Origin of the sequence: Actinomadura mexicana (assembly GCF_900188105.1) — a bacterium.
GTDB lineage: Bacteria > Actinomycetota > Actinomycetes > Streptosporangiales > Streptosporangiaceae > Spirillospora > Spirillospora mexicana.
The window spans coordinates 1-224,181 of record NZ_FZNP01000009.1 but is presented as its reverse complement, the minus strand read 5'-3'; the positions used below and the strand labels follow the sequence as shown (position 1 = coordinate 224,181).

The window sequence follows — 224,181 nt, the reverse complement described above, 5'->3', positions numbered from 1 at the left end:
GACGAGCTTGAGGCCGCGTTGCTGCGCATCGCCCATGAGGCCCTCGCCAACGCCGCCCGCCACGCGCACGCCGAACGCGTCGGCGTGACCCTCTCTTACATGGACGACGAGGTGACCCTGGACGTCCGCGACGATGGCCGCGGCTTCGCCGTCGCCGCCCACCGATCCGGCGGCTTCGGGCTGACCGCCATGCGCGAGCGCGCCGAACGCGTCGCCGGCACCCTGGAGGTCGAGTCCGAGCCCGGCCGGGGCACGGCCGTGTCCGCCCGCGTACCGTTGATCCGCCATGCCTGACGCCACCGCCGACATCACTCTGCTGATCGTCGACGACCACCCGGTCGTGCGGGACGGCCTGCGCGGCATGTTCGCCGGCGCCCTCGGGTTCGAGGTGGTGGCCGAGGCCGCCGACGGCCGCGAAGCCGTGGCGCTCGCCGCGGAACTCCGGCCCGACGTCGTCCTCATGGACCTGCGGATGCCCGGCGGAGGCGGCGTGGAGGCCATCGCCGATCTCACCCGGCGCGGGCTGCCCTGCAAGGTGCTCGTCCTCACCACCTACGACACCGACACCGACACGATCCCGGCGATCGAAGCGGGCGCGACCGGCTACCTGCTGAAGGACGCGCCGCGCGACGAGCTGTTCGACGCCGTCCGCGCCGCCGCCGAGGGCCGGACCGTGCTGTCCCCGGCCATCGCTGCCCGCCTCGTTTCGCGGATGCGCGACCCGCGCGGCGGCGGCTCGCTGAGCGCCCGCGAGCTGGAGGTGCTGCGGCTGGTGGCGCGCGGCACCGGCAACCGGGAGATCGCCGCCGAGCTGTTCATCAGCGAGGCCACGGTCAAGACCCACCTCACCCACATCTACGCGAAGCTGGACGTCAACGACCGGGCGGCGGCCGTGGCCACCGCCTACGAGCGGCACCTGCTGCCCTAGCCGGGCTCCTCCGGCGGGCCGTCGATGATGGCACCTGATCGGCGGTGCAGCGCATGCGGGCCGTGCCCTGGGGGGACAGCGACGCGCGGGCCAGGCCGACGCGCCCACTGTGGCCGCCGCCGGAGCCCTCGGCGATGTTGGCGCGGGCGGAGGCGAGGACCCGCTCTGCCGGGGTGGGCGCCGCGTCGACCGCCCGCCGGACGGCCTCGGTCCACCGCGGGAAGCCGCGGGCGACGCGGCCTGGGCCGAGGGGAATCTGCTGGAGAACGAGGGTGACCAGGCCCAGGGCGTGTCCGCGAACCGCCCTCGACGAGCCGACATTGGGACGAAGGGGGGCAAGCGGGCAGCAGACAAGCCGGGCGTTCTCGCGTTTGCCCTGGTCAGGGGTGGTGGGTCGCGTGGGACTCGAACCCACAACCTACGGATTAAAAGTCCGAAGCTCTCGTATCAGGGTGGCTCTCTCAGTGTCGGCCGGTGCTGATCTATCCGTATCGGTCCTGATCCTCGTGCTACACGATGCCGCCGCGTGTCGATCCGTTTCGGAACCGCCGAGCCGCCAACGAGCCGACGCCGACGAGCTGGTGCAGTGGGGGGTACTTCACGACCGGCGGGTCGAGGACGCGATGCGCACGGTGCCGCGGCATCTGTTCGTCCCTAGCGCCACCGTGCAGGCGGCCTACGCTCAGGACGGCGTCGTCACCCATCCCGGCGCCGACGGCCGGTCGTCGGTGGACGCCGACGCCCTTCGCACCGCGCTGGACCATCCACCGGTTCACCACTGGCTGGGTGTGAACGTTGCAGAGGACGACGTCGGCGACGTCGAGTTCTGGCTGGCCGACCTGGAGGGGTTCTGCCGCTTGCTGACCGGTGGCGGCACCGCCGCGGGCTGGCTGGTCGAGCCCATGTACCGGTGGGGAAGCATGGCAGTGGTCCAGCAGGACACGATCGGCTACTTGACCATGCGGCCCGCGCCTGCGGGTCCCGGTGGGCGACGCGTCTTTGAACTGGGTGTCTGCTCCCACGGCCGTTCGGCGACCAGGTCGCGGCCGGCCTCGCCAGCCGGACACTCCGATGGGAACAAGAGGGCCCCTCCGGCGGCGACATCTGAATCGAGGTTCACCCGGCCGGGACCACTCCACGAGGCGAAGGGCTTCTCATCGCCGACAAGCAGTACGCCCGCGTCATCGTCCGAACCACTCGAACGGGCCCTGACCGCCAAGTGCCCTGACAACGACTCGCAGGATCCACTTTGAGGCGGCGGGCAACGGCTTGATGTTCCGCGATCCGACTGAGGGCGCCGCCTCGCTCAGGGGTTGCGCGGGCAAAGCCGCAGGGCGGCCCCAGAAGACTCCGGAGCCCTGCTCGATCCATGACACAGCAGCCAGGCGCAAGCGCACCCGATTGGCCAGATCTGCGGAATCCTCCGCCTCCGCGGCCTGGACACGAAGCGTGGAACACCAGCTCACCGACCACTTCGGTGGACAGCCATTCGCGGAATCTGCGCATGGCCAGGCGCCGGAGGAGCCCAGGTCTGTGCCGGTCAGAAGCCCTCTGCGGTCACCATCGGATCGCCGCGCGGGTAGTTCAACAGCGCTGCCCGGGTCGTCGACACGAACTCCACCGGCATTTTGTCGACCGGGTGCCAGGCCACCTGGGAATGCTTGCGCGGCTCGGCGTTCACCGGGTCGCCTTCCCAGCGGTGGGCGACGAACACGACGGTGAGGAAGCCGTTGGGCGCCTCCACTCCCCACCCGCCATGGATGATGCCCGCAACCTTAAGCTCGGAGGGATTGACGACCAGGCCTGTCTCCTCTTTTAGTTCCCGGGCTGCGGTGGCGGTCGCGACTTCGCCCCGAACGGCCCGGTGCCAGCTGCTTCACCGATCAGAAATCCTTCGCCACGTCGTCAGTTCTGGTAGCCCCTCGCCACCCGCGGAAGGATCGACGACCATGACCGACGCCAGACTGCTGGACGCCGACAAGGCCGCGTTCATCGCGGCGGCCCGCTCACATGACACAGCACAGTTCGCGCTGATCACGGAGCGCTACCGGCGTGAGCTGCAGGTGCACTGCTACCGGATGCTCGCGAACTACGAGGACGCCCAGGACATGACGCAGGAGACGTTCCTGCGGGCGTGGAACAAGCGGAAGTCGTTCAAGGGTCACGCTGCGCTGCGGACCTGGCTGTACCGGATCGCGACGAACACCTGCCTCGACTTCCTGGAGAAGCGCAGCGACCGCACACCCGTGCCTGCCGAGCTGCCGGACGCGGGCTCGGAAGTGCTCTACCTGCAGCCCTACCCGGACCGGATGCTCCCCGAGGACCCGCAGGAAGCGGTGGTGGCGCGGGAGACGATCGAGCTGGCGTTCATCGTCGCCGTCCAGCACCTGCCGCCGCGGCAGCGGGCGGTGTTCATCCTGCGCGACGTCCTCGGCTGGCCGGCGGCGAAGGCCGCGGGCGCCCTCGAACTGACCGTCGCATCGGTGACCAGCGCACTGCAGCGGGCGCGCGTGACGATGCGCGAGCAGCTGCCCGACCGCCGCCTCGACTGGAGGAGCCCCGCGACGCACGAGCTGTCGAATGACGAGCGCGGCGTGGTGAAGTCGTACATCGACGCCCACGAGCGCAACGACCTCGACGGGCTGACGGCCCTGCTGCGCGACGACCTGCGCTTCGCGATGCTGCCCGAGCCGGACACCTTGACCGTCACGGCCAGGGACGCGGTGGACGGCTGGGTCTCCGGTGGGCTCTTCCAGCGCGGCCACGACGACTGGCGCTGCGTCGCCACGACGGTCAACCGCATGCCTGCCGCCGTGCTGTACCTCCGCGCCCCCGACGACACGGAATACCGCTTGCTGAACATCGCGGTCCTGCACATCGTCGACGGGAAAATCGCCGAGCTCACCGGATTCGACGCCACCGACAAACCATGGCTGAGCCTGCCCGCGACGCTGTGATCAGACGAGTCCCCACCGTCGACGAGTCCGGCGCATGGGCCGGCGTCACCGAAGTCACCGCGGAATGAGCACCCCGACCAGCTGAACACCAACGCGGCAACGCGAACACCACCGCCCCGCCGACGTTGCCGGCGGGGCATCTACACGCCCGAAGAACGCCGTCACGATCAAGGACGCCGCCGTCCTCACCTTCAGCGAGTCGGTCAGCAGCTCCCTCGGAACGCAAGGGGGTCCGGGGAAGGGGCCCTCATAGCCGAGGGTCACGGTGAGCACGCCAGGAAGGACTTCGACCTGGCCTTACGAGCGAGTTCTCGGCCCGTGCTCATCGCCTCGTCTCGTATCGGGTCAGTACCGCGTCGCCGGGAAATGTCCGGGTCTCGACCAGGGTCAGGTTCACCCAGTTGTCCAGCGTGGTGAAGAACGGCGTGCCGCCGCCGACCAGGACCGGGTGGGTGACGATCGCGTATTCGTCGATCAGTCCGGCCCGCATGGCCGCCGCGGCGAGCGCGGCGCCGCTGATGTCCATCGGGCCGCCGTCCTCGGCCTTGAGCCGGGTGATCTCGGTGACCGCGTCGCCGGTGACCAGGCGGGTGTTCCAGTCGACCTTGTCGATCGTGGAGGAGAACACCACCTTCGGCATGTCCCGCCAGCGGCGGGCGAACTCGATCTGCGCCGGTGTGGCACCCGGCTGCTGGTCGGCGGTCGGCCAGTGGGGGCTCATCGTCTCCCACAGTTTGCGCCCGTACAGCGCCAGGCCCGTCGCTCCCACCCGGTCGGACCACCACTGGAACAGCTCGTCGCTCGGCGCGCTCCAGCCGAGGTCGTCGCCGGGCGCGGCGATGAAGCCGTCCAGGCTCACGTTCATGGCGTAGGTCAGTTTCCGCATCGTGTCAGCCTCCTGTGAGTCGATCTCACACGTACAGACGGGCGCGGCGCGGAAACCTAATCGGTACGCGATCTGCGTGCGCAGGTAGTCCTCCCGTTCAGGACTCAGCACGGCGAACTCGGCGGGCTCGATCATCACCGACCGGATCTCGATATCACCCTCGCGAACGCCTGGTCACACAGCTACAGCGCCGGGCCGTTCAACGTGCGCTGTGACAAGGAGAGTTACATCGGCGCAGAAGGCTGCGTGTTCACATGGGCAACGCCGCCGCCGCGACCTTCTACATGGACTACAAGGTCGCGGACACGAAATACGGAGACTACCGAGAGGTGGTCAAGCACAACCTGTATGCCATCAGGGTGCGCGACAACTACAAGCACTACGGAGACATTCAGTACGGCAGCCCCCTGCACCGCTCCGATCCCGTCACCCACGACCAGAACCGCGCCACGATCTGCACCACCGCATACCAGCAGAAAGCGTCATCGCTCGGGCTGTCATGCGACGAGTACCCGTACGCCTCCAGCGAAGAGGGCGGAACCCAGAACCCACGGTTCTCGTGCGCGTTCCTCCCCCTGACCCAGAACACCGCGCACGGCAATGCCCTGAACAACAGGCTGTTCCGCGAGAACCGGATCCTGCCGGCACTCAACGAGGGAGGTCATCGAGACCGAGGTGCGGCTGGACGGGACGGGATCCATCGCCGGTACCGTCACCGACGCCCGCACCGGCAAGGCTGTCGAGGACGTGTGCGCCTGGGTGCTGCCTGCCGGCCCATCCGGCCCGGAAGCACGGGGCCAGGAACTGCACCGACTCCGGCGGGCGCTACACCATCGACGGCCTCCGCCCCTACGACTGGCGTGTCCAGTACCCGGACTTCCGGGGCCGCTATGCGTGGCAATGGTCCGGTGAGGCCCCCGACCGCTTCGCCGCCCGGCCGATCAGGGTCCAGGCCGGGGGCACGGTGACCGCCGATGCCCGGTTGCCGGAGAGCGGCAAGCTGAGCGGCAAGGTCATCGGCTCGGTGGTTCCCAACGAGTATGTGAGCGTCGTCGCCGTCAGCGCCCGAACCGGCGACATCGCCGCGCCATTCGCGAGGATCCCCGGGGGCGCCGACTACGCCCTGTACGGGCTGGCCACCCAGTGGATCAAACTCGGTTACAGCGGCGGTCCCGCCGAGACCCCTGCACGTCGTCGCCGGGAAGGCGATCAACGGTCCCGATCTGGTGATTCCGAAGGGATGACTGGAGCTCTCAGGCCGCGCCGCATGGCCGGAATCGCCACGCCGCGCGGCCTGGGTTTCTCTTCCATACATTGGCGAGGGTGTCAAGCTGAGGCGGTGCGGTGATGTGGCTCAGGTTGGTCACGCGCGCAGTGAGAACCGCGGTATCACCTTTCCCCCCGCTTCCAACTCCAGCCCGGCGACCTGCTCTTCTTGCCACCAACCCCCGCACCCCCTCCCGATCCACCAGCCCGTGTCGCGCTCTTGATCACGGCTGCTCTTCGCGACCACTTGGTGGGGATTGCTCAAGGGTGCCGCCTGCGCCGGGATGCGAGCCTGCGGACTCGCGCTCGTGGATGTGCGTGGCTGACTGCTCTGGCGGCCCTGGCCGCTGGTTCTGTGGGCGACATGACCGGCTTGGGCGGGGCGGAGAGTACCCAGTTTCGAGGCGCTACCCGGGTGGATGCAGGGCCCGGAGCGAGCCGCCGAGCAGCTATCGAGCAGCCACGGGGACGAACCGGGGCATGTCCGGCAGGGGACGAACCGGGCATCTTTTGTGTTTGCCCTGGTCAAGCTGGGTGGGTCGCGTGGGACTCGAACCCACAACCTACGGATTAAAAGTCCGGAGCTCTGCCAATTGAGCTAGCGACCCGTCTCGGCAAGAGTACCGAGATCGGCGGGGGGTTCGCGACGGGGTTAGGGGGTGGGGGTCAGGTGGACGGGGAGGTGCTTCAGGCCGTTCTGGAAGTTGGAGGCCAGGCGGACGGGGGTGCCGGTGAGGGTGACGTCGTGAGGGAGGAGTTCGCGGAAGACGGCGCGCATCTGGGTGCGGGCCAGGTGGGCGCCCAGGCAGAAGTGGGGGCCGAAGCCGAAGCTGACGTGGTCGTTGGGGGTGCGGGCGACGTCGAAGCGGTCGGGGGAGGGGAAGACGGTCTCGTCGCGGTTGGCGGAGGCGTGGTAGACGACGACCTTGTCGCCGGCCCTGACGTTCTGGCCGCCGAGGTCGAGCGGTGTCGTGGCGGTGCGGCGGAAGTCCATGACCGGGGGCCAGTAGCGGAGCATCTCCTCGACCGCGGACGGCAGGAGCGACGGGTCGGCGCGGAGGCGGGCGAGTTCGGCGGGGTGGTCGAGGAGGGTGAGCAGGCCGCCCGGGATGCCGTTGCGGAGGGTCTCGTTCCCGGCGACGGCGAAGAGGAAGAACATGTTCTCGAACTCGTCGGCGGTGAGCCCGCCCTGGAGCATGCGGGACATGATGTCGCCGGACGGGCGGGAGCGCTTCTCGGCGGCGAGGGCGTGGGCGTAGGAGAACATGTCGGCGAGGGCGGTGGAGGAGCGCGGGTTGATGGGGCGGCCGTCGGGGCGCACGGTCTCGGACGGGCGGTCCTTCATCGCCTCGCGGGCCATGGGGCTCATCGAGGCGGCGTCGGCGGTGGAGAGGCCGGCGTAGTCGGGGTCCTGGTAGCCGATGACGCGGGACGCCCAGTCGTAGAGGAGGCGGCGGTCGGATTCGGGGACGCCCATGATGTGGGCCAGCGTCCAGACGGGGAGGTCCGCGGCGAGCTCGACGAAGTCGGTGTCCTCGCCGAGGGCGGAGGCCACGAGGGTGCGCGCCCGCTCGTTGATCGTGTCCTCCAGGGCGCGGACGGCGCGGGGGGTGAACGCGGCGGCGACGATGCGGCGGAGGCGGGAGTGGTCCGGCGGGTCCTGGTTGAGCATCATCGCGCGGACGAAGGCGAGGTCCTCGGGCGTGTCGGGGTCGCGGATCTGGGTGGCGCCGAGGTTGGAGGAGAACAGGTCCGGGGAACGCAGGACGTGCTTGACGTCGGCGTGCCGGAAGACCGCCCAGAAGCCGGGGCCCGCGGGCCAGGGGCCGACGGCCGGTTCGCCGACCCAGGCGACCGGTGACGCGGTGCGGAGCCCGGCGAACGTCGCGTAGGGGACACCGGCGGCGTAGGTGGTGGGCAGGAAGATCTCCTCGTGCATGCCCTCAGCGTGCATCATGACGGGGTGACGTTGAAGCCCGAAGAGATCCTGCGTGACAACTTCGCCCCCTGGGTGCTCGACCTCGGCCTCGTGCCCGAGGAGGTCGGGGACGGGACGGCGGTGCTGCGGCTGCCCTGGTCCGACCGTCTCGCCAGGGAGGGCGGCGCGCTGTCGGGGCAGGCGCTGATGGCGGCGGCCGACACGGCGGTGGTGCTGGCGGTGTCGGGGGCCAGGGGCTCCTTCGTGCCGATGACGACGGTGCAGCTCAGCACGACGTTCCAGCGGCCGGTGGTGGGACGGGACGTGCTGGTGAACGCGGAGCTGTCGAAGCTGGGCCGGACACTGGCGTTCGCGGAGATCGACATGGCGGCGGAGGGGAAGACCGTCGCGCACGCCAGCGCCGTTTACGCCATCATCGGCTGACATGACGCGAACAGAGAAGGTCGTTGTTCCGGGCGGTGAGTTCGACCTGCGGGTGTGGGGGACGCGAGGTCCGGGGATCCTGCTCCTCCAGGAGATCTTCGGTGTCGGCGAGTACCTGGAGGCGGTCGCCGAGGACCTGGTCGCGCTGGGGTTCGTTGTCGCGGCGCCCGACTTGTTCTGGCGGATCGAGCCGAACTGGACGGCCGAGCACAACGAACAGGGCGTGCCCAAGGCGATGGCGATGGTCGCCCAGTTCGACGTGGAGAAGGGCGTAGAGGACGCTGTGGCGGCGCTGGAGGTCCTCAGGGGGCTGCCAGAGGTGGACGCGGTGGGCGTTGTGGGGTTCTGCCTCGGCGGGACGCTCGCGTACCTGGTGGCCGCCAGGGCCCAGGTCGATGCGCTCGTCTCGTACTACGGGTCCGATGTGCCGAACATGCTGGACCGGCTCGACGCCATCCAGGCGCCCACGCAGTTCCACTTCGGCGGCGACGACGCGTACATCCCTCGTGAGGACGTCGCCAAGGTGGAGCGCGCGGTCGGGGAGAAGGACCACATGGAAATCCACGTCCAGGAGGACGGCGGGCACGCGTTCCACAACCGCAAGGCGCCGATGTTCTACCAGCCGGAGCCTGCCGCGCGCGCTTGGCGGCTCACCGAGGATTTCCTGCGGCGGACCCTGCCGGCTTAGCGCCGGGAGCGGCGAAGGCCCCGCGCCGGGCGGGCGGCGCGGGGCCGGGCGTGCGTCCGGGGTCAGATACCGGGCCGGACGGCGCCGTGGAAGTTGCGCTTGTAGTAGCCGTTCAGCTTGATCTTCTTGACCCGCTTGCCGGAGCTCGGCGCGTGGATCATGTAGCCGTGGCCGGCGTAGACGCCCATGTGGCTCCTGCCGCCGTAGAAGAACAGCAGGTCGCCCTTGACGGCGCCCTTCCAGGAGACCTTCTTGTGCACCGCCTTGTAGATCTGCTGGGTGGTCCGGGGGAGCTTCACCCCGGCCTTGCGCCAGGATCCTCCGGCCAGCCCGGAGCAGTCCCACGAGCCGGGGCCCGTCGCGCCGTAGCGGTAGCGGTCGCCGATCTGCTTGGCCGCGTACTTCACGGCGTAGTCGGCGCGCTTCTTCTGCTTGGCGATCCGGGCCTGTTTGGCGGTCACGGTCCTGGTGACCGTCGCGGCCGGCGCCGCGGCGAGGGCCGCCCGCTGCGGCGCCGCGGCCTGCGCGGGTCCTGCCGCCAGGACGGACGCGCCGAGCGCGGCGGTCGTGGTGAGCACGAGCCCGCCCACGGTGAATCCGGCCTTCAGGGGGTTTCGAGGGGTATGCAGAATGTCTCCAGACCTCGCGATCGATGCCTACCGGGCAGCTGTCACCCGCCGGATTTCCTGGAGGGTTCGAGATACCGCAGCCGATTTCGCAGCGTCATTGAGGGGAGACGCAGAGAAATGGCGGCCGCTTCCGGTTCCGTGCCTCTCGTCTGCACGGATTCGGCGTCCGACGACGGCTTCCGGGCGGGGTCCCTGGAGGGGACGACCTGGGGGTCCGCGCCGGCCTCCGGTGGGAGACCGTCCGCGCCGCCGCCGTGCGCCGGGGTGCGTGTTCTGTTGTCCGGGCGCCTCGGGCGCCGCATGAACCGAGCAGGAAGCTAGCCAGCGCCGGGCGAGGCTGGCAAATCACCCGCCATTTCTCCACGGTGCCGGCGGTCCGTTTGAGACGCTGGTCCAGCGCTCTGCCAGCAGCGATCGGCAACCCCTTTCATGAATTGTGGAATGAGTCACAAGGGTCGAGGAAATGGTGGTTCATTTATTGATCTGTGATTCGCGGCACAGCCCGGGGCGGGTGGAGGTTGCCGGATCTGGCCGTGTCCGCCCATTGACGGCGGCCCGCGCGGCCCCCTGTAGTGCGAAGGAGATTCATGTCCCGCCTCCGGAGGGAGCCCCGTGTTCGGCAGGCCCCGCAGAGCACACCCCGTCCACCTCCTGTCGGCCCTCACCCTGGCGGTCGTCCTCACCCTGACCGCCGGGTCTCCGGCCGCCGCGGAGACCGTCGAGCCCGCCACCGCCAAGTTCCCGGCGGGATTCCTCTGGGGCGTCGCCACGTCCGGCTTCCAGAGCGAGGGATCCTTCCCGGACAGCAACTGGACGAGGTACGCCGACCGCAAGGCCACCGGCGTCACCGACCCGTACGGGAACTCGGCCGACTTCCGGCACCGGTATCCGAGCGACCTGAAACTTGCCCGCGGGCTCGGCGCGAACGTGTTCCGGACGTCCATCGAGTGGTCCCGCATCGAGCCGCGCCGCGGTTACCGCGATCCCAAGGCGCTCGCCTACTACGACGACCTCGTCCGCCGGATCAAGGCGGCCGGGATGCGTCCGATGCTGACGCTCGACCACTGGGTGTATCCGGGCTGGGTGGCCGACCAGGGCGCCTGGGACAACCCCCGCACGCAGGACGACTGGCTCGGCAACGCCCGCTTCGTCGTGGACAGGTACAAGCGCCAGGGCGCCGTCTGGATCACGTTCAACGAGGCCAGCGCCTACATCTACAAGGAGCTGACGGCCCGTCCGATGGACCTCGGGCAGATGCTGAAGATGCGCGACGCCCTGGTCAGGACGCACCGCGCCGCCTACGACATGATCCACGCCGTGGACCCGGGCGCCCCGGTGTCCAGCAACGTCGCCTACGGGTCACCCGTCAACGGCATCTTCGACGCGGCCCTGTTCAACGAGGTCACCGACAAGCTCGACTTCATCGGCATCGACTACTACTACGGCGCCAACCTGCAGAACGTGACCGCGGCCTACGCGCTCATGGGCGAGTTCTGGAAGATCGACCCCGAGCCCGAGGGCCTTTACTACGTCCTCAGGAACTACCAGCGCCGGCTGCCGAACCTGCCCATCTACATCGTCGAGAACGGCATGTCCACGGACAACGGCAAGCCGCGCGCGGACGGCTACACGCGCTCGGACCATCTGCGCGACCACATCTACTGGATCCAGCGCGCGATGGCCGACGGCGTGAAGATGATGGGCTACAACTACTGGAGCCTCACCGACAACTACGAGTGGGGCAGTTACCGGCCGCGGTTCGGCCTCTACACGGTGGACGCGCTGACCGATCCGTCCCTGGCGCGCCGTCCGACCGATGCCGTCCCGACCTACCGGTCGATCATCGCGAACCGGGGCGTCCCCACCGGGTACGTTCCGGTGCGCCAGCCCGGCTGGTGCTCGATCGAGGACCCCGTGGCCACCTGCCTCGGCACGACGCCCACCCCGCCGGCCGCCTACCGCCGCGCGGAGTGAGGAGCGGGGCGTGACGGGCGTCAGGGCGCCGCGCGGAGCAGGTCGAGGACGGCCTGCTCCGTCGGCCCCTGCGTCGCCAGCTCGCCCTCGGCGACGTCCACGCCGAGCCGTCCGAGGGCGGGCGCGATCGTCGTGCCCTCCTCGTACAGGTCGATGATGCGCGGGTCGATGTAGGACGCCCGCGCCACGGCCGGGGTGTTGCCGAGGTAGGACGCGACCTCCTTGACGACGCGGACGATGGCACGTTGGCGGGCGGGGTCGCTTTTCCCGGTGTCCCTCTTCCCGGTGTCCCTCTTCCCGGCGTCCCCTTCCCCGGCGCGCACCGACACCGCGAGCCCGACGGCCGCGAGGACGGTGGCGTGCCACGTCCGGAAGTCCTTGGCGGTGAAGTCGCCTTCGGTGACCTCGCGGATGAACTCGTTGATGTCGGACGTGGTGACGTCGTGCCAGCCGGCGGGCGTCCGGTAGGCGAGCAGTTCCGGCGAGTCGTCGCCGCGGCGTTTGAGCCCGCTCACCACCTTGCACACGTTCTCTTCGGCGACGGCCTGGTACCGGTCCTTCGAGCCCTTGGCGGGGTAGTCGAACGTCACCCGGTCCCGCCCGCAGCTGACGTGCTCGCGCAGGACGGTCGCGAGCCCGAAGGTGCCGTTCTCGGCCGCGTACGCCTCCCCGCCGATCCGGAAGAACCCGAGGTCGATGAGGCGGACGGCCGCCGCGAGCACCCGCTCGCGCGTGTAGCGCCGTCCGGCCAGATAACCGGTGAGCGTGCGCCGGACCTCGGGCAGCCGCTCGGCCAGCTCCAGGACGTGGTCGTGCTTCTCCCGGTCGCGCTGCTCCCGCCAGGCCTCGTGGTAGAGGTACTGGCGGCGCCCGGCGGCGTCCGTCCCGGTGGCCTGGATGTGGCCGTCGGAGTCGGGGCAGATCCAGACGTCCTTCCAGGCGGGCGGGATGACGAGCGCCTTGATCCGTGCCTTCTCGGCGGGGTCGGCCAGGGACCGGCCGTCGAGATCGAGGTACACGAACCCCTTGCCGCACTTCCGGCGTCCGTAGCCGGGCTCGTTCAGGTCGCTGCGCCGCAGCTCCATCGGAACTCCGTCAGCCCGGGTGGATCTCGCCGCCGGCGGGCACCAGGGTCTGTCCGGTGTAGTAGGACGACTGACGGTCGGAGGCGAAGAACACGTAGGACGGCGCGATCTCGTCCGGGTCCGCGGCGCGTCCCATCGGGGCCTGCTTCCCGAAGTCCTCGACCTTCTCCTCGTCGAACGTGGCGGGGATGAGCGGCGTCCAGACCGGGCCGGGGGCTACGCAGTTGACCCGGATCTCGCGGTCCATGAGGTTCTGGGCGAGGCACGTGGTCAGCGCCATCGCCGCGGCCTTACTGGCGGAGTAGTCGATGAGCGTCTTGTTGCCGCGCAGCCCGTTGATGGACCCGGTGATGATGACCGACGACCCGGGCCCCATGTGGTCAAGGGCCTCCTGGACGGCCCAGAACAGTGAGAACACGTTCACCTCGAACGTCCGCCGCAGCTGGGCGTCGTCGATCTCGCGCACGTCCTTCACCGGCGTCTGGGTGCCGTGGTGCAGGACGAGCAGGTCGAGTCCGCCGAGGTCGCGGACGGTGTGCCGGACGACCTCGCGGCAGTGCCGCTCCTCGGCGAGGTCGCCGCCGAACGTCACGCACCGCCGTCCGGCGGCCTCGACGAGGCCCGCGGTGTGCCGGGCGTCGTCGTCCTCCTCCAGGTAGGTGATCGCGACGTCCGCGCCCTCCTTGGCGAACGCGACGGCCGTCGCGCGGCCGATGCCGGAGTCGCCGCCGGTGATCAGCGCGCGGCGCCCGGCCAGCAGACCGCTGCCGGTGTAGCCGCGCATCTCGTCGCGCGGCTGGGGCGTCATGTCCTCGGTTCGCCCGGGGTAGGACTGGCTCTGTGCGGGACGCTCGCTCATGCGGTTCGGGTGCCCTTGCCAGGGGGGAGCAAACTTTCTCTATTGTGACTCCTGAATAACTTCGGCTCCCGGGCAGGACCGCGCCTCCGCAATCCGCAGGGGTGTGAGCAGAGCGCGCGGCGTCGTCTGGATAGCATCACCCCGAACCACATTCGGTCCCTCACGTAAGGTGTCGCTTATGGACCTGAACGGAGTTTCCGCCGTCGTATCCGGTGGCGCGAGCGGCCTCGGTGAGGCCACCGTCCGCGCGCTGGCCGCCGAAGGCGCCAAGGTGGTCATCGCCGACCTGAACGAGGACAGGGGCAAGGCCCTCGCCGACGAGCTCGGCGGCGTCTTCGTCAAGACGGACGTGTCGAGCGAGGAGCAGGTGCAGGCCGCGGTGCAGGCCGCCGTCGACTCCGGCGCCCCGCTGCGCGTCATCGTCAACAGCGCCGGGATCGGCTGGGCGTCGCGGACCGTGAACCGCGACGGCAGCCCGCACGACCTGGCCTCCTACGAGACCGTCATCCGGGTCAACCTGATCGGCACCTTCAACCTGATGCGCATCGGCGCCGCGGCCATCTCCAAGACCGAGCCCGCCGACGAGGACGGCCTGCGCGGCGTGGTGATCAACACCGCGTCCATCGCCGGCATCGAGGGTCAGACCGGGCAGATCGCCTACTCCGCGTCCAAGGGCGGCATCATCGGCATGACGCTCCCCGCCGCCCGCGACCTCGCCGCGATCGGCGTCCGGGTCAACACGATCTGCCCCGGCATCATCGACACCCCGATCTACGGCGAGGGCGAGGCCGCCGAGGCGTTCAAGGCCAAGCTCGCCGCCCCCGTCCCGTTCCCGAAGCGGATGGGCAAGGCGTCGGAGTTCGCCCACCTGGTCAAGTCCCTGATCGAGAACGACTACATCAACGGCGAGACCATCCGCTTCGACGGCGGTATCCGCTTCCAGCCGAAGTGAGGCACTGAATGACCGACGCTGTCCTTACCGAGGAAGACGGCGCCGTCCTGATCATCACCATCAACCGCCCGGAGGCCCGCAACGCGGTCAACGGCGAGGTGGCGAAGGGGATCGCGGCGGCCCTCGACGAGCTCGACTCCCGCAAGGACCTGTCCATCGGCATCCTCACCGGCGCGGGCGGGACGTTCTGCGCCGGCATGGACCTCAAGGGCTTCCTGACGGGCGACAACCCGACCGTCGAGGGACGCGGGTTCGCCGGCATCACCGAGCGCCCGGCGGCCAAGCCGCTGATCGCCGCCATCGAGGGCTACGCCCTGGCCGGCGGCTGCGAGGTGGCGCTGTCCTGCGACATGGTCGTCGCGGCGCGGGACGCCCGGTTCGGGCTGCCCGAGCCGAAGCGCGGGCTGGTCGCCGCGGGCGGCGGGCTGCTGCGGCTGCCGCAGCGCATCCCGTACCACATCGCCATGGAGATCGCCCTGACCGGCGACAAGTACCCGGCGGAGCGGATGGCCGAGCTCGGGTTCGTCAACCGGCTCGCCGAGCCGGGCGGCGCGCTCGCCGCGGCCAAGGAACTGGCCCTGAAGGTCGCCGAGAACGCCCCGCTGGCGCTCGCGGCCACCAAGAAGGTCATCGTCGAGTCCGCGGACTGGACGTCCGCCGAGGCGTGGAAGAAGCAGCAGGACATCACCCTGCCGGTCTTCATGTCCAAGGACGCCCAGGAGGGCCCGGCGGCCTTCGCCGAGAAGCGCCGGCCGAACTGGAAGGGCGAGTAGCCCTCCGGCATCGCGTCGGCACGCAGAGCGCCCGGAACTTCATAGTTCCGGGCGTTTTGTGGTTTACGTGGCGTCCTGATCTGGTCGCCCAGAAGGTTCCACTTACCCAGCAGTAAGTAATGCCGTACTCTTTTGCGCACGCTTGCTGTGATCTTGGGAGCTGTGGATCTTGCGACTGATGAGACGGAACGCGGTGCCGGCGACGATCGCCGCCCTCGCCTGCGCCGCCGGGACGGTGGCCGTGGCCGCCCCCGCGCACGCCGCCGGCTGGAAGAGCATCGGCAGTACGGCGCTCGCCTACAACGGCAGCCTGGACAAGGTCGACTTCGGCGCCAAGAACGCCGGATGGGCCGTCGGCGCGGCCGGCTCCTTCTTCGGCCCGGAGGCCAGGCTCGTCAAGTGGAACGGCTCGGCCTGGGTCGCCGACGCGAGCCCGGTCGGCTTCACCCCCACCGACGTCGCCGTCTCCAGCGCCAGCAAGGCGTGGGTCATCGGCTACAACCTGAGCGGCACCCTGGGCCTCTACTGGAACGGCACCAAGTGGAGCCAGGTCGCCTACCCGATGGTGGGCTTCCCGACCGCCGTGTCCGCCGCCGCCGACGGCACCGCCTACTCCGTCGCGGGCATCGACGCCGCGGCCGGCGGCCCGTGCGCCATCCTGCGCTGGACGGGCACCGCGTGGGTCGACCCGAAGGTCCCGCTGCCGCCCTCCTCGTCCATCACCGCCGTGGACGTCCGGGCCAAGAACGACGTGTGGCTCGCGGGCACGACGTCCGCCACCGGCACGTCCGTGACCGGCCTGGTGATGCACTTCGACGGCACGTCCTGGAAGAAGATCGACGTCCCCGGCTCCCTGGGCGTCCCCGGCTACCAGGGCACCCTGCACCGCATCGTCGCAGACTCGCCGACGAACGTGTACGTCCTGCGCGTCCGGCAGAACGCCCAGATCACCAACGCGATCCAGCGCTACGACGGCAAGACCTGGAAGACGGTCGACACCCCGCTGAACGCCGCGGGCATCGGCCTGTCCTCCGACGGCAACGGCGGCGTGGTCATGCTCCCGATCACCACCGGGACCAAGACCCAGTACATGCACTACAACGGCACCGCATGGACGACACTCAACGGCCCCGCCCGCACCGGCACCGTCCAGGCCTCCGACATCGACGCCCGCCCCGGCACCACCGGCATCGTCAGCACCGGCACGGCGTCCCAGCCCGACAAGAAGACCCCGTTCATCGAGTACTTCAGCTGACCGGTACTTCGACCGAGCGGGCATCCGGGCCGAGCAGCCCCGCCCACGCCCGTCCCGCCGCCGGTGGGACGGGCGTAGTGCCGTCCGGCCTCGCGGGCGGGTGAGGCGAACCCGGGCGGGGTAGGGATCGGGACGCGATCATCGGCACGCTCGTCCGGGGGAGAACAGGGAGCCGCGTCATGCGTTCGGGCGCCATGCGGGTCACGGTCCTCTCCTCTGTCGCGGTACTGGTTACGGCGAGTTCTCCTGCTTTGCAGGCATTTGCCCAGGAGAAGGCGGAGGCTCCCTGCCGGGCGCTCGGCCAGGGGAAGACGCGCTACGGGGCGGGTGCGGCGCGGCATGTGGTGTTCGCCGTGGCGGCCCGGTACGGGACGACCGAGGTGGTCGTCACCGAATGCGTCAGGACAGGACGTTCCTGGACAGCCGTGCTCACCGCACCCGGGCATGTCGGAAGGAACGGGTACGCCGAACCCGGTGCCAAGCGCGAGGGCGACGGCAGGTCGCCGACCGGCTCCTACAGCCTGACCGAGGCGTTCGGCGAAGGGAACCCCGGTTCCCGCCTCCCCTACCGGAGGCTTCGGGAGAGCGGCGACTGCTGGGGGTCGACGATCGGCGACCGGCGGTACAACCGCTACTACCGGGGCGCGTGCCTGCCCGCCGACGAGGATCTCTCGCAGATCATGGAGAACGGGCCCTACCGGCAGGCCGTGGTGATCAACTACAACCGGCCGCCGGACTCGCCGGTCGTCCAGGGGAACGGTTCGGCGATCTTCATGCACGTCGGCGCGGGCCGGACCGCGGGGTGCGTCTCGATGGCCCGGCCGGTGCTGGAGTCCGTGCTGCGGACGCTGCGCCCGCGCGATCGGATCATGATGGGGACGAGCCGGGCCCTGTTCCGCCGCTGAGCGGGCCGCGGGAGGGCGGCCCCGAAACGTCGGAGGCTAGTCCCAGCGGGCGTTGCGCTGGCGTTTCACGTTGCTGCGGCGCTTCTTGTTCTCCAGCCGCCGCTCGTTGATGCCGCGGGGGATCTTCTTCGGGACGCGCTTCTTCGGGGGAGGGGCCGTCGCCTCGGCCAGGAGGGTCGCCAGGCGGGTGCGGGCGGCGTCGCGGTTGCGCTGCTGGGAGCGGTACTCCTCGGCGCGGATCGTGAGGACGCCGCGGACCAGGCGGCCGGAGAGACGCTCCAGGGCGCGGGCGCGCAGCGGCTCGGGGAGGGACGGCGAGTTCGCGACGTCGAAGGAGAGTTCGGCGGCGGTGGCGCTGGTGTTGACGTGCTGCCCGCCCGGCCCCGAGGAGCGGGAGAAGCGCCAGCCGAGCTCGGACTCCGGGATGGAGATCGAGCCGCGGACATGGATCTGGGCGGGCATGCCCCCATTGTCGCAGGGAAGGATCGGCCCGTCGCTTCAATATCGTCCCCGTCCCCGTCCCCGTCCCCGTCCCCGTCGACCCCGTCGACCCGTCCCGTCGCACCGGCGACTCCCGGCCCGTACGCCCGACTGGCGACAACTGAAAGTACTTACTTACACTGGGCGCCATGACCATGCTCGCCAATGAACCCGATGACCTCGATGAACCCCGTGGCCAAGGACTTTTCCAGGACGGCGACCTGATCCGCGTCATCACGCGGGAGGGTGTGCTGATCGCCGCGGGCGGGGCCGCGTCCCTGCTGCAGACCGCGCACCCCAAGGTGGCGCAGGGCGTCTACGACCACAGCTACACGGCGGACGACCCGCTGCGCAGGCTGCGCAACACGATGGGGTGGCTCTACGCGGTGCAGTTCGGGACGCGGGAGGAGGCCGAGACCTTCAGCGCCCTGGTCACCAAGGGGCACGCGGCCGTCACCGGCCCCGACTACGAGGCGAACGACCCGGAGTTGCAGGTGTGGGTCGCGGCCACGCTGTTCGCGGTGGCGGTGCAGTTCTACCAGGTGGTCTTCCGGCGGACGCTCACCGGTGCGGAGCTGGAGGAGTTCTACCGGCAGACCAAGGTCTACGCGACGATCCTCGGCTGCCCGGAGGAACGGATGCCGGGGACCTATCCGCAGTTCCGCGAGTACTACGCGGGCATGCTGCGCAGCTTGGAGATCACCGACGCGTCGCGGGCCATCGCCGAGCAGGTGCTCAACCCGAGGCTGCCGGGCGGCCCGCTGCACGCGCCCGGCCTGGCGGCGATCCGGCTGCTCACCGCGGGGCTGATGCCCGCGCCGATCCGCGAGCAGTACGGGTGGGAGTGGAACGCGCGGCGGGAGCGCCGGTTCCGCCTCCTGGTCGGCGTGATCGCGCTCGTGTACCCGCGGCTCCCGCTGCGGCTCCGCACGCTGCCGCGCGAGTACTACCTGCTCACGACGCGGCGCATGCTGGCCAAGCTGAAGCGCCGCCCGGCCGTCGAGGTCCGGGGCGCGGCCCCGGAAAAGAGCTGACCACCGGTGCGGGCCGGGCAGGGCGCCGGGTCCGCGGGAGACGAATGTGAGCGGCCGCGTGACTCACTGGCAGGTCACGCGGCCGCTCTCCCATGCTCGGTCCTCCCGCCCGGCCCGGCCGGAAGGACCTACCGGCCCGGGTCGCCGTCCGCCGTCCGCTCCCCCCAGAGCACTGGCCGGACGACGTCCCGGGTCAGACCGATGCGCCGGCGATGATCGCGTCGGCGGCCTTCTTGGCGGAGTCGATGGGGATGGCGAAGCCGACTCCGATGTTCCCCTCGCTGCTCCCGGACGTGGCGATGGCGGTGTTGACGCCGATGACCTGGCCCGCGACGTTGACCAGCGCGCCGCCGGAGTTGCCGGGGTTGATGGCGGCGTCGGTCTGGATCGCGTTCTTGATCACGGTCTGCTGCTGCTGCGACAGCCGGCCCTGGAGCCCCGGCGGGAGCTGCTGCTCGTCGCCGCCCTCCTGGATCTCGCGTCCGAGGGCGCTGACGATGCCGGACGTCACCGAGCCGTCCAGCCCGAGCGGGCTGCCCACGGCCAGGACCTCGTCGCCGACCGAGACGCGGCCACCGGCGCCGAGCGTCGCGGGCCTGAGGCCGGACACCCCCCGCGCCCTGACCACGGCGATGTCCTCCGCCTTGTCGGTGCCGAGGACCTGCGCCGACGCGGTCCTGCCGTCGCTGAACTTCACCGCGACCTGCTCGGCCCCGGACACCACGTGCGCGTTGGTGAGGATCACCCCGTCGGAGCGCAGGACCACGCCCGAGCCGCCCTCCACGCCGGATGCGGTCTGCGCCTGGATCGACACCACGCTCGGCTGGACGGCGGCGGCGACCTGCGCGGTCGTGCTCTTGGACCCGGCCCCCGAGACGGCCGTCGGGCTCGCGTAGACGGTGCTCTCGTGCGTCAGCGCCAGCACCACGCCCGCTCCGGCGCCGCCCGCCCCCAGGGCCAGTGCCATGGCGGCGCCCACCGCGGCGAGCCTGTGCCGCGTCGTGCCCAGCACGCCCGTGCCGAACATGCCGGGACGGGGCGGCGCCGGCTGCTGCGGTGGTGGCGGCGGCGGGACGGCGCCCGTCCACTGCGGGTAAGGGACGAAGCCCTGCGCGCTGGGCTCCCCGTGTCTGCTGGGTTCCCCGTGTCTGCTGGGCTCCCAGGGCGGCTGCTGTGGCCGGTCGGCGTTCATCGGATCCCCCTGTCGCTCTCTCACCATGAAGAGTGCGTCCCGGGTCTGCAGGCCGCCTGGAGTCAACCTGAAAGTGTGCTGAACGCCTAGATGTCATGAAAAAGCGGCCGAAGGATCGTCCCTTCGGCCGCCGCGCCGGTCCTTCCTAGGCTGGCCAGGGCGCGGCCTCCCGCTCCCCGTCGAGACCGGGGCGCGCCCTGTGGACCCATTGGAACCCACGATCCTGAACGTTTCCTGAAAGCCGTCTCTAGTCTTCGGCCAGAGGCAGGACGACCGAGAACGTCGCGCCCTCGCCGGGCGTGGAGTCGGCCCGGACGACGCCCTCGTGGGCGGCGACGAGCGCGGCGACGATGGCGAGGCCGAGACCGGCGCCGCCGTCGTCGCGGGAGCGGCCCTCGTCGGAGCGGTAGAAGCGCTCGAAGACCCGGTCCACCTGCTCGGGAGCCAGGCCGGGCCCCTGGTCGGCGACCGCGACGACCGCCGCCGGCTCGTCGCGCAGCGTGCCCGGCGACAACCGCACCTCGACCGGCGTGCCCGCCGGGGTGTGCGTGATCGCGTTGGTGAGCAGGTTGCCGAGGACCTGCCGCAGCCGCGGTTCGTCCCCCCGCACCTGGTACGCCAGCCCTCCCTCGACGGTGAGGTCGATCGTGCGATCGGGTGCCAGGACTCTCGCCTCCTGGACAGAGTCGGCGGCGACGGCGAGCAGGTCCACCGGGCGCCGCTCGATCGGGCGCTGGCGGTCCAGCCGGGCGAGCAGCAGCAGGTCCTCCACGAGCAGGCCCATCCGGGACGCGGTCTCCTCGATCCGGCCGATCAGCCGGTCCAGTTCCCCGGGGGAGCGGGCGGCGCCCTGCCGGTAGAACTCGGCGAATCCGCGGATCGCGGTCAGCGGGGTGCGCAGCTCGTGGCTGGCGTCCGCGACGAACCGACGCATGCGCTCCTCCGAGCGCAGGGCCGTCTCCTCCGAGCGCCGTGCCGTCTCTTCCGAGCGCCGTGCCGCCGCCTCCGACTCCGCACGCGCCCCGAACGCCGCCTCGATCTGCCCCAGCATCGTGTTCAGCGACCGCCCGAGCCGGCCCATCTCCGTCCCCGGGTCCGCCTCCGGGACGCGCCGGGACAGGTCGCCCGCCGCGATCGCGCCCGCCGTCTCCTCCACCGCCGACAGCGGCCGCAGACTGGCCCGGACGACGCCCACGCCGACCACCGCCAGCACGGCCAGCACGGCCAGCCCGACGATCGCGTCGATCACCACCAGCCGCTGCACGGTCCGGTCGATCTCCTCCAGGCTGAACGCGAGCACGATCACCGCGCCGCCGGGGATCGGCTCGGCCAGGATCCGCCAGGTCGACCCCCCGGTCCCGGTCACCGTGAACGGCCGGTCGACGTGCTCGTTCAGGTCGGCCGGCAACCGCGGATGGCCGGACTCGCTCCACGCCTCGTTCTGCCCGAGCGAGCGGCCGTCGGTGGTGCGGATCTGCCCGTACATCTCGCTCGGGATCCGCACGGTGATCCGCGTCTGCCCGCTCTGCAGCTGCGGGACGACCTGGTCGATCGCCCGCCCGACCGAACCGCGCAGCTGGTCGTCGGCGCGTCCGACGAGGTACTGCCGCAGCACCGACGCGCCCGCCGCGCTCATCACCGTCATGCCGAGCGTGACCAGGACGAGCATCCCGGCGATCAGCTTGACGCGCAGCGACGTGCGGGCCCACAGCCGCGCGAGCCCTCCGGCGGGCGCCGCGCCGCCGGCGCCCCGCGCCGCGGGAGGGGCGGCGGACGCCGGGGCCCGCGTGGCCATCAGCCCGTTCTCGACGGCTCGCGCAGCACGTAGCCGACGCCGCGCAGCGTGTGGATCAGCCGGGGCTCGGTGTTGTCGACCTTGCGGCGCAGCGCGGACACGTACGACTCGACGATGCCCGCGTCGCCGCGGAAGTCGTAGTTCCACACGTGGTCGAGGATCTGCGCCTTGGACACGACCCGGCCCGCGTTCGCCATGAAGTAGCGCAGCAGCTTGAACTCGGTCGGCGACAGCTGGACGGACCTGCCGCCGCGCCACACCTCGTGGCTGTCCTCGTCCAGCTCGATGTCGGCGAAGACCATCCGCGGCGACGGCTCGGTCATGCCGCCGCGGAACCGCCGCAGCACCGCCCGGATGCGGGCGATGACCTCCTCCAGGCTGAACGGCTTGGTGACGTAGTCGTCGCCGCCGATCGTCAGCCCCTTGATCCGGTCCTGGACGGCGTCCCGCGCGGTCAGGAACAGCACGGGGGTGTGGTCGCCGCCGGACCGCAGCCGCCGCGCGACGTCGAACCCGTCGATGTCGGGCAGCATCACGTCCAGCACGATCAGGTCGGGACGGTGCCGCCGCGCCGACTGCACCGCGTCCGCGCCGTTGGTGGCGGTGATCACTTCGAAGCCGGTGAAGCGCAGGCTGCCGGCGAGGAGCTCCAGGATGTTGGGCTCGTCCTCGACGACGAGCAGCGTCGCCTCCGCCACCCTGCCGCCGTTCGCCTTACGTTCGACCACTGGCACAGTCCCCCTCCACATCATTCCAGAGGTTTCCATCCCAACCTGAACGTCCCCTGAATGCGGGCAGAGGACAGGTCGAGAGCCCGCCCCGACAGGAGGGCCGCACGGGACGGCGCAGTGCCCGCCTTCCTCCCGCGCCTACTCGCGGAGGGCGCGGATGGCGCGCATCGCCTCGCGGCGGGCGTCCCCGGACAGAACGTCGATGTAGACCTCGCCCGCCAGGTGCCCGCATTCGTGCTGGAGGCAGCGGGCGAAGTACCCGGTGCCCTCGACGCGGACGGGCCTGCCCTTCACGTCCACGCCCTCGACGGCGGCGTGCTGGTAGCGGAGCGTGTCGAAGCGCAGGCCGGGGATCGACAGGCAGCCCTCCGACTCGACGACCTGCTCGCCGTCGGCGGCCACCAGCGTCGGGTTGACGACGTGGCCGACGTGGCGGCGCCCCCGGTCGTCCTCGCAGTCGTAGACGAACACCCGCAGGCCGACGCCGATCTGGTTGCCGGCGAGACCGGCGCCGTCCTCCTCGTACATGGTGACGAACATGTCGTCGACGAGGCGCTCCAGGGACGCGTCGAACGTCCGGACCGGGTCGCACTCGGTCCGCAGGACCGGGTCCCCGAGAAGCCTGACCGGGCGGGCGGTTCCGCGCGGATGGGTCCGTTTGCTCACGATCAAGATCCTATATAACGGCAGATCCTGGAAAACGCGCCGGGCGGTGCGCCCGGCCTGCTCAGGGCCCGGCGCACCGCCCGGCGGCGGCGTGCTCGCTCTACAACTCGATCGGGCCGCGCTGCTGCGGCGGGATGGGGGTGGTCGCGGGGCCGCCGGAGTCCTCGTCCGGGCGGGCGGGCTTGGCCTGCGACGGAGCCTGCGGCGGAGCCTGCGGCGGGGCCTGCGGCGCGGGGGCGTCGGCGGCCGGGGAGGGCTCGGGCTTCTTGACCGGCGGCGCGGTCTGCGGCGGGCTCGCCTGCGGCGGGGCCGACTGTGCCGGGCTCGGCTGCGCGGGGATCGGCTGTGCGGGGCTCGCCTGGGCGGGGCCTGCCTTCGCCGGAGCCGCGGGGGCGGCGGGCTTGGCCGGGGCGGGCTTGGCGGCGGCCTGCACCGGCTTGGGTCCCGTCGCGGGCGCGGGCTGCGCGGGGCTCGCCTGCGCGGGCTGCGCCTGCGGTGCCTGCTTGCCCTGGGGACGCGGCCCCGGGCTCTGCCGGACGGCGTCCTCGACCATCTTCTCCAGCGGACCGGCCTCGTTCTCGGCGGTCAGCAGCCGGTGCAGCGTGTCGCTGATCTCGGTGAGGCGCTGGAGGGCCTGGGTGTGGTTCTTCGTGAGCGCGGTGAGCCGCTGGGTCGCACCCTCGTTGATCACACTGGCCCGGCGCTCGGACGCGGTGAGGGTGCGCTCGGCCTCCAGCCGGGCGCTGGTCACCGTCTGCTCGGCCTCCTGCTTGGCGGACGACAGGACGCTCTCGGACTCCTTCTTGGCGGAGGCGAGCACGTGCTCGGCCTTCTCCTGCGCCTGGGCGAGGTTCCGGTCGGCGTGGGCGCGGGCCTCGTCGATGACCCGCTTGGACTCGTGCTCGGCGTCCTTGCGGATCTCGCCGCCCTTGGCCTCGGCCTCGGCCAGCTTCTCCTGGGCCTCGTCCTCGGCGAGGTTGATGATCTGCCGGAGCCGGTCGCTCAGGTCGTCGCCGGTCGGCTTGCGGGCCTCCCGGACCTCGGCCATCTCGCGGCGGATCCGCTCGACCTCGTCCTGCGCGCGGGCGAGCCGCGCCTCGAGTTCACGGTGCTTCTGCTGGGCGCGGGCGATGTAGTCGTCGACCTGGCGGCGGTTGTAGCCGCGCATGACGATCTCGAAGGACTCTTCTTGGAGGAGGTTCGGCAGGATTTCGGCTTCGTTGCTCATGATGCCTTGGGGGTCGTTGGCGGGGGTCGGCGCCCCGTCAGGGTCGGTTGAGATGCGATCCTCACCCGCCGGTGAGCGGCCCACGGTGGGAAACGTCAGGACGACTCTTGTCCGGTCCACCCCATTCGCGCAACCGGAACGCACTTCTCGCTGCCGTTTCGTCACACGGACATGCGCGACAAACTATCCAATCTACGGAGAAATTGCTTCACCGGGGGGCGGCTACCATCGGCGCCATGAGCTACCTGGGAGCGTTGGGCGAGGACCGGCCGGAGATCGATCCCACGGCGTGGGTCGCGCCCGGCGCGGTCGTGGTCGGACGGGTGAGGCTGGGCCGCGCGTCCAGCGTCTGGTACGGCTCGGTGCTGCGCGGCGACGACGAGGAGATCGTCGTCGGCGAGGAGTGCAACATCCAGGACCTGAGCTGCATGCACTCCGACCCGGGCATGCCGGCCGTCCTGGAGGACCGGGTCAGCCTCGGCCACAAGGCGATGGTGCACGGCGCCCACGTCGAGACCGGCTCGCTCATCGGCATCGGCGCCATCGTGCTGAACGGCGCCCGCATCGGCTCCGGGACGCTCATCGCGGCCGGCGCGCTCGTCCCGCCCGGCAAGAAGATCCCGTCCGGGGTGCTCGTCGCGGGCACGCCCGGCAAGATCGTCCGGGAGCTGACCGACGACGACCGTGCCGTCCTGCGGTACACGCCCGAGGTCTACGTCCAGAAGGCCGAACGGCACCGCACCGCCCAGTGGGACTGAACCGCCGGTCGGGCTGAACCGCGGGTGGGACTGAACCGCCGGTGGGGCTGAGCCGCGCGGGTTCGGGAAACGGTGCGGCGCGGACCGAAACGCGTGGCGGGGACGGCGCCAAAGTGCTCCGTCCCTTGCCCGACCCGGGTGTTTCCCTGTCTCTGATAGTCATCTGACCTGCGGTTACGCGGGGAAGTGGTCGCGGAGGGGAGCCCCGGCCGGATTCTGCTGACTACGATGACCATCGTGGTGTGGGGACCGGGCTATGGCAGCGCTCCGCCGCCCAGCCCCCCGGCGGGGCACGATCCGTTCACGGAGGCAGAGCGCGACACGAGGGCGATGGTGGCCGCCGCGTGGTGGCCGTCGGCGCCTCCGCAGCAGCGCCATCACGCCATCGCCGGCCGCATGCTCGTCCTGCCGGACGGGACGTGGTGGCTGTTCGGCGCGTGGGCCCGCTGGTACCGGCTGCACCCGTCCGACGGGCAGTGGTACCTGTGCCCGCCGCCGCGCATCCCCTCCGTCCGGATGGCCGCGAGGCCCGCGCAGCAGGGGGCCGGGCAGGTCCCGGCACTGCCGCCGCACGTCATCCCGGCCGGGCCCGACTTCTCCTACGACCCGCCGTCCGGGCTGCCCTTCGTCGCGCACGGGTTCGCGACGGAACTGACCTCGCAGGTCCGCTCGACCGTGGAGTCCGCCGCCACGCTGCCCGCGCCCGACTACCCGCACTGGTGGCGGGAGTTCACGAGCGAGACGCCGTCCACCGTCGCCGTCGCCTGGGGCGTGATGCTGTGGTGCTCCGCCGCGCCCGCGTTCGACTCGCGGCTGGACGCCCAGATGCTCGACCTGTGGAAGCCCTACCGCGCCAGGCCCCTCCCCGACGTGGACGGCCCGCGCTGGCTCACCCCGCCCGCCCTGGAGTCGCTGGTCGCGCTCTACGCCGAGCGACTGCGCGCCAGCCGGGTGGACGCCGCGGTCGTCGTCCTGCGGACGATGTGGGCCGTCGCCAGCGCGCTCCGCGACGACGTCCGGTTCCAGGTGAGGGCGGACGCGCTGCTCGCCATCCTCGGCGCCACCCTGTCCAACCCGACCGTCGACTACGGGGCGCTGCCTTACGGGGACCAGGCGATCGTCCAGCAGTGGCTGACGCGGTGCCCGCCCAACCTGGTGCCCGCGCTGAGGAACGAGAGCTCGCCGGGGGACAACTTCCGGCACGCCTTCTACACGCTCAGCGAGCTGGTGGCCGACCTGTCGGGCGACCCCGCCGAGCCGGCCTACATCGAGCCCCGGCTCGTGGCCGCCGCCCTGCTCGCCTCCGATCTGGACGTCGTCCGCAAGGACATGGTCGGCACGATCGTGCCCTGGCTGGACCCGGAGATCCGCTACACCGTGCAGGCGGTGTCGCAGCAGAAGGGGCACCCGCTGCGCCGGTTGTGGCCGCAGGACATGCGGCTCCCGGAGCCGCTGCGGTCGGCCGCCGGATCGGGTCCGGGCGCCGAGTCGCTGCTCGCCGCCATGTACGAGGTCGACCTGGCGTGGTGCCGGCTCGGCGGCATGCCCGCCCGTCCGCGCGGCTTCCCCGTCCCGACCGCGGTCGTCGCCGGGATCATCGGACGCAACCGGGCCCGCGCCACGGCCGCCGCGCCGACGACCACGCCGCCGCCCAACCCGGCGCCGCCGCAGCCGTCCCCGTTCAACATGCCGAGCCAGCCCGGCATCGCTCCTGGCGCGTCGCCGCAGGAGGCGTCCGGGGCCAACTTCGTACCGTCCGAACCCGGCCGCCCGTTCGTCCAGCCGCCCGCGCAGCCAGGCTGGGAGAACGCGCCCGGCCCGGCCGCCGGGCATGCCCAGGGCCCCCTGCCCGGCCAGGGCCAGCAGGCCGCGTTCGCCTCCCCGCAGCCTTCGGGGTCCCCGGGGTTCGCGTCCCCGGACCCGATGCTGGGCGGCCACTCGCCGGCCGAGGAGGACAAGGACGAGGGCGGCGTCGCGCCGCCGTACACCGAGCTGGGATTCCAGCGCCCCGGTGCGGCGCCGCCGTCGCCTATGCAGAGTCCGGCGCCTCCGGTACCCATGCAGAGTCCGGCGCCGCCCGCTCCCATGCAGAGTCCGGCGCCGCCCGCGCCGGTGCCGGGCCCGCAGTCGGCCCCGCCCTCGCCCCCGGCCCAGCCTGCGGCGCCCGAGCCGGTACAGGCGGGCCATACGCCCGCGCCCCCTCAGGAGCTCGGAGGCTTCTCCCCTCCGGAGGAGGAGCAGGACGACAACTTCGTGCCGCCGTACACGGTGCTGGGGTACCAGCCGGCGGGCTCCGCTCCGCCGCCGCAGCCGGGCGCGCAGCCGAACGTCCAGCCGGGCCTGGCGAACCTCGCGCCTCCCGTGCCTGAGCCGCAGCCTCAGGCGTTCGACCCGTCCGCGACGCGCGTGGAAGACCAGGGCCCCCCGCAGCAGGGCCACCAGAATCAGCCGGGCCGGCCGCCGGGGACGCGCATCCTCGGCCCGGGCGACCTCGAAGACGCCCCGCCCAACCCCGTGCCCCCCAAACCCGTGCCCCCCAACCCCGTGCCTCCCGTCCCGGGAGGCGGCCCCGGGACGAAGGTCATGTCCGGCACGATGGTCGGCGGCTTCGACTTCCTCGACGACACCCCGTCGCCGGACCAGCCCGTCCACGAGATCCCGCCGCCGAGCGACCGCAGCACCCGCCGCGTCCTGGAGCGGTTCGGGTTCGGCTTCGTGTACGGCGAGCACGACGCGGCCGTGCTCCTCGGCGACCTGAAGGCGCAGGCCGAGGAGTGGAACGCCCCGGCGGGCGAGGACATCGAGCGCACCCGCGTGGACGGCGCGCCCAGTTCGATCAGGTCCGGCGTCCCCGGCGTGCTGCTGGTCGGCGCCCCGCACTCGGGGCAGCGGCGGCTCGCCCGGATGATCGCGCTGACGCTGGCCAACGCGGGGTTCGGCGACGGGTCGATCCGCGCGCACGACGCCGAGGACGTCCGCAACGCGCCGCCGGAGCGGCTCGGGCGGCTGCTCGGGCAGCCGGGCCCGGTGATCCTCTTCGAGCGGCTGGACGTGGCCGTCGCCGGCGCGTCCGACCCCGCCGCGCTCGTCGGCGCGGTGCGCCGCGCCCGCCGCGACCCGGCGAGCACCACGCCGGTGATCGCGACCTGCGAGCCGCGCGCCTACAAGCGGCTGCTGCAGGACCACCCGAAGCTCGTGCAGGCGTTCCGCGTCCACCGGCTGCCCGACTTCGGCGACCTCGACAACCGGATGACGCTGCTGCACCTGCTGGCGGAGGAGCGGCGCGTCACGATCGGCGCGGCGGCCCTGGAGGTGGTCCGCGCCGACCTGGAGCGGCTGCGCGGGCCGGGCGACCTGGTGAACGCGCGGCTGGTCGAGGCGTACCTGGACCAGGCGGCCCAGCGGAACATGGAGCGCGCCGGGGCGTCCCACGACCGGCTCGTGCTGACCCCGGACGATCTCGCGGGCGTAGCCGAGGGGATCGAGCCGGCGCTGCGCGCGCCCGGCGACATCGACGGCTACCTGCACCGGCTCGACCAGCTCACCGGCCTGGAGGACGTCAAGGCCGCCGTGGCGGAGCTGGCCGAGGAGGCGGGGCTCGCGGCCGACCGGGCCCGGTACGGGATGTCCGGCGGCGATGCGCGGCACCTGGTCTTCGCGGGGCCGCCCGGCACCGGCAAGACGACCGTCGCCGGCCTCGTCGGCGGCATCTACGCGGCGCTCGGGCTGCTGAACTCCGGGCACGTGGTCGCCTGCCGCCCCGTCCACCTGGCGGGACGCGACCGGGTCGACACCGAGAACCGGGTCGCGAGCATGGTCGAGCAGGCGCTCGGCGGTGTGCTCCTCATCCAGGAGGCGCACCTGCTGGACCGGTCTCCCGCCGTGGTGGGGGAGCTGCTGCGCCACATGAAGCGGGGCGCGGAGGGCCACGGCAGGGCCCGGTTCATGGTGGTCTGCTCCAGCCCGGCGGCGGAGATGGAGGGCTTCCTCGCTGGAAACCCCGCCTTCCGCGGCGAGTTCGGGCGGACCCTGGAGTTCACCGGGATGGGCGACCGCGACATGGTCCAGCTCTTCCAGCGCTATGCCGAACGCGACCTCTACATGCTGGACGAGGAGCTGCGCGTCGAGCTGCTCAACCGGTTCTCGCGGCTGCGGGACGACCCCCAGTTCGCCTACGCCCGGACGGTCCGCACGCTGTTCGACCAGACGGTGGCGCGGCAGGCGGCCCGGCTCGCGGGGGCCGACGTCAACGCCGCGACCGTGGCCCGGCTGACGGTCCGCGACCTGCCCGAATCGCCGCTGGAGCAGATGCTCGGAGGCTTCCACCAGGGGACGCAGCAGGGTTTCCAGTAGGAGCGGTGACCGGCCGGTTCGTCCCGTGGAGATGGGTCACGCGCATCAGACGGGCATCACCTGGGAAGACTAGCCAGTCCGGGGCGCGGCTCATGAAAGCGGTGTGTGCGGCCGTCCGGCGGCGCACGCGGGCCTCCCCCGGACGGACAGGGTCGAGGTGGCCCTCGAATGGCCCTCTTGGGTCATGTGCCCGCCGCGGCGAGACGCGTAGCCTCGACGACGGGTGTGGGGAACGAACGGAGGTGGACGCGGTGCGCCAGAACCTCGATCTGCGCGTCCACGACCGCGTTGCGCTGGACGAGATCGAACTCTATGCCGAGATGCTCGGCGCGGTGGCGGCGGCGGAGCGGCCGCTGACCGTCGCCGAGATCGACATGGTACTCGGAGTACGGTCCGGCGACGCCGGTCGACGTGAGCTGACGCCACGAGATTGAGCACCGTAACCGGGGACGCCGTTTCGGGGCGTCCCCGGTTCGTCTTTTCCACCCCGCCGTAGCTCGCCGCCCATGTCGCGGCACTGTAACGAATCTCACTCATGATCACCGCTTTCGGGGTGCTCAGCCCTCCGGAACGGCCCGAAACGGCGAACGTTCCTCCAGATAGGGGGCTTCTCGCGGGGTATGTACCTCCTGATCTAGGGCAACCTTGTAGGTGAGAGGATGGCGGACAGCAGCCGAAGCCGGGGCAAAGGTTCTTTTTACGGCTGGTTGCGCCTACGATCCTCAGCGGACTGTTCCGGCACATCAGGAGAACGACGTGCGCTTGCGTCTCACGCCGCGTGAGGACAGCTTCTACGACATGTTCGCCGACTCGGCGAACAACCTGGTCACCGGCGCCAGGTTGCTCGTGGAACTCATCAGCGACGGCGCCGACCGGGCGGCGATCGCGGAGAAGATGCGCGCCTGCGAACATGCGGGCGACGAATGCACCCATGCGATCATGCGACGGTTGAACGAAACGTTCATCACGCCCTTCGACCGCGAGGACATCTACCGGCTGGCCTCCACGATCGACGACGTCATGGACGAGATGGAGGAGGCCGCGGACCTCGTCGTGCTCTACAAGATCGACGAGTTCCCGAAGGGCATCGTCCACATGGTCGAGGTCCTGGAGCGCGCCGCCGAACTGACCGCCGAGGCCATGCCCCGGTTGCGGTCGATGAAGGAGCTCAACGAGTACTGGATCGAGATCAACCGCCTGGAGAACCAGGGCGACCAGGTCTACCGCAAGCTGCTGGCCCAGCTGTTCAGCGGCGAGTACGACACCCTGACCGTGCTGAAGATGAAGCAGGTCATCGACCGGCTGGAGGACGCCGCCGACGCCTTCGAGCACGTGGCGAACACGGTCGAGACCATCGCGGTCAAGGAATCATGAGCGCTGCCGAGGACCCCGGCGCCACCCTCACCCGAGAGTCCCCGGCCACCGCCGAGACGCTGGGGGAGCAGGCGACCCGCCGGGTCTCCGGACGCGCCTGGCTGCTCCTGCTGGCCGGCGTGCTGGTCGTCATGATCGCGGGCGCGCTCGGGCTGCGCTCGGGCGCGCAGACGGCGGTGCTGATCCTCGTCGTCGTGGTGGCCCTGGTGTTCGACTACACCAACGGGTTCCACGACGCGGCCAACGCGATCGCCACGGCGGTCTCGACCCGTGCGCTCACCCCGCGGGTGGCGCTCGGCATGGCAGCCGTGATGAACATGATCGGGGCCCTGCTCGGCGTCGGCGTCGCAAAGACGATCAGCGAGGTGATCACGCCGCCGAGCGGCCTGCACGGCCTCACCGTCGTCGCGGCCGGCGTGCTGGGAGCGATCACCTGGAACCTGATCACCTGGTACTTCGGGCTGCCGTCCTCGTCCTCGCACGCGCTGATCGGCGGAGTCGTCGGGGCCGGGCTGGCCTCGCTGTCGGAGGTCAACTGGACCAGTGTCGTCGACAAGGTCGCGGTGCCGATGGTGGTGTCGCCGGTGGTCGGGTTCTGCCTGGCCTACCTGGTGATGGTCGCGATCCTGTGGATCTTCCGGCGGTCCAACCCGAGCCGCGTCGGCCGCCGCTTCCGCATCGCGCAGACCATGTCCGCCGCGTCCCTCGCGCTCGGCCACGGGCTGCAGGACGCCCAGAAGACGATGGGCATCATCGTCCTCGCGCTGGTCACGACCGGGCACTCGGACGGCAGCTCCGTTCCCTGGTGGGTCATCATCGCGTGCGCGGGGGCGCTGTCGGCCGGGACCTACGCGGGCGGCTGGCGCATCATGCGCACGCTGGGCCGCAAGGTGATCGAGGTCGATCCGCCGAAGGGCTTCGCCGCCGAAGCGACCGCGTCCGTCGTCCTGTACGCGACCGCCTTCATCTGGCACGCTCCAATCTCCACCACCCACACGATCACCTCGGCGATCATGGGGTCGGGCGCCACCAAGCGGCTCTCCGCGGTCCGCTGGGGCGTCGCCGGCAACATCCTCGTCGCGTGGGTGCTCACGATGCCCGCCGCCGCGGCGGTCGCGGCGGTCGTCTACTACGTCGTCCACTTCTTCGGCGCGTGACCTCGGGGGCCCGCCCCTGATCGAAGCGCCGGGCCGGCATGCGCGTGGCCCGTGCGCCAGGACGCCCCGAGGCGTCCCGGCACACGGGCCACGCCCGCGCTCACCGATCCGAGACCGTGCTCACTGATCCGAGATCGTGCTCACTGACCCGAGATGCGGTTCAGCGGGGGCGGGGTGACCGTCCCCTGGGCGGTGAAGTAGGCGACGAACGCGTCCAGGTCGATGGGGCCGAGGACCTGGTCCTCGCCCTCGGTGAAGACGGAGAAGCCGTCACCGCCGCCGAGGAGGAAGTTGTTCGCCGCGACCTTGTAGGTGGTGGCCGGGCCGGCCGGGGCCCCGTCGATGGTGATCGCCGAGACGCGGTCGCCGACGGGCCTGCCGCGGTCGATGGTGAAGCGCAGGTTCGCCGACGGCTGGAGGATCTTCTCGCCCGCGGCCGTCCACTGCTGCTCCAGGAGGGCGTCGATCTGCGCGCCCGTGAGCGAAGTCACGCCCATCACGTTGCTGAACGGCTGCACGGCGAACGCCTCGCCGTAGGTGACGACCCCGTCGCCCTCCGAGCCGCTCGCCCTGTAGACGAGGTCGGTGCGGACGCCGCCCGGGTTCATGAGCGCGACCTGGGCGCCGAGGTCCCTGGTCCCGGCGAGCTGGCCGTCGGCGATCACGTCGCCGAGCGCGGTCTCGCCCGCGGCGGAGGGGGCGCGGGTCAGATCCGCGGTGATCCTGCCGATGGGCTTGTCTGCGATCGCGGAGACCCGGTCCTTCCAGGTCTGCACGAACGTCTGCGTCGCCGGGTCCGGCGGGACGTCCCGCGTCACGACGTGGTTGTCGGCGTTGACCGAGGACCGGACGACGTCGCCGGTCCGCCGGTCCACCCTGAGGTTCACCTCGGTGATGACGCGGCCGAAGGACGAGCCCGAGGAGAACAGCCGCGCGTTGCCCGCCGGGTCCTTGACCGAGCAGAGGTACTGCTGGTGGGTGTGCCCCGACAGCACCATGTCGATCTCGGGGTCGGCCTGCTGGGCGATGCGCGTCCCGGCGCCGGGCACGACGCCGCACTCGTCCGGCCGCTCGCCCGCCTTGACCTGGTCGCCCTCGTGCACGAGCACGACCATCGCTCGGACGTGCCGGCGCTTCAGCTCGCGCGCGGCCTGGTTCGCGGCGTCCACCTCGTCCTGGAACTTCAGGTCCTTGATGCCCTCGGCCGTGACGATGCTCGGCGTGGTCCTGGTGACGAGGCCGATGAAGCCGATCCGGACGCCGTTGACGCGGCGGATCGTCCACGGCCTGATGGCGGGCCGGTCGTTCTTCTTCAGCAGGACGTTCGCACCGAGGTAGTCGAACTTCGCGCCGCGCCACCTGCCCGCCGGGGAGCAGCCGTCGACGGGGTGGCAGCCGCCGTTCTGGATGCGCCGCAGCTCCTGGTAGCCCTCGTCGAACTCGTGGTTGCCGACCGCCGACGCCGTGACGCCCGCGTCGCCGAGGAACTGCACGGACGGCTCGTCGTGGTAGGCGGCCGAGATCAGCGGCGAGGCGCCGATCAGGTCGCCCTGCGCGACGGTGAGGGTGTGGCGGTCGCGCAGCTGCTTGAGGTGGGCTGCGATGTAGGCGGCGCCGCCGGCGGGGACGGCGTCGCCGTTCTCGTCGATGGCCGTCCCCGAGCTTCCGGACGGGGGTTCGAGGTTGCCGTGGAAGTCGTTGAGTGCGATGAGCCGCACGGACGCGGTCGGCGCGGGGCGCGCGGCGGCGGGTTGCGCGGCCACGCCCACGACCGTCAGCCCCGCCGCGGCGCAGGCCAGGAAGGTGCGTCGTCGAATCATTCTGTGGACGCTAGATTCGCCCGGCATACGGTACCCGGCGGCCCGGTGACGTTTCCATGACGAATTGATCAGGGAGGATGCGGATCGGGGCGTTCGCCTGGCAGAGGCCGGCCCCGGCATAGGGTGTGGACCGTGAGTGAGCTGCGGGCGCGCGGGACGCTGGGGGACGCCGAGGTGGCCGAGGCGCTGGAGGTGGCCGCGGCCGCGGCCGCGGCCGACGGGGTGGGACCGCTGTCGGAGCACGCCCTGCTGGCCCTGCGGGGCGGCCGGTCCGGTCTCGCGGTGTCCGACGGCGGGACCGTCGTGGCCTACGCCCACTTCGATCCGGCGTCCGGGGAGGAGCCCGCGGCGGGCGAGCTGGTCGTCCATCCGGAGCAGCGGCGCCGCGGGCACGGGCGGGCGCTGCTGCGCGCCCTGCGGGACGAGGCCGGCGGACCGCTGCGGGTGTGGGCGCACGGTGATCTCCCGGCCGCCGCCGCGCTCGCGTCCGCCGAGGGGATGGAGCGGGCCCGCGCGCTGCTCCAGCTGCGGCGCCCGGCCGCCGATCCGCTGCCGGAGGCGCGCGTCGCCGAGGGCGTGTCGATCCGCGCCTTCGAGCCGGGCCGGGACGAGGGCGCCTGGCTGGAGGTGAACGCCCGCGCGTTCGCCGACCACCCGGAGCAGGGCGCCTGGACGCTGGACGACGTCCGCGAGCGCGAGGCCGAGACCTGGTTCGACCCGGCCGGCTTCTTCCTCGCCGAGCGGGACGGGCGGCTCGCCGGCTTCCACTGGACGAAGGTGCACCCGGGCGGCATCGGGGAGGTCTACGTCGTGGGCGTCGACCCGTCCGCGCAGGGCCTCGGCCTCGGTCGGACGCTCACCCTGCGGGGCCTGCACCACCTGCGCGCCATCGGCATGGACCAGATCATGCTGTACGTGGACGAGTCGAACACCGCCGCCGTCCGCCTCTACGAGTCCCTGGGCTTCGCCCGCCACGCCGTGGACGTCATGTACGCCACGACCCCGTAACACCCCCCCCGCTGCCCATGCTCGCGGCCTTGTAAGGCGCCCGTCAGCTGGGCGAACCCCCGTTACCCAGATGCCGGTCGGCCAACCCCGCCTGGGGCTGTCCCGACCGGGATTTTGGGGTGGTGAGCTGCGATGTTAACCCCGCGGTCACGACGAATCGGGGCATTCTTCGCAACTGTGCTCGTCTGCGTTCATTCGCCGTTCACCTGGATCGGGGCGGCTGGTCACCTCGCCTGCCTAGCGTCGCATTCGACGGTGAACCCGTCGTCCGGTCGACATGGGCCGGGGCGGCTCGGGGGACCCGCCCGACGAAACTCAAGGAGACCCTCCGGTGAAGAACGGTTCCCGACTCGCCGCCCTGGGCGGTGTGGTCGTAGCGGGGGCGCTGGCCCTCTCCGCCTGCGGGAGCGACAACAACACGACGGCGAGTTCGAGCGCTGCGCCGTCCGGCGACATCGACTGCGCGAAGGCCAGCGTCAACGCCGCCGGGTCGAGCGCGCAGAAGAACGCGATGGAAGAGTGGACGAAGCTCTACTCGTCCAAGTGCGCGGGCGCCAACCTGAACTACAACCCGAGCGGCTCGGGTGCGGGCATCCAGGCGTTCACGAGCGGGCAGGTGGCGTTCGCCGGCTCCGACTCGTCCCTCAAGCCCGAAGAGGCCGCCGCCGCGCAGAAGCGCTGCCAGGGGAGCAACGCGCTGAACCTGCCGATGGTCGTCGGCCCGATCGCGGTCGTGTACAACGTGCAGGGCGCGGACGGCCTGAAGGTCTCGCCCGAGACGCTCGCGGGCATCTTCTCCGGCAGGATCAAGACCTGGAACGATCCGGCGATCGCCAAGGAGAACGACGGCGCCAAGCTGCCGTCCGACCCGATCAAGCCGATCTACCGCTCGGACGAGTCCGGCACCACGGAGAACTTCACGAACTACCTGCACACCACCGCGCCGAAGGCCTGGACGTGGGAGAAGGCCAAGAAGTGGCCGAACTCCACCGGCCAGGGCGCGCCGAAGTCCGACGGCGTCACCAGCCAGGTGAAGAGCACCAAGGGCGCGATCTCCTACGTGGAGATGTCGTACGCGGAGAACAACAAGCTGCAGACCGCGCACGTCAGGAACGGCGCGGGCGAGTTCGCCGAGCTGTCGCCCGACAGCGCGTCCAAGGCCGTCGCCGGGGCGCAGGTCGTCGGCACCGGCAACGACGTCGCGCTGAAGATCGACTACGCGACCAAGGAGCCGGGCGCCTACCCGATCGTCCTGGTCACCTACGAGATCGCGTGCGAGAAGGGGCTGCCCTCCGAGCAGGGCGGGTTCGTCAAGTCCTTCCTCACCTACACCTCCAGCGCGGACGGCCAGAAGATCCTGACCGCCAAGGGCTACGCGCCGCTCCCGCAGAGCGTGCTGACCAAGGTCCAGGCGTCCGTCAAGGCCCTGTCCTGACAGCACAAGACGGGAACCGCAGCCCCGCCGCCGAGATCATCGGCGGCGGGGCCGACGCGGGTTCCGGCGACATGATCGAAGGAGGACGTCCCGTGACGAGCGAGACCGGTGTCGGCGCGGCCGCCGGCGTCGACCGCCGTGCCGCCGCGAGGCGGATGAGCACCGGACGGGCCGGAGACAGGATCTTCGTCTCGGCGGCCCGCGGCTCCGGCATCACCGTGCTGCTGATCATGGCCGCGATCGCGGTCTTCCTCGTGTGGAAGGCCGTCCCGGCGCTGCAGGACAACAAGGCGAACTTCCTGACCGCCGAGGAATGGAACCCGAACGCGACGCCGCCGAGGTTCGGCATCGCGCAGCTCGCGTTCGGGACGGTGGTGTCGTCGCTGCTGGCGATGCTCATCGCGACGCCGGTGGCGGTCGGCATCGCGCTGTTCATCTCCTTCTACTCGCCGCGGCGGCTCGCCTCCGGCCTCGGGTACGTCGTGGACCTGCTCGCGGCGGTGCCGAGCATCGTCTACGGGCTCTGGGGCCTGGTCTTCCTGTCCCAGCACATGGAGGGGATCAGCAGGCTCCTGAACTCGGTCCTCGGCTGGATCCCGCTCTTCGGGGGCGACTCCCCCGGCAAGAACTCGATCTTCACCGCCTCCGTGGTGCTCGCGATCATGATCCTGCCGATCATCTCGTCGATCTCGCGCGAGGTGTTCCTGCAGGTGCCGCGGGCCAACGTGGAGGCCGCGCTCGCGCTCGGCGCCACCCGCTGGGAGACGATCCGGCTGGCGGTGCTGCCCTACGGCCGCTCCGGCATGATCGGCGGCGCCATGCTCGGGCTCGGCCGCGCCATGGGCGAGACGATCGCGGTCGCGATGGTCCTCACCTTCGTCCCCGGCATCAACCTCCACCTGCTGGAGAACGGCGGCGCCACGTTCGCCTCCAACATCGCCAACAGCTTCGCCGAGGCGTCCACCACCGGGCGCGGCGCCCTCATCGCCTCCGGCCTGGTGCTGTTCGTGATCACCCTGCTCGTGAACATGGCGGCCCGCGCGGTCGTCGCGCGCCGGAAGGAGTTCGTGTGACCGCCGTCTCCACCCGCAAGCCCGACCCCGGCGCCCGGCTGGCGCCGGTGTCGGCCGGGCGCAAGATCAAGGACCGGGCCGTCCAGGCCCTGGTCTACCTCGCGTTCGCGCTGGCGCTCATCCCGCTGCTGTCGGTGCTGTGGACCGTGGTCGTGAACGGCGCCGAGCGCCTCGACCCGACGTTCTTCCAGTTCTCGATGAACGCCGTCAGCGGCAGCGACGCCGGCGGCGGCGCCTACCACGCGATCATCGGCACGCTGGAGCAGGTGCTGATCACCAGCCTGATCGCCGTGCCGATCGCCGTGCTCACCGCCGTCTACCTGGTGGAGTACGCCGGCAACGGGCGGCTCGGCAAGGTGATCAGCTTCACCGTGGACGTGATGACCGGCATCCCGTCGATCGTCGCGGGGCTGTTCGTGCTGGCGCTGTGGCTGCTGACGTTCGGCTTCGACTTCTCCGGGCTCGCCGGGTCCCTCGCCCTGACGATCCTGATGATCCCGACGGTCGTGCGGGCCACCGAGGAGATGCTCAAGCTCGTCCCGAACGACCTGCGCGAGGCGTCCTACGCGCTCGGGGTGCCGCGCTGGCGGACGATCTGCTTCGTCATCCTCCCGACCGCGATGACCGGCATCGTCACCGGCGTCATGCTCGCCGTCGCCCGCGTGATGGGCGAGACGGCGCCGCTGCTGCTCACGATCTTCTTCACCAAGGCGATCAACAACGACCCGTTCGACGGCGCGCAGGCGTCGCTGCCCACCTTCATCTGGGAGCAGGCCGCCGACCCCAGCCAGAACTCGATCGACCGGGCCTGGACGGGGGCGCTCGTGCTGATCGGGATCATCATGCTGCTCAACCTGGTCGCCCGGCTCGTCGCGCGGCGCAAGGCGCCCGCGGGGCGCTGACCCCCCTGGTCCGACAGCCGCGCATTAGCAGAGCCCCTGATCCAGAGAAAGGAACCCTGACCCCATGGCCAAGCGGATCGAGGTATCCGGGCTGCACGCCTACTACGGCGGCGTCCACGCCATCGAGGACATCTCGATGACGGTCGAACCGCGCTCGGTGACGGCGTTCATCGGGCCGTCGGGCTGCGGCAAGTCCACGTTCCTGCGCACCCTCAACCGGATGCACGAGGTCATCCCGGGCGCCCGCGTCGAGGGCAAGGTCATGCTGGACGAGGAGGACCTGTACGACTCGGCCGTCGACCCGGTCGCGGTGCGGCGCGTCGTCGGGATGGTGTTCCAGCGGCCCAACCCGTTCCCCACCATGTCGATCTACGACAACGTGGCGGCCGGGCTGAAGCTGAACGGCGTCCGCCGCAAGGGCCGGCTGGACGAGGTCGTCGAGGAGTCGCTGCGCGGGGCCAACCTGTGGAACGAGGTCAAGGACCGGCTCGCCAAGCCCGGCGCCGGCCTGTCGGGCGGGCAGCAGCAGCGGCTCTGCATCGCGCGGGCGATCGCCGTCCAGCCCCAGGTGCTGCTGATGGACGAGCCGTGCTCGGCGCTCGACCCGATCTCCACCCTCGCGATCGAGGACCTGATCGAGAAGCTGAAGACGCAGTACACGATCGTGATCGTCACGCACAACATGCAGCAGGCGGCCCGGGTCAGCGACCGCACCGCGTTCTTCAACATCGCGGGGACGGGCAAGCCCGGCAGGCTCATCGAGATCGACGACACCAGCAAGATCTTCGCCAACCCGGACCAGAAGGCCACCGAGGACTACATCACCGGCCGCTTCGGCTGATCGTCGGCTCGGTCCGTCCCCGGAGTCGGTCGTCGACCGAGGCGTGGACCGCCCTAGCGCGGCCGGGCGTGGTCGGGGCAGAGCGTCTTGATCCACCCCCGGCCGGTCTCGCTGCCGGGCTCGCCGCAGACCTCGCACGTGCGGCGTGACTCGTCGCGGGCGGCCCGCAGGATGGCGCTGATCCGGGTGCCGAGTTCGCGGGTGATGCCGAACTCGCCGGTGACGGGGTCGACGTACGCGCCCAAGTGGACGTCCAGCATGCCGTACTTCTCCTTGACCTGAGCCACCTGGTAGTTCGGCAGCACGGCGATGAGCTCGGCGTGGGTCCGCAGCAGGATGCCGCGCCACCCGGGTCCGACGAAGTCGAGGTACTCGGGTATCTGCCTGTCCGCCACGTTCGTCATGGAAAGCGATCCTGCCCGAAGTGCGCTGCCGAGGCGCTGCCGAACTCAGCCCGTTCAGGTCAGGCGCGGCGGCCTGGCGGTCTGCCCCGGCCCGGCCGCCCCCCCGGCGGCGCCAGACGTTAGGACGCCGCTCGGGAACCGGTGAGCCGCCGGGGTGTACCGCTGGGACGTCCTGGGCCGCAAGGGGACGTCTCAGCGCGTCCCCATGCTGTCCCCCGGACGTCCCCCGGCGAAGCCCGGCGAAGCCCGGCGAGCATTCCCCCTGGGCCGACCTGCGGTGGTGCTCCGGTGGAATCGGCTGGTCGGCGGATGGCGGGCTGGGTCAGGGTGTGATGTCGTCCAGGATCACCACCGGAATGTCGCGTTCGGCGGTGGCCTGGTAGCTGTCGTAGAGGGGGAAGACCGAGGTCATCCGGGCCCAGAGCGGTGGCTTCTCCTGCGGGGCGGCGGTGCGGGCCCGTGCGGTGAAGGTGTCGGCTCCGAGTTGCACGCTCACGTGCGGGTGCGCGGTGAGGTTGAGGTACCAGGCGGGGGGCTGGACGGCTCCGGCGTTGGAGGCCACCAGCAGGTACCGGCCCTCGTCCCGGCCGTAGATCAGCGCGGTGCGGCGCAGCCTGCCGGACCGGCGGCCTCGCGTCGTGAGCAGCAGCGTCGGCCAGCCCTGGTAGAGGTGGCCCTGGACGCCGTCGGTTTCGAGGTAGGCGCGGATGTGGTCGGCGACCCACGGGGTGGGGCTGTCGAGGATCTCGTCCTCGGGCTCCGTCATCGCCTGCTCCCCGTGTCGGCGCGGCGCAGCGTGGCCGTCCGCCAGAAGACGGGGATGAGAACGGCTCCGACGGCCACATGGGTGAGGGCGAGCACCGCCTTGCTACCGCCGGAGGCCTGCACGCTGATGACGGGCAGGAACGACACCGCGAGCAGGGTCAGGGCGGCGGCCGTCCAGATCCGGGCCGCCAGCGGCGTCACCCGCTCCAGCGCGGCCAGCAGTGCCCAGCCGAGCAGCGACGGGGCGAGCGCGAAGCCGCCGATGGCGGCCGCCCCCAGGTCCCGCGGCTCCTGTCCCTTCTGCTGGACGACCAGGTCGTGGCCAAGCAGCGGTTCCCCGACCGCCCAGATCGCCAGCGCGGCCGCGACCGCACCCGCCACGGCGAGTGCCCGCGCACGACGTGGACTCCTGAGGCCGGCGCGCCCGCCCGTGCTGGTGTGCGTCATCGCCCTATCTCCTTCAGCTGCTCGATAGTTCAGGTCCTGAAGTTTTGCTCCGGCCGGAGCGTAGCATTTACTTCAGGAGCTGAACAGTTCAGTGGCTCAAGTGACGGCTATGCTGGGCGCATGAGTCCTCAGGCCGACACCGACACCGACACCGGAACCGGTGCCGGTACCGACGCGGATGCGGATGAGGTCGTGGCCGAGCTGAGCGGCCTGGTCTTCGAGGTCACCGGGCGGCTGCGCGCCCAGTTCAACGCCGCCGCGGCGGAACTCGGCCTTCCGCCGGCCCAGGCGCTCGTCCTGACCAACCTGTCCGGCCCCGCCCCCATGCGCCGGCTGGCCGACTGGCTGTCATGCGAGCCCTCGAACGTCACCGGCATCGTCGACGGCCTGGAACGCCGCGGCCTGGTGATCCGCCGGCCCACCCCGGGCGACCGCCGCGTCAAGCACGTGGTACTTACCGAAGCCGGCGAGCACAAGCGACGGGAGTTGCGCTTCAGCGTCCACGCGCTGGCCCGGACGATCTTCGAACTGCCCGGCCCCGACCAGAAGCACCTCCGTGACCTGCTGGCACGCGTCCTGTCCGGCCCACCGGCAGGCACAGACCCACAGTCCGGCTGACCTGCCGAGGCGTCGCCTCCTGCTGATCGCCGTCGGCCTCGAACCCTGGAAGGCCGATCGTCCAGGCCCGCCGGGCTGCCGAGCACTCCGGCCTCAGAGCCGTGCGGGGCTTCCTCTCCCGCCTCGGTGATCTACCAGCGTTTCGCCGTCTCGGGTCGGCCGGTCGCGCTCCAGGTGGACCGGGCGAGCGTGTTCGGGAACCAGTCCGGTTCCCCAAGCGTCGGACGGCCGGAAAACGTCCGACGAGAAGGAGCGCCGTGTTCGACCAAGTCTCCACCGACGTACCGCCCCCCGACGAACTCTGGGCCCAGGGCGTGGTCAAAGCCATGATGGCCCCCTACCTCGACGACTGCTCCGGACAGGTCCATGTGGACGCCGGCAGCCTGCGCACCGAGGACATCGGGAACGGCTACTGGGCCCTGCGGTGGGTGGAGGGCGGCCGGGCGCTGCTGTACGGCTACGACAACGAGGTCTCCGACACGCACATCCAGGACCTTCCCGTCGACCTGCTCGCCGGGGGCCCGGCGTGGCTGCCCTGGGGGTGGCTCCAGGACCTGCTGGTGAACGAGGACTACTCCGTGGCCTTCCTGCGCTGGTGGGACGGCTCCTGGGGCGGCCCCCCGCTCCCCGAACACGTGGACGACGGGCTGTCCGTCATCCTGGCCGACGGGGCCGAGCGCATGGACGAGTTCATCGAGGGGGACGGCTCCCCGTCAGCGCTGGCCTACGAAGACCTGCTGCACGCGGTGACCGCCGGGAACGTCGAGCGCGCCGCCGTCGAAGCGCTGCTCGCGGCACTGGACGTGGAGGACGCCGACCCGCGCGAAGCGCTCGATGTGGCCGCCCGGGCGGGTGTCACCGGAGAAGAGGGGCTGGTGGAACTGCCTGCCGGCCACGGCGAACCGTCCGACCGCTGGGTCCCGGTGTTCTACCACGACCACCTGCCCGCGGTGACGGCCATGGCGGAGCGCGAGGGCATCGAGATCGACGAGCTTCCCGGCTCCGAGCCGCCCACCCTGAAGGCGCCGCCCCGCTTCTGCTTCAACGGCACGCACGAGCCGTCCGGGTCCTGATCGCCCGTCGTCGGGGGCGGTTCCTCGGCGGCCTCGCCGGTGGGGGCCGGCCGGGTCAGGCGCGGGCGGGGGTCTTCTCCTCGGCGTCGCCCGGGCGGTGGTCGGGGACGAAGCGGTAGCCGACGTTGCGGACGGTGCCGATCAGGGACTCGTACTCGGCGCCGAGCTTGGCGCGGAGGCGGCGGACGTGGACGTCGACCGTGCGGGTGCCGCCGAAGTAGTCGTAGCCCCAGACCTCCTGGAGGAGCTGGGCCCGGGTGAAGACGCGGCCCGGGTGCTGGGCCAGGTACTTCAGCAGTTCGAACTCCTTGAACGTCAGGTCGAGGACGCGGCCGCGGAGGCGGGCGGTGTAGGTGGCCTCGTCGATCGTGAGGTCGCCGCTGCGGATCTCGCCAGGGACGTCGTCGGCCTCCGCGCCCGCCGCGGCCCGTCCGACGGCCAGGCGGAGGCGCGCCTCGACCTCGGCGGGGCCGGCGGTCTGGAGCAGCACGTCGTCCAGGCCCCACTCGGAGCTCAGGGCGGCGAGCCCGCCCTCGGTGACGATCGCGAGCAGCGGGCAGTCGAGTCCGGTGGTGCGCAGCAGGCGGCACAGGCCCTTGGCCTGGACCAGTTCGCGGCGGGCGTCCACCAGGACGACGTCGGCCGGTGGCGCGTCGATGAGCGCGGACCCCTCGGCGGGCGCGACGCGCACGGAGTGCAGCAGAAGTCCCAGCGCCGGAAGGACCTCGTCAGAGGGCTCCAACGCGTTGGTCAGCAAGAGCAAGCTGCTCAAGTGCCGCCTCCCGTCCCTGAAAAGACGTAGGACCCAGGCGGCCCATCCTCAAGACCGGCGCACGGCCGGCGGCTCGAAGACGAGGCGGCCATGCAGGGCCTTGCGGATGAACTCCATGGCCTCGTCGCCCGGATCCCTCACCCCTGAGCATAACCGAGGTGCGTCCATCGGCCAGGGCGCGACCTGGCCGGACCGTGTCAGCGGGAGATGAGAGCCTGTACCCATGGCCAAGGGAACGATGCGGTACTGGGCGGCCGCCAAGGCCGCGGCGGGGACGCATGAGGAGCCGTACGACGCGGCGACGCTGGCGGACGCGGTCGCCGCAGCCGGGGACGGGCGCGGCGACGAGTTCGCCCGGGTCGTCGGGCGGAGTTCCTTCCTGGTCGACGGGGATCCGGTCGGGACGCGGCCGCACGCGTCGGTGGCGCTGCCGGAGGGCGGGGTCGTGGAGGTGCTGCCGCCCTTCGCAGGTGGTTGATCTCACAGTTGATCTCACAGCGGGGTGACCTCCCGGGCTCCGAGGTCATTCTCCGGAGCGACCCGTTCTGGGCGGTTTGTTCACTATTGTGTGGCGAACGCTTGCCGCAGGCCTAAGGAGACACATGCGGAAAGTACTGCTGGTCCTGCTGATCCTCGTGGCCGCGGGGCTGGTCGCCGCGGACCGGCTTGGGGTCAGGGTCGCCGAGGACAAGATCGGCGAGCAGGTGGCCGCGCAGTACAACCTGCAGGAGCGGCCGGACGTCACGATCCACGGCATCCCGTTCCTGACGCAGGCGGTCGGCGGCGAGTACAAGCACATCGAGGTGGCCATCGGTGACTGGACGCAGCAGGGCGTGACCGTCACCGGCGTCAAGGTCGACATGCGGGGCGTCGACGCGCCGCTGTCGGAGGTCACCAAGGGCGGCGCCGCCGACGTGACCGCGCGCACCGCGACCGCCTCGGCCGTCGTCCCCTACGACGTGATCCAGAAGCAGGCGCCCAAGGAGGTCAGGCGGATCGGGCCGAAGGGCGACGACCTGTCGGTCGACCTGACCGGGAACGTCCTCGGTTTCCCGGTGAACGGCACCGCGGTCGTGGAGGTCGAGCCGACCGCCAAGGGCATCGCGATCACGCCCGTGTCGGTGGGGTCGAACGGCGCCGCGCAGATCCCGCTGGCGCTGGTGAAGCGGCAGCTCACGTGGGTGGTGCCCGTCTCCGACCTGCCAGTCGGGTCGCGGATCAGCAAGATCCAGCCCACGCCCGAGGGGCTGCGCGTGGCGGCGACCGCCCAGAACGTCAGGCTGAACGATCTCCAGGCGCCCGCGCAGAAGTAATCGCGGAACCCCTGAACCGGTCCGGGGGAGCGTACGTGACAGTGGTGTGGGACCGACCGCCGACGAGGGGCTGCTTCGCGCCCTGTACAGCGAGCACGGGGGCGCCCTCCTCGGCTACGTCCTGCGGCTGACCGGAGGAGACCGAACCCAGGCAGAGGACGTCGTGCAGGAGACGCTGCTGCGCGCATGGAAGCACCCGGAGGCGCTGGCGGGGCGCCCCGTCCGGCCGTGGCTGTTCACGGTCGCGCGGAACCTCGTCGTGGACGCGCACCGCGCCAGGCGGGCCCGGCCGCCGGAGACGGGCATCGACGAGCACGTCCTGATGACCGCCGACGGCTCCGACGACATCGACCGGGCGCTGGAGTCCTGGACGGTCGCCGAGGCGCTGGCCGGGCTCAGCCCGCCGCACCGGGCCGTCCTGGTCGAGACCTTCTACCGGGGCCGGTCGGTGGCGGAGGCGTCGAAGACGCTGGGCATCCCGCCCGGCACGGTGAAGTCCCGCACGTACTACGCGCTGCGGGCACTGAAACTCGCGCTGGAGGAGCGGGGGCTGGCGCCATGACCGACTGCACGGAGGCGCGCACCGCGCTCGGGTCCTACGTGCTCGGCGCGCTCGATCCCGGCGAGCGGAGCCGGCTGGAGGCCCATCTGGAGGACTGCCCGGCCTGCCGCGACGAGCTCGCCGGGATGGCCGGCCTCCCCGCGCTGCTCGGACGGGTCGACGAGGCGCAGCTCGAACGGGTCGCCGAGCCGCCGCCCGAACTGCTGGACGGGCTGCTGGCCAGGGCGGCCGGACGGCGGAGGGGACGGCCCGGACCGCTGGGGCGCCTGGCCGGCGGGCGGGCCGCGGGGTGGGCCCCGTCGGCCGCCGCCGCGTGCCTGCTGCTGATCGTCGGGGGCCTGTTCGGGAGCCTGCTGTTCCCCTCGCGGACCGGCGGGACGGGCGGCCCGGTCGCCGGGCCGCCGCCGTCCGCGTCGTCGCCCGCGCCGGTGGTGACGGGGGAGCGGATCACCGCGACGGACCCCGAGTCCGCCGTCAAGGGCTACGTGGTGCTCCACCGGAAGGAGTGGGGGACCGAGGTGGAGCTGCACCTGGCCGGGGTCCCGAAGGGGTCGCACTGCCGGCTGCTGGTGATCGCGCGGGACGGACGCAGGGACGCGCTCGGCAGCTGGTACGTCCCGTACGACGAGGGCTACGGTGAGTACCGCGGGTCCACGATGTTCCCGCGCGGCCAGCTGTTCTCGTTCGAGATCGTCGGCCTGGACGGGCGGCCCCTCCTCACGATCCCCACCTGACCGGGGCGAGCGGCGGGCGAAGGCCGGGCGGAGGACACGACGGGCCGCGGGAAGAATGCGCAGGCCCGGGAGGTTGTAGCCGACGATGATCGGAGCATTGACCGCAGCGGGCGTCCTCCTCGCGGCCACGGTGTTCGGCCTGGTGAGGCGGCGCCGTGACGGCGTGCTGCGCGCCCGGCGCAAGGAGGGCGAGCAGGTGGGCGAGACCGTCGGCCCGGACGACATGGGCGCCGAGCTCGGCGAGAAGGCCACGCTGCTGCAGTTCTCCAGCGCCTTCTGCGCGCCGTGCCGGGCCACCCGCCGCGTCCTCGGCGAGGTGAGCCGGATGGTGGAGGGCGTCGTCCATGTCGAACTCGACGCGGAGGCGCATCTCGATCTCGTCCGGCGGCTGAACGTCGTGCGGACGCCGACCGTCCTCGTCCTGGACGCCGCCGGCCGCGTCGTCCGGCGCGCCGCCGGCGCGCCCCGCAAACCCGATGTCATCGCCGCTCTCGGGGAGGCCATCAGATGAGCCGCAGCCTCTTGACCTGCGCTAAGACGAATGTCACTGTCTCGCAAGGCGAGACGGATGTGACAGCCCGTGGATTGTCGGCTTAACATCGTGTCCGTGCGTTACTGGACAGAGCAGATGCTCACGAAGCGCCGCGCGGTGGACTTCTGCCGCGTGGCCGCCTCGCTCTGTCGCATGGCCTGAGGCATCGAGCCCGTCCGCCCCCGAGCATTTCTCCTTCTAGCTCGTACGCACGCTTCCACTCCGCCAGGAGCACCCCGATGCAGGTCGATCCGCGTGGGCCGCGCTTCGGCGCCTATGTCACCACGGCCGTCCTCGTCGTGGTTCTGGTCACCGGAAGCTGGGCACTGCTCGCCGCTCAGGCCGTCGTGTTCGCCACCGCGACCTTCCTCGGCCTCCGGTACGCCCCGTACGGACTGGTGTTCAAAGTGCTCGTCCGTCCCCGTCTCGCTCCGCCCAGGGAACTGGAGGACGAGGCCCCGCCCCGCTTCGCGCAGGGGGTCGGGTTCGCCTTCGCCCTCCTGGGCACGGTCGGGTACACGACGGGGACCACCTGGCTCGGCATCGGTGCCACCGCCCTCGCGCTGGCGGCGGCGTTCCTGAACGCGGCGTTCGGGTTCTGCCTCGGCTGCGAGCTGTATCCGCTCTTCCGCCGCATCACCGCGAAAGTCCGCTCCGAAGGGAAGGTTCCCGCATGAGCCGCTCAGACGTCCTGGTGGACACCGACTGGGTCGAGGCCCACCTTGACGACCCCGGGCTCGTGCTCGTCGAGGTCGACGAGGACGTGTCCGCCTACGACAAGGGCCACATCCGTGGCGCCGTGAAGATCGACTGGAAGACCGAGCTGCAGGACCCGGTCCGCCGCGACTTCGTCGACAGGACCGGCTTCGAGCAGCTGCTGTCGAGCAAGGGCATCGCGAACGACGACCTCGTCATCCTGTACGGCGGGAACAACAACTGGTTCGCCGCGTACGCGTACTGGTACTTCAAGCTGTACGGCCACGACAAGGTGAAGCTCCTCGACGGCGGCCGCAAGAAGTGGGAGCTGGACTCCCGCGAGCTGGTCAAGGACGTCCCGAGCCGTCCCGCGACCGAGTACACGGCCAAGGAGCAGGACCTGTCGATCCGCGCCTTCCGCGACGAGGTCGTCGACGCGATCGGCAAGCAGAACCTGATCGACGTCCGCTCGCCCGACGAGTTCAGCGGCAAGCTGCTCGCCCCGGCGCACCTGCCGCAGGAGCAGTCGCAGCGCGCCGGCCACGTGCCGACCGCGGCCAGCATCCCGTGGTCGAAGGCGGCCAACGACGACGGCACGTTCAAGTCCGACGAGGAGCTCCGCGCCCTCTACACCGAGGCCGGGGTCGACCTGAACAAGGACACCATCGCCTACTGCCGCATCGGCGAGCGCTCCTCGCACACGTGGTTCGCGCTGCGCGAGCTGCTGGGCCTGGAGAACGTGAAGAACTACGACGGTTCGTGGACCGAGTACGGCTCGCTCGTCGGCGTGCCGATCGAGCTCGGCGCAGGCAAGTAAGTCCCGCAGCACCACACTTGGAGGAACCATGACCCAGGGCTGCGCAGCGCCCGAGCAGACGGCGCACCTTCCGGCGACCGTCGACCTGACCAACGAGGCCGTCATCCAGGGGACCGTCACGCGTGACGGCGTCCCGGTGTCGAGCGCCTACGCCCGCCTGCTCGACTCGTCCGGCGAGTTCACCGCCGAGGTGGTGACGGGCGAGGAGGGCGTGTTCCGCTTCTTCGCCGCCGACGGCGCCTGGACCGTCCGCGTCCTGGCGGCCGGCGGTGTGAGCGTCGACACCGGCGTCACCGCGAAGACCGGCGAGGTCGCCGGCCTCGAAGTCACGATCTGACCCGCACCGGGTCTCTGAACCCCGCCGTCCCCGACCCGGGACGGCGGGGTTCGTCCGTTGACGGGCTCTTCGTGATCGAAGGTGTGACCGGGGGCCGTGGCGCCCGGCGACCCCGCCGGGGCGGCCGGCGGGGTCGCCGGCCGCCCCGCCCGGGATCAGTTGCTCCAGAGCAGCGTGTTGGTGACCTCGACGCCGAGTTCCCCGGCGGTGGCGAAGACGCTGCCCGTGCGGTCGCCCGTCGGGCCGCCGCTGGACCAGTACGACTGGGCGTAGATGACCGTGGACCCCTGCGCCCAGGTCCGCGTCCAGTACGCGGGGTCGGCCTTCGGCTGCGGAAGACCGCTGGCGTCCGACGGGGTCAGCAGCTTCGGCCAGCCCTCCTGGTTCGTGTAGGCCTTGACGAGGGACGCGTCCGTCGAGGTGGCGAACTTCAGGATCGAGACCGAGGTGATGATCTGCTTGGACGGGCTGGCGTAGACGGCCGAGTGCATGCTCCCGACGCACGGGTGCCGGCGCAGCGCGGGCAGCAGCACGGAGTTCGCGCGGGTGGTGCACGACTCGGTGCGGGTCCCCGCCTGCGTGAACACGTTGCCCTTCGCCGTGGTGATCGTCCGCTTCAGGACGCCGGCCGGGTCGCCCGTCCCGCCGATGGAGCTGGTGGGGGAGGGCCCGGTCGTCGGCTCCGTCGTGGAGCCGTAGGACGGGATGCGCGTCGTGGACGGCAGCGACACCGGCCGGACCGGGTCGTCGTCATCGCCACCGAAGACGAGGACGGCGCACGTGCCCACGACGGCCACCACCAGGACCGCGCCGACGACGAGCAGCCACACGAGCGTGCCGCCGCCGCCGCGCCGCGGGGGCGGGTAGGGGGGCGGGAAGCCGGGGCCGCCGGGCATCGGGGGCGGGCCGGGGTGTGCGGCAGGCGGCGGGAAGCCCGGCCGACCGGGCTGCTGGCCGGGCCAAGGTGGGGGGTTCATGGTCGCTCCGGGCGGTTCACGTGCGGGATGCCGACTGAGATCGGGCCAGACTACGGGAGGTGAATGGTGATTTCATGGCAGATTTCCCATATACAGATGACCGCGCCGACACAACCGTTCCGCGGCAAGGCTTCCGAGGGTGTGAGATATAGATCACGCACCCGGCCCCGTTGCGGCGGGCGAGGAGTCCCGGACTAGGCCCAGTCGCGGGTGAGGTCCAGGTCCCAGGGGACGAGGTTCCACGGGCTGCGGGGCTCGGCGGCGAGCTCCTCGATGAGCTGCTCGTACTCGGCCTGCGCCTTGCCGCCGCCGCCCGACCAGAGCAGGCGCCCCTGCAGGTAGCAGGTCGCCATGTCCCGCCAGGACGTGTACCGCCGCTGGATGTCGAGCGCGAGCGGGAGCATCCGGTCCCAGCAGTACTCCTCGGTCAGCCAGCCGACGATGTGGCCCCACCGGTAGAGCATGAGCGCGCGCCCGTAGTCCCAGATCAGGAACCGTCCGACGTTGGCGCGCAGCGCCGGGTCGGCGAGGGCCTCCAACCGGTGCAGCTCCTCCGTCGCGTGGTTGCGGTCGTTGAATAGCTGGTGGAGGAACAGCGCCAGCTCGGCGCCCTCCTCGCTCGCGTCCGCCCCCGGCTCGTCGCGCAGCAGCGGCGGGACGAGCCGCGCGTACGAGCCGCCCTCGTCCCCGTACCGGACGCGGACCAGTTCGATCAGCCGCTCGACGAACGGGGGCTCCAGCCGGTCGCCGGCGATGAGGGCGTCGACCTCGCGCAGCAGCGACTCGTACTCACGCCGCGCGGCGGGGGGCCGGCCGGCGAGGTGCGCGTCCTGCGTGAAGTCGGCGCGGTGCCCGTCCTGGACGAGCCAGTTGACGGCGCCGAGGAGCTGCTCCAGGTCGTAGGCGCCCCAGGGGTCCTGGAGCAGGTCCTGGGCGGCGCGGCGGTCGGCGGCCGCGGCGGACGCGCCGGCCGCGGCGCCGAGCCGGTCCACCCGGAACCCGTTGACGGCGCCGTAGGGGGCGCCGGCCGCGATGATCCAGCGCTGCACCGGGGTGAGGTCGCTGCCGTGGGTGAGGACGCCGTGCAGGTCGGGCGTGGAGATCAGCTCCCAGAGCCGCCGCTGGAACTCCTCGGCCTGCCGCTCCTCGCTGCCGAAGAACCCGGCGAGCTGCTTGCGCAGCGACGGGTGCCGGACGTAGAGGCGCCGGAAGAACCGGCCGTTCTTCCACACCAGGTGCTCGGGGCGCAGGTCGCCGAAGGGGATCCGCGTCCGCCGGTGGACCATCGCCTGCTCGGCGAACCGCAGTTCCAGGTCCGACCAGAGACCGGCCAGCGGGGTGAAGCGCAGCAGCAGGACGAACCCGGCCACCAGGGCCAGCAGGACGGCGCCGGGGGCCAGCGCCCACCGCGCCTGGTCCTGGAACCCGGTCAGGGACAGGACGGCACCGGTCAGCAGCAGCGACACGCCGCCCGCGCCGAAGCCGAGGAACCAGCCGGTCGTGAGGATGAGGGACCCCTCGATGCGCAGGACCGCCTCCTCGTCGTCGAACTCGAACGACCCCTCGGCGAGCGTCCCCTCGACGGCCCGCTCAAGCGCGTTGAGCTGACCGGCCTCTTCCATGGGCAGGACCGTACAGCATCCCTTACGGGTAGATCATCTACCTCGTGCCCCGTATGCGGCGGCCAGGGCGCGGAAAGCCGCTTTGGGCTGCGGCGTTCCGTCCCGAGGCATCCTGGCGGCGCGGTGGGGAGCCCGTGTCAGGCGATGATCCCGAGCCCGCGGGCCGGGCGGCCGCCGGCGTCCCTCTTTCTCGCGACGCCCCCTGGCACATGTCCAATCTGTGCTGAAATGTTCCGGATGCAGCCAGCCGTCGCGCCACCGCCCGTGTACTACGCGGACAGCGCCCCGCCGCCACCGGAGCCGCCGGTGCGGGGGCGCCTGTGGCGCATGCTCGGCTGGGTGTCGATCGGGCTGTCGGTCGTGCTGGTGGCGGGCAGCCTCACCGCCTACGGTTTCTGGCGGCGGCTCGACGGCCAGATCGACCGCGAGAACGTCGACGGCAGGCTCGGCGAGCACCGGCCGCCCAAGCTGAACAACTCGCTGAACATCCTGATGATGGGCTCCGACAGCCGCGCCGGTGAGAACGCCCGGTACGGCACCGAGGCCGGGCAGCGCTCCGACACCACGATCCTGCTGCACATCTCGCCCGGCGGGGAGAGCGCCATCGGCGTCAGCTTCCCGCGCGACTCGATGGTGCAGATGCCGCCCTGCAAGCGCCGGAACGGCACGACCGTCCCGGCCCAGTTCGGGATGATCAACGCGGCGTTCTCCAACGGCGGCCCGGCCTGCACCTGGCGGACGATCGAGTCGCTCACCAAGATCCATATCGACCACTACGTCGAGGTCGACTTCGCCGGGTTCAAGCGGGTCGTGGACGCGCTCGGCGGCGTGGAGATCTGCGTCCCCAGGCGGATCGACGACCCCAAGGCCGAGCTGCACCTCAGGGCCGGCCGGCAGACCGTCCGCGGCGACCAGGCCCTCGGCTACGTCCGCACCCGCTACGTCCTCGGCGACGGCTCCGACCTCGACCGGATCAAGCGGCAGCAGGCGTTCATGGCCTCGGTCGTCAAGAAGGCGACCGGCAAGGGCATGCTCACCGACCCCGGCCGCACCTACGACTTCCTGTCCGCCGCCACCAGGTCCATCAGGGCGGACGACGGGCTCACGCTGTCGGTGATGCAGAAGCTCGCCGGATCCCTGGGCGGGATGAGCGCCGGGAAGGTCCGCTTCGTCACCGTTCCCGTGGAGGCGTTCCCGCAGGACAGGAACCGCGTCCAGTTCGCGCAGGCCGCCGCCGAGCCGCTGTTCCGGGCCATCCGGGAGGACAACAAGCTTCCGCAGCCGGAGCCCGTGGCCGCGCAGAACAAGGTCCAGCCCGTCCCGCCCGCGCAGGTCAGGCTCGGCGTCTACAACGCCTCCGGCACCGGCGGCCTCGCGCAGCGGACCGCCGACCAGCTCGCCGAGCGCGGCTTCCAGGTCGTCAAGGTCGGCACCGCCAAGAAGGTCTTCCCCCACACCCAGATCCTCTACGGGACGGGCGCCGAGCGGCAGGCCGCCCGCGTGGCGATCGCGGTGCCCGGCCACCGGTCGCGCCCGTGGGCGTCCGCCCGACCCGGCTACGTCTACCTGGTCGTCGGCCGGGACGGTGCCACCCTGCGGGGGCTGGGCCCGATGGTCCCGAAGATGGCGGGGGAGATCCGCGCCGACCGTGATATCTGCGCACAGACCTGATTCTGCGCTCAAACCTGATGTAGGCGTCTCTCACCGGTATCTTGGCCCGCGCAAACCATCAACCGCTTCAAAGCGTCCCATCTAGGACGGCGACCCCTCATCCCCCGACCAGGCCCGCCGACCCGCCCCCGCACGGGCGCCTCACGGCCGCCACGCTTTCCCGGAACGGACGCATGCAGCCCGAACCCTTCACCCTGCTGATGACCGTCTACGGCGGTGATCGGGAAGAGCATGTCCGGGACGCCTTCCGCAGCGCCGTCCACCTGCAGACCCTCCGCCCCGACCAGGTCGTCCTCGTCCAGGACGGGCCCGTCCCGCCCGCTCTCGCGTCCGTCCTGCGCGAGCTCGTGAGGATCAGCCCGGTCGAGGTCACGTTCGTCCACCTGGAGCACAACCGCGGCCTCGGCCCCGCCCTCGACGCCGGCCTGCACGCCGCCCGGTACGACATCGTCGCCCGCATGGACGCCGACGACTACTCGATGCCGCACCGCTTCCAGACGCAGGTCCCGCTGGTCCGCGCGGGCGCCGACCTCGTGGGCGCGGGCCTGCTGGAGTTCGGCTCCGACATCACCGACATCGTCGGCCGCCGCACCCCGCCGAGCGACCCCGCCGACATCGCGCGCTACTCCCGCCTGCACGACCCGTTCAACCACCCCACGGTCGTCTACCGGCGCAGCGCCGTCGTCGCAGCGGGCGGCTACGGCGACCTCCCCCTGATGGAGGACTACTGGCTGTTCGTCCGCATGATCGCGGGCGGCGCGCGGATGGTGAACGTCGCCGATCCCCTCGTCTACTACCGCGTCGGCGACGGCGCCTACGAGCGCCGCGGCGGCCGCGACCTGCTGCGATCGGAACTGCGGCTGCAGCGCGAGATGCTCCGCGAGGGTTTCATCTCCCAGCCCCAGTACTGGCGCAACGTCATGGTCCGCGGCGGCTACCGCCTCGTCCCCACCCTGATCCGCAAACCCTTCTACCGCGCGGTCGTCGCCCCCTACGGCGCCCGCCGCAACCGCTTGCGCGACCGCGGCAGGGCCCGCACGGCGGCCCCCGGCCCCGCGATCCCCTACGTCCCCCGCCACGCGCGCCGGGCGGAGGACGGGCACCAGCGGCTGCCCGGCCTGGACACCGCCCCGCCGCAACCGGAGAAGTAGCGCGGGGCGGCGCGCGGGTTCACCGCACGGCCCGGGTCACCGCACGGCCCGGGTCACGGGACGGGTCGGCTCCACAGGACGGGCTGGACGCCGCCCGAGCCGGCGCTGCGGCCCACCCCGAGCAGCGTGTTCCCGAAGGCGGCGAGGCCGGTGACCTCCTGGTCGCCGACGCCGCCGAGACCGGTGCCGCCGGGCGTGGACGCCTGCCAGGAAGAGCCGTCCGCGGACGTCCACGACACCACGTCGGTCGCGCCCGCGCGCCCGGTGGTGCCGGTCGCCGCGAAGCCCTTCGGGGTCGCGGCCAGCGCTGTGACGCCGACGGTCGTGCCGCCGCTCGGCGACTCCAGCGGACGCCACGTCCTGCCGGCGTCGGTGGACACGTAGCCGAGCCAGTCGAGGCCCTTGGGGGTCGCGGCGAGTCCGGCGGCCACGAGCGTGTCGCCCTTGGCGGCGACATGGGTGAGGTGGCCTTCCCTCACTCCGGCCCCGGGGAGCGGGAGTTCCTGAAGCGTCCAGCGCTTGCCGTCCGGCGACAGCCACACCGACGGGTGGTTGCCCTTGCCGTTCCGGCTGCCGCCGACGGCGGCGTACCCGAACGACCCTGACGTGACGTCCAGCGTCCAGCGGCTCGCGGCCTTGGTGCCCGCCATCATCTTCGGATCCGCGCCGGCGCCCCGCGCCCAGTTCTTCAGGTCGGACGAGTACCAGGTCGTGACCGAGTAGCCCTGCGTGCCGACGACGACGTAACCGGCGGAGCCGGCCGCCGCGGCGTAGGTGACCGGCGCGCCCTGCTTGTTCGCCGCGAACGCGGGCGCGGTGTCGGCGGCCTGCCACGTCGCGCCGTCCTTGGAGGTGACGACGAGCGGGCGGCGCGGCGCGGACTGGTCGTAGCCGACCGCCAGCCAGCCGGCGCGGCCGGCGGCGACGTCGTCGAGCCGCTGCGGGCCGGGCCGGGTGAACGCGGCGCCGAGCCCCTGCGCGGCCTTCCAGGACGCGCCGTCCTGCGACGACCAGACGGCGGCGTCGCCGCTCGCGCTGCCCACCGCGACCGCCAGGCCGTCGGTCGCGGTCACGGCGCGCACCGCATGGTCGGGCCGGACGGCACCGGGGATCTTCGCCAGGTCGACGGGGACCGCGGCGCCGCCCGCGTCCCACACGCCGAGCATCGGGTCCAGGTCGCCGCCGCCGGGCTCGCGGCCGACGAGCACCGTCTGGCCGCCGGCCGCCGCGGCCCCCAGCACCTCCCGGCCCTCCTTCGACTCGGCGGAGCCGGCCGCCTTCCAGGCGGCGCCGTCCGCGCTGCGCGCGAGCAGCACGTCCCCGCCCCGGACGACGACGGCCGTGAAGCCCCGGCCGTCGGAGACGATCCCGTTCGTGCGCTGGTAGCCGGCCGGTTCCAGCTTCCCGGTCTTGGTCCACGACCTGCCGTCCTTGGACGTGAAGGCCTGGCCGAAGAGCTTCCCGGACGCCGACATCTCGCGCATCGCCAGGAACCCCGACCCGCCGCCGCCGCCGACCATCAGGCCGCGGCTGCCCTTGGGCGCCGGCACCTCGGACGACGACCACGTCCGGCCGGCGTCGTCGGAACGCCAGACCTTCCGGTAGGGGCCCGGCTTCTTGGAGTCGGGCGTGATGAGCCCCTCCAGCAGGATCACATCGCCGCTCGCCGCGGCCTCGACCAGGGAGAGATCGCCGTTCTGGACCTGCAAACCGATCTGGTCGTCGACCCGCGCCTCCCACCGGCGCCCGTCGCTCGACAGCCACACCGCCGGACGCGCGTCGCTGAAGTCGCCCTTGGGGGAGTTCTCGCCGACGGCGAGGAACCCGCCGCCGGTGCCGACGATCCGGTTCACCCGGTCGTGCGGGCCGAAGACGTCGCCGACGGCGTCGGGCTGGCGGCGCCACTCCTTGCCGTCCTTGCTGGTCCACACGGCGCCGCCGCCGTCGGCCCGGCTGCCGACGGCGACCCAGCCGCGGCGCGACGCGCCGACCGCCTCGGGGACCCCGCCGGGCGGCGCCATGCCGCCGTCGGTGTCCTGCTGGTCGACCGATTCGAAGGTGCGTCCGCCGTCCGTCGAGACCAGGAACAGGCCGCGGGAGTCCTGCGGGTCGGTCTCGCCGCCGACCGCGACCACCGTCGAGCCGCGCGCCGCGACGCCGGTGACCTGCTGGTCGCGGCCGTCGGTGCGGGCCGCGGCGTCCACCGGGAACAGCGCGCCGGCGAGCTTGGCGCCCGCGCCGCCGCCGTCGTCATCGTCTCCGCCGATCAGGCCGGGCACGACCAGCACGCCCGCGGCGACCAGCGCCACGGCGGCCAGGCCGCCCGCGCCGATGAGCAGCGGCTTCTTGATGCTCCTGCGGGGACCCTTCGAGCCGTGCGGCCCTCCGGTGCGCCACGGCTCCTCGATCGCCGGCGGGGGCGCCATCGGGTGGACGGGCTCCGGCCCGGGGGGCGGGGCCGGGATCTGCTGCGCCCACGGGAACGGCTCCGCCGCCGGAGGGGTCCGCGGGGCCGGGGGAGTCTGCGCGCCCGGTATCTCCTGCGCCCAGGGGAACGGCTCGTGGGACGGACGCGCGGGAGCGCCGGGGATCTCCTGCGCGAACGGGAACGGCTCGTGGGACGGGGGGCTCTGCGAGGGCGACGGCTGCGGAGGCGCGGGCTGCGGATGGGCGGCCTGCGGGGGCGCGGGCGGCGGGGGCGCGGGCGGCAGCTTCTCGATGCGGGTGACGTCCGCCATGTCCTGCCCGTAGGAGGGGGGCGGCTGGGTGGGGATCTCGGTCCTCGTCACGTCCGCCATCTCCTGCCCGTAGGGGGAGGGCGGCAGGGTGGGGAGCTCTGTCCTCGTCACGTCCGCCGCGTCCTGCCCGTACGGGAAGGGCGGCGGCGCGGGGATGTCGGTGGACGTGGCCGGAGCGTCCGCGACGGGAGCGGGCAGGACGGGAGAGGCGGCTGCCTCCTCGCCCGCGCCGCCCCCTCCGGCGGTCTCTCCGGCGGTCTCTCCGGCGGTCTCTCCGGCGGTCTCCGCGGGCCGGTCGGCCGCGGACTTCTGCCTCCTCGGCAGGATCATCGTCTGGTTGATGTTGGGGTCCATGACGGTGCGGTCCGCCATGTCCGCTTCCGGATCGTCCTCGGGGGAGTCCTCGGGGAAGTCCTCGGGCGCGTCGCCGTCGTCGGGATCGTCCTCGGAAACGTCGTCGAGGTCGTCCTCCGGGTCGTCCGCGGGGAGCAGCGGGCCGGACGAGGCGTCCTGGTCGTCCAGCCAGCCCGTCAGGGGAGGCGTCTGCGCCGGCCGTCCGGGTTCTGGACGCTCACCCTCGTGGTCGTCATCCGGCATTCCGGTTGGAGTCACGCCCTCTCCCAGCTTCCGGTCACTCTGCACGTCTCACCCTGCACATCGCCCTGGCGCGTCCGCAGTCGTCAGCGATGATAGCGGCGCATAAAGGACGGAACTTCGTCACCTGCTCCGGCCGGCGGGAGTACAGCCGGAGCCGGTGCAGTGGGTCAGCGCGTACAGGAGGTCGGACAGGTGGCGCCGCCGCTGTTCCGGCAGCCCGGCGGCGATGTTGTCCAGCTCGTGCGGATCGCGTGCCCGGTCGTAGTACTCGCTCTCGCCGCCGGTGTACTCCACGTACAGCATGTCGTCGGTGCGGATCGCGTTGTAGGTGGTCGGGGAGCCGGGCGCCGAGTCCTGCCGGTCGGGGTCGAGCGGGGACGGCGGCGGCTTGACGTGCTCGACCAGCGCCGACTCGCGCCAGCCCGCCGGGGCGGCGCCGAGCAGGAACGGGACGAGCGAGCGGCCGTCGGTCGTCGCCGGCGGGCGCACGCCCGCCAGTTCCTGGAACGTCGGGGCCAGGTCGGTGTTCTGCGCGATCTCGCGGACCCGGCGCCCGGCGGGGACCCCCGGTCCGACGACGACGTAGGGCACCCGGATGTCGGTGTCGAAGGCGGTCATCTTTCCGCCGGCCAGCCTGTGCTCGCCCAGATGGAAGCCGTTGTCGGAGCCGAACACCAGGTAGGTGTCGCGGTCGAGGCCGCGCTCCTTCAGCGCCGTCCGGATGCGGCCGACCATCTCGTCGACCGACTGCACCATCCGCACCCGGTCGCGGAAGCCGTCGTCGATGCGGCGGATCCCCGGCCTGCGCAGCTGCGGGTGCGACCGCAGCCAGGACGGCTTGTCGCGGATGTCGGCCTCGTTGAACGACGGCGGCCGGGGCGCCGTCAGGCCGCCAAACAGTGCGGCGTGGCGCGGCGCGGGCACGAACGGACCGTGCGGCGCGAACGTCGCGATCTCCATGAAGAACGGCTGCCCGGATCCAGCGGACCGCTTGACGAACTCGACGCCCTTGTTCGCCAGTACGTCGGTCAGGTAGTCCTGGGGCCGGGCGCCGTAGTGGACGAGCCGGCCGTTCTCGTTCAGGTTGTAGTTGTACTCGGGATAGCCGTTGCCGCTGACGTGCCACTCGTTCCATCCCGGCGGCACGTACGGCTTGGTGTCGCCCTGGGTGTCGTTGGGCTGGTAGCCGTTCATGTACTTGCCGAGCAGCGCCGTCCGGTAGCCGGCCTTCTGCAGGGACGGGGCGAACGACGCCTGCTCGCCGCCCTTGTCCTTGAAGACCTCGTAGCCGCCGTCGGGCGGGAAGTTCGTGCGGACTCCGGTGTTGTGCGGGTACCGGCCGGTGAAGATCGTGGCGCGCGAGGTGCAGCAGAGCGAGTCGGCCATGATGAAGTCGTCGAAGGTGAGCCCGTCCCGCTGCATCCGCAGCACCTGCGGCATGTGCGCGAGGAGGTTCCAGGACAGGTCGTCGGTGAGGACGAACACGATGTTCGGCTTTCCCGGAGCCTTCGTCGCCTCCGGCGCGGAACGCTCCTCCGGCTGGAGGAGGCAGCCGCTCGCCCCGAGGACGGCCAGCAGGCACAGCACGGCCGCCAGCCGCCGGTGTCGGATCAACGTCCGTGTCCCCTCCGTGTCGGGCGTCCCCTCCGTGAAGAGCGTGCCCCTTCCGTGACGAGACCGCCGGGCAAGCGTAACGATCCGGGCGCCGGCCGCGCATGCGGCGCCCGTTGGCCGTCCCGCCCCGGTTGTTGGCATGATGCGGGGTGCCATGAGGTGGACGAACCGGGACCCGCGGGCGCTCGCACCGCTGCTGCCGCTGGTCGCGGGGGCCGCGATCAGCGCCCTGGTCGCGCTCGTCGTCTGGCTGGCCGTGACGGTGGCCCCGCCGTCCGGCGGGGCGGGCGGCCGCCCTTCGACCGGTCCCGCCCGGACCGGCCCGGGCGCGCCGCCGCCGAGCCCGGCGGGCTCCCCGGCGGCGATCGACCCGCCCGGCTACTCGCCCGCCGAACCGGTCATCGACGGATCCTTCGCCGACCCCACCGTGATCAGGGTGGCGGGGACGTACTTCGCCTACGGCACCAACAACGCGGACGCGACGATGCCCGTCGCGACGGCCCCGTCGCCGACCGGGCCCTGGAAGGCGGTGCCCGGCGACGGCCTGGCCCGGCTCCCGGCATGGGCCGCCGGAGGCTGGACCTGGGCACCCGAGGTCGTCCCGCCGCGCGAGGCGTCGGGCACGTACCTGCTGTACTTCTCCGCGCGCCGCAAGGACGGCGCCGAGCAGTGCATCGGGGTCGCGACCGCGTCCTCGCCCGCGGGGCCGTTCGTCCCGCAGGAGGGCGAGCCGCTGATCTGCCCGCTGGACCTCGGCGGCGCGATCGACCCCGCGTCCTACATCGAGCAGGACGGCGCCCGCTACCTGCTCTACAAGACCGACGACCAGAGGACGGCCGCGATCCACCTGGTCAGGCTGAGCCCGGACGGGCTGCGCCCGGCCGGCCCGGCGAAGCAGATCATGGGGCGCGCGGCGGACGAGCCCGTCCTGGTGGAGGCGCCCGACCTGGTCCGGCGCGGCGGGAAGTACGTGCTGCTGTACTCGGCGGGCTGGTACTTCAAGTCGAACTACCAGACGCGCTACGCGGTGGCCTCGTCGATCGAGGGGCCGTACGCCAAGGGCGGCCCCGTCCAGTCCACCGGCCTGTACGGCGGGAAGGTCGAAGGGCCGGGCAGCGCGGACGTGTTCGGCGACGACACCGGCGACTACCTCGTCTTCCACGGCATCCTCGACTACCGCGGCGGCTCCAGGGTGACCCGCGGCATGTACGTCGCCCGCCTCGGCTGGGACGGCGCACGGCCCGCCGTCCGGGGCGTCCCCGTGCGGTACGAGGCGGAGCGGGGGCGGCTGAACGGCTGCGTCTCGGCGCTGGGGCGGCCCCACGCGTCCGGCGGAGCGGCGGTCGGCCCCTTCGCACGCGACGACTGCCGCGTCGAGGTGCCCGTGTTCGCGCCCACCGCCGGGAGCTACTCGGTCGGTACCCGGTACGCCAACCGCTCCGGGCGCGACTCCGACCTGGAGATGTCGGTGAACGGCTACGCCGCGACGTCCGTGCGGCTGCGCGCCACGGCGGGCGCCGGCTGGGCGTCCGTCACGGCGACGGTGGAGATGGCCGCGGGCTGGAACACGATCGGCCTGCGCCGCCTGGACGGCCAGGGGCAGGTCGACTACCTGGAACTGCGGTAGGGGCCCGTCCGCTCGAACAGGACGAGCCGGCCGCCCCTGTAGTGCCAGGTCCCGGCCGTCCGCCACGGCCCGGCGGACTGCACCGCACGCTCCCGCCGTTCGATGACCGGCCCGTGGGGGTCGAGGGACCGGTGGTCCATCACCCACACCCGGTCCGCCCGGGCGAGCCTCGGCGGAAGCTCGCGGGGGAGCAGGTCGCGGCCCTTGAGGTTGGCGGCGGCCACCGGGTCCGTGCTCACGCCGGCGTCGCGCAACCGTCCGAAGGCGTCGGGATAGGCGGCGGCGCTCCACCGGACGCTCCCCGCGAGGTAGACGATGGCGTCCCCGGGCCGGGCGTGCGCGCGGACGACGTCGGCGGCCGCGCGCATGTCGTCGGGGCGGCTGTCCTGGCGGCGGATGTTGTCGTGGGCCCGGAGGGACGGGACGGCGAGCGCCGCCGCGGCGGCGGCCACCAGCACGGCGCGGGCGGCGGCCAGCGGTGCGGGGCGGGCGGTGAAGCGGCGGGCGAGGGTGAACAGCCCGGCCAGGCCGGCGCCGGCGAGCAGCGCGACCGCGGGCAGGCAGTAGGTCGTGTACCGGTAGTAGAAGACCGGGTCCGTCACGCTGGAGACGAGGAGCAGCAGCACGGTCGGCGCGAGCGCCCAGGGCAGCGCGACGGCGGGCAGGGAGGCCGTGCGATGCGGGAGGGAGGCGCGACCGAGGACGCTCGCCACCACGCCGAACAAGGCGAGCGCCACGACCGGCGCGACGAGCGCGCGATCCCCGGCCAGGAACTGGAGTTGCGTCCACGCGACGTCCCACGACGGCCGGGGAAGCCACTTCACCTGGCGTTTCTGGTCCTGCGCCGCCAGCGCCAGCACCACGAGCGGGACCGTGGCCACCGCCGCGGACGCCAGCCAGCGCAGCCACACCCCGGCCTTGGGACGGGTCAGCAGAACGGTCACGCCGTGCGCCGCGAGCAGCAGGGCTCCGTCCAGGTGCAGGAACCCCAGCACCGCGACCGCGGGGGCGTAGCCCGCGAACCACCGCCACCGGCGTTCCTCGTCCCGGTCGAGGGCCCGCACGAGCAGGTAGGTGGCCAGCACCGCGACCGCCGCCGTCATGGCGTAGGAGCGCGCCTCCTGCGCCCACCGGCTCGTCTGCGGACCGGCGGCCCACACCAGCCCGGCCGCGAGCCCGGCCGGCGGTCCGAGGCAGCGCCGGCCGATGACGGCGAGGCCCGCGGCGGCCGCCGCCATGGCGAGCGCGCTGGGCAGCCGCAACGCGAGCGCGCCCGTCCCGAACACCGCCACCCACGGCTTCATGACCATGTAGTAGAGGGCGTGCACGAGGTCCAGGTGCGGGAAGACGCGCAGCATGTCGCCGTACGACCGCGCCGTCATGCTGACGGTGGCGGCCTCGTCCAGCCACAGCGACGGGGAGCCGATGCCGACGAGCGCCACGGCGAGCGTCAGCGCGGCGCAGGCGAGCGGGGGCAGCGGCCCGGCGAGCCGGCGGCCGGCGTGCGCGGTGCCGTCCGGCGGGCGGCTAGCCGCCGCGACCATGACCCCGGCCGCCGGGAGGCGGTTCGACTTCGGTCTCCGGCAGGGCCCCGGTCTCCCGCAGGATCGCGGCGGTCGGCCTCGGGCGGGTGAGCAGACCGTCCTTCACGCCGCGGACCAGTGCTCGGCGCAGCACCGCGCGATCGGAGGAGCCGGCGAACGTGCGGGCCCAGCGCCGCGCCGTCGACCCCGCGTACAGCGCGCGTTCCGGCGGTGCGAGCCCGCGGCTCCCGGTGAACAGCCAGATCTTGTTGCGCACCTCGTAGAAGAAGCGGTCGCCCGGGTCCGCGTCCGTCCCGCCGAACTCTCTGGTCTTGTGCACCACGACGCTGCCGGGGCAGAGCAGCCCGCGGCGCCCGCGCAGCAGCCGCGTCGTGAACTCGAAGTCGTCGTTCCAGAGGAAGTAGTCGGCGACCGGCAGCCCGCGCTCGCGCACCGCCGCCGCGTCCACCAGCGCCGACACGAAGGACGCGGACCGGATCGGCACGCAGCCCGCCGCGCGCGCGAGCCTCGACTCGGCGGCCGTCACCCGCGGCTTGGGGCGGGGGGTGTTCATCGGATGGTCCCGGCCGTCGGTCCACACGACCCGGCTCGCCACGAGCACGGGCGGCCCGTCCTCCCCGGTCGCGGCCTCCTGCCGCGCGTCCAGCAGGGCTCGGAGGGCCTCCGGCTCGGGCACGGTGTCGTCGTCCAGCAGCCAGAGCAGCTCGGCGCCGCCGCCCATCGCCCGGGCCATGCCGGCGCTGAACCCGCCGGCCCCGCCGATGTTGCGGGGCAGGGCGAGCAGGTCCGCGCCCGGGAACCGCTCGGCGACCATCGCGGCGGTGCCGTCGGCGGACGCGTTGTCGACCACGATGATCCGGTCCGGGGGGCGCGTCTGGGCGCCGAGCGCGGTCAGGGCCTCGCCGAGCAGGTCGCGACGGTTGTAGGTGACGACGACCGCGGTGACGGACGGCCGGCCGCGGCTCAGCGGGCCCCGGTTCACGGGTTGCGCCTGCCCGCGGCCCGGCGGGCGGCGCGCTGCAACGCCGGCGACGGCGAGGCGGCGGTCTCCATGAGCCGGTCCAGGTTCTCCTTCACGCCCGTCATCTCGCTGTGCAGGTGGGCGAGGCCGACGCGTTCGCGCGCCAGCGACAGCTCCTCCAGCAGGTGCGCCACCACCCCGACGGACGCGGTCGCGATCAGCTCCTCCGGGACGTCGCCGGGAAGCATCGCGGCCTCCGGGGCCCGGGACGTGGTCAGCTCGTCCAGGTCGCCGGCCACGTCGTAGCCGGAGGCGCGCAGCGACTCGGCCAGCTCGCGGGTCCGGTGCGCCGCCCAGGCGGCGTGCCGGGCGGGCAGCCCCATCCGGGTGCGGGCCGTGTCGGCCGTTCCGCCGGCGAGCCGCGGGGATCCTTCGCGCCCGACGAGACCGCGCCCGACGAGACCGTGACCGACGAGACCGTTCCCGAGCAGGTGGTCCTGGACCATGCGCTCGTAGTCGCCGCCCAGCGCCGGGCCCATCCTCTCGTTCAGGCGGCGGAGCAGCTCCGCCTCGATCGCCGACAGCGGCTCGTCTCCGGGGATGCCGCCGAGGTCGCACACCCCGTCCTCGACGCCGACCAGGGTCCGGAACCTGTCCCACATCACGCCGGCGCGGCCGCCGGGCGGCGGCAGCGTGAGGACGTGGACGCGTTCCCGCGGCACCGCCGACCCCCAGGCCCGCAGCACCCGCACCGGGTCGTGCAGGCCCCAGAACATCTCCCCGTAGGGTTCCGGCGCGTCGATCCCGAGCGCGACGAGATCGTCGACGAAGCGCTCGAAGGTGATGGTGTGCGCGTGGCGGATCTGCTCCTGCCAGTCGAGGATCAGTTGCCAGCCCAGGTCGCGGGTGGCGAGGACCACGTGCACCTCGGCCGGCTCCAGCGCCGAGACGGCCCGCTTGACCTGCTGTTCGGTCGCTCCGCCCAGCAGAGGCTGGGAGAAGACGACCGTGGGGCCGTCCCAGTCGCGGGCGCGCCGCACGACGCGGTCCCAGGCGCCCTCCCAGGCCGGGTCCCGGTGGCCGCCCCAGCTCATCTCGCGCAGGTCCATCACGGCCGCGAAGTGCTCCTGCGGCCCGGTGACCGGGTAGCAGACGCCGGTGTCGCCCAGCCGCCGCCGGTTGCTCCACAGCGCTCGGTGCAGGAAGGCCGCCTCGGCCGTCGGTGCCCCGACATGCAGATAGACGGACTTACCCGGGTCCCCCATGCGGGCGCTCACCTCGTTCTCGTCTCGGCGTCGGGCCGTTCCGTCCCGCCCTGGATCCTGCGGTAGGCGCCGCGCAGCCGGAGCGCCGCCGGGTAGCGCTCCCGCGCCGTGCGTTTGGCCCGCTCGACGAACGGAGCGGCGTCCTGGACGAGCCGGTCCGTCGAGTCGAGCAGGTCGGCCGCTCCCGCGCGCAGCATGTCGATCTGGTCGCGGACGGGGAGGGCGGCGCCGGGCACCGCCTCGGTCCGCTCCCGGCTCTCCCGGACGCGCGGCAGCAGCGCCGCGACGGCGTCGAGGCCCACGTCCGCCATCTCCGCCCAGCGGGCCTCGTCGGGCGGCGGCGCGGGCGCCGTCCCGAGCGCGGCGCCGGACGCGGCCGAGGGCATCAGCTCGTACAGGTCGCCCGCCACGTCATAGCCCGCCGCGCGCAGCGCCTCGACGGTCTCGACGGCCCGTTCGGTGGCCCACGGAACGTGCTCGCGGGGCAGTTCGATCCTGACCGGATACGGACGCCCGGCCATCACCTGCTGCGCGAGGAAGAGCTTGACGTCCTCGTTGTAGGCGTGCCAGCCGACGCGGTCACCGAGCGTCTCGTTGAGGCGCAGGAGGAACTGCGTCTCGCTCAGCCCGAGCGACGGGTTGGCGAACGTCCGGGACAGGTCGTAGTCGTCCGGGGCGAGGCCGGTGGCCGCGCAGAAACGCCGCCAGAGCAGGTCGCGGGGTGCGCCGGGTCTCGGGAGGGTGACGACGTGGACCCGCTCGGGGGGCAGGTCCTCGCCCCAGCGGCCGAGCACCGCGACCGGGTCCTGGAGGCCCCAGAACAGCCGCGCGCTCTCGTAGGCGTGCCAGTCCTGCCGCCGCAGCGACGTCACGAACTCGGTGAACGAGGTCGTGAAGCGGTTCTTGACGTCCTCCTGCCAGTGCGCCGGGATCTGCCGGCCGAGGTCGCGGACGGTGAAGACCACGTGGACGTCGGCGAAGTCGAGGTCGGCCATGGCCTGGCGGATCCACCGCGGCCGGGCGGGCGCGAACAGCTCCTGCGAGATGACCACGTCGCCGGGCCAGTCGCGGGCCTCGGCGACGAGCTCGTGCCACGCGCCCCGCGTCGCGGGGTCGGACGCCTCGCGGAAGAACGTCCGCCGCAGGTCGAACGCGGCGCGGACGTGCGCGGCCTGGTCCCGGCCCGGGTAGAGGACGCCGTGCTCGCGCAGCCGGTCACGGTTGTGCCACAGCACGTGCTGGAGGAACGTCGTGCCGCTCTTGGCGGCCCCGACGTGCAGGAAGATCGCTGGGCGCGCGCTGTGCGCCGCACTGCCGGGAGTGGGTGGGGCCACCGCGATCCTTGGCTTCCTGCGCCGGTACCGAACGAACCCCGGGTATCTTAGCCGCATTCCGTACATAGGGATCCGGCCGGCGCCCCCGTGCGGCCGGATCCCCGCTCCCCGCACGAGTCGGATGGACGCCGTCCAGTGAACGTTGATCTCGTGGTGGCCGGTGCCGGGTTCTTCGGTCTCACGGTCGCCGAACGATGCGCGGCCGACCTCGGCCTGCGCGTGCTCGTGCTCGACCGCCGCGACCACATCGGCGGCAACGCCTACAGCGAGGCGGAGCCGGAGACGGGCATCGAGGTGCACCGCTACGGCGCGCACCTGTTCCACACCTCCAACGAGCGGGTGTGGGAGTACGCGAACCGGTTCACCGCCTTCACCGGCTACCGGCACCGCGTGTACTCCACCTACAAGGGCCGGGTCTACTCCATGCCGATCAACCTCGGCACGATCTGCGAGTACTTCGGCCGGGTCTTCACCCCCGGCGAGGCGCGCGCGCTGATCGCCGGGCAGGCCGCCGAGATCAGCCGCCCGGCCAACCTGGAGGAGCAGGCGATCTCGCTGATCGGGCGCCCGCTGTACGAGGCGTTCATCCGCGGCTACACCGCCAAGCAGTGGCGGACCGACCCCCGCGACCTGCCCGCGGAGATCATCACCCGGCTTCCGGTGCGCTACACCTTCGACAACCGGTACTTCGACGACACGCACGAGGGGCTCCCGGTCGACGGCTACACCGCATGGCTGGAGCGGATGGCCGACCACCCGGGCATCGAGGTCCGGCTGAACACCGACTTCTTCGACCTGCGGGACGACCTCGTCGGCAACGTGCCCGTCGTCTACACCGGCCCCCTTGACCGCTACTTCGACTACGCCGAGGGCGAGCTGGGCTGGCGGACGCTGGACTTCGAGACGGAGGTCCTGCCGACCGGCGACTTCCAGGGCACCCCGGTCATGAACTACGCCGACGAGGACGTCCCCTACACCCGGATCCACGAGTTCCGGCACTTCCACCCCGAGCGTGCGGGCTACCCGTCCGACCGGACGGTCATCATGCGGGAGTACTCGCGGGCCGCGGCGCGCGGCGACGAGCCGTACTATCCCGTCAACACCGCCGCCGACCGGACCCGGCTGCTCGCCTACCGCGAGCTGGCCGGCCGCGAGGACGGCGTGCTCTTCGGCGGGCGGCTCGGCACCTACAAGTACCTCGACATGCACATGGCCATCGCCAGCGCGCTCACCATGGTCGACAACCGGCTGCGTCCCCATTTCGGCGAGGGCTCGCGTCTCACTAGCGGAGGTATGGACGAGTGACCGAACACGCCGAGGCGCCCGGGGAGTCCGGCGCCCCCGGACCGCGGGTCCTGCAGCGCGTCGTGATGCCGGTCGACCGCGACCTGGACGTCCTCAAGCTCTACGTCGAGGGCGAGATCGCCCGCGGAGCCGACGCCCTCGCAGCCGAGGCCGCAGCCGAGGCCGGGACCCGGGCGGACGGGGGCGAGGGCGTCGGCCGGCGCAGCGTGGTCGTGCCGGTCGGGCGCCGGGTCTCGTTCGCGACCTACTTCAACGCCTTCCCTGCCAGCTACTGGCGCCGCTGGACGTCGGTGGAGGAGGTCGTGCTGCGGGTCCGGGTGCGCGGCCAGGCCACCGTCATCGTCTACCGGTCCAGCGCTAAGGGCCACGTCCAGCGCGTCGACTCCGTCCGCGTCGACTCCGAGACCTCCCGTGAGGAGACGTTCCGGTTGACGCTGCGCCCGTTCATCGACGGCGGCTGGTACTGGATGGACGTGCTCGCGGGCGAGGGCAACGCCGTCCTGGAGCGGGCCGACTGGTGCGCCGACACGAGCGCCACCGGGCCCGTCCGGCAGGGGCGCGTCAGCCTGGGCATCACCACGTACAACCGCCCGGGCTTCTGCGTCGACCAGCTCGTCGCGCTCGGCGGCGCACCCGAGGCGCTGGACGTGGTGGACGCCGTCTACGTCGTCGACCAGGGGACACAGCGCGTCCGCGACGACGAGGGCTTCGAGCGCGCCGCGGCGTCGCTCGGACCGAAGCTGCACGTCATCGAGCAGGGCAACCTCGGCGGCTCCGGCGGCTTCTCCCGCGCGATGGACGAGACCCTCAAGGCCGGGACCAGCGACTACGTCCTGCTCCTGGACGACGACGTGGTCACCGAGACCGAGGGCGTCCTGCGCGCCGTCGCGTTCGCGGACTTCGCCCGGACGCCGACGATCGTGGGCGGCCACATGTTCAACCTGTTCGTCCGCTCGCAGCTGCACGCCTACGGCGAGACCATCGGGCGGTACCGCTGGTGGTGGGAGGAGGCCCCGCACACCAAGCGCGAGCACGACTTCGCCAAGCCGCCCGACCCGAGCCCCCGCGCGCGGACCAGCTCCGGCAGCCTGCTCAAGACGAAGTGGCTGCACCGGCGCGTGGACGTCGACTACAACGGCTGGTGGATGTGCCTCATCCCCACCGACGTCGTCCGCAAGGTCGGGCTGTCCATGCCGATGTTCATCAAGTGGGACGACGCCGAGTACTGCGTCCGCGCCGGCGAGGCGGGCTTCCCGACCGTGACGCTGCCGGGCATGGCCGCCTGGCACGTCCCCTGGCAGGACAAGGACGACGGCATCGACTGGCAGGCGTACTTCCACGAGCGCAACCGCCTGGTCACCGCCCTCATGCACTCGCCGTACGAGCGCGGCGGCAACCTGCTCAAGGAGAGCTTCATCATCTCGGTGAAGCACGCGCTGGCCATGCAGTACTCCACCGCCGAGCTGATGCTGTCGGCGATCGAGGACGTGCTGACCGGGCCCGAGCACATGCACGCGGGGATCGGCTCGAAGCTGCCCGAGATCCTCGCGTTCCGCGCCGAGTTCCCCGACGCCCGCAACCGCGCCAGCCACGAGGAGTTCCCGCAGGTCCGGCGCGCCAGGCCGCCGAAGCGCGGGCGCGGGTTCAAGCCGCCGAGCGGCACGGTGAACGTGCTCGCGAGCGCGATGCTCGGCACCGTCAGGCAGCTCCGCCCGGTCGAACCCGGATCGCGCGGCAACCCGCAGGCCGTCGTCCCGCACATCGACCGGCACTGGAGCCTGCTGTCGCAGGTCGACAGCGCGCTCGTCTCCTCCGCCGACGGCACCAGGGTGGCCTGGTACCAGCGCGATCCGGAGCGCTTCCGGACGTTGCTGCGGCGCACGTCGCTCCTGCACGCCCGGCTCGGCCGCGAGTGGCCGGAGCTCAGCCGCCGCTACCGGGCCGCGATGACCGAGATCGCCTCCGCCGAGGCCTGGCGGGCGACCTTCGAGGCCGCGGGCCCTGGCGGGGGAGCCCCTGGCGGGGGCGGCCCGGACGGGGGCGGGCCCGGATGACCGTCGCGCCGGTCCGCGCCGACGAGGGGCTGCGGGCGCCGGGAGGCGACGGCGGCCTGCGGCGGACCTTCCGGGAGAAGTACCTGCTGCGGCTGCTGGTGCGCCGCGAGCTCAGGGCCCGCTACAAGGGCTCGCTGCTCGGTCTCGGCTGGTCCTACGTGCGGCCGGCCGTGCACTTCGCCGTCTACTTCTACGTCGTCGGCGTCTTCCTCGGCATGGGCGACCGGGTCGAGAACTTCCCGGTCTACCTGTTCGCGGGCATGGTCCTGATCAACCTGTTCACCGAGACGCTGCACTCGGCGACCCGCTCGGTGACGGGCAACGCCGCGCTCGTCCGCAAGGTGTTCCTGCCGCGCGAGCTGTTCCCGACCGCGTCGGTGCTGGTCTCGCTCGTCCACTTCCTGCCCGGGATGATGATCCTGCTGGGCGGGGCCGTCGCCGCCGGGTGGCGGCCGGGCCCCGCGGAGCTCGGCGCGGCCGGGTACGGGTTCGCGATCGTCCTCGTCCTCGGTTTCGGGCTCGGGCTGCTCTGCGCGGCCGTGAACGTGTTCTTCCGCGACCTGGAGCAGGTCGTGGACATCTCCATGATCGTCATCACCTGGTCGGTGCCGATGATCTATCCGTGGACCCACGTCCGGACGCACGCGCCCGGCTGGGTGCTGGACCTCTACCTCGCCAACCCGCTCGTCAGCGCCGTCTCCCTGTTCCAGCGGGCCTTCTGGCCCCCCGGGGCCCGCGGCGACTTCGCGTTCCCGCCCCATCTCTTCGCCCACGCCGGCTTCTCCCTGGCCGTCAGCGTGCTGGTGTTCGTCGCCGGGCACGCGGCGTTCTCCCGCATGCAGGCGCGCTTCGCGCAGGAGCTGTAGCCGTTGACCACCTCGCACCCCGCCGCGTCGATCGTCATCGACCGCGTCACGAAGAACTTCACGCTGCGGCACGCGCGTTCGATCAAGGAGATGAGCGTCCGCGCGTTCCGCGGGCAGCCCCTGTCGGACCGGTTCCGGGCGCTGGACGAGGTGAGCCTCACCATCGGCCAGGGCGAGACCGTCGCGCTCATGGGGCTGAACGGGTCCGGCAAGAGCACCCTGCTCAAGCTGATCTCCGGGGTGATGCGCCCGGACAGCGGGTCGGTCCTCGTCCGCGGCCGCATCGCCGGGCTGATCGACGTGGGCGCCGGCCTGCACCCCGAGCTGACGGGCCGCGAGAACGTGCTCCTCAACGGCGCGATCCTCGGTATGCCGCAGGCCGAGATCGCCCGCAAGTTCGACGCGATCGTCGAGTTCTCCGGCGTCGAGCGCTTTCTGGACGACCAGGTGAAGTTCTACTCCTCCGGCATGTTCATGCGGCTGGCCTTCTCGATCGCGGCGCACACCGAGCCGGACGTCTTCCTCATCGACGAGGTGCTGGCCGTCGGTGATCCGCCGTTCCGGGAGAAATGCCTGGACCGCATCCGCGAGCTGCGCGGCGAGGGCCGGACCATGGTCGTCGTCGCGCACGACATCAGGATGCTCGTCGGGCTCTGCGACCGCGGCGTCACCATGCGGCAGGGCCGGGTGATCTTCGACGGGCCGACGGCGGAGGCCGGCCGGCTGGTCCGCGAGGACCGCGCCGCCCGCCGCGCCGCCTCGCAGGCCGGGAGGGCGGCCGGGACGACCGCCGCACCGGGAGTTTCCCGGGGAGGCGGAGATATCGGTGGATAGGGTGTCCCGAGCCGCGGCCGGGGGCCGCGCATGCCGGTGCAGGACCAGGGGAGAGGTGCGGCGTTGACCAAGCAGGAGTCCGGCAGCCCGTTGCTCGACGACGTCCACCGCGTCATCGCCGACCGGGCGTGCGCCGTCCTGTCCCTGGACGTCTTCGACACGGTGCTGTGGCGCCGCGTGCCCCGTCCCACCGACGCGTTCGCCCTGCTCGGTTCCCGGATGCGGGAGGCGGGCCTCTGCCCGCCCTGGGTGACGGACGCGACGTTCCGCCGCGTGCGGATCGCCGCCGAGGACACCGCCCGCCGCGGCCGCGACGCCCTCGGCACCGAGGTCTCGCTCTTCGACATCTGGCGCGCGATGCCGGACGGGATCTTCGGCGCCGCGCCGCTGGAGGAGCTGGTCGAGGCCGAGGTCCGGCTGGAGCGCGAGCTGACCGTCGTGGACCTGGACGTCGCGGAGGTCGTCAGGGCGGCGCGCAAGCAGGATCTCCAGGTCGTCCTGGTGTCCGACACCTACTTCACCGAGGACCAGCTCTCCCGGCTCCTCGACCGCCCGGAACTCGGCCCGATGGACGGCGTGCGCGTCTTCCGCTCGAACCAGCACGGCACCGGCAAGGCGTCCGGCCTCTGGGACATCGTGCTGCGCGACCTCGGCCGCGGCCCGGAGCAGATCGTGCACGTCGGCGACCACGAGATCGCCGACCACGAGGTGCCCCGCCGGCTCGGCATCCGCACCGTGCACTACCGCAGGCTCGACGACCCCTACCTCGACGTGCTGGGACGCGAGAAGGAACCCGTCCGGCCGTTCGACGACCACGCCCCCGACCTGGACGACCGGCACGGCGACTTCGGCCTCACCAGCCTGCGCGCCAAGGCGGTCCACTCCGGCGTCCCGTTCACCACCTCCGCGCTGGACGTCGCGTGGCGCTACGGCGCGGGCGTCCTCGGCCCGGTGCTGGCCGGCTTCGCCGAATGGGCGGCCTGGCGTGCGCACGAGACCGGCACCCGCCGGCTGTGGTGCCCGATGCGCGAGGGCGAGCTGCTCTCCCGGCTGATCAACGAGGCCGCCGAGGCGCGCGGCTGGGACGTGCGCGCCGCCCCGGTGTGGCTGTCGCGGTTCACGACCTCGCTCGCCGGGCTCGACCCCCACGACACCGCCGCGGTGCACGCCTTCGTCCGCACCGGATACCGGCTGACCGTCCGGCAGGCGCTGTCGGTCCTGGAGCTGCAGCCCGGCGACGTGCCGGGCCTCGCGACCGAGCTGGACACCGTCATCGACAACGGCGACATCGCCGAACGGGTCGCCCGCGCCCTGACCGAGACGCCGCACCTGTGCAACCGGCTCGCGGTGACCGTCACCGCCGCCCGCGAACGCATGATCAAGTCGCTGCGGGACGCGGGCGCCCTCGGCGAGGACGCGCTCGCGGCGGGCGAACTGACGCTCGTCGACCTCGGCTGGGGCGGGACGATCCAGCGCCAGCTCGCCCGCGCCCTGGAGATCGCCCGCATCGGCGTCAGGCCGGCCGGGCTCTACCTGGCGACCGACGGCCGGGCCGAGCGCGTCCACATGGCCGGCCTGCGCGCCGAGGGCTACCTGGCGCAGGCCGGGCACCCGGCGCACGTCGCGGCGACCGTCACCCGCAGCCCCGAGATCGTGGAGCAGTGCGTCAACGCGCTGTGCGGCTCCCTCATCGGCTACACCGAGGACGGCGCGCCGGTCCTCGGCCAGACGGCCGACTCGCCGTCCCAGAACGCCGAGCGCCGGACCGTGCAGGACGGCGTCCTGGCGTTCCAGCACACGTGGAACAGGTACGTCGCCGCCTCGGGCGGCGCCTGGCCGGACCTCGCCCGCCCGCCGGCGGCGCGGAACCGGCTCGCGCGCATCCTGGTGGCCGCGCTGGAGTCGCCCACCCCCGACGAGGCCGCCGTCTTCGGGAACTGGACCCACGAGGACAACTTCGGCTCGTCCCTGGTCACCACGCTGCTGCCCGCCGACCTCAAGGCGGCCGTCCCGTACCTGTCGCCGGGCGACCTCGGCGACCTGCACATGCGCGACTCGTTCTGGCCCGCGCTGATCGCCGCGTCCGACACCGGGCTCGGCGCCATGGCGAGGGCCGTCGCCGACGGCGCCATCGACGCGGAGGCGTTCGACCCGTCCGGCGAGAAGCACGAGACCCGGCTGCGGTTCCGGACGGCCGACGACCGGTGGCACGAGCCCGTCCGGCACCGCGTCCGGATCAACCACAACGGCCTGTCGTTCTCCCGGCTGTCGTTCGAGCACCACGACACGGTCGACATCTCCCTCGCCATCCCCGGCCGTCCCGCGATCGTGCGGGTCGACTGGATCGAGGCCAGGGTCATCGCCGGCGGGCGCCGGCGCGAGCAGGTGCTGCGCTGGGACAAGCCGGAGGACTTCGTCGGCCTGCACTACGCCGACTGCCGCTACCTCGGCGGCAACCTGATGGAGTTCGACACCTCCTACGCGGCCGTGTGGCTCCCGCTGGCCCGCCGCGCCGGGGTGCCGGCGGTCTCGTCCGGGCAGATCTCGATCGCGTTCGCGATGCTGCCGCAGTCGGCGACCGGCATGGCGCCGCGCATGCCGGTCGACCGCAAGGCCGAGCGGGCCGCCCGGGCCGCGCGGCTCACGGAACGCTTCCGCGAGGAGTACCGGGCCGCCGGCGTCCGGGGCATCGCCGCCGGAGCCGGACGAGTCGCCAGGAGGAAGCTCGGTGACACGTGACTTCGGGGCGGCCGTGACCGGATCCCCGGACGACCCGCACGAGCAGGCCCGCGCCGCCCGGGAGCAGCCGTTGCTGCTGCACTCGATGGCGGTGTTCCGCGAGCTGTTCGAGACGCTCTTCCGCTGCCGCGACGTCGCCGTCGTCGTCGAGGTCGGCGTGGAGTCTGGGCAGGTCAGCGCGCTGTACGCCGACCTCGGCGCGACCGTCCACTGCGTCGAGCCCGCGCCCGGCGACGAGTTGCGCGCCGTCCTGGACGGCGATCCCCGCCTCAACCTCGTGGAAGGGCCGTCCCCCGCCGTCCTGCCCGATCTGCCGGTGGCGGACCTCTACATCCTGGACGGCGACCACAACTACGCGGTCGTCCGCGACGAACTCGCCTGGATCATGGCGAACGCCCCGGACGCCGTGGTCGTCCTGCACGACGTGCTGTGGCCGTGCGGGCGCCGCGACTCCTACTACCAGCCGTCGCCGGTCGCGCCGCGGGACGCGCACCCCGCCACGACCGACGGCCCGACGGTGTGGCACGACGAGCTCACCCCGGCCGGGTTCGTCGGCGACGGCGCCTACACCGTGGCCGAGCGGGCGGGCGGACCCCGCAACGGCGTCCTCACGGCCGTCGAGGACGCCCTGGACGAGGCAGGCGACTGGCGGTTCCAGATCGTCCCGGCCGTGTTCGGGTTCGGCGTCCTCGCCAGGGCGGGCGCGCCCGGCACGGACGCCGTCTTCGACGCGCTGCGGCCCTACACGTCCTCGCGCCTGCTCGCCGCGATGGAGAACAACCGCATCGCCCTCTACACCCGCGTCCTGCAACTGCAGTACGAGGCGGCGGCCCGCACCGAGGACGCCACCCGCCTGACCGAGACCGTCAACGCCCAGCAGCAGGAGATCGCGCGCCTGACCTCCGACCTCGACCGCTCCAGAACGGAGAACGCGGCCAGGAGCCGGGAACTGCAGCGGCTGCGCGACGCACCACCCGCTCCGCCGCCCGCTCCGGACCAGGAGCTCGGGGCGGCCGTGTCCAACCTCGGCCGGGCGCTCTCCGCCCGCATCCGCAAGACGCCGGAGTCCCGGCCGTGACGGCCACCGCCACCGCAACCGGCGCGGGTTCCGCGGGCAGGGACGCCCCAACTCCAGGAGAGGGAGCAGGCAATGACGAACTACGTCTCGACCGTGGCGATGCACCGGGCCACCTGGGGAACCTTCCTCGAACCTGACGCGAGTCTCGCCGGCGTCGAGAACCTGCACGAGGCCTTGCACATCCCGATCCAGGGAGGGCACCGCGCCGTGTTGGAGAAATTCGTCGGCAGGAACGCCGTCTTCGACCGCACGGCGGCCCGGATCGAGAACGCGGAACTCGTCTACGAGGACCAGTGCAGCGCCTATCACTACTACGACCTGTTCTGCTGCGTCGAGCGTTGCCACGGGGAGCTGACCAGGCTGGTCGACCTCGGGGTCTTCATGGGCGGCTCCTCGGCCATCCTCGCCGGCTGCATCGAGCCGATGGGACTCGAACTCGACCTCGTCGACGTCAACGACGCCTACCTGCGGTTCACCTACGAGCGGCTGCACCGCATCTTTCCCCGCGCGATGACGCGAGTCCGCATGTTCCACGGCGACCTGCCGACCTATGTCGCGAGAGTGCTGGACGCCGAGCCCCAGACGCGCGCCATGGTGCACCATGACGGTGCGCACAGCTTCGACCAGGTCGTCCGGGACCTGAGTTCGCTGTTCTTCGTCCGTGACCGCGTCAACGGCTTGGCGATCCAGGCCACCCACCTGCGTGGCGAGATCCAGAACCTCAACTTCGTCGACGCCGCCGTCCACGCGATGTTCGGCGTGGGGGTCAAGTACGAGCCGCTCGGCGCGAACTTTCCGCCCGACGCGCCGGTGACCGTCCCGAACAGGTGGGACGGGAACTACTTCCTGGCCGACGCGCCGGAAGGGATGTACATCCCGTTCGACGGCGTGGAGTGGAAGTACCCGCATCCCACGATGGAGCTGGACGCCTTCATGCCGGTGAAGGCGGCCCCCGCCGGCTGACCGTGGCCGGATGCGGCCATCCGTGCGCGGCGGCGTGTCCGATCTTTCCTGCGGGCTGACCTGGTGACCGATTTGACGAGCGAGAGGGGCCGTCCGCGGGACTGTTCCATTGAACGTGGCGCGGGAACGCGGGAAGCTCTTTACCCTGTGCTGTGTAGGAAACCGACCGTAAGCAACCGAACCGGCCACCCCCAGGCGTTCCACACATTCCCGCGACTCCCAGGGGTCTCTCGACGTGACGGACATGGCGAGCGGGGCCGCGATGGCGCGGCTCACACAGGCCGACCGCGTCTACGTGGGCTGGCGCTACGCGCAGGTGCACCCCGACCCGGGGCCGCCCCCCGACCGGCCTGAGGAGCCGGCGCGCGCTCCGCTGCCGCCGCCCGCGCGGCGGCCCGGCGAGGACATGGCCGGACGGCCGCTGCGCATCGCGTTCGCCGGCACGCTGGTGTTCGTCGCCCTGTTCCTCGTCTGCGGCGTCGCCGGGGTGATCCCGTGGGCGTTCGCCGCGGTGGCGCTGCTGGCGTGCGCCGTCGTCCTCGCCATCACCGGCGGCGCGCTGTGGCGGGACGAGCGGGGCGTCCGCGAACGGATAGCCCACGAGCGGGACGCGGAGGCCCGCGAGCGGGCCGCCCGCGAGCGGGCCCGCCGGAAGGCCGACGAGGCCTACGCCAAGGATCGGGCCGAGTGGGAGCGCCGCCAGTCGGCGTACGAGGGCCAGCGCGAGTGGTACCCGGTGGCCGTCCCGCCCGGGGTCGACCGGGTGGACGTCGTGGGCGGGACGCTCGCCGGGTGGTCCGCGGCCGTCACGACGATGGGCGCGGCCAGGCTCGCGGTGGGCGCGAGGCTGACCGTCATCGACCTGTCCGAAGGTGCGGTCGCGCACGACCTCCTGCGGCTCGCGGCGGACCGCGGCGACGACCCGCTCGTCTGGGTCCTGCCCGCCGACCTGCCGCGCCTGGACGCCACCCGCGGCCTGAACCCCGAGGCGCTCGCCGACGTGCTGTCCCTGGTCGTCAGCGCGGGCGAGGAGGAGGGCGGCACCCGCGACCTGTCGTTCGACAACTCGATCCTGGAACGCCTCATCGAGGTCCTCGGCCCGGACACCACGATCCCCAGGATCACCGCCGCCCTGCGCGTCCTCGCCCAGGTCGGCGACCCCCGCGACGACCTGCGGAAGGGCCTGCTCACCGACGAGCAGCACGAGCGCATCGCGACCCTCTTCGGCCGCGACGCCACCGACCGCATCGTCGTCCGCCGCGCGTGGGCGCTGGAGGCGCAGCTCCGCAAGCTGGAGAAGCTCGCCACCGAGCCCGTCCGCCTGCCGCCCTCGCGCCTGCACGTGGTGTCGATGGACCGGCGCGCCGGCGTCCTCACCAACCGCATCCTCGGCACCTACGTGACGACCGCCCTCACGCACCGGATCCGGGAGGCCCCGCCCGGCGGCCGCTGGGACCACACCCTCTTCCTGTGCGGGGCCGAGAAGCTGCGCGGGGACGTCCTGGACCGCCTCATCGACGCCTGCGAGGCGACCGGGACCGGGCTCGTCCTCATGTACCGGTCGATCCCCGGCCACGTCCGCGAGCGCCTCGGCCGCCGCGGCCACGCCGCCGTGGGCTTCATGCGGCTCGGCAACCCCGAGGACGCCCGCGTCGCCGCCGAGCACATCGGCGCCGGCCAGCCGCTGCTCGTCGCGGAGATCACCGACTCGGCCGCCGAGACGCTCTTCGACGTCGCCGGCGAGACCTACGCGAGCACGGTCGCCTACGCCCGCCCGCGCGGAGACGGCCTCACCGACCCGGTCTGGTCGCCGCTGCCCGCCCCCGCCGCCGACGACTCCGTCCTGGTGGAGGGCATCAGCTCGGCGACCGCCTGGGGACGCACGGTCGCCCGGCCCCGCCCGAGCAAGCAGCGCTTCCGCGAGCTCCTCATCGAGCCCCCGCAACTCCAGGAGCTCCCGCCGACCGCCATGGTCTTCACCCACTCGGGCGCGACGGGCCGCCGCACCCTCCTGGTGGACGCCAACCCCGGCATCATCACGCTGCCGACCGCCCACTCGATGGAGTTCGAGGAGTACCTCCGCGAGCAGCAGCAGGCCCCGGAACCGCCCGAGGCCGACCCGCCTGAACCCGCAAAGCCTCCTGAACCTCCCGCGCCGCCGCGCATCCAGAAGGCCCGCCACGCCCTCCCCAGAGGCACGGCCCCCCGCCAGGCCCGCAAGGTCCCACCCCTGAAGCCAAACGGCCGCCACAAAGCCAACCCGCCGTCCACCCCCTGACGCCCTCTCACGGCGCCGGGCACCACCAGCGCACCACTCGACGCCGCGCTGTCTCTCGAATGCCGCCGGTGACTTCCTCGGTGCCCATTACAACGGCTCCGCAACGCGTCAAGATTGACGCATCCCTCAGTGCCAAGGAACCGCGCTTCACATCGCCGAATGTGTGGAACTTCTTCGCCGGGGCGGCTCAGCAACCCTGGCAGGAGGTTCGATGCCCCAAGTCGCGGCCGGTGTTCACGGTTCATCGAGAAGCACCGTAGATAGCTTGAGCACGGGGTCAACGAGTCCTTCCATGATTCGCTCTGGGAAGGGGGAAGGCGGGGTGAATCAGTGGGTTGTGGGGGTGGAGTTCACGGCTGTGCGCAGGGTTTTGCGAGTCAGCAGGAGGACGGGGCCGTCCGGGTCCTTGCTGTCTCGCACCGCCACCGCGCCGGCTGCGTCCGTCAGCTCGACGCAGTCGCCGCCGTTGGAGCCGCTATGGCTGCTCTTTCGCCACCTGGCGTCGCTCAGCTCCATTTTTCCTGGGCCACCTTCCTGATCAGTTCACGCGACATCTGTTCGGTGAGTGCCTGCGAACGGAGGGCGACCAGGGTCCGTGCAACCGCAGACAGGTCTGCGGGGTCGTCGGTCGTGAGCGGACGGATGGCTGTCTCGATGTACGCCACTTCGCTGCGGTCCGCCATCGTCGCGACCACGAACGCGCCCATGTTGCCGTCATGTTCGCCGCTTCCCAACAATACTTGAATCGTGATGTTGGGCCACGAGCTCATCTCGATGAGGTGCTCCAATTGTTCTCTCATCGTCTCCCCGGTTCCGACCAGCCGGTAGAGCGCTTGCTCGTCGATCAGGACCACATAGAGCGGGGGTGGCAACTCGTCGTCTCGCGGGTCCTTGAGAATCTTTTGGCGATCGATGCGGGCGTTCGCAGCCTCCTGGTTGCCGTGCAGGATCGCCAACGCGTAGGCGGGAGTCTGGACCAGGCCGGGGATCACCGAGTGCTGATAGGTGATCAGCATGGCGGCGTCCGCCTCGATCCTGGGCCAGTCGAACCAGATCGGGACGGGGTGGCCGTCCTTGTTGGGGTCCTCCCATAAACCGATGAGAGAGCCGCCTGCTTCCAGGTGCTCGTCCACGGCCACGACGAACGCGCGTGTGGCGCGCTTCTTCCCGTTCTCGATCTTGCTCACCTGCGGGCCACTGACCTTTGTGACGTGAGCGATGGTCTCCTGTTTGACGTCTCTGACCTCACGCATCCGCCGCATCTGGCGGCCGAACGCGATGAGGGCGGGGGACTCGCTGGGACGACGCTGGCGACGTGGGGACATGTCGTCTGCCTCTCGGGGGAAGGTGCCCGTCCTGAACTCGATCTTCCGTTGTCTGCCACCTTGCTGCGGCATCCGCATCCTAAGCGGAAAGTAGCTCATCGTGTGTCCACAAGCACACACGGTGAGGAGATCGATCATGGGTGGGGCGGCGCGGTACGAGGACGAGATGGTGCTGAAGAACGACCTCGCGGTCGTTGCCGAGGTGCGGCGGTTCGTTCGGCTGGTCACCGGTCGGTGGGGCGTGGACGACTTCGTGCCGTGCCTGGTGGCGAGCGAGCTGGTCACCAACGCTTTCTGCCACGCGTCCGCGTCCGATGATGATGTGACGTTCCGGATCGGACGCACCGACGATGGCGCGCTGTGGATGGAGGTCCAGGACGCGAGCTGCGACCTGCCCCGCATCCAGCGCGCGGACACCGTCAGCGAGGTGGGCCGGGGCCTGTTCATCGTGGACCAGTTCTGCCGCTGCTGGGGCGTCCGTCCCCTGGCCGGCAATGCCGGCAAGGTCGTCTTCGCAGTTCTCGACTCCTCATGAAGACCAGCGGAGGGGCGGCCTGCCGGCGCACGCTCCCAGCCCGCCTGATCACACTGTGAAACCGGCTCGCCTGGACACCGCGAAGTGAGGGCGGTCGGGGGTGGGGAGCCACTGTGTTCGGGGGCGGTAGTGGTGTTGTGCGTGGGCGATGAAGCGCGGGAGGGACGGGTGGCGGTTGGCCTCGTGCCACATCAGGGACCAGGGGTAGGCCGGGGTGGGGTCGGTCAGGGCGATCTGGACGACGTCCGGGTGGCCAGGGAACTGGGTCTTGTTGCCGAAGGTGATGAGGTCGGGGGAGGCGCCGATCTTTTCCATCATGTAGTCGCGGCCGAAGACCGGGCCTGATGCGTCGATGTGGATGCCGAACTCTGCGCTGAGGTGGCGATAGTAGTCCGCCCACTCGCTTCCGGGCGTGTTGCCGGGCATCCATGCCGTCGAGCCGGCGAGGTCGGCCATAGGGACTTGGCGGCGTTCGGCGAGGCGGTGCTGGTGGCCGACCAGGACGGGGATGGGTTCCAGGGCGGCCGGTACCTGCCTGATCCTTGACGGGAGGGGGGCGGTGACGCGGCCGAAGGCCGCGTCGATCGAGCCGTCGCTGAGGGCCGTCCAGCGTGAGCCGGTGCCACGGGAGACGACGATGTCGACTTCGGCGTCGCCGGTCTCGTAGAAGGAGCGGACGATATCGATCGGGGCCGAGTTGTGGGCGAGGACGTCGATGCGCAGGGCGCGGTGGCGGGCGCGCAGCATCGCGGTGGCCTGGTCGGCGAGGCCGATCAGTGCTCGGGCCTTGGGGAGGAAGGCCGCGCCGTCCTCGGTCGGCCTGGCGCCGGCGCGGGAGCGGTGCAGGAGGGGGACGCCGAGGGCCGCTTCGAGCTTGGCGATCCGCTTGGAGATTGCCTGCTGGGTCATGTCCAGGCGGTCGGCGGCGTCGGTGAAACGCCCGTCGTCGACCACGGCGAGGAACGCTCGGACCGCACCGAGGTCCAGCTCCATCGACAACTCCTGGTTGTTGAGTGCTCGTGTGTCGGTTGTTGGACGCTGCGCGGTTCACTCGGGTCTGATGGCCGGTGCCGAGTGGCAATGCGACAACCAGGAGGAGTTTAGGTGGCGACGTCGTCGGAGGTCGGGGAGCGAGAGATTCCGTTGAGCGGGGGGCGGATCACTGAGGGGGTCGTGCGGGTCGGGGCGACGGTGCGGCGGCCGGTGGGGGCGCACTCGCCGTTCGTCCATCGGCTGCTGCGGCACTTCGAGGCTGTGGGGTGCGACGCTGCGCCTCGGCTGCTCGGAACTGACAGCCAGGGGCGCGAGATCCTCAGCTTCCAGGATGGTGAGACGCGGGCCGAGTTCCGGTCTCGGGATTGGACGCCGGCTCAGATCACTGCCGCTGCGCGACTCTTGCGGAGGCTGCACGACGCGAGTGCGGGCGCGGCGGTGGCGGGCGGTCAGGAGACCGTGTGCCACAACGACTTCTCCCCGCTGAACGTCACCTTCGTCGACGGCCTGCCCGCCTCTGCGTTCGACTTCGATCAGGCCGCGCCCGGTCCGCGTACGCGTGATCTCGCCTACGCCGCCTGGTTGTGGTTGTTCGGCGCTGATGCCGCAGGCCTTCTTGATCGGCAGGTGGCCCTCTTGCGTACTTTCCTCGACGTGTACGGGCTCGAAGAAGAGCAGCGGTGCGGGTTCGGGGCGCTCGTCGTCGCTCGGGTCGAGGACGAGCTCGCCATGCACGAACGGGCCGGACGCATCACCGCCCCCGGCACCTGGCTGCACCAGGAGATCGACTGGCTTAAGAGACACGCCGGTGCCATCGACCACGGTCTGCGAAGCCGCCGTTGATGCGGGGGCCGCAAGGGGAGGGCGGGTTCTTCCTGGAGGGGCATTGGCTTGGGGGGGGGGGGGGGGGAAGGATGCGGGGGTGACTATGCCCCCTGGTTCGTCTGGTGCTGGCTGGCCGCCCTCCGAGTGGGGCGGCGGGATGGCGCAGGGTGGGCCTCCGGCCGCTGCGCAGGGGGCGCCGTTCGTGCTGCCGGGGCCCTGGTACCGGATCCAGGCGATCCCGGTGCCGCAGCGGGAGGCGTCCGCGGAGTGGGACTTCGTGAGCGTGCTGCCCGCGGCCCTGTCGGCGGCGCGGCTGGGGAGGCCGTTCGTCGTCGGGTGGCTGTCGGCCGGCGGCGGGGCGCCGCTGGAGCTGATCACCAATGCGGGGCCGATCGGGACGCCCGAGGCCGGGGCGGAGACGCACGGGCTGCTGTTTCCGAGCGGTGCGCGAGGTGTGCCGGTCGGGGACGGATGGCTGCGGCAGGCCGAGCGGATGGCGTGGACGCGGTGCGCCGGGCGGCTCGCGCCGCAGGGGGCCGGGGCCGTCGGCGGGCCGGGGCTGTTCGAGGCGACGCTTGTCACGCTGATGGAGCGGCCGTTCGGATGGTTCGTGGTGGCCGATCCGTGCGACGAGCGGCTGATCGACGTCGAGATGCGCGAGTTGCATCACGAGCTGCGGATGTTGCGGCGGGGCGAGGACGAGCATGCGCGGCTCGCGGTCGGGCGGGCCGATCGGCGGCTCGCCGAGCTGGACGCGTTCCGCGAGGCCGGGCTCTGGCAGGTCCGGGTCGTCGCCGGGGCGGCGTCGCAGGCGGATCTGGGGCAGATCGCGCCCGTGCTCGTCGGGTCCATGGAGCTCGGGCACCACCCGTACCGGTTGCGGTCGGGGCAGGGGAGCGGGTCGTTCGCCGAGATGCTGGGCCCCGGGACGGCGCCCGCGCCGGTGCGGCCGATGGGCGAGGCGGAGCAGCGGTTCCCGTTCACGGCGACGGCCGGGGCGCTGGCGGCGCTGGCGGGGCTGCCGCGCCGGGAGGTCCCGGGGCTGCGGGTGCTGGACTCAGGGTACTTCGACGTGACGTCCGAGACCGCGCCGGCGAGCGGCGAGGCGCAGATCGAGCTGGGCGCCATCCTGGACGGCCAGGACCGGGAGGTCGGGCGGTTCACCGTGCCCCGCTCGACGATCAACCGGCACGTGTTCGTCACGGGCGCGACCGGCGCGGGGAAGTCGCAGACCGTCCGGCATCTGCTGGAGCAGCTCACCCGGGCGGGCGTGCCGTGGCTGGCGATCGAGCCGGCGAAGTCGGAGTACGCGGCGATGGCGGGCCGCATCCAGGACCTCGGCGGGCCGGTCACGGTCGTCAACCCCTCGGACCCGGACGCGGTGCCGCTGTCGGTGAACCCGCTCGCGCCGGAGCCGGGCTACCCCGTCCAGGCGCACATCGACATGGTGCGGGCGCTGTTCCAGGCCGCGTTCGACGCCGAGGAGCCGTTCCCGCAGATCATGGCGCAGGCGCTGCAGCGCGTCTACGAGAACAACGGGTGGGACGTGGTGACGGGAGGCGGCGTGCCCGGGTCGCGCATCGAACCCGCGGTGCCGACGCTGGAGCAGCTGCAGAACGCGGCGCTCCAGGTCATCCAGGACGTGGGCTACGGGCGCGAACTGATGGCCGACGTGCAGGGTTTCGTGGACGTGCGCCTGCGGTCCCTGCGCATCGGGTCGGCCGGACGGTTCTTCGAGGGCGGCCACCCGGCCGACATCGGCGGGATGCTCCGCGACAACATCGTGCTCGCCATCGAGGACGTCGCGAACGACGAGGACAAGGCGTTCCTCATGGGGACGCTCATCATCCGCATCGTCGAGCACCTGCGGATGCGGGAGCGCAGGCGCGACCGGGCCGCGGGATCGGCGCTGCGCCACGTCATCGTGATCGAGGAGGCGCACCGGCTGCTGCGCAACCGCGGGCCGGAGCGCGGCAGCTCCCACGCCGTCGAGCTGTTCGCCGGGATGCTCGCGGAGATCCGCGCGTACGGCGAGGGCATCATCGTCGCCGAGCAGATCCCGACGAAGCTCGTCCCGGACGTCATCAAGAACACGGCGCTGAAGGTGGTGCACCGGCTGCCCGCGTTCGACGACCGGCACCAGGTCGGCGCGGCGATGAACCTGGACGGCGACCAGTCCCGCGAGGTGGTGTCGCTGCGGCCGGGCGTCGCCGCCGTGTTCGCGGACGGCATGGACCGTCCGCTGCGCGTGCGGGTGCCGCTGGGCGAGGGCCGCGAGGCGGAGCTGCCCGGCCCGCCGCCACCCGTGGACGGACGGCGCTCGGCGGCGTGCGGCTGCGAGTGCCGGTCGGGGCGCGCCTGCACCCTGTACGAGCTGCGCGAGGCGGATCTGATCGCGGGCGACCCCGAGGGGGCGTGGCTGCGCCTGTGGGCCGACACGCTCGTCCTGGCGCACGTGGTGAACCGCCCGATCCCGTCGGTCCCGCCCGAACTGGGGCGAGCCTGGTCGCGGCGTGCGGCCCGGCTGCGCGAGTGCGCGCTGGCGACCGTCCTCGAACGGGCGGTGTCCCGGCGGTCGCGGGGGCTGCGCACCGCCTTTCCGCCGGCGGACCTCACCGCCACCGCCGCCGAGGTCGCCCAGCGGCTGCTCGGCGGCGGCCCGCCGGGGGCATCCCCCGGCCCGCACTGGGTGATTCCCCAGGTCAGGTGGCTGCACGAGCTCGACAGCCTCTTCCCCTACGGGGGCGACGCGCCCGACAAGCACGCCGTCGCGCCGCCCCTGGACTACCCGCTGCCCGGCCTCAAGCAGCCGCCGGACGCCAAGCTCGGCCACCGGCTCCGCGCCCTGCGCCGGCACCCGCTGTCGATGGAGCTGGAACGCAACCGCCCCATCGCCGCGACCGCCCTCTACGGCGACGACGACCAGTCGGGCTTCTTCGAGGATCTGGCCGTCGTCACGATCGGTTTCGAGGAGGACGAGCAGATCGAGCACGTGGCCGGGACGATGCGCGTCACCGGATGGCTGGAGCCCGTGCTGAGCTGGTACGACCGCTTCGTCACGCCGTTCGAGGACCCGTCCAAGGGCCTTGCGTTCCTCAACCCGCAGGCCGAGTGACTCAGATGTCGCCCTCGGTGCGGGCGGGGAGCCCGGCCTGCTGGGCGACCGGGTTCCAGTAGCCGATGAACTCGCTCTTGGCGGAGCTGGCGCGCTGGTTGACGTCGGCGACCTCGCTGTCGGACGGGCAGCCGGGTGCTCCGTCCAGGTAGCGCTGGTTCGACTCCGTCGACGCCTCCAGGGCGCGGACGAGCGCGGCCTTCATCTCCGCGCCGTGGTCGAGCGCGCTCACGTCCAGGCCCCGCGCCTTCTCCAACTGGCCGCGGCGCGCGTCGAGGACGCGCTGCACGCCGCTGACCGGGCAGCCCTGGGTGACGACGGTGCCGAGGTCGGAGCGGGTCCCGCCCATCTCCCCCAGCAGGTCGTCGACGGCGCCGGCCTGCGCGTCGAGGTCGCCGCCGGGCGCGGGACTGTCGGACGCGGACGCGACGCTCTGGCTCTGGCCCGTGGACGGCTCGGACGCCGCGGGCGGCGCCGAGCCCGAACCCTTCGGCCAGAACACGATGCCCAGCGCCACCCCGATCAGGAGGACGACCCCCGCCGCGCCGAGGAAGTAGGGCAGCATGCTGCGCTTCGGCGGCGCCGGAGGCTGCCAGATCGCGGGCTCGGACCACGGCTCGGCCGCCCACGGCTCGGGGGCGAGGTGCGTCGTCCGCTCCTCGGAGGGCGGCATGTTCAGGGTGTGGTCGGGTCGCGCCTCCCACTGGACGGGGCTCTGGTCGGCCCACGGCGGCGGCACCGGTTCCCACGGCACCGGCACCCCGGCCTGACCGCTGTCACCCGGCGCCCCGCCCCCGTAGGGCCCGCCCCCGTACGGGGCGTGGTACGTGTCGTTCTGGATGGTCGCGTCGTCCGCGTCGGGCGGGTTTCCGCCCTGCGGGACGCTGCCCATCGGGGCGCCGTAGGAGTGACCTTGGACGGTCGCCTCGCTGTTGCCAGGCGGGTTTCCACCTGGTGGGATGCCGCCCATCGGAGCGCCGCCCATCGAACCGCCGCCGTACGGGGTGTCTTGGACGGTCGCGTCGTCAGCGTCCGGTGCCCGCCGGCCTGGCGGGGCGTCCCGCGGTGGGGCGCCGAAGGGGTCGCGGGTCGTTTCGTCGTGGGAGGTCGCGTCGCCTGCGCCGGCCCTGTCGCCCCGAGCTGTCGCGTCGTCCGCGACCGGCGGGACGAGGGGCGCGTCGCAGCGCGCGCACCTGGGCGACGAAGAAGCGGAGTCGGTTCCGCAATTCGGACACCGCATGACGGCCCCCTGCCCGGTGAGTTCGAACGGTCAGAGAATACTGCGTGACCGACCGTTACACCCGTTTCCAGCTACGCTGCGGCTGATCGGTCTTCTTCGCGACGGGGTTCCACAGGACGACGAACTGCTTCTTCGTCGCCGTCGCGCGCCGTTCGGCGTCCGCGCGCCCGGGAACCTGCGCCGCGGCCGGGCGCGGCTTGCCCTTGCAGTGCCGCTGGTTGGCCTGCGCCCACCGCAGCAGCACCTGGTCGACCTGCAGCGAAGCCCCCAGCGCCTGGTTCAGCGAGACGCGCAGCCGCTCCCCGTTCGCCAGCTTGTCGACCTTGAGCCCCTGCGTGCGGCGCATCTGGTTCGTGCGGCGCTGCGCGACCGTCTGGAATCCCTGGATCGCCTGCGGAAGCGTCTTGCACTTGCCGGCCCGGCCGAGCGCCCCGGCGAGGATCCGGCGGGTGCCGACGCTGTCGTTCAGGATCGCGTTCAGGGCCGCGGCCTGCTGCTTCGTCTCGGGCGGGATCGCGTTCTTCTGCGCGACCTGCTTCTGGGACGCCGCCGGAGACGGGTCCGTGCCCGGCGACGGGTCGTCTCCGGACGGCCACGCGACGAACGCGACGGCGCCGACCGCGACCGTGACCAGCGCGGCCACCGCGGCGATCAGCGGCTTGCTCGTCCCGCTCTTGCTCTGGCCCGGCCCGCCCGGATGGCCCGGCCCGCCCGGCGGGAACTGGCCCGGCGGGTAGCCGCCGTACGCGGGGTCGCCCGGCCCCATCGCGCCCATGGGCTGCATTCCGGGACCCATCGGGCCCTGCTGCATGGGGCCCTGCTGCATCGGCCCGTACTGCATCGTCTGCATCGGGCCCATGTTCCCCATACCGCCGCCCATGGGCCCCATGCCGCCCATCGGGGCGGGGGCGCCCATGGGGGAGCCGGGGTCCAGCCGCGTCTGGTCGAGGTCGCCGCCGAAGCCCTCCGCGCCGGGCAGGGCCAGGCCCGTCCCCGCGCCGGGGGCGATCTGCGTCGCCTCCGCGTCCGGGAGGGCGGGGAACTGCGGGCCGCCGGGCGGCTGCCGGCCCCACGCCTGCGTGGCGTCGGCGTCCGGCGCCTCGGGCTTGCGCGGCTGCGCGAACCACGAGTCCGGGACGATCGACTCCGTGCGGGGGGCCTGGTCCTGGAGCCCGTACGGGTTCGACGCCGAGGTCGGGGCGGGCTTCTCCGCGGCGTGCGGCGCCTGCTGCCCGCCCGCCCACGAGGGCGCTGAAGGCGGTGTGGTGAAGGCGCCGGAGTCGTCGTCGGCGTTGGGGTCGAACGTCCAGGCCGCGGTGTCGTCGGGGTCGGGGACCGGTAGTGGGGACGCGACGGCGGGCGTCGGCGCCGAGGCGGTCGCGGGCGGCTCCGCGGGCAGCCGGATCGGCGGCTCGGCCGACAGCCGGAGCGGCGGCTGCGCCGGAGGCTCGGGCGCGCCCTGCGGGCCGGCGGCCCAGGACGGCGGCGCCGTCATCGTCCGGTCGACGAGCGGGTCGGCGCCGCCCGCCATGCCCACCGGGGCGGCCTCCGCGACCGGCGACGCCAGCGGGACGGCGGGCGCGACCGAGTACACGTCGATCGGCGCCTCGCAGTGCGAACACTTGCCGAGCGTCCCAGGCGTGTCATTCCCGCACGTCGGACACTGCATCGCTCAGACCTCGCCTTTTAGCCGCTTGCCCACGCTTGCGATCCAGGCCCGCCGCCCGGGGCGGGCACCGCTCCCCGCGATCATCAGCGGGGCTCCCGACAAAAGTAGTGGGTAACGCCGTTCTTGGACGCGTGGTTGGTAATCCGGCGCACCGCAGTCGGAGGTCGCACGCAATCACGACATGTCGGTACTGGTCAAGATTGCCGCCAGTGGTTTACCGGGATCGTTGTGATGCTGCTCACATTGTGCACCGGTGATGTGACGCATGTCCCCCGAACCGCCCGGCGCGCCGCGAGCGTCGCACTCAGCGGCTAGGCTCAAAGCGGTTTCCCGGCGCATCCAGAGAAGACGGAGTCCATGAGCGATCTTCCGCTGCGTTCGCAGCTGGCCGTCGCGCTCGGTCGTACGGCCGCCAAGATGTCCCGAATGGCCGGCCGCGGGGACGGCTCGGTGATCGGCGGCCGCGTCGGCCTCCGGCTCGACCCGGAGCTGCTGACCAAGCTCGCCAAGGACCGCAAGCTCGTCCTCGTCAGCGCCACCAACGGCAAGACGACGACGACCCGGCTGATCACCTCGGCCATGACGCCCCTCGGCGAGGTCGCCACCAACGCGTTCGGCGCGAACATGCCGACCGGGCACGTGTCCGCGCTGGCGTCCGCACCGTCCGCCCGCTACGGCGTGCTGGAGTGCGACGAGAAGTACGTCCCGATGGTCCTGAAGGAGACCGGGGCGAACATCGTCGCGCTGATGAACCTCAGCCGCGACCAGATGGACCGCGCCGCCGAGATCTGGCTGCTGGCCGGCAAGTGGCGGCGCGCGCTGGAGGCGTCCCCGACCAGCCACGTCATCGCCAACTGCGACGACCCGCTGGTCACCTGGGGCGCGTCCACCGCCAAGAGCGTCACGTGGGTCGCCGCGGGCCAGCACTGGCGCGAGGACTCCTGGTGCTGCCCCGAGTGCGGCGGTCCCCTCGACCGGCAGGACACCGACGAGGACAGCGACTGGCGCTGCCGGCAGTGCCACTTCGCCCGCCCCCGTCCCGACTGGGCGCTGAGGGGCGACACGATCACCGCGCCGGACGGCCGCGCCTACTCGCTCGCGGGCCTGTCCCTGCCCGGCCGCGCGAACCGCTCGAACGCCCTGATCGCCCTGGCGGTCGTCGCGCAGTTCGGGGTGCCGCCCGAGCAGGCCCTCCCGCTGCTGTCGCAGGTCACCTCGGTCGCCGGCCGGTACACGACGGTCGAGCACCAGGGCCGCTCGATCCGGCTGCTGCTGTCGAAGAACCCCGCCGGGTGGCTGGAGGCGTTCGACGTCCTGCAGCCCGCGCCCGGTCCCGTGGCCCTGTCGGTCAACGCGCAGGGCCCCGACGGCCGCGACACGTCCTGGCTCTGGGACGTCGACTACCGCATCCTGCGGGGCCGTCCCGTGTGGGTGACCGGCGAGCGCCGCATCGACCTCGCCGCCCGGCTGGAGGCCGCCGAGGTGTCCTTCACGATGGTGGACGACATCGACCAGGCGGTCATGGCCGTCCCGCCCGGCCACCTGGACGTGATCGCCAACTACACCGCCTTCCAGACCATCCGAACGAGGTACGGCCGTGTCGTCTGACCGCATCAAAATCGTCTGGATCTACCCGGACCTGCTCAGCACCTACGGCGACCAGGGCAACACGATCGTCCTGGAGCGGCGCGCGGCGCTGCGCGGCATCCCCACCGAGACCGTCAGCCTCCGGTCGGACGAGCACGTGCCCGCCGACGGCGACATCTACCTGCTCGGCGGCGGCGAGGACCGGCCGCAGATCCTCGCGGCGCAGCGGCTGCGGGGCGACGGCGGCCTCGCGCGGGCCGTCCAGTCCGGCGCGGTCGTGTTCGCGGTCTGCGCCGGCTACCAGCTGCTCGGCCACGAGTTCGGCGGCGAGGAGGGCCAGCCCGTGCCGGGCCTCGGCCTGCTCGACATCCGCTCCGGCCGCGGCGAGCAGCGCGCCGTCGGCGAGATCGTCGGGGACGTCGCGGGGGAGCTGAACGTCCCGCGCATCACCGGCTTCGAGAACCACCAGGGCGTCACGCAGATCGGCCCGAACGCGCGCCCGTTCGCGAAGGTGCTGCACGGCGTCGGCAACGGCGACGGAAACGGCTTCGAGGGCGCCTACAGCGGCCGCGTCCTCGGCACCTACATGCACGGTCCGGCGCTCGTCCGCAACCCCGGCCTGGCCGACCTGCTGCTCCGCTGGGCCGTCGGCAGGGACATCCCCCCGCTGGACGACTCGTGGGCCGGCCGCCTCCGTGAGGAGCGCCTGCAAGCCGTGATGAGCTGACCTGCCTGTGATGAGCTGACCTGCGTGATGAGCTGACCTGTGTGATGAGCTGACGCCGCAGTGAGCTGACGGGGCCCGGCCGTTTCGGGCGTCCGCCGCCCGGCGGCCGGTTCACCGGCCGTTGCCCGTTTGGGCCTGGTGCGGTGGGCCGCGTGCTGCCACCGTAGCGATCGTGATCTGCTGCCGGCCCTCCCGCCGGGCGCTCCTGCGCTGGAGTGCCGTCGTCGCGGGCGCCTCGCTCCTGCCCGCCGTCGAGGCGTCGTCCGCGCGAGCCGCGGACGACGTCCAGCCGGTGAACCTCGAACTCGTCACCGTCACGGAGACCACGGCCGTCCTCACCTGGTACACGGGCGTCCCCGGAACGGACGACGGCCTGGGTCGGATGCGGCCCGCGCCGTCCGACGCCGAAGTCCTCTACGGGACGCACCCGTCCCGCCTCACGAGCGTCGCCCACGGCCCCTCCGGCACGCCCTACCACTACGTCGAGTTGACCGACCTGGAGCCTGGGCGCACCTACTACTACAGGGCCCGCTCCAGAGGACGGGACGCCGCGCCCACGTGGCTGGCCGCAGGCCGAGCGGCGGGCGCTCCCCATGGGGACGCCTTCGCTTTCACGACCCCGCAGCCGCCTCCGGGCCGCCACCTCTTCTCAGTCGCCCTTTGCAACGACCTCCACCTGGGCGAGACCGTCGCCGGGCTGGTCGGTCAGCTTCCCTGGATCAAAGGCATCGAGCAGGTGCCCGGCCATCCGCCCTATCCCGAGGTGATGGCGAAGGCTCTGATCGCAGACGCGCGGGCCAGAGGCGCGCACCATCTTCTCGCCGCCGGGGACGTGTCGAGCGAGGCGGCCCCCGACGATCTCGCGAGCGCCAAGAGCATCCTCGACACCTTCGGAACCCTGGGCGACGACTACCTGATAGCCCGAGGCAACCACGACCGTGCGCACTCCGGGACGCCGTACGGCGAGTGCAGTCCAGGCGAGCACCAGGGGAACGACTGCTTCAGGGACGCGTTCTCGACGTCCGCCCGGACGTACTTCTCCCACGACCTGCGCGGCTTGCGCGTCATCGGACTCGACACCTACGACAAGCCCGGCGACGGCGGCGACTCCGGCGGACTCTCGGCGGAGCAGCATGCCTGGTTCGACGCGGAGTTGAAGAAGGACCCGGAGCGTCCCACCCTCGTCTTCGGCCACCATCCGCTCTTCACCGAGAACGACCCGCTCGCCGTCACCGGTGCTCATTCCCTCGACGCGGGCCAGTCCCTGCGCATCCTCACGGCCTACGACCGGGCGCCCGGCGTGTTCCTCCACCACGCGGGCCACACGCACCGCAACCAGCGTTCCGTCTTCCCGCTCGCGCCCAGGGTCGTCCAGCAGGAGGTCGGAGCGGTGAAGGAATACCCGGGCGGATTCACGCTCCTGCGCGTCCACACGGGCGGGTACGCGCTCAACTTCTACAAGACCCGAAGTGACGAGGCCCGCGCCTGGAGCGAGCGCAGCCGCCAGGAACTCTCCGGGCAATGGCCCCAGCTCTCCCTCGGAAACCGTCCCACGGACCGCAACACGGTCATGACCCGCGACCTCTCGGGCCTCGCTTAGCCGCCGGCGAAAGGGAGCGCGTTCTCGCTCGGGTCGTCACCCAGATGCGGCAGCGCCCTCGATCATCCCTTGGATCTAGAACCGGGCATGCGGGCGGCTTTTCCCGCATCTCGTCCCGCGGCGATGAGTTTTCGGGACGTCCCTGGTCGTCTCCTCCGACCGCTATGAAGGAGATGACCATGGACCTTCCCCAGGGCGACGTGCGCCTGCTCGAAACCGACGTCGCCAAGCGCCTGCTCCACTCCACGATCCCGGCCCGCCTCGCCTACACGGCCGTCGACGGGACGCCCCGCGTCATGTCGACCTGGTTCACCTGGACCGGCGAGGAGCTGGTGATGGCGACCTACGTCCACTGCCCGCCGATGGGCATCCTGCGCCCCGCCGCCCGCATCCGCGCGCTCCGCGAACGTCCCGACGTCGCCGTCACCATCGACACCGACACGCAGCCCCCGGAGGTCCTCCTCCTGCGCGGCCGCGTCTCGATCACCGAGGTGGACGGCATGGTGCCCGAGCAGGCCCTGTCGGCGCGCCGCTTCCTGGGCGAGGAAGGCGGCGCGGGGTACGTCGCCGGCGCCGACCACCCCGAGACCCGCATGGCCCGGATCGCCCTTCGCCCCGCGTGGGTCGGCGTCGTCGACTTCCAGACCCGCCTCCCCGGTGTCATGACGCACTGAGACACGGGTCAGCCGGGGTTCTCGGGGGCGTGGGAGTCCAGGTAGGGGGCCAGTTCCCGGGCGACGGTGCGCAGGGGGCGGACGCTCTGCTCCGCTCTGGCCAGGAGGATGGCGCCTTCCAGGGAGCTGACCATCACGGTCGCCAGGGCGGTCGCCCTGCGGGGCGGGACGCCCATGGCGGTCAGTTCGCGCGCGATCGGCTGCCGCCAGGCGGTGAACGCGGCGGCCGCGGCGCTCCGGGTGGACTCCACGGAGTCCGCGCAGTCGACCGTGGCGGCGGCGACGGGGCAGCCGCGGTCGAAGCCCGTCGCCTCGAACTCGTCGGTCCACTGGCGGACCATCGCCGCGAAGAGCCTGCCCGGCGTGGGGCGCGCCATGGCGGATACGAAACGGGCGACGCGGTCCCTCGCGTAGCGTCCGGCCCACTCGACCGCCTCGTTGACCAGCTGCTCCTTGCCGCCGGGGAAGTAGTGCTGCAGCGAGCCGCGCGGCGCCCCGGCGTGGTCGGCGACCTCGCGCAGGCCGGTCGCGGTGACGCCGTCGCGGCGGATGAGCTGCGCCGCGCTGAAGACCATCCGTTCCCGCGGGCCCCGGTCACCGGTCGCCACGATCGGCTCCTTCGAGGAAATTCTTGCTGCCTATTGCCGTATTAACCTGGGCCATTATCATGACCACTGTCATAACTCGCAAGGTGCGGAGGCGATGGTGGACAGCGACGTCGGTTTCCTCGGCCTCGGTGTCATGGGGCGGCCCATGGCGCTCAACCTCGTCCGGGCGGGGACCGGCCTCGTCGTCTGGAACCGGACCGCCGCCAGGTGCGAGCCGCTGCGCGCGGCGGGCGCGGTGGTGGCGGCCGACCCCGCCGACGTCTTCCGCCGCACGCGCGTGGTGTTCCTCATGCTGGCCGACGGCCCCGCCATCGATTCGACTCTGGGACGCGGCACGCCCGGCTTCGCGGCGAACGTGCGAGGACGGATCGTCGTCCACATGGGAACGACGTCACCGGACTACTCGCGCGGTCTCGAAGCCGACGTCCAGGCCGCCGGCGGGCGGTATGTCGAGGCGCCCGTGTCCGGTTCGCGGGGCCCGGCGGAGTCGGGTGAGCTCATCGCGATGCTGGCCGGGGAGCCCTCGGCCGTGGACGCGGTCCGCTCCCTGATCGGCCCCATGTGCGGCGAGGCGTTCGTCTGCGGGCCGGTTCCGCAGGCCCTGCAGATGAAGCTGGCCGTCAACCTGTACCTGATCACCATGGTCACCGGGCTGGCGGAGGCGTTCCACTTCGCCGAGCGGCACGGCCTGGACGGACGCCGGCTGCTGGAGGTGCTCGACGCCGGTCCGATGGCGAGCACGGTGTCGCGCGCCAAGGCCCGTAAGCTGCTCGACCGCGACTTCGCCGTCCAGGCGTCCATCGTCAACGTCCTGGACAACAACCGCCTCATCGCCGAGGCCGCCCGCGCCGCGCGGCTCGCCTCGCCCCTGCTGGACGTGTGCCACGCCCTCTACGGCGAGACCGTCGCGCTGGGGTGCGGAGAGGCCGACATGGCCGCGGTCGTGCGCGCCCTGGAGGCCCGCACGGCCGCCCCGGCGGCCGCCGTCTAGGGTGGCCCGAATTCGCTTGTCCGCCGTTGCGGCGCGGCGTTACCGTGCCGAAAGTGGATCACTTCTCACGCTCGTGGACGGCCCTGCTCCCGGCGGTCGCCGGCCTCCCGGACGAGGACTTCGCGCGCCCTTCCGGCTGCGCCGGCTGGCTCGTGCGGGACCTGGTGTGCCACCTGGTCATCGACGCCCAGGACGTCCTGATCACCCTGGCCACTCCCGCCGACGCCGAGCCGACCGTGGACGCGGCCACCTACTGGAAGCTCGTCGAGCCCCCGACCGGCGACGACCCGCTCGACGCGCTCATCCCGCGGCTGGCCGCCGCCTACGGGGAGCCGCGGCTGCTCAGGTTCCACCTCGACGACGTCGGCTCGGCCGCGGGACGCGCCGCGAGGCTCGCCGACCCCGCCGGTCGCGTCGGCACCCAGGACGAGGTCCTGACGGTCGGCGACTACCTGTCGGCCTACGTGGTCGAGTGGACGCTGCACCACCTCGACCTGATCGCGCACCTGCCGGAGGGGCCCGAGCCGCCCGCCGAGACCCTCGCGGCCGCCCGCGCGCTGCTGGAAAGGATCGCCGGGAGCCCCTTCCCCGCCTCGTTCTCCGACCGGGACGCGCTGCTGCTCGGCACCGGACGCCGGGCGCCGACCGGCGCGGAGCAGGCCGAGCTGGGCGGTCTTGCGGCAAAGGTCCCCTTCATCCTCGGCTGAGCGACCTGGATCGGCCCCGTACCGGCAGGTCGTAGAAGCGTCGGGTGCTGGTCCGCTACTGCAACGCGGCGAGGCCCTTCTGCAGGTCCTCCCGGTTCATCACCGGGTTGATCTCGATCTTCGCGCCCAGCTCCTGGAAGAGCGGCTCGGCGATGGAGGGAATCGCCGCGGCGTCCTGCAGATCGAAGACGAAGACGCAGCAACGCCCGCCGTCGCCGGGGCCGAAGTACGCCGCCTCGGGATCGAGCCGGTCCATCATCGACTTCACGATCTCCTGCACCCTGCCGTTCTTGATCGCGCCGTTCGAGACCTGGGTGTCCATGACCGCTCTCAGCATGACTCTCATCGCGCTGCGCTCCCCGGGGCGCTCGGGCCGGCGCGACCCCGTCCGCGCCTGGGTGAACCCGGTGCCGTCCCACCCAATCTCGCACCGGCATCCAGCCGAAACACCCTCGAACAGGTCCCCTGCGGACATCGTTATGGGAGATCGTTCGCCTGGGCTCGGCGATCGAGGCCAGGATGTGACCGCCTTGGTTCCTACCGTGGTCCTGCTGGTGAACGACACGATCGAAGGCGGGAATCATGGACGTTGACAACGCGCGGGCCGTCACCGGGGAGCGGGCGGATCTGCTGGCGGCGCTCGCCAAGGCGCGGCACTTCCTGCGGTTCACCACGCGGGACCTCACCGACGAGCAGGCCGGGCAGCGCAGCACGGCGAGCGAGCTGTGCCTCGGCGGACTCGTCAAGCACGTCACGTCCTGCGAGCGGGGCTGGGTGGACTTCATCCTCGAAGGCGCCTCCGCGATGGGCGACTTCACCCAGATGACCGAGGAGGACTGGAAGCGCCGCGCGGACGAGTTCACGATGCTCCCCGGCGAGACGCTGGCCGGGGTCCTGGACGCCTACGCGGAGGTGGCCCGCCGGACCGACGAGCTGATCCCTGCCCTGCCGGACCTGGACGTCCGGCACGAGCTGCCCAAGGCTCCGTGGAACACCGAGACGCACTGGTCGATCCGCCGGGTGCTCCTGCACATCGTGGACGAGACGGCCCACCACGCGGGCCACGCCGACATCATCCGCGAGTCGCTGGACGGGGCCAAGAGCATGGGCTGAGCCCCGGTCAGCGGGCGGCCGGCTCCTCTTCGCCGGGCTTCTTCTCGCGGCGCCCGCGCAGGGAGCCGGGCTTGGCCTTCTCCTCCGGGTGGTGCCGGACGCGGATCAGGCTGGCGCCCGTCGTGAACAGCAGGATCACCAGGATCACGCCCAGGGAGAGCGTCGTCGGGATCTCGGGGACCGACGTGGAGACGTCCTGGTGCAGGAACTCCAGGATCAGCTTGCAGCCGATGAAGGCGAGGATCACCGACAGGCCGATCGAGAGGTAGACGAGGCGTTCGAGCAGGCCCTCGATCAGGAAGTAGAGGGCGCGCAGCCCCAGCAGGGCGAACGCGTTGGCGGTGAAGACGATGAACGGGTTGTCGGTCACGCCGAACACGGCCGGGATGGAGTCCAGCGCGAACAGCACGTCCGTGCTGCCGATGGCGACGAAGACCAGCAGCAGCGGCGTCATCACGCGCTGGCCGTCCTCGTGAGCGAGCATCCGCCCGCCGTGGAAGTCCTGGCTCACCGGCAGGATCTTGCGGGCGCGGCGGACGAGGAACGTGTCCTGCACGTCGGGTTCCTCGTTGCGGTGCCGGATGAGCTGGACCGCCGTCCAGATCAGGATCAGCCCGAAGACCAGGAACGTGAAGGAGAACAGGTTGATCGCGGCGGCGCCGACCACGATCAGTACCGCCCGCAGGAGCAGCGCCGCGGCGATGCCGAACAGCAGCGTCTTCTGCTGGTACTCGGCGGGCACCGAGAACCTGGCCATGATGATCACGAAGACGAAGAGGTTGTCGACCGACAGGCTCTTCTCCACGACCCAGCCGGAGAAGTACTCGGTGCCCGCCGTCGACCCGGCGAGGATCCACACGGCGAGGCCGAACAGGACCGCGACGGCGATGTAGAACACCGACCAGAAGGTCGCCTCCCGGATGTGCACCGCGTGCGGCCGCCGGACGGCGACCAGCAGGTCGAACACGAAGAGCGCGATGATCAGTGCGATCGTCGCGCCCCAGGCCCATGCGGGTATGTCGACCATCCGGCGGCTCCAGCCTCGGGGGCATGTCGGCACACCTATTTCCGTTCTCGGGCGGTTCTACCTCCACGGCCTCCCGCCCCCGGCCGCGACCCGGCTCCGGAGCAGGGCGAAAGCACTCAGGCGCACCTGAGTACCCGCGCCGATGCCGCCGGACCGGGCGGGCGGCCATGCTGCGGTCATGGACACCTCCCGCCGGCGCCCGCCCGCCCTCGCGGCCAAGGCCGCTCTCGCGGCCAAGGCCGCTCTCGCGGCCAAGGCCGCTCTCGCGGCCAAGGCCGCTCTCGCGGCCAAGGCCGCTCTCGCGGCCAAGGCCGCTCTCGCGGCCAAGGCCGCTCTCGCGGCCAAGGCCGCTCTCGCGGCCAAGGCCGCTCTCGCGGCCAAGGCCGCCCTCGCCGCGCTGCTGGCGCTCGCGGTCGCCTTCCCCGAATGGGACCGGTTCGCGGACAAGGCGATGGGCGTGCGGGTGGCCGCCTACCCCGCCGCCGTCATGATCGTCACGCTCGTCTGGGCGCTGCGCGGCCGGCAGCGGCCCTTCCCCTGGGACGTCGACCTCCTCGTCACCGCCCCCTTCGTCGTGGACGTCGCCGGGAACGCCGCCGACCTCTACGACACGATCGCCTGGTTCGACGACGCCTGCCACTTCGGGAACTGGGCCCTGCTGAGCGCCGCCGCCGGCGTCGCCCTGCGCCGGTGGGCGGGCCTCGGCTCCTGGACGCTGGCCCTGACGTGCACCGGCCTGGGCGCCGCCGCGGCCATCCTGTGGGAGTTCTTCGAGTACGGCGTCTTCGTCCTCGACACCCCCGAGACCGTCACGATCTACCGCGACACCATCGGCGACCTCATGCTCGGCCTCGCCGGCTCCGCCGTCGCGGGGCTCGCGCTGGGCCTGCGGAGCGCACGGTCGCCGCGTCCCCGAACGGGCGGCCCGGGGAGCCCGAGCCCGGACGTCCTCCTCGTGTCAGTACACGAGGGCCTGGACGTCCGGAAGGGTGATCTCTTCGACGAAGGTCGGGGCGCCGGCGATGCGGATGCCGGGCAGGACGTCGTCCGGGCCGATCCCGCGGCGGGCGGCGCACTGGGTGCAGAGCGTGACGCGGCCCGCGGCGAGGACGACGCCGAGAAGGTCGTCCAGGGAAGTCGCGTGGGGCAGTGAGAACTCGGCGGCCCGCCCCGGCAGCGCGAACCAGGCGGACTCCCCGGTCAGCCACAGGGAGACCTGGACCCCGCTCGCCGCGGCGGCGGCCGCGACCGTGAACGCCTGGTTGGAGCGCTCGGGGGCGTCCGCGCCGGCGGTCGCCTTGATGACCAGTGGTCTTGCCATGGGGGCACTCTAGTCCGCGGTTCCGCGTAGCATCCTGCGTTGTGGCCGGGTTGGTGAACGCGGGAATCCTCGTCGTCGTGCTGGGGCTGATGGCGGTCGCCGCCGTCCTCCTCGTGATCAAGCTCGGCCGGTTGAAGTAGCGCGCGCTCCGGGCGCCGCCCGCGGCGCGCCGGCGACGGGCGCGAAGGGGACGCGGACGACGGGGCGCGAAGGGGGCGCGGACGCCGCTACGCTCGGTGCCCATGGACGCTGAGCTGCACCCGGACCTTGAGCCGCTGAAGTTCCTCCTCGGCACCTGGGAAGGCGCCGGCGTGGGCGGCTATCCCACGATCGAGTCGTTCAACTTCGGCCAGGAGATCTCGTTCACGCACGTCGGGAAGCCCTTCCTGATCTACGCGAGCCGGACCTGGAAGATCGAGGAGGACGGCGCGCTCGGGCGTCCGCTGGGCATGGAGACCGGGTACTGGCGGCCGCGGCCCGACCACCAGGTGGAGGTGACGCTGGCCCACCCGACGGGCATCGTCGAGATCTACGTGGGGGACGTGGCGTTCAACCGGGTGGAGCTGCACACCGACGTCGTCGCGCGGACGGAGTCGGCCAAGGAGGTCACCGGCGGCCACCGCCTCTACGGGCTGATCGGCGAGGACCTCGGCTGGGCGTACGACATGGCGGCGGTGGGGCAGGAACTCCAGTCGCACCTGTCGGCCCAGCTGAAGAAGGTCTCCTGAGCGCCGAACGGGGCGGACCCCGGAGTTGACCGCCCCCGGACATGAACGATCCCCGGACCTTCCCGCCGGGTGGCGGGGCGACGGACAGGACGGGTCCATCGGTCCGGGGACCGGGTAACTGCCTGGTATTCGCCGGTCACCGTCGCGACCGGCTACCCCGCCCGAAGGGCCGGGGGCTCCGAGGCGGTACGGCGACTAGCGGACAGTCACCTCGCGAGTCCTACAAGAAACCATTGGCTAGGACCACCTCCTTTCGCGCGTATCCCGAACGTATGCGACGCCCGCGCGGCGAGGCAAGCGGGTTTTCCGACGGCTGAAATCGGACGCCGGGACCAGCCCCGCCGCCCGGGACCTAGACTCGGTGCATGGTCGAGTCGTGGCAGGAGGAGCTGCGGGCGAAGGGGTACCGGGTGACCCCGCAGCGCCAGTTGGTGCTCGAAGCGGTCACCAACCTGGAGCACGCGACCCCCGAGGAGATCTGCACCGAGGTGCAGCGCACCGCCCGCGGCGTGAACATCTCCACCGTCTACCGGACGCTCGAACTCCTTGAGGAGCTCGGGCTCGTCAAGCACGCTCACCTCGGCCACGGGCCGCCGAACTACCATCTCGCCGCCGAGGCCGAGCACATCCACCTCGTCTGCCGGGGCTGCCACACGGTGGAGGACGTCGACCCGCGCGCGGCGGCCGGCCTGGCCGACGTCCTGGCCCGCGACTTCGGCTTCGAGACCGACGTCCACCACCTGACCGTCTACGGGCGCTGCAAGGACTGCCGCGCGGGATAGCCGGGGCGGCGTGGTTCGTGAGTCCGCCGCATAGTCTGGACGGCATGGAGAGCCCTCTGCTGCAGTCGCCCGGAGCCGTCGCCGCCGACGCGCCCGACCAGGAGGTCGCCGCGCACTACGGGGACCCCGCGCGGGAGCAACGCGCCCTGGAGGAGGGGACGGCGTTCGTCGACCGGAGCAACAGGGGCGTCGTCCGCGTCTCGGGGCCGGACCGGCTGAGCTGGCTGCACAGCCTGCTGAGCCAGCACCTGGACGGGCTGAAGCCGTCCGAGCCGACCGAGGCGCTGCTGCTCAGCCCGAACGGGCACATCGAGCACCACCTGTTCCTCGTCGACGACGGTGAGGCCGTCTGGGCCCACGTCGAGCCGGGGACGGCCCCGGCTCTGGTGGAGTTCCTCGACCGGATGCGGTTCATGCTGCGCGTCGAGGTCGCGGACGTGTCGGACGAGTTCATGGTGGTCACCGGGCCGGGCGGGCCCGCCGACGGCCGTCCCGCCTGGCCGGACGCCGCCGGGACGACGACGCGGATCGTCCCGCGCGGCGAGTTCCCGGCCGACCTGAAGCCGGCGGGGACCTGGGCGTACGAGGCGCTGCGCATCGCCGAGCACCGGCCCCGGTTCGGCCTCGACACCGACCACCGGACGATCCCGCACGAGGCCGGGTACGTGGAGACGGCCGTCCACCTGAACAAGGGCTGCTACCGGGGGCAGGAGACCGTCGCGCGCGTCCACAACCTGGGGCGGCCTCCGCGCCGCCTGGTGTTCCTCCACCTGGACGGCAGCGTCGACCGGCTGCCCGCGCACGGCGACCCGGTGGAGATCCCCGGGGGCCGGGCGGTCGGGTTCGTCGGGTCGGCGGCCCGGCACCACGAGCTGGGGCCGGTCGCGCTGGCGCTGGTCAAGCGGAACGTCCCGGTGGACACCGAGCTGCTCGCGGGCGGCGTCGCGGCGGCGCAGGAGGTCGTCGTGTCGCCGGAGACGGGCGCGAACGCGCAGATCGCTCTGCGCCGCCGGCCGGCGAAACACGGGTAGCAGCCCGCCCCTGGGACGAATATCGTCTGATAAGACGATTTTCGACCGATCGCCGCCCGGGGAAGGTGGATTCCTACCGATGGTCCCGAACCTGGGGAAAGGGGAGCCGCCTGCGGCGCGGCGGGGCGGGACCCGGCGCCGCCCGCGCCGGGAGTCCGCTCTGACGTGGTGGGCCCTGTTCGCGGCGATCGCCGGGATCGCGTGGTGGCAGCAGTCGTGGCGCGCCGCGCTGCTCGGCCTGCTGGCCTGGAGCCTGTACGAGTTCGCGCTCGTCCCCACCCTGTGCCGGGTGCTGACGCCGAAGGGCGCCGCCTGCACCGAGCGCACCCGGGGACGGCTCTTCGCCTGCGGCCCGGCCCACCAGCGGCTCCGCAACGACGCGCTGTGGCGGCTCGCCGGGCTCCGCAACCCGTTCGGGCAGGGCCCCGTCGGGGACGAGGGCGACACCGGGACCGTGGTGGTGTCCTCGGACGTGCGCGGCCGCCTCGTCCCGCAGGACCGCGCCCTCATCCTCCTCGCCGCCGCCGGGACCGTCACCGCGCTCGTCGGCATGGTCTACGGGTTCCGCTGACCCGCGTTCCGCTGACCCGCGTTCGGCCGACCCGCGGTCAGACGTCCAGGATCAGCGTGATCGGGCCGTCGTTGACGAGCGCGACCTTCATGTCCGCCCCGAACTCTCCGGTCTCGACCTTCGCGCCCAGCCCGCGCAGCTCCCGGACCACCGCGTCCACCAGGGGTTCGGCGGCGGGTCCGGGCGCGGCGGCCGTCCAGCTCGGGCGGCGCCCCTTCCGCGCGTCCCCGTAGAGAGTGAATTGGCTCACGACGAGCAGCGGCGCGTTCACGTCGGAACACGACTTCTCGCCCTCCAGGATCCGCAGGCCCCACAGCTTGGACGCCAGCCTGCGGGCCTTTTCCGCGCCGTCGTCGTGCGTCACGCCGACGAGGACCAGCAGCCCCGGCCCCTCGATCGCGCCGACGACGCGCCCTTCCACGGACACGCTGGCCTGGCTCACCCTCTGGACTACAGCACGCATGACCATGCATTCTGCCGCCATGGGAGCAACGACGCTCATCACGGTGGCGCCCACGGGTGCGGAGTCCGCCAAGGCGGACGTCCCGGGCCTGCCCGTCACCTTGGATGAACTGGTCCAGACGGCCAAGGAGTGCGAGGCGGCCGGCGCGGCCGTGATCCACGTGCACATCCGCGACGACGACGCGCGGCCCACGCTCGACCCGTCCCGGCTGCGGGACACGGTGGCGGCGCTGCGGGAGAGCACGGGACTGATCGTCCAGCTGTCCACGGGCGGTGCGGTCACCGACCCCTACGAGGACCGGCTCCGCGTCCTGGACGCCGGACCCGACATGTGCTCGCTCACCTGCGGGACGGTCAACTTCGGCGACGACGTGTTCATGAACCCGTGGTCGTTCATGGTGGAGCTGTACGAGCGCACCCAGGAGCTTGAGATCGTCCCCGAGTTCGAGCTGTTCGACCTCGGCCACATCACCTCGCTGCACCGCCTCCTGGACAGGCACGGGCTCCCCTACGGCGGGCACGTCCACTGCGACCTGGTGATGGGGGTCCCGGGCGGCATGCCGGGCGACGCCCGCACCCTGGTCGCCGCCGTCGAGGCCCTCCCGGAAGGCGCCACGTGGTCGGCCACCGGTATCGGCCGGACGTCCCTGCCCGTCCTGTTCGCCGCCCTGTCGGCGGGCGGTCACCTGCGGGTCGGCATGGAGGACACGGTCACCTTCGCCAAGGGCCGCCCGGTCACGGCGAACGTCGAGCTGGTGGAGCGCGCCGCCCAGGCGGCCCACCTGGCCCAACGCCCCCCCATGCCCCCCGCCGAAGCCAGAACCCTCCTAGCCACCAGACCCCGCTGACGCTCTACGGGGCGGCCCGAAACTTCGGCGCCGCCCCGTTCACGCGCAGAGGGATGAGTGGCGCTCCGACCGACAGGTCGCGGAGTCAGATGCCCAAGTCGCCTTGCTTCACACGAGCGATGAACTCGGTGAAGCCGCTGGGGGACATGGTGAGGTGGCCGGCGGTCGGGGCCTTGCTGTCCCGCAGGCCAACCACCCCGTCGATCCGCGCGACCTCGACGCAGTCGGACTGGATCGTGGTGCTGCCGCTACGGCTGGACTTCCTCCAGATGCTCATGAATACCGCTCCATGGTGTCTGTGAGCAGGCGCAATGACGCGTCTTTGGGAAGGGCGACATCTCCGATGAGATCGAACCAAACCCGATACGAGGGTATCTCGGTTGCATCTTGGACGAGTCGTCCTCCGCCCGGGGCAAGTGTGTAGACCACATCGGAGCCGTCCACCGTCATGATTTTGAATGACCCGTCGCGACCTACGTGCGCACCCACTTCCCGCGGGACGACTCTGATGGTGATGTTCGGCTGACGTGCCAGTTCGATGAGGCGGGCAAGCTGCTCCCGCATGATCTGGGCGCCGCCCACCGGCTGTTCGAGGACTCCTTGATCGAGAATCGTCCAGATCCGCGGTCTCGGCCTGCGGTCGAGACCGGCCTGACGACTGAGCCGCGCGTTCACGCCCTCTTCGACGTCCTCGACGTCGGAGGTCTTGAACATCGCGCGGGCGTAGCACTCCGTCTGGAACAGACCCGGCATCCAGCCGAGTTCCCAGATCCTCAAATGCGAGGCCCTGGCTTCCTCTTCCAGATGGGTCTTGAACCACTCGACCTCGTGGCCGGCCTTGGCGAATTTGATCAGGCGCTGGAAGCGGCCGCCCGTATTCCAGGCGGTGTCCAGCTTGATCGCGTGTGCGCTCTGCAGCTTTGTGTCTCCGGATTCAACACGCGCGACCAGTGATCGGTCCCGATCAATGATCAAGCCGACTTCGGCGAGAGAAGAGCTTCGTTCGTGACGATGTCTTCGCAGCTCAAAGGCTATGCAGTCCCAGAGGTTGCCGTCCGGGTCGAACGGAGGGTGCGAGCGCATGGTCACCACCGGTGAGTCGCATTTGTTGAGTTCTCCTGGTCAAGGATAGGCGGTCGGAGTGACTCTTGCTCCAAGGAGGAAAGGGTGGGAGGTGAAAACGTTGACCGCAAAGTTTGTTATTCCAGGCGAACTGGACATGTCATTTCTGGCGGCGCGGACGGGGCCGGGGCAGGTGCGTATGCAGGTGGAGTTGCGGCTCGCCTCGTGGGGGCTTCGGGGACTCGCGGACGACGTGACGTTGATCGCTAGCGAGCTGGTGACGAACGCCGTCCGGCATGCGTCCGAGCGGGAGATCCGGGTGAGGCTCGTGCGCGAGCCGAGGGGCGTGCTGCTGGAGGTGTGGGATTCCTCGGACGATATGCCGGTACGCAGGCAGGCGGCCGATGACGCGGCCCCGGACGCGGCGGCGCTGGAGGCGGAAAGCAGCGGGACGCGTGGCCGGGGACTGCCGATCGTGGAAGCACTGGCGTTCCAGTGCGGGGTTCGCCGGACGGAGCCGCGCGGGAAATGGGTGTGGGCGCGTGTGGTCGGGTGACGCTCCCGCAGCCACGCGGACGGCGGAATGGGTCAGGGCGACGGGAGAGGGGGCGTGTAAGAGGGTGCGGGGCGTCCGGCAGGCGGTCGGCCGTTCGCGGATGGTGCTCGGCTGGCGGACGTGTAAGGGCCACGACGTCGCGGTGGGCAACCTGCAGCGGCTCAGGGGGCCGCTCGGGGCGATGGGATGGCGGTGTGTGGGGCTTTATGACAAAGAGGAGTTCCGCTTTCCGGTGTCGTTGCTGTGGGTCTATGCGGGCGGCGCGGCCGGCGACATCGGGGCGGTGCTCACCGCGCGGGCTCTGCCGGGCGGGACGTGGGGCTACTTCGAGGCGGGAGACGGGCGCGGCGGGTTCGTGTCTCTCTGCCGCGACACAGAGTCGGCGGCTGAACGGCTGGACCTGCTCCTGAAGAACCGGATATTCCCAGGCACCGAGTGGGCGGGTTCGAGGGACGGGGCGCGGGGGCGGCAGGGCGCGTGACGACTGTTCAGGTGATGTGTCGGGCAAGCGACTGATGGACTGCGGCTCCTGGTGCCAGCGTGGAGAGACTGGGGCAAGAGAAGGGGAGACGGGATGGGGAAGCACAGTCAGCCGCAGAAGTGCAGCGGCTGTAACGGGTCGGGCAAAGAACTCAAGAGTGATGACGGGAACCGGCGGGAAGTCCCGTGCACGATGTGCAGCGGTACGGGGAAAGTGTGAGGTCCGCGGCTGAGGTGCTTGGGACTGTTCGGCGTGAGCAGTTCATCCCCGAAACGATCTGGGTCCCCGTGGAGGGTACGGGGTGGCTTCGGCCGCTCCGCCGCCGAGACGAACCGGACGGCTGGCGGCGGGAGGTCGAATCGGAGCGCTCGGTGATCACCCAGGTCGATGACGGGGCCACGGAGCGCGGGGTGTGGCCGACGAGTTCGAGCAGCGCTCCGCGCGTCATGGCGATGATGCTCGACGCGCTTGACCTTCGCCCCGGTATGCGGGTGTTGGAGATCGGGACGGGGACCGGGTACAACGCCGCGCTGCTGGCGGAGCTGACCGGCGCGGAGAACGTCACGACGGTGGAGGTGGACGCGTCGCTGGCCGATCACGCGCGCCGGGCGCTGAAGCGGGCCGGGTATCCGGTCATAGTGATCACCGATGACGGGATGCTCGGTCACCCGGACCACGCGCCCTACGACAGGATCATGGCTACCGCCGCCGTGCGTGAGGTGCCCTATGCCTGGGTCCAGCAGGTTCGGCCGGGTGGACTGATCCTGGTCCCGTGGGTGGCGTCCTTCCATCCGGACGAGCCGCTCGCCGTCCTGTCCGTTGGGCGGGACGGCACTGCGGAGGGACGATTCGGCCTCCCGGCCTGGTTCATGCCGATGCGCAGCCACCGGCTCCAGCAGCAGACGATCCGGGAGACCGGCGAACGCTGGGCGGCGGCCGGCGAACCCGAGGCGTCCCGGTACGGGGTGACGGTGACCCCGGCGGGACAACGCATCTGGCTCGACTCGCCCGACAACCGCATCCTCTGAAGGGGCCCGCGCGGGCGGAGTTATCCACAGGTGGTGGATTGGTTTCCTGCGCTGAGCTGGGTACTTGACCATGGAGGCGTGCAGGTTCGCCTCCGGTGAAGGCCACTGCGGGGGCGTGATTCCTTCGGGTGGGGAGATCGCCGGGGGTTCTGGGGAGCCGGTGACGTGGTGATGGAGGGTGCGGTGGACGTCAATCCTGTGCTGGTCGAGGTGGAGCGTTCCGGGTTCGTGGAGTCCCGGCATCGGGGGGCGGCGGTCGGGCTGGCCGCGGACGGGGGCGTCGCCTTCCGGGCCGGGGAGACCGGTGCCCCGATCTTTCCCCGGTCGGCGAACAAGCCGATGCAGGCGGTCGCGATGCTGCGCAGCGGGTTCGAGCTCGGCGGCGAACTGCTCGCGCTCGCGGCCGGCAGCCACTCCGGCGAGGACTTCCACGTCGAGGGAGTGGAGAAGGTCCTCGCGGGCGCCGGGCTGGGGGCCGGCGACCTGCGCTGCCCCGAGAGCCGGCCGATCGACCCCGCGACGCAGCAGGAGGTCGCCCGGACGGGCGGGGGGCTCTCCCGGCTGCGCATGAACTGCTCCGGGAAGCACGCCGCGATGCTCGCCACGTGCGTCACGGCGGGCTGGCCCACCGACTCCTACCTCGATCCCGGCCACCCGTTGCAGCTGGCCGTCCGGGAGGTCGTCGAAGAACTGGCCGGTGAGCCCGCCGCGGCGGTCGGCGTCGATGGATGCGGGGCGCCGCTGTTCGCCGTGTCCATCGCGGGCGTCGCGCGGGCGTTCCGGGCGCTCGTCCTCGCCGAGCCGGGTACGCACGAGCGGCGCGTCGCCGACGCCATGCGGACGCACCCGCAGTGGACGTCCGGGACCCGTCGCGAGGAGCGGCAGCTGATGGACGCCGTCCCCGGCCTGCTCGTCAAGTGCGGCGCCGAGGGCGTGGACGCCTTCGCGTCCGCCGACGGGCGCGCCGGGGTCGTCAAGATCGACGACGGGGCGATGCGGGCCCGGACGCCCGTGACCGTCGCGCTGCTGCGCGCCCTCGGCGTCCACATCGGCGCCGACAGGGTCGCCCTGGACGAGCTGGCGACCGTCGAGGTGCGCGGCGGGGACGGCGTCGTCGGCGCCATCCGCCCGGCGCCGGGCGTCTTCGACCGGGCGGTCTAGCGCTCCTCGGGCAGCAGCCGGTTCACCATGGTGTCGATCAGGGCGTCGGTGTCGTAGGGCTCCGTGATGGCGGGGACGGTGAAGTCGTCCAGGAGCAGCCCGGCCATCGCGAAGTACAGCAGGCCGACGCCCGTGGCGTCGCCGGGCAGGCCCGCGTCCAGGTGGAAGCGGACGATCTCCTCGTGCTCGGCGGCGAGGAAGCCGCCGAGCTCGGTGTGCAGTTCCGGGCGCCGCGTCGCCTCCAGCCGCAGCTCCAGCATGGCCAGGTAGCCGGACCGGTCGGCCCGCATGCGGCCGAGGAGCTGGCGCATCAGCTCGGTGACCAGCGCGTGCGCGGGCGCCTGCCGCATCGTCTCGGCCAGGGCCTGCGGGTCGGGGGTGAGGCGCTCGCGGGTGCGGTGCATGACCTGGGTGAGCAGGTCGGCGCGGTCGGCGAAGTAGTTCGTGGCGGTGCCGGTGGGGACGCCCGCCTCGGCGTCGATCGCGCGCAGCGTCAGGCCGCGCGACCCCTCATGGGCCAGGACCTCGATCGCCGCGTCCAGCAGGGCGGCCCGACGGGCGGGGTTGCGTCGCACTGTGTCCTCCATCACATCGGCTTGCAATCACTGCAAGTGCAGTACTAAGTTCAAACCACTGCACTCAGAGTACATTAAAGGCAGTAAGAGGAGATCGCATGCGCGCCCAGTCCACCACTCCTTCCGCGCTCCACCTGCCCCAGGACCGCACCGCCCTGCCCGGCCGCGCGGGACGTCCCGGATGGGACCGTCACGTACCGAAGCCCCGTACCGTTCCCCGACCGCGGCCACCGCGCAAGCCCGGGTCCGTCCGCTGAATCGCCGTCCGTCCCGGCTCCCGTACTCGACTCCTGGAAGCGAGCACCGCATGCGCAAGCTGGTCTACTACGTCTCCGCCACCCTCGACGGCTTCATCGCAGGGCCGGAGGGGCAGTTCGACTTCTTCCCCTTCGAGGGCGAGCCCGCCGAGATGATCATGGCCGAGTACCCCGAGACGCTGCCCGCCCATGCCCGCGGGCCGCTCGGTGTGGCCGCCGCCCCGAACCGGCACTTCGACACCGTCGTGATGGGCCGCGGCACCTATGAGCCGGGCCTTGCCGTCGGGCTCACCAGCCCGTATCCGCAACTGGAGCAGTACGTCGTCTCCACGACGCTCGACATCGAGGACCCAGCGGTGACCGTCGTCCCTGGGGATCCGGCCGGGCTGGTCCGCAAGCTGAAGGAGCGGGAGGGGCTCGACATCTGGCTCGCGGGCGGCGGGAAGCTCGCCGCCGCACTGGTGGACGAGATCGACGCCCTGGTCATCAAGCGCCACCCGCTGGTGATCGGGTCAGGGATCCCCCTGTTCGACGGCCCCTTCTCCCTCGCGGCGTTCACCCCGACCGACGCCCACTCCTTCGACTCCGGGCTCGTCGTCACCGTCTACGCCCGCGCGGGGGGCGCGGAGCGGGGGTCGGCCTCCTGGCCGGCGGGCTAGGAGCGGCTCTCGGTGCTCTTGGGCGTCTTGAGCTCGTCGAACTCGCCCCGGAAGATCGTCTGCTCGTACAGGACGCCGTCGGGCCACGGCTTCTTCGGTTCCCGTCCGGGCTGGGGGTTGTCCTTGCGGAACTCCAGCGGCTGGCCCTCCTTGGCCGGCGGGTAGCTGTGCGAGAACATCCCCGGCGCGTAGGTGTAGTAGCCGCCCTGCTCCATGCCCCGCTGGTTCAGCTGGTTGTTCCTGCGCGAGCAATGGAGCTTCCGGGACGAGGCGGCGCGCGTCGCGTACAGCCACGTCAGCAGTGCGCCGACGATCAGGACCGGGATGATCCAGGCGAAGTAACGTGCGCCCGTGGGGGACGTGTCCGCCAGTACAGGGTCGGCGACGATCGTGGTGAGCATGGCGGACCACCTCCCGATGGCGTGAATCGGCCCTTCCGTAGGGTCAGTTAGGGATGTGTCCGCTAGATCCCGTATTAACCGTTTCGGGCGCCGGTGCTGCGGGCGCGCCCACGGTGCGGAGCCGTCCGGCGGGCAGGCCCGGGACGGCCAGCGCGGCGCAGACGGCCAGCACGCCCAGCATCGGAACGGTCCATCCGCCGGTGGCGTCGTGCAGCGCGCCGAGGGCGAGCGGGCCGAGCGCCGCGATGACGTAGCCGACGCCCTGCGCCATCCCCGACAGCTGGACGGCGACGTGGGCGTCGTGGGCGCGGAGCCCGATGAACGACAGCGCGGTCGCGAACCCGAGGCCCTGGCCGAGGCCGAGGACCACCGTCCAGCCCCACACCGACGCGATCGGCGCCCAGGCCACCCCGACGAAGCCCAGCGCGGTCAGCGCCACCGTGGCGACCACCAGGGGGCGCTGGTCGCGGGTCCGCCGGGCCAGCACCGGGACGGCCAGCGACCCGACCGCCTGGGTCGCCGCCACCAGTGCCAGCACGTAGCCGGCGGTCGCCTCGTCCATCCCGCGGTCCTGGCAGATCGTCGGCAGCCAGCCGAGCACCACGTAGGCCAGCAGCGACTGCAGGCCCATGAACACCGTGACGTGCCAGGCCAGGCCCGACCGCCACACCAGCGCCGCGACGCCGCGCGGGGGCGCCGCGGGCGGGGCCGAGCGGGCCGCGCGCGTCGCCCGCCGCGCCCTCGGCAGCCACAGCAGCCCGGCGAGCGCCGCGGGGATCGTGAGCAGGCCGAGCGGCAGCCGCCACGTCGCGTCGAACAGGTTCTCCACCGGCACGGCGAATCCCGACGACAGGCTCGCACCGCCCGAGATCGCGACCGTGTACAGCGCCGTCACCGTCGTGATCCGGGACGGGTGGTCCCGCTTGATGATCGCCGGCATCGCGATGTTGCCGATGCTGATCGCGATCCCCGCGACCAGGGAGCCGGCGAACAGCGCGACCACGCCGCCCGGCAGCCGCAGCAGCAGCCCGGCGACCAGCAGCGCCATCGCGCACACCACCAGCGTCTCGGGGCGCGGGGGGCGCCGCAGGAAGGCGGCGGCGAGCCCGTAGGAGCCGAAGAACGCCAGCGGCAGCGTGGTGAGCGCGCCCCCCGCGGTCCCGGACAGGCGGAAGGCGTCGCTGATCTCGGTCAGCAGCGGCCCGACCGCCGCGACCGCCGGCCGCAGGTTGACCGCCAGCAGGACGATCATCAGCAGGGCGCCGGCCAGTCCGGCGCGCCGCCCGGTCACGCGTCGCCCTCGGGCACGCGGGCCTCGTCGAGCAGGCACTCCAGGACGGTGAGGGTCGGCTCCACGACGGCGGCGGCGGCCGACGCGGCCGCTTCCGGGTCGCCCGCCGCGATCGCGTCCAGCACGGCGCGGTGCCGGGCCGGTCCCGCCTCGGGGACCTCGTGGTCCAGCCGGATCGCGCGCATCGACTCGTGCAGCCGGTCGATGAAGAACCGCATCGCCTCGATCAGGACCGGATTGCGGGAGGCCTCCGCGACGCCGAGGTGGAACCGCGCGTCGGCGGAGCCGAACGCGTCCGGTTCGGTGGCCTCGTCGCGGGCGCGGAGCAGCCCCTCCAGCCGCGCCAGGTCCGCGCCGGTGCGGCGGCGCGCCGCCAGCCGGGCCGCCTGGACGTCGTAGGCGAGCTGCACCTCGAACACGTCCCGCGCGGACGCGCGGGACATCCGGCGCAGCAGCGGGCGCGGGTCGGCGCAGCTGCGCACGTACGTCCCGTCGCCGCGCCGCACCTCCAGCACCCCCACGTGCGACAGCGCCCGGATCGCCTCCCGGACGGCCGGGCGGCTCACCCCGAGCTGCGCGGCCAGGTCCAGCTCGGCCGGGATCCGCCGGCCGACCGGCCAGGCGCCGCCGCTGACCTGCGCCTGGAGCTGGTCGAGCACGGCGTCCACCGTCGACCCGCTCGATACGGGACTCAACGCCACGAAAGCCTCCAACGTAAGATGTCAGACATCTTACGAGGAAGCCGGTGCGGCCTGTCTGACCCGTGGTGACCGTCGGGAGGGGTCTCGACGGCCACCACGGGCGTCTACGGCGCCCGCCGGGCGGGGTGCGGGTGCGGGGTCGCCGGACCCGGCGGGCGTCGCGTCCTCTGTTCCGGCCGCCGCGTCAGCGGAGCCTGGGAAGCCCGAATCTGCGGCGGCTCCTGGCGGGCGGCTCGGCGCGGACCCTCTCCGCTTCGGCCCGTCCCCGCACGCGGGCCTCCTCCTCCGTCCGCCCCTGCTCGACAGGGGCCGCGACCTCGCCGTGGGCCACCGGGTCGCGCCGCGGCCGCTGCGACGGGCCGCCCATGATCACGCCGCCCATGACGGGCCCGCGGTGCGGCAGGCCGTCTCCTGAGCTGGGGTAGTGGTGGCGCTCGCGCGACGTCGTCAGCACGACCGTCACCCACCCGATGAGCGCCAGGAAGATGACCGCCGGGCCGATGGCCAGGAAGTAGGCGTTCCCGAGGCGGTCGGACTGGGCGAGCACCGCGCTGGCGACCATGAGGCGACACCTCCTCGCCCCAGGCTTTACCCGGCGTCAGGCGGTTAACCGCCCGGCGCCGTCACAGTCCGCGCGACTGGGAGATGGACCCCGAGGTGGCCAGCGTGAACGTGCGCATCGACTCGGCGAACTTCGACAGGTCCCATTCCGCCGGGCCCTCGTACCAGTAGAGGTTGTCGGCGCCCGTCGCGCGCTCGCCCGCGTCCTTGACCGTCTCGGCCCACTTCGCCACGAGGTCGAACACCACCGCGTACGGCAGGAAACGCGAGAACAGCGCGATCCGCTGGCGCGCCGCCATGGACCCGTCGTCGGGGAGGGCGCCGCGCTCCAGGAACGCGCGGAAACCGATCGTGTGCGCGAGGACCGTGGCGCCGCGCGCCGTCTTCGCCGGCATGTACTGGCCGCCATAGGCCAGCGCCGCGCCCGCGATGATCAGCGCGAGCCCGGCCAGCGCCCACTCGGTGGTGAGCGCCAGCGCGACCGTCCCGGCGATGCCGAGCAGCGTCACGAGGATGCCCGCGACCGTCCACCGGGACCGGACGGTGTCGGGCCGCCGCGCGAACCAGCCCTGCTTCACCACGTCGTCGTACATCGCGGCCCTGACCTGCGCGAGCTTCGTCGCGAACGTCCCGCCGAGCTCCGACAGCCGGACGGCGTCGCGGCCGGACCCGTCCGGGGCCGTCAGCAGCGCGTCCAGCAGGATCCGCTCGTAGGGGAGCAGGTCGACCTGCGTGCGGTCGAGGCGGCGCAGCGTCCAGTCGAGGCGGCCGGTGGCGGCCCGGTCCTCCTCCTCGATCAGCAGGTAGCCGCGCACGGCGAGGTCGACGATCGTCGCGGTCACGTCGATCACGTCGGCCTGCTCGTCGATCAGCGTGCCGATCTGCCCGGGGCGCACCCCGTCCGGCGGCTCGAAGTCCGCCCCGGCCACCGGCGCCTGGTCGCCCTCGGCGGCCCGCTTCCCGACGGTCCGCGCGTCCCGCCCGCGCAGCAGGTAGAGGGCGAGGACGCCGCCCACCAGCAGCACCAGCAGGCCGCCGAGCGCGGCGCCGGTCACGGCGTTGACGGAGAACGCGGTCGCGACCGTGTGGCGGCGCTCGTGGATCGCGTGGCCGCCCGTCGTCCCGGCCGGCAGGCCCGCGACGACCGTCAGGTACTCGCCGGGCAGCATTCCCTGCTGGGCGAACACGCCCTGGGTGTGCGTGTGGTTCGTGTAGTACTGCGTGCAGCCGATCGTGCTGCCGATCGGCCCGGTGAAGCAGTTGACGTTGCGGATCATCGCGCCGCCGTCGACGGTGGCCTTCGCCTCGTCCAGCGGCACCTTCCAGCCGCCGACCACCGGCCAGCGCAGCTCCTCCGCCGCCCCCATCCGGGTGATCGCGCCGCGCACGTCGTACTCCAGGACGACCGTGTGGTCGCCGGTCAGCTTCCGGTCGCCCGCCACCTCGACCGTCGTGTGCAGGCCCTCGCTGGACGCGGTGGCCTTCGACGGCCCGCCGTCCGGGCTGGCCGCCCGCAGGTTCTCGATCCTGTAGACGCGGTCCTCGGTGACGCTCTCGTGCGCCCGGGTCGGATACGTCCGCTGGAAGCCGTCGTGCCCGGCGAACCGGTAGACGATCGTCTCCTTCACCCTGACCGTGCCGCCCTGGACCGCGGTGAGGACGACGTCGTCCTTGAGCACCCGCTCGGCCGCGGCGATACCGGATGCCGCCGCACCGGCCCCGGACGCCTCGCCGACCTCGGCCGCCGTCGCGGAAGTGCTGGTCAGCAGGGGGAAGGCCAGCGCCGCCGAGACCGCCAGGACGGCCGGACGCGACCGGAACATCGCCGCAAGAGCAGACATGGCCGCAAATAGTATCGGGAATGCGTGCGATGATTCTGCGCTATGGCAGGTCATTACCCCCCGCCGCCCCCTCCGCCGCGGCCTCCGGGCCCGCCCTACGGCCGGCCGCCGTACGGTGGGCCGCCGCAGGGAGGACCGCCGTACGGCGGTCCGGGGTATGGCCGGCCGGGTTACGGGGCTCCTGCCTACGGGCCGCCGCAGTACCGGTACGTCCCGATGCGCCCGCCGCCGCGCCGCAGCGCGGGCGGGACGATCGCGGGCATCTTCGGCGGCCTGACGTCCCTGGTCGTCCTGGCGATCCTGGGGATCTCGCTGTTCGGGGGAGGCCAGGACGCCGTCGGCGGCACCGGGACCTCCACCACGTCGAGCGGCCCGTCGACGCCGCGGGAGAAGGCGACCAACAGCAAGATCTACAAGACGGGCCCGCTGACGCCGGTGAGCTGCCGCCTGCCGCAGATCCAGCCGTCCGCCCAGTCCATGCGCGGGTTCATGGACACCCTGAGCGACTGCCTGGACGCGGCGTGGACCAAGCAGTTCACCAAGGCCGGCGTCGCGTTCGACCGGCCCGACCGGGTGTTCTGGGTCGAGCCGGGGCGCAGCCCGTGCGGCTCCTACCCGGCGCCCGGCGCGTCCGCGTTCTACTGCCCGGCCAACAACACGATGTACGTGGGGCTCCGGCACGTCGTGGAGACGTCGGGCGGCGAGCCGCTGTCCCACTACGCCGTCTACGCCCGCGTGATCGCGCACGAGTACGGGCACCACGTCCAGGACCGGGCCGGGATCCTGCTCTACGGGGACGGCCAGATGGAGTCCGGCGACACCGCCACCCGGACGGAGGCGAGCCGCCGCATCGAGCTGCAGGCCCAGTGCTTCGCGGGCGCGTTCCTCGGCAGCGAGCGCACCACCCTCCCGATGACCCGCGAGCAGTACACGGCCATGGTCAACGACGTGCTGGGCAGGGGTGACGACCGCCAGCCGCCGGACAAGCGCGACCACGGCTCGGGCCGCCACTACGCGGGCTGGGTGATCACCGGCTTCAACGGGCGCGACCTGACCGTCTGCAACACCTGGATCGCGTCCCCGTCCAAGGTGAGCTGACCTCCGGGTTCTGAGTTCCTCGCGCAGGCGCGGCTGAGTGCCGGTACTCATGCCCGGGACGCGGGCGGGCCGCAGACTCGTCCCATGACGACCTCCAAGCCGCCCGCCCAGGCCGGATCCGCCGCGTTCTTCGTCCAGGCGGCGATCTCGTTCGCCGTCTCCAGCACCGCCGTCGCCGTCGGGGTGGCCTACCTGCCGGTCAGCGCGTGGGTCCGCGCGTTCCTGGCGCTCGGGCTGCTGTATGTGATCACGTCCACGTTCACGCTGGCCAAGTGCGTCCGCGACCGGCAGGAGACCCAGACCATCAGCACCCGGGTCGACCAGGCGCGGCTCGACAAGCTCCTCGCCGAGCACGACCCGTACGCCGCCCCGTCCCTGTGACCCCGTCCCTGTGACCCCGTGCCCGTCCCCACCTGGCGCCGCCGTCCCTGACCGACGGCGGCGCACGATGTGCCCCGGCATGGTCAGCCGGTGAAGGGCCAGGGGCCGAAGCGGCCCGCCGCGACGAACACTGCGAGGGCGAGGTAGACCAGGTTCAGCGCCACGAACTTCACCTCGCCGCGCCGGCTCCGCAAGACACCGTTGTCGCGACCCGTGTGACAGCGGGGCGCGTGACCCGCACCATGGCGCTCGCCCGATCGCCGGACCAGCGGCGATGTGACGATCCGCCCGGCATTTCCGGCATGTGAGGCGATTCACCACGAAGTGCTAGCTATGGTGCTTGCAATAGCAAGCACCATGACGGAGAGTGGAGACATGGCGAGTTCGAAGGTCGACTCCATCGGGGAGTACATCCGGGAGCAGCGGACGCGGGCGAAGATCTCGCTGCGCCAGCTGGCGGACGTGTCCGGGATCTCCAACCCGTACCTGAGCCAGATCGAACGCGGCCTGCGCAAGCCGAGCGCCGAGATCCTGCAGCAGATCGCCAAGGGGCTGCGGATCTCCGCCGAGGCGCTGTACGTGCAGGCCGGAATCCTGGAGGACCGCGAGGCCGACACCGACGTGCAGGCCGCCGTGCGGGCCGACCTCGTCCTGACGGAACGGCAGAAGCAGGTTCTGCTCGACATCTACGCGTCGTTCCTCAAGGAGAACGAAGCCAGCGGCGTCCTCGGCACGGAGCCCGATGTGCCCGCCGAGACCGCCGCACCGGAACAGGCCGGACCGGAACAGGCCGGACCAGAGCGCAAGGGAAAGGATGAGGTCGGATGACGCTGGCCAGCAACCTCCGTGAGAACAAGGCCGTCTACGCCGTGGCCGGCGCCGGCGACTTCGCGGTGGAGAAGATCCGTGAGGTCCCCGAGCAGGTGACCAGGTACCAGGGCGAGGTCCGCGAGACCGTCGGCCGCTACCGCGTGCAGGTCCGCGAGACCGCCGCCCGCTACCGCGGCGAGGTCTCCCGGTACCAGGAGCGCGTGGACGCCAAGGACCTGCCGGGCGCCGCCGTCGCGTACGCCACGCACTTCGGCACCCGCGCCTTCGAGCTCATCGACGAGCTCGCCGAGCGCGGCAAGAAGGTCGTGCACCGCGAGGCCTCCGAGGTCGCCGAGATCGCCGCGGCCGACCAGGCCGAGCCGAGGCAGGCGTCCAGGGCCCGCACGGCTCAGCGCCGGACGGCGCAGAGCCGGGCCACCGGGCAGCCCCGCTCCACCACGAAGAAGTAACGGCGTCGAACGACGGAGCCCGGCCGGGAACACCCGGCCGGGCTCCGTCGTCCGTACAGGTGCCCGGTCCGTCAGGCCGCCCTGGTGGACGGTGCGCATAGGGTTGCGGTGAAGGAAGACCCGCGTGCGACGAGGAGTCGCCGTCCGAGACGAGCAGGAGCGCTGATCGCCGATGTCGGGCTTCAACGTGCTGGACTACTTCTTCTGGTTGCTGCTGATCATCGCGTTCGCGATGGAGGCGTGGGCGCTGGTCGACTCGCTGACCGTGCCCGTGAACGCCTACGCCGCGGCGAGCAAGCAGAGCAAGAAGCTGTGGATGATCATCCTGATCGTCGCGACGGTGGTCGGCGCCGCGTACGCGGTCGCGCCGGTGGCGCTCGGCGCCAGCCCCATCGCCCTGCTGCTCGGCATCCTCCCGGTCGCCGCGTTCATCGCCGCCGCCGTTTACCTCGCCGACGTCCGCCCGGCCGTCGGCCCGTACAAGAAGAACAACGGCGGCCGCGGCGGCTCCCGCCAGGGCCCCTACGGCCCCTGGTGATCGCCTGCGCCTCCGGCGGCGGCGGCTCTAGGGTGACGGCATGAGCGCGGAGACCCTCGGACGCACGACACGGCTGGAACTGGACGACCAGGCCCTGCGCGAGTGGGAGGCCGTCGTCCTCGACGCGGGCCCGGACGGCATCGTCCTCGACCGGTCGGCCTTCTACCCGGGCGGCGGCGGCCAGCCCCCGGACCACGGCGTCCTGCTCTGGCAGGGCGTCCAGACGCGGATCGCGGGCGTCCGCAAGGGCGACGACCTCGTGCTCATCCCCGCAGAGGGCGACCCGCTCCCGCCCGCCGGCATCGTCGTGCGGGGCGCGGTCGAGAACGAGCGGCGCACCGCGCTGATGCGCACCCACTCCGGCCTGCACCTGCTGTGCGGGGTCGTGTTCCGCGACTACGGCTGCCTGGTCACGGGCGGGAACATGGAGCCCCTGTCCGCGCGGATGGACTTCGACCTGCGCGAGGTCCCGCCCGGGTTCAAGCAGGCCGTCGAGGACGCCTGCAACGCCGAGGTCGACGCCGACCGGCGCATCGACACCAGGACCCTGCCCCGCGCCGAGGCGTTCGAGATCCCCGACATCATCCGGACGGCCACGAACCTGGTGCCGCCGGAGGTGCAGGACGTCCGGATCGTCGACATCGTCGGGCTCGACACCCAGGCCGACGGCGGCACGCACGTCGGCTCCACCAAGCAGATCGGCCGCATCACGGTCGCCAAGGTCGAGAACAAGGGCCGCGGCTTCCGCCGCCTCCGCATCAAGATCGCCGAGTAGCCGTAACCCGGCGCCGCGCGGTCCGCTCGGGTGTCCACCGGCGGAGCGGCCGCTGAGCCGGGCACCGGCCGGCGGGCGCCTCCGCCGGCCGGTGCCCGGCGGTTCAGGGTGACGGGCGCGACAGCGCGTCCACCGAGACGAGGCCGTGCTCGACCAGGTCCACGGCGCGGTCGAGAGCGGTGCGCATGGACAGGGGGTCGTAGCCCTCGCGCCGGCAGTGCGCGACGACCGCCTGCATGCCGCCGACCGCGATGCCCGCCGCGGCCACCGCGTCGATCTCGGAGATGCCGGGGCACAGCTCGCGCAGCAGCGCCTCGATCGCGTCCTGGGCGTCGGTCATGCGCTGCAGCGCCCGGGCGCGCAGGGCGGGGCGCTCCAGGATGAGGGCGACCTGGACGGGGCCGTAGTCGCGGTGCTCGGCCACGATCGCCTCCAGGACGTCCACGATGCTGCGCCGGATCGTCTCCATGGGCGACTCGCCGGGGGTGCGGCGCAGCCGCTCGGCGACCTCGGCGAGCCGGTCGTCGATCTCGGCGAAGATCACGTCTTCCTTGGAGGGGAAGTAGCTGAAGAAGGTGCGGGGCGAGACGTCGGCGGCGGCGGCGATGTCGGCGATCGTCGCCTCCTCGTAGCCGCGCTCGGCGAACAGGCGCAGCGCGGCCGTCGCGATGGCCTGCCGCGTGCGCATCTTCTTGCGCTCCCGCAGCCCCGGCCGGCCGGCGTCCTCCATGTGACGGAGATTACCATGGCTGCAAAGTTGCATCTATTGCAAACTGTATGTGATGGGTGTTTTCTGCGGGCATGGCGCGTTTCCTGGAGGCACTCGGACGGCTCTGCGTGCGACGGCGCCGCGCGGTGTTCGAGCTCTGGGTCGCCGCGATGCTCGGCGCCGGCGTCCTCGGCCTGATGCACGGCGGCATGTTCGTCCAGCAGAGCACGCTGCCCGGCACCGAGACCCAGCGCGCCATCGACACGCTCGGGCAGGACTTCCCCGCGATGACCGGGCCGACCGCGACGGTGGTGTTCCACGAGACCCGCCAGGCCGCTCCCGCCGACTGGAGGGTCGCGCTCACCGTCGGCCAGTCGATCGAGAACATCGGCGGGCTCGACCGGGTCGCGTTCGTCGAGAACCCCTACGCGCAGGGGATGGGCGGGCTGAAGGACGACGCCGCCGTCGTCGTCCGGCTCAACTTCACCGGCACGATGAGCGACGTCGGCCGCGCCGACCTCGACGCGCTGAACCGGGCCGTCGAGCCCGCGCGGATGGCCGGGCTGGAGGTGAAGTTCGGCGGGATCGTCGCGATGATCCTCAACCAGCCGAAGGGCGGGCCGCAGGAGGGCGTCGGGATCCTGCTGGCGATGCTCGTCCTGCTGCTGGCGTTCGGCTCGTTCCTCGCCGCGGGCATCCCGATCGTGGTGTCGCTGTGCGGGATGGTGGTCGCGTACTCGCTGATCCACTTCCTGGCGTCGATCTTCCAGATCGCGCCGACCGCGCCGATGGTCGCCGCGATGCTCGGCATCGGCGCCGGGATCGACTACGCCCTGTTCATCGTGACGCGCTACCGGCAGCAACTCGCCGAGGGCGACGACGTCGAGACCGCGGTCGGGCGCGCCATGGCGCACTCGGGCCACGCGGTCGTGTTCGCCGGCGGCACCGTCGTGTTCGCGATCTGCGGGCTGTTCCTGTCGGGGATCGCCTTCATCGGACGCATCGGGATCGCCGCCGCGCTGACCGTCGCGATCATGGTCGCCGCCGCCCTGACCCTGCTCCCGGCGATCCTCGCCGCCCTGGGCCCGCGCATCGACCGGTACCGCCTTCCCCGGGCGCGCCCGGACCGCGCCTCCGCCCGCTGGACGGCCTGGGGACGCCACGTCGACCGCCACGCCTGGCCGTACGCGATCGTCGCGACCCTCGTCCTGCTGGCGCTCTCCGTCCCGACGCTCAGCCTGCGGTTCGGGGTGATGGCCGACAGCATGTCGTCCCCGAAGATGGAGGCGCGGCAGGCCTACGACATCGTCGCCGAAGAGTTCGGCGCCGGCCACTACAGCCCGTTCGTCGTGGTCGCGAAGGTGCCGGGCGAGGAGAGGCGCGTCAAGCCGAAGCGCGTGGTCCCGACCGTCAGGGGACGCGGAGGGCTGTCCGGCCTGACGGGCCCGGCGGCGGCCGGGCCGGGCCCCTCCCCGGAGCCGGCCCGTCCGAAGGGCGCGCCGGACCCGGGCAAGAAGCCCGACAAGCGCGCGGTGCTCCTCGGGCAGGAACTGCGGCAGAAGCTCTCCGAGGTGCCCGGCGTGGTGTTCGCCGGGGAGCCCGTCGTGACCGGGACGACGGCGATCGTGCAGGTCGTCCCGCGGGACGCCCCGCACGCGGCGTCGACCACCGACCTCGTCCAACGCCTGCGGAACGTGGAGATCCGCGACGTGCGGGCCGCCCATCCGGGCGCCCGGATCTACCTCGGCGGCGAGAATCCGGCGATCATCGACATCGCCGCCACCGTCGGGGACCGCATGCCGACCGTGGTCGTCGCCGTGGTGGGCGTCGCCCTCCTGCTGCTGGTCATCGCGTTCCGGTCGGTGATCGTCCCGGTGAAGGCCGCCCTGATGAACCTGCTGTCGATCGGCGCCTCGTTCGGCGTCGTCACGGCCGTCTTCCAGTGGGGCTGGGGCGTCGAGCTGTTCGGCGTCGACCAGGCCATCCCCATCATGTCGTTCATCCCGCTGTTCATGTTCGCCCTGATCTTCGGGCTGTCCATGGACTACGAGGTCTTCCTGCTGTCGCGGATCAAGGAGGAGTACGACCGGACGGGCGATCCACACGGGTCCGTCGTGACCGGCATCGGGGTCACCGCCCGCCTCATCACCTCGGCCGCGCTCATCATGATCTTCGTGTTCGCCAGCTTCGTCCCGCAGCCGGACCCGATGGTGAAGATGATGGCCCTGGGGCTGGCGGTCGCCGTCGCCATGGACGCCACGATCGTGCGCCTCATGCTCGTCCCGGCGCTGATGAGCCTGCTCGGCCACGCGAACTGGTGGTGGCCGGGCCGTTCCCGCCCGACCGCGCCGCCGCCCCCGAGGCCCGTCCACGAGCAGCTGGAGCTGGAGCTCACGACCTGACCCGCGACCGGTCCGGCCGCCGACCGGGTCAGGGGATCTGCTCCACGCGGACGCCCGGCACGGACGCGTAGAGGCCTGGGTCGGCGGTGACGAGCGGCCAGCGGCGCCAGCGGGCGGACCAGGCGGCCTGGGCGGCGTCCATGCCGAGGTTCGGGATCGTCGTGACGAGCAGGCCGGTCTGCTGGGCGATCACGTCGTCGAGGTCGTCGACGTGCACGACCTGCATGCCGGGCAGGCGCTCCAGCAGGGCGCGGCCGTGGTCGGGGACGAGCTGCCAGGCGCGGGCCAGCGACGTCGCGGGGATGACGATCGTGGCGTGCTGGGCGATGGACGCCCGGAGCCGGGCGCGGACGTAGACGGTCTTGCCGGTGGCGAGGTCCAGGAGTGCGGTCGCGTCGAAGACGTGACCGGTGATCACGCGACGTCCCGGCGGGACGAGGGGCCGCCCTCGACCAGCCGGTCGACCATGGCCTGCTCGTCGGGGGTCGGCGGGCCGAACAGATCGTCGATCGTGGACGCGTCCCGCAGGTAGGCCAGCTTCAGCCGCGCGCCGTCCGCGAGGAACCCCGACACCGAGGCGATCTTCTTGTCCTCGGCGAGTCCCTGGAGCGTGGCGGCAAGCTCGTCGGGCAGCGTGATGTTGAGTCTCGCCATGAGGCACACGATACACACTCGGGGGCCTCCCAGTGTGTACTCGGGTCCTCTCGGGCCGAGCGGAACGCAGGCCCGGGACAGCCGGCGGCGAGGTGTCGATCCGGCCGGAGGCCGTTCGTGTAGAGGGCGGAACATCGGTACCCGAGAAGGATGGTGAGGAAGATGGACGAGGTACGGACGCTGCTCGACGGCCGCGGACTGGTCGAGTCGCCGCGCTGGCACGGTGACCGGTTGTACTTCTCCGACTGGTCCGCGGGCGAGGTCGTCGCGGTCGGGCTGGACGGTGCGAGCGAGGTGGTGGCGCGGGTGGAGTCGCTCCCGCTGTGCACCGCGTGGCTGCCGGACGGCCGGATGGTGATCGTCTCGTCGGCGGACGGGCGGCTGCTGCGCCGGGAACCGGACGGAGCCCTGGTCACCCACGCCGACCTCGGCCGGCCGGGCTGGAACGACGTCGTCGCCGACGGGCGCGGCAACGTGTACGTCAACCGTCCCGGCTTCGACCCGATGGCCGGGGAGGAGTTCGCGCCCGGGGCGGTCGCCCTGGTGCGGCCGGACGGTTCCGTGCGCGAGGTGGCCGGCGACATCGCGTTCCCCAACGGCATGGCGGTGACGCCCGGCGACTCCACGCTGATCGTCGCGGACTCCTACGGCGGCGGCCTGACGGCCTTCGACATCGGCGCGGACGGGGAACTGTCGCGCCGCCGGACCTGGGCGGACCTCGGCGACGGCGTCCCGGACGGCATCTGCGTGGACGCGGAGAACGCCGTCTGGTACGCCGACGTCCCCAACCAGCGGTGCGTGCGCGTCGCCGAGGGAGGCGAGGTGCTGCGCGTGGTCGACCTCGACCGCGGAGGCTTCGCCTGCGTCCTCGGCGGGCCGGGCGGGGCCACGCTGTTCGTCACGGCCGCCGAATGGCGCGGCATGACCGAGGCCGAGCCGGTGACGCCGGGCAGCGGCCGGGTCCTCACCGTCGAGGTCGACGTCCCGGGCGCCGGACGGCCTTGATCACCCCGTCCGGCGGCCCCGTCCCCGGCGTCGGCAGAATCGCCTGTCATGGACATCTACGACGCCATCCACCGCCGGCGCGACGTGCGCGGCGAGTTCACCGGTGCGCCCATCCCGCGGGACGTCCTCTACCGGGTCCTGGAGGCCGCGCACGCCGCGCCGAGCGTCGGGCTGTCGCAGCCGTGGGACTTCGTGCTCGTGGAAGACCCGGCGATCCGGCGGGCCTTCCACGACCACGTCCAGTCCGAACGCGCCGCCTTCGCCGCCACCCTGGCGGGCGCCGCCGCCGAGCGCTTCGCCCGAATCAAGGTCGACGGGATTCTGGAGTCCAGCCTGTCGGTCGTGGTCACCTACGATCCCGAGCGCGGCGGTCCGGCGGTCCTCGGCCGGCACGCGATCGCCGACGCGGGGCTGTACTCGGTGTGCCTGGCCGTCCAGAACCTGTGGCTCGCCGCCACCGCCGAGGGCCTCGGCGTCGGCTGGGTGTCGTTCTACCGGGAGCCGCACCTGCGCGGCCTGCTCAACATCCCGGAGACGATCCGCCCGGTCGCATGGCTCTGCCTCGGCCCCGTCACCCACCTGGAATCCGTTCCGGATCTCGAACGGCACGGCTGGCGGCGCCGCAGGGCGCTGGACACCGCCGTCCACCGTGATCGCTGGAGGAAGCCGGCGGGCTGACCCGGAGGCGGTAGCGCTCGGCGAGCGGCTCCGGAAGGCGCTCGCGACCCGCGGGATTACGCCTCCGGGCCAATGTGCCGGGACGGGGCGGCGGTTACGATCGGCGCATGTCAGCCCGGTCGTTGCGCCGCGTGAGCCGCGGTACGGGGACGGTCCTCGCCTGGTGCGGCGCCGCCGTGTACCCGCTGGTCGTGTTCGTCGTGTTCTCCCATGGGAGGTCCGCCTTCCAGCAGCTGGAGATCCTCGTCGCGGCCGGGCTCACGGTCCTGGTGCTGTCCCTGCTGCGGCGGCAGGCGCTGGCCGCCCACGCGATCCTGCTGCTCGCCTGGATCTTCGCCCTGCTGTCGCTGCCCTCCGGGGGGGTCGCCGGTCTGCTGGTCCTCGTCACCGACGTCTCGTCCGGCTACATCGCGGCGACCCGCCCGCGGAAGGTCTCCGCCCCCGTGGTGATCACGACCTGCCTCCTCCAGGCCGCGGCCGTCGCCGCGTTCCTGCAGGCCGACGAGACGCTGCTGGTGACGGTCCTGCTGGCGACGGCCGTCACGTACATGGCGGGGAACTCGGTCCGGACGCGGCGCGCGCACGCCGAGTCGATGCGGGAGCAGGCCACCGCGCAGGCCGTCGCCGCCGAGCGGCTCCGGATCGCGCGGGAGCTGCACGACATGGTCGCCCACAGCATCGGGATCATCGCGATCCAGGCGGGCGCGGGCGGGCGGGTCATCGAGACCCAGCCCGCCGAGGCCCGCAACGCGCTGGACGCCATCGAGACCACCAGCCGCGACACCCTGTCCGGGCTGCGCAGGATGCTCACCGCGCTCCGCAGGGACGACCCGGGCGCGGCGCCGCTCGGACCCGCCCCCGGCCTGGACGACCTCGGCCGCCTCGCCGAGGCCACGCGGGACGCGGGCGTCGCCGTCGACGTCCGCACGTCGGGCGAGCCGAGGCCGCTGCCGCCGGACGTGGACCTGTCCGCCTACCGGATCGTCCAGGAGGCGGTCACGAACGTCGTCCGGCACGCGGGCACCGACCGCTGCCGGGTGACGATCGGCTACGGCGACGGGGAGCTGGCCGTCGAGATCGAGGACGACGGGCACGGCGGCGTGGTCGGCACCGGGTACGGCCTCGTCGGGATGCGGGAGCGGGTCGCCCTGCTGCGCGGCGAGTTCGCCGCGGGTCCGCGCCCCGGCGGGGGGTTCCGGGTGGCGGCGCGGATCCCGGCGCCGGCGGCCGCATGACGATCCGCGTCCTGCTGGCCGACGACCAGCCGCTGATCCGCGCCGGGCTGCGCGTCCTGATCGCCGACACCCCCGACCTGGAGATCGCGGGCGAGGCCGCAACCGGGGCCGAGGCGGTCCGCCTCGTGGAGGAGAAGGCCCCGGACGTGGTCGTGATGGACATCCGCATGCCCGACATGGACGGCATCGAGGCCACCCGCCGCATCCGCCGTGCGGGGCCCGACACCGCCCGCGTGCTGATGCTGACCACGTTCGACGACGACGACTACGTCTACGGCTCGCTCCGGGCGGGCGCCAGCGGGTTCCTCGTCAAGGACATGGCGCTGGAGGAGATCCTCGCGGCCATCCGCGTCGTCGCCGGCGGGGACGCCCTGATCGCGCCGAGCGTCACCCGGCGGCTGATCGAGGAGTTCGCGGCGCGTCCGCAACCGGCCGCCGGGCGGCCCCGGCGCGTGGACGGCGTCACCGAGCGCGAGCGGGAGGTGCTGACCCTCGTCGGCCTCGGCCTGTCCAACCAGGAGATCGCCGGGGAACTGGTCATCAGCGTGGCCACCGCGAAGGCGCACGTCGCGCGGCTGCTGGCCAAGCTCGGCGCCCGCGACCGCGTCCAGCTCGTGATCATCGCTTACGAGTTCGGCCTCGTCGCGCCCCCTACAGGCGGTAGTACTACCTGACGTGGCCAGTGCGGTGACCGTCGGATAATCTGGGGCGTGTGAAGGGTCTGGGAGAGCTCGAACGCACGGTCATGGAGGTCCTGTGGGCGCGGGAGGAAGCCGGGCACCCGGCGGCCACCGCCCGGGACGTGAGCCGTGCCCTCGCCGACGACCGGGACCTCGCGCACACCACGGTCATGACCGTCCTCGACAGGCTCGCGAAGAAGGGCTTCCTCGAACGCGAGCGTGACGGCCGCGCCTGGCGCTACCACCCGGTGGCGAGCCGCGAGATGTACGTCACCGAGCTGATGCTCGGGGCCCTGAACGAGACCGGTGACCGCGACGCGGCGCTCGCGCACTTCGTCCGCTCCGTGTCGCGGGACGAGATCGACGTGATCCGCCAGACCCTCGCGGGCATCACCGGTAAGGAACCTCCGGCATGACCGGCACCGCCCTGCTCGCATTGATCTCACTGGGGACCGTCGGCGGGGCGCACCTGCTGTCCCGGGCCCGGTGGACGTGGCGCACGCCCCGGATCGGGATCGCGCTCTGGCAGGCCCTCGGGCTGTGCTGGGGCATCGCCACGATCGGCGCCCTGCTCGGGCTCGCCCTCCTGCCGTACCGCAAGGGCGTCCTCGGCGGGCTGCCCGGCCTGTACGCCGACCAGGCGGCCCGGCTCAACCCGGTGCAGGTGGCGGCCCTGCTCGCCGCGATCAGCCTGACCGGCGTGCTGCTGGTCATGCTGATGTTCGCGGTGCTGCGGGTCGTGCGGGCCCGGCGGCGGCACCGGGCCCTGCTCGCGCTGGTGTCGCGCCGCGACTCCTCGGTGCCCGGCACCCTCGTCCTCGACCACCCCGGCGCCGCCGCGTACTGCGTGCCGGGCGTCCGCTCGTCCAAGGTCGTCGTCAGCGCCGGGACCATGGAGCTGCTCGACCGCGGCGAGCTGGCCGCGGTGCTCGCGCACGAGCGCGCCCACGCCCGCGAGCGCCACGACCTGGTGCTGCTGCCGTTCGCGTCACTGCGCCAGGTGTTCCCGCAGTTCCGGCTGGTCGGACGGTGCCTGGACGCGGTGGAGCTGCTGATCGAGATGGCCGCCGACGACCGGGCCCGGCACGGCCGCCCGCCGCGCGAGCTGGCGACCGCGCTGCTGCGCTTCGCCGCCGCCCGCCCGGCCGCCGCGCCGTCCGGCACGCTCGGCGTCGCCTCGCACAGCGACATCCCGGTGATGGCGCGGGTGAACCGGCTGCTGGAGCCGGAGCCGCTGCCCCGCCGGGCCCGCCTCGCCGCGTCGGCCGCCGTCCCGGTCATCGCCGTCCTCCCGCTGCTGCTCCTCGTCCTGCCGCACTAGTCCGCCAGGACCGTCCCGTAGAGGCGGGTGACGCGCAGGCGGATCACCAGCCGCCGGTCCTTCACCATCTGCTCCAGGAACGCCCGCTCGTCCGCCGGGTCGTCGAAGCCCGGTGTCATCGCGAGCAGCTCGCGCCCGGTCGCGTCACCGGGCTCCTCGCTGACGCCGGACAGCTCGGCGGAGCCCTCGGCGACCGCGAACGACAGGTGGCCGGCGCCGGACGCGTGCAGCGCGGCGCGCGGGTCGCGCCGGAGCTGCTTCACCTTCGCCCGGTCGGCCGTCGTGGAGATCCGGACGACGCGCTCGTCCGGGTCCCACGTGTAGATGACCGTCGAGACGTGCGGGTGGCCGTTCTTCTTGTTCGTGGCGAGGACGCCGAACTGCTGCTCGCCGAGGAGGCGGGATAGTTCGTCCTCGCCGACGGGCTTGGGGCCGGGTCCCTGTCCGGGGCCGTACTCGGTCATCGTGATCTCCTTCAGACGTTGGCGGGGACGGACTCGACGGGCGCGGCGCCGGCGGCGGGCGCCGGGCGGCGAAGGACGAGCAGGGACACCGCGAGCGCGGCGACCAGCAGGCCGGCCGAGACGGTGAACGCCAGGTGGTAGCCGCCGGTGAGGGCGGCGGCGGTGTCCCGTCCGTCCGCCCGCAGGGACTGGACGCGGGACGCGGCGAGCGTGGTCATGACCGCGACGCCGAGCGCCATCCCCACCTGCTGGACGGTGTTGAACAGGCCGGACGCCAGGCCCGCGTCCTCGGGCCGGGCACTGGACATGCCGAGCCCGGTCAGCGACGGGAGCACGAGCCCGCCGCCGGCGATCAGCACGAACACCGGGAGCAGGTCGGTGACGTAGTCCGCGTCCACCGGGACGGTCGTGAGCCAGGCCATCGCGCCGATCAGCAGGACGAGCCCGGCCACCAGGACGAACCGCTCGCCGAAGCGGTTCGACAGCCGCGCGGACGCCAGCAGCGACACCGCGCCGATCGACACGGCCGCGGGGAGCATCGCGAGCCCGGTGCCGAGTGCGCCGTAGCCGAGCACCTGCTGCATGAAGAGGGCGACGATCACCTGGAACGAGAACATCGCCGAAAGGGTCAGCAGCTGGACGACGTAGGCGCCGGACACGTTGCGGGAGCGCAGGATCCGCAGCGGCATCAGCGGCGTCGCGGCGCGGGTCTGGCGGACGGCGAACCCGGCGAGCAGCAGCAGCGACACGGCGCCGAGGCCCAGCGTGTGCGCCGACAGCCATCCGTGCCGCTCGACCTTGACGACCGTGTAGATGCCGAGCATCAGCCCGGACGTGACCAGCGCCGCGCCCGCGACGTCCGCGCCGGCGGCCAGGCCGGCGCCCCGGTCGCGGGGGAGGGCGGGAAGGGCGAGCAGCATCACGGCGAGGCCGATCGGCAGGTTGATCAGGAAGATCCAGTGCCAGCTCAGCGCGTCGGTGAGCACGCCGCCGAGCACCTGCCCGATGGACGCGCCGGCCGCGCCGGTGAAGCTGAACACCCCGATCGCCCTGGTCCGCTCGCGGGGGTCGGTGAACAGGGTCACGAGGATGCCGAGCACGACGGCGGAGGCGAGGGCGCTGCCCACGCCCTGCAGGAACCGGGCGGCGATCAGCAGGCCGGACGTGGTGGCGGCGCCCGCCAGTACCGACGCCGCCGTGAAGACCGCGTTCCCGGCGAGGAACAGCGTCCGGCGGCCGACGAGGTCGCCGAGCCGTCCGGCGAGCAGCAGCAGGCCGCCGAGGGGGATCAGGTAGGCGTTCATGATCCAGCTGAGCCCGGCGGGCGAGAAGCCGAGGTCGTCCTGGATGGCGGGGGCCGCGACCGTGACGATGCTGCCGTCGAGGATGGTCATCAGCATCGTGGCGGACAGCACGCCGAGCGCCGCCCACTTGGAGCGGAGCGGGGAGAGCGGGAGGGAGGGCATCGGTCATCTCCTGTCGGGAAGGACAAGAGAGACCGTAGCAGATAGTTTTGTTACAGACTATCTAGGACAGATTTACTTCTGGCGCTCGCGGGCCCGCCGGGCCGGCGCCGTGGTCTCCGGAGGGGTGGCCAGATGCCCGGTGGCCAGGGTGCCCAGCGCCCGGACGAGGGCCTCGCGCTGGTCGTCCGGCAGCGAGCCGAGGGCCGCCGCGTGGACGCCGTCCGCGATCTGCTGGCTGCGCGCGGCGACCCGCGCGCCCTCCTCGGTGACGGCGATGATCCGGGCCCGCCGGTCCCGGGACGAGGGCCGCCGCTCGGCGAGCCCGGCCTTCTCCAGGGCGTCGACGGTCACGACCATGGTGGTCTTGTCCATGTCGCCGATCTCGGCGAGCTGGACCTGGGTGCGCTCCTCCTCCAGGGCGTGCACCAGGACGCAGTGCATGCGCGGGGTCAGCCCGATCTCGGCGAGCGCCGCCGTCATGCGGCCGCGCAGCACGTGGCTGGTGTGGTCGAGCAGGAACGACAGGTCCGTCTGCGTGCGGGCGGGGGCCATCGAGGTCATGCGCCCAGCCTACCCAGGATGGTTTCGTTCTAGATTATCTGGCATCCGCCGCATTCGGTGGGCTACCATGACGGGGTGAAGCGCACCGCATGTCTCGGCTGGTGGCCGTCCTAGGACGGCCACAGTGACGCATGCGATCGGGCCGTCCGCTGGGCGGCCCTTTCTCTTCCTCGGTGACCGGGCCCGACCGGCGGACGGCCGGAGACCCGACGAGGAGGAGCCCCATGGACATCACCCCTGAAGCCCGCAGCCGCCAGCTGGAAGAACGCATCGCGGTCGACCCCGGAGCCTTCCGGATCCTGACCGGCGACCGGCCCACCGGCCCGCTGCATCTCGGGCACTACTTCGGCACGCTGGCCAGCCGGGCGCGGCTCCAGCACACGGGCGTGGAGCTCTTCGTCCTGGTGGCCGACTACCAGGTGCTCACCGACCGGGACGTCGCCGACCACCTGTCGGAGTACGTCGAGGGCCTGGTCGCCGACTACCTGGCGGCCGGGATCGACCCGTCCACGGCGACGATCTTCCGGCACAGCTCCGTCCCCGCGCTGAACCAGCTCATGCTGCCGTTCCTGTCGCTCGTGTCGATCGCGGAGTTGAGCCGCAACCCCACGGTGAAGGACGAGATCGCGACGTCCCGGCAGGCGGCGGTCAGCGGGCTGATGTTCACCTACCCCGTCCACCAGGCCGCCGACATCCTGTTCTGCAAGGCCAACCTCGTGCCCGTCGGCAGGGACCAGCTCCCGCACCAGGAGATCACCCGGACCATCGCGCGCCGCTTCAACGAGCGGTACGGGCCCGTCTTCCCGGTACCGGACGCCCTGCTGTCGTCCGCGCCGCTCTTGCTCGGGACCGACGGCCACAAGATGAGCAAGAGCCGCGGCAACGCCATCGCCCTGTCCGCCACCGAGGACGAGACGGCGCGGCTGGTCAGGCGGGCCGTGACCGACGCCGACCGGACCATCACCTACGCGCCCGAGACCCGCCCGCAGGTCTCCGGCCTCGTCCTGCTCGCCGCCCTCTGCCAGGGCCGCGACCCGCACACCGTCGCCGCCGAGATCGGCGACGGCGGCGCGGCGGCGCTGAAGAAGGTCGTGACCGACTCGGTGAACGAGTTCCTGCGCCCGATCCGGGCCCGCCGCGCCGAACTCGCCGCCGACCGGGCGTACCTGCGCGGCGTCCTCGCCGAGGGCGAAGAGCGCGCCAACGCGATCGCCCAGCGCACGCTGGAGGAGGTCAGAGAGGCGATGGCGTCCTAGCGGCCGAGCACCTGGAGAGCAGGGCGTCCTAGCGGGGGGCGATGCCGTCGAGGACGGTCGCGACGAGGTCGTCCACGAGGGCCGGCGACACGCGGTGCGCGATGCCCCGCCCCTGGAACAACAGCGACAGCACCGGCTCGTGGCAGGCGCCGACGATCAGCGAGGCGGCCGCCTCGACCCGGGCGCCCGGGTCGAGGCGGCCGAGGTCGCGCTCGCCGCGCAGGTAGGCGGCGAGCCGCTCGTTCCAGGTGCCGCCCCCGCCGCTCAGCGCGGCGAACCGGGCGAGGACGGCCGGCTGCGCGACCAGCCCGGTCAGCGCGGGCAGCAGCCCGTCGTGCAGGGCGAGGCCGTGCGCCACGTACGCGCGCAGGTTCTCCTCGACCGTGCCGGCACCGGGCTCGGGCAGCGGGCCGAGCGGCCGCGCGACCGACTCGGCGTGCGCCCGCAGCGCGTGCGCGAGCAGCTCCTCCTTGTCGGCGAAGTGGTTGTAGAGGACGCCGTCGGCGACGCCCGCCTCCCGCGCGATCGCCCGGACGGTCAGGCCCGCCGTCCCGCGCTCGGCGATCAGCCGCTCGGCCGTGGCGATCAGGTGGTCGCGCAGGGTGCGGTCGCCGGCGCCCAGCGCCGCTGCTCTTCGAGGTGACATCACCCCGCATGGTAATGAGCGAGGCCCAACCCGTGCGCGGGGAGTCCGGGCGGGAAGTCCGGCCACGCCGCGCGCCTCATCGCCGCGCCGTGACCAGCCACGCGGTGCTGCGCAGGCGGACGGCGCCGTCGCGCTCGAAGGGGCGCATCGCCTCGACGAGGGCGTCGCGCACCTCGTCGCCCGAGCCGTAGTTGTAGTGGATCGGGCCCCAGCCCGCGAAGAACTCCCCGGCCTCGCGGGCGTCGCGTCCCCAGATCTGGTCGGCCACGACCCTGCGGCTGGACACGCCGTGGAACCCGGCGCCGCCGAGCACCTCCTGGACGCGGCCCGGGTCCGAGAGCGACAGCGGCCCGCCGTCGTGCCCGACCGGGGGCCGGTCGAGGGGCGGGAGCGCGGCCATGATGGCCCCCATCTCGCTCTCGGCGAAAGGCGCCATGCACAGGAACGCCAGCCGGCCGCCCTCGCGCAGGGCCCGCCGGACGTTGCCGAACGCGGCGACCGGGTCGGTGAAGAACATGATCCCGAACCGGCTGACGGCGACGTCGAAGCCGGCGGCGGGGAACGGGTGCACCTGCGCGTCGCCCCGTTCGAAGGCCACGTTCGCGACGCCCTCCTGCTCGGCGAGCGAGCGGGCGCGGGCGAGCATCGGCCGGGACAGGTCGACGCCCGTCGCGGCGCCGAGGGCCGCCCGCCGTGCCGCGAGCCGGGTGATCTGCCCGTTGCCGCAGCCGATGTCGAGGACCCGGTCGCGCGGTCCGATCGCCGCCGCCTCCAGCAGGACCTCGTTGAACCCGCCGTTCATGGCGTCGTACCGGTCGTGGTTCTCGGCCCAGTGCTCGCCCTCGTACCCGTTCCACGCCTCCGCCTGGTGCGTGTTGACGATCTCCGTCACGGTCTCCTCCATATGAACAATTGTTCATGAACGTATGTTCATAATGGGGCCGGGCAGTGACCGCGTCAAGGGGCGACCCGGCAGACGTAGAACGGAATTCTTCGTTCCGCTAACATGGGGGCATGGAGACGGCACGGGCGCCCATGAGCGGGCGGAAAGCGCAGGCCGCACGCAACGACGAACTCATCCGGGAGGCGGCGCGGGCGGTGTTCACCGCCGACCCCGGCGCGCCGGTCTCGGCGGTGGCCGAGCACGCCGGGGTCGGGATCAGCGCGCTGTACCGGCGCTACAAGAGCAAGGAGGACCTGCTCCAGAAGCTCGCCGACGAGGGCATGGACCGCTACCTCGCCGAGGTGGAGGCGGCCCTGGACGACGACGGCGACGCGTGGGAGGCGTTCGCCGCGTTCATGCGCCGCTGCCTGGACATCGGCGCGGGCTCCCTCACCATGCGCCTGGCGGGCAGCTTCGAGGTGACCGAGGCCATGAGCCGCAAGGGCCGCGAGATCCATGTCGCGACGCAGCGGCTGCTGGAGCGCACCCGGGAGGCGGGCGCGCTGCGTCCCGAGATCGAGGTCGGCGACATCTCGGTGATCCTGGAGTACCTGCACGGCATCCGGATCGGCGACGACGAGCGGATGAACCGGCTCCAGCACCGCTACCTGGCGCTGATCCTGGACTCCATGAACCTCACGGACCGGTACGAACTGCCCGGTCCCCCTCCGAGCTGGCAGGAGCTGGTCACGCGTTATGACGACTGAGCTGGGACGACGGGCGCTCAACCGGGCGCTGCTGGCCCGCCAGCTCCTGCTGCGGCGGCACGCCATGCCCGCGCTGGAGGCGATCGAGCATCTGGTGGGGCTGCAGGCGCAGGCCCCGAACCCGCCCCACATCGGGTTGTGGAGCCGGCTCGCGGACTACGCGCTCGACGAGGCCGGGGAGCTGATCGCCGACCGCCGGGCGCTGCGGATGGTGCTGATGCGCGGGACGCTGCACCTGGTCAGCGCCCGCGACGCCCGCGCGCTGCGGCCGATGACCCAGGTGATCCTCGACAACCACCTGAAGGCGCGCAGGGCCGAACTGGGGCACCTCGACCTCGCCGCCGTCACCGCGTGGGCGCGGGCCCTGCTGGAGGAGGAGCCGCGGTCCGACAAGGACCTGCGCGCTCTGCTGGCCGAACGCTGGCCGGACGAGGACCCGGCGCTGCTGGCCTGGGCGGTCCGCCTCTCCCTGCCGCTCGTGCAGGTCCCGCCGCGCGGGATCTGGGGATCGTCCGGGGTCGCGCGGCACACCACGCTGGAGAACTGGCTCGGGCCCGCGGCGCCCGATCCGTCCCCGGACGACCTCGTGCGGCGCTACCTGCGCGCGTTCGGGCCCGCGAGCGTCCAGGACGTCCAGCAGTGGGCCGGGCTGACGCGCCTCGGCGAGGTCGTCGAGCGGCTCGGGCCCGAGCTGGTGACCTTCCACGACGAGAACGGCCGGACGCTGTACGACCTCACGGACGCGCCGCGCCCCGGCCCCGACGTGGAGGCGCCGGTCCGGTTCGTCCCCGACTTCGACAACCTGCTGCTGTCGCACGCCGACCGGGTGCGGATCATCTCCGAGGAGCACCGCAAGCGCGTCTTCACCGTCAACGGCATCATCCGCGCGACGTTCCTCGTGGACGGCTTCGTCCACGGCATGTGGAAGATGGAGAAGGGCCGGGGCGAGGCCACGCTGCGGATCGAGCCGTTCGCTCCCGTCCCGGGGCCGGAGCGCGCCGCACTGGAGGAGGAGGGCATGCGGCTCCTCGCCGCCGCCCACCCCGAGGCGAAGTCACACGGCGTGGAGTTCGTCTAGTCCTCGCGGGCGCACGGCGCCTCGCGGTCCGGGTCGAGGGAGCCCAGCAGGGCGTGGAGGATCTCGCGGAACTCCAGCACCTGCTCGCGGGTCAGCGGGTCGAACAGGTGCCGCCTGACCTCGGCGACGTGGCCGGGCGCCGCCTTCGCGAGGACGGCGAAGCCCTCGTCGGTCAGCCGGGCGATCGTGGTGCGCCGGTCGGAGGCGGGCTTGCACCGGCTCACCCAGCCGGCCTCCTCCAGCCGGTTCACCGCGTGCGACAGGCGGCTCGGGGACGAGTGGACGATCTCGGCGAGCTCGGTCATCGTCAGCGCGCGGCCGGGCGCCTCCGACAGCATCGCCAGGATCATGTAGTAGGTGTGCGGCAGGCCCGAGTCGCGCTGGAGCTGGCGGTCGAGGGCCTCGCCGAGCAGCCGGGACGTCCACAGGAAGGCGCGCCAGGTCTCCTGCTCGTCGTCGTCGAGCCAGCGCGGCTCGGTCATCGTCTCGGCCATGCCGGCAGTCTACCCGGCACTTGAACCCTCAAGACTTGAATGTTCAACGAAATCGAGTATGGTTGAGCTCTCAAGTAAGGGGAGGACGGACATGACCAGGATGCCGGTGCTCTATCTCAGCCACGGCGCGCCTCCGCTGGCCGACGACGCCCGGTGGACCGCCGAGCTGGCCCGCTGGTCGGCGGAACTGCCGAGGCCGGAGGCGATCCTCATGGTGTCCGCGCACTGGGAGGAGGCACCGCTGAGCATCGGCGCCACCCGGCCCGTGCCGCTCGTCCACGACTTCTGGGGTTTCCCCGAGCGCTACTACACCGTCCGGTACGACGCGCCCGGCGCGCCCGCTCTCGCCGACGACGTGCGCAGGCTCATCCCCGGCGTCCACCAGGACGAGGAGCGGGGCCTGGACCACGGCGCGTACGTCCCCCTCGTGGAGATGTTCCCGGACGCCGACGTCCCGGTGCTGCAGATGTCGATGCCCACCCTGGAGCCGGAGCGCCTCTTCGAGGTCGGGCGGAGCCTCGCGCCGCTGCGCGACAAGGGCGTCCTCATCGTCGGGAGCGGTTTCACCACGCACAACCTGCGCGAGATGCGCCCGGACCCGGACGCGGCGCCGCCCGCGTGGTCGGCGGAGTTCGACGAGTGGACGGACCGGGCCGTGCGGGGCGGCGACGTCGACGCCCTGCTCGACTTCCGCGCCAAGGCCCCGGCCGCGCGCATCGCGCACCCGCGGACGGAGCACTTCGCGCCGCTGTTCGTGGCGCTCGGCGCCGACGCCGACGCCGCCTCGCGGCGGCGGTCGGTCATCGACGGCTACTGGCTGGGACTCGCCAAGCGCTCGTTCCAGTTCGGCTGACCGGTCGTCGCGTTCCGTCCGGACCTGTTCCCGACCAGGTCAGTCGGTCCGGACGGGCACGTCCATCCGGGCGAAACCGGTGCGCCAGGACGCGACTCGCGGCTTCCACCCGAGGCTCAGCGCCTTGGCGTTGGACGCCGGGCGGCCCGTCGCGGCCGCGTGCTTGCCGGCGCTGCCCGGGCTGGGCGCGCCGAGCGCCGCGCTGTAGACCGGCAGCCAGTCCGCCGTGGTCGCCGGCTCGTCGTCGACGACGTTGACGACCCCGGCGGGCCAGTCCAGGGCGGCGAGCGCCGCCGACGCCGCGTCGTCGGCGTGCACGAACGACGTCCAGGACGGCGCCTCGCGCAGGACGCCGGCCCGCACCCGCTTGGCGATCGCGCCGTCCGGCGCGTACCAGGTCCCGGGGCCGTAGAGCGCCCCGTACCGGAGGACGACGCCGTGCGGCATCTCGGAGACCGCCGCCTCCAGCGCCGCGATGCCCGCGTAGGGCGGCAGGTGCGGGTCGAGCGGGTCGGTCTCGACGGCGGGCGCGTCGCCCGGCACGTACAGCCAGGCGATGCTCTGGGCGACCATGGTCCGCACGCCGGCGGCCTTCGCCGCGTCGACCAGGTTGCGGGTGCCGACGATCCGCAGGCGCGAGTTGGCCGCGAAGTCCTCGTCGCTGAGGTCGGTGAGCTGGTGGACCACGGCGTCGGGGCGCACGGCGGCCACGGCGTCGCGCACCGCGGCGGCGTCGAGCACGTCCAGCACGACCGGTGCGGCGCCGAGGTCGCGGATCATGCCGGTGCGTTCGGTCCGGCGTGTCGTCCCTGCGACCTCGTGGCCCGCCTGGACGAGCAGCGGGATCAGCCGGCGGCCGACTACTCCGGTCGCTCCGGCGAGGAGAATCTTCAAGGGGGTACCTCCGCGACTTTCGCGCCATCGTGCATCGTCTGCTGTGGGGTCTGTCCAGCACTGGTCACGCCCGGCGTTCCGCATGGACACCCCCCTGCGTCCGGCCGGACGAAGTCGGACGGGCCACACCGCCCCCCGGCGGCTCGTCCGCCATGAGCGTACCGCCGGGAAGCGCCCGAACGCGTTTCGCGTGCGCCACGGGCGAGAATTCTTGTTCTCTGACGGGATTCGGCACTGCGAAGGATCGGCGGCACATGAAGATCACTCTTGTCCACGGCGACATCACCGAGCAGAAGGTCGGCGCGGTCGTGAACGCGGCGAACTCGTCGCTGCTGGGCGGGGGCGGGGTGGACGGAGCGATCCACCGCAAGGGCGGCCCGGAGATCCTGGAGGAGTGCCGCAGGCTCCGCTCGTCCCACTACGGCGGCGGCCTGCCGACCGGCCAGGCGGTGGCGACGAGGGCCGGGCTGCTGCCCGCCGCATGGGTGATCCACACCGTCGGCCCCGTGTACTCCTCCGCCGAGGACCGCTCCCACCAGCTCGCCTCCTGCTACCGCGAGTCCCTCCGCATCGCCGACGAGCTGGGCGTCGGCTCGATCGCCTTCCCCGCCGTGTCGGCCGGCATCTACGGCTGGCCCATGGACGATGCCGCCCGCATCGCGGTCGGCACCGTCCGGGGAACCCCGACCCAGGTGATGGACGCCCGCTTCGTCCTGTTCACCGAGGCCGCCTACGACGCCTTCGAGCGCGCCGTGGGAGCGCTCTAGCGTTCATCGGTTCCAGCGGGCGCGGGGGGAGCGCCTCAGCCCTCGTCGTCCTCCTTCGGCGGGGGCACCACCAGGACCGGGCGGTGGGCGTGGTGCAGCACGCGCGTGGACACGCTGCCCAGGATCACCGACCGGGCCCCCGCCAGACCGCGCGAGCCGGTGACGACGAGGGAGGCGTCCAGTTCCTCCGCGACGTCCACGATCGCGGCCCACACCGGCCCGCCGCCGCGCTCGGCGCGCACCGCCACGCCGGTCAGCCCCGCCTCGGCGGCGATGTCGGCGCCCTGCTGGGCGAGCCGCTCGGCCTGCTTCTCCTCCTCGTACTGCTCGCCCTCGTCGATCCGGCCGGCCACGGGCACCGCGGCGGCCAGGGGCGCCCAGGAGATCTGGGTGAACAGCGGCTCCCACACCGTCATGATCACGGTCGGCTCGTCACGCAGGTGCCGCGCCACGTACTCGACCGCCGCCCGCGCGTCGTCAGAACCGTCGTATGCGATGAGAACTGTCATACGGTCAACTTCTCCACCCTCGGGCGCCGCGAACGCGAACGCCGAGGTCAGTGGCGAATCTCTCAGCGCACGGATCCCTCAGGCGCGGGCCGGGGCGCGGCCGGTGCCGGGCGGGCCCGCGAAGGCCTGCGCGACGTCCAGCCAGCGGTCGGCGCCGGGGCCGGTCGCGGTGAGGGCCAGGTCGGCGCGGTGGCGGCGCTGGGTCACCGCGTGGCAGAAGTCGAGGGCGGGACCGGTGACCGACTGGCGGGCGTCCGGCGGGCCCCAGGTCCACTCGTCGCCGTCCGGGCCCCGCAGGACGACGCGGAACTCCTCGGCGGGCGGCTCCAGCCCCCGGTTGCGGAACGCGAAGTCGCGGGTGCGGACGCCGATGTGCGCGACGTGCCGGAGGCGGCGCGTGGGCTCGCGGCGCTCGCCGAGCGCGTCGGCGACGTCCTCGCCGTGCGCCCAGGTCTCCATGAGCCGCGCGGTCGCCATGGACGCAGCGCTCATCGGCGGGCCGAACCAGGGCAGGCGCGTGCCCGGCGGGACGGCGGCGAGGGCGTCCACCATCCGGAGGCGGCCCTCCCGCCAGCGGGCGAGCAGCCGGGCGGGTTCCTCCCGGGCCCCCTCCCGCGCGCCGGCCTCGACGTAGCCGCCGGGGTCGGCCATGGCCTCCCCGACGATCCGCGCGAACGCGGCGGCGTCGGTGGCCGCGACGGCCGCCTGCGCGTCCGTCCAGGCCAGGTGCGCGATCTGGTGCGCGATCGTCCAGCCCTCGGCGGGGGTCGGGTCCGCCCAGCGGCCGGCGGCCAGCGGCGCGACGAGGGCGTCGACGGAGTCGCCCTCGGCGGCGAGGTCGGCGAGCAGGAGCTTCAGATCCGGCATCCCGCAATGATCCCGTGCCGCGGGGCGCCCGGTACAGGGCCGGACGGGGTCCCGTTCAGCCGAGGAGGTCGCGGGCGGCGGCGTAGTCGGCCTTGCCGTTCGGCAGCCTCAGCCCGCGGTCGGTGCGCACGAACGCCTTCGGGATCTTGTAGCGGGCGAGGTGGGCGGCGCACCCGGCGCGCAGCTCCGTGTCGGAGGGGGCTCCGGACGGGCCGACCACCGCGACGATCTCCGTGCCCCAGCGCTCGCTCGGGCGGCCGACCACCAGCGCGTCGGCGACGCCGGGCAGGCCGCGCAGGACGGTCTCGACCTCTTCCGCGAACACCTTCTCGCCGCCGGTGTTGATCGTGGTGGCCTCGCGCCCGTGCACCTCGACGGCGCCGTCGGCGAGGAGCCGGGCCCGGTCGCCCGCGACGACGAGGCGCTCGCCGTCCACGGTGAGGAACGTGGCCGCCGTCTTCACCGGGTCGCCGAGGTACCCGAGCGGGATCGCGTCGCCGCCCTTGGCCAGCCAGCCGAGCTCGTCCTCGCCGGGCGCGAGCCGCCGGGACCGGTCCGCGCTGAGCACGGCCGTGCCCGCCGCCGCGCGGAACGTCCGCGCGTCCGGGCCGTGCCGGGTGACCTGGAACCCGCTCTCGGAGGAGCCGAGGACGTCCACGAGCCGGGCGTGCGGGAGGAGCTGGAGGAGCCGCGCCCGCACGCCGGGGCTGACGCCGGCGGCGGAGTTGATCAGTGTCCGCAGCGAGGCCAGGTCGTGCGGGCGCGCCTCCAGCGCCGCGACGATCGGACGGGCGAACGCGTCCCCGACCAGCGGCATCCGGGTGGCGCGCTCGCGCTCGGCGGTGGCCATCAGGTCGGCGGCGTCCAGGCCGTCCACCCGGTCGGGGAACACCACGCAGCCGCCGCCGCACCAGCCGCCGAGCGCCGACCACGTCCCCCCGCCGTGCATGAGCGGCGGCCCGACCAGTACGCGGACGTCGCTGCGGACGGCCCGCTCGACCGCCTCGCCGAGGTCGGTGAGCGGCGCGCCGTCGCGGCGCCGCATGCCGAGCGGCCCGGCCATCAGGTCGCCGATCCGCCACAGCACGCCCTTCGGCAGCCCCGTCGTGCCGCCGGTGTAGAGGATGTGCAGGTCGTCCGGGCTCGGACGGCCGGGGAGGGGCTCGCAGGACGCCTTGGCGAGCGCGTCCTCGTAGTCGAGCGCGCCGGGCAGGAGGGCGGCGCCCGAGTCGTCCGCCACCTGGAGCAGGAGCGGGCCGGTGCCGAGCCTGTCGATCACCCGGCCGATCGCGTCGGCGAACCGCGCGTGGTAGAGGACGGCGGCCGGCCGGGCGTCGGCGAACAGCTGGGCCAGCTCGTCGTCCACGTACCGGTAGTTGACGTTGAACGGCGCGACCCTCGCCTTGTGCGCGCCGACCAGCCCCTCCAGGTACTCGGGCCCGTTGTGCAGGTAGAGGGCGAGATGGTCGTGGGGCGACTCCCACGGCTCGGACGCCGCGCCGCCGCCGTCCCGCGTGCGCAGGCCGAGGCCGCGGGCGTGCAGGACGTTCGCCAGCCGCCGCGTCCGGTCGGCGACCTCGCGCCAGGTCATCCGGCGTTCGCGCCACACCAGGCACTCGCGGTCGGGGATCGCGGCGGCGATGGCCTCGTGCAGGGTCGCCAGGTCGAGCATCGGCACTCCTCCAGGGGACGGGGCGTCGGCAGCACCGTAACCGATGACTTACCGAATCCGGTTCAGCGGGTGGGCTGCCACCGAAGTGAACTGGCGTACGGGGCATAGCGCCGGACCCCCGACAATTACCCCGTGCCCCCTGTCCCGAGGCCGCGGGGGGAGGTGACCCGCGGCACCACCGCCCCCAACCGGCTGCGCCGGATCGACCGCTGGATCGCCGCCACCCAGACCGCCGCGCTGCGCTCGGGCGCACGGCCGCTGGCCGTCGACCTCGGCTACGGCGCGTCCCCGGTCACCACCTTCGAGCTCTACTCGCGCCTCCGCCCGGTGTCGCCGCGCCTGGAGGTCGTCGGCATCGAGATCGAGCCGGCCCGGGTCGCCGCCGGGGTCGCCTTCGCCGCCGCGACCGGGCCCCACGAGGGGCTCTCGTTCCGGCGCGGCGGCTTCGAACTGCCGGTGCCGCGCCCGCCGGTGCTGGTACGGGCGTTCAACGTGCTGCGGCAGTACGACGAGGCGGCGGCATGGCGCGCATGGGACGAACTGCGCGCGCGCCTCGCCCCCTCCGGCGTCCTGGTCGAGGGGACGTGCGACGAGATCGGGCGCCGTGCCGTCTGGGTGACGTTCACCGAGGACGGCCCGGCCACCATCACGTTCGCGGCCCACGTGCGCTCGCTCGAACGGCCGTCCGCGCTGGCCGAGCGGCTGCCCAAGACGCTGATCCACCGGAACGTGCCGGGCGAGCCCGTCCACGACTTCCTGACCGCGTTCGACCGCTGCTGGGCGACCGCGGCGCCCCACTCGGCGTTCGGTCCCCGCGCACGCTGGGTCGAGGCCGTGTCGCTGCTGGCGCTGAGTCATCCCGTCCTGTCGCGTCCCCCGTACGGCGGCCGGAACCGGTGGCGCCTCGGCGAGGTCACGCTCCCCTGGAGCGCCGTCGCGCCCCACTCGCGGTGACGGCCTACTCGCGGTGACGGCCTACTCCTGAAAATGCCTACTCGCGGTGGAGCTTGTGCGGGGCCGCCTGGACGCGCGGCTGGACGTCGATGCGGTCGATGTTGACGTGCGGCGGGCGGGTGACGGCCCAGGCGACGCAGTCGGCGACGTCGTCGGCGACCAGCGGCTCCGGGACGCCCTCGTACGGCTTGGCGGCCTTCTCCTCGTCCCCCCGGAAGCGGACGAGGGAGAACTCCTCGGTCTTGACCAGGCCCGGCGCGATCTCGGTGACCCGGACGGGCTCGGCGACCAGTTCCAGGCGCAGCACCTCGTTGACCGCGTAGGCGGCGTACTTGGCCGCGTTGTACCCGCCGCCGCCCTCGTAGGGGGCGTGCCCGGCCAGCGAGGTGATGTTGACGACGTGGCCCGCGCCGCTCTCGACCAGCTTCGGCAGGATCGCCTTGGTGACGCGGACGAGGCCGATGACGTTGCTGTCGTACATCGACCGCCAGTCCTCCAGGTCGGCGGTCGCCACGCTCTCCAGGCCGAGCGCCCCGCCGGCGTTGTTGACCAGGACGTGGCAGGCGCCGACGGCCGCCGCGAGCGCGTCCACCGACTCCTGCGAGGTCACGTCCAGGGTGAACGGCGCCATCCTGCCCGCGCCCGGGACGCTCTCGGTGATCTCCCTGGCGAGGGCGTCGAGCCGGTCGCGGCGCCGCGCGGCGAGCACGACGTTGAACCCCTCGGCGGCCAGGCGCCGCGCCGTGGCCGCCCCGATGCCGCTGCTTGCTCCGGTCACAATCGCCGTCTTGCGCATGCGTCCAGTCTTCCCGGTGGGTGAGCGTGGATCGGCAGAGTAAGCCGGAACGGCAGCCTATCCGCGCGTCGTTCGCGGGTGAGGTGCGTCACTGTGGCGGGGCGGCGCGCTTGTCCCCCTGACCGAGGGAACACGGAACCCGGTCGATAGGTTGCACTGTCGGAGGTGGTGTCGGGTGTCGCGTCGTATCAGCCGGGTTGCGACGATCAGTGTGCATACGTCCCCTCTCGACCAACCGGGCACCGGCGACGCGGGCGGTCTGAACGTCTACGTGGTCGAGGTCGCCAAGCGGCTCGCCGCCAGGGGCGTCGAGGTGGACATCTTCACCCGCGCGACCTCGCGGGCCCTCCCGCCCGCCGTGGAACTCGCGCCGGGCGTCCTCGTCCGCAACGTGGTCGCCGGGCCGTTCGAGGAACTCGACAAGGCCGAGCTTCCCCGGTACCTGTGCGGGTTCACCTCCGGGGTGCTGCGCGCCGAGGCGGCCCACGAGCCCGGCCACTACGACCTCCTCCACACGCACTACTGGCTGTCCGGCCAGGCGGGCTGGGCGGCCAAGGAGCGGTGGGGCGTCCCGCTCGTCCACTCCATGCACACGATGGCCAAAGTCAAGAACGCGGCCCTCGCGGACGACGACAGGCCCGAACCGGCCGAGCGCGTCCTCGGCGAGGAGCAGGTCGCGGCGTCGGCCGACCAGCTCGTCGCCAACACCGCCGAGGAGGCCGGAGAACTCGTCGACCTCTACGGCGCCGACTCCTCCCGCGTCGCGACCGTCAGCCCCGGCGTCGACCTGTCGCTGTTCCGCCCCGAACCGCCGTTCATCGCCCGCGGAGCCGGCCTCCTCCCGCACCGGACCGGCCCCGCCCGCCGCCGCCTCGGCCTGCCCCGCGACGCCTACGTGCTGCTGTTCGTCGGCCGCATCCAGCCGCTGAAGGCCCCCGACGTGCTGCTGCGCGCCGTCGCCCGCATGCTCGCCGACGACCCGGCGCTGCGCTCGCGGCTCGTCGTCGCCGTCGTCGGCGGCCCGAGCGGCTCCGGGCTGTGCCGCCCCGCGGGCCTGCAACTGCTCGCCGCCGAACTCGGCATCTCCGACGTCGTGCGCTTCGAGCCGCCGTCGCCGCAGCAGGAGCTGGCCGACTGGTACCGCGCCGCGGACGTCACCGTCGTCCCGTCCCACAGCGAGTCGTTCGGGCTCGTCGCCGTCGAGTCCCAGGCCTGCGGGACCCCGGTCGTGGCGTCCCGCGTCGGCGGTCTGTGCACGGCGGTCGCCGACGGCGAGTCCGGCGTGCTGGTCCCCGGCCACGACCCCGCCGACTACGCCGCCGTCCTGCGGCGCCTGCACGCCGAGCCCGGCCTGCACGCCCGCCTCGCCCGCGGCGCCGTCCGGCACGCGCACGGCTTCGGCTGGGACGCCACCGTCGACCGGCTGCTCGAGGTGTATACCGGTGCCATGCCGGTGCCGGCCACGGCCGCGCGGGCCACCGTATGAGCCGAGCCGACCGGGGGCGCGGGGGAGCCGCCCTCCAAGGGGGAGACACGTGACCATCGTCGAGACCATCCGCGAGACGCTGAGATCCAACGAGCTGGAGTTCGAGGAGCCGCGCGAGAACGCGTTCTTCGTCAAGCTCCCCGGGCAGCACAAGCTCGCCACCATGACGTGGCTCATCGCCGGCGACCACTCCCTGCACGTCGAGGCGTTCTTCTGCCGCCGCCCGGACGAGAACCACGCCGAGTTCTACCGGTTCCTCCTGGAGAAGAACGGCCGCATGTACGGGGTCGCCTTCGCGCTGGACGACGTGGGCGACGTCCACCTCGTCGGGAAGGTCCCGCTCGAAGCGGTCTCGCCGGAGGAGATCGACCGCCTCCTCGGCTGCGTCCTCACCTACTCCGACGAGAACTTCGACAAGGCGCTGGAGCGCGGGTTCAAGTCGTCCATCCAGCGCGAATGGGACTGGCGCGTCAAGCGCGGCGAGAGCCTCGCCAACCTCCAGGCCTTCGCCTCCTTCGCGGACCCGGCCAACCGCGAGTGACCCGCGCGGGGCCGCTAGGCTCTGGTGCCATGGCGACCCTGGTATTGCTCCGGCATGGCGAAAGCGTCTGGAACGCGGAGGGGCTGTTCACCGGCTGGGTGGACGTCGACCTCTCCGCCAAGGGCGAGAGCGAGGCGACCAAGGGCGGCGATCTGCTGCTCGACGCCGACATCACCCCCGACGTGCTGCACACCTCCCTGCTGAAGCGGGCCATCCGCACCGCCAACATCGCCCTTGACGTGGCCGACCTGCTCTGGATCCCGGTGAAGCGCTCCTGGCGCCTCAACGAGCGCCACTACGGCGCCCTCCAGGGCAAGAACAAGGCGCAGACGCGCGAGGAGTTCGGCGAAGAGCAGTTCATGACGTGGCGCCGCTCCTACGACACCCCGCCGCCGCCCATCAAGGACGACGACCCCCTGTCCCAGGTCAACGACCTGCGCTACGCCGAGCTGCCGTCCGAGCTGATCCCGCGCTCGGAATGCCTCGCCGACGTCGTCGACCGCATGCTGCCGTACTGGTACGACTCGATCATCCCCGACCTGGCCGCGGGCAAGACCGTCATGGTCGCCGCGCACGGCAACTCCCTGCGCGCCCTGGTCAAGCACCTGGACGACATCTCCGACGAGAAGATCGTCGGCCTGAACATCCCCACCGGCATCCCGCTCGTCTACGAGCTGGACGACGACTTCTCCCCGCTCAAGCGCGGCGGCGAGTACCTCGACCCGGCCGCCGCCAAGGCCGCGATCGAGGCCGTCAAGAAGCAGGGCGCGGGCAAGGCCGAGCCCGCCGCCAAGCCCGCCGCGAAGAGCCCCGCCCCGAAGGACGAGCGCAAGCCCAGGCGCGGCAAGCGCAAGTAGCCCCGAGGGGCCGCCCCCGGGTGGCCCCTCGCACGGTGAACGCGGGCGGGCGCGGTCACCCGGAGCCGACGCTCGCCGGGACGGGACGACGGTCGCGGCGGTGGATGTGCACGGCCACGGCCGGCCCGGCGAGGGTGAGCACGGCCGCCACGGGGAAGAGCGAGCGCAGGCCCGGCCCGTCGCTGATCAGCGTCCCGCCGAGCCGGCCGGCGAACGCGGCGGCTGCGGTCAGTGGGTGAGGGTGAGGCGGGCGGCGCGGCCCTTCTCGCCCGCGGCCCAGCAGCCGCCGTCGGGCGCGCAGTCGACGGTGTCGAAGCTCCCGGCGTCGAACCGGGTCCACGTCCGGCCGCCGTCGAGGGTGCCGTCACTGCCCGTGGGTCCCACGGCCAGCGCGGCCGGGCCCGCGTACGCCGGCCACACGACCCCCGACCGGTACTCGGCCGGCGGGCGCCGCGCGGGACGCCACGTGCGGCCCCCGTCGCCGGTCGTCGCCGCGGCCGCCGGGGACGGCTGCCCCGGCCGGTAGTCGCCGCCGACCGCGACGCCGTGCCGGGCGTCGCGGAACGCCACCGCGAACACGCCCTGGGACGGACTGGACGGCAGCGGCGTGTCGGCCACGGTCCAGGTGAGGCCGCGGTCCTCGGAGTGGAACACGCGCGAGCGGGACGCCCCGCCCGTCGCCAGCCACACGTCCCGCGGCCCGTGGCTCACCAGGCACTGCCCGCTCGCGGCGAACCCGGCCTCGCCGTCCAGCGCCGGGGGCATGCCCCTGGACGGCAGGACCCGCCAGCTACGGCCCGCGTCGCCGGTGGCGATGATCCGGAACCGGCCGTCCACGGGGTCGCTGACGGCCAGCCCGTGGCGGGAGTCGAGGAACGTAACGCAGTCGTAGAACGCCCTGGGATCGTCGTTGTGGAAGCCGAGCGTCCAGGTGACGCCGCCGTCCGAGGTCTGGTAGACGCGGGACGCGTCGCCCTCGCCGATGGCCAGCACGACCGCCCGCCGCGCGTCGAACGCCTCGACGTCGCGGAACTCCAGGCCCTGCGCGCCCGCCGGGGCGACGTCGCGCCACGTGCGGCCGCCGTCGGCCGTCCGCAGCACGGTCCCGCCGCTGCCCGCCAGCCAGGCGGCCTCGCGGCCGACCGCCGCCAGGCCGCGGAACCGCGCCTCGCTCCCGGTCGGGGTGAGCCGCCAGGCGGGCCCGTGCGCCCCCGGCGTCGCCCGCGCCGACGCGGCGCCCGGCACCCCGAGGGACGCCGCCGCCACCGCCCCGCCCACCCCGGCCACCGTGATCGCCCGGACCAGCGCCCGCATCGGTCTCATGACGCGCAAGCTAACGAACGTTGATCAAGCCGTCCAGACCCATCGCCCTCCGCGCCTCGCCGGCACGGCGAGGGCGCGGGCGGGGCCGGCCGGTTCAGGCCGAGTCGATGATCTCCTCGGGGCGCTGGCCGGTCACCAGGTAGACGACGTTCTCCGCGACGTGCACGGCGTGGTCGGCGAAGCGCTCGAAGTAGCGTCCGGCGAGCGTGATGTCGACGGCCGGCTCGACGCCGTGCCGCCACTTCGGGGACAGCAGGATGTCGAACAGGCGGCGGTGGAGGCGGTCCATCTGGTCGTCGTCGGCGTCCAGTTCCAGGCCCATCTCCACGTCCTGGGACGCGATCACGCTGCCCGTCTTGGCGATCATCCGCTCGGCGATCTGCCCCATCTCCAGGACGATCGCCTGAAGCTCGGGCGGGACGGCCGACTCGGGGTGGCGGCGCCGGGCCGTCTTGGCGATGTGCACGGCGAGGTCGCCCATGCGCTCCAGGTCGCCGCTCATCCGCAGCGCGGTGATCAGGGTCCGCAGGTCGCCGGCGACCGGCTGCTGGCGGGCCATCAGGTCGAACACCGTCGCCTCGATGGCGGCGTCGATCTTGTTGACGTGCTCGTCCCCGCTGATGACCTCCTCCGACAGCCGCAGGTCGGCGTCCAGGAGGGCGGTCACCGCGCGGGCCATCGCGGACCGGACGAGGCGGGTCATCTCCACCAGGCTGTCGGTGAGGGAGTCGAGTTCCTCGTGGTAGGCGTCGCGCACTTGGGAATCCTTCGATCTGAACCGGGGGCGGGCGGGCAGGGCGGACTCGCCCACGCCACAGCCTGCCCCACGGGCGTGAACGCATCCGGTGGGAAAGGTGAACTTTCGGGTAACGAGAAGGCGCTGACCAGGCCAGGGGGGAGGCGTTACTCCGAACGCCGCTTACGATCCGAGGTGTGGAGTTCGAGATTGTCGCGAGCCTCACCGGGCTCGCCGGGCTCGCGATCGGGCTCGCGACTGGATTGGCGGTGCGGGTGAGCGAGCGAGCCCAGCGGACGGCGGTTGCGACGAACCCGGTGGGCAGCCTGCCGCCGGGCGTCGCCTCGGTCCTGAGCGTCCTGCGGTCCTCGGCCGTCGTGCTGGACGGCGAGGACCGGGTCCTGCGGGCCAGTTCGGCGGCGCGGGCGTACGGCCTGGTCAGCGGCGACCACCTCGTGGTGGACGAGGTGATCGCGATGACCCGGCTCGTCCGCCGCGACGGGGAGATCCGCGAGACCGAGATACAGGTCGGCTCGAACGGCGGCCGCCGCCGGGCCGACGGGCGCTGGTTCGCGGTCCGCGTCGCGCCGCTCGGGTCGCACGGGCTCGTCCTCGTCCTCGCCGAGGACCTCACCGACATGCGCCGCACCGAGGCGATCCGCCGCGACTTCGTGGCGAACGTCAGCCACGAGCTGAAGACCCCGGTGGGCGCGCTGTCCCTGCTCGCCGAGACCGTCGAGGGCGCGGCCGACGACCCCGAGGCCGTCCGCCGGTTCGCCGGCCGGATGCAGTACGAGTCGGTGCGGCTGAACAACCTCGTCCAGGACCTGATGACGCTGTCGCGCGTCCAGGGGGACGAGCCGCTGCCCGAACTCACCCCGATCACCCTTGAGGAGGTGATGGCCGAGGCGCTCGACCGCTGCCAGATCAAGGCGGTCGCCAAGGACATCCAGCTCGCGGCCGGGGGCGAGGACGGGCTGCGGGTCCGCGCCGACCAGGAACTGCTGGTCACCGCGCTGCGCAACCTCGTCGACAACGCCGTCGCCTACAGCCCCGAGCACACCCGGGTGGTGGTGACGACCCGGCGGTGCGACGAGACGCACGTCGAGATCAACGTGACCGACCAGGGCATCGGCATCCCCGAGGCCGAGATCGAGCGGATCTTCGAGCGGTTCTACCGGGTCGATCCCGCCCGCTCCCGCCAGACCGGCGGCACCGGCCTCGGCCTCGCCATCGTCAAGCACGTCACCAGCAAGCACGGCGGCGACGTCACGGTGTGGAGCAAGGAGGGGCACGGGTCGACGTTCACGATCAGGCTCCCCCTGATCGACACGCCGCGCCGCCGGGCGGCCGGGACGACCGCAGATCCAGCCCCACCGAACACCGCCCGGGAGGCAACACCGTGACCCGCGTGCTCGTCGTGGAGGACGAGGAGTCCTTCAGCGACGCACTGTCTTACAACCTGCGCAAGGAGGGGTTCGAGGTGGCCGTCGCCGCCACCGGCCCCGACGCGCTGGCCATCTTCGAGCGCAACGGTGCCGACCTCGTGCTGCTCGACCTGATGCTGCCCGGGCTGCCCGGCACCGAGGTGTGCCGCGAGCTGCGCGCCCGCTCCAGCGTCCCGGTGATCATGCTGACCGCCAAGGACAGCGAGGTCGACAAGGTCGTCGGGCTGGAGCTCGGCGCCGACGACTACGTCACCAAGCCGTTCTCCACCCGGGAGCTGATCGCCCGCATGCGGGCCGTGCTGCGCCGCCAGGGCGAGGTCGAGGAGCCGACGCCCGCGACGCTGGAGGCCGGGCCGGTCCGGATGGACGTGGAACGCCACGTGGTCAGCGTGGGCGGCGAGCCCGTCCAGCTCCCGCTCAAGGAGTTCGAGCTGCTGGAGGTGCTGCTGCGCAACGCCGGCCGCGTCCTCACCCGGATGCAGCTGATCGACCGCGTGTGGGGCGCCGACTACGTGGGCGACACCAAGACCCTGGACGTCCACATCAAGCGGCTCCGCGCCAAGGTCGAGCAGGTGCCGTCCACACCGCGCTACATCGTCACCGTCCGCGGCCTCGGCTACAAGTTCGAGCCCTAGCAGACCGCTGTGACCTGCGTTTTCCGTCGCGGTCATGGCTGTGAGGGCACATTCAGGGCACTTGCGCTTCCGATCTTGCCCGGCTGGTCGAAGAACTGATCCATGGCCAGGCGGGCGCGGTCGGCCGCATCGGGCATCAGGTGCGCGTACGTCCGGAGCGTGAAACCGGGGTCAGCGTGCCCGAGGTACTCCGCCACTGTGCGGACGTCGACGCCCGCAGCGAGCCATGCGGAGGCCGCCGTGTGGCGAAGGACGTGCATCCCGTTCTCAGGTGTCTCCGGAACTCCGATGCTTCTGCGGACCAGATGCCACGTGTAGTTGAAGACGCTCCCGTGATGAGGACGGCCACTCGACCGAGCGACCAGGAGCCGCGCAGTGTGCGGCGGACCGTCCGGAGTCTTCCAAGGCAAGGTCACTTCCACCGGTGAGTTACCGGCGATGTGAGCCGAAGCGCGCAGCGCGAGCGAGTTGGGCAGCGGCACGTCACGTTCCTTGTCCCCGTTGGGGAGGCTGAACACGAGCTGATTTTCGACCAACCGCACTTGCCGCCGGACGTGGATGACGCGATTGCCGAGAAAATCGAGGTCATCGACGGCCAGACCGAAGATCTCCCCTTGCCGAAGGCCCGCTCCGACGCCGAGGTAGACCATCAGGGCATTGTCGCCGAGGGCCACGGCCGCCGACTCCACCTGGTCGAGCGTCCAAGAAACGATCTTCTTCTTCGCAACCCGAGGCGGCTTGACCGAGCTTGCCTTGGTCGGGTTCCGGTCCACGATGCCGTCTTCCATCGCCGCCCGGAAGATCGTTGACAGCGTGTCGAAGATCCGCTTGATGTAGCCCGGAGAGAGTCCCTTGCCCTCCAGGCTCTTGATCCACTGTTGGACCAGGCTGGGACGCTGGGCGAGGACGGTCATGGACTGCTTCCCGATGATGCTGGGAGCGCCCACCGGTCGCCGGCTCTTCCTCTGGCCCGGACGCGGCCTCACGTCGATGATGTGAGCCAGCCGCTTATCAACGTTCCACAGAGTGTTTGGATCACCGGTCAGCCCACTACGCCACTGACGCGCGAAGTCCTCCAGAAGGATCTTCCCGCGCGCAGGGTCCATGTACGTCCCCGCATCGAGGTCAGTCCGCACCTTCGCATCGAAGGCGTCCGCGCACGTCTTCGGGTCCTTCCCCGCCTTCCGGGCAAAGTTCTGCTTGCACTGCTTGCCCGCCTCGTCTCGCCAACGGACCTGCCAACGGTCACCCTTGCCGTGATCCTTGCTGGGGAACAGCTTGTGCTCACGGCATGCAGTGACTGCATGATCCTGCTCATCAGTACGCGGCTTGTTCGTGTGCCACCGGTCATAGACGGCCATTACGCGGCCGCCTGCTGCTCACGCAGCCAAGCGAGGACATCAGAAGGCAGGTAGCGCAGACGACGACCCGCCCGAGCGGCTTTCGGTCCCTTGCCGAGGTAGCGCCATTGGTGCAGTGTCGCGACCGGCACGCCGAGGTAGTACGAGGTCTCCTCGACCGACCACGTCCGATCCCATGGCAGCGATGAAACCGCCGGACCAGCGCTAGCGTTCACGCCGCCTCCTGAGCTGCCGAGAGTTCGGGGCTTTCGTTCTGTGTCGCGGCGTCGAGTTGGCGGCGCCGTTGGATGCGTTCGTTGATCAGGTGCAAGAGGCGCGCTTCGGTCGGTTTGACGTCGGGGTCGGCCGGGCCGGCGCGTTCCCAGATGTGGACGGCGTTGGGGTCGGCCGGGTTGGAGACGGGGACGCCAGCCTCAGCGAGCCGAGCCAGCACCCACGCCTTACGGTCGGCCTTGTGATCGGCCAGCGTCTTGCCCGACCACTTGCGGGAGACCAGGACGCGGCGGCCGCCGTAGCCGAGGTGTTCGCGGCGGTGGGCCTTGCCCTTGCAGAAACCCGGGGCCATGCCTTCCCGCGGATTCTTGGGCTGGATCCCGTAGCGCAGCCAGTTCGCGCACGTGGGCGAGCACGGCTCATACCGGAGCGCCTCAGCCATCCGATTGACGTGCTCACGCTGCGCGCCAGTCTCGGCCGTGTGGCATTCCGCGACACCTTTGACCAGGTACTTGGTCAGGTAGCCGATCAGCTTGCGGGACTGGGGAGAGTCGGGCATGACGCCTTGTGCGTCGATCTGCCGCCCGAACTTCACCACGTGCAAGGGTTCGGCGTCTTCGTCCAGGCCGAGCGCGTCCAACGCGTCATCCCACGCCGGAAGCACTTCCCCGGTCGCGGGATCAAGGTAGCCACCGCCATCCTCGCCCGCCACGTCATCCCAGACCGGCAGGTGATCCCCCTCGAAGACCACGCGATCCGTCGAGGGCCACCACACCTGGTGATACGTGGCCGCGACTACTTGCCGCAGTTCGGCGCGGGAGATGGTTCCGCGTATGGCCATGTGCAGGTGGGGCGCGTGACGGCGTTGCGGTTCGACGGTGGCGAAGTACTGGACGTCGTAGCCGACGAACCGGCGCAGGTTCTGCACGAACCGGTCCACCAGCTTGGAGAAGTGCAGAGCATCCCGAGCCGCCCGCGTGTAGTCGTAGCCGTTCGGGTCGACCGGTGTCCCGTCCGAGCGCACCCGCCCGTAGGAGTCGAGGGTGAGCGTGAGGAAGATCGAGGGCCGGAACGTCCTCCCGTCGCGGCCCGTGTAGACCTTGCCGAGGGTGCGGGAGTCCACCGGACGCCGAGGAAGGTCGGGCGCGTCCTGCCGCCGCCGGGTGGAACGTGTCCGCCGGCCTTTGGCGTCCTCAGCCGTCTTGAGGGCACCACGAACCCCGGTCCGTTCGAGCTCATTGTCGAGGTCACGCACCACGGCATCCCAGAACCCGACGTCTTCGCCCTCGGCCGAACCCACCTCGGCCGCCTCGTCCCTAGCCGCCGCCGCTTGCGCCCGCAGTTCCATCCAGGTGCGTTGCTCGTCGTCGGGATCGGCGCGCGTGATGACTGGTTCCTTGGTGAGGTGCCAGCCCTGGGAGCACTGCACGGCCCGCAGCTTGCGCTTTCGCTCGGCGCACGAGGGGCACACCGAGGCCAGCGTGTGACCGCACGGCACATAGATGACCTCGGCCGCACCGGTGTTGAGGTCCACTCGCCGAACAGTTCCGCGAACGACTCATGACCGCCCGCGAGGCCGTCCGCCAGTACCAGTCCGAACAACGCAACTGACTTCTCTTGCTTGCCGAATTGGGCTGTTTTGGATCAAGGGGCGGCGGCGCTCAGGCCGCTGCGCGGCCCCGCGCCAGGCCGCCCGGAGCGTGCGGCGTGGGCGCCGGTCACCGGACGGCCGCGCCGGGCCGCGCGCAGCGCCACGCCCGCCGGCCACGCCCCGACCGCTCCCCGCAGGGGCGCGCCGCCGCCGTAGCAACGGATTACTCCGTTGGCTGGGTTCCAGTGGTTCGCCGGGCTGGAAGGGCGGTCATCCATGAGGTTCACAGAGCTGCTGGCATCAAGGCTTGGCTCTGGCTCGCAGGAACCTGGTGGCCGCTGGCCGAGGTTACTACCTGGAATACCTGGATTCATATTTGTGCGCGGCTCGTACTTTCATCGCGACTTAAAAGGTGCAGGGCCCGGCGGTGCCGGGCCCTGCGGATCGAGCGATCGTTGATCGTTACCGGTGGTAGACGCTTCCGCGGTCGTTACCGGTAGTAGACGCTTCCGCCGGAGGTGCTGGCGGTCACGGTGTTCCGGTCGTAGCGGCCGGAGATGGTGATGTTGCCGCCGGAGGTGCCGGCGGACAGCATGGTCGGGTGGTCGGCGTGCGCGTAGATGTCGCCGCCCGAGGTGTTGAGGACGGCGACGCCGGTGACCCGCCGGGCGGTGACGTCCCCGCCGGAGGTCGTGGCGTTGAGCACGCCGCTGGTGTTGTCGATGACGACGTCGCCGCCGCTGGTCTTGAGCACGGTGGTTCCGTCGACGTCGGCGACGTGGATGTCGCCGCCGCTGGTGTGCAGGTTAGCGTTGGTCAGCAGGCCGGAGGCGGTGATGTCGCCGCTGCGGGTCGTCACGGTGACCCGGACGCCCTTGGGGATCCGGACGGTGACCGTCAGGTGCCCCGCAGCGATGCCAGCGTTGCCGCCGATGGCGACGCCGCGTCCCCCGAAGTTGTTGACCTGAACCGTTCCGTTGCCGATGACGACGCTTCCGAAGACGTTGCCGCCGACGATGGTGACGCCGTTGCCGCTGACGACCATGCCGCCGTTGGAGACGATCGTGGTGCCGGTGATGGCGGGAACGGTCAGCTTGTTGCCGACCAGGGTGGCCTTGTTGGCGGCCTCCTCGAACTGGGAGCCGCTGGCGTCGAGGGTGGCCTCGACGTTCTTGCGGAGTTCGTCGACGACGATCCGCACGTTGGCCGAACCGGCCTCGATGAAGAGGGTGTCGGCCTTGGGCGCGGTGAGAACGCGTCGCATGGTGAAGCTCCTTCTCGCTTGGTTTGTTTTGCACCCCGTTGAGTCGGAGGTGCCAAGCAAGACCGTGCGGAGCAACGCGCGGTGCGCCACTGCCGGACCGCATCTCAGTGACGTACTGCATGAGGGAGGGCGACGACTGTGAGCCCTCGTGCATGAACGGAGCAATGCCTTCCGGAGTCACGCCTTCTCGGCGATCGGTGGACAAGCACGTTGTTCCATGGCTGTGTAGGGCACATCGAGGGCACATGAGGGCGCGAGCAATCGCGAAAAGATGAGAACTGGCCAGAGGCTCCGTGGCAGGTCAAAGCCATGAGCGCTTCTATCGCCCCTGGTCCGTCACGACGGCATGAACTACAAGTTCGAGCCCTAGCCGACTGCTGTGACCTCGATCTTGCCCGCCTGGTCGAAGAACTGTTCCGTGGCCACGCGGGCACATGGCGCACACCGAGTCATCCCGGCCGGCCACGGCCGCGCGCTGCGTGGGGCGGAAGGGGAGATCGGGGGAGATGGTGTGCTGTGAACCCAGCCCGATCACATCCGCGGGACGCCCTCAAGAACGTGCGTTCCGCGGCCCCGGGAACAGTCGGGGGCCGGCTTGACGGGCCCGCCGGTGGGCACGCCGTCGGCCGCGAACCGGCTCAAAGGCGCGTCGTGTCGCACATCGAGAAAGTGGCTCTTCGGTGCTCGCGGGGGCTCATGCCGTAGCGGGCCCGGAAGGCGCGGCTGAGGCCGGGCGCGTCCGGCAGGCCCCAGCGGGCGCCGATCTCCGCGATGGATCGTTCCGCGAGCAGCGGGGAGCCCAGGTCGTCGAAGCAGCGGCGCAGCCGCTCCTCGCGCAGCCAGCGTCCGAACGTGGTGCCTTCGCGGGAGAACAGCCGGTGGAGTTGGCGCAGGGAGATGTTGTGGGCCGCGGCGACCTTGAGCGGGCACAGGTACGGGTCGGACAGGTGCAGTTGCATATGGAGCTGGACTCGGCGCAGCAGTTCCTCTCCCGGTGAGGCGGGCGGGCGGTCAAGGCCGGTGAGGGGGGCGAGCGCGGTCGCGACGAGGTCCAGCGCCATCTCGGCGAGCCGCTGCCCGGTCTCCGGACTGGCGGTGTCCGCCGCCCGAACGGCATTGATGAGGAAGGGGGAGACCAGGCGGCCGATCATGGAGTGCACCGCGATGCGGTGGGCCGTGGCGTCGGCCGCCTCGATGCCGCGCTCGCGGAGCGCGGCGCGGGGGAACTGCAGCACCAGGTGATCGAACTGCGGCCCCTGGAAATCCACCAGGTAGGGGCGCGCGCTGTCGAACAGCGCAAGGTCGCCCGGTTCGAGGACGGCCCTCCTCCCGTCCTGGTGGCCGACGGTCCGGCCGCGCAGCTGCAACGCGAGCAGGCAGACGTCCTCTTCCGCCGCCCGCAGGTGGCGGCGTGAACGCTCGGCGGTCATCGGATCGGTCAGGATGCGGGTCGCCTGGATCGGCCCGACCTGGTGGTTCCGCACCATGCCACGGAAACTTCCGCCGCTGGTCTGGGCTACGTCCAGCTTGATGAAGGTCGAGCAGATGACCTCATGCCAGTACGCGGTCCGATCCCCCGGCGGGACTTGGTCAGTGGAAATCACCTGTCCCACGCGACCAACGCTAGGCCGGATGCCGCGGGGAGGCAAGGCGGGACTTGTCGATGCGTGCCAGATCGCTTGTCGCTCCGTGCAAACGGTCGTCCGCGGACCGCACCCGCCTCTTAGCGTCGGAGGTATAGCCGACCTCACGAGGAGGAAAGATGCTGATCAGGGCGGGAATGCTGCCGGTGGACGCGGCGGCGCGGTTCGCCGGGAAGACGGCGCTCACCACGGCCGAGGGGACCCAGACGTTCGCGGAACTCGACGCGTCGGCGAACCGGGTCGCCACCGGCCTGGCCGCCCTCGGGATGGGTGAGGGGGAGCGGGTCGGGGTGCTCTCCCACAACCGGGCCGAGGTCGTGCACGCCTGGTTGGGATGTGAAAGGGCCGGCATCGTCCGGACGGTCCTGCACAGCCACTTCGACATGGCCACGCATGCGGATCTGCTGGAACAGGTGGACGCCCGCGGGCTGATCTTCGATGTCCGCTTCGCCGGGGCCGTCGAGGCGCACCGGGACCGGCTCGGTGACCTCTTGCTGATCGCGATCGGCGACGAACCGCCCTCCTGGGCGATCCCGTGGGCGGAGATGCTGGCGGCCGGGTCCCCTGCGGCCGAGCCCCTGGACCTGGACGAGGACTCCCCCGCGTTCATCCAGCCCACGTCCGGCACCACGGGCTCTCCCAAACCCTGGACGGTCAGCCATCGTTCGTGGGCGGCGGTGGTCGACCAGAACCTCCACCATGTCGACACGTTCGCACCCGGGCTCGCACCGGTCGGCCCCTCCGACGTCGTGCTGCACGCGCACGCATTGCAGTGGGCGACGGGATTTCAGCTGTTGTACCCGTACCTCGTCCGCGGCGCCCGGACGGTGCTGGTGGACGACTCCGCCTTCGACCCCGTCCAGGTCCTGGACACCATCGTCTCCGAGGGCGTCACCGGCCTCCTGCTGCCGGCGCCGATGCTCGACCCGATCCTCGACCTCATCGAGTTGCGCGGCGGCGTCGAGCACCATGTGCGCAGGCTGGTGGTGTTCTTCGCGACCCCCGAGATCCTGGAGCGCACGACCGCGCTGCTGGGGCCGGTGTGGTGCCACGGGTTCGGCTCGACCGAGCAGGGCGCGGTCACCACCCGGCTTCTCGCGTCGGAGGTCGCCGAGGATCCGGCGCGGATCGCCAGCGTGGGACGGCCCGCGTCCCCGTTCTTCGAGGTGGCCATCGTCGACGACGCCGGCCGGCGGGTCCCCACGGGCCGGCTGGGCGAGATCGTCGTCCGCAGCGCGATGTCGATCGGCCATTACTGGGGCATGCCCGATCGCACGGCGGGCGCCTTCCTGCCCGGCGACTGGTTCAGGCCCGCCGACGTCGGCCATCTCGACGGGGACGGGTTCCTCTATTACGTCGACCGCGCCGCCGACTCGATCCCGACGACGTCGGGGAGCGTGTACCCGCACGCCGTGGAGGCGGCCGTGCTGAAGCACCCGGCGGTGGCCAACTGCGGTGTCGTCGGGCTCGGGGACGACCGGGTCGTGGCCGCGGTCGTGCTCAAGGAGGGCCTCACCGACACTCAGGCCCTGCGGGAGGAGATCGACCGCACGGCCGCGCCGGGGCTGTTCCCGCACGAGCGCCCCGAGATCGTCGTGCTCGACGAGCTGCCCTGCGTGCTCGGCGGGGCCAAGGTGCAGCGCGCCGTCCTGCGCGAGCGTTTGGCGGCGGAGTCGTGAACGCCACCCGGGCCGCCCTCCTGGCCGCCGGATCACGCGTACTGATCAGCGATGACGCGGGCTGCAAGCGCACCGGAGGCGAACTCGCCGGGCGTGTCGACCGGCTCGCCGGGGCCCTGGCCGAGCGCGGCCTGAGGGGCGGGCGGATCGGGCTGTGGCACACGAACGCGATCGCGGCCGTCGAAGCGTCCCTCGCCGTCGAGTGGCTGGGTGCGACCAGGGTTCCCGTCGATCCCGGCGCCGTGCCCGCCGAGGCCGCCTCGATCTGGAAGGCCGCCGGTACGGACGCCGTCCTGGTGGACCGCGAGCACGCCGGTGCCGATGCGCTGGTGCACGATGACGACGAGCCGCTGACCGGCCCGCCGGTGCCTCCCGAGCCGGAGGTCCCCTCGGACCGCACCCTGCTGCTCTACCCTCGGGCCGTCCGCTCCGGGGAGCTGATGGCGGTGCCGATCTCGTACGGCAACTGGGAGGCCACGATGGCCGCCAACATCGCTCTGTATCGCGGTGGCGGCTACGGCCCGGGCTTCGGGCCGGACGAGTGCTTCCTCGGCGTACAGCAGCTGATGCACGGCACGGGACTCGTGGGGACCTTCCCGTTCCTGCGCATGGGGCTGCCACAGGTGATCATGCGCCGGTTCGACGCGGACGCCGTCCTCGATCTGCTCCGGTCCGGCACGGTCACCTCGACCATGATGGTCACCGGCATGGTCTCCCGGCTCGCCGCCGCCGTGCGGAGGCGTCCGGGCGGGCTGGGTTCGCTGCGCCGCCTGCTCTACGGCGGGGCGCCTATGGAACCAGCGGACCTGCGGGACACCGCGCTCATGTTCGGGGACGTCCTCGTCCAGATCTATGGCCGGCTGGAGGGCGGCTGGCCCCTCACCGTCCTCGACCAGGCCGATCACCGGGCGGTGGCCGAGGGCGACATGTCCCGGGCGGGCAGCTGCGGCCGTCCCGTCGCCGCGGCCGGTGAACTGCAGATCGGGCCGTCCGGGGAGATCCGCGTCCGGTCGCCCATGGTGGTCGCCGAGTACGCCGACGCCGACGGCTGGTGCTCACTGGGAGACGTCGGCCGCCTCGAGAACGGCTACCTCCATCTCCGCGGGCGGCTCGATCGAATGATCAACACCGGCTACCACGTCTATCCCCAGGAGATCGAGGACGCCATTCGCCGTGTCCCCGGTGTGGCCGACGTGCTCGTATCCGGGGAACCCGACGAGCAGCACGGCGAGGCCGTCGTCGCCCATCTCGTAGCCCGCGGTGACGTCTCCCCCCGGTCACTGGTCGCCCACGTGGAAGCCGAGTTGCGGCCGCGATTCGCGCGGTACAAGCTCCCCCGCCGCTACATGGTCACCGGCACTCTTCCGAAGGAGTGATCACCATGCTGGTCAAGTCACAACTCGCCCATCGCAAACCAGGCCCGCGGGCGGTCGCGCCCGGCCGGGACTCGCCCGCGGCACCCGCGGGCGGCGCCGCCCGGGACTCGGGACCGGCCGTCCGCCCGGGAGGTGCCCTGATGGCCCGTGAGAGGAAGCGGATCGGCACGGTCACCCTTCCTGGCACCGATCGTTCGGTGGCGCACGCCCGCCGGTTCGTGCGCGAGGTGCTCGGGCCGGAACCGGTGGCCGACGCTGTCGAGCTGTGCGTCAGCGAACTGGTCACCAATGCCGTCCGGTATTCGGCCAGCGGCGACGGCGGCCAGGTCGCCATCGCCGTCATCGCAGACGGCGATGTGATCCGCGGTGAGGTGACCGACGACGGCGCGGCGGGCTCCACACCCCGCGTCAGGGACGAACCCAGCTGTGAGGGCGGACGCGGAATGATGATCGTCGACGCCCTCTCCACGCGCTGGGGCGTCACCTCGGCGCGATCCGGCACGACGGTGTGGTTCGAATGCTCCTGAGGGCTGTGCCCGCGCGCCGCTCGTGGGCGACGTGGGCGTCCCACCGGACGGGGCACGACGAACACGATGAGAACGCTCGGCTGGGAGACCCCGGCCGAGCGTTCTCGCCGAACTGCTGGTCGGAACCGTTGATCGACCGGTGTTGCGGCCACCCCTCGAACGCCCCCGTCGCTACGGGTCGTTGCCGTATGCGCGGCGCCGAGGGTCGGTGGGTCAGCCGGCCGGGGTCTCGGTGGGGGTCGCGGGCTGGGACGACTCCGGCCCGCCCTGCTCGGCGCCCGGGGACGGCGACGTGCTCGCCTCGCCGCCGGGCGTCTGGCCGGGCGTCTGGCCCGGGGTCTGGCCCGGGGTCTGGCCGCCCGGGGACTGCGGCGTGGCGGGGGAGACGGGCAGCGGGTAGCCGCCGAACTCGTCCTGCCGTGCCACCACGGGCACCGGGAACTCGACGGACCCGGCGCGCTCGAACCGCATCGTCAGCGGGACCGTGGCCCCGGCGAGCAGCTCCTTGCCGAGCCGGGGCAGCACCACCAGCGCCTGCTCCCCACCGGTGCTCGGTGTGGCCGACGGGCCGCCGCCCTGCGGCCCCGACGTGTTCTCCGAGGTCGGGGTCTCGGACAGGTTCGGCGTCGCGCCCTGGCCGGTCGGCGCGGGGGTGGCGCCGCCGGAAGGCGCCGCCTGGCCGGAGGGGCCGCCCGGCTGCCGCGTCTTCTTGCCGCCCTGCTGCTGCGGGGTGGGGGTCGCCGAAGGCCTGCCCAGCAGCTTGGTGAAGCTGCCCGTCCCGTCGGGGGCGGCGGGCGGCAGCGTGAGCGTGCCGCCCTCGATCTTCGCCTCGCCGCCGAACGCCGGGCTGCTGACCGAGACCAGGCGGTCCTGCCGGCCCTTCACCTGGTTGATGATCACACCGTAGAGGGCCAGCGACGTGCCGGCGGGGATCGGCCGTCCCGCCTCCGGGCCCAGCAGGAACATGTGGCGCATGTCGATCTGCGCGGCCCCCGGCTCGTCCTTCGGCACCGACACGTTGACGCCCTCGGTGAGCTGAGTGGGAGCGGCGGACTGGGGCTTTTCGCCGGCGCCGCAGCCGGAGACCACCGGCGCGATGGCGACGGCGCCCGCGATGGCGAGCACGACCATTCGACGGCTGTTTCGGATCACGGCGGCGGTCTCCTCGAGAAATATCAGATGAAGAGGTGGCTTCAGAAGTTGTGAGGCTGGCGTGAGATACGCCAGAGGAAGCGTAGCGAGGTCCTGCCGGGAACCCCTCCCCGGGGTGGCCGACACGCCTGGCGGGCCTACCTAGCCGGAACCGAGACTCTTGATCTTCCCGGTGAGCTCGGGACCGGGCCGGGGCGCCCGGACGACCTCGGTGACCACGCCGTCCGGCTGCACGAAGACGGCGGCGATGCCGGTTCCCGTCGGGCCGGGCGTGCCGGGCGCCGGCGAGTAGGCGCCGGCCAGGACGCCGGCGCGGTCCTCCAGGATCTGCGGCGTCCCGGCGTGGGCGGTGCCCGCGCACGCCTTGAGGTCCTTCAGGGACATGGGCCTTCTGCCGCCGGCGGGACGCGGGTCGGCGACGAGCCAGAAGGTGAGGGTGTACTCCTGGGTCCGGCCGGCCAGCTCCGCCACCAACCCCTCGCACCGGTACCCGGGCGGGACGACGGCGATCACGCCGGGGCGCAGGTCCCGCAGCGGCTTGGAGATGCGGCCGGCGGTCACGAGGTCGACCCGGCGGTCGGGCAGCAGCCCGCCGACCCTGCCGGGGCCCGCGGTGGGACGGGGGGCCAGCTGGGCGCTCGTCGGCCGGGGCGTGGGACGGGGGCCGAACGCCGTCATCAGGACGCCGCTCAGCAGCGCGACCAGCAGCGCGCCCGCGATGATCGGGATGGCGACGCCGAACCGGGTCAGCGGGCGGTACAGTCGCCGCACCCGGGCCCTGCGCCGTCTCCGGCGCCTCTCCCGGTGGTAGGCGGCGACGTCCCGCTCCAGCTCGCGGGCGTCATCGGGCACGACGACGTCGACGCGCGGAAGCCCGTAGTCGTCGGGCTCCGGGTCGCCGCCGTCCGGCCTCACGCGGCACCTCCCTCGCCGATCGGTGTTCCCGCGGGACGCGCGTCCCCGTGCCGTGTCCTGTTAAGACCCTTCCGGGCGCTTCGTACCCGCGCGGCCCAGGGTGCTCACATCCCAGTATGGAACCCGCCCGCACCGCCGGCGGGACGATGCTTGTAACCGGGGGCCGGTTACCGGTAAGGGCGCGGGGGGTGGGATCGAGGGGTTCTCTCGGCTACGCTGAGTGAGGGGAACTGGTCGGCGATGCACCAATAAAGGGGTTTGTCAATACCTCAATATGTGGCTTGACCTGCGCATTTGTCAGGAAGGCGGGTTCGGGCACGCTCGTTTCCGTGCTACCCTGGTGTTAGCGGAAGGGGTACTTGTCACATGACTTTCCAGGTCGGCGACACCGTCGTCTACCCCCACCATGGGGCTGCTCGGATCGAGGCCATCGAGACTCGCACCATCAAAGGTGAGGACAGGACCTACCTGGTCCTGAAGGTTGACAAGGGTGACCTGACGGTTCGGGTCCCGGTTGAGAACGTCGAGGACGTGGGCGTCCGGGACGTCGTCGGCCAGGACGGGCTGGAGAAGGTGTTCGAGGTGCTTCGCGCACCTTACACCGAGGAGCCCACCAACTGGTCGCGCCGGTACAAGGCGAATCTTGAGAAGCTCGCCTCCGGCGATGTCAACAAGGTCGCGGAGGTCGTTCGCGACCTCTGGCGGCGCGACAAGGAGCGCGGTCTGTCCGCGGGTGAGAAGCGGATGCTCGCCAAGGCGCGCCAGATCCTCGTCAGCGAGCTCGCGCTCGCCGAGAAGACCAACGAGGACAAGGCAGAGGCGCTGCTCGACGAGGTCCTGGCCAGCTGAGCGGCCGGCCGCGTTGAACGAAAGGCTCCCTCGGGTGGGCGTCGGAACCGACGTCCACCCGTTCTCGTCCGAGCCCCGCGCCCTCTGGGTCGCCGGTCTCGAATGGCCGGGCGAAGGCCACGGCCTCGCCGGGCACTCCGACGGCGACGTCGCCGCGCATGCCGCCTGCGACGCGCTCCTCTCGGCCTGCGGTCTCGGTGACCTCGGCGCCGTGTTCGGCACCGCCGACCCGCGCTGGTCGGGCGCTTCCGGCGTCGACCTGCTGCGCGAGGTCGCCCGCCGCGTCGACGAGGCCGGTTACACGATCGGCAACGTCGCCATCCAGATCATCGGCAACCGTCCCAAGATCGGCAAACGGCGCGCCGAGGCGGAGAAGACCCTCACCGAGGCCCTGTCCGGCGCCCCGGTCACCGTCTCCGCCACCACCACCGACGGCCTGGGCCTGACGGGGCGCGGCGAGGGTCTCGCGGCCATCGCCAACGCTCTCGTCCTCCCGCCCGCGTAACGGCCGCCGCTACGACGGAGCCGGGTGGACGGTCCCCGTCACTTCGCCCAGGGCGACGCGTGAACCGGCGGCCCCCGGCGCCTGGGCGCGGAGCGTCACGGTGTCGCCGTCCTCCAGGAACATGCGCTCCGTACCGTCGTCCAGCAGCAGGGGCTCCTGGCCGTTCCAGCTGAGCTCCAACAGGCAGCCGCGCTCCTCGCGCTCGGGTCCCGAGACCGTGCCGGACGCGAACAGGTCGCCGGTGCGCAGCGGGGCGCCGTTCACCGTCGCGTGCGCGAGCTGCTGCGGCGGCGTCCAGTACATCGACGCGAACTTCGGCCGCGCCGCCACCCGGCCGTTGATCAGGACCTCCAGGTGCAGGTCCAGCCCCCACGGCTCGTCGCAGCGCAGGTAGGGCAGCGGTGCCGGATCCTGGACGGGCGGCGAGACGCGCGCGGGCTCCAGCGCCGCGACCGGCACCACCCACGACGAGACCGACGTCGCGAACGACTTGCCGAGGAAGGGGCCGAGCGGCTGCGACTCCCACATCTGCAGGTCGCGCGCGCTCCAGTCGTTCACCAGCACGAACCCGAACACGTGGTCGCGGAACGCGGCGGTCGGGACGCCGCGCCCGGCAGGCGAGGGGACCCCGACGACGAAGCCGACCTCCGCCTCGAAGTCCAGCCGCCGCGACGGGCCGAAGGACGGCTCCGGATCGTCCTTCGCCCGCCGCTGCCCGGACGGCCGGATGATCGGCGTCCGCGTCGGGTACACGGTCCCGGAGCGGCCGTGGTAGGCGACCGGCATGTGCTTCCAGTTCGGCGGCAGCGGCTCGCCCTTCGGCCGCAGGATCCGTCCCGCGTTCGTCGCGTGGTGCTCCGAGGAGTAGAAGTCGACGTAGTCGGCGACCTCGAACGGCCTCTGCATGTCCACGTCCGCGACCGGGATCAGGTGGGGCTCGACCCGCCCCCGGTACACCTCGTCGGAGAGCAGCTCCGTCACCCGCTCCCGGTTCGCCTGCCAGGCGGCGCGTCCCGCGACCATGAAGGCGTTCAGCGACCCGGAGGCGAAGTAGCGCCGGTCCTCCACCAGCCCCGCGGCCGACATCTCGGCCAGGTCGAGGACGCGGTCGCCGATGGCCACGCCGACCCGCGGCAGTTCCCCCGGGCGCGAGAAGACCCCGTACGGCAGGTTCTCGATGCCGAAGCCGCCGTCCTGGCTGCCCTCGACCCACGAAACGGTCGTCATAGAGACATACCTTCCCCGCCGCCTCCCTTTCATCCGATGCGCGCAGATCAGCTCGCGCGGGAGGAAAGGGCACTTTTCAGATCAAGGCAAAGGCCCGGCGGCGGTGCCGGGGCCGGCTCTTTATTCGGCGGGAGGGACGGGACCGCTGCGGAAGTTGCTGGACGGCGGCGGGTTCCAGTCGTCCCTGCCCGGACGGTCGCCCGCGTCGGATTCCTCCGAGTCGCGGTCTCCGGCGTCGGGGTCCTCGGCGCGGTCGGCGGGCGGGCCGTCGTCCTCGTCCTCGGCGGTGCCGTAGGGCGGGGGCACCACGAGGTCGGGGCGGGTCGTCGCGGCGGCCGGGGGCTCCTCGGGGGCGCGGTCCCTGCCCCGGACGAGCTCGACGTCCGTCGGCAGCCGGTCCGGCACCGCGTCCAGCGGCCGGCGGGGCCGCGGGAGCGGGTCCAGCGGCGGCGCCGGCTCCGACGACAGGCTCTCCTCCCAGGCGAAGGATTCGAACTCGTCGGCGCCGGGCGCGGGCTTCTCGGCGACGGTCCACTCGGGCTCGTCCTTGAACGGCAGGATCGGCTCGCGCTCCGGCTCCGGCTCGCGCTCCGGCTCCGGCTCCGGTTCGGGCTCGCGCTCTGGTTCGGGCTCGCGCTCCGGTTCCGGTTCCTGCGCGGCGGGCGCCTCCAGCGCGAGCGGCGGCGCCGCGGGCCCCAGGAGCTTGACGTGGCCGCGCTGCGCCTCGGCCGGCGCCTCGTCCCCGGCGACGGGTCGCGCCACCCGGATCTGCTTGACCATCGTCAGCCACAGCCAGACGGCGATCACGAGCATGGCGTGCGGCGCCACGGCCACGCCCGTCCGCACCGCGTCGTCCGGCAGCGGGCCGAACCCGCGGACCGAGTGCTGGACGGAGACCGCCGCGCCCCCGGCGAGGAGCAGGACCAGCAGCGTCCAGCGCGGCAGCCGCGTCCACCAGCGGGCGTTGCGGGTGACGACGAGCGACAGGATCGTCACGGCGGTGAGGGTATCGGCCATCGCCGGGTACAGCGGCGCCCAGCGGCCGCTCACCCCGCCGGCGACGGCGAGCTCGCGCAGCACGTCGTAGGTCAGCGCGAACGCGCCGCCCGCGAGCGCCGCGACGACGAGACCGGCGGCGGTGGTGAGCAGCCGCCGCTGCACAGGCGTGTAGGAGGGCCGGGTCGGATCAGTCGGCATGTCTCTCGTTCCGGAAGGGAGGGGTCCTCCGCCGAGATTAACCAGCCAGGACGCCGCCGAACCGCAACTTCTTAGTGATCACTGTGACGCTGCGCACTATAAGTGGGGAGACGTACGGTATTGGTGACGACGGGGCAAGGGAGGCAGAGATGGCGTGGGGCAGGTTCGTGCCTTTCACACGGGCCCGCGCGGCCGGGTAGCGCCGTCGTGGCACTCCCACGGGACCGGCTCGGCGAACCGGTCCGGGTCTTCGACGGGCGGGCCGCGGCCCGCCGCACCTGGGCATGGCTGGCGCTGCTGTGCCTGGCCGCCGCCGCGCTCGTCCCGGCGGCCGTCGTGTACCTGCACGACGGCGTCTGGTGGGTGGGCGTCCCGGCGCTGCTCCTGTCGATGGGGTACGCGGCCGCCGCCGGATGGATGGCGGGACGGGACCGCCCGCGCGTCCGGGCCCGCGTCGCCGCCCTCCACACCGGGGGCCTGGCGCTCACCGGGCCGGACGGCGGGGCCTACACGTGGGACGAGCTCGTCTCGGTGACGGTCGCCGGCGTACCGGGCGGGCCCGGCGGGCGCGTCCGGTGGTGCTTCACGGTCGTCGCCGACGACGGGAACCGGCTGCGGCTCGGCGACGACATCCCCGACGTCCGGACGCTCGGCGTCGCCGTCGCCCAGGAGGTGACCGCCCGGATCGTCCCGCGCCAACTGGCGGCGGTGAAGGCGGGGGAGTCCGTGCGGACCGGCCCGTTCACCGTGGACCTGGACGGTGTCGAGAAGGACGGGGAGCGGCTGCCCTGGAGCGCCGTCCGCGACGTGGTGATCGGGGGCGGGATGGTGACCGTCCAGGCCCGCCCAGGCCGGACGGACCTGGTAACGATCGCCTCCCGGATGCCGGACGCGCTGGCGTTCAGCGTCCTGTGTCACCAGGTCAGGGACCTGTTCGCGAAAAATTTCTGAAGATTCTTCGCCGGGGATGTCGAGAGCCGGCCGGCCGCTCCGATCCTTCTCTGACGGGCCCGGAGGCGGGCCGCCCGACAACGAGGAGAGAACCGTGAAGTACATGCTGATGATCTACAACCGTCCCGGCTTCCTGGAGGACCTGACCGAGCAGGAGCGGACCGCGCTGTTCGGCGAGGTCGAGGCGATCATGACCGAGCTGTCGGAGTCGGGCGAGCTGGTCGGCGGGGCGGGGCTCGCCGACCCGTCCCTGACCAAGACCGTCACGGGCGGGGACGGCGGGCCGGCCGTGACGGACGGCCCGTTCCTGGAGGCCAAGGAGCACTTCGCCGGCTACGTCGGCGTGGACTGCGAGACCGAGGAGCGCGCCGTGGAGATCGCCTCCCGCTGGCCGGACGTCAGGTACGGCGGCTACATGGAGGTCCGGGCGGTCATGCACGACTCCGGGACGGAGATGTGAGGACGCCCCCGGCCGTCGAGGACCTGCTGCGCGCCCTCGCGCCGCAGGTGCTCGGCACGCTCGTGCGGCGGCACGGCGCCTTCGACGCGTGCGAGGACGCCGTGCAGGAGGCGCTGCTCGCCGCCGCCGTCCAGTGGCCGGGGGAAGGCGTTCCGGAGAACCCGCGGGGCTGGCTGCTGACCGTCGCGACCCGGCGGCTCACCGACCAGTGGCGCAGCGAGCGGGCCCGCCGCGACCGCGAGGCGGCCGTGGCCGCGGAGGAGCCCGCCGAGCCCGGTCCGGACGAGGACCGGCCCGGCGACCGCGACGACACGCTGACGCTGCTGTTCCTGTGCTGCCATCCGGCGCTGTCGCCGTCCTCGCGGGTCGCGCTGACGCTGCGGGCCGTCGGCGGCCTGACGACGGCGCAGATCGCCCGCGCGTTCCTCGTCCCGGAGGCGACGATGGCGCAGCGGATCAGCCGCGCCAAGCAGAAGATCAAGGCGGCGGGGGCGCGGTTCGGGACCCCGCCGCCGGACGAGCGCGACGAGCGGCTGCGGACGGTCCTGCACGTGCTGTACCTGATCTTCAACGAGGGGTACACCGCGTCCAGCGGGCCCGAGCTGCGGCGCGCGGACCTCACCGCCGAGGCGATCAGGCTCGCCCGGGCGCTGCACCGGCTGCTGCCCGGCGACGGGGAGGCGACCGGCCTGCTCGCGCTGATGCTGCTCACCGACGCCCGCCGCGCGGCCCGCACCGCCGACGGCGGGCTGCTGGTCCCGCTCACCGAGCAGGACCGGACGCTCTGGGACGCCGAGGAGATCAGAGAGGGAACCGAGCTGATCAGCGACGCGCTCACCTGGTCGCCGCCCGGCCCGTACCAGGTGCAGGCCGCGATCGCCGCCGTCCACGCCGAGGCCGCCCGGCCGCAGGACACCGACTGGCCGCAGATCCTCGCGCTGTACCGGGTGCTGGCGCACCTGACCCCGAACCCGATGGTCACGCTGAACGAGGCCGTCGCGCTGGCCATGGTGGACGGGCCGTCCGCCGGCCTCGACCTGCTGCGCACGCTGGACGGCGACACCCGGGTGGAGGGGCATCACCGGCTGGCGGCCGTCCGGGCCCACCTGCTGGAGACGGCCGGCGACGCACCGGCCGCGCGCGAGGCGTACCGGGACGCCGCCCGTGGCACGACGAGCCTGCCCGAGCGGCGCTACCTCGAATCCCGCGCCGCCCGGCTGGCGGAGACGCTCCCGGCGGAATGACCCTGTGGCATCACCGGAGGGTGGCATCACCGGAGGGGTGGCACGACCGCAGGGGGGCATGCCCGGATGGCCCAGCCTGGCCTGGGCGATGCGCCACGTAGCCGGACGCCGATCCAATAACCTGAACCCGTGAGCCTGCGCCTTTACGACACCGGTACCCGTAGCGTCCGCACGTTCGAGCCCCTGGAAGAGGGCCGCGTGGGGATGTACGTGTGCGGTGCCACTCCGCAGGCGGCCCCCCACATCGGGCATCTGCGCTCGGGCGTCATCTACGACGTCCTGCTGCGCTGGCTGCGCGCGTCCGGCTACGAGGTGACGTTCGCGCGCAACGTCACCGACGTCGACGACAAGATCATCGCGGTGTCGGCGGAGCGGGGCGTGCCGTGGTTCGCGATCGCCGAGGGCAACCAGCGCACCTTCACCCAGGGCTACGACCTGCTCGGCTGCCTGCCCCCGACGATCGAGCCGCGCGCCACCGGGCACGTCCCGGAGATGATCGTCCTGATGCGCCGGCTGATCGACAAGGGCCACGCGTACGCCGCGGGCGGGGACGTGTACTTCGACGTCAAGTCCTGGGCGGACGAGTACGGGGCGCTGTCGAACCAGCGGCTGGAGAACATGCGCTCCGCCGGCGACACCCCCAACGAGACCCTCAAGCGCGACCCGCGCGACTTCGCGCTCTGGAAGGGCGCGAAGCCGGGAGAGCCGTCCTGGGAGACGCCCTGGGGGGACGGGCGCCCCGGCTGGCACCTGGAGTGCTCGGCGATGGCGACCAGGTACCTCGGCCCGACCTTCGACATCCACGGCGGCGGCGTCGACCTGATCTTCCCCCACCACGAGAACGAGATCGCCCAGTCCCGCGCCGCGGGCGACGGCTTCGCGCGCTACTGGCTGCACAACGGTCTCCTCACCGTCGACGGCGAGAAGATGAGCAAGTCGGTCGGCAACGTGGTGCTGCTGCCCGACCTGCTGGGCAAGGCCCGTCCGGTCGAGGTGCGCTACTACCTCGCGTCGGCGCACTACCGGTCGCTGATGGACTACACCGACGCCGCCCTGGCCGAGGCCGTCTCCGCCTACCAGCGGATCGAGGGCTTCGTCACGCGGGCCGCGGAGCAGGTGGGGGCCGGTTCGCCGTCCTCCGTCCCGTCCGCGTTCGCCGCCGCGATGGACGACGACCTGGGCGTCCCGCAGGCGCTGGCGGTGCTGCACGAGACCGTCCGGGAGGGCAACAGCGCCCTGGCGTCCGGCGACCGCGACGCGGTGCGGGAGCACCTGGCGGCCGTCCGGGCGATGGCCGACGTCCTCGGCATTGACCCGCTCGCGCCGCAGTGGCGGGCTTCGGGGGAGGACGACCTGCACCCCGTCGTCGACGCCCTGGTCAAGGTGGCACTGGAGCAGCGGCAGGCGGCCCGCGCCCGCAAGGACTACGCGGCGGCGGACGCGATCCGCGACGGCCTGTCGGAGGCCGGCGTCCTCGTCGAGGACACCCCGCAGGGTCCCCGCTGGGAGCTGAAGCGCGGCTGACCGTGCACGGCGCTCCCGCGCTGCGGATAAAATCGAATGTTCGCGGGGGTTCGTCGCCGTCCGCTGAGATCTTGAGTCGCCCGGCAGGGGCGAGCACGCAATCGTCGCGAAGGGCGTAACCGACAATGGCCAAGCGCAAGGGACCCACCCCCAAGGCCGAGGACCGGCACTGGCACGGCAAGCGCCAGAAGGCCCGCGCCGTCAAGAGCTCCAAGCGCACCGGCACCCCGACGCTGGGGCCGGGCGGGCGCGCCCAGGGCCCGTCGGAGAACCGTCCGGCCGGCCGCCCCGCAGGTGCGCGGCGCGCGACCGGCGAGGTCCCCGAGCTGGTCACGGGCCGCAACCCGGTCGTCGAGGCGCTGCGCGCGGGCGTCCCCGGCACGGCGCTGTACGTCACGTCCGGCACCGACGAGCGGGTGCGCGAGGCGGTCCAGATCGCCGCCGACCGCCGCATCCCGCTGCTGGAGACCGGCAAGAACGAGCTCGACCGGCTGACCGACGGCGCCGTCCACCAGGGGATCGCGCTGCAGGTCAAGCCCTACCGGTACGCGCACCCGGACGACCTGCTCAAGGGCAAGGCCCCGCTGGTCGTCGCGGTGGACGGCATCACCGACCCCCGCAACCTCGGCGCGATCGTCCGCTCCGCCTCCGCGTTCGGCGCGACCGGCGTGGTCGTCCCGGAGCGGCGCGCGGCGGGGGTCACGGCCGGCGCCTGGAAGTCGTCCGCCGGAACGCTCGCGAACATCCCGGTCGCGCAGGCCACGAACCTCTCCCGGCAGCTCAAGGCCTACCAGAAGGCCGGCTGCTTCGTCGCCGGGCTCGACGCCGCCGGCGGCGTGACAGTCGCCGACCTGGAACTCGCGTCCGGGCCGTTCGTGCTGGTCGTGGGTTCGGAGGGCAAGGGCCTCGGACGCCTCGTCGCCGACACCTGCGACATGCTCGTCACGATCCCGATGCCGGGGAAGGCCGAGTCGCTCAACGCCGGAGTGGCCGCGGGCATCGCGCTGTACGAGATCAGCCGTCTCCGCGCCTGAGATCGGAAATAATCTCAACGTTCAGATAATTGACGTTGAGGTGAATCAGACCACAGCCCTCCCGGCGCCGGCCCTGCGCACCCGCTACGCCTCCGACCTCGCCCTCGCCGCCTTCGCCCCCGCGAGCTGGGGCACCACCTACGTGGTCACCACCACCCTCCTGCCCGACGGCCGCCCCCTGCTCGCCGCCACCATGCGGGCCCTGCCCGCCGGACTGGTGCTGCTCGCCGCCACCCGCCGCCTGCCGCGCGGCGACTGGTGGTGGAAGTCGATCGTCCTCGGCCTGCTGAACTTCGGCGCCTTCTTCCCGCTGATCTTCTTCGCCGCCTACCGCCTCCCCGGCGGCGTCGCCGCGACGATCGGCTCCGTCCAGCCCCTGGTCGTGGCGATGCTGTCGATCGGCGTCCTGCGGATCCGCCCGGCCCGCGCCGTCCTGTACTCCGCCCTCGCCGGCACCGGCGGCGTCGCGCTGCTGACCCTCGGCGCCGACGCCAGGCTCGACCCCCTCGGCATCGGCGCCATGCTCACCGCGACGTCCCTCATGGCCACCGCGATCGTCCTGGCCAAGAAGTGGGGACGCCCCGAATCGCCCCTGGTCATGACCGGCTGGCAGCTCACCGTCGGCGGCCTCGTCCTCCTGCCGCTCACCCTGGCGCTCGAAGGAGCCCCGTCCTCGCTGACCGGCGAGAACCTCCTGGGCTTCACCTACCTCGGCATCGTCGGCACCGCGATCGCCTACGCCCTGTGGTTCCGCGGCATCGACCGCCTGCCCCCGACGTCCGTCTCACTCCTCGGCCTCACCAACCCGATGGTCGCCACCCTGGCGGGCCTGCTGATCCTCGGCCAGACCCTCACCCCGTGGCAGGTCGTCGGCTTCACCATCGCCCTGGGCGCCCTCGTCGCCGGCCAGACCTTCAACCGGAGACCGCGGCCCGCCGCCTCCTGAGAAACGCCCGCTCGGCCTCGTCCTCCGTGCGCCTCAGGGCCTCGCCATAGGCCTCGGCCGCCTCCACACCCCGTCCCAACCGCCGTAGCAGATCAGCACGCACCGCATGAAACAGGTAGTACCGGCCCAGCTGGAGCCCCTCGACCAACTCCAGCGCGGCCCCAGCCCCCTGAACCTCACCGACCACCACAGCCCGGTTGAGCGCCGCCACAGGACTCGGCGCCACGGCCATCAACTGGTCGTACAACTGGAGAACCTGATCCCACCGCGTGTCCTCTGCCTTCGCCGCATCCCCGTGCACCGCGTTGATCGCCGCCTGGATCTGGTACGGCCCGGGCCGCCCGATCTGCAGGCACCTCCGCACCAGCGCCTGCCCCTCCTCCACAAGCTCCCGGTCCCAGAGCCCTCGATCCTGCTCGGCCAGCAGCACCAGCTCCCCGTCCCGCCGCCGGGCGCCCCTACGGGACTCGACGAGCAGCATCAACGCCAGCAACCCCAGCACCTCGGGCTCGTCCGGCATCAGCTCCCGCAGCACCCGCCCCAGCCGGACCGCCTCGACCCCCGACTCCTCGCGCCCGCCGTACCCCTGGTTGAACACCAGATAGACGACCGCCAGCACGCCGGAGAGCCGTCCCGGCAGATCACCCTGATCCGGCACCCGGTACGGGATCCCGGCGTCCCGGATCTTCGCCTTCGCCCGCACCAGCCGCTGCGCCATCGTCTTCTCCGGCACCAGGAAGACCCGCGCGATCTCCGCCGTCGACAGCCCGCCCAGCAACCGGAGCGTCAGGGCGACCCGCGCCTCCATCCTCAGCGCCGGATGGCAGCACGTGAAGATGAGCCGCAGCCGATCGTCCTCCACCACGGACGCCTCGACCGGCTCCGCCGCGTCGAGCAGCACGGCCTGCGCGTGCTTCCCGGCCCGCGCGGCCTCCCGCCGCAACCGGTCGATCGCCTTGTTCCGCGCCGTCGTGATGATCCACCCCGCCGGACGGGGCGGCGTCCCCTCGTCCGGCCACCGGCGCACCGCCTCGGCGAACGCCTCCTGGACCGCCTCCTCGGCGACGTCCACATCGCCGAACGCCCGGACCAGCACGGCCACCGCGCGCCCGTGCTCCTCCCGGAAGACCCGCTCGATCACCCCTCGCCCTGGAACGGCCGCACCTCGATCGGCAATCCGGTCACCTGGGTGAACCTGGCAGCCACCTTCAACGCCGCGTCCAAGTCCGCCACCCGGATGATCGTGATGCCGCCGATGTGCTCCTTGCCCTCCGTCCACGGCCCATCCGTCGCGATCACCTCGTCCCCCCGCATGCACACCACGGTGCTCGCCTCCGGCTGCTCCAGCCCCCGCCCGAACACCCAGCACTCCTGCCGCTCCAGATCCCGCCGAATCTCGGCGAGCCGAGCCATGATCGGCTTCAGCACCTCCGGCGGCGGCACCTCCCCCACCGGCTGGATGATGTTGAGCACGTAGGACTTCATCTCTCCTCCTCCACGACCACCACCACCAGCACCCCTGCCCCTGTCCTTCCCCCCGATGGCCGACCGTGCGCACCCACGACGCAACCCAGCGTCCCCGCCCCCCGACCCCCCACAGATCGACACCCACCCCAGAAGAACTCCCCAGATCCCCCCGAGCCCCCAAGTCGACTACGATGCGGGACGAGCCCGCCGGCGTAGCTCAATTGGCAGAGCATCTGTCTTGTAAACAGAAGGTTAGGGGTTCAAGTCCCCTCGCCGGCTCCCAGCTCAAAGCCCCCTTGCGATCATCACAAGGGGGCTTTTGCTAACAGGTACAGCAGCGAAGTACAGCTACGCGGACGACTCGCCACTGCCGCGGCCATCCTGCCGAAGGTGGTCGCCGAGCCGCTTGAGCGCCGCCCTGGTCTGCTCGGTGGGGACCTCGGTGTAGATCTCCATGGTGAGGCTGATCTTGCTGTGCCGGAGGATCTGCATCGCCACCCGCGGATGGACGTCCAGCGCGGCCAGCAGCTTGCCGCACGTGTGCCGGGTGTCGTGCACGCGGATGACCTTGACCCCGGCAGCGGCACACCGCGACTCGAAGGCCCGGTTGACGTTGCGCGGCTCGACCGGCCGCCCCGTCCTGGTCGTGAAGACGAGGTCGCTTTCGTGCCAGCCTTCACCGGACGCCTCACGCTCGCCCGCCTGCTGGTCCTGGCGCAGCCGTAGTGCGGTCGTGCAGAGGGAGGGGAGCGGAAGCACGTCGGTAGAGCCGTCGGTCTTGGTTCGCTCCTTGTGAATGAGCCGGGAGCCGACGCGCTGGAGCTGCCAGCCGATGCTGAGTTCGTCGGCCGCGAAGTCGACATCAGCCCAGCGCAGGCCGAACACCTCGCCCTTGCGCATGCCCATGAGCAGGATCAGCACCCACGCGGCGTACAGCGGGTCATTGCTCTCGCGCGTGTGCTCCAGGAACCGGCGCGCCTCCTCTACTGTCCAGGTGGACGACTTGCGAGCACGCTTCCGAGCCGCCGGCACCTTGGCCAGACTCGCCACGTTCCGCGCGATGATCTCTTCGGTCATGGCGTGGTTGAGAGCGTTCCGCAGCGTGTTGCGCGCCGACGTAATGGTCCGGCGACTCGGGAAGCTCTGGCAGCACTTCCCGACCGCGCAGCACCGCCGCCGCTTGCTCGGGTCGGCATGGTCAGATGGGCGTTTGGCGTCTTTGCCTTGCGCGCAGCACTGGCAGGAGCCCGGAAGCTTGTTCAGCCAGTTCTGGACGTCCCGCACCGTGAGCCGATCCAGCCGCTTCTTACCGAGGCCCGGAACGATGTGAAGACGGCACATCAGCTCGTAGTTCGAATAGGTGTTGGGCTCCCGGTTGGGCTCGACCACGTCCCGGAGCCAGTACGCCAGGTACTTCTCAACGGTTGGCACCGTGGTAGCGATCGGGCGCTGAGCCGCCGCGCTGAGGAGCTTGACGTACTTGTCGTGGACGATTTCGCGCGTCTTGCCGTAGACGTACTTGCGTGTGCGCTCCCCGGCGGGAGTAGTCACCCAGGCGTAGGCCGCGTATCCGTTCCGGTAGGGGTAGATGGAGCCTTCCCCGTTGGCTCGACTGCGCCGGGAGCTCTTGCGTTTCTTGCCGTCGTCCGGCTCATCCGGGGTGGCGGTTGTGGTTCTCGGCATCAGGCGGCCTCTTCCGTGAGCTGGTCGAGGTACTCGACGAGGGCGTTGACGGGGACGAGTCGGCGGCGGCCGATCTTGACGGTGCGGAGCTGGTTGGAGCGGATGAGGTTGTAGAGCGTCCAGCGGCTCACGCGGAGCCGTTCGGCCGCTTCGTCGACGGTGAGGACCAGGTCGGTCAACGTGTGCTCCCTTGGGTGATGCCGGACGGGTCGAGGGCGGGCATGGGCTTGCCGGTGAGGGCAGCCGTGAGAAGCGCTTCGCCGGGTGTCATGCCTTGTCCGAGGTAGCGCCAGTGGGCGACGACGAGGACCTGGTCGTCGTCGAAGGGGAGGCGGCCGGTTGTGGTGTCGTCGTGTTGGTGCTGGTTGTGGTCGATGCGTGCTTGGCGGAGTGCGCCGAGGGTGGTGGAGTAGCGGCGGGATTTGGTGGAGAAGTGGCCGCGGAAGCCGAGCATGTGGGCCCACTCGGTTAGCCGCAGGCCCGCGTACTCCTCGACGGCGCCCAGGCGGAGGCATTCGGCGATGAGTCGCCGGGCGTGGCCGCTCACGGGCAGGTCGGTCAGTTCGTCTGTCGGGCGTATGCGGCGGTCGAGGGTGCCGACGCATTCGGCGGCTTTGGTGGCGTACTTGGCGATGTAGCCCGCAACCGCGGTATCGGTCAGGTCCCCCGTGGTGGTGATCGGCCGGACGTCGATCTGAGAGCCCCACACGTGCTCTTTGGTCGGGACGTCACCGGCCGCTGGACTCGACACCGCTACGGCCCCGGCCGCGTGGTCGACGGCCGCCTTGAGCAGGTTGAGGGTTGCCCATGTGGGAGGCTGCGCGTCGGGGCCGCCGGGTCCGTCGAGGCGGATGACGGCGTGGAAGTGGACCAGGCCGCGCCGCTGATACTCGGCCACCTTGGCGAATGACACCGTCAGCACGTCCCGCAGGTCGGCGACCCGCAGGCCCGCCGACCGAGCGACGTACCGCCGGAAGGCCAGAGCGAACCGGCGCCACAGCTCAGGAGCGTGCGCGTTCCACAGCACCGCGCCCGCGTAGTCGAAGCAGTCCGGGCAGATCGGTTGACCGAGCCGCGGATCTTCCGCCGCGTGGCGGACGGTGCAGGAGACCGGCCGCCCATGCGGGCACGTCCCGCCGTCGCGCCGGGGACGGCAAGCGACCACGCCGCCGGCCTTGCCGGTGCGGCGAGAGTGGACAGGCCCGAACGAGGGCGCGGTCAGGGTGACGAACGCCGCCGGATGCTGGGTGACTGTGGCCGGTACGCCCTTGCCGCCGACCAGGCCCGCGCGGACGAGTTGGTAGGTGTCGGCGCGGTAGGTCTCAGCGCAAGCCGGGCACCTCGAGGCCCGCCGGGTTTTGCACGCCACCCGCAGAGTCCCGCCCGGCTCTTGGGCGGTGGAGTAGTGCCGGAGAATCTCGCCGGTCTGCGGGTCCAGGTGGGTTACGCGGCCACGCAGGTGGACGGGTTGGGCGCAGCCGCCGGTGGAGTGTGCGCGGCGCGCCCAGGCGCGGAAGTCGGCGCGGTTGTATCGGTTGGCCATGTCGCGCGCGGCCACACCGTTAATGAGCGGAGCCGGGGCGAGATCGGGCACGATGAACGCTTCTCCTGCCTGTCTATGGGATGGGCGGGGGATGGCCCCGGCGTGGCCATGTGTGCTTGGCGGCTTGTGCGGCCACGCCGGGGGCGGAGCTAGAACGCCGAGACCAGCAGCGAGAGCGCGTCGGCGAGCAGGGCCAGGCCCTCGAAGAGAGCGCGAATGGCCTGCGCGGCGGATTCGGGATGGCGGAGGGCGAACAGGCCCAGGACCAGCCAGAAGCAGGCGAAGGCGCAGCGGCGCAGGAACATCGGGTGCCCCTTCTGTCAGGTGTGGCCGTGGCCGTTGCAGTCGGGGCAGGTGGACCCGTCGGAGGCGACCCCGCCCCCGCCGCACGTCCCGCACACCCAGCCCACGACCGACCGGGTGAGCGGGCGGGAGGGCGCCGGGTACTGGTCGATGGTCATCAGGCCGCCTGTCCCTCGTCGTCGTCCTGGTCGGGGTCGAGGCGGATGTTGTCGCGGTAGCTGGTGTAGGCGGCGTATTCGTCGTGGCGTCGCTGGGGAACGTGGACGACGCCGTAGGTGATGCGGCCGAAGGTCTTTTCGGCGCTGTAGTGGCCGCCGTGGGCGCGGGTGTCGGTGACTTCGGCGCCTAGGAGCGCGGCGACCTGGTCGACCATGGCGACCGCTGCGGTCTCGTCCTCGGCGTGGGTGTAGACGTTGTACTCCCTGCCGTACTCGTTGACCGGAACGGCGGGGTTGGCCTCCAGGAAGTCGGCGAGGGCGCGCAGGCCGGCGATGGTCTGGTGACGTGCGAACAGGTCACCGGGCACGGGAAGGGAGGTCTGGCCGGTCGGGACGGTGGACGAGGTCATGGCTGGTTCCTCCAGGGTCAGGAGACGGACGCGGTTGCGTGGGGCTGTTCGGTGCGGAGTTGGCGGAGCAGGTCTGAGGCGAGTTGGTTGGAGACGCCGAGCCGTGCGCGCAGCGCGTCGCGGGTGATCGGGCGCCCGTGCCGGCTTTCGTGCTCGGTGGCGACGCGGCGCGCGAAGTCGACCAGCGGGCCTGCCGCAGCGGGCGACGAGGACGAAGCAGACGGCGGGGGATACTGCGGGTCGGACGGTGTCGCGGGGGACTGGTCGGCGGGACCAGGGACAGGGACAGGGATGGAGGTCTGGCCGTCCTGCTCGTCGCGGTCGCGGGGTTCGTCCTGCGGAGCGGGGACGGCAGCGGCGACGGTGGGGCGTTCGTCCTCCCAGACCACCCACCGGGACGGCGTCGAGGACGAGTCGGACGAGGACGAGACGGACGGGACCGGGGCCGGGTCGGGATGGCCGAAGGACTCGGGGACGGGTGAGGTGTGAGCCGCCGCCGGGGTGCCGGCCTTTCGGCGTTCCAGCATCGACACCGCGACCAGGAATGCGCCCGCCGGTGTCCCTGCAGTGATCCAGCCCCACACCGAGGGGTCGGCTTGGGCGAGGTTGGCGGCGAGGGAAAGCAGGATCCCGCCGACCAGGACCACGGTCGGCCACGACAACCGCCCCGTCTCCCGCCCGGTGCTCTTGTCCCGTCGGCGTTCCGCGGCGGCCATGACACAGGTCAGGTCGATGCAGACCGCGATGGCCCAGGCCATCCACCCGCGCTGCCCGTGCTCGGTGGCGGTGTCGCGGATGTGGGTGAACGACCCGGCCGCCGCGATCCCGGCCAGGACCACCACCGGCGCGGAGTCGGCCACCGCCCCGGCAAGCCGCCGCATCACGCCGCCCGCTGGGAACTGACGAGGGCGAGCAGCGCGACCAGTTCGGCATCACATATGTGCGCGTCGGCCCAGGCGTCGACCTTGCCGGACCCGGACGAGGCGGACGACTCGGTGCAAGAGCCACAGACCGCGACGTCCAGGCTCCGCAACTCGTCCCACACAACGCGCACCGGCCGGCGGCTCGACGAGGACGAGGACGAGACAGCGGACGGCCGGGACGATACCGGGACCGAGGCGGACAGGACGGGGATGAGCCGAGGACGAACGGCGAGGACGCGGGTAGCCACGGGAGTCTCCAGGACCGGTTTCGGACATGGGTCGGGTAAGGACGTGGCGTGATCAGGGCTCACGCCAAGCCAGGAAGGTGGGGGGAAGGAGAGGTGTTTACGCGGCTGGGCGGACGATTGGGGCGGAGCCGACGAGGGTCTCCCAGTCCGGGGTCAGGTGCGCGAAGTCGCGCGCGGCCTGCTCGGCCTCGTGTTCGGGGACGTAGACCGAGCGGGCCCGGTGCCACGAGCCGTCCTGCCCCGCGACGATGCACACCCCCGGAGTCTCGGCCGCGATAACGCGTGCGGCGTCCAGGGCGGCGGGGTCGAGGTCGCCGAGCGCCATGTTCGCCGTCTCCGGGTCGTTGACCCGGTGGCACACCCGCCCCGACAACTGGGCCCGCAGCGCCGTGACGCCCGGCCCCAGGTCGGAGCCGACGCGTTGCCCGCACACGACCAGGTAGACCGCGAACGCCCGCCCGAGCTGAGCCACCCGCAGCAGCGCGGTAGCCGTACGCGACACCTCGTCCTTCTCGCTCTTGTCTGCCATGAGGAACAGTTCGGCGACCTCGTCCACCAGGACCACGATGGGCATCGGCCGCAAATCCTCCGGCAGCGTCCACACGTTGCGCGCACCAAAGGCGCGGCAGGTGGCCATGCGGTTCTCGACCTCGCCCACCAGATCGGCCAGCAGATCGACCGACTCTTTGCGGGTCGTGGCCAGCGCCGAGAGACGAGGCGCGTAGGGGGTGAACTCGACGCCGCCTTTGAGGTCGAAGCCCGCCAGGGCGACCGGTTGCGGCGCCAAGCCCTTGAGCAGGGCGTTGGCCAGGTTCGACTTCCCCGATTGAGTCGCGCCGACGTTGAGCCAGTGCGGGACCGTGCGGAAGTCGATCACCCAGTCACGGCCGTTCTCCAGCTTCCCTGGGCGCACGGTCAGCAGCTCACCGGTTTCCGGGATGGTGGCTACATCGACCAGCGGGTCACGCATCGTGGCCCACAGGGTGACCCGGCCGGGCCGGACGTCGACCACCCGGACGGAGTGGACGCGCCAGGCGTGCGCGATGCCCTCCGCGGCTTTCTCGTAGTCGGCGGGGACCTGGCCGTCGTGCAGGCGCAGCCGCATCCGCCATCCGAGCCGGGTAGGCCGCAGGATGCCGAGGCGGGGAGGGCGTTCGACGTCGATCCGCCGAACCCGCCGCTTGTGCTCGACCACCGTCGCCGCGGACCGGGAAGCGGGCCCGACCACGGGGATGGCGTCGAGAGTGAGGCGGAACCGCCGCCGGTTGCGGGTCAACTTGCAGCCCGAGGCGACGTGATGCCACGTCAGGTACACCAGCACCGCACGGGCCGGGAACCCGATGCCGTACCAGAACGACACCGGGTGGGACCGGCGCCAGGCCCAGAGCCCGGCCGCCGCAGCGGCCAGGACCCCGAGCACCAGGACGAAGTCAGTCATGACGGCAGCCCCGTTCAGGCCACGTCCGACGAAGCCGACCCCAAGGAGACGGGGACGACACGGGTAGCGCGGAAGGCGACGCCCCACCGCTTCTCACCGCCGAGAACCGCCTCCCAGGGGAACGCGACGAGGCCCACCGGCGTGACGACCTCCCCGATCGTCACCGACTGGTCGCCGGTCACCGAGATGTTGAGCAGGTCGACCCGCCCCATGGCGTCGGCGGCCGACAGACCCACTGTGAAAACCGTCTGTCCGTCGCGGTCAACCTTGACCTCGCCCGTTTCCTGGTTGAGCACCTTGGGACGCGGCGCGGACACGCACACGAAGGTGAGGGCGGAGACGTCGACAGGAATGTTGCGCATGCTGAGTACACCTCTCGTCCGCCTGCTGAGCAGGCGTTACGGGTCGAAGGGAGCACACGCCATCAGGACGAACGAGGTAGCATCGAAGCGCCAACTAGGGTGCTAACCGCATCCGGCCTGGGCGGGTCTCCCGCTCAGGCCACTTTCATTAGTGGCCTGTTTCGCCGTCCAAGAGCGGCCTTGCGCCCCTGAAACGCGAAGAGCGTTCGTGTTGGGCCTTCACCTCCAGCAGGAGTGCTTCAGCATCAACACGAACGCTACCCGGTACTCAGAGTTTCTACTAGTACTTTGAGTACTAGAAGACGTACTTTTTCTACGCGCCCACTCTCTCCGCGAGTTCTCGCAGGTCAGGAGACGGCGGGTCCTGCATCGTCAGTAGATCGGACACGACCTGACGCACGACCCGGTGGTTCCGTACCTGCTCCGGCGTGATCGACTCCGCCTCCAGCAGGGCCGCAACAGCCCCATCGACCTGCCGCCGCTGGGCGTGCGCACGCGCGAGGTCGACCTGCAGCCTTGCCCGGCGCTCACGGGACAACATCGAGGTATCGACTTCGCTCCCGGCGCGAAGGGCGTGGCCGGCGTCTCCCAGCTCTACCGCCAGGGTGACCTCATGCAGGACGACATTCGCCGGGCCAAACTCGGTGTTGTAGTCGTTGCGACCGCTTCCGAGCCGTTCAGCCACTTCACGAGCCCGCGCGAGATGCTCATATGCCACGTCCGCCTGATTGAGCCGCGCCGCGGCCATAGCCCGCTGCAACGTCAGCCCGCCCCACAGGGACATGGCTTCCGGCTTGCCCTGATCGACCAGGAACCACAGCGCGTCAGTGGCCGTCCGGGCGTTCTCCTCGGCCTGGTCGAAGTGCCGCGCTCCCAAGAAGACGAACCCGAGCCGGAAGGCGCCGGCGGCCATCATCAGCGGATCGCCCGCACGCTCGGCCGCGACGATGGCGCGGTCAGCGGCGATCCATGACGCTTCCGGTTCGTTGAGCTTGGACAGGGCCGCCGAGCAGGCTTGATAGGTCGCCGCCAGCAGGTTGAACAGCTCTGCCCGTCGCTCTTCCGGCGCCGACCGCACCGCGGTTTCCAGGGCAGGCACCAGGCCCCGGAGCAGGTCAGCCAGCTCTACATAGTGGCTCCCATGCGTCAGTTCCCAAGCCCGGTCGACTCGCGGCTTGATCTCCGCCGTCGGCGGGACGGGAGCCGAGTGCAGCATGGCCCGAAGCGAGTGAGCACCCGACAGGACCAGCCGTAGCCCGGCCGACCCCGGCATTTCCTCACTCGACGCGGCGACAACCGGAGCTTCGGCCGCCAACTCCGAGAGCGGAAGCTCCAGCACCTCGGCGACCTTCTCCAAGACCGACATGCGGTCGACCTTGCGCACGCCGCGCTCGACCTGGGAGACCCAGGCAACGGACCTGTCGATCAGCCGCGCCAGCTCAGGCTGAGACAGCCCTCGCCGCTTGCGCTCCTGAGCGATCCGCCGTCCGAGCGCCCTTTGATACTCAGTGCTCACCCTGTCGTTCCCTTGCCTACTTGGAGGCCCAACCAGTCGACCTCCACCGAGGCGAGCAGGTCATCACGGGCACCGAGGAAGCGCCGGACGTGGTCCTGCTCCTCGTGCACGTCGAAGGCCGCCCGGTCCCGGTATAGCTCATAGAAGATCCTCTGCAGCGGCTGCCCGTCGACCTTGTGCACCGCGTAGATCAGCGTGCCCGGCTCTTCCGTCTCGATCTTGCCGATCGTCTCGGAGACCAGCTGATCGAACCTACCGGCGCTCTCTTCGTTCTTGCAGGTGAACCGGACCATCAAGCCGAACATCGGCATCCTCCTTCGTCGCCTCTACGAGATCAGTACTTATTGTGCGGCGCAAGTACGCGAAGTGACTTGTACTTGAAGTACTGTACCCGTACTTTGAATATCAATCCACGTTGATCGGGCTCTGACCAGCAAGATCATCGCGATGAGCTGGCCGATTAACCTCGCAGAAGACCGTCCGAAGGAACCCTTATGCCCGTTCCCCCAGAGGCCCCGACGCCGGACGCGACAGACACCCACCCCCGTCCACCAGGCGGCAACCCACGCGAATGGCGAGATGCAGCACTCGCCTTGATAGCCGCCCTGGATCAGCGCGGCTTAGCCGCTAAGCCATGGGGACACGGCGCGGTGATGGCCGTGAACCTCGCAGGGGAGCCCGCACCCGACAACGCCCTAGGCCAGGTACTGAGCCCCGGCCTACGCCAAGAAGTCAGATGCCACCCGCACGCCCCCGACCGCGACCTGTGGTGGCACTGGGTCTGGTCCGGTCCGTCCCGCGGCTCCGAGCCGGAGCTTGAACCGCTGTGCCCGCTGTGGGAGACCGAGCTGGCAGCCGACCGCATCGGACGCGTCCTCGCTCTCGCCAGGGAGAGCGACGCATGATCGACGAATCCGCCGTGACCTTACGGCTATGGGGACGCCGCGCCCGCCGCTTCATCCGCTGGTTCGGCACCAGAGACCGCCAGGACCGCAAGGCCATGTGGCACCTTGACCGCCTCGCCGAGGCACTCGCCGCCCAGGGATGGCGCACAAACCGCCGCTTCCACGTCTCCCCGGCAACACTGCGCGTCGGCCCGACCAAGCACGCGCCGGCCACCGAAGAACTCAGCGCCACCCACTTCGGCCGATGGGTCTACCTCGCCCGCAACAGCGCCCGCCCCATCCCATGCGCCGACCTAGACCTCGCAGTCACCGAAGTCGAGCGCATCCTTTGGGGCCGACTTCACCAGCCGAACTCCCGGAAGGCTCGTCGCCATGAGCGGCAACGCTGAGACCAGGCGGGCCGCGCAAGTCCTCGCCGAGATGTTCCCCGGCGTCCAAGCCTGGTACGGCGAGGCCACGGGGGAGTGGTGGGCGATGATCTCCCTACCGACCGGCGACCACCTCCTGTCGGCCCCCGACGTTCACCAACTGCGCGAGCAGATCACCCTCACGAAGGCGTGGCCATGGCGTCAGAGGTGAACGCCACCGAACACCGGTAAACGTCGGCCCCTGAGCTGCCGCCACAAGGCCCCTGACCAGGCAACTCAGGGGCTGACGCGTACCCAGAATTCAAGATCATTCGAGGGTCCTGCCCGCCGGATGAGAACTTTCTCTACGTCTTCAAGGGCGCCCGCTCCGCGGCCGCCGGCGGCCGGTGCCGACACGACGGGCGTGCGGCCTCTTCGGGCCGATCCCGTCGCGCCGTCCCGTCCGCAGATAACGCTCAAGTATTCAGTCTCTAGACCGCGTCAGCTTTGGTTACCTTCGAGGGCTTCCAGGAACTTGTACATGCCGGAGGAGGGGTTATTGTGTGGGAATTTCGTTCCGTTCCGTTCGTGTCGCCGATCGAGCTGAGTCGCGCGGTCCGTAGCGACCTTGCGCAGCGGCATGTACATATCGGCGTCAATGCTCTTTCCTGTCCTATTGTCGAGTTTTCGAGATAGGCGCTCTGCTGGAGCCGTGTCGACAAACGCCTGATAGTCGCGAAAATGCAGGACAAGCCATAGCTCAAAACATGGGTTGGAAATCGCAAGTTTTACATCGTTCGCTTTGGCTAGAGAGATAACCTCTTGGAGGTTGGGGTGATGTTTAGGCCATTCGACGTCGAACAAGCACCAGCATTCATCGATCTCGGGATCACGTTTAAAGTCCGAAGCCTTCTTGACTAGCGTGAGTGGCACCCCCTGTTCGGGGTGGATCCTGAGCTCAAGGGCCGTATTCTCGGCAACGTGAGGGAGTCTCTTCAATCCCTTAACGTAGTCTGGCTCAGAGTTGACTCCTTCACAGAAAACCACGATTGTGGTGAACTCTGACCGCTTTGCAGTGGTTCTTCTAAGTGACTTCCCGCCACGCCTGCGTTTTTGGGAAGGCATCAGCCAATCAATCCAAGCGACCGCAGGAGGTCTGTCTGGTCAATCTGGGGTAGGGCACCGAAACGGCCATGTAGGTAAGCACTTTCAAGATTCTGCGACTTGCGTACCCGCTCGCCGGCAAAATCGGCCAATGCCCCAAGACGTGTGGACCCGTCGTTGACTTTGTCGGTCAACCAGACTTCATCTCGATTCAGGTGATTAAGCAGACTGGTGTCATGTGATGTGAAAATGAGCTGTGCCCCACGAGGGTTGATGGCCGGACTATGGAAAATGCGCAGAAGTTCAGCCGAGAGAGTTGGATGCAAGCTAGCGTCCAATTCGTCGAACAGCACCACGGATCCGTAGCGGAGGGCTGTCAATACCGGGCCAATCAGTTGAAACCAGGTCCTGGTGCCTTCAGACTCGGCGGAGAAATCAAAGGGGAGACTTTCCTCAGCTGTCTTATGAATCAGTCGTACTCTCCGTTGCGTGCGGACCTCAGAGGAGTCCGGAAGAGGAATCTCTTGTGTATCGATAACTACATCATCGATCCCAAGGTCGGCGAGGCGAAGAAGCGCCAGGGCCTGCTTACGGGTAGCGTAAGCAAGGCTCTTGGGATCATCTGAAGAGAACAGGGCTAGCTGCTTATCATTCTCTTCGAATAGGCGCCTGGTGGACAGTGCTCCTCCTGGGTACCGAGCTGTGAGAAACGGATAACTCGCCCGGCCGCGCCTCTGTCCTTGTCCTAGGTTTTGCATCTGTAGCAACTCACGCGCAAAGCTCGATACAAGCGGTTCGTCGAACCGGCGAGCAATTGAAAGTGCAAGTGTATTCTGCGTCATGAGTTCGCGAGTGCCGGAAAGGGCCCCAAGTCCTCGCTGGATTTTGAACTCAGGACCTTCGCGTTCGAAAATCCGCCTACGCTTTTTTTCGGGATAATGGAAAAGAGCCTCATATGCCACGCGCTCGTGATCGACCTCTAGTACATACTCGAACCGCACTCCCTGGATAAGCATTTCAACTATGAACTCGCTAGAGAGCGTAGGACCATCTCTAAAGGCGAATGACTCAATTGGAATTGCGTCTTCCCAGATGCGGAGTGAGTGTTGCACTGCATCCCGCACCCAAGCTAGAGCGGCTAGAACATTCGATTTGCCCGAGGCGTTGGGGCCATAAACAGCGGCAACAGGGAGGAGGCTCTCTCCAAGCAGTGGTGCAGGACGAGCCTCCTCTCGTTCCTGATCTACAGCGACCATCGACAGTTCGACGGTCTCTCGGATGGAGCGGAAGTTTGTCACTTCAAACCTGATCAGCACAACACCACTCTACCGCGCAGCCTCGCTGTCGACACAGGCACCAACTCGTAAGAGTGTGACGAAATATAGCTTCTGGTTGCAAGATGCATGCATGATCCCGGTTTGCTGGCCATGCCCCAGTCTTCTTGAGGATGCTGGTGATGGTGATCGCTCTCGCGAAAGTGCGCCGGTGCGTACCGTTGCTCTCAGGTGGGAGGAGCAAGACTCTCCGAAGAGGCTTGGCGTTCACGAGGATGTGGCCCTAGTCGGAGGTCATGAGGACTGTCCCAGACACGGCTGACCTTCACGACTCAGGGGGTTGAGCGAGCTCGAACCAGGGGGCTGCGCCGCCCCCTGGACCCCCGCGAGCCGGGGTGCTTGTTCGCGCGAGACGGTCTGTCACACCATGCGCGCCGTTTGCGCGAACAAGCACCCCGGACCGGTTGGGGCCAGCCGGGATGCTAATGGTGGTGCTAACAGCAGGCTCGGATGATCTTGGACGGGTGTGGACGTGCGGGACCTTGCGGCGCTGGTCAGGGGACTTGTGGGGACATGCCTGGACGGTGCTGATCTTGCTTGTAAATAGATGCTCCACAGTGCCGAGATCGGCTGTTTTAGATCACGGGGCGGCGGCGCTACGCGCCGCCACCTCGGCCTCCGCCACCTCGGCCTCCGCCACCTCGGCCTCCGCCACCTCGGCCTCCGCCACCTCGGCCTCCGCCACCTCGGCCTCCGCCGGCGCGGGCCGGGCGTGCGGCCTGGGGGCCGGTCCCGTCCCGCGCCCTGCGGCCGAGCAGGAGCACCAGGACTACGACCCAGCCCATCCAATCAATCCGAGCGAACGCTCGGGCTTTCCGCGCTGAGTGCCTGGCCCGAACCCGGGCTTGGTTTACCAAACTTGTGAGTACAGGAAACGTCAGGCGCTGGCCGTCTGAAGCCGCCTACGATGACGGAATGATCCAGATTCAGACCAGACTCAACGGGACACAATGGCAGCGAGCCGACGGCACCCGTGACACCTACCCGAACCTGTCCGCCGTCCGGGATGACCTGGTCACCGTCATGCAGCGTCTCGGATTCTCCAACGATGAGATCATGTCTTTTATCGACAAGTCGCTTCCGAGCGGCATGAACGCGACCCTCACCCGCGGCGAGGAGGGTTTGTGGGGGGTCCGGGTCGTCGACGCTCCCCGGTGAGCGCCCGTTTCCAAAGCTCTGACCGCAGGCTGGAAGGTGCCGGGTTACGACAAAGAGGTGCCTCGGGTAGGGGATCAACAGCCCCGGGGCGGGGCACCGACGGACCGGAATTCTGGGGCTGGGGTGGAAGTCCGATCACCCGAAGCTTCCGACCCAGGCAAGCAGAGCAGACCGCCACCTGGGGGCCAAGGCCGTTCTTCCAATGAGGAACTCCACCTTGGCCCCAGGAGTCGGCCCGCTTCCCGCAGGGTGGGTCGGCAGCGTACAAGAGATCAGGTCGGGGTTGCTGTGCGCGGCGCGCACGGGGCACGATGAAGGCGAGTCCGCGCGGGTAGGACGATGCGGCCACGACGTTCGGCTGACGGCAACAATGACAGCAACAGGGCAGACGCGAGCGGATGATCGCGGCCCGTGGCACACACTCGGACCAGGCACGCGGGCAGCCGACCACCAGCCTGGATCGAACTGATGAGGATGCGGTCGACTCGTCTTGGTTGATCGTGGGTGACGCTGGGGGGCTCCACCGCCCCCAGACCCCCGCGAACCGAAGTACTCGCCCGCGCGGGTAGGTCTTGTCACCACGTCCCACCGTTCGCGCGGACGAGCACTCCGGGCCGACGCCGCCCGCCACCGGGAGCGTGCCCGTTGGCAGGGGGGAGCAACGGGGACTCACGGTCGCTCCTGATGAGATGATCTAGGGAGTGCGAGGTCACAGAGTTGCCAGGTCACGCCACTTGATCGTGATCGGCTTTTCAAGCCGGGGTAGCTTTGACAAGAGCAATGCAGTACAGCACGGAAGTACCGCAACAGAGGCTTACGACTGCTGGCACCAACGACCAGGCGCACACAGGTTGACCTGCGGTGATGGCAGTAATCGAAGAGCGGCCGGTCTCTTGTAAACAGAAGGTTAGGGGTTCAAGTCCCCTCGCCGGCTCCCAGCTCAAAGCCCCCTTCCGGGTGTTGGAAGGGGGCTTTTGCTAACGGGTTTGCTAACAGCCGACTACGCCGCGCCGTCGATCCTGTCGGCGAAGGGCGTGGCCGCTTCGGCGAGTTGCTCGTTGACGACGTGCGCGTAGACCCGCAGCGTGATCGCCGGGTCAGCGTGCCCAAGGCGGGCGGCCACCACGTGAACCGGGACGCCCGCCAGGAGCAGGGTCGTCGCGTGGACGTGGCGGAGGTCGTGAAGCCTTGCGTGCGGGAGAGCGGCGACGCCGTCCGCTGCGTTGTACTCTCTGATTAGCCTCGCCATGAGGGATGAGACCGTGTCGGGGTGGACCGGCTCACCCCATCCCGTGGCGAACACGTGGCGACCTTCGGAGCCCTTCCAGAACTCGCCCGCTTTGAGTTTGTCGGCGAGCCCGCTTGCGGTGTGCCTTGAAGACGTCGACCGTGCCGGGGTCGAGGCTCACGACACGGGACCGGCCGCTCTTGGTCGTCCCCTCGATGCGCTCGCCGGCGACGAACCCTACCGAGCCCTTGATATGGATCGAGGCCCCGTCGAGGTCGACATCCGGCCACCGCAGGTTGAGCAGCTCACCGCGTCGAGCGCCGGTGTAGGCGGCCAGGTGGAAGAACGCCGACAGCCGATGGCCCTCAGCGGAGACGAGGAGGGCCCGGAGCTGTGCAGGCGTCCAGACCTTCCCCGGCTCACCGTGATGGAGCCGGGGCCGCTTCGCGCGTTCCGTGGGGTTGGACGCGATCAGCTCATCAACCCGGACAGCGTCACCGAACGCCTTCCGGAGCACCGAGTGCACATGCGCGACCGTCCGAGGCGAGAGCCCCGCACCCTTTCGGCCGCCCACGGTGACGAGGTCGCGGTAGAGCTTGGTGATCTGGCCTGGCCGGACGGTCTGGAGCCGCAGACCACCGATGTTGGGTCGGACGTGCCGGTCGATCAGATAGCGGTAGTTGGCGAGGGTCTTGGGCTTGATCTCGACCGCGTGGGCGTCGAGCCACTCGTCTAGGTAGTCGCCCACGGTGATGGCGTTGCGGTCGATGTACTCGCCCCGCCGTGCCCCCACGCGTGCCTCGTCGCGCGCTTCTTTGGCGGCGTCTTCGGTCGGGAAGCCGCCGACCCACTTGGGTTTGGAGATGCCGGTTTCGGGGTCGGTGACGCGGATGACGTAGGACCAGGTCTTGCCCCGCTTCATGACTCCGTCACGGAGCTTGGACTTGCCGGGCCTGCGCGGCTCTTCGGGGTCGGCGAGAGCGGTCTTGGCCATCAGGCTGTCTCTTCCGGGACTGTACGGCTTTCAGCTCTGTCGCTCTTTCGGTGGTAGCGGAGGGTGAGGCTCATCCGAGGAGGATGCGGTGGCGCAGGAGGTGGAAGCCTGCCCGGCTGTTTATCTGTCTTTTGATCAGCTTGGTCTTGGTATTGACGCCTTCGGTTCCGCCGTTGTGATTCTCGCTGGTCAGAGCGGCACGGACGGTGTCGATGTCGAGTCGCAGGCCGCGAATGAACGAGTGGACGTTCAGCAGGTTTATCTTTTCGGCGGTGCTGATCCACTCTTGCAGCCGGTCTGCGTTGTCGGTGGCGGGGACCAGGAGCCGGGCGAAGGCGCGGACCAGGGCGGCGAGCGCGCTCATCTCCGGGCAGGCTCCGGTGGTTTTGGCGAGGAGTTCGTGCTGGTCGGGCTTGAGATTGTCGGGGCGGGCGAGTAGGAGCCGGGCGAGGCGGCGGGGGGACAGGCCAGGACGATCGTCCTCTTCCAACACGACCGGCCGTCCATCAACGGGAACATCGGCCACGGTCCGCCCGCACCACCCATGGACATGGGCGGTCTCGACCGCGCGCTCCGGGCAGGGCACCGGCACCCTCCGGCTGCGGGCCCGCACCCGACTCAGCTCGCCCTCGTCCGTCACATCCTCGATGACCAGGCCAGACAGGCCCGAGAACACCACATCGACAAGCCTGCCGCCCTCGATCACCCCTCAGCGTGACGGGCTGACACCCTCCGCTACCACCGAAACTGCGACAGGGCCGAAAATAGCTGCGACAGAGCCGTTAACTGGACACGCCCGGGCATGCGGCCTGTTCCGTCCGGTCCCGTCTCGCGCCACCGGGCACGGCCGCCCTACGCTCAGCGTCGGCACCATAACCTTCACTAGCGGCTCGGGAGGCGTGCCGGGTGACTGGCAGAGATGATCCCCGACCGGGTTGGATTAACCGGCTCGTGGCGGAGTTGAGTACGTTGTTGCAGGAACAAATCGAGCTAGTGACTCCCATGAACGAGTGTTTGCATGACGAGGGGTCGGGGTTCTCCTGCAGTATCCGTAGTTTGCCCCCTCAAGGCAGCGGCTTCCAGTTGTGCTGGGACGGAATCCTGGGGATGCAACTCATCGATGGGAGGCCTGACACCCGCGTTTCGCTCTTCCTCTACAGCGGGAATCAGCGACTCGGACTCATGGATGATAGGGAAGGCAGCTTCTTGGAGATCGTTTACGAGGGTTCGCTGAAACATGGTGGGCAGTGGGGAACTCCCGCGTGGCTTCGGGACGATTTTGGTGAGTACCTCGCGTACGAGTCGTACGGCAGCGGCAAGTAGGTTGAGCGTGCGCGAAGCGGGGGTCTCGCGACCCCCAGCCCCCCGCGACCCGGAGCACTCATTCGCGCGAGACGCCCTGTCACGCCCTCCCGCCGTTCGCGCGAACAAGCACTCCGGACCGAAGTCGAGGTGGGCACACAAAGCTTCCTATCTCGGCAAACAGATGCGGGGATTGCGCGCTCGGAATTCGCTCGCCTGAGAAGGTGAGTAGTGGTTGCGCTGATCTTGGCCAAGTCCGAGCGTAAAGAGATCCGCTTCTCGCGCGTCGGGAATCACCGGGCGGTGAGCAGTGCGGAGGCCACGTGCCCGCCGGGCCGCACGCCCGGCGGGACGGCGAAGACCGCGCTGCCGGTATGCCGAATGAAGGCGTTCAGGCGGTCGGACTTGTCCAGCTTGCGCTGGAGGCGGACGAACTCCGCGGGGTCGCGCAGGTAGGCGCAGAAGAGAACGCCGCTGTCGTACCTGGAGTGGCCGCTGCCCGAGTGCTCGGGCATGTCCTCGCCGTGATCGTGGTCCGCGTCCTCGGCATCGTGATGGTGGTCCGCCGGGATTGCCCCGCCCATTCCTTGGAAGCCGTAGTCGTAGTTGTACGAGCGGCGCAGCATAGGGACGTCGCGGACAAGAGCCAGGTGGGAGTCGGCGGGGATGAGGGGCTTGCCGTCCGGACCGGCCTTGCGGAGGTCGGGGGTGCTGAACTCGTGCCCGCCGCTGAGCGGGGCGCCGTTGTCTCGCCGCCGTCCGATCGTCTGGTCCTGCGTCCGCGTCGTGGAGGTGTCCCATTTCGGCAGGTCCATGCGGATCTTGCGGAAGACCAGGTAGGTGCCGCCGGAGAACCAGGCCGGTTCGTCCGCGGTGGACCAGACGGCGTCGTCGAACTGGCCGGTCCCCGGCCGGGCGTTGGCGGTGCCGTCCTTGTGGCCGAAGAGGTTGCGCGGAGTCGAGCCTCCGAACATGCCCAGGAAGCCCTGCTGGCTCCAGCGCAACCGGGCCACTCCTGGAGCGCGGCTGCGGAGGGTACGGAAGGCGCGGCTGACGGTCTGGAGGTCCTCGCCGCAGATTTGGACGAGCATCTCGCCGCCGCTCCACGCCGACTCCAGCCGGTCCTCGCCGAAGGAGGGAAGCGGGCTCAGCCGCCGGGGCCGGTCGCGTTCCCGTCCGATCCGCTTGAACAAGTTGGGCCCCAAGCCGAAGGTGACGGTCAGCCGGGCCGGTTCGAGGCCGTCGGCGATGCCGGAGTCCGCGGGCACCTCCGGCCGGGCGAACGGCATCGGGCCGGGCGGACGTCCCTGCGTGAGCCGTTCGGCGGCGGCCGACCAGCCTTGGATGAGCCGCTGGAAGTTGGCCGCGGCCTGCTCGGTGGTCAGCCGCCTGCCTTTGCGCGGGTCGGTCGTCTCCAGGTCGAAGGCGGCGAAGATCGCGTACCGCTGTTGCGGCGTGGCGATGCCCGCCTGGTGTGCTCCGTGGAACGGTTCGGTCCGCCGCTCCGTATGGGACGGGCGAGCCGGGGCGGCGTCGCGGCCACTCGCCGCCAGCGCTCCGCCCGCGGCCGCGGCAGCACCGGCGGTCGCCGCGAACGTGGTGAGAGCGGCGCGCCGCGACAAAGGGCTTCCTGTTTTTTCGCTCATGGGTTCACTCCGTGTCATCCAACCTTCAGCCTTCCTGAAGCCTAGGGGTAGCTTCAGGAAGGCTGAAGGTGGGGTGGGCGCAGAGGAGGGAGGTTGGGTTCCGTGCCAGGTCAGGAAGTGATGCGGCCGGCGAACGCGGTGCGTACCGTTTCCCCGATCCGCCGATGGACTGGGTCGGCGTCCGGGCCGAACATCCGGTCGTCGACCTCGGCCGCAGCCCGCTGGGCGGCCTCCAGCAGGCGGCCCCCCTCTGCCGTGATCTCCAGCGTCGAGGGTGAACCCGCGCGGGCGTTGCTGTCGCGCACCAGGCCCGCAGCGGCGAGCGCCTTCACCGCTCCGTGCGCGCTCTGCACGGTGATCCCGGACATTCGCGCCAGATCGCTGAACGACGCCCCCGGTACGACGCCGATGTGGGCGAGCAGCCCGAGTCTGCTGACCGTTAGTTCCAGCGGCGCCAGAAGGGCGTTGAGTTCGGTCTCGATCCGACGCGCCAGTGACAGCAGGAAGATGGATGTGCTCGTCACTGGCGGGCTGGGGCGGCCGTCGTCGGTGGTCACCGTCCCAGTGTCCCCCATTGCGAGGTACCGCGATCGGACCGGTCGGCGGCCCGGGCAGGTTCGCCGGGCGTCTCCCCGGAAGTGAGCGCCCACGTGCCGTGCGCCGCGAGAGTCAGCACTTCTTGAACGAACCCGACGGGCGCGACCTGGAAAACCTTGTCGAAGTCACTGCAGGAGGCCATGGGCGCCCCGGTGGGGTCCACGACACCTCATACTCCTGACGAGCACCGGGGCACCCAGCGGACATGGCTTCAGGCGCATGCAGACCCCCGCCCTGCTCATCGGGTCAGTGGCCAACAGATCCGCTCTGGTGCTTGCCTTACATCCCGGACGCTTGCTCGATGTCCCACCAGCGCGGCGCTTCGTCGTCTGGCGTCTCAGGGCTCGCGAAATGGAACGGAACGCCAAAGCGCTCTGCGAGTGCCTTCCCGATCGCGCTCGCCTCCGCTGCCTCAGGCCAGGGCGGGACCGAACCGTTGAAGACGCGCAAGTCCGTTCCGTGCTGGACGGTGGCGAGGTGGTGTTCTGCCCGGGGGTTGATCATGATCGCGAGCAGCAGGACGAACCATCCCTCGCTGTCTCCGTCCCACAGGACTTCGATGGCGGCCGGTCGCCGGGCCAGGACCTGGACCTTGTCAGTGAGGGCTTCGAGGTCAAGGGGCGGGGTCGGGGACCGGTGGAAGCGCCTGCCAAGGGCGGCGTGACGTTCGGCGACCAGAATCTGGCACTCATGCAGGCCCGGCCGGGACGGCTCATGGATGCTGTCGTAAATCGTCTTCACTGCTTCGAACTTGCGGCCACTGGTGACCAGGGCGTCCACTCGCTCCTGGAGTTCAGGGGGGAGCCTGGCCCAAAGCTGGCTGCGCATGGCAACATTCAACCGTAGTGACCACTGGCGTATCCGACCTGGCCCAGGCGGGGATACTGACCGCCGTTCTGATAACAGCGCTGACCGGCCGCTTCGCCGAATGGCAGGCCATTCAACGTTCTTGGACAACCCTCGCACCACAGATCCCGCTGTGACAAAAGGGTAAGGGTCCAAGTCCCGGTCATGCCTTGGGCTCGATGCGTCTCAGGGCCTGCCGGGCGCGTTTCGCTATGTCGCCCTCGCCTGCGGCGTAGTCGCGGAGGACGGGGAGGGCAGGGCGGGCCGCGTCACCCATCAGGCTGAGGTCGTACAGCGTACGCACGGGGTCGTCGGGAATCTGTTCGATCAGTACGGGCAGCGCCTCGCCGGCGTCGCGGGTGATCTTCCAGAGCGCGAAGGCCGCGGCGGCGCGGGCGGGTTCGGCTGGGTCGTCGCGCAAGGCGCGAAGGTCGGGGACGGCCGCACGGGCCCTGGGGCCGAGTTCGCCGAGCCAGTCGCAGGCATTGGTGTCGAAGCGCCAGCCGTGGCGTCCGGCCTTGCGGCCGAACTGGCGGCGACGTTGCAGGATGTTCAGCAGCAGGCCGACCACCTCTTCGTCGGCCGGTTCGCCGAGACCCATCAGCGCGCGGACGGCGGCGAGGCCGGTCTCCGGGTCCGGGCCCGACGCGACCCGCCGGAGGACGGTCAGCGCCTCTTCGTCGGCCAGACCCCATCTGCGTAGGAACATGCAGCACGCGCTGACGGTCTCGAGCTCATTGCTGTGGGGTGTGGGGATGCCGAGGCGCGGAATCAACCCTTCCAGGATGGCGGTGACCTCGGGAACGGCCTGTTCTCCATCGCGCCATTCCTTGACCCACGACAGCAGGGCCCTGGTCTCGCCGGCAGAGGGAGATGTGGCGAGCCGCGCTCGGACCTGTGGCCAAAGGTGCTCGGCCAGCGCCGATGCGGCACGGAACCGGTGCTGCGTTTGGAGGTCCAGCGTGCCGTGGCGGATCAGCCGCTGAATCGGGGGCACGCATCGGAGGTCACCGCGCCGGGTGAGTGCGATAAGGGCCTTCTCCGACACCTCGGAGTCGCTCAGAGAGGCTGCCAGGGCATCGGCGTACGCGTCATGAGACGGCAGATAGTTCGTGGCCGCGGCCGCTCGCCGCACGGCGGGATCTGGGTGCCGGAGCAGGGACGCGACGGCGGGAGCGTGTTCGGGGAACCGCTGGAAAAGGGAGTCTGCGGCGTTGACCAGGATTCGGGTGGCCGCTGCGTTCAGCCGGCCGGTCCTCAATCGAACCAGCATCCGCGACAGCCAGCGTGAGCGAAGGTCGGGCGTGGGGTGAAGCCAGCCGTCCACGGCCTCGACGGAGCCGCACGGCGGGAGACCGACCCATTCGGGGTCGCCCCAGGCCAGTTCGGCCAGGGCCGATCCGGCCTCGCCGTCACAGAGGGCGAGCGCGTCGAGCACCGTGTCGTCCACCGCCTCGGGCCTGTGCAGCAGCAGGCCGAGAGCGGCGCCCAGCGCGTCGGACGGCTCGCGATCCAGGTGGCGGCGCAGGTGGTCATGGATCAGGGGGTACCGGCCGAGAGCCAGCAGCAGCGCGAGCCTGGTCGGGGCGTCCGGCTCGCTCGCGCTGCTGGCGCGGAGGCCCTGAACCGCATCGTCGGGCAGGTCCAGGTAGGCGAGCACGACGGCCAGGATCCGGCGGATCCGCGCCTCGGGGTGGGTGAGCCGCTCCAGCAGTGCGGTCGGCCCCGCCTTCGCGGGGGCGCCCAGCCGGCCGACCCACTCGCCGAGGGCGAACGGGGCCTCCACCTCCACGTTCAGGTCGGCCAGCAGCGCTTCTAGCGCCGCGCCACTGCGCTGGCCGGGTTCGTCCAGGTCGACGTCGAAGTCCCGGTAGACCACCGCCTGCCAATCGAACCCGATCACTGGTGTCACGCGCGCACTTTAGCTGGCCGAGTCCACTGCTGGCACATTGGCCGACCGAACCAGAATGGCTGCCCACACCTCCCCGACCGCGGTCGTGCAGTCGCGATCTTCGATGGTGGTGCGGAGGCTCAGTACGCTTGCATTATGCGGATTGTTGCGGTTGCCGATACGCACACCTTTCATCACGATCTCGCCGTCCCCGATGGGGATGTCTTCGTGCACGCCGGTGACCTGTGCCGGCACGGCAAGGACCTCAAAGAACTCGAGGACGCCGCGAACTGGATGCAAGCCCTCCCGCATCGGACGAAGGTGGTCGTCGCGGGCAACCACGACTGGATGTTCCTGGACGAGCCCGCACGAGCCCGCGCCGTCCTTGCCGACCGCGGCATCCGCTATCTGGAGGACAGCGGCACGGAGATCGGCGGCGTCACGTTCTGGGGTAGTCCCTGGCAGCCGGAGTTCAACGAGTGGGCCTTCAACCTTCCTCGGGGGCGTTCCCTCGCGGAAAAATGGGCCATGATTCCGGACAGCGTCGACGTCCTGGTCACGCATGGGCCTCCCCTGGGAATCGGTGACGCGAACGCCTACCCCGGACGCCACGGTTGTGAGGACCTGCTGGCCCGGGTGCGACAGGTCCGTCCCAAACTGCACCTGTTCGGCCACATCCACCAGGACGGGGGGCTCTGGCGCCACGGGGAGACGGTTTTCGCCAACGTCACCACATGGGAGTGCGAGCGCGGCCCCACCGTTGTCCGCCTGGAACCCTCGGGCGCCGTGGGCGAGATCGTGCCACCGGCACGAACCCGCTGAACGGAGCTCGTGATCACCAACGACCATGGGGCCTGATGGACAAGGGCTCCCTGCCCACGGCTTGAGGTTCCGGCCCCGCGGAGACTGGGCGGCCGGCTTCGTCCCGCCTCCAGGGCGGCTGGAAGGTGCGGTGCGCCCACAGGCCGACACGATCGAGGACGGCAAGGGCGACCAGCGCGATCACTAGCCCGGGGATCGTGAGCAACGCGATGACTGCCTCGATCCCTCCAACGGGCCTGCCCCGTCACCGGTTCCGCCAGTGCGGGCATCCGCCGGGGCCGTGTCTCGCTACCGATGCCATCTCGCGTCGGTTCGCCGCGGGGACGACGAACAAGCCGCGGGCGGGGACGTTCGCAGAGGGCGTCTGCATACGACAAAGCGGCCCACGGGGGGCCGCTCTAGGTCGGACCAGAGCCCTGGCGAGCCCTGGTGGGTTTACTTCGAGCCGCGGAACTCCTCGGGCCCGAGGTGCTTGATGATCAGCCATCCCACCAGCATGAGGCCGGTGCCGCCGAAGCCCGTGAGGACGCCGGACAGGGCCCCCTCGCCTCCGCCGCAGTTGATGGCGGAAGTGACGAGGGCGGTGAGGATGAGGCTGCCGATGAGGGGGCGCTTCTTGGACTCCTTCTCCGAGAGGTTGTCCCACGAGCGCTGGTTGAGCAGGTAGCCGCCGAAGGCGAGGCCGCCGCCGATGGCAGTGGAGATGAAGCCACCGTCGCCGACGAGGTAGACGAAGACGACGATGACGAGTACGAAGATGATGGGGCGGATGTTCCGCATGAGGTTCTCTCCTTTGTGGGATCCGTGCTGAGCACGGCCGTGAATGCTTTGCTTGTCCGGATGTTTCGTGCTGCGCACGCCGTCGATACTGACCGTCCCAAACGGTGCCCATCGTGCAAGCGTCTGGTGCGAACCGTTTGGCCGTGCGTGAGAGGAAAACAGGCCGTAACTCCGCGGGGGTCGCGGTGAGTTTTCCCGTTGACGGCGTGCGCGTGGAGGGTGCCGGGTCGGCATGCCCGAGCCGGCCCGCCACCACGTTCACGCCTCGGCTGGAGCGGGGTCGCCGTGAAGGCGGGCGTGGGGGACGGTGCCATGCATCGATGCCGGTCACGCCCTCTTTCACGCGGGTAGCGACCAACACTAGAACCAGGACGCAAAGGGCCTCGTAGCGGCGCTGGAGGCGGCAGAGCTCAGGTGCCGCCCGTGCGGCTCCGGTCGCTGGCCGCGGGGGCACCGGGTTCGGTTCGAGCCACGAATCTGAGGACTGGTCGGAAACGTCGGTCCCTTAGCAATACCCCGCGCCCGATATTCATCAGTTCTTCATTTCGAAGGCGACGCTTGCCGGGGAGTTGCGATCCCGGACGGTGGGTGATGGCGCTGCCGTCTTCGGGAGTATCACCGCCAAAGGCGTCAGACCCTGCGCATTGCTAGGCGTGCGCAGCACACACAAACAAAAGAAAGGTCACGAAAGTGAACCATAGACGAAGTAAGCGGTTCACGTCGCCGGAGTGGCTCTTCCGCAACCTCGGTGGTTTCTACGGATGGGTGGTCCGCCACCCGCGCCGTGCCGCTCGGTGGCTCGCCGGCCACCCCCGGCGGGCCAAGGTATGGCTCGTCACGACCGTGGTCGGTTCGCTCTGGCTGCTCGCGGCCTCGGCGGCGCACGTCGGAGGGGCGATCTTCCAGCGTACGACGACGGCCGTCATGCAGCCGCTGACGGTGGATCTCCAGGTGACGGCCCTCCAGGCCACCACCATCACCTACATGTTCGGCGCCCCGCTCTATGTGGCGCTGCTCATGGGGGCGCGGCAGCGGTTGCAGGAGAATCGTCTCCTCGACGCCGTGCCCCGAACCGAAAGGCGTGATCGGTTCTTCTCCGGTCTCTCGCGCTCGGCCCAGAGATGCTCCCCGGCGCACAGGCTCCTCGCCCGACTCGTCGAGAAGGAGCGGAGACACCGGTGGGTGCTGACGGTCCTGCCCTTTCTGGTCAGTTTCGTCAGCGGCAATCTCTTGGCGCAGTTCTACGTGACCAGGCTGCCGTTTTCGGCCGGCAACGCGATCACGACCCTCGGCCCGATCACCATGGCGATGGTGATCGCGTGGAGGGACGACAGGAAGGGGCTTCCGCTGCTTCTGCCGCTGATGTCGGCGGTCGGAGCGGCCCTGATGATCCCCTGGGGACAGCGCATCGACGGTGCCGGCTTCCTGGCCGCCCTGTGCGGTGCGGTGGCCTCCGCCGTCATGGTGTCGGGTGGAAAGGCGATGGCCCACGCGGGAATCCTGCTCAAGGGAACGGGCCTGTCCATGGTGGCCGGCCTGCTTCTCGGGGCGCCTTCCCTTCTCGCGGTCCACTGGACCGGGGAAGTCGCCGTCCGCGGGGTCGTCGCAGGTCTCCTCGGAGTCGCCGGAAGCGTCCTCTACTGGGTCGCGCAGGCGCCGCTCCGTCTCCCGAAGAGGCTGGCCGGTGCACTGTCGGCCAATGGGCCGGCGCTGACCAGCGTGGTGGGGCTCGTCGTTCTCGCCCAGGGCGTCGGTCTGATCAGCCTGATCGGGATCGCCACGATCCTGATCGCCTCGCTGCTCAACGCCGCACTGACCGGCTCGCATGATGAGAAGGCCGCGGAGGTCGCAAAGTACGCCCAATAGGCCCCCGCCGGAAAGGCCGGGCGCAGAGGAAGCGTCAACGGTGCTTCCCGAGCGCAGGACGGACATTTCCTGGCTTGGGCTTGACAAGCCTCTGGCATGCCTGCTGCCTGGCAGAGGCCAAAAAGGGCGCTCCTAATTGTGGGGCGTCCGTATGATGCAGCCCCGGGGAAAACCTCGGGGCTGCGTTCGTGAAACCCTGCCGCCGAAACCGGCGGGCATGTTCGGAATCAGGCCGGTACCGAATCAGTGGAAGCCCGGATGGGCACCGGCGATGTACTGGCCTAGCCTGTGGAGGCAGAGGGCAAGACGGTTGTCGAATCTTCGGTGAATGGTGCGATCCCGCCTGCGGCGGGGCGGGCACCAAGAGGGTCGCCCGCACCGAGGAGGAGGAGTCGGCCATGCCCTTCCAGCGGAACCAGAGAGACGACCGTCTTCGGTTGCGATCTCCGTGGGCTCTTGGAGCCCTGGTCTCCCTGATGCGGTTGGTCCATGAGATCATCCGCGACCGGCACCGCTGGTAAGCGGTCCGTGGGCCCCATCGAAGCGGTGGGGCCCTCGCCGTGCCCGCGCCTCGTAGGCCGGAACTCGGAGGCTCGACGGCGCGGTCAGGTCTGGGCTGCCGGCCGGGTGAGGGCCGTCCGGCCGGGGTGGGACGTGGCCGGCCGGACGGCGGGGGGAGGCGGGAGGCCGGGTCTAGGTCGTCAGGCCCAGTCGACCAGGTCGACGGTGTCGTTGTCGGACGTCGGCTCCTCCAGGGGCTGGCCGGGGTACAGGGGACGGGCCTTGCCGTTGTCCTCGTCGATCAGTACGGCGAGGCTGTGGGTGTTGTTGACCCAGGAGGAGACGTTGTTGGCGGCGGTGCCGTTGCCCATGGGCAGGGCCTTGAGGGCGACCTTGTAGCCGGCGCCGATGCCGTAGGCCGGTCCCTGCCGCTTGTAGTGCTGGTAGAGGCAGAGGGTGGCCGGCGGGCAGCCTTCGGCATCGTCGAGTTGAACGACGCCGGGCGGCAGGTCCGCCTGGGCCGGCTGGGTCGTGACGGTGGCGGCCTGAGCGGCGGTGGTGACCGCAGGTCCGGTCACGGTGGCGCAGGCGGCCAGGGCGGTCGTGGCTACCAGGAGGCGCGCTTTCCAATTGGCCATCGGGGGGCTCTCCGTTTCGTATGGCGTGGTTTGCGGCGTCGGTGACGCCGCGCGACAAGATTTACACGGAGAGTTATCACGTGTCAGTGTGTGTTGATGGCCTTATGTGGTCGCTGCTACTGACTGTTACCGGGTGCCGCCGTGGGCCCTTCCTGGTAGGCGTTGAGAGTCAACGCTGATGTTCACTGTATGTAGCGTCATGCCCCGGGTGAGCGGGTCAGGTGCCGCACAGGGCGTCCGGGAGGGCGGCCTTCATGGCCTCGTCCAGGGCGGGGCCGCCGCCCGGGTTGAGGTTGACCATGACGGTCGCCTGCCGACCGTGCGTGGTGGCGCCTGTGCGGACGCTGAAGCCGAGCATGTCGCCGTCGTGACTCCAGAAGCCGTCCTCGCAGGTGGGCGAGCCCTTGAAGGGGGTCCACTCCAGTCCCAGGCCGTACTTGGAGCCTGAGGTGCGGCCCGTGGGGCGGGCGGTCAGCATCTCCCGCAGCTGCGCCGGCTTCAGCAGGCGCCCTCGGAGGACGGCCGCCAGGAAGCGGTTGAGGTCCGGGGCGCTGGAGATCATGCCGCCGGCGGCTCCGCCGACGGTCGGGTTGAGGCGGGTGATGTCCACCAGCTCGGACTGCGGCCGGACGTAGCCGCGGGGGTGCGGGCCCGGGATGCCGGGGGCGTCCGTCGGGACGAAGGTGTCGTGCAGTCCGAGGGGACGGATGACGCGCCGGCGGATCTCCCCGCCGTAGGGGCGTCCCGTGACGCTCTCGATGATCATCCCGGCCAGGAGGTAGTTGGTGTTGGAGTATCCCCAGCCCTTGCCGGGTTCGAACTCCCGCGGATGCGGCAGGGCGATGTCCACCAGTTCGCGGGCCTCCCAGTGCCGGAGCGGGTCTTTGAGCACCTCCAGCGGCGACATGTGGTCCAGGACGTCCGGCAGCCCGCTGGTGTGCTGGAGCAGCTGGCGGACGGTGATCTGCCGCCCGTCGTTGTCCGCGCCGCGAACCACGCCGGGCAGGTACCGCTCCACGGGAGCGTCCAGCTCGATGCGGCCTTCGCCGACGAGCTGGAGGACGACGGTGGCGGTGAACGGCTTCGTCAGGCTGCCGATCCGGAAGCGGCTTCGGGGGTCGACCGGTGTGTTCGTCCGGACGTCGGCGACTCCGCTGGTGGCCGTCAGACGGCCGTGCCGGTCGTGGACCTGCGCCAGCGCCCCCGGAGCGCCGTCCGGACCGCTCAGGCTTTCCACCACCTGCCGCAGGTCGGCGGGGCCGGGCGTGGCCGCGTTCGCCGGGACGGCCGAGACCCCGACCGCCAGGGCCAGGACGACGGCGGCCGCGCCGCGGGGCACCAGGTTTCTTGTGATCATGCTCGGACGATAGGGAGCGGCGGGCAGAGCGCACATCCAGCGTGTGAGCCATCCGTGCCCTCACCCGTGATGGGTAGCGAAGAGCGGTGGGTTGTCGTGGGCTGGGACGGTTCTTACGGTTGAGGCATGGACGGACGGGGTGTGCGGGGGCCGGGGGCGGTCGAGGCTGTTCGATGGTGGGGGCGGATGGCCCGGAGCCCGCTCGACACCTACGGAGCCCTCGCCAGACGCTACGGGGACGCCGTGCGGGTGCCGTTCGGAAGGAACCGGGCGTTCTTCCTGTTGTCGCGTCCCGAGCACGCCGAGCGGGTCCTCGTCGCCAACCAGGACAACTACGTGAAGGCGTTCACGTATCGGCCGCTCCGGGCCGTACTCGGAGACGGGCTCCTCACCAGTGAAGGCGGGACGTGGCGGCAGCACCGGCGGGTGGTGCAGCCGGTGTTCGCGCAGCGGCACGTCGTCGGGTTCGCGTCGCAGATGGTCGATACGGCGGCTCGATCCGCCGGACGGTGGCCCGACGGGGTCGCGCTGGACGCGGCGGGGGAACTCCGGCGGCTCACGTTGGGCATCGTGGGACGGGCGTTGTTCGGCAGCGAGCTCGAAGGGGAGGCCGAGAAGACGGGGCGGGCGCTCGAGGCCCTCCAAAGGGGTGCGGTAGTTGGGACCTTCTTGCCCGGGGCGACCGCGAAGCGCGGCATATATCGGCGGGTACCGGGGCTCGGGGGCGCTCTGAAGCACCTCGACGGCATGGTCCGGCGGGTCGTGCAGGGCTCGTCCGGTGGCGAACTGCTGCATCTCCTCAAGGAGAGCGGTCAGTTCGACGAGGCGGAGCTGCGTGACGAGGTCCTGACCCTGTTGCTGGCCGGGCACGAGACCACTGCGGCTTCGCTCGCCTGGACGTTCATGCTCCTGTCGAAGTATCCGGCGGCCAGAGACCGCCTGGAGGACGAGGTGGACGAGGTTCTCGGCGGCGGGGAGCCGAAGGCCGGGGACCTCGACCGGCTGCCGTGGACGAAGGCCGTCCTGTCGGAGGCGATGCGGCTCTACCCGCCTGCGTGGACCATCGAGCGCGACGCGCTGGAGGACGACGAGGTCGCCGGAGTGCGGGTGCCGGCCGGTTCGACGATCGCCGTGCCGCCGTATCTGATCCATCGGAACGCCGAGGTCTGGCCCAATCCGGAGGGTTTCCAGCCGGAGCGGTTCATGGGGGAGCAGAAACATCCCCGGTACGCGTATCTGCCGTTCGGCGGCGGGCGCCGCATCTGCGTGGGCGCCGGTTTCGCGATGCTGGAGGCGACGCTGGTGCTCGCCACCATCGCCCGGACGCACCGGCTCGACCTGGTGCCGGGCGTGGCCGTGCCCGTCCGGGCGGAGATCACGTTCCGTCCTGCCGGGGCCCTTCCGATGCGGGTCATGCGGAGGTAGGCCGCTCAGGCGGGACAGCCACCCGACGCCGCCGAGGTTGCAGTGGAAATCGGAGGGCGGGCCTCCACTAAGGTGGGCGCATGGGTGCGAAGCAGCGGCCGCTGCGGGCCGACGCGCGGGACAACCGCGACCGGATCCTCGCCGCCGCCCGTGAGGTGTTCGTCGAGCAGGGGCCGGGCGCGCCGCTGGAGGAGATCTCGCGGCGCGCGGGCACCGGCATCGCCACGCTGTACCGGCGCTTTCCCGACCGGCGGACGCTGACGAGGGCCGTCGCCCTGGACGCCCTGGAGCGCACCCGGGACGAGGTCAAGCGCGCGCGGGACGAGGAGCGGACCGCCTTCGCCGCCCTCGTCCGCTACATGCACCGCGTGCTGGACATCCGCATCGGCGCCGTCTTCCCCGTCCTGCTGGACCGGATCCCGTTCGACGACGAGGAGATCGCCGCCACCCGCGACGAGGGCGTCGTCGTCGTGAGAGAACTCGTCGCCGCCGCCCAGAAGGACGGCGACCTGCGTTCGGACGTCACGCACGGCGATGTCGGGATGATGCTCGTGCGGCTGTCGCGCCCGCTGCCCGGCCCGCTGCCACGGGAGACGGGCGAGGAGCTGGCGCACCGGCATCTCGACCTGCTCATCGACGGCCTGCGCGCCGGCGGCCTGCGCGCCGGGCGTCCCGAGGAGCTCGGCGGACCGGCGCTGACCTTCGACGACCTGCGGTCCATGGGGGACGGCCGGGAAAGGTGACGTTCAGGCTGTAACGGGCACAGACCAGGACATGAACATCACAGGCATCATCACCGCGATCGTCATCGGTGGGATCATCGGGGTGCTCGGCCGGCTGCTGCTGCCCGGCCGCCAGCCCATCGGCGTCATCATGACCGTGATCGTCGGAATCGTCGCCGCGCTCATCGGGACGGCCATCGCGCAGAAGGTCGGCGTGGCCACGACGAACGGGATCGACTGGATCGAACTGGTCTTCCAGGTCGGCCTGGCGATGCTCGGCGTCGCGATCGTCGCAGCTCTCAGGGGCAGGCGCGGCCATCGCCGCTACGAACGCTGACCCTCGCCCCCGGAAGGGCGCGAGGATGCCGTTCACTCCCGCCTGACCTGGGCGGTCGCGGTCGCTTCTCCACCTCGGCGAAGGGTTGGCCGTCTCCGGCCGCCGCCATGCGGATCTCGTCAAACGGTGCTTGCGGCCTGCGAATCTTTGCTCTCATAGGGCGACCGAAAGGACGCGGAGAGTGACGAGCGGGCAGGGGGAGACCGGATGACGGGGGGACTAGCGCCCGTTGCGGGCCATGAGAGGTTCCTGCTGTTGCGGAGGCGGTTCCGGCGGGCGGCGGTCGTGGTCACGGCCGGGTTCCTCGGGTGGTATCTCGTGTTCGTCGGGCTGGCCGCCTTCGCGCGCGGGTTCATGGCGCGGACGGTAGCCGGGCACGTCAACGTCGCGCTGCTGCTCGGGCTGCTGCAGTTCGTCTCGACGTTCGCGCTGACCCTGGGATACCTGGTCTACGCGCGCCGGAGGCTGGATCCGCTGGCCGGGGAACTTCGGTGACGGGGCGCGCGCTGACGTTCGGGCTGTTCCTGGCGTTCATCCTGATCACGCTGGCCATCACGGTGCGGGCGCGGGCGACCACGCGCGGCGCCGACGACTTCTACGCGGGCGGGCGGACGTTCACCGGCCCGCAGAACGGGGTCGCGCTCGCCGGCGACTACATGTCGGCGGCCTCGTTCCTCGGCATCGCCGGGATCATCGCGCTGAACGGGTACGACGGGTTCCTGTACTCGATCGGGTTCCTGGTGGCGTGGCTGCTCGCGCTGCTGCTGGTCGAGATGGTCCGCAACGCGGGCCGGTTCACGATGGGGGACGTGCTGGTGCGCCGGGTGCGGCGGCAGGCGCCGGTGCGGCGGGCCGCGGCCGTGTCCACCGTGACCGTGTCGGTGTTCTACCTGCTCGCGCAGATGGTCGGGGCCGGGGCGCTGGTGTCGCTGCTGCTCGGCATCCATCGCGGCGAGCGGTTCCTCGGGATGGGCGCGGGCACCGCGAAGACCGTCACGATCGTCGCGGTGGGCGCGCTGATGATCCTCTACGTGGCGTTCGGCGGGATGAAGGCCACGACCTGGGTGCAGATCATCAAGACCGGGCTGCTGATGGCCGGGGCGGTGGTGCTGACGGCGCTGGTGCTCGGCAGGTTCGGGTTCGACGCCGGCGCGATGCTCGGGTCGGCCGCCGACGCGAGCGGGAAGGGCGGGGCGTTCCTGCGGCCCGGGCTCCAGTACGGGCGGGACGTCCCGGGCGACGCCTACCGGACCGCGGTCAACAAACTCGACTTCATCAGCCTCGCGCTCGCCCTCGTGCTCGGCACGGCGGGCCTGCCGCATGTCGTCGCGCGGTTCTTCGCCGTCCCGGACGGGCGCGCCGCGCGCACGTCGGTGTCGTGGGCGATCGGCCTCGTCGGCGTCTTCTACCTGATGACGCTCGCGCTCGGCTTCGGCGCGGCGGCCCTGGTGGGACGGTCCGCGATCGTCGCGCAGGACCCTTCGGGCAACACCGCGGTGCCGCAGCTGGCACAGGCCGTCGGGGAGCACGTCGGTGGACGGGCCGGCGGGGACGTCCTGCTGGCGTTCATCGGGGCGGTGGCGTTCGCGACGATCCTCGCGGTGGTGTCCGGGCTGGTGCTGGCGTCGTCGACGTCGCTGGCGCACGACTACTTCGGCCAGGTGCTGATGCTCGGCCGCCCGCGCGAGTCGCAGGAGGTCGCGGTCGCGCGGTTCGCCTCGTTCCTCGTCGGATCGCTGGCGATCGTCCTGGCGGTGGTCGCCCGCGACCTGAACGTGGCGTTCCTGGTGGCGCTGGCGTTCGCGATGGCCGCCTCGGCGAACGTCCCGGCGATCGTGCTGTCGCTGTTCTGGCGGAGGTTCAACTCCGCGGGGGTCGTCGCGGGCATCTACGGCGGCCTCGTCGCGTCGCTGGCGCTGGTCGTCTTCTCACCCGTCGTGTCCGGCAAGGTCGATCCGGTGACGGGGGTGAGCCTGTCGCTGTTCCCCGCGGGCGTCGACTTCCACCTGTTCCCGCTGGAGAACCCGGGCCTCGTGTCGATCCCGATCGGGTTCGCGTGCGCGGTCGCCGGGACCTTCGCCGGACGGGAGAAGGCCGACCGGGACCGCTACGACGACCTGTCGGTCAGGGCTCTGACGGGTGCAGGATCACAGTGACCTGGACGGCGCGTACGGGTTAGCATGCCGTGCCCGGTTTGATTACCCGTGAGTACGGAAGGCTGAGCCGGGAAGATCCGCGCTGTCCGGGGCCGTGCCCTAATGTGCCGAGTGCCCGGGCCAGGGGCGGTTCGCGTGGCAGAATGTCACCCGCCGTGGAGCACGGTGGTCAGCCAGAGGGAGGGGCGGCGTGTCCGAAGCCGGTCGGCGCCGTCCGGCGCAAGCCCGACCGGCCGTGCCGTCGCTCCGGCCAGGCGCCCGGACGACCGCGGCCCTCGCCGCCCTCACGCTCGGCGCCGCCGTGGCGGTGCCCGCGGCGATCGTCTCCGGAACTCCGGCGAACGGCCAGACCGTTCGCGGGGCGTCGGCCGGCGCCGTGGCCGGGCCGCTGCTGCACGCCCCGACCGACCAGATCCGTTCCCGCGAGTGGCACCTCGACGTCCTGCGCGCCCAGAAGGCGTGGCGGTACTCCAGGGGACGCGGCGTCACGGTCGCCGTCCTCGACACCGGCGTCGACCGGCGGCACCCCGACCTCACCGGGCGGGTCGTCACCGGCCCCGACCTGACCGGCGGCGTCCGCCGTCCGGGCAGCCGCTACTGGGGCCTGCACGGGACGTCCATGGCCAGCATCATCGCGGGCCACGGCCACGGGCCCGGGCTGTCGCAGGGCATGATGGGCGTCGCGCCGCTCAGCAACGTCCTTTCCATCCGCGTCACGCTGGAGAACGACGACCCGCTGCGCCGCGACAACGGGCAGCAGTCCGGCGCCGGCGGCGACCGCGACGCGGTGGCCCAGGGCATCCGGTACGCCGTCGACCACGGCGCCGGGATCATCAACATGTCGCTGGGGGGCGGCCGCCAGTCCTACAACGGCACGCCCTCGCAGGAGAAGGCGATCCGGTACGCGCTCTCCAAGGGCGTCGTGCTCATCGCCTCCGCCGGCAACGACGGCTCCGGAGCGAACCGCAGGAACTTCCCCGCCGCCTACCCGGGCGTGATCGCCGTCGGCGCGCTCGACCGCCGCCTGCGCCTCTGGAAGGACAGCAACCGGCGCTCGGGCGCCGCCGTGTGCGCGCCCGGCGTCGAGGTCGTCAGCGCGGACGCCAGCAACGGCTACGTGGTCGGGACGGGCACCAGCGCCTCGTCCGCGATGGTGGCCGGGGTCGCCGCGCTCGTCCGCTCCCGCTACCCGAGGCTGACCCCCGAGGAGGTCAGGCGGGCTCTCCTGCAGGGGTCGCCGGCCCGCGCCGCGCACCCCACCGGGTCGCCCGAATGCCACGGGACGGTCGACGCCGTCCGCACCCTCGTCGCCGCCAACGAGATCAACAAGACCTCCAGCGGGCCGGTGGAGACGCCGCCGCCGGCCGCGACGCCGCAGCCGGCCGCGCAGGCGCCCGGCCGCGACTCCGGCGTGCTGTTCCCGATCGTCCTCGGCGGCGGAGGGCTGCTGGTGGTCCTCGGGCTCGTGCTCGGATGGCGCCAGCGGCGGCGGCCCGAGGAGGACGCCGGGGACACCGACGCCGTCGCCGACTACGGCCTGCCGTCCGCCCCGGCCGCGCCGCGCGAATCCGCGGCCGACGTGCCCGCGGCCCCCGCCGAGACGTACGCGGCGCCCGTGGTCGCGCCGGTCAACGCGCCGCTCTTCCAGAACAACGAGGTCCACCCGGGACCCGCCGTCATCGAGGAGCCTCCGCTGCCGGGCGCCATGCCGCAGGCCGCCCCGCTCTGGGACGTGCCGCAGCCCGGCCCCGCCGCGTTCACGCCGCCGGCCCCCGGTTTCGCCGAGCCCGCGCCGCCGTCCGGCTGGGACGGGCGGCTGCCGCCCCCCAACGAGCCGAAGCAGCCCCCGATCATGCCGAGCGAGCTGCGCCCGTTCGTTCCCGGCGAGTTCAACGCGGGCGGGCCCGGGGCGCGCAACGGGCACGACGCCCTCAACGGAACCGACGCCCTCAACGGGCACGACGCCCTCAACGGGCACGACGCCCTCAACGGGAACGGGCACAACGGCGCCGGCCTCAACGGGGCGGCGCGGGACGAGCCGTCCGTCCTCGACGACGACGAGTGGAACGCCTTCCGCCGCGGCGCCCTGGAAGCTCCGGACCTGCCCGAGCCCGGCACGACGGCTCCGCTCGCCGGGGTACCCCCGGAACCGCCGGACGAGCCGCCGCACCCGCCCGTACCCCACGCGGACGAGGGGCCGGCCGACGCGTTCCCCGACGTCCCGCCGTCCGGCCTGGGCGGCACCGAACCGCCGGAAGGGCCCGTCCCGCCGCCGGATCCGGCCGACGGCGAGCCGCGCGGACGGCACTCGCGGCGGCCGGGGCCCGGCGACGACGAGGAGTACCGGCCGCCCTGGTGGTGAGCGCGGTACTCCGGCGGGCGTAGCGCGAGTGCCTCCGGCCGGACGATGCGGCCCCCCATACCTCTCGCCGAGCATCGACTCATCCGAACACAGGAAGGTCGATGAACCATGTGGACGACGTTGGCGACGCAGGCGGCCGCGATGCACCCGGGCGGCTGGCACGACGGGGACGCACCCGCGTTCTGGCCGGTCTTCCCGATCACGTTCGGCCTGTTCTGGCTGGCCGTGCTCGGCACCGCCTTCTACCTCATCCGCCGCCGCATGAACGACGGCGCCGCGGCGGCCAGGGCGGCGGCCGACCCGATGACCAAGGCGCGTTCGGTGCTCGCCGAGCGGTACGCCCGGGGCGACATCGACGAGGACGAGTACCACGCGCGCATGGCCGCCCTCCGCAACAGCGACTGACACTGGGGGAGCGCGCGCTCCCCGGGAGGGCGATCGCCCCGGTCAGTCGGCGGCGGCCTCTTCGAAGATGCGGTCGATGCCGTCCGGGTACATCGGTGCCCGGACGGCGGCGTCGGCGAAGCGGGTGAGCAGCCGCGCGAACTCGGTGCGCTCCCGCTCCGACCAGTCGGTCATCAGGTCGTCGAGGTAGGCGCGGCGGAACCGGTCGGCGACCTGCTTGACGCGCCGCCCGGGCTCGGTCAGGCCGAGGTTGGCGCGGCGCGCGTCGACGGGGGAGGGACGCCGGGACACCAGGCCGGCGTCGATGGCGTGCCCGACGAGGCGGCTCGCCGTGGACGGGTCGATCTCCAGCCGTTCCGCGACCGCGCCGACCGTGACCTCGCAGGAGCATGCGTCCGGGCGTTCGCAGGCGGTGAGGGCGGCGACCGCGTTCACCACCATCAGGTTCGACAGTTGCAGCGGGCGCCCGTCCGTGGCGGCGGACGTCTGGGCGCGGACGCGCTTGACGAGGTCGGGCTTGGCCCACACGCGGCGCAGATGGAACAGCGCGGTCGCGATCTCGGTGAGGGCGCCGTCGGCGGGGGGTCCGGGAGGGCTCCCGCCCCGGGGCGCGTCCCGCTCGGCGGTCCGTCCCGTGGCGGAGGTCTCCGTCGCCATGCAAGGTCTCCGTTCCGGACGCCGGACGCTGCGGATCACCCACTCTAACGTATGCAAAATACATATGTTGCGACGCGGCGTGAGCGCCGTTGCCCGTGAGACACACGGAGCGAAAGAGCCCCAGGTGAACGGGGTTGTGATGCACTGAACCACCGGCATCCGTTCACCGGGATCCGCCGGAACTTGTCGGCCCGGACGCGTAGCATGGCTCCCGCCCGAACCCGGACGACCCGGGATCAGTAGCCACAGAGGGGACCTGATGCGAGCGGCGAACGCCCCCGGTGACCCCCGCGGTGACGTCCCCCCGCAGGACCGAACCATGGACGACGACCAGCCCCCGCCACCCCCGGCCGAGCCCGCCGCCGACGCGCAGGACGGGGCGGACGACGCCGCGTTCGGTGCCGGCGGGCTCTCCGAGCGCGACCGCCGGATCCTCGCCTTCGAGCGGCAGTGGTGGAAGTACGCCGGCGCCAAGGAGCAGGCGATCCGCGAGATGTTCGACATGTCGGCCACGCGGTACTACCAACTCCTGAACATCCTGATCGACCGGCCCGAGGCGCTGGAGTGCGACCCGATGCTCGTCAAGCGCCTGCGCCGGATGCGGACACAGCGGCAACGCAGCCGTGCCGCGCGGCGGCTCGGCATCCGGCCCTGACCTGGCCACCATTGGTCACGTGAACTCTCCCCGCTCTTTGACGGCCGCAGGCGCCGAAGGACTTGACGCCATCCGCGACGACCCGACCCGGGCCGTGCTCGGCTTCGACTTCGACGGCACCCTGGCGCCGATCGTCGCCGACCCGGCCTCGGCGCGGGCCCATCCGGACGCCGCGCCGGCGCTGGCGCGGCTGGCCCCGCTGGTCGGCTCGCTGCTGATCGTGACCGGACGTCCCGCCGCCGTGGCCGTCGAGTACGGCGGATTCGAGGGCATCGACGGGCTCGTCGTCCTCGGGCAGTACGGACTCGAACGCTGGGAGTCCGGCACGCTGACCGTGCCGGAGCCGCCGCCGGGCGTCGCCGAGGCCCGCGCGAAGCTGCCCGGCGTCCTCGCCGCCGCGGGCGCCCCGCCCGAGACGTTCGTCGAGGACAAGGGGCAGGCGCTCGCCGTCCACACCCGGCGGTGCGCCGAACCGCAGGTCGCGCTGGACCGGTTGCGCGGCATCCTCGCCGCGCTCGCCGAGCGGACCGGGCTGTCCGTGGAGCCCGGGCGGTTCGTCCTCGAACTGCGCCCGCCAGGCATGGACAAGGGGAAGTCGCTGCGCTCGTTCATCGACGACCGCGGGACCCGTCCCTCCGCCGTGCTGTTCGCCGGGGACGACCTCGGCGACCTGGCCGCGTTCGACGCCGTCGACGCGCTGCGCGCCGAGGGCGTGCCCGGCGTGCTGGTGTGCAGCGGCTCGACCGAGGTCACCGCGCTCGCCGGACGGGCGGACCTGGTGGTCGACGGGCCCGCCGGTGTGGTCGCCCTCCTCGGCTCGCTGGCCGACTCCCTCTCCTGACTCCTCCCGCGACCCGGTGCCCTCTGGGGCGCGCGGAGCGCGGGGAGTTGTTCGCCAGGTGATAAGAGTCGCGGCTCGACTTGTCGTATCTCGCGAGACTCCGGGGGCCGGTGTGGAAAGGGGGGTCAATTAGGTCAAAATGTGGTGAATTGTGTGGAGTGCGGGTTCACGGGGGAGCCGCACGAGGGACATCGGGAGGCTAGACGGTGGACACGGAGCCGGGACTTCCGCGCCGTCCAGGCGAGATCAGGCACACGCCCTCCCAGGGCATCCCGAGGATCACGCCGAGGGAGGGCACGCCGGTCCTGCCACCGGGCCGTCCGGTACCGCCCGGTGCTCCGGTGCCGCCGGGCCCTCCCATCCCGCCGGACGCCCCGACGCGGCCGATCGTCCACACCGCGCCGGTCGCGCAGGCAGCACAGGCGCCGCCGCGCGTCTGGGGGACGCCGCCGCGCTCGCACCCCCGGCCTCCGCTCGGCGGGTCCGAGTGGGCCGCCGTGCCCGAGGCGCAGGACGCCTACTCCGAACCCGAGGAGTGGTCGTCGGCGACGGGACCGATGGGCGTCCGTGAGACCAGCGGCGTCCAGGTGCGGCTCGGGTCGCGGGAGCGTGAGCGCGAGCGCCGGGAGCGGCGGCGCAAGGGGCGCCGCAGCGGCCTGGTCGCGGCGGGCGTGCTCGTCCTGGCCGGGCTGGTCACGATCGGGCTCGTGCTGACGCCCGGCTCCGGCGACGAGGGAGGGACGGAGGCGGCCCCCGCCGCGGGCGAGCGGGCGCCGGGCGGCGGTGCCAAGCTGCCTCCCGCGGGCTCGCCCATCACGGTCGGCACCGCCGACGGCTCCAGGTACAGGATCGCCGCCGTGACGTCGGGGATCAGCGACGGCGTGGTGACGACCTTCCAGTCCACGCCGCCGTCCGGGACGGCGTTCCCCTACATCGAGTACATCCTCAGCAATCCGAGCGGCGCGAACGTCCTGCTCGACTTCCCCGGCGACGTGTTCGTCAGGCGCGACCTGGTGACGCCGGAGGCGCGGGGGCGCTGCATGCCGCAGGCCGGCGTCTCCGAGGCCCTGTGCACGCCGCCGACCGGCAGCCAGGTCGTGCGGCGCCTCGCGGGCGGCGCGCTGGTCGCGGGGGAGGGCGGCGACAAGTACCTGCCGCCGGGCGCGTCGTACCTGGTCCGCGCGACGGTGGACGTCCCGGTCGACCGCGGCGTCAGGCGCTCGGACATGGCCCTGTACGTGTGGAAGCAGCTCTACATGGCCGACCAACTCGCCAAGCAGGCGCCCTTCCCGAAGTAACGGAGAACCGCCGTGACCTGCGCGGTCACGGCGGTTCCGGTCGGTGCTCCCTGAAGTTCACTCGGCTTCGGGGTCATCGGCGAGGATCCCGTAGAGGCGGCGGCGGGCGTCGTTGACCACGTCCAGCGCCCGCGCCTTCTGCGCCTCGCTGCCCACGGCCATCACCTGCTGCAGGGCCCCCATCAGCTGGCCGACGGCCTCGCGTCCGCGCAGGACGTTCTCGCCTGCGGCCTCGGTGACCTCGTCCCAGGGGACGGTGGTCTGCGCCGACGCCTCCTCGCGGCCGGTGTCGGTGAGGGCGAACAGCCGCTTGCCGCCCTGCTCCTCGCTGCTGACCAGGCCCTCGTCCTCCAGCATCTGGAGGGTCGGGTAGACCGAGCCGGGGCTCGGCCGCCAGACGCCGCCGGTGCGGCCGTCCAGCTCCTGGATCATCTCGTAGCCGTGCATCGCCCGCTCGGCCAGCAGAGCGAGCAGCGCCGCCCGGACGTTGCCGCGCCGGGTCCGCCGCCCGCGTCCACCGCGGCCGCGATGGCCGGGACCGAAACCCGGGCCGAAGCCGGGTCCGCCGGGCCCCCACGGGCCGAACGGGTCGCCGCGGCGCCCCCGCTCCTCGGGTCCCGTGAAGCCGCCGCGCCTTCTCATCTTGTGCTCGTGCATCGCAGTCTCCTTGTCATTGATCGGTTGCGATGCCTCAACGATATATCGCTAACATGTCGCGATGCAACAACTGTGCTGCGAATCACTCTGGAGCGCGCCCGCGCGAACGGAACGAGGCGCGGAGCGGTGGCCGCTCCGCGCCTCGGTACGCGGGTCTCGGTGTTACCGGTCGGGGCCCTGGATCAGGGGCCGGTGACCTTCAGGTTGTCCAGGATGTCCTTGGTGGCGTCGCGGCCGTCGGTCTCCTTGACCCGGATCCACAGGCCGAACCTGCCGGCCTTGTCCTTGAGACCCACCTCGGTGACCGACGGCGTGCCGGTCTTGCAGGCGGTGAAGCGGGTGATCGTCCCGGTGAGGGCGCCGTCCGGAGTGGTGTAGTTCTCCGGCGCGGCCTTCGTGCACTGCGAGTGGACGGCGGCGCTCGGCGGCGGAAGCCGTCCGGGGCGCAGGTCGGTGGTCACGCCGACGAACACGCCGGGACCCTTGCCGTTGCCGAGGAACGCGGCCTTGTCCGGCGTCGCGCGCAGCACCGGCCGCGGCTGCCCGTCGGTGAGGCCGACGGTGGACGGCGTCCACGTCTGCTCCTGGTCCTGCTTCGGCCACGCCTTCGGGACCGCGGCCTTGATCTTGCCCGCGCCGCCGGCGACCGCGACGAAGTCCTTCGGGACGGCCGGCGTCCTGTCCTTGCCGTCCTTGCCGCCGTCCTTGCCGTCGTCGCCGGAGAACATCATGCCGAGCGCGAGCCCGCCGATCACCGCGACCACCAGCACGACCGCCGTGATGATCAGCGGTGTGACGAACTTCTTCGGCGCGCCGCCGCCCCGCGGCCCGCCCTGCCCGCCGCCCTGGACCGGCCCCGGGGGAGGAGGCTGGAAACCGGTGGGCGGGGGGCCGTAGGGCTGCCGGCCGCCGGGGCCCATCTGCTGCATCGGGACGCCTTGCGGAGCGCCGGCCTGCGGCTGCTGGTTCGGGAACACGGTCGTCTTGTCGTCCAGCGCCTGCGGCTGGGCCTGCGGCGGAGGCTGGTAGGCGATCGTCCGGTCGTTGTCGTTGTCCGGGGCTGTGGGGCCCTCCGCCTGGGTGAACGGGGCGGAGCGTCCGCTGGGCCGGTCCACGACCGTCACCTCGTCGGACGACGAACTGGGCGGGACGCGGATCTCGGACGTGTGGAGGTCGTCCTCGCCGGGTCGGTCGAACCGCGTGCGCATGCCGGGCTGGGCGCCCTGGCCCGCCGGCGCGGCGCCCTGAGCGGGGCCGGGCTGCTGCACGGGACGGGGCTGCTGCTGGGCCTGGGGGCTCTCGCGGTAGAAGTCCTGGACGGTCGCGTCCGCGTCGATCTTCGGCTCGGGCGGCTGGGGCGGCGCGACCTGCGCGGACGTCGGCCGCAGCGTGGACAGCGCCTCCGCGAACGCCTCGGCGGTCGGCCACCGCTTCTCCCGTTCGACCTCCAGCGCCCGAAGGACCACCTGGTCGAACGCGGGGGGCAGGCCCTCGCGCAGCTCGCTCGGCGCCTTCTTGACCGGCGCCGGGCCCGGGGCCCGTCCGGCGAGCATGTGGTATGTCAGCGCGCCGAGCCCGTACACGTCCGCGCGGATGTCCAGCCCGCCGCCGAACCGCGCCTGCTCGGGCGACATGTACCCGGGCGTACCGACCGGGAGGGTGAACGCGCCGGACGCGTGCGCGAGCGCCTTGGCGAGGCCGAGGTCGGCGATGAGCAGTTTCTCGCCGCCGTCCGGCGTCGACTGGAAGAGCACGTTGGACGGTTTGAGGTCGCGGTGGATGACGCCCAGCGTGTTGATCACCTCGACGCCGTGGGCGATCTGCTCGGCGAGCGCCACCGCCTCGCTGACCGGAAGTGGCCGTTCACGCATTCGATCGCCGAGCGTTCCGCGGTCGGCGTACGACATCACGAAGTAGGGGCGCCCGTCCGGGAGCTCGCCGATGTCGTGGACGCGGACGAGACGCTCGGAGTCGGCGCGCCGCAGGATCCGGGCTTCCTCGAGGAACCTGTTGCGCACGTCCAGATCGTCGATCAGGCTGCCGTTCAGGACCTTTATGGCGACCTGGGACTCGAGGGCGTCGTCGTGCCCCAGCCACACAGAGGCGAACGCCCCCGAACCCAGGACGCGATCGATCCGGTAACGGCCTACTGATGGTGGGAAAGACACTCCCGTATCATCCCAACAACGGGGTGAGCGCGCGAACGAGCATTGAGGCGGCATGGCATTCGACGAGAGGACCGAGGAGCTGGCGGTCAAGGCCGCGCAGGGCGACCAGGGCGCCCTCAACGAGCTCCTCCGCAAGATCGAGCCGGACGTGCTGCGGCACAGCTCCCGCTTCCTGCCCTGCCGGCAGGACGCCGAAGAGGCGTGCCAGGACGCGTTGCTCCAGGTCGCGCGGAACATCCACCGGTTCGAGGGCCGGTCGCGGTTCAGCACCTGGCTGCACGTCGTCGTCGCCAACTCCGCCCGTTCCACCTACCGGTCGCTGAAGCGGCGCTCGGTGGAGCAGGCGGGCGAGCTTCCCCAGCAGCGCCCCGACCCGCGCCGGACGAGTGTCATCGCCGGCTCCCGGGTCGACATCCTGGACGCCATGGAGGACCTGGAGGCCCGCAAGCCCGACCTCATCCAGGCCCTCGTGCTGCGGGACGTCTCGCAACTGGAGTACGCGGAGATCGCCGAGCAGCTCAAGCTGCCGCTCGGCACGGTCAAGTCCCGCATCCACGAGGCGCGCAAGCAGGTGAGGCAGACGCTCGGCGAGTCCTACACCTGACCGCCGGTCAAGGGTGGGTCATCGGACGGTAACAGTGGGTCCAGAACCCGGGTTCTGAGCTGGGCCTCTGCGCCAGCATGCGGTGCATGCCACCAGGACCGGCCCTCCGCCGCGATCGCCCGATCTTCATCTTCGGCTGTCCCCGCTCGGGCACGACGCTGCTGCGACTGATGATCCACTCGCACGCCCGCATCGCGATACCGGCGGAGACCAGGTTCGTCCTGCCCGCCTACATGGCGAGGTGCGACTACGGTGACCTTCGGGACGGCAAGAACAGGCGGATGCTCGCGGAGTGGATCGTCGGGGAGCGGTCCACCAAGGTGCGGGCGCTCGGCATGGACACCGACGGGCTCGTCGAGGAGATAGCCGACGGCCCGCCGACGCTCGGCTCGGCGATCGGCATCGTCTTCCGCGCCTATGCCCGCCTGCACGGCAAGCCGCGCTGGGGCGACAAGCGCCCGAGCTACTCCCAGCACGTCGGCGCGCTGCTGCGGATGTTCCCCGACGCCCAGTTCGTCCACCTTGTCCGGGACGGCCGGGACTGCGTCGCGTCGCTGATGGAGATGCCCTGGTTCGACGCCGACATCCACCACGCCGTCTCCGCCTGGCGGGAGACGATCGACCGCGGCCGCCGGCTCGCCGAGCGCCTCGGCCCCGACTCCTACTACGAGCTGCAGTACGAGCGGCTCGTCGCCGACCCCACCGACGAGCTGACCCGGCTCTGCAGCTTCCTCGGCGAGGACTTCGACCACGAGATGACCCGTCCGGAGGGCCTCGCGAAGCGGATCGTCCCGTCCCGCAAGAAATGGCACGGACGCACGTACGACGCCGTCACCACCAACCGCGTCGGCTCGTGGGCCGAGCGCCTCGACGCCTGGGAGATCAGCCTGGCCGAGGCCGCGTTCGGCGAGCGGCTCGCCGAGTACGGCTACGAGCCGAGCGGCCTGCCGAAGCCGTCCGCGGCCCAGCTCGCCCGCTTCACCCGCACCGCCGCCCACCGCCGCATGGCGCAGAGCAAGGCCGCGCTGCGCGAACGCTGGAGGCAGCACCACGAGCCGAACCCCGTCGAGTGCCTCCTCGCCGCCGAGCAGTCCGCCAGCACCGCCCCCTGACCGGACCCGCGGCGTGTTGCCCTGACGCCCGCAGAGCAACACGCCGCTCCCTCCAGCGGCGTCGTTGTGGGGGCGCCCCTGGGAGAGGGCGACTACCCACCGCCTTCCGCTCCGTTCCGGGCGTCGGTTAGTCCAGTGCGGCGAGTTGGTCGGCGAACCAGCGTTGCGGGGGCAGGGCGGTCGCGGCGCCGGCCAGGCGGGCGCAGCGTTCGGCTCGCCGGGCGCTCGGCATGAGCAGGGCCTGGCGCAGGGCCTCGGCCGTCTGCGACACGTCGTAGGGGTTGACCATCAGCGCGTCCTCGCACAGCTCCGCGGCCGCGCCCGCCTCTCGCGACAGCACGAGCGCGCAGCCGTGCCGCGACAGGACGGGCCCCTCCTTGGCGACCAGGTTCATCCCGTCCCGGATCGGGTTGACGAGCAGGACGTCGGCCAGGCCGTAGGCGGCGAGGGAACGCGGGTAGTCGTCGTTCACCTGCAGGATCAGCGGATCCCAGTCGGCCGTGCCGAACTCGTCGGAGATCTGCTCGGCCATGCGCCGGACGGCCGCGGTGTACTCCCGGTACTCGGGCAGGTCGTGGCGGGACGGGTAGGCGAACGCCAGGTGCACGACGCGGCCGCGCCACTCGGGATGGTTGACGAGCAGCTCCCGGTACGCGGCGAGGCCGCGCACGATGTTCTTCGAGAGCTCCGTCCGGTCGATCCGCACGATGAGCTTGCGGTCGCCCACCTGTTCGCGCAGCGCGCGGGCCCGATCGACGACGTCCTGCTCGGCGGCGCGTTGGCGCAGCGCCGTCCCGTCCACGCCGAGACCGTGCACGCCCACGCGCGTGGTGTGGCCCGAGCAGGAGACGGTGCGGGCCACGCGGTCGACGCGTGCGCCCGGCAGCAGTTCGCAGCAGTCCAGGAAGGCCGACGCCCACCGCTCTGTGAGGAAGCCGGCGTGGTCTGCGCCGAGGATGCCGAGAAGGATCTGGGTGCCGATGTCGTCCGGAAGCAGCCTGAAGTACTCCGGCGGCGCCCAGGGCGTGTGGGAGAAGTGCACGATCTTCAGGTCGGGACGCCGGTCGCGCAGCATCCGGGGAGCCAGCGACAGGTGGTAGTCCTGGATCGCCGCCTTCGCGCCCCGGGCGGCGTCCCGCGCGAGGGCGTCCGCGAAGGCCGCGTTGTACGCCTCGTAGGACTGCCAGTCACGCCGGGCGCGGGCGTCGAAATGCGGGTTGCGCGGTGTGTCGTACAACAGGTGGTGGACGAACCAGAGCGTCGAGTTGGCGACGCGGTTGTAGGCGCGGTCGAACGTGGCCGCCGGGATGTCGAGCATCCGCACCGCGGCCCCGCCGGTCTCGTAGCCGGCGAGGTCGAGGCGTCCGTCGGGGGAACGGCGCGCGGCCGTGCGGTCGGCCTCGCCGAGGCTCGCGCACACCCAGAGGACGTCCGCGCCGCCGGCGGACGGCTCCGCCGCCGTCCCGGCCGGACGCGGCGGCCCGGGGTCGCGCGGGGCGCCCGTGACGGCGGCGAGGCCCGACACGAGTCCGCCGCCCCCGCGCCGCAGGGTGAGCCCGCCGTCGTCCGACAGCGAGAACGACACCGGCCCCCGGTTCGAGGCCACCAGCACTTGGCTCATACGGGAAGGGTCTCAGTTGCGGCCGAGGCGCATCAAAGTGACCCGCGAGGTGATCGTCATCGCCCGCGCTTCTGCCCGTTCCGCCCGATTAGTTATCCGCCCAGGGGGTATCCGGCGGCAATGAGCAAGTCCGAGACGACGAAAACCGTGCTCGTCGCCGGTGCAGCGAACCTCATCCTCGCGATCACGAAGCTGTTCGCCGGCCTGCTGGCCGGGTCCAGCGCCATGCTCGCGGAGAGCGCGCACTCGGTGGCGGACACCCTCAACCAGGGCTTTCTCTACACCTCGCTCCGGCGCAGCGAGCGGCCCCCCGACCGGCGCCACCCCTTCGGCTACGGCAACGAGCGGTACGTGTGGTCGCTGCTCGCCGCGTTCGGCATCTTCGTGGCCGGCGCCGGGTTCTCGATCTTCGAGGGCATCCTGACCATGACCGGCCACGGCGGCGGCGGGACGACGGTGTGGCTCGCCTACGCCGTCCTCGGCCTCGGCGCGGTGCTGGAGGGAGCGTCCTGGCTCCGCGCCTTCTACCAGGCCAAGAAGGAGACGCGCGAGAACGACCGCGACCTCGTCGAACACGTCCGCAAGTCGCCCGACGTGACGTTCAAGACCGCCCTGTTCGAGGACACCGCGGCGATGATCGGGCTCGCCCTCGCCGCCGGCGGGCTCGCGATGCGCCAGATCACCGGCTCGGAGTTCTGGGACGGGCTCGCGTCCGCCCTCATCGGAGTGCTCCTGGTCGTCCTCGCCTTCTCGATCGGCCGGGAGAGCATGGGCCTGCTCATCGGCCAGGCGGCCGACCCCGCCGAGCAGCGCAAGATCCGCGCCGAGATCTGCGGCGCGCCCGGCGTGACCGGCGTGGACGAACTGCTCACCATGCACTTCGGCCCCGAGCAGATCCTCGTCGCCGCGAAGGTGCACTTCTCCGACGACATCAGCGCCGACGAGGCCGAGGACGTCGCCGGCGAGATCGACCGGCGGCTCCGGGAGCGCGTCCCGACCGTCCGGCACGTGTTCCTCGACCCGACCCAGCGCGTGATCAAGACCACCGCGGGGTAACGTCTCAATCGCTGGACCCGCCTGTCTGGCATCCGGTCAGTTCATGTAAAGTCACGCATACGAGCTCATAGCTCATGGAACGTACAACTTAATACTGCTCATCCAGAGGGGTGCAGGGAGCACAGTGGCCGACGGGCCGGTCTTCCAGCTCAGCCCCCGCACAACTTAATACTGCTCATCCAGAGGGGTGCAGGGAGCACAGTGGCCGACGGGCCGGTCTTCCAGCTCAGCCCCCGCACAACTTAATACTGCTCATCCAGAGGGGTGCAGGGAGCACAGTGGCCGACGGGCCGGTCTTCCAGCTCAGCCCCCGCACAACTTAATACTGCTCATCCAGAGGGGTGCAGGGAGCACAGTGGCCGACGGGCCGGTCTTCCAGCTCAGCCCCCGCACAACTTAATACTGCTCATCCAGAGGGGTGGAGGGACCGGCCCTGCGAAGCCCCGGCAACCACCCGGCTGTTGCGCGTCGCGATCCTGCGAGGCCGGCCGGGAGATGGTGCCAACTCCGGCCTGCGACCAAGGTGGCGCAGGGAAGATGGGGAGAAAGGCCTCGCCCTCATGGCACTCACGCCTGCCACAGACCTCGGACCGGCTACCGCTCTCGTCTGCCGCGAGTGCGGCACGTCCCGCGACCTCGGACCCTTCTACGCGTGTGAGGAATGTTTCGGCCCCCTGGAGATCGCCTACGACTTCGGGGGCGTCACCCGGGAGGCCATCGAGTCCGGGCCGCGCAACATCTGGCGGTACCGCGGGCTGCTGCCCGTCCCGCCCAACGTCGCCGACACCCCGAACACCGAGCCGGGCCTGACCCGCCTCGTCCGCGCCGACAACCTCGCGGAGAGCCTCGGCCTGCAGAGCCTGTGGGTGAAGGACGACAGCGGGAACCCGACCCACTCGTTCAAGGACCGCGTCGTCGCCGTGGCGCTCGCCGCCGCCCGCGAGCTGGGTTTCAAGGTGCTGGCATGCCCGTCCACCGGGAACCTCGCCAACGCCGTCGCCGCCGCCGCGGCCCGCGCCGGGATCCGCAGCGCGGTGTTCGTCCCGTCGAACCTGGAGTCCCAGAAGATCATCACGACGGCCGTGTACGGCGGGACGTTCGTGACGGTCGACGGCAACTACGACGACGTCAACCGGCTCGCGTCCGAGATCGCCGGCGAGCAGGACGACTGGGCGTTCGTCAACGTCAACGTCCGCCCCTACTACGCCGAGGGCTCCAAGACGCTCGGCTACGAGATCGCCGAGCAGCTCGGCTGGCGGCTGCCGGACCAGATCGTCGTGCCGGTCGCGTCCGGCTCCCAGCTCACCAAGATCGACAAGGCGTTCCAAGAGCTGATCAAGCTGGGCCTGGTCGAGGACAGGCCCTACCGCGTCTTCGGCGCCCAGGCCGCCGGGTGCGGCCCGGTCGCCGCCGCGTTCAAGGCGGGCCACGACGTCGTCCGCCCGGTGAAGCCCGACACGATCGCCAAGTCCCTCGCCATCGGCAACCCCGCCGACGGCCCCTACGTCCTGGACGTCGCCCGCCGCACCGGCGGTGCCGTCGAGGACGTCACCGACGAGCAGGTCGTGGAGGGCATCCGGCTCCTGGCCCGCACCGAGGGCATCTTCGGCGAGACGGCCGGCGGCGTGACCGTCGCGACCCTCCGCAAGCTCGTCGAGGCCGGCGCCCTCGACCCGGGCGCCGAGACCGTGATCATCAACTCCGGGGACGGCCTGAAGACCCTGGACGCCGTCGCCCCGGTCGTCGCGCCGTCGGCGAACATCGCCCCGTCCCTGGAGGCGTTCCGCGCCTCGGGCCTCGCCTGAGAACGAAGGAGCAGCATGAGCAGCGTGTCCGTCCGTATCCCGACGATCCTGCGGACCTACACCGGTGGCGAGTCCGAGGTGAAGGCCGAGGGCACGACCCTGCGCGCGGTCGTCGCCGACCTCGAGGCCGGCTACTCCGGCATCTCCGCCCGCATCCTGGACGACGCGGGTAAGATCCGCCGTTTTGTCAACGTCTATGTCGGTGACGAGGACGTCCGCTTCGCCGAGGGTCTCGACACCCCGACGCCGGAGGGCGCCCAGATCTCCATCATCCCCGCGGTGGCGGGCGGCTGACGTCCGTCTCGTCCCCTAGGCCCCGGCACGTCCACCGTGCCGGGGCTTTTCCTTGCACCTCTGGCCGATTCCCCCTTTTTCGGAACGCGATTGTCCCGGTGCATGCTGAATTGGGCGACTGGTCGTCCCGTCCGGCCAAACGCGCATGGAAGAAGCTTTAGCGAGCGCCCGTTTCGCGGCTCCGATCTTGATCGGCGCCACTCCGTCACTTGGGTTTCTCGCTGGCCGCGCCCTGGAAGATTGATCCCGGAGTGGCGCTCCCTGGGGCGCCGATCGGCATACGAGAGTGAGGAAAGGCATGAAGCGCATTTTGCGCACGATGGCCGTGACCGGGATTACGATGGGGGCGGCCGTCCTCGCGGCTCCCTCGGCCATGGCTGACATCAACTTCTACGCGGTGGAGAAGGCGTACGTGGGGCACAACGGCCCCTCGTACATCAGTGAGAAGGGTCCGGGCGACCTGATCTACACCGACATCACCAAGTCGCCCAAGGCCGCGCCGGTGATCGGGAACAAGCCGGTGACGACCGGTGACATCACGACGAAACTCCACGGCGGGAAGCACAACACGGCCGTCACCGGCGTGGAGGGCTCCGAGCAGGAGGCCACCAAGGTCGCCCACGCCAAGGCCGCCGAGCACCAGGCCGCCGAGCAGCAGGCGGCTCCGCAGCAGGAGTCCCTGCAGGCCGCGCCGGAGCAGGGTGCCCAGCAGGCCGCTCCTCAGCAGGACGCTCAGCAGGCCGCCCCGCAGCAGGGCGCCGAGCAGGCCGCCCCGCAGCAGGCTGAGCAGCAGGCCGCTCCTCAGCAGGAGGCCCAGCAGGCCGCCCCGCAGCAGGAGGCCCAGCAGGCCGCTCCTCAGCAGGAGGCGGAGCAGGCCGCCCCGCAGCAGGACGCTCAGCAGGCCGCGCCGGAGCAGGGTGCTCAGCAGGCCGCTCCTCAGCAGGAGGCCCAGCAGGCCGCCCCGCAGCAGGAGGCCCAGCAGGCCGCCCCGCAGCAGGAGGCCCAGCCGAACGCGCCGGAGCAGCAGGCCGACGCCAACGCTCCGCAGGCCGGGCAGCGGCTGGCCACCACGGGGGACCACCCCAAGCCGGTGCAGATCCACGCGGTCAAGAAGGCGATCGTCGGCCAGAACGGCCCCGTCGTCAACAGCGAGAAGGGCCCGGGCGACGCAATCTTCACGAACCTCAGCGGATCGCCCCGCTCGAACGTCTACGCCGGCAACAGCGCGACGATGACCGGCCCCATCTCCACCAAGCTCCACGGCGGGAAGCACAACACCGTGATCAACGCGATCGCGGGCCCCGCGCAGGAGTCGAACAAGCGGTGATCCGCGGCTCCTAGCAGAGCCTCGAAGCACCACGGCCGCTCCGGCCCGGTCACGCATCGAGCCGGAGCGGCCGCCCGATGTCCGGACCTGTTTGCGGCGGCCCTTTGCCTGGGAACGAAAAGAACATCCTCACCATCCGCCATACTCCACAAAAGCGGCCTACCAGGCCGTAATGCTCCCAGCGCATCGGGCCGCCGCAAACGCCGCTACATCGACGGAACCGGCCCATTACCTCGCGACGGATAAAGCTCCCCGAAAACGACGGCACCGGCCGCCGCCAGTGCAATGGCGCGCGAAATGGGGGGCCGCAGGACACCCGGTCCTCACCGGGAAGTGAGATCTCGGTAGCCACCGCCCCGGCCGGCCGCGTGCGACCACCCGCCGCTCGGCGGCCGGGAGCCGGTCGGGCGACAGGCTCGTGAACACCGCCCGACGGTCGCCCGGCCCGCTACGCCACCGGCGGAAATTCCGGCCGACCTGCGTCAGGGGCGACGGCCGAGCGGCCCGTCCGGGGCCGGCCCCGTGGACGTCCCTCCGCTGGTCAGGGCGGGACCGGGCGGGTCGGGGAGGGGACGGCGGCGGCGATGTGTGGCGCTTGCACTCGACGGGGTAGAGTGCTAAACAAACATTGGCACTCTGCTGTGGAGAGTGACAACTTCACACAGTCATGGGTCGAGGCGATGAGGCCTCAGGCCGGCGGCGGAATGGAAGTCGTCGGCGGGGCCGTCCGTCGCGGGCGTCGGCTCGATCCGTCTAAGCCACCTTGTTCCGGGAGGACTGGAGCCTATGGCTGCAAAGATGATCGCGTTCGACGAGGAGGCCCGCCGCGGCCTCGAGCGCGGTATGAACCAGCTCGCCGACGCCGTGAAGGTGACCCTTGGTCCCAAGGGCCGCAACGTCGTGCTGGAGAAGAAGTGGGGCGCTCCCACGATCACCAACGACGGGGTGTCGATCGCCAAGGAGATCGAGCTCGAGGACCCGTGGGAGAAGATCGGCGCGGAGCTCGTCAAGGAAGTAGCCAAGAAGACCGACGACGTCGCGGGTGACGGCACCACCACCGCGACCGTGCTGGCCCAGGCGCTGGTGCGCGAGGGTCTGCGCAACGTGGCGGCCGGCGCGAACCCGATGTCGCTGAAGCGCGGCATCGAGGCCGCCGTCGAGCGGGTGAGCGAGGAGCTGTCCAAGCTCGCCAAGGACGTGGAGACCAAGGAGCAGATCGCCTCCACGGCGTCCATCTCCGCGGGCGACCCGCAGATCGGCGAGATGATCGCCGAGGCGATGGACAAGGTCGGCAAGGAAGGCGTCATCACGGTCGAGGAGAGCCAGACCTTCGGTCTGGAGCTCGAACTGACCGAGGGGATGCGCTTCGACAAGGGCTACATCTCGCACTACTTCGTGACCGACCCCGAGCGGATGGAAGCGGTCCTCGAGGACCCGTACATCCTGATCGTTCAGGGCAAGGCGTCGGCGAACAAGGACCTGCTGCCCGTCCTTGAGGGCGTCATGCAGTCCGGCAAGCCGCTGCTGATCATCGCGGAGGACGTCGAGGGCGAGGCCCTGGCCACCCTGGTCGTCAACAAGATCCGCGGGATCTTCAAGTCCGTGGCCGTGAAGGCGCCGGGCTTCGGCGACCGCCGCAAGGCCATGCTGGGCGACATCGCCACGCTGACCGGCGGCCAGGTCATCAGCGAGGACGTGGGTCTCAAGCTGGAGAACACCACGACCGAGATGCTGGGCCGCGCCCGCAAGGTCGTCATCACCAAGGACGAGACCACCATCGTGGACGGCGCCGGTGACGCCAACGAGATCGCGGGCCGGGTCAACCAGATCCGTACCGAGATCGACAACACCGACTCCGACTACGACCGCGAGAAGCTCCAGGAGCGCCTGGCCAAGCTCGCGGGCGGTGTCGCGGTCATCAAGGCCGGCGCCGCGACGGAGGTCGAGCTCAAGGAGCGCAAGCACCGCATCGAGGACGCCGTCCGCAACGCCAAGGCCGCGGTCGAGGAGGGCATCGTCCCCGGCGGTGGCGTGGCGCTGCTGCAGGCCGGCACCAAGGCGTTCGACAAGCTGGAGCTGCCGGGCGACGAGGCCACCGGTGCGAACATCGTCAAGCGCGCTCTCGAGGAGCCGCTGAAGCAGATCGCCGTCAACGCCGGCCTCGAAGGCGGCGTCGTGGTGGAGCGGGTCCGCAACCTGACCCCGGGCGAGGGCCTGAACGCCGCCACCGGCGAGTACGTCAACATGTTCGAGTCGGGCATCCTCGACCCGGCCAAGGTGACCCGGTCCGCGCTGCAGAACGCCTCGTCGATCGCCGCGCTGTTCCTGACCACCGAGGCCGTGATCGCTGAGAAGCCCGAGAAGAACCCGGCCCCGGCGGGCGGCATGCCCGACGCCGGCGGCATGGACTTCTGAGCAGGTCCACGGTTCGCACTTCCGAGTGCATGTGAAAGGGGCGGTTCCTTCGGGGACCGCCCCTTTCCCCGTCCGCGGGGCCGGGTCCGGTCGAGGCGGCGCGCCATGCGGGCCGGTACGGACGCCGGCGTAGATGTCCTCGGGGATGTTCGGGGGCCGCCGGGCCGAAAGAAGAATGTTTCTCGGACGGCCACCTCGGCTCGCGCCGGTGCAGGTCAGTGAGCCGGGCGCCACCGCGGCGGTTCCGGTGGGCGGAGGCGGGCGCGCAAAACGCTTCCCCTGCGGGCCCGGCGCTTGGCAGGATCGCCCGTTGGAAGGCGTGCCGCCGAGGGCGCGGCCGCCGGCAAGGTGAACAGTGAGGCGGTCGCCGGTGCGGCCGCCGAGGCAGGAGAACACGTGAGCGAAGTGTTCAGCTCCCCGGTGCTCAGGGTCGAACAGCCTCGCAGGGGACCGTTCGCCAAGTCGCGGTACAAGGTGCTGGACGACGGCGGGACCGTCGTCGCCATCGCGGCGCCGACCGACGACCAGGGCGAGAACGCGGTCATGCGCGGCCTGTTCCCCGGCAAGTCGAACCTCGACGCCCGTGCCGTCCTGCTGACGACGCCCGACGGCGACCCCCTGTACGTGGTGGACAAGCAGAGCGGCCGGGAGTACACCGAGATCCTCCGGCCGGACGGGGAGCGCGTCGGCTCCTTCGTCACCGAAAGGGTCGGCCGCCGCTACGTCATCTACGACGACGGCGGCACGCTCATCGGCATGGTCGACGTGGACGTGCCGCGCAACAACTTCGAGGTGAAGGACGCCGACGGCGGGAAGGTGGCGCACGTCCGCAAGAAGTGGGCGGGCCTCGCCACGCACCTGCTCACGACGGCCGACCGGTACGCGGTGGAGATCACCGACCCCGTGCGGGAACCGCTGCGGACCATGGCGGTCATGACGGCCATCGTCATGGACATGAACCTGCACGAGGCCAAAGAGATCACCTGACCGGACCGGCGGTCGCCCGATGGAGGGGTTCCCGGCTCCCGCGAGGCGAGGTACGTTCCGGTCGTGCAGGCCATGTCCGGGCGCCCGAACGGCTGGTGGATCTCGCCGGCGATTCCGACGATCGCGAACTGCGCGCTGGCCGTCCTCTGGGTCTTCTCGGCCCTCGGCGGGTGGGGCGACGCCGCCTTCTGCGGTGAGGAGGAGGGCCGCGACCCGGAATGCGGGGCCGGGTTCGAGGACGCCGTGCGGGTCTCGGCGCCCGTGGCCGTCATCGCCGCTGCCGTCGCCGTGACCGCCTGGTCGATGCCCGGTGTGCGGCGCAGGCCCTGTCGGCTGGACGTGACCCTCACCGTCGCGGCCTTCGTCTGGGTCGTCGCCGAAGGTGTGCTGTTCGTCGGCGGATTCCTCGCCAAGCCCTGAGGCGCGCCGAACGGTGGGCGTTGCCGAAAAGAAACCTCGGCCGGGTGAATGCGATGTTCGAGCGGTTCAAGCAGGGGTGAACCAGGACAAAGTCCGAGGTTGGTCGGGTGTCGAGACGGCTTCGGGCGGGCCGCAGGGGCGAGCCGGCGCCAATGACGCGTGCGAGCCGGTTTGACGTCCCCCCGTCTTGGGCATACTGTTCACTTCGCCCCACGGGAGTGCGGGACGCCTGAGGGCGGCCGGCCCGGGGGAACCATCCTCGACCAGCTGACGCGGCTTCGTCGCGCCCGTGCCGTCGTGATGGGTTCGGAAAAGGATCGATTTGACAATCGGCCCGGATCTGATGAAATAGCACCACCGCCGGGAAGGAACCGCGCAAGCGGAACCGGAATGGCGTATCGGAAAAGCCCGGAATT

The 224,181-nt window shown here is 71.6% G+C and carries 223 protein-coding genes, 2 tRNA genes, 2 pseudogenes and 1 riboswitch (1 of these 228 only partly in view); of the genes and pseudogenes, 128 read left to right on the top strand and 99 right to left on the bottom strand.

What is annotated here, in order from left to right; all coding sequences use genetic code 11:
* The 3 genes from CHC11_RS24050 to CHC11_RS24040 form a co-directional block, all read left to right on the top strand.
* A protein-coding gene (locus CHC11_RS24050) for a sensor histidine kinase (protein WP_089314054.1) crosses the window boundary here: on the top strand, positions 1-294 show its final stretch. It extends 867 nt beyond the left edge of the window; the window shows 294 of its 1,161 coding nt (coding positions 868-1,161); its start codon lies beyond the left edge, outside the window; the stop codon is at positions 292-294.
* On the top strand, positions 287-928 hold the full coding sequence (locus CHC11_RS24045; RefSeq protein ID WP_089314053.1) for a response regulator: 642 nt from the start codon (positions 287-289) through the stop codon (positions 926-928). Before CHC11_RS24050 ends, CHC11_RS24045 begins: the two co-directional genes overlap by 8 nt.
* A gap of 452 nt (positions 929-1,380) precedes the next feature.
* The gene (locus CHC11_RS24040) at positions 1,381-2,181 is read left to right on the top strand and encodes a class I SAM-dependent methyltransferase (RefSeq protein ID WP_143227223.1); all 801 of its coding nucleotides are present in this window, start codon (positions 1,381-1,383) and stop codon (positions 2,179-2,181) included.
* A gap of 287 nt (positions 2,182-2,468) precedes the next feature.
* Here the strand turns inward: CHC11_RS24040 and CHC11_RS24035 are convergent.
* Positions 2,469-2,768 (bottom strand): annotated as a pseudogene (locus CHC11_RS24035) (NUDIX domain-containing protein); the annotation flags it as partial.
* 109 nt (positions 2,769-2,877) lie between these two features.
* On the opposite strand from CHC11_RS24035, the gene CHC11_RS24030 reads away from it, so the two are divergent.
* Positions 2,878-3,885, top strand: a complete 1,008-nt coding sequence (locus CHC11_RS24030; RefSeq protein ID WP_089314051.1) for an RNA polymerase subunit sigma-70 — start codon at positions 2,878-2,880, stop codon at positions 3,883-3,885.
* 322 nt (positions 3,886-4,207) lie between these two features.
* Here CHC11_RS24030 and CHC11_RS24025 read toward each other — a convergent pair whose 3' ends face one another.
* The gene (locus tag CHC11_RS24025; protein WP_089314212.1) at positions 4,208-4,771 is read right to left on the bottom strand and encodes a dihydrofolate reductase family protein; all 564 of its coding nucleotides are present in this window, start codon (positions 4,769-4,771) and stop codon (positions 4,208-4,210) included.
* Between the two features lie 254 nt (positions 4,772-5,025).
* Here CHC11_RS24025 and CHC11_RS43930 point away from each other — a divergent pair, with 254 nt between their 5' ends.
* Both CHC11_RS43930 and CHC11_RS40510 read left to right on the top strand, forming a co-directional pair.
* A complete protein-coding gene (locus CHC11_RS43930; protein WP_089314050.1) occupies positions 5,026-5,739 on the top strand; it encodes a NucA/NucB deoxyribonuclease domain-containing protein in 714 nt (237 codons plus the stop codon).
* Positions 5,736-6,119, top strand: coding sequence for a hypothetical protein (locus CHC11_RS40510; RefSeq protein WP_143227222.1), 384 nt, complete (start codon positions 5,736-5,738; stop codon positions 6,117-6,119). Before CHC11_RS43930 ends, CHC11_RS40510 begins: the two co-directional genes overlap by 4 nt.
* 453 nt (positions 6,120-6,572) lie before the next feature.
* Here CHC11_RS40510 and CHC11_RS24015 read toward each other — a convergent pair.
* A tRNA-Lys gene (locus CHC11_RS24015) sits at positions 6,573-6,645 on the bottom strand.
* 44 nt (positions 6,646-6,689) lie between these two features.
* Entirely contained in the window at positions 6,690-7,976 is a 1,287-nt protein-coding gene (locus CHC11_RS24010; protein ID WP_089314049.1) for a cytochrome P450, read from the bottom strand.
* Positions 7,977-8,000: 24 nt separating this feature from the next.
* On the opposite strand from CHC11_RS24010, the gene CHC11_RS24005 reads away from it, so the two are divergent.
* A complete protein-coding gene (locus tag CHC11_RS24005; protein ID WP_089314211.1) occupies positions 8,001-8,399 on the top strand; it encodes a PaaI family thioesterase in 399 nt (132 codons plus the stop codon).
* A 1-nt stretch (position 8,400) separates the two neighbouring features.
* Positions 8,401-9,087, top strand: coding sequence for a dienelactone hydrolase family protein (locus CHC11_RS24000; protein ID WP_089314048.1), 687 nt, complete (start codon positions 8,401-8,403; stop codon positions 9,085-9,087).
* A 62-nt stretch (positions 9,088-9,149) separates the two neighbouring features.
* Here the strand turns inward: CHC11_RS24000 and CHC11_RS23995 are convergent, their stop codons facing one another.
* The gene (locus tag CHC11_RS23995) at positions 9,150-9,677 is read right to left on the bottom strand and encodes a C40 family peptidase (protein ID WP_245919670.1); all 528 of its coding nucleotides are present in this window, start codon (positions 9,675-9,677) and stop codon (positions 9,150-9,152) included.
* A 651-nt stretch (positions 9,678-10,328) separates the two neighbouring features.
* Between CHC11_RS23995 and CHC11_RS23990 the strand changes: the two genes are divergently transcribed.
* Positions 10,329-11,690, top strand: coding sequence for a glycoside hydrolase family 1 protein (locus tag CHC11_RS23990; protein WP_245919668.1), 1,362 nt, complete (start codon positions 10,329-10,331; stop codon positions 11,688-11,690).
* 20 nt (positions 11,691-11,710) lie between these two features.
* Here CHC11_RS23990 and CHC11_RS23985 read toward each other — a convergent pair whose 3' ends face one another.
* Both CHC11_RS23985 and CHC11_RS23980 read right to left on the bottom strand, forming a co-directional pair.
* On the bottom strand, positions 11,711-12,775 hold the full coding sequence (locus CHC11_RS23985; protein WP_089314047.1) for a DNA topoisomerase IB: 1,065 nt from the start codon (positions 12,773-12,775) through the stop codon (positions 11,711-11,713).
* Between the two features lie 10 nt (positions 12,776-12,785).
* Positions 12,786-13,634, bottom strand: a complete 849-nt coding sequence (locus CHC11_RS23980; RefSeq protein ID WP_089314046.1) for an SDR family oxidoreductase — start codon at positions 13,632-13,634, stop codon at positions 12,786-12,788.
* Between the two features lie 178 nt (positions 13,635-13,812).
* Between CHC11_RS23980 and CHC11_RS23975 the strand changes: the two genes are divergently transcribed.
* The 4 genes from CHC11_RS23975 to CHC11_RS23960 all read left to right on the top strand — a co-directional run bounded on the left by CHC11_RS23975 (position 13,813) and on the right by CHC11_RS23960 (position 17,519).
* Positions 13,813-14,586: an SDR family oxidoreductase gene (locus tag CHC11_RS23975; RefSeq protein ID WP_089314045.1), complete on the top strand. Its 774-nt coding sequence runs from the start codon at positions 13,813-13,815 to the stop codon at positions 14,584-14,586.
* Between the two features lie 8 nt (positions 14,587-14,594).
* On the top strand, positions 14,595-15,359 hold the full coding sequence (locus tag CHC11_RS23970) for a crotonase/enoyl-CoA hydratase family protein (RefSeq protein ID WP_089314044.1): 765 nt from the start codon (positions 14,595-14,597) through the stop codon (positions 15,357-15,359).
* 178 nt (positions 15,360-15,537) lie between these two features.
* A complete protein-coding gene (locus tag CHC11_RS23965) occupies positions 15,538-16,614 on the top strand; it encodes a hypothetical protein (protein ID WP_089314043.1) in 1,077 nt (358 codons plus the stop codon).
* A 251-nt stretch (positions 16,615-16,865) separates the two neighbouring features.
* Positions 16,866-17,519, top strand: a complete 654-nt coding sequence (locus CHC11_RS23960) for a L,D-transpeptidase family protein (protein ID WP_143227221.1) — start codon at positions 16,866-16,868, stop codon at positions 17,517-17,519.
* Between the two features lie 36 nt (positions 17,520-17,555).
* On the opposite strand, the gene arfB is transcribed toward CHC11_RS23960, so the two are convergent.
* On the bottom strand, positions 17,556-17,981 hold the full coding sequence (gene arfB / locus CHC11_RS23955) for an alternative ribosome rescue aminoacyl-tRNA hydrolase ArfB (RefSeq protein ID WP_089314041.1): 426 nt from the start codon (positions 17,979-17,981) through the stop codon (positions 17,556-17,558).
* Between the two features lie 167 nt (positions 17,982-18,148).
* Here arfB and CHC11_RS23950 point away from each other — a divergent pair, with 167 nt between their 5' ends.
* Positions 18,149-19,033: an oxygenase MpaB family protein gene (locus tag CHC11_RS23950; RefSeq protein WP_245919666.1), complete on the top strand. Its 885-nt coding sequence runs from the start codon at positions 18,149-18,151 to the stop codon at positions 19,031-19,033.
* Positions 19,034-19,226: 193 nt separating this feature from the next.
* Here CHC11_RS23950 and CHC11_RS23945 read toward each other — a convergent pair whose 3' ends face one another.
* The 5 genes from CHC11_RS23945 to CHC11_RS23925 form a co-directional block, all read right to left on the bottom strand.
* On the bottom strand, positions 19,227-20,225 hold the full coding sequence (locus CHC11_RS23945; RefSeq protein ID WP_245919664.1) for a S1C family serine protease: 999 nt from the start codon (positions 20,223-20,225) through the stop codon (positions 19,227-19,229).
* Between the two features lie 247 nt (positions 20,226-20,472).
* The gene (locus tag CHC11_RS23940) at positions 20,473-22,020 is read right to left on the bottom strand and encodes a sensor histidine kinase (protein WP_089314039.1); all 1,548 of its coding nucleotides are present in this window, start codon (positions 22,018-22,020) and stop codon (positions 20,473-20,475) included.
* A complete protein-coding gene (locus CHC11_RS23935; RefSeq protein ID WP_245919662.1) occupies positions 22,020-22,748 on the bottom strand; it encodes a response regulator transcription factor in 729 nt (242 codons plus the stop codon). The genes CHC11_RS23940 and CHC11_RS23935 overlap by 1 nt, the downstream gene beginning before the upstream one ends.
* A 141-nt stretch (positions 22,749-22,889) precedes the next feature.
* Complete coding sequence (gene def / locus CHC11_RS23930) at positions 22,890-23,417, bottom strand: peptide deformylase (protein WP_245919660.1); 528 nt, start codon at positions 23,415-23,417, stop codon at positions 22,890-22,892.
* Positions 23,418-23,517: 100 nt separating this feature from the next.
* Positions 23,518-24,645 carry a DivIVA domain-containing protein gene (locus CHC11_RS23925; protein ID WP_089314037.1) on the bottom strand — a complete coding sequence of 376 codons (1,128 nt, stop codon included), beginning with the start codon at positions 24,643-24,645 and terminating at the stop codon, positions 23,518-23,520.
* A gap of 236 nt (positions 24,646-24,881) precedes the next feature.
* On the opposite strand from CHC11_RS23925, the gene CHC11_RS23920 reads away from it, so the two are divergent.
* The 5 genes from CHC11_RS23920 (at position 24,882) to CHC11_RS23900 (ending at position 32,287) form a co-directional block, all read left to right on the top strand.
* On the top strand, positions 24,882-25,403 hold the full coding sequence (locus CHC11_RS23920; protein WP_089314036.1) for a gamma carbonic anhydrase family protein: 522 nt from the start codon (positions 24,882-24,884) through the stop codon (positions 25,401-25,403).
* A gap of 228 nt (positions 25,404-25,631) precedes the next feature.
* On the top strand, positions 25,632-29,756 hold the full coding sequence (locus CHC11_RS43535) for an AAA family ATPase (RefSeq protein ID WP_143227220.1): 4,125 nt from the start codon (positions 25,632-25,634) through the stop codon (positions 29,754-29,756).
* Between the two features lie 242 nt (positions 29,757-29,998).
* Positions 29,999-30,190, top strand: a complete 192-nt coding sequence (locus CHC11_RS23910) for a hypothetical protein (protein ID WP_089314034.1) — start codon at positions 29,999-30,001, stop codon at positions 30,188-30,190.
* A 322-nt stretch (positions 30,191-30,512) separates the two neighbouring features.
* Entirely contained in the window at positions 30,513-31,130 is a 618-nt protein-coding gene (locus tag CHC11_RS23905) for a DUF47 domain-containing protein (RefSeq protein ID WP_089314033.1), read from the top strand.
* Positions 31,127-32,287: an inorganic phosphate transporter gene (locus CHC11_RS23900; protein WP_089314032.1), complete on the top strand. Its 1,161-nt coding sequence runs from the start codon at positions 31,127-31,129 to the stop codon at positions 32,285-32,287. Before CHC11_RS23905 ends, CHC11_RS23900 begins: the two co-directional genes overlap by 4 nt.
* A gap of 140 nt (positions 32,288-32,427) precedes the next feature.
* Here the strand turns inward: CHC11_RS23900 and CHC11_RS23895 are convergent, their stop codons facing one another.
* Positions 32,428-34,107, bottom strand: coding sequence for a bifunctional metallophosphatase/5'-nucleotidase (locus CHC11_RS23895; protein ID WP_089314031.1), 1,680 nt, complete (start codon positions 34,105-34,107; stop codon positions 32,428-32,430).
* Between the two features lie 132 nt (positions 34,108-34,239).
* On the opposite strand from CHC11_RS23895, the gene mshD reads away from it, so the two are divergent.
* The 5 genes from mshD (at position 34,240) to pstB (ending at position 39,366) form a co-directional block, all read left to right on the top strand.
* Entirely contained in the window at positions 34,240-35,115 is an 876-nt protein-coding gene (gene mshD / locus CHC11_RS23890) for a mycothiol synthase (protein WP_179278969.1), read from the top strand.
* Positions 35,116-35,446: 331 nt separating this feature from the next.
* Positions 35,447-36,550, top strand: a complete 1,104-nt coding sequence (gene pstS, locus CHC11_RS23885; protein WP_089314029.1) for a phosphate ABC transporter substrate-binding protein PstS — start codon at positions 35,447-35,449, stop codon at positions 36,548-36,550.
* A 92-nt stretch (positions 36,551-36,642) separates the two neighbouring features.
* Positions 36,643-37,623, top strand: a complete 981-nt coding sequence (gene pstC, locus CHC11_RS23880; protein ID WP_245919658.1) for a phosphate ABC transporter permease subunit PstC — start codon at positions 36,643-36,645, stop codon at positions 37,621-37,623.
* Positions 37,620-38,525, top strand: a complete 906-nt coding sequence (pstA, locus tag CHC11_RS23875; protein WP_245919655.1) for a phosphate ABC transporter permease PstA — start codon at positions 37,620-37,622, stop codon at positions 38,523-38,525. Before pstC ends, pstA begins: the two co-directional genes overlap by 4 nt.
* A gap of 64 nt (positions 38,526-38,589) precedes the next feature.
* Positions 38,590-39,366, top strand: a complete 777-nt coding sequence (gene pstB, locus CHC11_RS23870; protein ID WP_089314027.1) for a phosphate ABC transporter ATP-binding protein PstB — start codon at positions 38,590-38,592, stop codon at positions 39,364-39,366.
* Positions 39,367-39,419: 53 nt separating this feature from the next.
* Here pstB and CHC11_RS23865 read toward each other — a convergent pair whose 3' ends face one another.
* The 3 genes from CHC11_RS23865 to CHC11_RS23855 form a co-directional block, all read right to left on the bottom strand.
* Positions 39,420-39,770, bottom strand: a complete 351-nt coding sequence (locus CHC11_RS23865) for a hypothetical protein (protein ID WP_089314026.1) — start codon at positions 39,768-39,770, stop codon at positions 39,420-39,422.
* A 322-nt stretch (positions 39,771-40,092) separates the two neighbouring features.
* Complete coding sequence (locus CHC11_RS23860) at positions 40,093-40,536, bottom strand: nitroreductase family deazaflavin-dependent oxidoreductase (protein WP_089314025.1); 444 nt, start codon at positions 40,534-40,536, stop codon at positions 40,093-40,095.
* Positions 40,533-40,982 (bottom strand): DUF6069 family protein, encoded by a 450-nt coding sequence (locus CHC11_RS23855; RefSeq protein WP_089314024.1) that lies wholly within the window; start codon positions 40,980-40,982, stop codon positions 40,533-40,535. Before CHC11_RS23855 ends, CHC11_RS23860 begins: the two co-directional genes overlap by 4 nt.
* 120 nt (positions 40,983-41,102) lie before the next feature.
* On the opposite strand from CHC11_RS23855, the gene CHC11_RS23850 reads away from it, so the two are divergent.
* Positions 41,103-41,600 carry a MarR family winged helix-turn-helix transcriptional regulator gene (locus CHC11_RS23850; protein ID WP_089314023.1) on the top strand — a complete coding sequence of 166 codons (498 nt, stop codon included), beginning with the start codon at positions 41,103-41,105 and terminating at the stop codon, positions 41,598-41,600.
* Between the two features lie 257 nt (positions 41,601-41,857).
* Positions 41,858-42,673, top strand: a complete 816-nt coding sequence (locus tag CHC11_RS23845) for a hypothetical protein (protein WP_089314022.1) — start codon at positions 41,858-41,860, stop codon at positions 42,671-42,673.
* Between the two features lie 55 nt (positions 42,674-42,728).
* Here CHC11_RS23845 and CHC11_RS23840 read toward each other — a convergent pair whose 3' ends face one another.
* A complete protein-coding gene (locus CHC11_RS23840; protein WP_089314021.1) occupies positions 42,729-43,445 on the bottom strand; it encodes a winged helix-turn-helix transcriptional regulator in 717 nt (238 codons plus the stop codon).
* Positions 43,446-43,668: 223 nt separating this feature from the next.
* Between CHC11_RS23840 and CHC11_RS23835 the strand changes: the two genes are divergently transcribed.
* The 9 genes from CHC11_RS23835 (at position 43,669) to CHC11_RS23800 (ending at position 48,436) form a co-directional block, all read left to right on the top strand.
* On the top strand, positions 43,669-43,923 hold the full coding sequence (locus CHC11_RS23835; protein WP_089314020.1) for a MoaD/ThiS family protein: 255 nt from the start codon (positions 43,669-43,671) through the stop codon (positions 43,921-43,923).
* Between the two features lie 124 nt (positions 43,924-44,047).
* Complete coding sequence (locus tag CHC11_RS23830) at positions 44,048-44,758, top strand: LmeA family phospholipid-binding protein (RefSeq protein ID WP_089314019.1); 711 nt, start codon at positions 44,048-44,050, stop codon at positions 44,756-44,758.
* A gap of 46 nt (positions 44,759-44,804) precedes the next feature.
* Positions 44,805-45,320 carry a sigma-70 family RNA polymerase sigma factor gene (locus CHC11_RS23825; protein ID WP_089314018.1) on the top strand — a complete coding sequence of 172 codons (516 nt, stop codon included), beginning with the start codon at positions 44,805-44,807 and terminating at the stop codon, positions 45,318-45,320.
* The gene (locus CHC11_RS23820) at positions 45,317-46,054 is read left to right on the top strand and encodes an anti-sigma factor family protein (RefSeq protein WP_089314017.1); all 738 of its coding nucleotides are present in this window, start codon (positions 45,317-45,319) and stop codon (positions 46,052-46,054) included. Before CHC11_RS23825 ends, CHC11_RS23820 begins: the two co-directional genes overlap by 4 nt.
* A 223-nt stretch (positions 46,055-46,277) precedes the next feature.
* Positions 46,278-46,565, top strand: a complete 288-nt coding sequence (locus CHC11_RS23815) for a TlpA family protein disulfide reductase (RefSeq protein ID WP_245919706.1) — start codon at positions 46,278-46,280, stop codon at positions 46,563-46,565.
* 117 nt (positions 46,566-46,682) lie between these two features.
* Entirely contained in the window at positions 46,683-46,748 is a 66-nt protein-coding gene (locus CHC11_RS43925; protein ID WP_353819285.1) for a putative leader peptide, read from the top strand.
* A 77-nt stretch (positions 46,749-46,825) separates the two neighbouring features.
* Positions 46,826-47,263, top strand: a complete 438-nt coding sequence (locus CHC11_RS23810) for a DUF4395 domain-containing protein (protein WP_089314015.1) — start codon at positions 46,826-46,828, stop codon at positions 47,261-47,263.
* Positions 47,260-48,099 carry a sulfurtransferase gene (locus CHC11_RS23805; RefSeq protein WP_089314014.1) on the top strand — a complete coding sequence of 280 codons (840 nt, stop codon included), beginning with the start codon at positions 47,260-47,262 and terminating at the stop codon, positions 48,097-48,099. Before CHC11_RS23810 ends, CHC11_RS23805 begins: the two co-directional genes overlap by 4 nt.
* Before the next feature lie 28 nt (positions 48,100-48,127).
* The gene (locus CHC11_RS23800) at positions 48,128-48,436 is read left to right on the top strand and encodes a DUF1416 domain-containing protein (protein WP_089314013.1); all 309 of its coding nucleotides are present in this window, start codon (positions 48,128-48,130) and stop codon (positions 48,434-48,436) included.
* A gap of 155 nt (positions 48,437-48,591) precedes the next feature.
* Here the strand turns inward: CHC11_RS23800 and CHC11_RS23795 are convergent, their stop codons facing one another.
* Together CHC11_RS23795 and CHC11_RS23790 are read right to left on the bottom strand one after the other, a co-directional pair.
* Positions 48,592-49,413, bottom strand: coding sequence for a hypothetical protein (locus CHC11_RS23795; protein WP_143227219.1), 822 nt, complete (start codon positions 49,411-49,413; stop codon positions 48,592-48,594).
* Between the two features lie 194 nt (positions 49,414-49,607).
* Entirely contained in the window at positions 49,608-51,035 is a 1,428-nt protein-coding gene (locus CHC11_RS23790; protein ID WP_089314011.1) for a DUF1266 domain-containing protein, read from the bottom strand.
* Between the two features lie 237 nt (positions 51,036-51,272).
* On the opposite strand from CHC11_RS23790, the gene CHC11_RS23785 reads away from it, so the two are divergent.
* The gene (locus CHC11_RS23785; protein ID WP_089314205.1) at positions 51,273-52,706 is read left to right on the top strand and encodes an LCP family protein; all 1,434 of its coding nucleotides are present in this window, start codon (positions 51,273-51,275) and stop codon (positions 52,704-52,706) included.
* 173 nt (positions 52,707-52,879) lie between these two features.
* Positions 52,880-53,857: a glycosyltransferase gene (locus CHC11_RS23780; protein WP_089314010.1), complete on the top strand. Its 978-nt coding sequence runs from the start codon at positions 52,880-52,882 to the stop codon at positions 53,855-53,857.
* Positions 53,858-53,910: 53 nt separating this feature from the next.
* Here CHC11_RS23780 and CHC11_RS23775 read toward each other — a convergent pair whose 3' ends face one another.
* Together CHC11_RS23775 and CHC11_RS23770 are read right to left on the bottom strand one after the other, a co-directional pair.
* Positions 53,911-57,207: a beta propeller repeat protein gene (locus tag CHC11_RS23775; RefSeq protein WP_143227218.1), complete on the bottom strand. Its 3,297-nt coding sequence runs from the start codon at positions 57,205-57,207 to the stop codon at positions 53,911-53,913.
* Positions 57,208-57,312: 105 nt separating this feature from the next.
* Positions 57,313-58,806, bottom strand: a complete 1,494-nt coding sequence (locus CHC11_RS23770) for a sulfatase family protein (protein ID WP_179278968.1) — start codon at positions 58,804-58,806, stop codon at positions 57,313-57,315.
* Between the two features lie 154 nt (positions 58,807-58,960).
* Here CHC11_RS23770 and CHC11_RS40505 point away from each other — a divergent pair, with 154 nt between their 5' ends.
* Positions 58,961-60,433 (top strand): family 43 glycosylhydrolase, encoded by a 1,473-nt coding sequence (locus tag CHC11_RS40505; protein ID WP_143227217.1) that lies wholly within the window; start codon positions 58,961-58,963, stop codon positions 60,431-60,433.
* Here the strand turns inward: CHC11_RS40505 and CHC11_RS23750 are convergent.
* The 4 genes from CHC11_RS23750 to CHC11_RS23735 are packed head-to-tail and all read right to left on the bottom strand — an operon-like array spanning position 60,415 to position 65,537.
* Complete coding sequence (locus tag CHC11_RS23750) at positions 60,415-61,977, bottom strand: glycosyltransferase family 39 protein (protein ID WP_089314005.1); 1,563 nt, start codon at positions 61,975-61,977, stop codon at positions 60,415-60,417. The genes CHC11_RS40505 and CHC11_RS23750 overlap by 19 nt on opposite strands.
* A complete protein-coding gene (locus CHC11_RS23745; RefSeq protein ID WP_245919653.1) occupies positions 61,961-62,959 on the bottom strand; it encodes a glycosyltransferase family 2 protein in 999 nt (332 codons plus the stop codon). The genes CHC11_RS23750 and CHC11_RS23745 overlap by 17 nt, the downstream gene beginning before the upstream one ends.
* Positions 62,956-64,215, bottom strand: a complete 1,260-nt coding sequence (locus CHC11_RS23740; RefSeq protein WP_143227216.1) for a hypothetical protein — start codon at positions 64,213-64,215, stop codon at positions 62,956-62,958. Before CHC11_RS23740 ends, CHC11_RS23745 begins: the two co-directional genes overlap by 4 nt.
* Complete coding sequence (locus CHC11_RS23735; RefSeq protein WP_089314003.1) at positions 64,212-65,537, bottom strand: hypothetical protein; 1,326 nt, start codon at positions 65,535-65,537, stop codon at positions 64,212-64,214. Before CHC11_RS23735 ends, CHC11_RS23740 begins: the two co-directional genes overlap by 4 nt.
* 135 nt (positions 65,538-65,672) lie before the next feature.
* On the opposite strand from CHC11_RS23735, the gene glf reads away from it, so the two are divergent.
* The 8 genes from glf (at position 65,673) to CHC11_RS23695 (ending at position 77,654) form a co-directional block, all read left to right on the top strand.
* A complete protein-coding gene (gene glf, locus CHC11_RS23730; protein WP_089314002.1) occupies positions 65,673-66,842 on the top strand; it encodes a UDP-galactopyranose mutase in 1,170 nt (389 codons plus the stop codon).
* Positions 66,839-68,896 (top strand): glycosyltransferase, encoded by a 2,058-nt coding sequence (locus CHC11_RS23725; RefSeq protein WP_245919651.1) that lies wholly within the window; start codon positions 66,839-66,841, stop codon positions 68,894-68,896. The genes glf and CHC11_RS23725 overlap by 4 nt, the downstream gene beginning before the upstream one ends.
* Entirely contained in the window at positions 68,893-69,762 is an 870-nt protein-coding gene (locus tag CHC11_RS23720; protein ID WP_089314001.1) for an ABC transporter permease, read from the top strand. The genes CHC11_RS23725 and CHC11_RS23720 overlap by 4 nt, the downstream gene beginning before the upstream one ends.
* A gap of 3 nt (positions 69,763-69,765) precedes the next feature.
* On the top strand, positions 69,766-70,596 hold the full coding sequence (locus CHC11_RS23715; protein ID WP_245919650.1) for an ABC transporter ATP-binding protein: 831 nt from the start codon (positions 69,766-69,768) through the stop codon (positions 70,594-70,596).
* Between the two features lie 63 nt (positions 70,597-70,659).
* Complete coding sequence (locus tag CHC11_RS23710; RefSeq protein ID WP_089314000.1) at positions 70,660-73,335, top strand: HAD family hydrolase; 2,676 nt, start codon at positions 70,660-70,662, stop codon at positions 73,333-73,335.
* Positions 73,325-74,413, top strand: a complete 1,089-nt coding sequence (locus CHC11_RS23705) for a class I SAM-dependent methyltransferase (RefSeq protein WP_218826220.1) — start codon at positions 73,325-73,327, stop codon at positions 74,411-74,413. The genes CHC11_RS23710 and CHC11_RS23705 overlap by 11 nt, the downstream gene beginning before the upstream one ends.
* Positions 74,414-74,485: 72 nt before the next feature.
* The gene (locus CHC11_RS23700; protein WP_089313999.1) at positions 74,486-75,376 is read left to right on the top strand and encodes a class I SAM-dependent methyltransferase; all 891 of its coding nucleotides are present in this window, start codon (positions 74,486-74,488) and stop codon (positions 75,374-75,376) included.
* A 244-nt stretch (positions 75,377-75,620) separates the two neighbouring features.
* Complete coding sequence (locus CHC11_RS23695; RefSeq protein ID WP_089313998.1) at positions 75,621-77,654, top strand: hypothetical protein; 2,034 nt, start codon at positions 75,621-75,623, stop codon at positions 77,652-77,654.
* A gap of 327 nt (positions 77,655-77,981) precedes the next feature.
* Here CHC11_RS23695 and CHC11_RS23690 read toward each other — a convergent pair whose 3' ends face one another.
* Positions 77,982-78,170, bottom strand: coding sequence for a DUF397 domain-containing protein (locus tag CHC11_RS23690; RefSeq protein WP_089313997.1), 189 nt, complete (start codon positions 78,168-78,170; stop codon positions 77,982-77,984).
* Positions 78,161-79,078: a helix-turn-helix domain-containing protein gene (locus CHC11_RS23685; protein ID WP_179278967.1), complete on the bottom strand. Its 918-nt coding sequence runs from the start codon at positions 79,076-79,078 to the stop codon at positions 78,161-78,163. Before CHC11_RS23685 ends, CHC11_RS23690 begins: the two co-directional genes overlap by 10 nt.
* A 37-nt stretch (positions 79,079-79,115) precedes the next feature.
* Between CHC11_RS23685 and CHC11_RS41550 the strand changes: the two genes are divergently transcribed.
* Positions 79,116-79,514 carry an ATP-binding protein gene (locus tag CHC11_RS41550; protein ID WP_179278966.1) on the top strand — a complete coding sequence of 133 codons (399 nt, stop codon included), beginning with the start codon at positions 79,116-79,118 and terminating at the stop codon, positions 79,512-79,514.
* Positions 79,515-79,562: 48 nt separating this feature from the next.
* Here CHC11_RS41550 and CHC11_RS43530 read toward each other — a convergent pair whose 3' ends face one another.
* Positions 79,563-80,507, bottom strand: a complete 945-nt coding sequence (locus CHC11_RS43530) for a LysR family transcriptional regulator (RefSeq protein WP_089313995.1) — start codon at positions 80,505-80,507, stop codon at positions 79,563-79,565.
* Positions 80,508-80,618: 111 nt separating this feature from the next.
* Here CHC11_RS43530 and CHC11_RS42160 point away from each other — a divergent pair, with 111 nt between their 5' ends.
* Both CHC11_RS42160 and CHC11_RS23670 read left to right on the top strand, forming a co-directional pair.
* Complete coding sequence (locus tag CHC11_RS42160; RefSeq protein ID WP_218826219.1) at positions 80,619-81,350, top strand: phosphotransferase; 732 nt, start codon at positions 80,619-80,621, stop codon at positions 81,348-81,350.
* A gap of 85 nt (positions 81,351-81,435) precedes the next feature.
* The gene (locus CHC11_RS23670; RefSeq protein ID WP_245919702.1) at positions 81,436-84,447 is read left to right on the top strand and encodes an ATP-binding protein; all 3,012 of its coding nucleotides are present in this window, start codon (positions 81,436-81,438) and stop codon (positions 84,445-84,447) included.
* Position 84,448: 1 nt separating this feature from the next.
* On the opposite strand, the gene CHC11_RS23665 is transcribed toward CHC11_RS23670, so the two are convergent.
* Complete coding sequence (locus tag CHC11_RS23665) at positions 84,449-85,432, bottom strand: hypothetical protein (protein WP_143227212.1); 984 nt, start codon at positions 85,430-85,432, stop codon at positions 84,449-84,451.
* Positions 85,433-85,742: 310 nt separating this feature from the next.
* Positions 85,743-87,356 (bottom strand): hypothetical protein, encoded by a 1,614-nt coding sequence (locus CHC11_RS23660; RefSeq protein ID WP_143227211.1) that lies wholly within the window; start codon positions 87,354-87,356, stop codon positions 85,743-85,745.
* A gap of 357 nt (positions 87,357-87,713) precedes the next feature.
* Here CHC11_RS23660 and CHC11_RS23655 point away from each other — a divergent pair, with 357 nt between their 5' ends.
* The 4 genes from CHC11_RS23655 (at position 87,714) to CHC11_RS23640 (ending at position 91,944) form a co-directional block, all read left to right on the top strand.
* Positions 87,714-88,964 (top strand): Mur ligase family protein, encoded by a 1,251-nt coding sequence (locus CHC11_RS23655; RefSeq protein ID WP_089313992.1) that lies wholly within the window; start codon positions 87,714-87,716, stop codon positions 88,962-88,964.
* A complete protein-coding gene (locus CHC11_RS23650; RefSeq protein WP_089313991.1) occupies positions 88,954-89,670 on the top strand; it encodes a type 1 glutamine amidotransferase in 717 nt (238 codons plus the stop codon). Before CHC11_RS23655 ends, CHC11_RS23650 begins: the two co-directional genes overlap by 11 nt.
* A 172-nt stretch (positions 89,671-89,842) precedes the next feature.
* Positions 89,843-91,270, top strand: a complete 1,428-nt coding sequence (locus tag CHC11_RS23645) for a purple acid phosphatase family protein (protein WP_218826218.1) — start codon at positions 89,843-89,845, stop codon at positions 91,268-91,270.
* Between the two features lie 179 nt (positions 91,271-91,449).
* On the top strand, positions 91,450-91,944 hold the full coding sequence (locus CHC11_RS23640) for a pyridoxamine 5'-phosphate oxidase family protein (RefSeq protein ID WP_245919649.1): 495 nt from the start codon (positions 91,450-91,452) through the stop codon (positions 91,942-91,944).
* Between the two features lie 8 nt (positions 91,945-91,952).
* On the opposite strand, the gene CHC11_RS23635 is transcribed toward CHC11_RS23640, so the two are convergent.
* Entirely contained in the window at positions 91,953-92,552 is a 600-nt protein-coding gene (locus CHC11_RS23635; RefSeq protein WP_218826216.1) for a TetR/AcrR family transcriptional regulator, read from the bottom strand.
* Positions 92,553-92,646: 94 nt separating this feature from the next.
* Here CHC11_RS23635 and CHC11_RS23630 point away from each other — a divergent pair, with 94 nt between their 5' ends.
* Positions 92,647-93,543: an NAD(P)-dependent oxidoreductase gene (locus CHC11_RS23630; protein WP_089313990.1), complete on the top strand. Its 897-nt coding sequence runs from the start codon at positions 92,647-92,649 to the stop codon at positions 93,541-93,543.
* A gap of 53 nt (positions 93,544-93,596) precedes the next feature.
* Positions 93,597-94,250 (top strand): maleylpyruvate isomerase N-terminal domain-containing protein, encoded by a 654-nt coding sequence (locus CHC11_RS23625; RefSeq protein WP_089313989.1) that lies wholly within the window; start codon positions 93,597-93,599, stop codon positions 94,248-94,250.
* 55 nt (positions 94,251-94,305) lie between these two features.
* Here the strand turns inward: CHC11_RS23625 and CHC11_RS23620 are convergent, their stop codons facing one another.
* Entirely contained in the window at positions 94,306-94,587 is a 282-nt protein-coding gene (locus CHC11_RS23620; protein ID WP_218826215.1) for a DUF3303 family protein, read from the bottom strand.
* Positions 94,588-94,832: 245 nt separating this feature from the next.
* Here CHC11_RS23620 and CHC11_RS23615 point away from each other — a divergent pair, with 245 nt between their 5' ends.
* Positions 94,833-95,363: a DinB family protein gene (locus CHC11_RS23615; RefSeq protein ID WP_089313988.1), complete on the top strand. Its 531-nt coding sequence runs from the start codon at positions 94,833-94,835 to the stop codon at positions 95,361-95,363.
* Positions 95,364-95,370: 7 nt separating this feature from the next.
* On the opposite strand, the gene CHC11_RS23610 is transcribed toward CHC11_RS23615, so the two are convergent.
* Positions 95,371-96,390, bottom strand: coding sequence for a TerC family protein (locus tag CHC11_RS23610; RefSeq protein WP_089313987.1), 1,020 nt, complete (start codon positions 96,388-96,390; stop codon positions 95,371-95,373).
* 142 nt (positions 96,391-96,532) lie between these two features.
* On the opposite strand from CHC11_RS23610, the pseudogene CHC11_RS44060 reads away from it, so the two are divergent.
* A pseudogene (locus CHC11_RS44060) lies at positions 96,533-97,264 on the top strand (DUF2238 domain-containing protein); the annotation flags it as partial.
* 84 nt (positions 97,265-97,348) lie between these two features.
* Here the strand turns inward: CHC11_RS44060 and CHC11_RS23595 are convergent.
* Positions 97,349-97,711 (bottom strand): DsrE family protein, encoded by a 363-nt coding sequence (locus tag CHC11_RS23595; RefSeq protein ID WP_089313984.1) that lies wholly within the window; start codon positions 97,709-97,711, stop codon positions 97,349-97,351.
* A 242-nt stretch (positions 97,712-97,953) separates the two neighbouring features.
* On the opposite strand from CHC11_RS23595, the gene CHC11_RS23590 reads away from it, so the two are divergent.
* The 4 genes from CHC11_RS23590 to CHC11_RS23575 all read left to right on the top strand — a co-directional run bounded on the left by CHC11_RS23590 (position 97,954) and on the right by CHC11_RS23575 (position 100,823).
* Positions 97,954-98,439 carry a heme-binding beta-barrel domain-containing protein gene (locus CHC11_RS23590; RefSeq protein ID WP_089313983.1) on the top strand — a complete coding sequence of 162 codons (486 nt, stop codon included), beginning with the start codon at positions 97,954-97,956 and terminating at the stop codon, positions 98,437-98,439.
* A 365-nt stretch (positions 98,440-98,804) separates the two neighbouring features.
* Entirely contained in the window at positions 98,805-99,221 is a 417-nt protein-coding gene (locus CHC11_RS23585; RefSeq protein ID WP_089313982.1) for a Fur family transcriptional regulator, read from the top strand.
* Positions 99,222-99,265: 44 nt separating this feature from the next.
* On the top strand, positions 99,266-100,252 hold the full coding sequence (ygfZ, locus tag CHC11_RS23580; protein WP_089313981.1) for a CAF17-like 4Fe-4S cluster assembly/insertion protein YgfZ: 987 nt from the start codon (positions 99,266-99,268) through the stop codon (positions 100,250-100,252).
* A 79-nt stretch (positions 100,253-100,331) separates the two neighbouring features.
* Positions 100,332-100,823 carry a hypothetical protein gene (locus CHC11_RS23575; RefSeq protein WP_089313980.1) on the top strand — a complete coding sequence of 164 codons (492 nt, stop codon included), beginning with the start codon at positions 100,332-100,334 and terminating at the stop codon, positions 100,821-100,823.
* Positions 100,824-100,860: 37 nt separating this feature from the next.
* Here the strand turns inward: CHC11_RS23575 and dtd are convergent, their stop codons facing one another.
* A complete protein-coding gene (gene dtd / locus CHC11_RS23570; protein ID WP_089314193.1) occupies positions 100,861-101,286 on the bottom strand; it encodes a D-aminoacyl-tRNA deacylase in 426 nt (141 codons plus the stop codon).
* A 19-nt stretch (positions 101,287-101,305) separates the two neighbouring features.
* Between dtd and CHC11_RS23565 the strand changes: the two genes are divergently transcribed.
* Positions 101,306-102,133 (top strand): beta-keto acid cleavage family enzyme, encoded by an 828-nt coding sequence (locus CHC11_RS23565; RefSeq protein ID WP_089313979.1) that lies wholly within the window; start codon positions 101,306-101,308, stop codon positions 102,131-102,133.
* An 85-nt stretch (positions 102,134-102,218) separates the two neighbouring features.
* Here CHC11_RS23565 and CHC11_RS23560 read toward each other — a convergent pair whose 3' ends face one another.
* A complete protein-coding gene (locus CHC11_RS23560; protein ID WP_089313978.1) occupies positions 102,219-102,410 on the bottom strand; it encodes a DUF397 domain-containing protein in 192 nt (63 codons plus the stop codon).
* Positions 102,407-103,216: a DUF5753 domain-containing protein gene (locus CHC11_RS23555; RefSeq protein ID WP_245919701.1), complete on the bottom strand. Its 810-nt coding sequence runs from the start codon at positions 103,214-103,216 to the stop codon at positions 102,407-102,409. Before CHC11_RS23555 ends, CHC11_RS23560 begins: the two co-directional genes overlap by 4 nt.
* A gap of 91 nt (positions 103,217-103,307) precedes the next feature.
* Between CHC11_RS23555 and CHC11_RS23550 the strand changes: the two genes are divergently transcribed.
* From CHC11_RS23550 to CHC11_RS23535, 4 genes are all read left to right on the top strand, one after another.
* Complete coding sequence (locus tag CHC11_RS23550) at positions 103,308-103,751, top strand: ATP-binding protein (RefSeq protein ID WP_089313976.1); 444 nt, start codon at positions 103,308-103,310, stop codon at positions 103,749-103,751.
* 64 nt (positions 103,752-103,815) lie between these two features.
* Positions 103,816-104,232: a hypothetical protein gene (locus CHC11_RS23545; RefSeq protein ID WP_089313975.1), complete on the top strand. Its 417-nt coding sequence runs from the start codon at positions 103,816-103,818 to the stop codon at positions 104,230-104,232.
* A gap of 371 nt (positions 104,233-104,603) precedes the next feature.
* The gene (locus CHC11_RS23540; RefSeq protein WP_245919648.1) at positions 104,604-105,260 is read left to right on the top strand and encodes an rRNA adenine N-6-methyltransferase family protein; all 657 of its coding nucleotides are present in this window, start codon (positions 104,604-104,606) and stop codon (positions 105,258-105,260) included.
* Between the two features lie 183 nt (positions 105,261-105,443).
* The gene (locus tag CHC11_RS23535) at positions 105,444-106,421 is read left to right on the top strand and encodes an asparaginase (protein WP_245919647.1); all 978 of its coding nucleotides are present in this window, start codon (positions 105,444-105,446) and stop codon (positions 106,419-106,421) included.
* Here the strand turns inward: CHC11_RS23535 and CHC11_RS23530 are convergent.
* Entirely contained in the window at positions 106,418-106,996 is a 579-nt protein-coding gene (locus tag CHC11_RS23530; protein ID WP_089313973.1) for a TetR/AcrR family transcriptional regulator, read from the bottom strand. The two genes, CHC11_RS23535 and CHC11_RS23530, sit on opposite strands and share 4 nt — an antisense overlap.
* A gap of 307 nt (positions 106,997-107,303) precedes the next feature.
* Between CHC11_RS23530 and CHC11_RS23525 the strand changes: the two genes are divergently transcribed.
* Positions 107,304-107,912: a dihydrofolate reductase family protein gene (locus CHC11_RS23525; RefSeq protein WP_089313972.1), complete on the top strand. Its 609-nt coding sequence runs from the start codon at positions 107,304-107,306 to the stop codon at positions 107,910-107,912.
* On the opposite strand, the gene CHC11_RS23520 is transcribed toward CHC11_RS23525, so the two are convergent.
* From CHC11_RS23520 to CHC11_RS23500, 5 genes are all read right to left on the bottom strand, one after another.
* Entirely contained in the window at positions 107,909-108,313 is a 405-nt protein-coding gene (locus CHC11_RS23520) for a hypothetical protein (protein ID WP_089313971.1), read from the bottom strand. The two genes, CHC11_RS23525 and CHC11_RS23520, sit on opposite strands and share 4 nt — an antisense overlap.
* Before the next feature lie 43 nt (positions 108,314-108,356).
* Complete coding sequence (locus tag CHC11_RS23515; protein WP_089313970.1) at positions 108,357-109,604, bottom strand: CynX/NimT family MFS transporter; 1,248 nt, start codon at positions 109,602-109,604, stop codon at positions 108,357-108,359.
* Complete coding sequence (locus CHC11_RS23510) at positions 109,601-110,305, bottom strand: FadR/GntR family transcriptional regulator (protein ID WP_218826213.1); 705 nt, start codon at positions 110,303-110,305, stop codon at positions 109,601-109,603. The genes CHC11_RS23515 and CHC11_RS23510 overlap by 4 nt, the downstream gene beginning before the upstream one ends.
* Before the next feature lie 184 nt (positions 110,306-110,489).
* Positions 110,490-110,867: a hypothetical protein gene (locus tag CHC11_RS23505; protein WP_089313968.1), complete on the bottom strand. Its 378-nt coding sequence runs from the start codon at positions 110,865-110,867 to the stop codon at positions 110,490-110,492.
* A gap of 61 nt (positions 110,868-110,928) precedes the next feature.
* Entirely contained in the window at positions 110,929-112,707 is a 1,779-nt protein-coding gene (locus CHC11_RS23500) for a DUF2207 domain-containing protein (protein WP_245919645.1), read from the bottom strand.
* A gap of 216 nt (positions 112,708-112,923) precedes the next feature.
* Here CHC11_RS23500 and CHC11_RS23495 point away from each other — a divergent pair, with 216 nt between their 5' ends.
* From CHC11_RS23495 to CHC11_RS23470, 6 genes are all read left to right on the top strand, one after another.
* Entirely contained in the window at positions 112,924-113,805 is an 882-nt protein-coding gene (locus tag CHC11_RS23495; RefSeq protein WP_089313966.1) for a neutral zinc metallopeptidase, read from the top strand.
* 84 nt (positions 113,806-113,889) lie between these two features.
* Positions 113,890-114,186 (top strand): YiaA/YiaB family inner membrane protein, encoded by a 297-nt coding sequence (locus tag CHC11_RS23490; RefSeq protein ID WP_089313965.1) that lies wholly within the window; start codon positions 113,890-113,892, stop codon positions 114,184-114,186.
* A gap of 375 nt (positions 114,187-114,561) precedes the next feature.
* On the top strand, positions 114,562-115,014 hold the full coding sequence (locus CHC11_RS23485) for a helix-turn-helix domain-containing protein (RefSeq protein WP_089313964.1): 453 nt from the start codon (positions 114,562-114,564) through the stop codon (positions 115,012-115,014).
* A complete protein-coding gene (locus tag CHC11_RS23480) occupies positions 115,011-115,466 on the top strand; it encodes a hypothetical protein (protein WP_089313963.1) in 456 nt (151 codons plus the stop codon). Before CHC11_RS23485 ends, CHC11_RS23480 begins: the two co-directional genes overlap by 4 nt.
* A 172-nt stretch (positions 115,467-115,638) precedes the next feature.
* Positions 115,639-116,004, top strand: a complete 366-nt coding sequence (locus tag CHC11_RS23475; protein ID WP_218905412.1) for a DUF2516 family protein — start codon at positions 115,639-115,641, stop codon at positions 116,002-116,004.
* Between the two features lie 40 nt (positions 116,005-116,044).
* Positions 116,045-116,779, top strand: a complete 735-nt coding sequence (locus CHC11_RS23470; protein ID WP_089313962.1) for an alanyl-tRNA editing protein — start codon at positions 116,045-116,047, stop codon at positions 116,777-116,779.
* 103 nt (positions 116,780-116,882) lie between these two features.
* Here the strand turns inward: CHC11_RS23470 and CHC11_RS23465 are convergent, their stop codons facing one another.
* A complete protein-coding gene (locus CHC11_RS23465; protein WP_089313961.1) occupies positions 116,883-117,509 on the bottom strand; it encodes a TetR family transcriptional regulator in 627 nt (208 codons plus the stop codon).
* A gap of 71 nt (positions 117,510-117,580) precedes the next feature.
* Between CHC11_RS23465 and CHC11_RS23460 the strand changes: the two genes are divergently transcribed.
* Entirely contained in the window at positions 117,581-119,890 is a 2,310-nt protein-coding gene (locus CHC11_RS23460; RefSeq protein WP_089313960.1) for an MMPL family transporter, read from the top strand.
* Between the two features lie 28 nt (positions 119,891-119,918).
* Here the strand turns inward: CHC11_RS23460 and CHC11_RS23455 are convergent, their stop codons facing one another.
* On the bottom strand, positions 119,919-120,308 hold the full coding sequence (locus CHC11_RS23455; RefSeq protein WP_089313959.1) for a hypothetical protein: 390 nt from the start codon (positions 120,306-120,308) through the stop codon (positions 119,919-119,921).
* Entirely contained in the window at positions 120,305-120,544 is a 240-nt protein-coding gene (locus CHC11_RS23450) for a ribbon-helix-helix domain-containing protein (RefSeq protein WP_089313958.1), read from the bottom strand. The genes CHC11_RS23455 and CHC11_RS23450 overlap by 4 nt, the downstream gene beginning before the upstream one ends.
* A 162-nt stretch (positions 120,545-120,706) precedes the next feature.
* On the opposite strand from CHC11_RS23450, the gene CHC11_RS23445 reads away from it, so the two are divergent.
* From CHC11_RS23445 to CHC11_RS23420, 6 genes are all read left to right on the top strand, one after another.
* Positions 120,707-121,549, top strand: a complete 843-nt coding sequence (locus CHC11_RS23445; RefSeq protein ID WP_089313957.1) for an SMP-30/gluconolactonase/LRE family protein — start codon at positions 120,707-120,709, stop codon at positions 121,547-121,549.
* A 48-nt stretch (positions 121,550-121,597) separates the two neighbouring features.
* Positions 121,598-122,227, top strand: a complete 630-nt coding sequence (gene bluB, locus CHC11_RS23440) for a 5,6-dimethylbenzimidazole synthase (RefSeq protein WP_089313956.1) — start codon at positions 121,598-121,600, stop codon at positions 122,225-122,227.
* A 107-nt stretch (positions 122,228-122,334) separates the two neighbouring features.
* Positions 122,335-123,462, top strand: coding sequence for a sensor histidine kinase (locus tag CHC11_RS23435; RefSeq protein ID WP_089313955.1), 1,128 nt, complete (start codon positions 122,335-122,337; stop codon positions 123,460-123,462).
* A complete protein-coding gene (locus CHC11_RS23430) occupies positions 123,459-124,136 on the top strand; it encodes a response regulator (protein WP_089313954.1) in 678 nt (225 codons plus the stop codon). Before CHC11_RS23435 ends, CHC11_RS23430 begins: the two co-directional genes overlap by 4 nt.
* A gap of 38 nt (positions 124,137-124,174) precedes the next feature.
* Positions 124,175-124,558: a BlaI/MecI/CopY family transcriptional regulator gene (locus tag CHC11_RS23425; protein WP_089313953.1), complete on the top strand. Its 384-nt coding sequence runs from the start codon at positions 124,175-124,177 to the stop codon at positions 124,556-124,558.
* Positions 124,555-125,463: a M56 family metallopeptidase gene (locus CHC11_RS23420; RefSeq protein WP_089313952.1), complete on the top strand. Its 909-nt coding sequence runs from the start codon at positions 124,555-124,557 to the stop codon at positions 125,461-125,463. Before CHC11_RS23425 ends, CHC11_RS23420 begins: the two co-directional genes overlap by 4 nt.
* Here the strand turns inward: CHC11_RS23420 and CHC11_RS23415 are convergent.
* The 3 genes from CHC11_RS23415 to CHC11_RS23405 form a co-directional block, all read right to left on the bottom strand.
* Positions 125,460-125,927, bottom strand: coding sequence for a TIGR03618 family F420-dependent PPOX class oxidoreductase (locus CHC11_RS23415; RefSeq protein WP_089313951.1), 468 nt, complete (start codon positions 125,925-125,927; stop codon positions 125,460-125,462). The two genes, CHC11_RS23420 and CHC11_RS23415, sit on opposite strands and share 4 nt — an antisense overlap.
* An 11-nt stretch (positions 125,928-125,938) precedes the next feature.
* Entirely contained in the window at positions 125,939-127,393 is a 1,455-nt protein-coding gene (locus CHC11_RS23410) for an MFS transporter (RefSeq protein WP_089313950.1), read from the bottom strand.
* A gap of 72 nt (positions 127,394-127,465) precedes the next feature.
* Positions 127,466-127,954, bottom strand: a complete 489-nt coding sequence (locus CHC11_RS23405) for a MarR family winged helix-turn-helix transcriptional regulator (RefSeq protein ID WP_089313949.1) — start codon at positions 127,952-127,954, stop codon at positions 127,466-127,468.
* A gap of 224 nt (positions 127,955-128,178) precedes the next feature.
* Here CHC11_RS23405 and trpS point away from each other — a divergent pair, with 224 nt between their 5' ends.
* On the top strand, positions 128,179-129,210 hold the full coding sequence (trpS, locus tag CHC11_RS23400) for a tryptophan--tRNA ligase (protein WP_089313948.1): 1,032 nt from the start codon (positions 128,179-128,181) through the stop codon (positions 129,208-129,210).
* 28 nt (positions 129,211-129,238) lie between these two features.
* On the opposite strand, the gene CHC11_RS23395 is transcribed toward trpS, so the two are convergent.
* The gene (locus tag CHC11_RS23395; RefSeq protein WP_089313947.1) at positions 129,239-129,856 is read right to left on the bottom strand and encodes a TetR/AcrR family transcriptional regulator; all 618 of its coding nucleotides are present in this window, start codon (positions 129,854-129,856) and stop codon (positions 129,239-129,241) included.
* A gap of 76 nt (positions 129,857-129,932) precedes the next feature.
* Positions 129,933-130,760, bottom strand: a complete 828-nt coding sequence (locus tag CHC11_RS23390; RefSeq protein WP_245919643.1) for a class I SAM-dependent methyltransferase — start codon at positions 130,758-130,760, stop codon at positions 129,933-129,935.
* Between the two features lie 110 nt (positions 130,761-130,870).
* Between CHC11_RS23390 and CHC11_RS23385 the strand changes: the two genes are divergently transcribed.
* Both CHC11_RS23385 and CHC11_RS23380 read left to right on the top strand, forming a co-directional pair.
* Positions 130,871-131,506, top strand: a complete 636-nt coding sequence (locus tag CHC11_RS23385; RefSeq protein ID WP_245919641.1) for a TetR/AcrR family transcriptional regulator — start codon at positions 130,871-130,873, stop codon at positions 131,504-131,506.
* Positions 131,496-132,584 (top strand): winged helix DNA-binding domain-containing protein, encoded by a 1,089-nt coding sequence (locus tag CHC11_RS23380; protein WP_089313945.1) that lies wholly within the window; start codon positions 131,496-131,498, stop codon positions 132,582-132,584. Before CHC11_RS23385 ends, CHC11_RS23380 begins: the two co-directional genes overlap by 11 nt.
* Here the strand turns inward: CHC11_RS23380 and CHC11_RS23375 are convergent.
* Positions 132,581-133,066 carry a MarR family winged helix-turn-helix transcriptional regulator gene (locus tag CHC11_RS23375; RefSeq protein WP_089314189.1) on the bottom strand — a complete coding sequence of 162 codons (486 nt, stop codon included), beginning with the start codon at positions 133,064-133,066 and terminating at the stop codon, positions 132,581-132,583. The two genes, CHC11_RS23380 and CHC11_RS23375, sit on opposite strands and share 4 nt — an antisense overlap.
* Positions 133,067-133,169: 103 nt before the next feature.
* Between CHC11_RS23375 and CHC11_RS23370 the strand changes: the two genes are divergently transcribed.
* Entirely contained in the window at positions 133,170-133,931 is a 762-nt protein-coding gene (locus CHC11_RS23370) for a dioxygenase family protein (protein WP_089313944.1), read from the top strand.
* Positions 133,932-133,970: 39 nt separating this feature from the next.
* On the opposite strand, the gene CHC11_RS23365 is transcribed toward CHC11_RS23370, so the two are convergent.
* Positions 133,971-134,825: an NAD-dependent epimerase/dehydratase family protein gene (locus tag CHC11_RS23365; protein ID WP_089313943.1), complete on the bottom strand. Its 855-nt coding sequence runs from the start codon at positions 134,823-134,825 to the stop codon at positions 133,971-133,973.
* Between the two features lie 254 nt (positions 134,826-135,079).
* Here CHC11_RS23365 and CHC11_RS23360 point away from each other — a divergent pair, with 254 nt between their 5' ends.
* The gene (locus tag CHC11_RS23360; RefSeq protein WP_089313942.1) at positions 135,080-135,592 is read left to right on the top strand and encodes an O-acetyl-ADP-ribose deacetylase; all 513 of its coding nucleotides are present in this window, start codon (positions 135,080-135,082) and stop codon (positions 135,590-135,592) included.
* A gap of 35 nt (positions 135,593-135,627) precedes the next feature.
* Here CHC11_RS23360 and CHC11_RS23355 read toward each other — a convergent pair whose 3' ends face one another.
* The 3 genes from CHC11_RS23355 to CHC11_RS23345 form a co-directional block, all read right to left on the bottom strand.
* Entirely contained in the window at positions 135,628-136,101 is a 474-nt protein-coding gene (locus CHC11_RS23355) for a universal stress protein (RefSeq protein WP_089313941.1), read from the bottom strand.
* Positions 136,102-136,179: 78 nt separating this feature from the next.
* The gene (locus CHC11_RS23350; protein WP_089313940.1) at positions 136,180-136,968 is read right to left on the bottom strand and encodes a TIGR03084 family metal-binding protein; all 789 of its coding nucleotides are present in this window, start codon (positions 136,966-136,968) and stop codon (positions 136,180-136,182) included.
* A gap of 55 nt (positions 136,969-137,023) precedes the next feature.
* Complete coding sequence (locus CHC11_RS23345; RefSeq protein WP_089313939.1) at positions 137,024-138,640, bottom strand: AMP-binding protein; 1,617 nt, start codon at positions 138,638-138,640, stop codon at positions 137,024-137,026.
* Positions 138,641-138,772: 132 nt separating this feature from the next.
* On the opposite strand from CHC11_RS23345, the gene CHC11_RS23340 reads away from it, so the two are divergent.
* The gene (locus CHC11_RS23340) at positions 138,773-139,594 is read left to right on the top strand and encodes a class I SAM-dependent methyltransferase (RefSeq protein WP_245919639.1); all 822 of its coding nucleotides are present in this window, start codon (positions 138,773-138,775) and stop codon (positions 139,592-139,594) included.
* A gap of 37 nt (positions 139,595-139,631) precedes the next feature.
* Here CHC11_RS23340 and CHC11_RS23335 read toward each other — a convergent pair whose 3' ends face one another.
* A complete protein-coding gene (locus tag CHC11_RS23335; RefSeq protein WP_089313937.1) occupies positions 139,632-140,390 on the bottom strand; it encodes an SDR family NAD(P)-dependent oxidoreductase in 759 nt (252 codons plus the stop codon).
* Positions 140,391-140,565: 175 nt separating this feature from the next.
* On the opposite strand from CHC11_RS23335, the gene mshA reads away from it, so the two are divergent.
* The 3 genes from mshA to CHC11_RS23320 are packed head-to-tail and all read left to right on the top strand — an operon-like array spanning position 140,566 to position 143,274.
* On the top strand, positions 140,566-141,876 hold the full coding sequence (mshA, locus tag CHC11_RS23330) for a D-inositol-3-phosphate glycosyltransferase (RefSeq protein WP_089313936.1): 1,311 nt from the start codon (positions 140,566-140,568) through the stop codon (positions 141,874-141,876).
* A 49-nt stretch (positions 141,877-141,925) separates the two neighbouring features.
* The gene (locus CHC11_RS23325) at positions 141,926-142,417 is read left to right on the top strand and encodes a type III secretion system chaperone family protein (protein WP_089313935.1); all 492 of its coding nucleotides are present in this window, start codon (positions 141,926-141,928) and stop codon (positions 142,415-142,417) included.
* A gap of 29 nt (positions 142,418-142,446) precedes the next feature.
* Entirely contained in the window at positions 142,447-143,274 is an 828-nt protein-coding gene (locus tag CHC11_RS23320) for a phosphoglyceromutase (RefSeq protein WP_089313934.1), read from the top strand.
* Between the two features lie 228 nt (positions 143,275-143,502).
* Here CHC11_RS23320 and CHC11_RS23315 read toward each other — a convergent pair whose 3' ends face one another.
* Positions 143,503-144,597, bottom strand: a complete 1,095-nt coding sequence (locus CHC11_RS23315; RefSeq protein WP_218826212.1) for a WD40/YVTN/BNR-like repeat-containing protein — start codon at positions 144,595-144,597, stop codon at positions 143,503-143,505.
* 94 nt (positions 144,598-144,691) lie between these two features.
* On the bottom strand, positions 144,692-145,354 hold the full coding sequence (gene phoU, locus CHC11_RS23310; protein WP_089313932.1) for a phosphate signaling complex protein PhoU: 663 nt from the start codon (positions 145,352-145,354) through the stop codon (positions 144,692-144,694).
* A 176-nt stretch (positions 145,355-145,530) separates the two neighbouring features.
* Here phoU and CHC11_RS23305 point away from each other — a divergent pair, with 176 nt between their 5' ends.
* Positions 145,531-146,739: a sensor histidine kinase gene (locus CHC11_RS23305; RefSeq protein WP_089313931.1), complete on the top strand. Its 1,209-nt coding sequence runs from the start codon at positions 145,531-145,533 to the stop codon at positions 146,737-146,739.
* Positions 146,740-146,744: 5 nt separating this feature from the next.
* Positions 146,745-147,416, top strand: coding sequence for a winged helix-turn-helix domain-containing protein (locus CHC11_RS23300; RefSeq protein ID WP_483860531.1), 672 nt, complete (start codon positions 146,745-146,747; stop codon positions 147,414-147,416).
* A 32-nt stretch (positions 147,417-147,448) separates the two neighbouring features.
* On the opposite strand, the gene CHC11_RS23295 is transcribed toward CHC11_RS23300, so the two are convergent.
* The 5 genes from CHC11_RS23295 to CHC11_RS23275 form a co-directional block, all read right to left on the bottom strand.
* Positions 147,449-148,777 (bottom strand): tyrosine-type recombinase/integrase, encoded by a 1,329-nt coding sequence (locus CHC11_RS23295; protein ID WP_089313929.1) that lies wholly within the window; start codon positions 148,775-148,777, stop codon positions 147,449-147,451.
* Positions 148,777-148,992: a helix-turn-helix transcriptional regulator gene (locus tag CHC11_RS43525; RefSeq protein WP_089313928.1), complete on the bottom strand. Its 216-nt coding sequence runs from the start codon at positions 148,990-148,992 to the stop codon at positions 148,777-148,779. Before CHC11_RS43525 ends, CHC11_RS23295 begins: the two co-directional genes overlap by 1 nt.
* Positions 148,989-150,524 (bottom strand): replication initiator, encoded by a 1,536-nt coding sequence (locus CHC11_RS23285; RefSeq protein ID WP_089313927.1) that lies wholly within the window; start codon positions 150,522-150,524, stop codon positions 148,989-148,991. The genes CHC11_RS43525 and CHC11_RS23285 overlap by 4 nt, the downstream gene beginning before the upstream one ends.
* A 547-nt stretch (positions 150,525-151,071) precedes the next feature.
* On the bottom strand, positions 151,072-151,845 hold the full coding sequence (locus tag CHC11_RS23280) for a DUF4097 family beta strand repeat-containing protein (RefSeq protein WP_089313926.1): 774 nt from the start codon (positions 151,843-151,845) through the stop codon (positions 151,072-151,074).
* Between the two features lie 638 nt (positions 151,846-152,483).
* Entirely contained in the window at positions 152,484-153,449 is a 966-nt protein-coding gene (locus CHC11_RS23275) for an AraC-like ligand-binding domain-containing protein (RefSeq protein ID WP_245919697.1), read from the bottom strand.
* Positions 153,450-153,607: 158 nt separating this feature from the next.
* Here CHC11_RS23275 and CHC11_RS23270 point away from each other — a divergent pair, with 158 nt between their 5' ends.
* The 3 genes from CHC11_RS23270 (at position 153,608) to CHC11_RS23250 (ending at position 157,070) form a co-directional block, all read left to right on the top strand.
* A complete protein-coding gene (locus CHC11_RS23270; protein ID WP_089313924.1) occupies positions 153,608-155,167 on the top strand; it encodes a class I adenylate-forming enzyme family protein in 1,560 nt (519 codons plus the stop codon).
* Positions 155,164-156,543 (top strand): class I adenylate-forming enzyme family protein, encoded by a 1,380-nt coding sequence (locus tag CHC11_RS41545; protein ID WP_179278963.1) that lies wholly within the window; start codon positions 155,164-155,166, stop codon positions 156,541-156,543. Before CHC11_RS23270 ends, CHC11_RS41545 begins: the two co-directional genes overlap by 4 nt.
* Positions 156,544-156,683: 140 nt before the next feature.
* On the top strand, positions 156,684-157,070 hold the full coding sequence (locus tag CHC11_RS23250) for an ATP-binding protein (RefSeq protein WP_179278962.1): 387 nt from the start codon (positions 156,684-156,686) through the stop codon (positions 157,068-157,070).
* A gap of 213 nt (positions 157,071-157,283) precedes the next feature.
* On the opposite strand, the gene CHC11_RS23245 is transcribed toward CHC11_RS23250, so the two are convergent.
* Together CHC11_RS23245 and CHC11_RS23240 are read right to left on the bottom strand one after the other, a co-directional pair.
* Complete coding sequence (locus tag CHC11_RS23245; RefSeq protein ID WP_143227208.1) at positions 157,284-158,222, bottom strand: hypothetical protein; 939 nt, start codon at positions 158,220-158,222, stop codon at positions 157,284-157,286.
* 141 nt (positions 158,223-158,363) lie between these two features.
* Positions 158,364-159,137: a hypothetical protein gene (locus tag CHC11_RS23240; protein ID WP_089313920.1), complete on the bottom strand. Its 774-nt coding sequence runs from the start codon at positions 159,135-159,137 to the stop codon at positions 158,364-158,366.
* A 366-nt stretch (positions 159,138-159,503) separates the two neighbouring features.
* Here CHC11_RS23240 and CHC11_RS23235 point away from each other — a divergent pair, with 366 nt between their 5' ends.
* Together CHC11_RS23235 and ispF are read left to right on the top strand one after the other, a co-directional pair.
* Entirely contained in the window at positions 159,504-159,986 is a 483-nt protein-coding gene (locus CHC11_RS23235; protein ID WP_021599843.1) for a CarD family transcriptional regulator, read from the top strand.
* Between the two features lie 34 nt (positions 159,987-160,020).
* Entirely contained in the window at positions 160,021-160,491 is a 471-nt protein-coding gene (gene ispF / locus CHC11_RS23230) for a 2-C-methyl-D-erythritol 2,4-cyclodiphosphate synthase (RefSeq protein ID WP_179278961.1), read from the top strand.
* Between the two features lie 9 nt (positions 160,492-160,500).
* Here ispF and fahA read toward each other — a convergent pair whose 3' ends face one another.
* On the bottom strand, positions 160,501-161,718 hold the full coding sequence (fahA, locus tag CHC11_RS23225) for a fumarylacetoacetase (RefSeq protein ID WP_179278960.1): 1,218 nt from the start codon (positions 161,716-161,718) through the stop codon (positions 160,501-160,503).
* Between the two features lie 120 nt (positions 161,719-161,838).
* Positions 161,839-162,915, bottom strand: coding sequence for a DUF2637 domain-containing protein (locus CHC11_RS23220; RefSeq protein ID WP_089313917.1), 1,077 nt, complete (start codon positions 162,913-162,915; stop codon positions 161,839-161,841).
* A gap of 207 nt (positions 162,916-163,122) precedes the next feature.
* Here CHC11_RS23220 and CHC11_RS23215 point away from each other — a divergent pair, with 207 nt between their 5' ends.
* From CHC11_RS23215 to CHC11_RS23190, 6 genes are all read left to right on the top strand, one after another.
* Positions 163,123-163,866 carry a DUF6585 family protein gene (locus CHC11_RS23215; protein WP_089313916.1) on the top strand — a complete coding sequence of 248 codons (744 nt, stop codon included), beginning with the start codon at positions 163,123-163,125 and terminating at the stop codon, positions 163,864-163,866.
* 103 nt (positions 163,867-163,969) lie between these two features.
* The gene (locus tag CHC11_RS23210) at positions 163,970-164,326 is read left to right on the top strand and encodes a YciI family protein (RefSeq protein WP_245919695.1); all 357 of its coding nucleotides are present in this window, start codon (positions 163,970-163,972) and stop codon (positions 164,324-164,326) included.
* Positions 164,323-165,570 carry an RNA polymerase sigma factor gene (locus CHC11_RS23205; protein ID WP_089313914.1) on the top strand — a complete coding sequence of 416 codons (1,248 nt, stop codon included), beginning with the start codon at positions 164,323-164,325 and terminating at the stop codon, positions 165,568-165,570. The genes CHC11_RS23210 and CHC11_RS23205 overlap by 4 nt, the downstream gene beginning before the upstream one ends.
* A gap of 129 nt (positions 165,571-165,699) precedes the next feature.
* Positions 165,700-167,094, top strand: coding sequence for a cysteine--tRNA ligase (cysS, locus tag CHC11_RS23200; protein WP_089313913.1), 1,395 nt, complete (start codon positions 165,700-165,702; stop codon positions 167,092-167,094).
* A gap of 125 nt (positions 167,095-167,219) precedes the next feature.
* Positions 167,220-168,128 carry a 23S rRNA (guanosine(2251)-2'-O)-methyltransferase RlmB gene (rlmB, locus tag CHC11_RS23195; protein WP_089313912.1) on the top strand — a complete coding sequence of 303 codons (909 nt, stop codon included), beginning with the start codon at positions 167,220-167,222 and terminating at the stop codon, positions 168,126-168,128.
* A 40-nt stretch (positions 168,129-168,168) separates the two neighbouring features.
* Positions 168,169-169,074: an EamA family transporter gene (locus tag CHC11_RS23190; protein ID WP_245919637.1), complete on the top strand. Its 906-nt coding sequence runs from the start codon at positions 168,169-168,171 to the stop codon at positions 169,072-169,074.
* Here the strand turns inward: CHC11_RS23190 and CHC11_RS23185 are convergent.
* Together CHC11_RS23185 and CHC11_RS23180 are read right to left on the bottom strand one after the other, a co-directional pair.
* Positions 169,043-170,215, bottom strand: a complete 1,173-nt coding sequence (locus CHC11_RS23185; protein ID WP_089313910.1) for an RNA polymerase sigma factor — start codon at positions 170,213-170,215, stop codon at positions 169,043-169,045. The two genes, CHC11_RS23190 and CHC11_RS23185, sit on opposite strands and share 32 nt — an antisense overlap.
* Positions 170,212-170,559, bottom strand: coding sequence for a YciI family protein (locus CHC11_RS23180; protein WP_089313909.1), 348 nt, complete (start codon positions 170,557-170,559; stop codon positions 170,212-170,214). The genes CHC11_RS23185 and CHC11_RS23180 overlap by 4 nt, the downstream gene beginning before the upstream one ends.
* 188 nt (positions 170,560-170,747) lie before the next feature.
* Between CHC11_RS23180 and CHC11_RS23175 the strand changes: the two genes are divergently transcribed.
* Positions 170,748-170,820, top strand: a tRNA-Thr gene (locus CHC11_RS23175).
* Between the two features lie 69 nt (positions 170,821-170,889).
* On the opposite strand, the gene CHC11_RS23170 is transcribed toward CHC11_RS23175, so the two are convergent.
* The 12 genes from CHC11_RS23170 to CHC11_RS23125 all read right to left on the bottom strand — a co-directional run bounded on the left by CHC11_RS23170 (position 170,890) and on the right by CHC11_RS23125 (position 179,430).
* On the bottom strand, positions 170,890-172,224 hold the full coding sequence (locus CHC11_RS23170) for a site-specific integrase (RefSeq protein WP_089313908.1): 1,335 nt from the start codon (positions 172,222-172,224) through the stop codon (positions 170,890-170,892).
* On the bottom strand, positions 172,224-172,403 hold the full coding sequence (locus CHC11_RS23165; protein WP_089313907.1) for a helix-turn-helix domain-containing protein: 180 nt from the start codon (positions 172,401-172,403) through the stop codon (positions 172,224-172,226). The genes CHC11_RS23170 and CHC11_RS23165 overlap by 1 nt, the downstream gene beginning before the upstream one ends.
* A complete protein-coding gene (locus CHC11_RS23160; RefSeq protein ID WP_089314188.1) occupies positions 172,400-173,767 on the bottom strand; it encodes a replication initiator in 1,368 nt (455 codons plus the stop codon). The genes CHC11_RS23165 and CHC11_RS23160 overlap by 4 nt, the downstream gene beginning before the upstream one ends.
* 149 nt (positions 173,768-173,916) lie before the next feature.
* Entirely contained in the window at positions 173,917-174,072 is a 156-nt protein-coding gene (locus CHC11_RS41540) for a hypothetical protein (protein ID WP_179278959.1), read from the bottom strand.
* 15 nt (positions 174,073-174,087) lie between these two features.
* Positions 174,088-174,228 carry a hypothetical protein gene (locus CHC11_RS41535; RefSeq protein ID WP_179278958.1) on the bottom strand — a complete coding sequence of 47 codons (141 nt, stop codon included), beginning with the start codon at positions 174,226-174,228 and terminating at the stop codon, positions 174,088-174,090.
* Positions 174,228-174,638, bottom strand: coding sequence for a hypothetical protein (locus CHC11_RS23155; RefSeq protein WP_089313906.1), 411 nt, complete (start codon positions 174,636-174,638; stop codon positions 174,228-174,230). Before CHC11_RS23155 ends, CHC11_RS41535 begins: the two co-directional genes overlap by 1 nt.
* 17 nt (positions 174,639-174,655) lie before the next feature.
* Positions 174,656-175,519, bottom strand: coding sequence for a DUF2637 domain-containing protein (locus tag CHC11_RS23150; RefSeq protein ID WP_089314187.1), 864 nt, complete (start codon positions 175,517-175,519; stop codon positions 174,656-174,658).
* The gene (locus tag CHC11_RS41530; RefSeq protein ID WP_179278957.1) at positions 175,519-175,692 is read right to left on the bottom strand and encodes a hypothetical protein; all 174 of its coding nucleotides are present in this window, start codon (positions 175,690-175,692) and stop codon (positions 175,519-175,521) included. The genes CHC11_RS23150 and CHC11_RS41530 overlap by 1 nt, the downstream gene beginning before the upstream one ends.
* A gap of 214 nt (positions 175,693-175,906) precedes the next feature.
* Entirely contained in the window at positions 175,907-177,247 is a 1,341-nt protein-coding gene (locus CHC11_RS23140) for an FtsK/SpoIIIE domain-containing protein (protein WP_089313904.1), read from the bottom strand.
* A 14-nt stretch (positions 177,248-177,261) separates the two neighbouring features.
* Positions 177,262-177,609 (bottom strand): SCO3933 family regulatory protein, encoded by a 348-nt coding sequence (locus CHC11_RS23135; RefSeq protein ID WP_089313903.1) that lies wholly within the window; start codon positions 177,607-177,609, stop codon positions 177,262-177,264.
* Between the two features lie 313 nt (positions 177,610-177,922).
* Entirely contained in the window at positions 177,923-179,125 is a 1,203-nt protein-coding gene (locus CHC11_RS23130) for a helix-turn-helix domain-containing protein (RefSeq protein ID WP_089313902.1), read from the bottom strand.
* Positions 179,122-179,430 (bottom strand): putative quinol monooxygenase, encoded by a 309-nt coding sequence (locus CHC11_RS23125; RefSeq protein WP_089313901.1) that lies wholly within the window; start codon positions 179,428-179,430, stop codon positions 179,122-179,124. Before CHC11_RS23125 ends, CHC11_RS23130 begins: the two co-directional genes overlap by 4 nt.
* Positions 179,431-179,784: 354 nt before the next feature.
* On the opposite strand from CHC11_RS23125, the gene CHC11_RS40490 reads away from it, so the two are divergent.
* The 3 genes from CHC11_RS40490 to CHC11_RS23115 are packed head-to-tail and all read left to right on the top strand — an operon-like array spanning position 179,785 to position 180,609.
* Positions 179,785-180,030: a hypothetical protein gene (locus CHC11_RS40490; RefSeq protein ID WP_143227207.1), complete on the top strand. Its 246-nt coding sequence runs from the start codon at positions 179,785-179,787 to the stop codon at positions 180,028-180,030.
* Positions 180,027-180,419, top strand: a complete 393-nt coding sequence (locus tag CHC11_RS23120) for a hypothetical protein (RefSeq protein WP_089313900.1) — start codon at positions 180,027-180,029, stop codon at positions 180,417-180,419. Before CHC11_RS40490 ends, CHC11_RS23120 begins: the two co-directional genes overlap by 4 nt.
* On the top strand, positions 180,403-180,609 hold the full coding sequence (locus CHC11_RS23115) for a hypothetical protein (RefSeq protein WP_089313899.1): 207 nt from the start codon (positions 180,403-180,405) through the stop codon (positions 180,607-180,609). Before CHC11_RS23120 ends, CHC11_RS23115 begins: the two co-directional genes overlap by 17 nt.
* Positions 180,610-180,878: 269 nt before the next feature.
* On the opposite strand, the gene CHC11_RS23110 is transcribed toward CHC11_RS23115, so the two are convergent.
* Positions 180,879-181,502, bottom strand: coding sequence for an RloB family protein (locus CHC11_RS23110; RefSeq protein WP_089313898.1), 624 nt, complete (start codon positions 181,500-181,502; stop codon positions 180,879-180,881).
* A complete protein-coding gene (locus tag CHC11_RS23105) occupies positions 181,502-182,797 on the bottom strand; it encodes an AAA family ATPase (RefSeq protein ID WP_089313897.1) in 1,296 nt (431 codons plus the stop codon). Before CHC11_RS23105 ends, CHC11_RS23110 begins: the two co-directional genes overlap by 1 nt.
* Before the next feature lie 933 nt (positions 182,798-183,730).
* On the opposite strand from CHC11_RS23105, the gene CHC11_RS23100 reads away from it, so the two are divergent.
* On the top strand, positions 183,731-183,973 hold the full coding sequence (locus tag CHC11_RS23100) for a hypothetical protein (protein ID WP_089313896.1): 243 nt from the start codon (positions 183,731-183,733) through the stop codon (positions 183,971-183,973).
* A gap of 1,000 nt (positions 183,974-184,973) precedes the next feature.
* Here the strand turns inward: CHC11_RS23100 and CHC11_RS43520 are convergent.
* From CHC11_RS43520 to CHC11_RS23055, 7 genes are all read right to left on the bottom strand, one after another.
* Positions 184,974-185,276, bottom strand: coding sequence for a tyrosine-type recombinase/integrase (locus CHC11_RS43520; RefSeq protein ID WP_089313895.1), 303 nt, complete (start codon positions 185,274-185,276; stop codon positions 184,974-184,976).
* Positions 185,254-186,123, bottom strand: coding sequence for a tyrosine-type recombinase/integrase (locus tag CHC11_RS23090; RefSeq protein WP_089314186.1), 870 nt, complete (start codon positions 186,121-186,123; stop codon positions 185,254-185,256). The genes CHC11_RS43520 and CHC11_RS23090 overlap by 23 nt, the downstream gene beginning before the upstream one ends.
* Before the next feature lie 142 nt (positions 186,124-186,265).
* The gene (locus CHC11_RS23085) at positions 186,266-186,901 is read right to left on the bottom strand and encodes a transposase (protein ID WP_089313894.1); all 636 of its coding nucleotides are present in this window, start codon (positions 186,899-186,901) and stop codon (positions 186,266-186,268) included.
* An 889-nt stretch (positions 186,902-187,790) separates the two neighbouring features.
* Positions 187,791-189,143 carry a Dyp-type peroxidase gene (locus tag CHC11_RS23075; RefSeq protein WP_089313892.1) on the bottom strand — a complete coding sequence of 451 codons (1,353 nt, stop codon included), beginning with the start codon at positions 189,141-189,143 and terminating at the stop codon, positions 187,791-187,793.
* A 110-nt stretch (positions 189,144-189,253) separates the two neighbouring features.
* Positions 189,254-189,700 (bottom strand): MarR family winged helix-turn-helix transcriptional regulator, encoded by a 447-nt coding sequence (locus CHC11_RS23070; protein WP_089313891.1) that lies wholly within the window; start codon positions 189,698-189,700, stop codon positions 189,254-189,256.
* A 319-nt stretch (positions 189,701-190,019) separates the two neighbouring features.
* Entirely contained in the window at positions 190,020-190,520 is a 501-nt protein-coding gene (locus tag CHC11_RS23060) for a hypothetical protein (RefSeq protein WP_245919632.1), read from the bottom strand.
* A 229-nt stretch (positions 190,521-190,749) separates the two neighbouring features.
* Positions 190,750-192,498 carry a hypothetical protein gene (locus CHC11_RS23055; RefSeq protein WP_143227206.1) on the bottom strand — a complete coding sequence of 583 codons (1,749 nt, stop codon included), beginning with the start codon at positions 192,496-192,498 and terminating at the stop codon, positions 190,750-190,752.
* A 135-nt stretch (positions 192,499-192,633) separates the two neighbouring features.
* Here CHC11_RS23055 and CHC11_RS23050 point away from each other — a divergent pair, with 135 nt between their 5' ends.
* Positions 192,634-193,299, top strand: a complete 666-nt coding sequence (locus tag CHC11_RS23050; protein ID WP_089313887.1) for a metallophosphatase domain-containing protein — start codon at positions 192,634-192,636, stop codon at positions 193,297-193,299.
* A gap of 435 nt (positions 193,300-193,734) precedes the next feature.
* On the opposite strand, the gene CHC11_RS23045 is transcribed toward CHC11_RS23050, so the two are convergent.
* Positions 193,735-194,079 carry a hypothetical protein gene (locus CHC11_RS23045; protein WP_089313886.1) on the bottom strand — a complete coding sequence of 115 codons (345 nt, stop codon included), beginning with the start codon at positions 194,077-194,079 and terminating at the stop codon, positions 193,735-193,737.
* An 843-nt stretch (positions 194,080-194,922) separates the two neighbouring features.
* On the opposite strand from CHC11_RS23045, the gene CHC11_RS23040 reads away from it, so the two are divergent.
* Entirely contained in the window at positions 194,923-195,945 is a 1,023-nt protein-coding gene (locus tag CHC11_RS23040; RefSeq protein WP_143227205.1) for a DMT family transporter, read from the top strand.
* A gap of 701 nt (positions 195,946-196,646) precedes the next feature.
* Here the strand turns inward: CHC11_RS23040 and CHC11_RS23035 are convergent.
* Together CHC11_RS23035 and CHC11_RS23030 are read right to left on the bottom strand one after the other, a co-directional pair.
* Entirely contained in the window at positions 196,647-197,084 is a 438-nt protein-coding gene (locus CHC11_RS23035) for a peptidase inhibitor family I36 protein (protein ID WP_089313884.1), read from the bottom strand.
* 217 nt (positions 197,085-197,301) lie between these two features.
* The gene (locus CHC11_RS23030; protein WP_089313883.1) at positions 197,302-198,441 is read right to left on the bottom strand and encodes a serine hydrolase domain-containing protein; all 1,140 of its coding nucleotides are present in this window, start codon (positions 198,439-198,441) and stop codon (positions 197,302-197,304) included.
* Between the two features lie 126 nt (positions 198,442-198,567).
* Here CHC11_RS23030 and CHC11_RS23025 point away from each other — a divergent pair, with 126 nt between their 5' ends.
* The 7 genes from CHC11_RS23025 to CHC11_RS22995 all read left to right on the top strand — a co-directional run bounded on the left by CHC11_RS23025 (position 198,568) and on the right by CHC11_RS22995 (position 205,848).
* Complete coding sequence (locus CHC11_RS23025; RefSeq protein WP_089313882.1) at positions 198,568-199,866, top strand: cytochrome P450; 1,299 nt, start codon at positions 198,568-198,570, stop codon at positions 199,864-199,866.
* 80 nt (positions 199,867-199,946) lie between these two features.
* Positions 199,947-200,609 carry a TetR/AcrR family transcriptional regulator gene (locus CHC11_RS23020; RefSeq protein WP_089313881.1) on the top strand — a complete coding sequence of 221 codons (663 nt, stop codon included), beginning with the start codon at positions 199,947-199,949 and terminating at the stop codon, positions 200,607-200,609.
* Positions 200,610-200,640: 31 nt separating this feature from the next.
* Positions 200,641-200,925, top strand: a complete 285-nt coding sequence (locus CHC11_RS23015; protein WP_089313880.1) for a GlsB/YeaQ/YmgE family stress response membrane protein — start codon at positions 200,641-200,643, stop codon at positions 200,923-200,925.
* 207 nt (positions 200,926-201,132) lie between these two features.
* A complete protein-coding gene (locus tag CHC11_RS23010) occupies positions 201,133-201,420 on the top strand; it encodes a DUF485 domain-containing protein (protein WP_089313879.1) in 288 nt (95 codons plus the stop codon).
* Positions 201,417-203,081 (top strand): solute symporter family protein, encoded by a 1,665-nt coding sequence (locus tag CHC11_RS23005; protein WP_089313878.1) that lies wholly within the window; start codon positions 201,417-201,419, stop codon positions 203,079-203,081. The genes CHC11_RS23010 and CHC11_RS23005 overlap by 4 nt, the downstream gene beginning before the upstream one ends.
* A gap of 190 nt (positions 203,082-203,271) precedes the next feature.
* On the top strand, positions 203,272-205,443 hold the full coding sequence (locus tag CHC11_RS23000; RefSeq protein WP_089313877.1) for a S8 family peptidase: 2,172 nt from the start codon (positions 203,272-203,274) through the stop codon (positions 205,441-205,443).
* A gap of 108 nt (positions 205,444-205,551) precedes the next feature.
* The gene (locus CHC11_RS22995) at positions 205,552-205,848 is read left to right on the top strand and encodes an SHOCT domain-containing protein (protein WP_089313876.1); all 297 of its coding nucleotides are present in this window, start codon (positions 205,552-205,554) and stop codon (positions 205,846-205,848) included.
* A gap of 42 nt (positions 205,849-205,890) precedes the next feature.
* Here the strand turns inward: CHC11_RS22995 and CHC11_RS22990 are convergent, their stop codons facing one another.
* Positions 205,891-206,505: a MarR family winged helix-turn-helix transcriptional regulator gene (locus tag CHC11_RS22990; protein WP_089313875.1), complete on the bottom strand. Its 615-nt coding sequence runs from the start codon at positions 206,503-206,505 to the stop codon at positions 205,891-205,893.
* A 319-nt stretch (positions 206,506-206,824) separates the two neighbouring features.
* On the opposite strand from CHC11_RS22990, the gene napA reads away from it, so the two are divergent.
* The 3 genes from napA (at position 206,825) to CHC11_RS22975 (ending at position 209,299) form a co-directional block, all read left to right on the top strand.
* On the top strand, positions 206,825-207,160 hold the full coding sequence (gene napA, locus CHC11_RS22985) for a nucleoid-associated protein NapA (RefSeq protein ID WP_089313874.1): 336 nt from the start codon (positions 206,825-206,827) through the stop codon (positions 207,158-207,160).
* Positions 207,161-207,179: 19 nt separating this feature from the next.
* The gene (otsB, locus tag CHC11_RS22980) at positions 207,180-208,001 is read left to right on the top strand and encodes a trehalose-phosphatase (protein ID WP_218826211.1); all 822 of its coding nucleotides are present in this window, start codon (positions 207,180-207,182) and stop codon (positions 207,999-208,001) included.
* A 206-nt stretch (positions 208,002-208,207) separates the two neighbouring features.
* A complete protein-coding gene (locus tag CHC11_RS22975) occupies positions 208,208-209,299 on the top strand; it encodes a hypothetical protein (protein WP_143227204.1) in 1,092 nt (363 codons plus the stop codon).
* 57 nt (positions 209,300-209,356) lie between these two features.
* On the opposite strand, the gene CHC11_RS22970 is transcribed toward CHC11_RS22975, so the two are convergent.
* On the bottom strand, positions 209,357-209,956 hold the full coding sequence (locus CHC11_RS22970) for a PadR family transcriptional regulator (RefSeq protein WP_089313871.1): 600 nt from the start codon (positions 209,954-209,956) through the stop codon (positions 209,357-209,359).
* Between the two features lie 182 nt (positions 209,957-210,138).
* Positions 210,139-212,124, bottom strand: a complete 1,986-nt coding sequence (locus tag CHC11_RS22965; RefSeq protein ID WP_089313870.1) for a serine/threonine-protein kinase — start codon at positions 212,122-212,124, stop codon at positions 210,139-210,141.
* 52 nt (positions 212,125-212,176) lie between these two features.
* Here CHC11_RS22965 and CHC11_RS22960 point away from each other — a divergent pair, with 52 nt between their 5' ends.
* On the top strand, positions 212,177-212,728 hold the full coding sequence (locus CHC11_RS22960; RefSeq protein WP_089313869.1) for an RNA polymerase sigma factor: 552 nt from the start codon (positions 212,177-212,179) through the stop codon (positions 212,726-212,728).
* A gap of 86 nt (positions 212,729-212,814) precedes the next feature.
* Positions 212,815-213,840: a sulfotransferase family protein gene (locus tag CHC11_RS22955; protein WP_245919630.1), complete on the top strand. Its 1,026-nt coding sequence runs from the start codon at positions 212,815-212,817 to the stop codon at positions 213,838-213,840.
* A 127-nt stretch (positions 213,841-213,967) separates the two neighbouring features.
* On the opposite strand, the gene CHC11_RS22950 is transcribed toward CHC11_RS22955, so the two are convergent.
* On the bottom strand, positions 213,968-215,461 hold the full coding sequence (locus CHC11_RS22950) for an alpha,alpha-trehalose-phosphate synthase (UDP-forming) (RefSeq protein ID WP_089313867.1): 1,494 nt from the start codon (positions 215,459-215,461) through the stop codon (positions 213,968-213,970).
* Between the two features lie 120 nt (positions 215,462-215,581).
* Here CHC11_RS22950 and CHC11_RS22945 point away from each other — a divergent pair, with 120 nt between their 5' ends.
* The 7 genes from CHC11_RS22945 (at position 215,582) to CHC11_RS22915 (ending at position 223,765) form a co-directional block, all read left to right on the top strand.
* Entirely contained in the window at positions 215,582-216,517 is a 936-nt protein-coding gene (locus CHC11_RS22945) for a cation diffusion facilitator family transporter (RefSeq protein ID WP_089313866.1), read from the top strand.
* 403 nt (positions 216,518-216,920) lie between these two features.
* Positions 216,921-217,061, top strand: a riboswitch (SAM riboswitch).
* Between the two features lie 16 nt (positions 217,062-217,077).
* Entirely contained in the window at positions 217,078-218,322 is a 1,245-nt protein-coding gene (thrC, locus tag CHC11_RS22940; protein WP_089313865.1) for a threonine synthase, read from the top strand.
* Between the two features lie 15 nt (positions 218,323-218,337).
* A complete protein-coding gene (locus CHC11_RS22935) occupies positions 218,338-218,616 on the top strand; it encodes a MoaD/ThiS family protein (RefSeq protein WP_089313864.1) in 279 nt (92 codons plus the stop codon).
* Positions 218,617-218,914: 298 nt separating this feature from the next.
* Complete coding sequence (locus CHC11_RS22930; protein ID WP_143227203.1) at positions 218,915-219,943, top strand: hypothetical protein; 1,029 nt, start codon at positions 218,915-218,917, stop codon at positions 219,941-219,943.
* A gap of 786 nt (positions 219,944-220,729) precedes the next feature.
* Entirely contained in the window at positions 220,730-222,358 is a 1,629-nt protein-coding gene (groL, locus tag CHC11_RS22925; RefSeq protein WP_089313862.1) for a chaperonin GroEL, read from the top strand.
* A gap of 396 nt (positions 222,359-222,754) precedes the next feature.
* Positions 222,755-223,345: a phospholipid scramblase-related protein gene (locus CHC11_RS22920; RefSeq protein WP_089314185.1), complete on the top strand. Its 591-nt coding sequence runs from the start codon at positions 222,755-222,757 to the stop codon at positions 223,343-223,345.
* A gap of 63 nt (positions 223,346-223,408) precedes the next feature.
* The gene (locus tag CHC11_RS22915) at positions 223,409-223,765 is read left to right on the top strand and encodes a hypothetical protein (protein ID WP_089313861.1); all 357 of its coding nucleotides are present in this window, start codon (positions 223,409-223,411) and stop codon (positions 223,763-223,765) included.
* The last annotated feature ends 416 nt before the right edge of the window (positions 223,766-224,181 follow it).

Excerpts from the sequence above, each read along its gene's own strand:
- CHC11_RS24045 (WP_089314053.1), top strand. The coding sequence starts at position 287 with ATGCCTGACGCCACCGCCGACATCACTCTGCTGATCGTCGACGACCAC.
- CHC11_RS24030 (WP_089314051.1), top strand. The coding sequence starts at position 2,878 with ATGACCGACGCCAGACTGCTGGACGCCGACAAGGCCGCGTTCATCGCG.
- CHC11_RS24025 (WP_089314212.1), bottom strand. The coding sequence starts at position 4,771 with ATGCGGAAACTGACCTACGCCATGAACGTGAGCCTGGACGGCTTCATC.
- CHC11_RS43930 (WP_089314050.1), top strand. The coding sequence starts at position 5,026 with ATGGGCAACGCCGCCGCCGCGACCTTCTACATGGACTACAAGGTCGCG.
- CHC11_RS24010 (WP_089314049.1), bottom strand. The coding sequence starts at position 7,976 with ATGCACGAGGAGATCTTCCTGCCCACCACCTACGCCGCCGGTGTCCCC.
- CHC11_RS24000 (WP_089314048.1), top strand. The coding sequence starts at position 8,401 with ATGACGCGAACAGAGAAGGTCGTTGTTCCGGGCGGTGAGTTCGACCTG.
- CHC11_RS23985 (WP_089314047.1), bottom strand. The coding sequence starts at position 12,775 with ATGGAGCTGCGGCGCAGCGACCTGAACGAGCCCGGCTACGGACGCCGG.
- CHC11_RS23980 (WP_089314046.1), bottom strand. The coding sequence starts at position 13,634 with ATGAGCGAGCGTCCCGCACAGAGCCAGTCCTACCCCGGGCGAACCGAG.
- CHC11_RS23975 (WP_089314045.1), top strand. The coding sequence starts at position 13,813 with ATGGACCTGAACGGAGTTTCCGCCGTCGTATCCGGTGGCGCGAGCGGC.
- CHC11_RS23970 (WP_089314044.1), top strand. The coding sequence starts at position 14,595 with ATGACCGACGCTGTCCTTACCGAGGAAGACGGCGCCGTCCTGATCATC.
- CHC11_RS23965 (WP_089314043.1), top strand. The coding sequence starts at position 15,538 with ATGAGACGGAACGCGGTGCCGGCGACGATCGCCGCCCTCGCCTGCGCC.
- arfB (WP_089314041.1), bottom strand. The coding sequence starts at position 17,981 with ATGCCCGCCCAGATCCATGTCCGCGGCTCGATCTCCATCCCGGAGTCC.
- CHC11_RS23950 (WP_245919666.1), top strand. The coding sequence starts at position 18,149 with ATGACCATGCTCGCCAATGAACCCGATGACCTCGATGAACCCCGTGGC.
- CHC11_RS23945 (WP_245919664.1), bottom strand. The coding sequence starts at position 20,225 with ATGAACGCCGACCGGCCACAGCAGCCGCCCTGGGAGCCCAGCAGACAC.
- CHC11_RS23940 (WP_089314039.1), bottom strand. The coding sequence starts at position 22,020 with ATGGCCACGCGGGCCCCGGCGTCCGCCGCCCCTCCCGCGGCGCGGGGC.
- CHC11_RS23925 (WP_089314037.1), bottom strand. The coding sequence starts at position 24,645 with ATGAGCAACGAAGCCGAAATCCTGCCGAACCTCCTCCAAGAAGAGTCC.
- CHC11_RS23920 (WP_089314036.1), top strand. The coding sequence starts at position 24,882 with ATGAGCTACCTGGGAGCGTTGGGCGAGGACCGGCCGGAGATCGATCCC.
- CHC11_RS43535 (WP_143227220.1), top strand. The coding sequence starts at position 25,632 with ATGACCATCGTGGTGTGGGGACCGGGCTATGGCAGCGCTCCGCCGCCC.
- CHC11_RS23900 (WP_089314032.1), top strand. The coding sequence starts at position 31,127 with ATGAGCGCTGCCGAGGACCCCGGCGCCACCCTCACCCGAGAGTCCCCG.
- CHC11_RS23895 (WP_089314031.1), bottom strand. The coding sequence starts at position 34,107 with ATGATTCGACGACGCACCTTCCTGGCCTGCGCCGCGGCGGGGCTGACG.
- pstB (WP_089314027.1), top strand. The coding sequence starts at position 38,590 with ATGGCCAAGCGGATCGAGGTATCCGGGCTGCACGCCTACTACGGCGGC.
- CHC11_RS23865 (WP_089314026.1), bottom strand. The coding sequence starts at position 39,770 with ATGACGAACGTGGCGGACAGGCAGATACCCGAGTACCTCGACTTCGTC.
- CHC11_RS23860 (WP_089314025.1), bottom strand. The coding sequence starts at position 40,536 with ATGACGGAGCCCGAGGACGAGATCCTCGACAGCCCCACCCCGTGGGTC.
- CHC11_RS23855 (WP_089314024.1), bottom strand. The coding sequence starts at position 40,982 with ATGACGCACACCAGCACGGGCGGGCGCGCCGGCCTCAGGAGTCCACGT.
- CHC11_RS23850 (WP_089314023.1), top strand. The coding sequence starts at position 41,103 with ATGAGTCCTCAGGCCGACACCGACACCGACACCGGAACCGGTGCCGGT.
- CHC11_RS23835 (WP_089314020.1), top strand. The coding sequence starts at position 43,669 with ATGGCCAAGGGAACGATGCGGTACTGGGCGGCCGCCAAGGCCGCGGCG.
- CHC11_RS23830 (WP_089314019.1), top strand. The coding sequence starts at position 44,048 with ATGCGGAAAGTACTGCTGGTCCTGCTGATCCTCGTGGCCGCGGGGCTG.
- CHC11_RS23820 (WP_089314017.1), top strand. The coding sequence starts at position 45,317 with ATGACCGACTGCACGGAGGCGCGCACCGCGCTCGGGTCCTACGTGCTC.
- CHC11_RS23815 (WP_245919706.1), top strand. The coding sequence starts at position 46,278 with ATGGGCGCCGAGCTCGGCGAGAAGGCCACGCTGCTGCAGTTCTCCAGC.
- CHC11_RS23810 (WP_089314015.1), top strand. The coding sequence starts at position 46,826 with ATGCAGGTCGATCCGCGTGGGCCGCGCTTCGGCGCCTATGTCACCACG.
- CHC11_RS23805 (WP_089314014.1), top strand. The coding sequence starts at position 47,260 with ATGAGCCGCTCAGACGTCCTGGTGGACACCGACTGGGTCGAGGCCCAC.
- CHC11_RS23800 (WP_089314013.1), top strand. The coding sequence starts at position 48,128 with ATGACCCAGGGCTGCGCAGCGCCCGAGCAGACGGCGCACCTTCCGGCG.
- CHC11_RS23795 (WP_143227219.1), bottom strand. The coding sequence starts at position 49,413 with ATGAACCCCCCACCTTGGCCCGGCCAGCAGCCCGGTCGGCCGGGCTTC.
- CHC11_RS23790 (WP_089314011.1), bottom strand. The coding sequence starts at position 51,035 with ATGGAAGAGGCCGGTCAGCTCAACGCGCTTGAGCGGGCCGTCGAGGGG.
- CHC11_RS23785 (WP_089314205.1), top strand. The coding sequence starts at position 51,273 with ATGCAGCCAGCCGTCGCGCCACCGCCCGTGTACTACGCGGACAGCGCC.
- CHC11_RS23780 (WP_089314010.1), top strand. The coding sequence starts at position 52,880 with ATGCAGCCCGAACCCTTCACCCTGCTGATGACCGTCTACGGCGGTGAT.
- CHC11_RS40505 (WP_143227217.1), top strand. The coding sequence starts at position 58,961 with ATGAGGTGGACGAACCGGGACCCGCGGGCGCTCGCACCGCTGCTGCCG.
- CHC11_RS23750 (WP_089314005.1), bottom strand. The coding sequence starts at position 61,977 with ATGGTCGCGGCGGCTAGCCGCCCGCCGGACGGCACCGCGCACGCCGGC.
- CHC11_RS23720 (WP_089314001.1), top strand. The coding sequence starts at position 68,893 with ATGACCGTCGCGCCGGTCCGCGCCGACGAGGGGCTGCGGGCGCCGGGA.
- CHC11_RS23700 (WP_089313999.1), top strand. The coding sequence starts at position 74,486 with ATGACGAACTACGTCTCGACCGTGGCGATGCACCGGGCCACCTGGGGA.
- CHC11_RS23695 (WP_089313998.1), top strand. The coding sequence starts at position 75,621 with ATGGCGAGCGGGGCCGCGATGGCGCGGCTCACACAGGCCGACCGCGTC.
- CHC11_RS23690 (WP_089313997.1), bottom strand. The coding sequence starts at position 78,170 with ATGGAGCTGAGCGACGCCAGGTGGCGAAAGAGCAGCCATAGCGGCTCC.
- CHC11_RS23685 (WP_179278967.1), bottom strand. The coding sequence starts at position 79,078 with ATGAGCTACTTTCCGCTTAGGATGCGGATGCCGCAGCAAGGTGGCAGA.
- CHC11_RS41550 (WP_179278966.1), top strand. The coding sequence starts at position 79,116 with ATGGGTGGGGCGGCGCGGTACGAGGACGAGATGGTGCTGAAGAACGAC.
- CHC11_RS43530 (WP_089313995.1), bottom strand. The coding sequence starts at position 80,507 with ATGGAGCTGGACCTCGGTGCGGTCCGAGCGTTCCTCGCCGTGGTCGAC.
- CHC11_RS23670 (WP_245919702.1), top strand. The coding sequence starts at position 81,436 with ATGCCCCCTGGTTCGTCTGGTGCTGGCTGGCCGCCCTCCGAGTGGGGC.
- CHC11_RS23665 (WP_143227212.1), bottom strand. The coding sequence starts at position 85,432 with ATGGGCGGCGCTCCGATGGGCGGCATCCCACCAGGTGGAAACCCGCCT.
- CHC11_RS23660 (WP_143227211.1), bottom strand. The coding sequence starts at position 87,356 with ATGCAGTGTCCGACGTGCGGGAATGACACGCCTGGGACGCTCGGCAAG.
- CHC11_RS23655 (WP_089313992.1), top strand. The coding sequence starts at position 87,714 with ATGAGCGATCTTCCGCTGCGTTCGCAGCTGGCCGTCGCGCTCGGTCGT.
- CHC11_RS23640 (WP_245919649.1), top strand. The coding sequence starts at position 91,450 with ATGGACCTTCCCCAGGGCGACGTGCGCCTGCTCGAAACCGACGTCGCC.
- CHC11_RS23630 (WP_089313990.1), top strand. The coding sequence starts at position 92,647 with ATGGTGGACAGCGACGTCGGTTTCCTCGGCCTCGGTGTCATGGGGCGG.
- CHC11_RS23620 (WP_218826215.1), bottom strand. The coding sequence starts at position 94,587 with ATGCTGAGAGCGGTCATGGACACCCAGGTCTCGAACGGCGCGATCAAG.
- CHC11_RS23615 (WP_089313988.1), top strand. The coding sequence starts at position 94,833 with ATGGACGTTGACAACGCGCGGGCCGTCACCGGGGAGCGGGCGGATCTG.
- CHC11_RS23610 (WP_089313987.1), bottom strand. The coding sequence starts at position 96,390 with ATGGTCGACATACCCGCATGGGCCTGGGGCGCGACGATCGCACTGATC.
- CHC11_RS23595 (WP_089313984.1), bottom strand. The coding sequence starts at position 97,711 with ATGGCAAGACCACTGGTCATCAAGGCGACCGCCGGCGCGGACGCCCCC.
- CHC11_RS23590 (WP_089313983.1), top strand. The coding sequence starts at position 97,954 with ATGGACGCTGAGCTGCACCCGGACCTTGAGCCGCTGAAGTTCCTCCTC.
- CHC11_RS23585 (WP_089313982.1), top strand. The coding sequence starts at position 98,805 with ATGGTCGAGTCGTGGCAGGAGGAGCTGCGGGCGAAGGGGTACCGGGTG.
- ygfZ (WP_089313981.1), top strand. The coding sequence starts at position 99,266 with ATGGAGAGCCCTCTGCTGCAGTCGCCCGGAGCCGTCGCCGCCGACGCG.
- CHC11_RS23575 (WP_089313980.1), top strand. The coding sequence starts at position 100,332 with ATGGTCCCGAACCTGGGGAAAGGGGAGCCGCCTGCGGCGCGGCGGGGC.
- dtd (WP_089314193.1), bottom strand. The coding sequence starts at position 101,286 with ATGCGTGCTGTAGTCCAGAGGGTGAGCCAGGCCAGCGTGTCCGTGGAA.
- CHC11_RS23565 (WP_089313979.1), top strand. The coding sequence starts at position 101,306 with ATGGGAGCAACGACGCTCATCACGGTGGCGCCCACGGGTGCGGAGTCC.
- CHC11_RS23560 (WP_089313978.1), bottom strand. The coding sequence starts at position 102,410 with ATGAGCATCTGGAGGAAGTCCAGCCGTAGCGGCAGCACCACGATCCAG.
- CHC11_RS23555 (WP_245919701.1), bottom strand. The coding sequence starts at position 103,216 with ATGCGCTCGCACCCTCCGTTCGACCCGGACGGCAACCTCTGGGACTGC.
- CHC11_RS23525 (WP_089313972.1), top strand. The coding sequence starts at position 107,304 with ATGCGCAAGCTGGTCTACTACGTCTCCGCCACCCTCGACGGCTTCATC.
- CHC11_RS23520 (WP_089313971.1), bottom strand. The coding sequence starts at position 108,313 with ATGCTCACCACGATCGTCGCCGACCCTGTACTGGCGGACACGTCCCCC.
- CHC11_RS23505 (WP_089313968.1), bottom strand. The coding sequence starts at position 110,867 with ATGGTCGCCAGCGCGGTGCTCGCCCAGTCCGACCGCCTCGGGAACGCC.
- CHC11_RS23500 (WP_245919645.1), bottom strand. The coding sequence starts at position 112,707 with ATGTCTGCTCTTGCGGCGATGTTCCGGTCGCGTCCGGCCGTCCTGGCG.
- CHC11_RS23495 (WP_089313966.1), top strand. The coding sequence starts at position 112,924 with ATGCGCCCGCCGCCGCGCCGCAGCGCGGGCGGGACGATCGCGGGCATC.
- CHC11_RS23490 (WP_089313965.1), top strand. The coding sequence starts at position 113,890 with ATGACGACCTCCAAGCCGCCCGCCCAGGCCGGATCCGCCGCGTTCTTC.
- CHC11_RS23485 (WP_089313964.1), top strand. The coding sequence starts at position 114,562 with ATGGCGAGTTCGAAGGTCGACTCCATCGGGGAGTACATCCGGGAGCAG.
- CHC11_RS23480 (WP_089313963.1), top strand. The coding sequence starts at position 115,011 with ATGACGCTGGCCAGCAACCTCCGTGAGAACAAGGCCGTCTACGCCGTG.
- CHC11_RS23475 (WP_218905412.1), top strand. The coding sequence starts at position 115,639 with ATGTCGGGCTTCAACGTGCTGGACTACTTCTTCTGGTTGCTGCTGATC.
- CHC11_RS23470 (WP_089313962.1), top strand. The coding sequence starts at position 116,045 with ATGAGCGCGGAGACCCTCGGACGCACGACACGGCTGGAACTGGACGAC.
- CHC11_RS23465 (WP_089313961.1), bottom strand. The coding sequence starts at position 117,509 with ATGGAGGACGCCGGCCGGCCGGGGCTGCGGGAGCGCAAGAAGATGCGC.
- CHC11_RS23460 (WP_089313960.1), top strand. The coding sequence starts at position 117,581 with ATGGCGCGTTTCCTGGAGGCACTCGGACGGCTCTGCGTGCGACGGCGC.
- CHC11_RS23450 (WP_089313958.1), bottom strand. The coding sequence starts at position 120,544 with ATGGCGAGACTCAACATCACGCTGCCCGACGAGCTTGCCGCCACGCTC.
- CHC11_RS23445 (WP_089313957.1), top strand. The coding sequence starts at position 120,707 with ATGGACGAGGTACGGACGCTGCTCGACGGCCGCGGACTGGTCGAGTCG.
- bluB (WP_089313956.1), top strand. The coding sequence starts at position 121,598 with ATGGACATCTACGACGCCATCCACCGCCGGCGCGACGTGCGCGGCGAG.
- CHC11_RS23435 (WP_089313955.1), top strand. The coding sequence starts at position 122,335 with ATGTCAGCCCGGTCGTTGCGCCGCGTGAGCCGCGGTACGGGGACGGTC.
- CHC11_RS23430 (WP_089313954.1), top strand. The coding sequence starts at position 123,459 with ATGACGATCCGCGTCCTGCTGGCCGACGACCAGCCGCTGATCCGCGCC.
- CHC11_RS23420 (WP_089313952.1), top strand. The coding sequence starts at position 124,555 with ATGACCGGCACCGCCCTGCTCGCATTGATCTCACTGGGGACCGTCGGC.
- CHC11_RS23415 (WP_089313951.1), bottom strand. The coding sequence starts at position 125,927 with ATGACCGAGTACGGCCCCGGACAGGGACCCGGCCCCAAGCCCGTCGGC.
- CHC11_RS23410 (WP_089313950.1), bottom strand. The coding sequence starts at position 127,393 with ATGCCCTCCCTCCCGCTCTCCCCGCTCCGCTCCAAGTGGGCGGCGCTC.
- CHC11_RS23405 (WP_089313949.1), bottom strand. The coding sequence starts at position 127,954 with ATGACCTCGATGGCCCCCGCCCGCACGCAGACGGACCTGTCGTTCCTG.
- trpS (WP_089313948.1), top strand. The coding sequence starts at position 128,179 with ATGGACATCACCCCTGAAGCCCGCAGCCGCCAGCTGGAAGAACGCATC.
- CHC11_RS23395 (WP_089313947.1), bottom strand. The coding sequence starts at position 129,856 with ATGTCACCTCGAAGAGCAGCGGCGCTGGGCGCCGGCGACCGCACCCTG.
- CHC11_RS23390 (WP_245919643.1), bottom strand. The coding sequence starts at position 130,760 with ATGGAGGAGACCGTGACGGAGATCGTCAACACGCACCAGGCGGAGGCG.
- CHC11_RS23385 (WP_245919641.1), top strand. The coding sequence starts at position 130,871 with ATGGAGACGGCACGGGCGCCCATGAGCGGGCGGAAAGCGCAGGCCGCA.
- CHC11_RS23380 (WP_089313945.1), top strand. The coding sequence starts at position 131,496 with ATGACGACTGAGCTGGGACGACGGGCGCTCAACCGGGCGCTGCTGGCC.
- CHC11_RS23375 (WP_089314189.1), bottom strand. The coding sequence starts at position 133,066 with ATGACCGAGCCGCGCTGGCTCGACGACGACGAGCAGGAGACCTGGCGC.
- CHC11_RS23370 (WP_089313944.1), top strand. The coding sequence starts at position 133,170 with ATGACCAGGATGCCGGTGCTCTATCTCAGCCACGGCGCGCCTCCGCTG.
- CHC11_RS23360 (WP_089313942.1), top strand. The coding sequence starts at position 135,080 with ATGAAGATCACTCTTGTCCACGGCGACATCACCGAGCAGAAGGTCGGC.
- CHC11_RS23355 (WP_089313941.1), bottom strand. The coding sequence starts at position 136,101 with ATGACAGTTCTCATCGCATACGACGGTTCTGACGACGCGCGGGCGGCG.
- CHC11_RS23350 (WP_089313940.1), bottom strand. The coding sequence starts at position 136,968 with ATGCCGGATCTGAAGCTCCTGCTCGCCGACCTCGCCGCCGAGGGCGAC.
- CHC11_RS23345 (WP_089313939.1), bottom strand. The coding sequence starts at position 138,640 with ATGCTCGACCTGGCGACCCTGCACGAGGCCATCGCCGCCGCGATCCCC.
- CHC11_RS23335 (WP_089313937.1), bottom strand. The coding sequence starts at position 140,390 with ATGCGCAAGACGGCGATTGTGACCGGAGCAAGCAGCGGCATCGGGGCG.
- CHC11_RS23320 (WP_089313934.1), top strand. The coding sequence starts at position 142,447 with ATGGCGACCCTGGTATTGCTCCGGCATGGCGAAAGCGTCTGGAACGCG.
- CHC11_RS23315 (WP_218826212.1), bottom strand. The coding sequence starts at position 144,597 with ATGAGACCGATGCGGGCGCTGGTCCGGGCGATCACGGTGGCCGGGGTG.
- CHC11_RS23295 (WP_089313929.1), bottom strand. The coding sequence starts at position 148,777 with ATGGCCGTCTATGACCGGTGGCACACGAACAAGCCGCGTACTGATGAG.
- CHC11_RS23280 (WP_089313926.1), bottom strand. The coding sequence starts at position 151,845 with ATGCGACGCGTTCTCACCGCGCCCAAGGCCGACACCCTCTTCATCGAG.
- CHC11_RS23270 (WP_089313924.1), top strand. The coding sequence starts at position 153,608 with ATGCTGATCAGGGCGGGAATGCTGCCGGTGGACGCGGCGGCGCGGTTC.
- CHC11_RS23250 (WP_179278962.1), top strand. The coding sequence starts at position 156,684 with ATGGCCCGTGAGAGGAAGCGGATCGGCACGGTCACCCTTCCTGGCACC.
- CHC11_RS23235 (WP_021599843.1), top strand. The coding sequence starts at position 159,504 with ATGACTTTCCAGGTCGGCGACACCGTCGTCTACCCCCACCATGGGGCT.
- fahA (WP_179278960.1), bottom strand. The coding sequence starts at position 161,718 with ATGACGACCGTTTCGTGGGTCGAGGGCAGCCAGGACGGCGGCTTCGGC.
- CHC11_RS23220 (WP_089313917.1), bottom strand. The coding sequence starts at position 162,915 with ATGCCGACTGATCCGACCCGGCCCTCCTACACGCCTGTGCAGCGGCGG.
- CHC11_RS23210 (WP_245919695.1), top strand. The coding sequence starts at position 163,970 with ATGCTGATGATCTACAACCGTCCCGGCTTCCTGGAGGACCTGACCGAG.
- rlmB (WP_089313912.1), top strand. The coding sequence starts at position 167,220 with ATGGCCAAGCGCAAGGGACCCACCCCCAAGGCCGAGGACCGGCACTGG.
- CHC11_RS23180 (WP_089313909.1), bottom strand. The coding sequence starts at position 170,559 with ATGAAGTCCTACGTGCTCAACATCATCCAGCCGGTGGGGGAGGTGCCG.
- CHC11_RS23170 (WP_089313908.1), bottom strand. The coding sequence starts at position 172,224 with ATGCCGAGAACCACAACCGCCACCCCGGATGAGCCGGACGACGGCAAG.
- CHC11_RS23160 (WP_089314188.1), bottom strand. The coding sequence starts at position 173,767 with ATGGCCAACCGATACAACCGCGCCGACTTCCGCGCCTGGGCGCGCCGC.
- CHC11_RS41540 (WP_179278959.1), bottom strand. The coding sequence starts at position 174,072 with ATGTTCCTGCGCCGCTGCGCCTTCGCCTGCTTCTGGCTGGTCCTGGGC.
- CHC11_RS41535 (WP_179278958.1), bottom strand. The coding sequence starts at position 174,228 with ATGACCATCGACCAGTACCCGGCGCCCTCCCGCCCGCTCACCCGGTCG.
- CHC11_RS23155 (WP_089313906.1), bottom strand. The coding sequence starts at position 174,638 with ATGACCTCGTCCACCGTCCCGACCGGCCAGACCTCCCTTCCCGTGCCC.
- CHC11_RS23150 (WP_089314187.1), bottom strand. The coding sequence starts at position 175,519 with ATGCGGCGGCTTGCCGGGGCGGTGGCCGACTCCGCGCCGGTGGTGGTC.
- CHC11_RS23140 (WP_089313904.1), bottom strand. The coding sequence starts at position 177,247 with ATGACTGACTTCGTCCTGGTGCTCGGGGTCCTGGCCGCTGCGGCGGCC.
- CHC11_RS23135 (WP_089313903.1), bottom strand. The coding sequence starts at position 177,609 with ATGCGCAACATTCCTGTCGACGTCTCCGCCCTCACCTTCGTGTGCGTG.
- CHC11_RS23125 (WP_089313901.1), bottom strand. The coding sequence starts at position 179,430 with ATGTTCGGCTTGATGGTCCGGTTCACCTGCAAGAACGAAGAGAGCGCC.
- CHC11_RS23120 (WP_089313900.1), top strand. The coding sequence starts at position 180,027 with ATGATCGACGAATCCGCCGTGACCTTACGGCTATGGGGACGCCGCGCC.
- CHC11_RS23115 (WP_089313899.1), top strand. The coding sequence starts at position 180,403 with ATGAGCGGCAACGCTGAGACCAGGCGGGCCGCGCAAGTCCTCGCCGAG.
- CHC11_RS23110 (WP_089313898.1), bottom strand. The coding sequence starts at position 181,502 with ATGCCTTCCCAAAAACGCAGGCGTGGCGGGAAGTCACTTAGAAGAACC.
- CHC11_RS23100 (WP_089313896.1), top strand. The coding sequence starts at position 183,731 with ATGATCCAGATTCAGACCAGACTCAACGGGACACAATGGCAGCGAGCC.
- CHC11_RS23090 (WP_089314186.1), bottom strand. The coding sequence starts at position 186,123 with ATGAAGCGGGGCAAGACCTGGTCCTACGTCATCCGCGTCACCGACCCC.
- CHC11_RS23075 (WP_089313892.1), bottom strand. The coding sequence starts at position 189,143 with ATGAGCGAAAAAACAGGAAGCCCTTTGTCGCGGCGCGCCGCTCTCACC.
- CHC11_RS23050 (WP_089313887.1), top strand. The coding sequence starts at position 192,634 with ATGCGGATTGTTGCGGTTGCCGATACGCACACCTTTCATCACGATCTC.
- CHC11_RS23045 (WP_089313886.1), bottom strand. The coding sequence starts at position 194,079 with ATGCGGAACATCCGCCCCATCATCTTCGTACTCGTCATCGTCGTCTTC.
- CHC11_RS23035 (WP_089313884.1), bottom strand. The coding sequence starts at position 197,084 with ATGGCCAATTGGAAAGCGCGCCTCCTGGTAGCCACGACCGCCCTGGCC.
- CHC11_RS23030 (WP_089313883.1), bottom strand. The coding sequence starts at position 198,441 with ATGATCACAAGAAACCTGGTGCCCCGCGGCGCGGCCGCCGTCGTCCTG.
- CHC11_RS23025 (WP_089313882.1), top strand. The coding sequence starts at position 198,568 with ATGGACGGACGGGGTGTGCGGGGGCCGGGGGCGGTCGAGGCTGTTCGA.
- CHC11_RS23020 (WP_089313881.1), top strand. The coding sequence starts at position 199,947 with ATGGGTGCGAAGCAGCGGCCGCTGCGGGCCGACGCGCGGGACAACCGC.
- CHC11_RS23015 (WP_089313880.1), top strand. The coding sequence starts at position 200,641 with ATGAACATCACAGGCATCATCACCGCGATCGTCATCGGTGGGATCATC.
- CHC11_RS23010 (WP_089313879.1), top strand. The coding sequence starts at position 201,133 with ATGACGGGGGGACTAGCGCCCGTTGCGGGCCATGAGAGGTTCCTGCTG.
- CHC11_RS22995 (WP_089313876.1), top strand. The coding sequence starts at position 205,552 with ATGTGGACGACGTTGGCGACGCAGGCGGCCGCGATGCACCCGGGCGGC.
- CHC11_RS22990 (WP_089313875.1), bottom strand. The coding sequence starts at position 206,505 with ATGGCGACGGAGACCTCCGCCACGGGACGGACCGCCGAGCGGGACGCG.
- napA (WP_089313874.1), top strand. The coding sequence starts at position 206,825 with ATGGACGACGACCAGCCCCCGCCACCCCCGGCCGAGCCCGCCGCCGAC.
- CHC11_RS22970 (WP_089313871.1), bottom strand. The coding sequence starts at position 209,956 with ATGCACGAGCACAAGATGAGAAGGCGCGGCGGCTTCACGGGACCCGAG.
- CHC11_RS22960 (WP_089313869.1), top strand. The coding sequence starts at position 212,177 with ATGGCATTCGACGAGAGGACCGAGGAGCTGGCGGTCAAGGCCGCGCAG.
- CHC11_RS22955 (WP_245919630.1), top strand. The coding sequence starts at position 212,815 with ATGCCACCAGGACCGGCCCTCCGCCGCGATCGCCCGATCTTCATCTTC.
- CHC11_RS22950 (WP_089313867.1), bottom strand. The coding sequence starts at position 215,461 with ATGAGCCAAGTGCTGGTGGCCTCGAACCGGGGGCCGGTGTCGTTCTCG.
- CHC11_RS22945 (WP_089313866.1), top strand. The coding sequence starts at position 215,582 with ATGAGCAAGTCCGAGACGACGAAAACCGTGCTCGTCGCCGGTGCAGCG.
- thrC (WP_089313865.1), top strand. The coding sequence starts at position 217,078 with ATGGCACTCACGCCTGCCACAGACCTCGGACCGGCTACCGCTCTCGTC.
- CHC11_RS22935 (WP_089313864.1), top strand. The coding sequence starts at position 218,338 with ATGAGCAGCGTGTCCGTCCGTATCCCGACGATCCTGCGGACCTACACC.
- CHC11_RS22930 (WP_143227203.1), top strand. The coding sequence starts at position 218,915 with ATGAAGCGCATTTTGCGCACGATGGCCGTGACCGGGATTACGATGGGG.
- groL (WP_089313862.1), top strand. The coding sequence starts at position 220,730 with ATGGCTGCAAAGATGATCGCGTTCGACGAGGAGGCCCGCCGCGGCCTC.